This window comes from bacterium (assembly GCA_016708025.1).
Taxonomy (GTDB): Bacteria; Zixibacteria; MSB-5A5; order GN15; family FEB-12; genus FEB-12.
The window spans coordinates 230,686-461,371 of record JADJGQ010000003.1 but is presented as its reverse complement, the minus strand read 5'-3'; the positions used below and the strand labels follow the sequence as shown (position 1 = coordinate 461,371).

178 protein-coding genes and 2 tRNA genes (2 of these 180 running past the window's edge) are annotated in these 230,686 nt (G+C 53.9%); 91 read left to right on the top strand and 89 right to left on the bottom strand.

What is annotated here, in order from left to right; translation table 11 throughout:
- The 5 genes from IPH75_13150 to IPH75_13130 form a co-directional block, all read right to left on the bottom strand.
- Nucleotides 1-1,136: the start of a tail fiber domain-containing protein gene (locus tag IPH75_13150; protein ID MBK7143018.1), read on the bottom strand. 1,303 nt of this gene lie to the left of the window's left edge; the window shows 1,136 of its 2,439 coding nt (coding positions 1-1,136); its start codon is at nt 1,134-1,136; its stop codon lies beyond the left edge, outside the window.
- Nucleotides 1,137-1,301: 165 nt separating this feature from the next.
- Nucleotides 1,302-3,839: a tail fiber domain-containing protein gene (locus tag IPH75_13145; GenBank protein MBK7143017.1), complete on the bottom strand. Its 2,538-nt coding sequence runs from the start codon at nt 3,837-3,839 to the stop codon at nt 1,302-1,304.
- A gap of 202 nt (nt 3,840-4,041) precedes the next feature.
- Nucleotides 4,042-5,742, bottom strand: a complete 1,701-nt coding sequence (locus IPH75_13140; protein ID MBK7143016.1) for a hypothetical protein — start codon at nt 5,740-5,742, stop codon at nt 4,042-4,044.
- A 25-nt stretch (nt 5,743-5,767) separates the two neighbouring features.
- Nucleotides 5,768-7,819, bottom strand: a complete 2,052-nt coding sequence (locus tag IPH75_13135) for a hypothetical protein (protein ID MBK7143015.1) — start codon at nt 7,817-7,819, stop codon at nt 5,768-5,770.
- 25 nt (nt 7,820-7,844) lie between these two features.
- Nucleotides 7,845-13,547 (bottom strand): carboxypeptidase regulatory-like domain-containing protein, encoded by a 5,703-nt coding sequence (locus IPH75_13130; GenBank protein ID MBK7143014.1) that lies wholly within the window; start codon nt 13,545-13,547, stop codon nt 7,845-7,847.
- An 824-nt stretch (nt 13,548-14,371) separates the two neighbouring features.
- Between IPH75_13130 and IPH75_13125 the strand changes: the two genes are divergently transcribed.
- Nucleotides 14,372-16,993, top strand: coding sequence for a serine/threonine-protein kinase (locus IPH75_13125; GenBank protein ID MBK7143013.1), 2,622 nt, complete (start codon nt 14,372-14,374; stop codon nt 16,991-16,993).
- A 199-nt stretch (nt 16,994-17,192) separates the two neighbouring features.
- On the opposite strand, the gene IPH75_13120 is transcribed toward IPH75_13125, so the two are convergent.
- Together IPH75_13120 and IPH75_13115 are read right to left on the bottom strand one after the other, a co-directional pair.
- Nucleotides 17,193-19,148 carry a prolyl oligopeptidase family serine peptidase gene (locus IPH75_13120; protein MBK7143012.1) on the bottom strand — a complete coding sequence of 652 codons (1,956 nt, stop codon included), beginning with the start codon at nt 19,146-19,148 and terminating at the stop codon, nt 17,193-17,195.
- 492 nt (nt 19,149-19,640) lie between these two features.
- The gene (locus IPH75_13115) at nt 19,641-20,039 is read right to left on the bottom strand and encodes a hypothetical protein (protein MBK7143011.1); all 399 of its coding nucleotides are present in this window, start codon (nt 20,037-20,039) and stop codon (nt 19,641-19,643) included.
- Between the two features lie 364 nt (nt 20,040-20,403).
- Here IPH75_13115 and IPH75_13110 point away from each other — a divergent pair, with 364 nt between their 5' ends.
- Genes IPH75_13110 through IPH75_13085 form a run of 6 tightly spaced genes read left to right on the top strand, consistent with a single transcriptional unit; the run spans nt 20,404 to nt 33,990 of the window.
- Nucleotides 20,404-27,678 (top strand): hypothetical protein, encoded by a 7,275-nt coding sequence (locus IPH75_13110; protein MBK7143010.1) that lies wholly within the window; start codon nt 20,404-20,406, stop codon nt 27,676-27,678.
- On the top strand, nt 27,675-29,681 hold the full coding sequence (locus IPH75_13105; GenBank protein MBK7143009.1) for a tetratricopeptide repeat protein: 2,007 nt from the start codon (nt 27,675-27,677) through the stop codon (nt 29,679-29,681). The genes IPH75_13110 and IPH75_13105 overlap by 4 nt, the downstream gene beginning before the upstream one ends.
- On the top strand, nt 29,674-31,269 hold the full coding sequence (locus IPH75_13100) for a SpoIIE family protein phosphatase (protein MBK7143008.1): 1,596 nt from the start codon (nt 29,674-29,676) through the stop codon (nt 31,267-31,269). Before IPH75_13105 ends, IPH75_13100 begins: the two co-directional genes overlap by 8 nt.
- Complete coding sequence (locus IPH75_13095) at nt 31,253-31,993, top strand: ATP-binding protein (GenBank protein ID MBK7143007.1); 741 nt, start codon at nt 31,253-31,255, stop codon at nt 31,991-31,993. Before IPH75_13100 ends, IPH75_13095 begins: the two co-directional genes overlap by 17 nt.
- A gap of 16 nt (nt 31,994-32,009) precedes the next feature.
- Complete coding sequence (locus tag IPH75_13090; GenBank protein ID MBK7143006.1) at nt 32,010-32,351, top strand: STAS domain-containing protein; 342 nt, start codon at nt 32,010-32,012, stop codon at nt 32,349-32,351.
- Between the two features lie 31 nt (nt 32,352-32,382).
- The gene (locus tag IPH75_13085) at nt 32,383-33,990 is read left to right on the top strand and encodes a PAS domain-containing protein (GenBank protein MBK7143005.1); all 1,608 of its coding nucleotides are present in this window, start codon (nt 32,383-32,385) and stop codon (nt 33,988-33,990) included.
- A gap of 132 nt (nt 33,991-34,122) precedes the next feature.
- Here IPH75_13085 and IPH75_13080 read toward each other — a convergent pair whose 3' ends face one another.
- The 7 genes from IPH75_13080 to IPH75_13050 form a co-directional block, all read right to left on the bottom strand.
- Nucleotides 34,123-35,433 carry an NAD(P)-binding domain-containing protein gene (locus IPH75_13080; GenBank protein MBK7143004.1) on the bottom strand — a complete coding sequence of 437 codons (1,311 nt, stop codon included), beginning with the start codon at nt 35,431-35,433 and terminating at the stop codon, nt 34,123-34,125.
- Nucleotides 35,434-35,468: 35 nt separating this feature from the next.
- Complete coding sequence (locus IPH75_13075) at nt 35,469-37,076, bottom strand: hypothetical protein (GenBank protein ID MBK7143003.1); 1,608 nt, start codon at nt 37,074-37,076, stop codon at nt 35,469-35,471.
- Nucleotides 37,073-39,190, bottom strand: coding sequence for a hypothetical protein (locus IPH75_13070; GenBank protein MBK7143002.1), 2,118 nt, complete (start codon nt 39,188-39,190; stop codon nt 37,073-37,075). Before IPH75_13070 ends, IPH75_13075 begins: the two co-directional genes overlap by 4 nt.
- Nucleotides 39,187-40,845: a cytochrome C gene (locus IPH75_13065; GenBank protein MBK7143001.1), complete on the bottom strand. Its 1,659-nt coding sequence runs from the start codon at nt 40,843-40,845 to the stop codon at nt 39,187-39,189. The genes IPH75_13070 and IPH75_13065 overlap by 4 nt, the downstream gene beginning before the upstream one ends.
- Complete coding sequence (locus IPH75_13060; GenBank protein MBK7143000.1) at nt 40,839-41,750, bottom strand: hypothetical protein; 912 nt, start codon at nt 41,748-41,750, stop codon at nt 40,839-40,841. Before IPH75_13060 ends, IPH75_13065 begins: the two co-directional genes overlap by 7 nt.
- A 408-nt stretch (nt 41,751-42,158) precedes the next feature.
- A complete protein-coding gene (locus IPH75_13055) occupies nt 42,159-42,809 on the bottom strand; it encodes a dienelactone hydrolase family protein (protein MBK7142999.1) in 651 nt (216 codons plus the stop codon).
- Nucleotides 42,810-43,138: 329 nt separating this feature from the next.
- Nucleotides 43,139-44,164 carry a hypothetical protein gene (locus IPH75_13050; protein MBK7142998.1) on the bottom strand — a complete coding sequence of 342 codons (1,026 nt, stop codon included), beginning with the start codon at nt 44,162-44,164 and terminating at the stop codon, nt 43,139-43,141.
- Nucleotides 44,165-44,522: 358 nt separating this feature from the next.
- Between IPH75_13050 and IPH75_13045 the strand changes: the two genes are divergently transcribed.
- The 5 genes from IPH75_13045 (at nt 44,523) to IPH75_13025 (ending at nt 50,965) form a co-directional block, all read left to right on the top strand.
- On the top strand, nt 44,523-45,092 hold the full coding sequence (locus tag IPH75_13045; protein ID MBK7142997.1) for a sigma-70 family RNA polymerase sigma factor: 570 nt from the start codon (nt 44,523-44,525) through the stop codon (nt 45,090-45,092).
- Between the two features lie 32 nt (nt 45,093-45,124).
- Nucleotides 45,125-45,694 carry a hypothetical protein gene (locus tag IPH75_13040; GenBank protein MBK7142996.1) on the top strand — a complete coding sequence of 190 codons (570 nt, stop codon included), beginning with the start codon at nt 45,125-45,127 and terminating at the stop codon, nt 45,692-45,694.
- The gene (locus IPH75_13035; protein MBK7142995.1) at nt 45,673-48,414 is read left to right on the top strand and encodes a CHAT domain-containing protein; all 2,742 of its coding nucleotides are present in this window, start codon (nt 45,673-45,675) and stop codon (nt 48,412-48,414) included. The genes IPH75_13040 and IPH75_13035 overlap by 22 nt, the downstream gene beginning before the upstream one ends.
- On the top strand, nt 48,411-49,811 hold the full coding sequence (locus IPH75_13030; GenBank protein ID MBK7142994.1) for a S8 family serine peptidase: 1,401 nt from the start codon (nt 48,411-48,413) through the stop codon (nt 49,809-49,811). The genes IPH75_13035 and IPH75_13030 overlap by 4 nt, the downstream gene beginning before the upstream one ends.
- A 194-nt stretch (nt 49,812-50,005) precedes the next feature.
- Nucleotides 50,006-50,965, top strand: coding sequence for a hypothetical protein (locus IPH75_13025; protein MBK7142993.1), 960 nt, complete (start codon nt 50,006-50,008; stop codon nt 50,963-50,965).
- 578 nt (nt 50,966-51,543) lie between these two features.
- Here the strand turns inward: IPH75_13025 and IPH75_13020 are convergent.
- Nucleotides 51,544-52,425 (bottom strand): caspase family protein, encoded by an 882-nt coding sequence (locus tag IPH75_13020; GenBank protein MBK7142992.1) that lies wholly within the window; start codon nt 52,423-52,425, stop codon nt 51,544-51,546.
- Between the two features lie 681 nt (nt 52,426-53,106).
- On the opposite strand from IPH75_13020, the gene IPH75_13015 reads away from it, so the two are divergent.
- Both IPH75_13015 and IPH75_13010 read left to right on the top strand, forming a co-directional pair.
- On the top strand, nt 53,107-55,125 hold the full coding sequence (locus IPH75_13015; GenBank protein ID MBK7142991.1) for an Ig-like domain-containing protein: 2,019 nt from the start codon (nt 53,107-53,109) through the stop codon (nt 55,123-55,125).
- 64 nt (nt 55,126-55,189) lie between these two features.
- The gene (locus IPH75_13010) at nt 55,190-57,031 is read left to right on the top strand and encodes a thiol-activated cytolysin family protein (GenBank protein ID MBK7142990.1); all 1,842 of its coding nucleotides are present in this window, start codon (nt 55,190-55,192) and stop codon (nt 57,029-57,031) included.
- A 48-nt stretch (nt 57,032-57,079) separates the two neighbouring features.
- On the opposite strand, the gene IPH75_13005 is transcribed toward IPH75_13010, so the two are convergent.
- Entirely contained in the window at nt 57,080-59,614 is a 2,535-nt protein-coding gene (locus tag IPH75_13005) for a serine/threonine protein kinase (protein ID MBK7142989.1), read from the bottom strand.
- 18 nt (nt 59,615-59,632) lie between these two features.
- Complete coding sequence (locus IPH75_13000; GenBank protein ID MBK7142988.1) at nt 59,633-60,202, bottom strand: sigma-70 family RNA polymerase sigma factor; 570 nt, start codon at nt 60,200-60,202, stop codon at nt 59,633-59,635.
- 342 nt (nt 60,203-60,544) lie between these two features.
- Between IPH75_13000 and IPH75_12995 the strand changes: the two genes are divergently transcribed.
- The 3 genes from IPH75_12995 (at nt 60,545) to IPH75_12985 (ending at nt 64,183) form a co-directional block, all read left to right on the top strand.
- Nucleotides 60,545-61,855, top strand: a complete 1,311-nt coding sequence (locus IPH75_12995; protein MBK7142987.1) for a glycoside hydrolase family 1 protein — start codon at nt 60,545-60,547, stop codon at nt 61,853-61,855.
- A 64-nt stretch (nt 61,856-61,919) separates the two neighbouring features.
- Nucleotides 61,920-63,164, top strand: coding sequence for a glycosyltransferase (locus IPH75_12990; GenBank protein MBK7142986.1), 1,245 nt, complete (start codon nt 61,920-61,922; stop codon nt 63,162-63,164).
- An 11-nt stretch (nt 63,165-63,175) separates the two neighbouring features.
- Complete coding sequence (locus tag IPH75_12985; protein ID MBK7142985.1) at nt 63,176-64,183, top strand: hypothetical protein; 1,008 nt, start codon at nt 63,176-63,178, stop codon at nt 64,181-64,183.
- Between the two features lies 1 nt (nt 64,184).
- Here the strand turns inward: IPH75_12985 and IPH75_12980 are convergent, their stop codons facing one another.
- The 8 genes from IPH75_12980 to IPH75_12945 all read right to left on the bottom strand — a co-directional run bounded on the left by IPH75_12980 (nt 64,185) and on the right by IPH75_12945 (nt 72,669).
- The gene (locus IPH75_12980; protein ID MBK7142984.1) at nt 64,185-64,448 is read right to left on the bottom strand and encodes a hypothetical protein; all 264 of its coding nucleotides are present in this window, start codon (nt 64,446-64,448) and stop codon (nt 64,185-64,187) included.
- 30 nt (nt 64,449-64,478) lie between these two features.
- On the bottom strand, nt 64,479-65,414 hold the full coding sequence (locus IPH75_12975) for a CHAD domain-containing protein (GenBank protein ID MBK7142983.1): 936 nt from the start codon (nt 65,412-65,414) through the stop codon (nt 64,479-64,481).
- The gene (locus tag IPH75_12970) at nt 65,380-66,276 is read right to left on the bottom strand and encodes an exopolyphosphatase (protein MBK7142982.1); all 897 of its coding nucleotides are present in this window, start codon (nt 66,274-66,276) and stop codon (nt 65,380-65,382) included. The genes IPH75_12975 and IPH75_12970 overlap by 35 nt, the downstream gene beginning before the upstream one ends.
- Before the next feature lie 6 nt (nt 66,277-66,282).
- Entirely contained in the window at nt 66,283-68,487 is a 2,205-nt protein-coding gene (gene ppk1 / locus IPH75_12965) for a polyphosphate kinase 1 (protein ID MBK7142981.1), read from the bottom strand.
- A complete protein-coding gene (locus IPH75_12960; protein MBK7142980.1) occupies nt 68,385-68,951 on the bottom strand; it encodes a histidine phosphatase family protein in 567 nt (188 codons plus the stop codon). Before IPH75_12960 ends, ppk1 begins: the two co-directional genes overlap by 103 nt.
- A gap of 294 nt (nt 68,952-69,245) precedes the next feature.
- Nucleotides 69,246-70,340 carry a fibronectin type III domain-containing protein gene (locus IPH75_12955; protein ID MBK7142979.1) on the bottom strand — a complete coding sequence of 365 codons (1,095 nt, stop codon included), beginning with the start codon at nt 70,338-70,340 and terminating at the stop codon, nt 69,246-69,248.
- A gap of 340 nt (nt 70,341-70,680) precedes the next feature.
- On the bottom strand, nt 70,681-71,271 hold the full coding sequence (locus IPH75_12950) for a hypothetical protein (GenBank protein ID MBK7142978.1): 591 nt from the start codon (nt 71,269-71,271) through the stop codon (nt 70,681-70,683).
- Nucleotides 71,272-72,255: 984 nt separating this feature from the next.
- Nucleotides 72,256-72,669, bottom strand: coding sequence for a hypothetical protein (locus IPH75_12945; GenBank protein ID MBK7142977.1), 414 nt, complete (start codon nt 72,667-72,669; stop codon nt 72,256-72,258).
- Nucleotides 72,670-73,042: 373 nt separating this feature from the next.
- Between IPH75_12945 and IPH75_12940 the strand changes: the two genes are divergently transcribed.
- From IPH75_12940 to IPH75_12925, 4 genes are all read left to right on the top strand, one after another.
- Nucleotides 73,043-73,603 (top strand): porin family protein, encoded by a 561-nt coding sequence (locus IPH75_12940; protein ID MBK7142976.1) that lies wholly within the window; start codon nt 73,043-73,045, stop codon nt 73,601-73,603.
- A 100-nt stretch (nt 73,604-73,703) separates the two neighbouring features.
- Entirely contained in the window at nt 73,704-73,853 is a 150-nt protein-coding gene (locus IPH75_12935; GenBank protein MBK7142975.1) for a lmo0937 family membrane protein, read from the top strand.
- 69 nt (nt 73,854-73,922) lie between these two features.
- Entirely contained in the window at nt 73,923-74,309 is a 387-nt protein-coding gene (locus tag IPH75_12930) for a hypothetical protein (protein MBK7142974.1), read from the top strand.
- Entirely contained in the window at nt 74,309-74,674 is a 366-nt protein-coding gene (locus IPH75_12925; protein ID MBK7142973.1) for a hypothetical protein, read from the top strand. Before IPH75_12930 ends, IPH75_12925 begins: the two co-directional genes overlap by 1 nt.
- 207 nt (nt 74,675-74,881) lie before the next feature.
- On the opposite strand, the gene IPH75_12920 is transcribed toward IPH75_12925, so the two are convergent.
- Together IPH75_12920 and IPH75_12915 are read right to left on the bottom strand one after the other, a co-directional pair.
- Nucleotides 74,882-75,070 (bottom strand): hypothetical protein, encoded by a 189-nt coding sequence (locus IPH75_12920; GenBank protein ID MBK7142972.1) that lies wholly within the window; start codon nt 75,068-75,070, stop codon nt 74,882-74,884.
- Nucleotides 75,071-75,091: 21 nt separating this feature from the next.
- Nucleotides 75,092-77,611 (bottom strand): protein kinase, encoded by a 2,520-nt coding sequence (locus IPH75_12915; protein MBK7142971.1) that lies wholly within the window; start codon nt 77,609-77,611, stop codon nt 75,092-75,094.
- A 556-nt stretch (nt 77,612-78,167) separates the two neighbouring features.
- Between IPH75_12915 and IPH75_12910 the strand changes: the two genes are divergently transcribed.
- Nucleotides 78,168-78,512, top strand: coding sequence for a hypothetical protein (locus IPH75_12910; protein MBK7142970.1), 345 nt, complete (start codon nt 78,168-78,170; stop codon nt 78,510-78,512).
- Nucleotides 78,513-78,851: 339 nt separating this feature from the next.
- Here IPH75_12910 and IPH75_12905 read toward each other — a convergent pair whose 3' ends face one another.
- The 4 genes from IPH75_12905 to IPH75_12890 all read right to left on the bottom strand — a co-directional run bounded on the left by IPH75_12905 (nt 78,852) and on the right by IPH75_12890 (nt 85,810).
- Nucleotides 78,852-79,880, bottom strand: coding sequence for an EamA family transporter (locus IPH75_12905; protein MBK7142969.1), 1,029 nt, complete (start codon nt 79,878-79,880; stop codon nt 78,852-78,854).
- 86 nt (nt 79,881-79,966) lie between these two features.
- Nucleotides 79,967-83,062 carry an efflux RND transporter permease subunit gene (locus IPH75_12900; GenBank protein MBK7142968.1) on the bottom strand — a complete coding sequence of 1,032 codons (3,096 nt, stop codon included), beginning with the start codon at nt 83,060-83,062 and terminating at the stop codon, nt 79,967-79,969.
- Nucleotides 83,063-83,075: 13 nt separating this feature from the next.
- A complete protein-coding gene (locus IPH75_12895) occupies nt 83,076-84,566 on the bottom strand; it encodes an efflux RND transporter periplasmic adaptor subunit (GenBank protein ID MBK7142967.1) in 1,491 nt (496 codons plus the stop codon).
- A gap of 14 nt (nt 84,567-84,580) precedes the next feature.
- Entirely contained in the window at nt 84,581-85,810 is a 1,230-nt protein-coding gene (locus tag IPH75_12890; GenBank protein MBK7142966.1) for a TolC family protein, read from the bottom strand.
- A gap of 321 nt (nt 85,811-86,131) precedes the next feature.
- On the opposite strand from IPH75_12890, the gene IPH75_12885 reads away from it, so the two are divergent.
- Nucleotides 86,132-86,341, top strand: a complete 210-nt coding sequence (locus tag IPH75_12885) for a hypothetical protein (GenBank protein ID MBK7142965.1) — start codon at nt 86,132-86,134, stop codon at nt 86,339-86,341.
- Between the two features lie 90 nt (nt 86,342-86,431).
- Here IPH75_12885 and IPH75_12880 read toward each other — a convergent pair.
- The 8 genes from IPH75_12880 to IPH75_12845 form a co-directional block, all read right to left on the bottom strand.
- Nucleotides 86,432-86,508, bottom strand: a tRNA-Asp gene (locus IPH75_12880).
- Nucleotides 86,509-86,588: 80 nt separating this feature from the next.
- Nucleotides 86,589-86,662: transfer RNA gene (locus IPH75_12875), tRNA-Val, on the bottom strand.
- 208 nt (nt 86,663-86,870) lie between these two features.
- Nucleotides 86,871-87,164 carry a hypothetical protein gene (locus IPH75_12870; GenBank protein MBK7142964.1) on the bottom strand — a complete coding sequence of 98 codons (294 nt, stop codon included), beginning with the start codon at nt 87,162-87,164 and terminating at the stop codon, nt 86,871-86,873.
- Nucleotides 87,165-87,217: 53 nt separating this feature from the next.
- A complete protein-coding gene (locus IPH75_12865; protein MBK7142963.1) occupies nt 87,218-88,438 on the bottom strand; it encodes an O-antigen ligase family protein in 1,221 nt (406 codons plus the stop codon).
- Nucleotides 88,435-89,025, bottom strand: a complete 591-nt coding sequence (locus IPH75_12860) for an SIS domain-containing protein (protein MBK7142962.1) — start codon at nt 89,023-89,025, stop codon at nt 88,435-88,437. The genes IPH75_12865 and IPH75_12860 overlap by 4 nt, the downstream gene beginning before the upstream one ends.
- On the bottom strand, nt 89,022-89,780 hold the full coding sequence (locus IPH75_12855; GenBank protein ID MBK7142961.1) for a geranylgeranylglyceryl/heptaprenylglyceryl phosphate synthase: 759 nt from the start codon (nt 89,778-89,780) through the stop codon (nt 89,022-89,024). The genes IPH75_12860 and IPH75_12855 overlap by 4 nt, the downstream gene beginning before the upstream one ends.
- A 2-nt stretch (nt 89,781-89,782) precedes the next feature.
- Nucleotides 89,783-92,446 (bottom strand): alanine--tRNA ligase, encoded by a 2,664-nt coding sequence (alaS, locus tag IPH75_12850; protein ID MBK7142960.1) that lies wholly within the window; start codon nt 92,444-92,446, stop codon nt 89,783-89,785.
- On the bottom strand, nt 92,403-93,065 hold the full coding sequence (locus IPH75_12845) for a regulatory protein RecX (GenBank protein ID MBK7142959.1): 663 nt from the start codon (nt 93,063-93,065) through the stop codon (nt 92,403-92,405). The genes alaS and IPH75_12845 overlap by 44 nt, the downstream gene beginning before the upstream one ends.
- Nucleotides 93,066-93,334: 269 nt before the next feature.
- Between IPH75_12845 and IPH75_12840 the strand changes: the two genes are divergently transcribed.
- The 6 genes from IPH75_12840 to IPH75_12815 all read left to right on the top strand — a co-directional run bounded on the left by IPH75_12840 (nt 93,335) and on the right by IPH75_12815 (nt 96,511).
- Nucleotides 93,335-94,222, top strand: coding sequence for a DUF4388 domain-containing protein (locus IPH75_12840; protein MBK7142958.1), 888 nt, complete (start codon nt 93,335-93,337; stop codon nt 94,220-94,222).
- Nucleotides 94,209-94,880: a hypothetical protein gene (locus IPH75_12835; GenBank protein ID MBK7142957.1), complete on the top strand. Its 672-nt coding sequence runs from the start codon at nt 94,209-94,211 to the stop codon at nt 94,878-94,880. Before IPH75_12840 ends, IPH75_12835 begins: the two co-directional genes overlap by 14 nt.
- Nucleotides 94,873-95,103, top strand: a complete 231-nt coding sequence (locus IPH75_12830) for a hypothetical protein (GenBank protein ID MBK7142956.1) — start codon at nt 94,873-94,875, stop codon at nt 95,101-95,103. The genes IPH75_12835 and IPH75_12830 overlap by 8 nt, the downstream gene beginning before the upstream one ends.
- A 1-nt stretch (nt 95,104) precedes the next feature.
- Complete coding sequence (locus IPH75_12825; GenBank protein ID MBK7142955.1) at nt 95,105-95,293, top strand: hypothetical protein; 189 nt, start codon at nt 95,105-95,107, stop codon at nt 95,291-95,293.
- A 157-nt stretch (nt 95,294-95,450) separates the two neighbouring features.
- A complete protein-coding gene (locus IPH75_12820; GenBank protein ID MBK7142954.1) occupies nt 95,451-95,729 on the top strand; it encodes a hypothetical protein in 279 nt (92 codons plus the stop codon).
- A gap of 101 nt (nt 95,730-95,830) precedes the next feature.
- Nucleotides 95,831-96,511: a US12 family protein gene (locus IPH75_12815; GenBank protein MBK7142953.1), complete on the top strand. Its 681-nt coding sequence runs from the start codon at nt 95,831-95,833 to the stop codon at nt 96,509-96,511.
- Nucleotides 96,512-96,567: 56 nt separating this feature from the next.
- Here the strand turns inward: IPH75_12815 and IPH75_12810 are convergent, their stop codons facing one another.
- Both IPH75_12810 and IPH75_12805 read right to left on the bottom strand, forming a co-directional pair.
- Complete coding sequence (locus IPH75_12810; GenBank protein MBK7142952.1) at nt 96,568-98,436, bottom strand: aspartyl protease family protein; 1,869 nt, start codon at nt 98,434-98,436, stop codon at nt 96,568-96,570.
- 37 nt (nt 98,437-98,473) lie between these two features.
- Entirely contained in the window at nt 98,474-99,325 is an 852-nt protein-coding gene (locus tag IPH75_12805) for a TrmB family transcriptional regulator (protein ID MBK7142951.1), read from the bottom strand.
- Nucleotides 99,326-99,543: 218 nt separating this feature from the next.
- Between IPH75_12805 and IPH75_12800 the strand changes: the two genes are divergently transcribed.
- The 10 genes from IPH75_12800 to menE all read left to right on the top strand — a co-directional run bounded on the left by IPH75_12800 (nt 99,544) and on the right by menE (nt 110,427).
- On the top strand, nt 99,544-100,719 hold the full coding sequence (locus IPH75_12800; protein ID MBK7142950.1) for an OPT/YSL family transporter: 1,176 nt from the start codon (nt 99,544-99,546) through the stop codon (nt 100,717-100,719).
- Nucleotides 100,670-101,371, top strand: coding sequence for an OPT/YSL family transporter (locus IPH75_12795; GenBank protein ID MBK7142949.1), 702 nt, complete (start codon nt 100,670-100,672; stop codon nt 101,369-101,371). Before IPH75_12800 ends, IPH75_12795 begins: the two co-directional genes overlap by 50 nt.
- Before the next feature lie 165 nt (nt 101,372-101,536).
- Complete coding sequence (gene ubiE / locus IPH75_12790; GenBank protein MBK7142948.1) at nt 101,537-102,274, top strand: bifunctional demethylmenaquinone methyltransferase/2-methoxy-6-polyprenyl-1,4-benzoquinol methylase UbiE; 738 nt, start codon at nt 101,537-101,539, stop codon at nt 102,272-102,274.
- Nucleotides 102,271-103,659, top strand: coding sequence for an isochorismate synthase (locus tag IPH75_12785; GenBank protein ID MBK7142947.1), 1,389 nt, complete (start codon nt 102,271-102,273; stop codon nt 103,657-103,659). The genes ubiE and IPH75_12785 overlap by 4 nt, the downstream gene beginning before the upstream one ends.
- Nucleotides 103,656-105,416, top strand: a complete 1,761-nt coding sequence (menD, locus tag IPH75_12780) for a 2-succinyl-5-enolpyruvyl-6-hydroxy-3-cyclohexene-1-carboxylic-acid synthase (protein MBK7142946.1) — start codon at nt 103,656-103,658, stop codon at nt 105,414-105,416. Before IPH75_12785 ends, menD begins: the two co-directional genes overlap by 4 nt.
- Before the next feature lie 4 nt (nt 105,417-105,420).
- A complete protein-coding gene (menH, locus tag IPH75_12775) occupies nt 105,421-106,215 on the top strand; it encodes a 2-succinyl-6-hydroxy-2,4-cyclohexadiene-1-carboxylate synthase (protein MBK7142945.1) in 795 nt (264 codons plus the stop codon).
- Between the two features lie 9 nt (nt 106,216-106,224).
- Nucleotides 106,225-107,046, top strand: coding sequence for a 1,4-dihydroxy-2-naphthoyl-CoA synthase (gene menB, locus IPH75_12770; GenBank protein MBK7142944.1), 822 nt, complete (start codon nt 106,225-106,227; stop codon nt 107,044-107,046).
- Between the two features lie 6 nt (nt 107,047-107,052).
- Entirely contained in the window at nt 107,053-107,946 is an 894-nt protein-coding gene (locus IPH75_12765) for a 1,4-dihydroxy-2-naphthoate polyprenyltransferase (protein ID MBK7142943.1), read from the top strand.
- Nucleotides 107,934-109,034: an o-succinylbenzoate synthase gene (gene menC / locus IPH75_12760; GenBank protein MBK7142942.1), complete on the top strand. Its 1,101-nt coding sequence runs from the start codon at nt 107,934-107,936 to the stop codon at nt 109,032-109,034. The genes IPH75_12765 and menC overlap by 13 nt, the downstream gene beginning before the upstream one ends.
- Nucleotides 109,027-110,427 (top strand): o-succinylbenzoate--CoA ligase, encoded by a 1,401-nt coding sequence (menE, locus tag IPH75_12755; protein ID MBK7142941.1) that lies wholly within the window; start codon nt 109,027-109,029, stop codon nt 110,425-110,427. Before menC ends, menE begins: the two co-directional genes overlap by 8 nt.
- On the opposite strand, the gene IPH75_12750 is transcribed toward menE, so the two are convergent.
- Nucleotides 110,408-110,818, bottom strand: a complete 411-nt coding sequence (locus IPH75_12750; protein MBK7142940.1) for an acyl-CoA thioesterase — start codon at nt 110,816-110,818, stop codon at nt 110,408-110,410. The two genes, menE and IPH75_12750, sit on opposite strands and share 20 nt — an antisense overlap.
- A 105-nt stretch (nt 110,819-110,923) precedes the next feature.
- On the opposite strand from IPH75_12750, the gene pepF reads away from it, so the two are divergent.
- Together pepF and IPH75_12740 are read left to right on the top strand one after the other, a co-directional pair.
- The gene (gene pepF / locus IPH75_12745; GenBank protein ID MBK7142939.1) at nt 110,924-112,840 is read left to right on the top strand and encodes an oligoendopeptidase F; all 1,917 of its coding nucleotides are present in this window, start codon (nt 110,924-110,926) and stop codon (nt 112,838-112,840) included.
- A gap of 248 nt (nt 112,841-113,088) precedes the next feature.
- Nucleotides 113,089-114,255 carry a thrombospondin type 3 repeat-containing protein gene (locus IPH75_12740; protein MBK7142938.1) on the top strand — a complete coding sequence of 389 codons (1,167 nt, stop codon included), beginning with the start codon at nt 113,089-113,091 and terminating at the stop codon, nt 114,253-114,255.
- Nucleotides 114,256-114,337: 82 nt separating this feature from the next.
- Here IPH75_12740 and IPH75_12735 read toward each other — a convergent pair whose 3' ends face one another.
- The 8 genes from IPH75_12735 to IPH75_12700 form a co-directional block, all read right to left on the bottom strand.
- Nucleotides 114,338-116,893 carry a hypothetical protein gene (locus IPH75_12735; protein MBK7142937.1) on the bottom strand — a complete coding sequence of 852 codons (2,556 nt, stop codon included), beginning with the start codon at nt 116,891-116,893 and terminating at the stop codon, nt 114,338-114,340.
- Nucleotides 116,894-116,968: 75 nt separating this feature from the next.
- Nucleotides 116,969-117,829, bottom strand: a complete 861-nt coding sequence (locus IPH75_12730; protein MBK7142936.1) for a molecular chaperone — start codon at nt 117,827-117,829, stop codon at nt 116,969-116,971.
- Between the two features lie 78 nt (nt 117,830-117,907).
- On the bottom strand, nt 117,908-118,471 hold the full coding sequence (locus tag IPH75_12725; GenBank protein ID MBK7142935.1) for a hypothetical protein: 564 nt from the start codon (nt 118,469-118,471) through the stop codon (nt 117,908-117,910).
- Nucleotides 118,472-118,550: 79 nt separating this feature from the next.
- Nucleotides 118,551-119,102, bottom strand: coding sequence for a hypothetical protein (locus IPH75_12720; GenBank protein ID MBK7142934.1), 552 nt, complete (start codon nt 119,100-119,102; stop codon nt 118,551-118,553).
- 313 nt (nt 119,103-119,415) lie between these two features.
- Nucleotides 119,416-119,973, bottom strand: coding sequence for a hypothetical protein (locus tag IPH75_12715; GenBank protein ID MBK7142933.1), 558 nt, complete (start codon nt 119,971-119,973; stop codon nt 119,416-119,418).
- A 140-nt stretch (nt 119,974-120,113) separates the two neighbouring features.
- The gene (locus IPH75_12710; protein ID MBK7142932.1) at nt 120,114-120,608 is read right to left on the bottom strand and encodes a DUF4402 domain-containing protein; all 495 of its coding nucleotides are present in this window, start codon (nt 120,606-120,608) and stop codon (nt 120,114-120,116) included.
- A gap of 51 nt (nt 120,609-120,659) precedes the next feature.
- Nucleotides 120,660-121,025, bottom strand: coding sequence for a hypothetical protein (locus IPH75_12705; protein ID MBK7142931.1), 366 nt, complete (start codon nt 121,023-121,025; stop codon nt 120,660-120,662).
- Nucleotides 121,026-121,145: 120 nt separating this feature from the next.
- Nucleotides 121,146-121,673, bottom strand: a complete 528-nt coding sequence (locus tag IPH75_12700) for a DUF4402 domain-containing protein (protein MBK7142930.1) — start codon at nt 121,671-121,673, stop codon at nt 121,146-121,148.
- Between the two features lie 243 nt (nt 121,674-121,916).
- On the opposite strand from IPH75_12700, the gene IPH75_12695 reads away from it, so the two are divergent.
- The 3 genes from IPH75_12695 (at nt 121,917) to IPH75_12685 (ending at nt 124,894) form a co-directional block, all read left to right on the top strand.
- Complete coding sequence (locus IPH75_12695) at nt 121,917-123,389, top strand: T9SS type A sorting domain-containing protein (protein MBK7142929.1); 1,473 nt, start codon at nt 121,917-121,919, stop codon at nt 123,387-123,389.
- Nucleotides 123,390-123,545: 156 nt separating this feature from the next.
- Nucleotides 123,546-124,040 carry a ferritin gene (locus IPH75_12690; protein MBK7142928.1) on the top strand — a complete coding sequence of 165 codons (495 nt, stop codon included), beginning with the start codon at nt 123,546-123,548 and terminating at the stop codon, nt 124,038-124,040.
- An 83-nt stretch (nt 124,041-124,123) separates the two neighbouring features.
- Nucleotides 124,124-124,894 carry an ROK family protein gene (locus tag IPH75_12685; protein MBK7142927.1) on the top strand — a complete coding sequence of 257 codons (771 nt, stop codon included), beginning with the start codon at nt 124,124-124,126 and terminating at the stop codon, nt 124,892-124,894.
- Nucleotides 124,895-124,969: 75 nt separating this feature from the next.
- Here the strand turns inward: IPH75_12685 and IPH75_12680 are convergent, their stop codons facing one another.
- Genes IPH75_12680 through thpR form a run of 3 tightly spaced genes read right to left on the bottom strand, consistent with a single transcriptional unit; the run spans nt 124,970 to nt 128,084 of the window.
- Nucleotides 124,970-127,090 (bottom strand): S9 family peptidase, encoded by a 2,121-nt coding sequence (locus tag IPH75_12680; protein ID MBK7142926.1) that lies wholly within the window; start codon nt 127,088-127,090, stop codon nt 124,970-124,972.
- A 24-nt stretch (nt 127,091-127,114) separates the two neighbouring features.
- Nucleotides 127,115-127,534 (bottom strand): YjbQ family protein, encoded by a 420-nt coding sequence (locus IPH75_12675; GenBank protein ID MBK7142925.1) that lies wholly within the window; start codon nt 127,532-127,534, stop codon nt 127,115-127,117.
- Nucleotides 127,518-128,084, bottom strand: coding sequence for an RNA 2',3'-cyclic phosphodiesterase (gene thpR / locus IPH75_12670; GenBank protein MBK7142924.1), 567 nt, complete (start codon nt 128,082-128,084; stop codon nt 127,518-127,520). Before thpR ends, IPH75_12675 begins: the two co-directional genes overlap by 17 nt.
- A 265-nt stretch (nt 128,085-128,349) precedes the next feature.
- Here thpR and IPH75_12665 point away from each other — a divergent pair, with 265 nt between their 5' ends.
- On the top strand, nt 128,350-129,858 hold the full coding sequence (locus tag IPH75_12665) for a T9SS type A sorting domain-containing protein (GenBank protein MBK7142923.1): 1,509 nt from the start codon (nt 128,350-128,352) through the stop codon (nt 129,856-129,858).
- A gap of 124 nt (nt 129,859-129,982) precedes the next feature.
- Nucleotides 129,983-132,037 carry a von Willebrand factor type A domain-containing protein gene (locus IPH75_12660; GenBank protein ID MBK7142922.1) on the top strand — a complete coding sequence of 685 codons (2,055 nt, stop codon included), beginning with the start codon at nt 129,983-129,985 and terminating at the stop codon, nt 132,035-132,037.
- A gap of 61 nt (nt 132,038-132,098) precedes the next feature.
- Here the strand turns inward: IPH75_12660 and IPH75_12655 are convergent, their stop codons facing one another.
- Nucleotides 132,099-132,581: a glutathione peroxidase gene (locus IPH75_12655; GenBank protein ID MBK7142921.1), complete on the bottom strand. Its 483-nt coding sequence runs from the start codon at nt 132,579-132,581 to the stop codon at nt 132,099-132,101.
- Nucleotides 132,582-132,849: 268 nt separating this feature from the next.
- On the opposite strand from IPH75_12655, the gene hypA reads away from it, so the two are divergent.
- The 8 genes from hypA (at nt 132,850) to IPH75_12615 (ending at nt 144,593) form a co-directional block, all read left to right on the top strand.
- A complete protein-coding gene (gene hypA, locus IPH75_12650) occupies nt 132,850-133,281 on the top strand; it encodes a hydrogenase maturation nickel metallochaperone HypA (GenBank protein MBK7142920.1) in 432 nt (143 codons plus the stop codon).
- A gap of 1 nt (nt 133,282) precedes the next feature.
- A complete protein-coding gene (gene hypB, locus IPH75_12645; protein ID MBK7142919.1) occupies nt 133,283-133,951 on the top strand; it encodes a hydrogenase nickel incorporation protein HypB in 669 nt (222 codons plus the stop codon).
- Nucleotides 133,952-133,955: 4 nt separating this feature from the next.
- Entirely contained in the window at nt 133,956-136,271 is a 2,316-nt protein-coding gene (gene hypF, locus IPH75_12640) for a carbamoyltransferase HypF (GenBank protein ID MBK7142918.1), read from the top strand.
- A gap of 6 nt (nt 136,272-136,277) precedes the next feature.
- Nucleotides 136,278-136,517 (top strand): HypC/HybG/HupF family hydrogenase formation chaperone, encoded by a 240-nt coding sequence (locus tag IPH75_12635; protein ID MBK7142917.1) that lies wholly within the window; start codon nt 136,278-136,280, stop codon nt 136,515-136,517.
- Complete coding sequence (gene hypD / locus IPH75_12630; GenBank protein MBK7142916.1) at nt 136,514-137,617, top strand: hydrogenase formation protein HypD; 1,104 nt, start codon at nt 136,514-136,516, stop codon at nt 137,615-137,617. The genes IPH75_12635 and hypD overlap by 4 nt, the downstream gene beginning before the upstream one ends.
- Nucleotides 137,618-137,621: 4 nt before the next feature.
- Nucleotides 137,622-138,689 carry a hydrogenase expression/formation protein HypE gene (gene hypE / locus IPH75_12625; protein ID MBK7142915.1) on the top strand — a complete coding sequence of 356 codons (1,068 nt, stop codon included), beginning with the start codon at nt 137,622-137,624 and terminating at the stop codon, nt 138,687-138,689.
- 283 nt (nt 138,690-138,972) lie between these two features.
- Nucleotides 138,973-142,299, top strand: a complete 3,327-nt coding sequence (locus IPH75_12620) for a fibronectin type III domain-containing protein (protein MBK7142914.1) — start codon at nt 138,973-138,975, stop codon at nt 142,297-142,299.
- A 254-nt stretch (nt 142,300-142,553) separates the two neighbouring features.
- Nucleotides 142,554-144,593, top strand: coding sequence for a DUF4388 domain-containing protein (locus IPH75_12615; protein MBK7142913.1), 2,040 nt, complete (start codon nt 142,554-142,556; stop codon nt 144,591-144,593).
- Between the two features lie 92 nt (nt 144,594-144,685).
- Here the strand turns inward: IPH75_12615 and IPH75_12610 are convergent, their stop codons facing one another.
- The 6 genes from IPH75_12610 to IPH75_12585 form a co-directional block, all read right to left on the bottom strand.
- Nucleotides 144,686-145,252 (bottom strand): PEP-CTERM sorting domain-containing protein, encoded by a 567-nt coding sequence (locus IPH75_12610; protein ID MBK7142912.1) that lies wholly within the window; start codon nt 145,250-145,252, stop codon nt 144,686-144,688.
- Between the two features lie 401 nt (nt 145,253-145,653).
- Complete coding sequence (gene epsI, locus IPH75_12605; GenBank protein MBK7142911.1) at nt 145,654-146,295, bottom strand: EpsI family protein; 642 nt, start codon at nt 146,293-146,295, stop codon at nt 145,654-145,656.
- A complete protein-coding gene (locus tag IPH75_12600; protein ID MBK7142910.1) occupies nt 146,274-147,134 on the bottom strand; it encodes an exosortase/archaeosortase family protein in 861 nt (286 codons plus the stop codon). Before IPH75_12600 ends, epsI begins: the two co-directional genes overlap by 22 nt.
- Nucleotides 147,135-147,228: 94 nt before the next feature.
- Nucleotides 147,229-148,260, bottom strand: a complete 1,032-nt coding sequence (locus IPH75_12595) for a glycosyltransferase family 2 protein (GenBank protein ID MBK7142909.1) — start codon at nt 148,258-148,260, stop codon at nt 147,229-147,231.
- A 26-nt stretch (nt 148,261-148,286) separates the two neighbouring features.
- A complete protein-coding gene (locus tag IPH75_12590; GenBank protein ID MBK7142908.1) occupies nt 148,287-149,225 on the bottom strand; it encodes an SDR family oxidoreductase in 939 nt (312 codons plus the stop codon).
- A gap of 262 nt (nt 149,226-149,487) precedes the next feature.
- Nucleotides 149,488-150,054, bottom strand: a complete 567-nt coding sequence (locus IPH75_12585) for a hypothetical protein (GenBank protein ID MBK7142907.1) — start codon at nt 150,052-150,054, stop codon at nt 149,488-149,490.
- Between the two features lie 742 nt (nt 150,055-150,796).
- Here IPH75_12585 and IPH75_12580 point away from each other — a divergent pair.
- Nucleotides 150,797-151,702 carry an SGNH/GDSL hydrolase family protein gene (locus tag IPH75_12580; protein MBK7142906.1) on the top strand — a complete coding sequence of 302 codons (906 nt, stop codon included), beginning with the start codon at nt 150,797-150,799 and terminating at the stop codon, nt 151,700-151,702.
- 165 nt (nt 151,703-151,867) lie between these two features.
- Here the strand turns inward: IPH75_12580 and IPH75_12575 are convergent, their stop codons facing one another.
- Complete coding sequence (locus IPH75_12575) at nt 151,868-154,675, bottom strand: hypothetical protein (protein ID MBK7142905.1); 2,808 nt, start codon at nt 154,673-154,675, stop codon at nt 151,868-151,870.
- A gap of 617 nt (nt 154,676-155,292) precedes the next feature.
- Here IPH75_12575 and IPH75_12570 point away from each other — a divergent pair.
- From IPH75_12570 to IPH75_12520, 11 genes are all read left to right on the top strand, one after another.
- Nucleotides 155,293-156,108 carry a hypothetical protein gene (locus IPH75_12570; protein MBK7142904.1) on the top strand — a complete coding sequence of 272 codons (816 nt, stop codon included), beginning with the start codon at nt 155,293-155,295 and terminating at the stop codon, nt 156,106-156,108.
- A 69-nt stretch (nt 156,109-156,177) separates the two neighbouring features.
- The gene (locus tag IPH75_12565; GenBank protein MBK7142903.1) at nt 156,178-157,521 is read left to right on the top strand and encodes a glycosyltransferase family 4 protein; all 1,344 of its coding nucleotides are present in this window, start codon (nt 156,178-156,180) and stop codon (nt 157,519-157,521) included.
- Nucleotides 157,522-157,540: 19 nt separating this feature from the next.
- Nucleotides 157,541-158,989, top strand: a complete 1,449-nt coding sequence (locus IPH75_12560) for an O-antigen ligase family protein (protein ID MBK7142902.1) — start codon at nt 157,541-157,543, stop codon at nt 158,987-158,989.
- The gene (locus IPH75_12555) at nt 158,986-160,368 is read left to right on the top strand and encodes a phenylacetate--CoA ligase family protein (protein ID MBK7142901.1); all 1,383 of its coding nucleotides are present in this window, start codon (nt 158,986-158,988) and stop codon (nt 160,366-160,368) included. The genes IPH75_12560 and IPH75_12555 overlap by 4 nt, the downstream gene beginning before the upstream one ends.
- Nucleotides 160,369-160,663: 295 nt before the next feature.
- Nucleotides 160,664-162,508, top strand: a complete 1,845-nt coding sequence (locus IPH75_12550; protein MBK7142900.1) for a T9SS type A sorting domain-containing protein — start codon at nt 160,664-160,666, stop codon at nt 162,506-162,508.
- A gap of 43 nt (nt 162,509-162,551) precedes the next feature.
- Complete coding sequence (locus IPH75_12545) at nt 162,552-163,751, top strand: glycosyltransferase (protein ID MBK7142899.1); 1,200 nt, start codon at nt 162,552-162,554, stop codon at nt 163,749-163,751.
- Complete coding sequence (locus IPH75_12540) at nt 163,748-164,860, top strand: glycosyltransferase family 4 protein (GenBank protein ID MBK7142898.1); 1,113 nt, start codon at nt 163,748-163,750, stop codon at nt 164,858-164,860. Before IPH75_12545 ends, IPH75_12540 begins: the two co-directional genes overlap by 4 nt.
- Before the next feature lie 10 nt (nt 164,861-164,870).
- Complete coding sequence (locus IPH75_12535) at nt 164,871-165,887, top strand: polysaccharide deacetylase family protein (protein MBK7142897.1); 1,017 nt, start codon at nt 164,871-164,873, stop codon at nt 165,885-165,887.
- Between the two features lie 13 nt (nt 165,888-165,900).
- Entirely contained in the window at nt 165,901-167,064 is a 1,164-nt protein-coding gene (locus IPH75_12530; GenBank protein ID MBK7142896.1) for a GNAT family N-acetyltransferase, read from the top strand.
- Between the two features lie 69 nt (nt 167,065-167,133).
- Nucleotides 167,134-167,724: an acyltransferase gene (locus IPH75_12525; GenBank protein ID MBK7142895.1), complete on the top strand. Its 591-nt coding sequence runs from the start codon at nt 167,134-167,136 to the stop codon at nt 167,722-167,724.
- Entirely contained in the window at nt 167,725-168,705 is a 981-nt protein-coding gene (locus IPH75_12520; protein MBK7142894.1) for a glycosyltransferase family 2 protein, read from the top strand.
- Between the two features lie 4 nt (nt 168,706-168,709).
- On the opposite strand, the gene IPH75_12515 is transcribed toward IPH75_12520, so the two are convergent.
- Entirely contained in the window at nt 168,710-169,297 is a 588-nt protein-coding gene (locus IPH75_12515; protein MBK7142893.1) for an acyltransferase, read from the bottom strand.
- Nucleotides 169,294-170,427, bottom strand: a complete 1,134-nt coding sequence (locus IPH75_12510) for a glycosyltransferase (GenBank protein ID MBK7142892.1) — start codon at nt 170,425-170,427, stop codon at nt 169,294-169,296. Before IPH75_12510 ends, IPH75_12515 begins: the two co-directional genes overlap by 4 nt.
- A gap of 239 nt (nt 170,428-170,666) precedes the next feature.
- Here IPH75_12510 and IPH75_12505 point away from each other — a divergent pair, with 239 nt between their 5' ends.
- Entirely contained in the window at nt 170,667-172,034 is a 1,368-nt protein-coding gene (locus IPH75_12505) for a heparinase II/III family protein (GenBank protein MBK7142891.1), read from the top strand.
- A 418-nt stretch (nt 172,035-172,452) separates the two neighbouring features.
- Here IPH75_12505 and IPH75_12500 read toward each other — a convergent pair whose 3' ends face one another.
- On the bottom strand, nt 172,453-172,641 hold the full coding sequence (locus IPH75_12500; GenBank protein ID MBK7142890.1) for a hypothetical protein: 189 nt from the start codon (nt 172,639-172,641) through the stop codon (nt 172,453-172,455).
- A gap of 40 nt (nt 172,642-172,681) precedes the next feature.
- On the opposite strand from IPH75_12500, the gene IPH75_12495 reads away from it, so the two are divergent.
- Both IPH75_12495 and IPH75_12490 read left to right on the top strand, forming a co-directional pair.
- Nucleotides 172,682-173,023 carry a hypothetical protein gene (locus tag IPH75_12495; GenBank protein ID MBK7142889.1) on the top strand — a complete coding sequence of 114 codons (342 nt, stop codon included), beginning with the start codon at nt 172,682-172,684 and terminating at the stop codon, nt 173,021-173,023.
- Nucleotides 172,911-174,536, top strand: coding sequence for a hypothetical protein (locus tag IPH75_12490; protein ID MBK7142888.1), 1,626 nt, complete (start codon nt 172,911-172,913; stop codon nt 174,534-174,536). Before IPH75_12495 ends, IPH75_12490 begins: the two co-directional genes overlap by 113 nt.
- 11 nt (nt 174,537-174,547) lie before the next feature.
- Here the strand turns inward: IPH75_12490 and IPH75_12485 are convergent, their stop codons facing one another.
- The 4 genes from IPH75_12485 to IPH75_12470 are packed head-to-tail and all read right to left on the bottom strand — an operon-like array spanning nt 174,548 to nt 180,148.
- Complete coding sequence (locus IPH75_12485) at nt 174,548-176,485, bottom strand: methylaspartate mutase subunit E (GenBank protein ID MBK7142887.1); 1,938 nt, start codon at nt 176,483-176,485, stop codon at nt 174,548-174,550.
- 23 nt (nt 176,486-176,508) lie between these two features.
- Nucleotides 176,509-177,246 carry an aspartate/glutamate racemase family protein gene (locus IPH75_12480; protein ID MBK7142886.1) on the bottom strand — a complete coding sequence of 246 codons (738 nt, stop codon included), beginning with the start codon at nt 177,244-177,246 and terminating at the stop codon, nt 176,509-176,511.
- A 30-nt stretch (nt 177,247-177,276) separates the two neighbouring features.
- Nucleotides 177,277-178,653, bottom strand: coding sequence for a phenylacetate--CoA ligase family protein (locus IPH75_12475; GenBank protein ID MBK7142885.1), 1,377 nt, complete (start codon nt 178,651-178,653; stop codon nt 177,277-177,279).
- Nucleotides 178,654-178,672: 19 nt separating this feature from the next.
- Nucleotides 178,673-180,148: an oligosaccharide flippase family protein gene (locus tag IPH75_12470; protein ID MBK7142884.1), complete on the bottom strand. Its 1,476-nt coding sequence runs from the start codon at nt 180,146-180,148 to the stop codon at nt 178,673-178,675.
- A 546-nt stretch (nt 180,149-180,694) separates the two neighbouring features.
- Here IPH75_12470 and IPH75_12465 point away from each other — a divergent pair.
- Both IPH75_12465 and IPH75_12460 read left to right on the top strand, forming a co-directional pair.
- Nucleotides 180,695-181,948, top strand: a complete 1,254-nt coding sequence (locus tag IPH75_12465; GenBank protein ID MBK7142883.1) for a DUF2334 domain-containing protein — start codon at nt 180,695-180,697, stop codon at nt 181,946-181,948.
- A gap of 348 nt (nt 181,949-182,296) precedes the next feature.
- Entirely contained in the window at nt 182,297-186,625 is a 4,329-nt protein-coding gene (locus tag IPH75_12460; protein ID MBK7142882.1) for a T9SS type A sorting domain-containing protein, read from the top strand.
- Between the two features lie 83 nt (nt 186,626-186,708).
- Here the strand turns inward: IPH75_12460 and asnB are convergent, their stop codons facing one another.
- Genes asnB through nadE form a run of 4 tightly spaced genes read right to left on the bottom strand, consistent with a single transcriptional unit; the run spans nt 186,709 to nt 191,637 of the window.
- Nucleotides 186,709-188,694: an asparagine synthase (glutamine-hydrolyzing) gene (gene asnB / locus IPH75_12455; GenBank protein MBK7142881.1), complete on the bottom strand. Its 1,986-nt coding sequence runs from the start codon at nt 188,692-188,694 to the stop codon at nt 186,709-186,711.
- A gap of 9 nt (nt 188,695-188,703) precedes the next feature.
- Entirely contained in the window at nt 188,704-190,320 is a 1,617-nt protein-coding gene (locus IPH75_12450; protein ID MBK7142880.1) for an AMP-binding protein, read from the bottom strand.
- A gap of 42 nt (nt 190,321-190,362) precedes the next feature.
- Nucleotides 190,363-190,632: an acyl carrier protein gene (locus IPH75_12445; protein ID MBK7142879.1), complete on the bottom strand. Its 270-nt coding sequence runs from the start codon at nt 190,630-190,632 to the stop codon at nt 190,363-190,365.
- Nucleotides 190,633-190,671: 39 nt separating this feature from the next.
- Nucleotides 190,672-191,637 (bottom strand): NAD(+) synthase, encoded by a 966-nt coding sequence (gene nadE, locus IPH75_12440; GenBank protein MBK7142878.1) that lies wholly within the window; start codon nt 191,635-191,637, stop codon nt 190,672-190,674.
- Nucleotides 191,638-192,018: 381 nt separating this feature from the next.
- On the opposite strand from nadE, the gene IPH75_12435 reads away from it, so the two are divergent.
- Nucleotides 192,019-193,533 carry a hypothetical protein gene (locus tag IPH75_12435; GenBank protein MBK7142877.1) on the top strand — a complete coding sequence of 505 codons (1,515 nt, stop codon included), beginning with the start codon at nt 192,019-192,021 and terminating at the stop codon, nt 193,531-193,533.
- A 144-nt stretch (nt 193,534-193,677) separates the two neighbouring features.
- Entirely contained in the window at nt 193,678-194,148 is a 471-nt protein-coding gene (locus IPH75_12430) for a hypothetical protein (protein ID MBK7142876.1), read from the top strand.
- 7 nt (nt 194,149-194,155) lie between these two features.
- On the opposite strand, the gene IPH75_12425 is transcribed toward IPH75_12430, so the two are convergent.
- Nucleotides 194,156-195,376, bottom strand: a complete 1,221-nt coding sequence (locus tag IPH75_12425; protein MBK7142875.1) for a PLP-dependent aminotransferase family protein — start codon at nt 195,374-195,376, stop codon at nt 194,156-194,158.
- 180 nt (nt 195,377-195,556) lie between these two features.
- Here IPH75_12425 and IPH75_12420 point away from each other — a divergent pair, with 180 nt between their 5' ends.
- Entirely contained in the window at nt 195,557-196,951 is a 1,395-nt protein-coding gene (locus tag IPH75_12420) for a PLP-dependent aminotransferase family protein (GenBank protein MBK7142874.1), read from the top strand.
- A gap of 120 nt (nt 196,952-197,071) precedes the next feature.
- Here IPH75_12420 and IPH75_12415 read toward each other — a convergent pair whose 3' ends face one another.
- The 4 genes from IPH75_12415 to IPH75_12400 form a co-directional block, all read right to left on the bottom strand.
- The gene (locus IPH75_12415; protein MBK7142873.1) at nt 197,072-197,968 is read right to left on the bottom strand and encodes a hypothetical protein; all 897 of its coding nucleotides are present in this window, start codon (nt 197,966-197,968) and stop codon (nt 197,072-197,074) included.
- Nucleotides 197,969-198,137: 169 nt separating this feature from the next.
- Nucleotides 198,138-198,824 carry a hypothetical protein gene (locus IPH75_12410; protein MBK7142872.1) on the bottom strand — a complete coding sequence of 229 codons (687 nt, stop codon included), beginning with the start codon at nt 198,822-198,824 and terminating at the stop codon, nt 198,138-198,140.
- A 452-nt stretch (nt 198,825-199,276) separates the two neighbouring features.
- Nucleotides 199,277-199,810 (bottom strand): ORF6N domain-containing protein, encoded by a 534-nt coding sequence (locus tag IPH75_12405; protein ID MBK7142871.1) that lies wholly within the window; start codon nt 199,808-199,810, stop codon nt 199,277-199,279.
- 128 nt (nt 199,811-199,938) lie between these two features.
- Nucleotides 199,939-200,751 (bottom strand): hypothetical protein, encoded by an 813-nt coding sequence (locus IPH75_12400; GenBank protein MBK7142870.1) that lies wholly within the window; start codon nt 200,749-200,751, stop codon nt 199,939-199,941.
- Nucleotides 200,752-200,951: 200 nt separating this feature from the next.
- Between IPH75_12400 and IPH75_12395 the strand changes: the two genes are divergently transcribed.
- The 13 genes from IPH75_12395 (at nt 200,952) to IPH75_12335 (ending at nt 213,949) form a co-directional block, all read left to right on the top strand.
- Entirely contained in the window at nt 200,952-201,581 is a 630-nt protein-coding gene (locus IPH75_12395) for a TetR family transcriptional regulator (protein MBK7142869.1), read from the top strand.
- Nucleotides 201,578-202,885 (top strand): TolC family protein, encoded by a 1,308-nt coding sequence (locus IPH75_12390; protein MBK7142868.1) that lies wholly within the window; start codon nt 201,578-201,580, stop codon nt 202,883-202,885. Before IPH75_12395 ends, IPH75_12390 begins: the two co-directional genes overlap by 4 nt.
- A 3-nt stretch (nt 202,886-202,888) precedes the next feature.
- A complete protein-coding gene (locus IPH75_12385) occupies nt 202,889-203,776 on the top strand; it encodes an HlyD family efflux transporter periplasmic adaptor subunit (GenBank protein ID MBK7142867.1) in 888 nt (295 codons plus the stop codon).
- Entirely contained in the window at nt 203,773-204,687 is a 915-nt protein-coding gene (locus tag IPH75_12380) for an ABC transporter ATP-binding protein (GenBank protein ID MBK7142866.1), read from the top strand. The genes IPH75_12385 and IPH75_12380 overlap by 4 nt, the downstream gene beginning before the upstream one ends.
- Nucleotides 204,684-205,427, top strand: a complete 744-nt coding sequence (locus IPH75_12375; GenBank protein ID MBK7142865.1) for an ABC transporter ATP-binding protein — start codon at nt 204,684-204,686, stop codon at nt 205,425-205,427. The genes IPH75_12380 and IPH75_12375 overlap by 4 nt, the downstream gene beginning before the upstream one ends.
- Nucleotides 205,420-206,529, top strand: a complete 1,110-nt coding sequence (locus tag IPH75_12370) for an ABC transporter permease (protein ID MBK7142864.1) — start codon at nt 205,420-205,422, stop codon at nt 206,527-206,529. The genes IPH75_12375 and IPH75_12370 overlap by 8 nt, the downstream gene beginning before the upstream one ends.
- Before the next feature lies 1 nt (nt 206,530).
- A complete protein-coding gene (locus IPH75_12365; GenBank protein MBK7142863.1) occupies nt 206,531-207,643 on the top strand; it encodes an ABC transporter permease in 1,113 nt (370 codons plus the stop codon).
- Between the two features lie 11 nt (nt 207,644-207,654).
- Nucleotides 207,655-208,554 carry a TIGR01777 family protein gene (locus IPH75_12360; GenBank protein MBK7142862.1) on the top strand — a complete coding sequence of 300 codons (900 nt, stop codon included), beginning with the start codon at nt 207,655-207,657 and terminating at the stop codon, nt 208,552-208,554.
- 128 nt (nt 208,555-208,682) lie between these two features.
- Nucleotides 208,683-210,197, top strand: coding sequence for a NapC/NirT family cytochrome c (locus tag IPH75_12355; GenBank protein ID MBK7142861.1), 1,515 nt, complete (start codon nt 208,683-208,685; stop codon nt 210,195-210,197).
- A gap of 636 nt (nt 210,198-210,833) precedes the next feature.
- Nucleotides 210,834-211,430 carry a DUF4398 domain-containing protein gene (locus IPH75_12350; protein MBK7142860.1) on the top strand — a complete coding sequence of 199 codons (597 nt, stop codon included), beginning with the start codon at nt 210,834-210,836 and terminating at the stop codon, nt 211,428-211,430.
- Nucleotides 211,431-211,550: 120 nt separating this feature from the next.
- Nucleotides 211,551-212,618 (top strand): L,D-transpeptidase, encoded by a 1,068-nt coding sequence (locus IPH75_12345; protein MBK7142859.1) that lies wholly within the window; start codon nt 211,551-211,553, stop codon nt 212,616-212,618.
- Nucleotides 212,615-213,259: a L,D-transpeptidase gene (locus IPH75_12340; GenBank protein MBK7142858.1), complete on the top strand. Its 645-nt coding sequence runs from the start codon at nt 212,615-212,617 to the stop codon at nt 213,257-213,259. The genes IPH75_12345 and IPH75_12340 overlap by 4 nt, the downstream gene beginning before the upstream one ends.
- Nucleotides 213,260-213,280: 21 nt before the next feature.
- Nucleotides 213,281-213,949 (top strand): hypothetical protein, encoded by a 669-nt coding sequence (locus IPH75_12335; GenBank protein ID MBK7142857.1) that lies wholly within the window; start codon nt 213,281-213,283, stop codon nt 213,947-213,949.
- A 32-nt stretch (nt 213,950-213,981) separates the two neighbouring features.
- On the opposite strand, the gene IPH75_12330 is transcribed toward IPH75_12335, so the two are convergent.
- The gene (locus IPH75_12330) at nt 213,982-214,941 is read right to left on the bottom strand and encodes a MerR family transcriptional regulator (protein MBK7142856.1); all 960 of its coding nucleotides are present in this window, start codon (nt 214,939-214,941) and stop codon (nt 213,982-213,984) included.
- Nucleotides 214,942-215,295: 354 nt separating this feature from the next.
- Between IPH75_12330 and IPH75_12325 the strand changes: the two genes are divergently transcribed.
- Together IPH75_12325 and trmB are read left to right on the top strand one after the other, a co-directional pair.
- Complete coding sequence (locus tag IPH75_12325) at nt 215,296-215,493, top strand: hypothetical protein (protein MBK7142855.1); 198 nt, start codon at nt 215,296-215,298, stop codon at nt 215,491-215,493.
- 157 nt (nt 215,494-215,650) lie between these two features.
- Nucleotides 215,651-216,274 carry a tRNA (guanosine(46)-N7)-methyltransferase TrmB gene (gene trmB, locus IPH75_12320; protein ID MBK7142854.1) on the top strand — a complete coding sequence of 208 codons (624 nt, stop codon included), beginning with the start codon at nt 215,651-215,653 and terminating at the stop codon, nt 216,272-216,274.
- 40 nt (nt 216,275-216,314) lie between these two features.
- Here trmB and IPH75_12315 read toward each other — a convergent pair whose 3' ends face one another.
- The 4 genes from IPH75_12315 to IPH75_12300 are packed head-to-tail and all read right to left on the bottom strand — an operon-like array spanning nt 216,315 to nt 221,080.
- Nucleotides 216,315-217,880 (bottom strand): NapC/NirT family cytochrome c, encoded by a 1,566-nt coding sequence (locus IPH75_12315; GenBank protein MBK7142853.1) that lies wholly within the window; start codon nt 217,878-217,880, stop codon nt 216,315-216,317.
- Nucleotides 217,877-218,827, bottom strand: coding sequence for a cytochrome b/b6 domain-containing protein (locus tag IPH75_12310; protein MBK7142852.1), 951 nt, complete (start codon nt 218,825-218,827; stop codon nt 217,877-217,879). Before IPH75_12310 ends, IPH75_12315 begins: the two co-directional genes overlap by 4 nt.
- Before the next feature lie 3 nt (nt 218,828-218,830).
- Complete coding sequence (locus IPH75_12305) at nt 218,831-219,874, bottom strand: hypothetical protein (protein ID MBK7142851.1); 1,044 nt, start codon at nt 219,872-219,874, stop codon at nt 218,831-218,833.
- A gap of 9 nt (nt 219,875-219,883) precedes the next feature.
- On the bottom strand, nt 219,884-221,080 hold the full coding sequence (locus IPH75_12300; GenBank protein MBK7142850.1) for a cytochrome c3 family protein: 1,197 nt from the start codon (nt 221,078-221,080) through the stop codon (nt 219,884-219,886).
- A gap of 264 nt (nt 221,081-221,344) precedes the next feature.
- Between IPH75_12300 and IPH75_12295 the strand changes: the two genes are divergently transcribed.
- Entirely contained in the window at nt 221,345-222,517 is a 1,173-nt protein-coding gene (locus IPH75_12295; GenBank protein MBK7142849.1) for a PQQ-dependent sugar dehydrogenase, read from the top strand.
- Nucleotides 222,518-222,631: 114 nt separating this feature from the next.
- Nucleotides 222,632-223,792, top strand: coding sequence for a hypothetical protein (locus IPH75_12290; protein MBK7142848.1), 1,161 nt, complete (start codon nt 222,632-222,634; stop codon nt 223,790-223,792).
- 118 nt (nt 223,793-223,910) lie between these two features.
- On the opposite strand, the gene IPH75_12285 is transcribed toward IPH75_12290, so the two are convergent.
- The 7 genes from IPH75_12285 to IPH75_12255 all read right to left on the bottom strand — a co-directional run.
- A complete protein-coding gene (locus IPH75_12285; protein MBK7142847.1) occupies nt 223,911-224,642 on the bottom strand; it encodes an ABC transporter ATP-binding protein in 732 nt (243 codons plus the stop codon).
- On the bottom strand, nt 224,635-225,939 hold the full coding sequence (locus IPH75_12280; protein MBK7142846.1) for an ABC transporter permease: 1,305 nt from the start codon (nt 225,937-225,939) through the stop codon (nt 224,635-224,637). Before IPH75_12280 ends, IPH75_12285 begins: the two co-directional genes overlap by 8 nt.
- Before the next feature lie 7 nt (nt 225,940-225,946).
- Nucleotides 225,947-227,239: an ABC transporter permease gene (locus IPH75_12275; protein ID MBK7142845.1), complete on the bottom strand. Its 1,293-nt coding sequence runs from the start codon at nt 227,237-227,239 to the stop codon at nt 225,947-225,949.
- 17 nt (nt 227,240-227,256) lie between these two features.
- Entirely contained in the window at nt 227,257-228,354 is a 1,098-nt protein-coding gene (locus IPH75_12270) for an efflux RND transporter periplasmic adaptor subunit (protein ID MBK7142844.1), read from the bottom strand.
- A gap of 154 nt (nt 228,355-228,508) precedes the next feature.
- A complete protein-coding gene (locus IPH75_12265; protein ID MBK7142843.1) occupies nt 228,509-229,036 on the bottom strand; it encodes a hypothetical protein in 528 nt (175 codons plus the stop codon).
- Nucleotides 229,033-230,136: a hypothetical protein gene (locus tag IPH75_12260; GenBank protein ID MBK7142842.1), complete on the bottom strand. Its 1,104-nt coding sequence runs from the start codon at nt 230,134-230,136 to the stop codon at nt 229,033-229,035. The genes IPH75_12265 and IPH75_12260 overlap by 4 nt, the downstream gene beginning before the upstream one ends.
- A 16-nt stretch (nt 230,137-230,152) precedes the next feature.
- Nucleotides 230,153-230,686, bottom strand: partial view of a hypothetical protein gene (locus IPH75_12255; protein ID MBK7142841.1) — the 3' portion only. The gene runs 72 nt beyond the window's last position; the window shows 534 of its 606 coding nt (coding positions 73-606); its start codon lies off the right edge, out of view; the stop codon is at nt 230,153-230,155.

The following is a 230,686-nucleotide window of genomic DNA, read 5'->3' as shown; positions in this document are numbered from 1 at the left end:
GAAGATGACCCATCGGGATTGCTTGCTTCAGTTGAAACGACAGCCGAGTCCGGCATCAGGCTGACATGGAATCTTTCAAAGTCTGAACCGGTGTACCGAGTGGTGCCATGATATGCGCCGTTCTCGTCGACGCTGTCAACGATCTGGCTTTGCGTCGGTTTATCGCCGCGCTCAAAGAAGGTCTTGAGAATCGAACGTGAAATCTTGGCCGAGGAAGAGTTGCCAACATCGGTGTCGCCGTCTTCATCGACATCAACTCCGGCGACACTGATCACGTCGGTGTTGTCGACCTTTGCCCAGACGCTTCCATTAGCGATGCCGTCAGCATCCGCGTCTGATTCCAACGCAGAACTGACCGAACTGGCCGTGTCTGAGTCGTGGGCACTCACCACAAAGCGCTGAGGGAAGGCGTCCATCAGATTAAAACGTCTCTTTGACGAACTGACACTCAGAGTAGCGGTTCCAGGCTGGACCGACATATCTTCCACGACATCCGGGACGCCATCAGCGTCATCATCGAGATCAAGAAAGTTCCGAATAACACTTCCAGAGATCTCACTATTACTGGAGCCCCGATATGATTGTGATGGGTTGTAGGACTTTAGTCCCATGAGTGCGCGATCATCGGTGAGGTGAACGTAGGAGTCGAGGAGATTAGAGAAGCTCTCATGGGTTGTGATGATCTTGGTCGTGTCTTCTCCCACGCCCATGTGAACAGAGCCTTTCCCCGGTACAGTCTGACTCACGCTGGAAGACACAAAGGCATGCGGAACCGATCCCAGGGCCAACCTGGGTAAGAGCGGCGTACCCGAAACGGCGGTCTGAAGAAAGAGTTCGTCGTCAGCATGAATGATCAACTCTCCTCCGAGCGGCTGAAGGCCGCCCAACTGGGTGGAGAAGAGTCCCCCACCGCCGGTTACCTGGACAGTCTGTGATTCGCTCCAGATCATTGAGCCGGCGACCGAGTCAGTCCAGATGCTGAAGGTGATAGAGTAGGAGCCATCGGCGACCGGAGTGCCCGACGAGCTGGTGAGACGACCCTGGTAGCTAACAGTAGAGGGGGCTCCTGTCGCAGCGCCGACAAAAGCAAGGGCGGCCACGATGAAGGTGAGGCTCCAGACGAGAGTGCGACGCATACGGTACTCCTTTGGTGATCCCAATTATCGTTTACAGCGTTCTTATCATCGGAAGTAGATTTTGGCCTGTGCGCGGAATGAAAGTCACAGGCAGTAGTGCGTGTAAAAAGGGCGAGTCGATAGAAGACTCGCCCCCGGAATCAAGAAACCATCAACAGATGGTGTTTACTTCTTTTCCATGAGCAGCTTCTTGAGTTGCTCAATTTCGTTCTTCAGGCCAGAGAGTTCTTCGATTTGCTTCTTCAGTTCGGTATTCTCTTTCTTGAGTTCCTTAATCGCGGCCAGGGCGATGCCGGAAGGATCGATCGTCGAGATCGACTTGCCATCAGAACCGACTCCGAACGTCGCCTGGAAATCCTGGGCGGTCGGGCCGATATGCTTGATCTCGTCGGATTCAGTTTTGTAGTTCCACTCGGAAATTGGGAGCTGTTCGATCTTCTCGAGCAGTTCAGCGCCATCAACCGGCTGGAAGTTCTCTTTGAGATTTTCATCTGACGCGTTGGTCCAGACGCCACCGGCTGTCAAGTGCGCGCCTGAAGAGTGTTCAAGCGGATTCGTCGGCGAGAGTACGCCTATGCCAAACCGTTGAGACACGAAGCCGACACCGTTACCGCCGAAATCAACTTCAATGTTGCCGCCGGTTTCGATGGCCATACGCCCGTAGATCAAGCCATCCCAGCCTTTGTGTTTGATTTTAACCGCGCTGGAAGCGCCTTCTACGGTTATGCCGCCGTCGGTATCATCGCAGTCCATAGTTACTGATCTGTCCGCAAGTCCGTCGCCATCGAGATCGACAGATGTGACCGTAGATGCACGAGTGGTATCGGTGGTTTGCGTGATCACAACGCGATTCGCATCGGCACCGGTCCCTTTGGTCTTGATAGCGACACTGTTGGTCGTGGGAGTGACTATTGCTTCAATGTCACCTTCCGGGACACCATCATCGTCGGAGTCAGTGTACCAACGTCCAGTCGCGGCGTAAGAAGCTGATGCGGCGCCACCTCCGCCGCCGCCGGACCCTGCGACAACGGAACTCACCGCATATGCCTCTGAGATGCCGTCGGCGTCATCATCGATATCCAAATAGTCGACCGCCGAGCTGTCGTCGCAGGAGCTTGCTGCTGTCCGGTTTTTGTCAGCGCCGGTCCCCTTGGTTTTGATGGCTACAGCGGACGTACCTGGCACGACGGAGGACACAATCTCGCCTTCGGCATCGCCGTCATCGTCAATGTCGCAGCGTGCCGATAAGACCGCTCCACCTGGAAGTGCGCCTCCGAGAAGCGATGCACCCGAGCCGACCTTTACTGAGGACTCCGGGATACCGTCGCCATCGTCGTCGGAGAACATGTTCAATCCAGAGCCGGTGGAATCAACGGCCAGTTCGCCTTCATGGACAGTGACCGGTGACTGATAGCGCAGATTGTTGGAGCACTTGGTTCGATTGGCCTTTTCTTTGGCCTTCATCAGAGCAGGCATGAGGAGGGAGTTTTCGAACTCAAAGGTTTGTTCGGTGACTACAGAGTCCGGCGTGGTGGTTGTGACGACGCGATTTGCGTCGGCGCCAGTCCCTTTGGTTTTAATGGCCACGCTGCAGGTTCCGGGCATGACTGATGACTCGATTTCATCTTCGGGGATGCCATCACCGTCGTCGTCAGAGTCGAGGTAATTGGTCGCGCTCAAGTCGTCGCAGTCTGTGCCGCCGCTGAGGCGTTGGGCGCTGGTACCTTTGGTTTTGATCGCCAGACTCGAGGTGGTTGGAGTAATACGTAAGGCAGCTGACCGGTCTATGAGACCATCGTCGTCGTCGTCGCAGTCGGTATAGAGTTCGGAGTCTGTGTCGTCGCAATCACCGCCGGCGCGCAGTCGCTTGGCGCTGGTCCCTTTGCTATTGATAGCCAGACTCGATGTGGTTGGGGTAATGCGCAAGGCAGCGGAGCGGTCGACAATGCCGTCATTGTCGTCGTCGCAGTCTGCGTATATCTCAGAGTCGGTATCGTCGCAGTCGCCGCCAGCGCTAAGGCGCTGGGCGCTGGTCCCCTTGGTTTTGATGGCGAGACTGGCGGTTGTGGGACGCACCACTGAGGCAATGGCAACGTCCGGGATTCCGTCACCGTCCAGATCCCCACCCATGACCGAATGAGCGCCATCCGTTCTGGCGCTATCGGTGATGACAAAGTCGTCATGACCATCGCCATCACTATCTGCGGCGAGTCGCGCATACGAAGCGGCTGCTGCACCGCCGCCGCCACCGGCGAGGTTTCCGACAGAACTGACCGCGGCACTAATAACGGAACCGCCGGGCATTGTGCCCTGATTATGAAGGCTCGACGATGAGACCGAGAACGGTACGCTCCGCATCTGGGTGCGCGGGGTCATCGGTGGTGATCCGGCCAATTGTACCTGCAGGTAAACGGATTGGCTTTTGAAGATATCAAAAAACGAGCTGCTGGCGCAGCCGATACAGGTCGAATAGAGTCCTTTGCTGACGGTCACAACGACGACTTCACTATGGAGCATAGTGCCGCCGACCGAGTCAGTCCAGAGGGAGATGGTGAGGTCACGCGGTCCATCGGGAACCGGGACATCCGATGCATCGGTGAGACGCCCCTGGAATGCGAGCGAGTCGGCGATCGGACCGGCCAGAATAGGTGAGACCGTAAATGCCAGGCAAAGAACGGTCAGGAGAGTGAGGAACTGGCGCATGAGGCACTCCTTACTAGGTGCTGAATGATGTAATGCTGTAACTGGATGACGGTATGAGGGCCAGACCCGGCCCTAACACTTCTTTAATAATATACATTAGGGCTCCATGTTGTCAACGCTTTTCAGGGAGCGCGGCAGGCCGATCACGGTACCGGCAAAGACGGAGCGGTTAGGTGATGTTCGGGAAGGGTGGCGAGTTGGTTCAGAATTGCCGGGTCACCATCAGGCGCGAGGCGATCTCCTCGTACTGATTGGTGGACGGACCGCCTCGAAGCAGGGTGGTTTCCACCTCGGCGGTCATCGACAGGGTTTGAGTCAGCCGGTAGTTTCCGCGCAAGGCATTGCGGAAAGAGGTATGCGGCGATTGCACGGCGATCGTGGTGGTGGCTGAAAGCATCAGCCGCGCCTGCAAGGCAGATTTGCGGAGGCCGAGAGCATAGGTTTGTGATAATTCGGAAGGAGAGTCGCCGCGTTCCGAAGAGACAAGTCCTGACTGAGCAGTCAGTTCCAATGATTCGGTGAGGCCAATCGCACTACCGAGGGTAGCCGAGTGCGAGGCCAGTCGACTGGTTTGTCGACCCGGGGTGGGATCCTCGGCATGCTGATACGTATAGTCGAGCGACAGCATCTTGAGACCGAGGCGTCGCGAGAAAGTCATGATTTGGCCAGTGCGAAGCATCAGACTGGTGTAATCGACCTTGGAAGAGGTCACAGCGGCATCATTTTGCATACCTGCCACGGTGACAGCGGCATTGGCATTCCAGCCTCGGGCGAGACGATAGGTGAGGACCGAGGAGAAGCGGGTTCGAGTCGTTGTTGCAAGCTTCTGGTCGATCAGGTTGTCTGTCTGGTGTGAGCCATCCAGCTTAAACATGCCGCGTGAATGACGGTATTGCATACCGGCAGAGACCGTCTGGCGGTCCGGGAGGAGAGAAGTAACTCCAAGGGAGACATAGCCGGGGCCGATGTATTTGTAGCCCGCCGTGAACGCGACCTTCTTGAGATCGAGATTCAGATCAGTGGTGTAGGCGTAATCAGCGCCGCTACTGACGCGTGGGGTGAAGATATCGGCGAGGAAAGCGGGGATATCTTCGGACTCAACCGGGTCGGCGCGGCGATCACGAGTGATGGCACTCGCGCTGAATTCACTTCTCCAGGTGACATGTCGATCAAACAGCTTGAGGTTTGTCAACGCCGAGACAACCAGATTCTCCTGCGGAGTCACACTGACCGGGTTCTGTGTGGAATCATCGCCGATGCCGAGCGTATCGATCGTGGTGTCGGTCGGAATATCTGCCAGCGAACCAAGGCGGTCTCGGGCCGTGAGGAAAGTGAGATTGAAGTGTGACCCCTGGGTTTGGCCGATCCCAATCACTCCACCAGAGATCGTCCGTTCGTAGCTGCGCCGATCGGAATCAGTCGACACGGAGCGGTTGGTTCGACCGGAGAGCAGACCGAGCCGGAACTTCCCTGGCTGCAGCATCAGCGATCCGCCGCGGACGCGAATGCCGTTAAGCGTAAGCGGGGTGTATTCGGTCGTGAAGTCACCGAGGTGCATCTCACCCCAACGCCACCGCGGATTGAAATCAAGCTGGTTGATTTCCTGGCGCGCGGAATTCCCTTCGGTTGAAAGAACCAGATTCAGGTTGGTGCTGATGGATTCCCAGGCAGTCAGAGTGGAGCGGAGGAATACCCGCCCGGTGGATGACGGTCGGTTGTCGGGGCGGCCGGACATATTGTAGAGTTCGCCAAACGCCCCAATTTCACCCGAGAAGCGGAGCGCAGAGCTCGAGCCGGAGGACTTGGCGGTCAAGGAATCAGATTGAGCCATCGCCATTCCGGTAACGAGGATCACCATGAATAGGGGAGCGCTCAGCCAACCAGTGGATCGGGAACTTGTCATATGCTTATTTGCCGGTTAATCCTATTCAGCGAACCAGGTATTCTATCTCCGGGCTACGTTCGCTTTCGCGACCCCAACTGTCCACCGAGCTTATGGAGTAGTAGTACTTCATGCCTCGCTGGGCGGTTGTGTCCTGATACTCATTAGCCGTGGCAGGTAGCATCTGAGGATGAATGGCCATGGCGATATTATCCTGGCGACGGTAAATGCGATAGCCGACAATTTCCTTCAACTGAGACTGATTCCAGATCAGTTTTGGCGTGCCATCGGTGCTGACGACACGAAGTCCTCCGGGAGGTGGAGCGACGGATTCAAAGGTGACAAAGGAGACGATGTGCGACATGTCGCCTTCAAGACCTTTCGGATCCACGGAGCAGATGCGATAGCGATAGAATTGATTTGGGGAGACCAGCGTGTCGCGGTATTCGCCGACTGTGCGGTCTAGCGGCTTTGCATTGAGGAGAATCCATTGTGTGGTATCCCCGGTAGTCGTTCGATAGAGATTGTACCCCGCGACCATATTATCATCGGGGGCACGCCAGAAGAGTCTGCCGGCGCCCGGTTCATAATATCCCCAGAATGCCAGCACCTGTTCCGGAGACTCTTCCTTGGAGGGGCTGACCGCCACTGGTACGGAATACTGACTGGTGATGCCGGTGAAATTGATCGCCTGCACCAGGTACCAGTATTCGCCGCGCGGGGAAAGGTAGTCCGATGAATCGCGATAATTGAGTGTGTCCGGAGGGATCAACGGGGAGATCTGAGTCAGTTCACCGCCGTAATTGTCGGCGCGGAAGAGGTAATATCCCTGCAGGTCCGGTTCTTCATTGCGTATCCACGAGATCACAACACCGCTGTCGGACTGCATTGCCCGAACTTCCTGCGGAGGAAGCGGTACCACGTAGTTTTCGTAGAGGGAGAGCGCCCGCGCGGACGGGGCGGACTCATTCCCGGACTGGTCGACGGCAGAAACACGATAGAAAACGCGATCGGTCACCGTGGCAGTGCGATCCATGTACCACCCGGTGTCGTAGGGAAGCAGTGATTCGGTGATCTTGATGTAATTGCTGTCAGGGTCGAGACTACGGTAGATATAGTAGCCAGCAGTCGCCGGATCGTCGACTTTGTCCCACCGGATCGTGATTCCGAGCTCATCCGGATCAGCAAAGACATTCTGTGGAATGGGTGGAGGAAGCAGATCGGCGACATGGATCGAAAGGACTTTATCGCGGGTGCTCTCATTGCCGGCATAGTCAGTTGAGACGACGGCATAGTAATATCCATGACCCTGACTGGCGGTCGTGTCGACAAAGGTGCCGCGCGGTTCGCCGGTGGCGGAATCGGGAGTCAGGATCAATGAGTAACGATTGAGGCGGATGAAAGAACCCTCGAGGTCCGGTGTGCGATATACGGAATAGCTCATTCCGCCGGAATCGTCAGGATTTCTTTGCCAAGTTAACTCGACGCCTTTCTTGGTATTTGCGATCTGCGGGTCGAGTGGCCCGAGCAGTGAGAAGGGGGGAGTGCCGTAGGTTGCGCTGACCGGTTCGGAGGCTTCAGATTCTTTGCCGTTTTTGTCGACGCGGGTAGCGCGATAGCTGTAGGCTTTCCCCTTTTCGACCAGGCGGTCCCATCGCAACAAACCCATCGCTTCGTAGAATGAGCGACTGAATATGCCGAGGATCATCGCAGACGAATCATTCGCGGCCAGCCGCTGCCAGAGTTCTTGCTTGGTTGTGAGACCAACAAGTCGTTCCAGTCCATCGATCGGTCCACCGGCAAAAGCCTCGAGTTCCTCAAGTGATCCGACGCGCGACACCGGCTGGGACGTGATCCGGATATAACTAGTGTCACTGTCTGCCTTGCGGTAGATATGATAACCGACCCAACCGGAGTTCTGAGAGGCGACGGTCGGATGGAGGGGTTGTCCCTGGATGACCAGGAGAATTCCCTCCGGCCCGGACATCGGGTAAACGCCGAATTCGGCTTCCTCCTGCGCAGTAGAGAGGACCGGCAGAAGGAATATCGTCAGGAGCATCAGTGATGCGAGCCTGAGTGTTGATTGCAGTATGTGCATAGTCATTTTCCTCTACTCAATCCGGTTAGAAGCTCACACTGACACTGGTTCCACGGCTCGTACTGTAGCTGACATCAGCCGACATCGCGGCGCAGGCTTTGGCGCCGGTCGGGAATGGGATGATGCACTTGCCGAAAATGCGGAGGATGCATGTCCAGCAGATCGACCAGCATCTGGCATTGTTGCAGTATCCGATGGTAGCTTCCAGCGAGAAATTGCCATGAGCCATGGCGGCCCACTCTGGACCTGTCTTGGAGATGGCGGCAGCGAACGCCATGTTGGCCTGCGCCTGAATGAGGCTGATCTCGAAAATACCCAGATCGAGACCGATCCAGGCATTGGCGCCGCCCCGCATATCGATCGATCCGGCGAAATCACCGTTCCAGCCGATGTAGATCATGCCATGACGATCGAAGTAAAGCCCCCAGCGGATCACGCGCCAGTTGGCGTCAACTCTGAAGTCTGAGTTCAATTCGACATAAATGCCGCTGATCTTCTTCAGTGTTCCTTTGTGCTGCCATTCCCAGTTGTTGGCGATAACGAATACGCCGTCCGCATGGAAGAACTCCAGGAACTTGATCTTGGCCATACCGTGGACATACCAGTACTTACCGAACTGCACGCCCAGATCAACCTGAGCGCCGATGACCAGAGCTTCCTTGTTGTATTCAAGGACGATCGAGCCAACGACACGTTCCTCTGGGATATTGATCTCGAGGGTGGCGCGCCCGATCTGGAGATTCCCGGCGACTTCGACCGAGGCGTTGCCGAGGATGATCACCCCTTTGGGAGTGGAATGAACCTCGACATCAATATCGAGTGAGATCCCTTTATCTAGTTTGGCAGGCGAAATGCGACCACCGAGGAGGAAACGCCAGGTGTCGTCTTTGCGGCCGATACCGCCGCGGACCTCGACCAATTCGCAGGGGCCCATCGGCACACGCATACCGGCAGTGACTTTGATCCACCAGTCCTGGCTTCCCGCATAGCGGAACTCCGCACCCATGCTGAAGACCGGTTTGATGCGGATCAGGCCGCTTCCGTCGAAGAGACTATCCGTCCAATGGATCTTGATGGCGATCTCGGCCGGACCGGCGATGAAGTCGGCTTTGATCTCATCAACCGAGACGGCGCCGCTCATCCAGAAGCGAAGGTTACTTGCCTGGAGGGAGAGACCTTTGATCGAACCAAACTTGACACCGCCCGAGAAGCCGACAAAGCGGTCATCTTTGGTTTTGTCATAGCCAAGTTCGATTGACTCCAGTTGCAGGGTGACACATCCGGCGAAAGTCTTGGATTGGTTAAACGTCAGCTTGCCGGTGAACTGGTCGCTTTGGCTATAGCGGACTTTGATCTCTACCGGCTTGTCCAACTTGGTGAATTTCATTTCACCGGTGAAGGAGAAGAACCGGTTATGCGGAAGAGTATCCGACTCGAAATTCTCGGTACCGTATTCCAGCGACTTAACCTGGAAGGTCTGTCCGTGTACCTTGATCGTCCCGTTCTTTTCGTCAAGATTCAGCGTCAGACTGAGGAACTCTCCCTCGGGCGAAATACGCAGGTCTTTGAAGCCGACCGTCCAGTTGTTGAGCGGCGGGACAATGATCGCGCCCGAAGCGCGGAAGCCGGTCGCCTCCCAGGTCATAGAGGAGTCGACGAAAGTAAAGACACCGAACTTGAGAGTGATAGGCGGCTTGGTTGAGATGGTGACCGCTTTGAAGACGATATCGTTACTGACCGGATCACGCCCGAGATTCAGATTCTCGAATCCGACCTTATATTCTTTGAAGATGAGAGAACCGGCCAGATGGAGGCCGCCGGTGTCAACATAGGTCTTCTGGTAATCCAGTCCGAGTCCGACACCTTTGAATTTCGCCTGAATCTCCGAATCAGTCGCAGTGAGCCCGAACTTCTCCAGACCGCGATTGATACCACCTGCCCAGAATGACGGGGCGTACTGCTTGGGGATCGAAAGTTCAGGGAGTTTTGTATCCGGGAAGATCTTCTCGAAGACGTTTTTGATCGTGAAGTTTCCGGTTATGCGGCCTGCTTTAGATGAGTCGACCCATTCCAACTGCAGGCCATCAGTGTACTTCATGGTTGCTTCGCAACCAAAGAGTTCGACCGCAAGCTCCTTGGCGGAGAGTCGGATAGTATCGTTGACCGGCTTGTAAGAAGCATCAACTTCTACGTCGCTGAAGTTGAGTACGGTACCGGATTCTTTGAGTTTGAGTCCGAAAGTCGGGGGGAGATCAACGATAGCGCCAAAGATGCGGCTGTTTCCTCCGGTCTTGCTGACGATGGAATCCAGGGCAATAGCGAAGCCCATGAGCGAATCGATCGGGGAGCGCTCAAGCTTGATCGTCACACCTTCGATCTTGTCGCCTGCCACCAGTTTTTTGTCGTAAGTATGATACAGGCTGCGGAAGCCGGCCTTTCTCACCAGGAACTTGATCGTCTCATTAGTCGGAAGATTCTTGAGCGTGAACTCGCCGTCTTCGTTGGTGTGAGTCTCAATGGAGCCACCATCCAACTTGACCAAAACGTCTTTTAGTGCCTTAGCAGAGTCAGCATCGATCACTTTACCGCTTAGACGCGCGGCCGGAACAAGCTGTACTACGAGGGTATCGGGATTGAACCCTTCGCGGATCTCTACCTCGGTTTCATACGGGATGTAATCTTTGAGGTAGTACTTGGTGTCCGGCGGGAAGACTTTGATTTTCTGCTTTCCAGCAGGCGCCGCTTTGAAAATGGCATATCCGTTGAAGTCTGTGGTTGCCGTGTCGGATTTGCCGACCGTCACCAGGATATCAGAGAGCGGTTTGCCGGGAGTGTTTCCCTTCTCAATGACAGTCAGTCGATATTCACCGGTCCGCTTATTAAGAGTGACCTTCACTTTGACCGTATCGAGTGGCGGCACAACAATGGAGGTATCCAGGTCGGCGTAGCCGATCATGCGGAACTGCAGGGTGATGGTATCAGCGATGGCGTCAACAACGATCTTGCCGCTGTCGGCGGTGAAGCCGACGAGCGAAGGTACCTGCGGCGACTTGATCGAAACGTCGCGAATCCCCTTGCTGGACGATTTATCAGTCACGGTGATGGCAATCGTTCCCTGTGCCTGATTGAGCGTCAGTTCGCGGAGATGCCGATCACCATATGTGACTTCGAATCGACCCGTCGTTTCAGTGGAGTATGCGGACCGACTGGACGTCAGCCAGTAAGTGGCTGGCTCAAGATCAGCGAAAGAGAACGCGCCTGATTCGCCGGTCTGCTTCCAGGCAACCAGACTGTCGGATGAGGTCGCTGTCGAATCTGCGAGTGTGTCGGTCAGTCGATGCAGTTCGACACGTGCGCCGGAAATGAACGCGCCACCCTTGTCAACGATCGTGCCATAGATCAGTCCGCCGGTGCGGAGCAAATTGACATCGACCGTGTCCGCCTGACCCTCATGGTCGAGACGGGCGGCGCGGACGGCATCGTTGTGCTCATCGGTATCAAACCAGACAGTATACTGGTCGGTTGACTGTTGCGGGTCGTTGATCGGGACTTGCGCAAAGAAGTAGTTTCCCTGCTGATCCGATGCGGTTCGAGCGAGGGGTTCTCCGGAGGGTCGACCTGTCTGCTCGTTGGTCCAACTGCCAGAGTCGCCGGAGGAGGAACCAGACTCACCCGAGCCGAGCAGTCTTCCATTCGCGCCGGACTTTGTACCAGCGGCAGAGGCGTTGCCCGGAGTTCGGGTTCGTCGCGCAGCTTTGTACAAGTAGACATTCGCGCCGGGGACCGGCACGGTGTCACAGCGCACCAGGCCGACAATAGATCCGGCTTTGGCTTTTAACTGATGTTCGCCGGTTTCGATCGTTTCGCCCGGTTGGAAGACGAAGGAATCAACCGACAGATAGGGCTGAAATTTCGGATCGACGACTTTAACTTTGTAGGTCAGCTCAACCAGTCTGGAGACCACCGTACGCGAATAGACGAAATTCCCGGACAAGTTGGTCCGATCAAAATCATCGGGACTCTGCGGAAGAAGCCGAGTGAAAACGAAGCGGCCATCTGGGCCGGTATACGCAGAGACCTCGGGACCGCAAGCCACGACTTCTTCGGTTGTGGTTTCTGTCCTGAATACTCCGAGTAGCAATTGCACGGTGCGGTGTTCGACACGGCAGAGCCTCACCAACTGCACCATGGTATTGGGAAGTGGGACAACCCCTTCGTACGCCGGCCAGGTCAGGGTACCAGCAAGGTTGCAGGCGTTTGGCTTGATCAACAGCGTATAGTTGTCGATATCACCGCGCTGGTATTGAGTCTCGCCGGACTCCTTGCAGTCAAGGTAGGCGGGTGGGGCGCTGCACTGGAGACTGTAATATGATGAATCGGCGGTTTCAGTGAACTCGAATCGTCCCTGAGCATCGGTCACCGTCTGCAATTGCTTGCGGGGATGGTCATTGTAAGTAGTGTGATTGGCGCCACTGGTATCGGTCGTCGTCACAGCTGTGACAACGTGGTAAGTGACAGTCGCATTCGGCACCGGCGCATTGGTGAAGAAATCTCTGACGATACCGGCGAGTCGACGCATACCGGGAGAGAGGTAGGTGAGGCGAACTACCTGTTCCGCGATATCACCACTAAGATACATTTGACTGCCAATAGCAGTTTTCGGACGATATTCTTTCTGACTAACGGTCAAAGCATAGTAGCTTTTGTTTATCGCGCTATCGATCCGGAAGTCACCCGACGGTCCGCTGATCGCCAGAATGGAATCATCGCTTACTTCCCAGGTTGAGTCGCTGTCTGTCACACGCAATCTGACCGGTCGATAAACGACTGTTGCGCCGGTGATCGCCTGATTGGTGGCAGAGTCGATCACTCGCCCAGCTATGCGACGATACTCGACAGGAGTGGTGGTGTCGGCATCGTACAGAAAACTCCAGGTCTCACTCAGTCCATTGTTGGATGACGGCGGATAGCCGCGGCTGTCTAAAATCTGTACTTGCCAGGCGTACTGCTTTCCCTTTTGGAAGGCTGGGGCCTCGATCGGATACTGCAGACTTGGATTAAGTATGTTCGTGCGTTCGTAGTGGGGATAATTGGCGCTCAATGCCTGGGTGGGGGTCTGCCCGGCAAGGATCTCGGCTATTCGCACATTATAGTGGATTGAATATCCTACCGGCACTTGCACCGGCATCCAGACGAAAATCGGGAACAGGCCGGTGACTGCGTCGCCATCGGCAGGAAATGTCAAATAGGGAGGATCGGGATATACGATGGTGAAAGTAGCGCAGACATTGTCAAGCAAAGTGACGCCGGATTCGGATTCCAAGCGTAGGCAGGCCTCGTAGTCGCCTTCGGGAAGTCTCCCGGTGCGAATGGCGATATCTTCATAGCTTCGAGAATAATCCACTGAACCGTAATCGACCAGTTGAGTAATGCGAAGGTCAGACGAAAGTCCCGGCGCAAAGTCAAACAGGCGACTTGATGCGCTGGCTACTTGCCCGCGACCGACATGAGTGATCGTTAATTTGATCCGCACCCGGACGGTATCGGTGCCGTTGTTGATGATGAGTGCCTGACCAATGGCCGGATTGTTTTGCCAATCGCTCAGATAAGGAGAAGGGTAGGGATCAAGCGTGAAATCCGCCGTCCAATCCTGGGCGGTAGCGGTCGAAGCCAACAAAAGAAAAAGTAGCACAAGCCACTGACGAGGTTGTCTGTCAAACGACAGCATAGCCCGGACCTCCTGCGTTGTAGCTTTCACCTGAACAGATGATCGATTCTGTTGGCCACATGCTGCCCAACACGAACATCCACCACGAGTATCATAGTCTGATTAGACCATGTTGTCAATGTAGAATGGAATTGAGTGAGAGAAAGCACGACATCAGGGCGGGCGACAGATCGCTACATGGTAGTGGAAGACAAGCGAACTTCAATCCGGTTTCAGCCAGAACGAATGAGCGGCGGTCAGCCACTCAATAGTGGGATACATCCGGCTTCTCAGCATCCGTGCCCAATCAACCTATTGCCAAACTCCTCTTATCTTCTTGCAATGTAACGAGGTAAGATAGTCTTACCAGGACAGCACCCTGCACATGGCTCTGTCTAAGAAGGATGTGTAATCTCGGCAGTCATTACTTTGGCTGCTGCTTTACGCGATTCATGATAGCGTGCAGAGACACTGACCAACAGCAACATCATGACCAGTGACTGCGGCGAGTCCAAAGCTACTTCGCAACAAATCGCATTACATCGGGTATTGACTGAGGTGGGAAGACCTTTAGATGTGAGGAAAGGGTGATAGTGTATGAGTGTCGAGAATGATCACTGAAATCAGCTATGGGCAGACAGAGATTGCGGCACATCAGAGGGCTCTGTGAGACGATTTTTGCAGATAAATCGTTCTGCATCACGCCGCATGTGTCTTGCGCGGCCCTTCGGATTTCTTCCTTGCCAGACTCTTTAAGTTTGAAAAATATCTTGAATCAGCGCCAATTTAGGCCCATATTATCCAAGTCGTAGTCAAAGTACCACCTCATCCGGGAGCAGAATCGGTTGGAAAACAACGAGCCACGAGACGACAACACCTCGACTTTCAGCGTAATGGCGGCCGGCACCAAAGTTGGCCACTATCAGATCATCGAGAAGATCGGCGCGGGCGGGATGGGAGAGGTGTACCTCGCACAGGACACCCGACTTGACCGTCGGGTTGCCCTCAAGTTTATGCCGGCGCAGTACGCGAACGATCAGGATTTCGTCAGTCGTTTCCGGCGTGAAGCCCAGGCTGCGGCGCGTCTCGACCATCCCAATATTGTAACCGTCTTTGAGGTTGGCGAACACGGGGGGCGTCCGTTTATCGCCATGCAGTATGTCGAGGGACAGAATTTGCATGATCTGGCCCACGGTACGCCGTTGGCGATGCATCGAACGATCGACATGGCGATCCAGATCTGCGAGGGATTGCAGAAGGCTCATGGCATCGGCATTGTGCATCGCGATATCAAAACCGCCAACATTCTGTTGGATACCGACCGTCGACCGAAGATAGTCGATTTTGGTCTGGCGACCATCCAGGGTGGAGAGAAGCTGACCAAGGTTGGTTCGACCATCGGCACGGTGGCATACATGTCTCCAGAACAGGCGCAGGGAGGAGAGGTTGATCAGCGGTCAGACCTCTTTTCGTTTGGGGTGGTGCTATATGAGCTGATTGCCGGACGAACTCCTTTTAAGCGGGATACGGATGTGGCAACGATGCGCGCAATCACCACGGACACCCCGGAGCCGTTGGCACGATATCGGGCGAACGTGCCTGATGATCTCCAGCGCATCATTGATAAGTTGCTTCAGCGCGACCCTGCGCTCAGATATCAAACAGCGGGCGATGTCGCGGCTGACCTGAAACGGATGGCGATCAGTGGTAGTTCTGTGCAGGTTGTCCCTGTGCCCGCTAAAAAGAGCACCTTGTGGCTCAAGGTTGTGATCGGCGCGGTGGTGGTTGTGGCGGCGGTGGCGCTGTTTATGAAGATGTCTCCCACGACGGTCGAGCCGCAGAGAGCTCAGGTTCAGTTCACACCCATTACCGACGATGGAACATCATACTCCGGCGCCATCTCGCCCGATGGCAAGTACCTTGCGATCGCTCGGACCGAAGGTGGGCAGTTCAGCCTTTCCGTACGCCAGGTGGCAACCAAGACATCGGTTCGCATTTATGGACCGATCGAGAACAGTCTTGGATCAGTTTCCTTTTCGCCTGATGGCAACTACATATATTTCCTCGAGAGTGAATCCGGCAACCAGGCAATTCTGAAGCGCATTACCACACTGGGTGGTTCGCCGACTGCAATTCTGCGTAATGTACAGAGCCGGATCAGTTGGTCGCCTGACGGGTCGCAAATGGCGTTCGGGAGAGAAGATCGCAATTCAGGAGAGTTCGGCATTATTCTGGCGAACGCTGATGGTTCAAGCGAACGGGTCCTCATCTCCGCCAAAGGTGCGTCCTGGTATACCGGACCGGCCAGTTGGTCACCAGATGGCAAACTCATTCTGTGTGGACGGGGGAAGTGGAAGCCGAAGATTCATTCCGAATTGGTGGCGGTCCAGGTTGCGGACGGCAAAGAGGTCTGGCAAACGTCGCTTAACTGGTCGCTGGGCGGATTTGATCCGGCCTGGCTTCCCGATGGGAAGGCCATTCTGGTTTGTGCGCGGAGCGAGTCTGCCACCGCCCGTTCCCAGATCTACCTAATTCAATACCCGAGTGGTAAGGCCGACCGCGTGTCGATAGACCTTGATCAATATTTCGGGTTGAATGTAACCGCAGATGGACTTACGGCTGTGGTCTCGCAGTCCCAGGAACGATCCAATATCTGGGTTGGAGCGGGGACGGATTGGAAACAGATCACGACAGGTAAACAGGAAGGGATGTTTGGAGTTGAGTGGAGTTCCGACGACCATATCTACATTGCCAGCCAGCGGACTGATGCCACCGGGATCTGGAAATCGGCGTTAGATGGTTCTGGCGCTGAGCAGGTCGTTTCGGGAGAATCAATAGTGCATAGCCCGTCGGTGTCTCCCGATGGCCGATCGATCACGTATACTTCTCTCAGTCTGGGTGTTCCTTCGATTTGGCGTGCGGACAGTGACGGGAAAAATGCCAAAGTGCTGACCGCCGACGGGGAAGATTACAAGCCGTCCTTTACTCCGGACGGCAAGTGGATCATCTTTATGTCCTGGCGATCCGGACCGCTGCTCCTGTATCGAGTGCCGGCAATGGGCGGCGAGTTAGTTAAGATCTCAGATCAATCGTTCAGCTCTCCCGCTATTTCACCTGATGGCAAGTCACTTGCGGGGTTCTATACTGACTCGGCGGATTCAGAAATAAAGATCGGCATACTGGAAATTGAGTCGGGAAGAGTGATAAAAACATTGTCGCGACCTGCGGCGGTCGAAACTGATAAATTGGTCTGGACGAAGGATGGCAAGCATCTCATTGGAGTGGAGACGAAATCGAATATCTCCAACTTGGTGAGCTTGCCGATTGACGGCGGCGCACCGATCCAGCTCACGCAGTTCTCGAGCGAAGCGATCCGGAGTTTCGATTTGTCACCCGATGGAAAACGATTTGTGTTGTCGCGTGGGCCGGCCAATGTGGATCTGCTGCTGATGAAGAACTTCCGGTGAGCTGCGGAAGTCTGGCATTCGCCACTGATCTACAATAACAAGTTGTTAGACAGGGCGGTTTGAACTCCTGGATGAGGCTGCAACTTGCGGGAGCCCGGTGGAGGTTTGTGGTCATCGTTGCACGTAGCATTTGGCAGATGGGTCATAGAGAATAGAGCTTGGCCAGCACCTAACTGCTACACTTGACACTAGTCACTAGCTAGCGAAGAGTCCCAAAAATGCCCATTACCCATTGACGATAGTTCTGGATGGTGACTGAGTTTGGAAAATCATGCCCCTTATCCGACTCAGAAACAAACTGTACCCGTGCTCCTGCTTTCTGAAGCTTTTCTACCAACTTCTGCGTCGTCTCAAACGCGCAATTTCTGTCCTTTTCACCATGAAAGATAAAGATCGGAAGGTTCTTGAACGCTTTCAGATTGCGGTCTTCCAGGAAGTCTGGCTGTGTGCTGTCCCCAGAATACCTCTGGCCAAGGGTTGGATCGCCGCTCACAATGGCCAGCGCTTTGAATTTGCCCGGCGTCTCATACGCCGTTCGGAAAACGCCATATCCTCCCATAGAAAAGCCACCAAGCAAGATGGCGTTAGTGTCGACAGAATAATCCTGGGAGACAGTCGCGATAACTTCAGCGATATCATCCTGTGCATGGTCGGCACAAAACGCATTCGATTTGCCCCGGCCGAAAGGCGCAACGGCGATGAATCCATCGGGGATGATTTCGCTCGCACCACGTTTGGTAAAGCTCTTCTCATCTGATGCGCTTCCGTGAAGGTAAACGAATAACGGGTAGTTCTTATCCCGGCTGTAATCTGACGGAAGCCAGACCATATATGGTTGCAGACTCGCGTCAATGCGTGAACGGTACGCTTTTCGCACAAACCCGGTGGCATGTGCGAAATCATCGATTCCACTTTCTGCGTGTTCGATTGACTGGACCAGTCCATCCAGGGCAATTCTCATCTCTCCGCAGGTCTCATAGGGATAAACAGATTTGAGCTTGTGTTGTGTGTCGTCCACTAAGAATTGAAGTGTACTAACAGTGGAAGTGGATACTTTGCTTCTGATGGATTCGATTCGTTTTGTCAACAGCGGCAAATCTACGTCAGGCAGTACAGTCAGACCACACTCACCGCGGTTGATGCCGCCTTCGGAACTCCATCGCACTTTATAACCACCGACCGGAAGGGCCGACGTATTGAGTCGAAAAGTCGAATTTTTGAGTGTCCGAGCGCATTCCTGACTTATTTGTTGGTTCAGAATTCTCTCCCCTTCGCCTGTATATATGCTTACTGTCAGCTCGGAGGTGCCTGTTGCCGGGGCAATATTGGCCGAAACAATCTCGAGGCTATCGCCCATTTCAATATTGCTTCGAGTCGGCTGCACGAATGTCTGGGTCGAGTGGTGAACCACTGGCGGCTGAAACGAGAGCAGCGCATATTGGCGCTTTCGCTGCTCGGAATCAATATAGGGATCATCCACGACACCAAACAGCATCACACGATCCGGCTCAATTGCCTTCACTGTCCGCAAATTGAAACCAATCGCCTCGGACAACCAGGGGTGATAGGGCCGGACATCGGTCCACGGCAATAGCAACTCAAAGCTGATCTTCCCGTCGCCCTGCCGACATTCGAGTTTGGCGTTTTCGCTGGTGGGCACAAAGATCTTGTCAACGTTATAGTACCAAAATATGCGGCGCGTCCACTCCTGTGATGGTTCATTTACAGCGGAACAGGCAAGTACATAAAATTCGTCGGAGGGTGCCTGATCGGGCTGCGGGGCGGCAATCACCATGTGGAATCCGTCGCCATTTTGATAGGCACGGTCGCGATATATCAAGCGGTCTCCTGCCATTTCCAGATACACATAGAAGAATCCGGCACCGTAGGCGAGGCGATAGCTGGCCGGTGAGACAGAGTCATCTTGAAGTACGTAAGCGAACGTGAATTGACGTTCCTCCAGAAACCGCAACGAATCGTCTAGTCGACCGTCAATTACCGGTGGGAATTCGAGAAAATCAACAGGTGGCTCAACGGTGCTCGGCGATGAACCGAAACTGATGTGCCGGAAGTGAGCGTCGTCGACCGCCATCACTACTTCCGCTGTCATCAACAGGCTCAGGGTGATCCATAATCCAAGCAGAAATTTAACCATGCGTCGCCTCATTGAGTCCACGCCTGTCGCGGACCGATCTTACACCGCTATGTTGATTTATATCAAAGACTACGCAAGACATGTTCGTTTGTTTCTTCCATGAACTAGAGATGTCAGAATGGCTGCCGCACTCAACCAACGACGGTCAGATCAGACATCACCGGATAACCCTAGTGGTCGAATTGGCAATCACTTAGAGTATTGGAGCGGGATGGAATGTTCCAGGTCAGGTTCTGAGTAACACAAGAATCTCAACAAAACTCAACTGAGGTTTAGTGAGGATTCTAGTTGTCACGCGATTGCTGGTACCAACATCTGTTTGGCGAATGACTACATAAATTGGGCGGGGGGCCAACGTGAGGAGTTCCGTAACTGGATCCCGAGAAATGTTGCAGACCAAACCCCGATAGTCCACTGTACGATTCAACTACTGCGACATCGTCTCAGGGGCTAGACACGATCCCATGCGTCAAAGCTGCCGACTTAGGGCCCTTATACGAAACTGACCTGTTTGGTGGCTGCTGTGACTATGTAGCAGCGTTCCATGTTCGAGCCTTGGTCCGCATGTACGAGGAAAAAGCCGGGCCGTCCCGGCTGATAGCCGGCTGTCGTTCCCACCAGAATTTCGCCATCTTTGAATTCAACTCGGAGTTTGCGCCCGATGGGAGGACGAGTTGGATCAAAGTCATTTGAGTCGACGCGTTGTGCATCACCAACGAGGTCTTTGACAAAAAACAGCGCTTTCAGATCCTTCAAGTGCACTTCCATAGGTTTTGCTCCGACAGCGTCGGCCGCTACGTTGACATGAAAGAGATCTTTCGTCGGGAGGAAATCGGCAGTCGTCCCTTTGACAATTCTACCGTCGGAAAACCGTACCACTACTTTGTTCACTGTCCACTCCTCTTGAACAACCACGTCAAGCTGACTCTCCGCCCTCTCCTGTCTGTCCGGCGGATGCCTCCATTACTCGTGGCCTCGTCTTACTGATATCGACCGGGCTCGGCTACTCGCTAACACCCCTTCCAGCAAAAAAATCCGCCGCATAACAACAGGGTCAACTTCCATTGGAGCCCATTCTTCCATTGATAGCATAGAGTGTGGAAAACAGGACAAGATGGTATCTGTTTCTTTCACTGTTTCATTTGAAACACTAGAAATAGCATCTGACTGAAGCCGAAATTGACACCTGTGCTTGAGAATGTTCGCCTTATGCCGAAAAAGTATAGAAGGAAGTCCATTTCACGATTGGTTTTCAATGAAAAGCGGGCTAGTGAATAATTCAAAATTGCTCACCATTGTTGCGATACTGGCGCTTGCACTTATTGCTACCGGTCAGACCATATCAGCACCAATTGTGATCGATACAGTCACGAATTCCGTCGCATACAGTGATACACTGCACCTGATTCACCCAATTAATTTGTCTGATTGCCTCCTGCTCGTCGCAATACAGTTTGTGGATAACGACGACAGTACCACGGTGGTGACCTGCGGCGGTCAAGTGATGACACGCGTCGGCGCAATTTCCCATGCAACAAAAAATCCGCGAGCCGAGATGTGGATACTGACAAACCCTGCGCAAGGGCTGGCCAATATTTTAGCACCGATCGCGGACGGAGAGGCAAACCACGCGGCGATCACCGCAGTGACAATTTCTGGAATAGACCTCAGTCAGCCGATCGATACCTGCATCACCAAGTCAGGCAAAAGCACGAGCGGCAGCATGGTGGTGCCGAGTGATGTTGGTGATCTGGTTTTTGGAACGGTAGTTTCGCTTGCGACTGGAGAACCGGACCCCAGCGTGGGGGCTACGCTGCTGTTGTCGGCAATGATCGAAAACGAACAATTCGGACAGCTTTGCAGTAAGGCGGGAGCGCAGTCGGTCAATATCGGGTGGGCATTTGCAGAATCAAAGGAGTGGGTGGAGCTAGGGATTAGCTTAAACCACTTAAATGAGGCGCCAGTAATCGAGCCGCTCAGCCCGCTGACGATCAATGAAGGCGAGGAGATAAGTTTCACCGTAACGGCGACGGACGTGGATGGCTCGATCCCGACTCTTACAACTCTACCGCTCACAAAGGAAGCGACATTTCATGATAATGGCGATGGAACGGGAACGTTTACCTTCGTCTCTACTCAGAGCAGCTTAGGAGTATATCCGATCACGTTTATCGCCAGTGACGGAGATCTGGCGGATTCTTTAACCACCACTATCACTGTCGTTGGAGCGAATGTTTCACCGGTGCTGGCTCCGATCGGAGCCCAATCGGTAGTAGTGGGAGACTCGCTGGAATTGACGGTCAGTGCGTCTGATGAAGACGCGACGACACCGCAACTAAGTACTTCCGGCGTGCCGGCCGATGCGTCCTTCTCCGATCTGGCAAACGGAACCGGCATTTTTACATTTAGTCCTACACTGGCTCAGGTGGGTAGCCACGAAGTTGTATTTATAGCTTCGGATGGAAGTCTGGCGGATTCAGAGACAGTGCAGATCACGGTTCTCGATACTACGCAATTGTCATATGTGAGAATAGAGCATGCAGACGGTACTATGCTTGGAGATACCGTTCTGACCACTGATGATAGCCTGAGTCTATACTGCCGGGGGTATGCGATTGACAATTCCCCACTGGGCGATGTGACAGTAGTCTGGTCAATTGCCGGGGCTGACTCGGTAATTAGCCCACCGTCTGAACCCGCAGCTTCAGTCTCCTTTGATATAGTAAATGTCGGGACAGGCAAGGTCGTTGTGACATTCAATTCGGGGATCAGCGACAGTTCTGGAGTGATCGCGTCACTGGCAGGTTTACCGGCTCGACTTGAGATCTCGCCTCAGAGTTACACGACGGTTCTCAACGACACTCTCAATTTCTCGGTCCAGGCATTCGACCAAGACGCCAATGCAACAGATCCGGGCAACGTAACCTGGAGTATCGTTGGCCAGATCGGCGAAATAGACAGCGACGGGATCCTAGCGACAGCTCGTCCGGGGATCGGTCGGATAATTGCTGTTTCGGATAGAAGTCCGGTCGCAGATACGTCTGGTTCGATCACTGTGCAGTCGCTTCTGGTACAGCCGGCGGCTCTAGGAAATACAGCAGTGCATCCGGGTGACCAATTCCAGTCCTTCCTGGTTGCATTGGTCGGCAACTATTACCAGCAGGACAAGACGATAACCTCGTTGACTATTAGAAACGTGTCAAAGGGTGAAGGCACTCTCGATCAAGTCGTAGAATGTCTCGACTCGATCCACGTCTATCTCGACCGGGACTTAAATTTTGAAGTTTCCGCGTGGGACACACTGCTGGCTGCTCCATTCAGCGCGGCAGATACTATACACACTATCGCTTGCTCGCTGACCATTAGGCCGGGTGAGCAAATACTTCTGCTCGTAGCCGCGGGCGTTGAGATACATGCGCATGACGGCGATTCCCTTGACTTCTGCTTGCTTCCGTCGACTGACATAGTACTGTCGGATTCGACGAAGGCAGATGGTCCAGACACTCTAAACTCTTACGGTCGACGAATCGTGGACGGCATGGTGTCCAGGCAATTGAGGCTTTTTGGCGCTGACCAGGACACGGTGGCGTGGTCGGACGGCGCGGTGAAGATACTCACAGTGGAGGTGCCTCACAATGGCTATGCCGTGGATACTCTGACGACACTTTCGGTACGGCAAGCCGGAACAGCGACGGCGGAAGACCTGGACTCGTTGCTGGTCTTCGTGGATAATGGCGATGGGATGTGGGACGGTGGCATTCTGGATCAACGGACTGCCCCACTGACCAATAATGGAAGTTGGTGGTCGCGTAGCGATCTTCGAGTTCCGCTGGATAGTCACTTTACCAGACTATTCCTTCTGGCCCATGTTTCCCGTTTTGCCACACGTGGGGCTACCCTGCAACTAGGGATCCCACAGTACGGGATAGGAGTTGCCTCAGGGAATGATGGGCCTCTTGACCGGGAGATCGGGGAGGTCGATACCGTCACCATCATGAGCGAGAGGGAATTGGCGCTTTCGGCCCAGCCGATAGCTACGGCATCTGTCGTATGGGGAGCCATCTCAACGCCACTCCTTTCTCTGGAACTGGTCAATCATAGTGGTGTTGAGACGCAAATCGACAGTTTTCTCCTGACTTCTTATACCCTTGATCTGTCTGGTGCAACTCAGTCGCAACTTGACGAACAATTCGATTCGATCTTGGTCTATCACAATCTGGACGGCAATCCATTAGTATTGTCAGGATCAGATACGCTGATTGCGACTGGAGTATTCGCCGATGGGAAGGTGATGCTCAGTTCTGGTGGTCTTATCCTGCCGGCAGGAAATAGCTCTACGCTTCTTTCCATCGTCCTGGCAGTGTCCGGGCACAATGCACGGGCGGGCACACAGATCGGTGTAGGTGTCGATCGACCTGAAGATATCTTTTGTAGTACGCCCATTCCTCTATCCGGAATGTTTCCGGTGACTAATCCGCAAACTTTCAGCATCAGCGGTTTTCCTGCGGCTTGTATAGCCACGACCGCCATCGAAGATCGAGACCTGACCAGCGGTCAGGAAAATTGCCAGGTGTTGCGATTCCGCTTGCCGGGTAACGGCTACGCGGCAGACAGTCTTCAGTCAATCCGAATTCTCAACCAGGGTTCGTTGTCGGATGCAAACGCCATTCGAGTCATTCGACTCTGGAGCGATCTGTCAGGGGATGGCTGGACACCGGACGACCAACTGATCACCGAACTTCTTCCACAAGGGTTGGAGTGGTTTGCCGGAAATCTTCGGAAGGCGATCGCCTCAGGTGGAGCGAGTTTTGTACTCACTGCGAGTATTACATCGCAGACGTTCCGTGCCGGGACATTTGCGCCGGCCATTCCGATCGGCGGTCTGGTCTATCGCTCGGGACTGAACGGTCCGGATGATGCAGTGGTCAGCGGCGGTGACCCGATCCTGATCATGCCGGCTGATCGCATAACCGTTGTTGCACTAACTGAGTCAAGCGACCAGGTCTATCCGGGTACCAGCAATGTTCCTGTCTTAGCTTTTGCACTCTATAATGGCTACACCACTAACCGTCAATTGAGCGGTCTGCGGATCAGCAATCAGACGCGCTCGGAAGGTGATGAACAGAATCGCGACAGGATGTTAAGTCAGTTGCGCTTGTATCACGATCGGTATGCCTCGGGAAGCATTGACAGCAGCTCGCTATTGGCTTCCGGCTACTTCTCCGCGGGGATTCTGAATCTCGATGGATTTACCGCCTCTCTGCCTGCCGAATCATTGTCATACTTGTTTGTCACGGCGGACGTTTCGCTGGAGACTGCTGACTCAGATACCCTGGCGATTGCCGCTCTTGACGCAGCCGATCTGGCGTTCACGACTGCCGTCAGCTTGAATGGGGATATCCCGTTGCGGACCGGGCGAGCGTTGGTGGTTGAAGGTTCGATGGCGGCTCAATATAATGTATTGTCTCTTCCTTCGCAGACCGTGAGGCCGGGAGACACCGCCAGAGTGCTGATGGCGTTCCATCCGGCACACAATGGTACTGAGACAGACACGCTTCTGCAGGTATCCATCGGGACAAGCGGCTCATCGTCGGATTTTCAAGCGATGCAGCTTTGGTTGGACAGCGATCATGATTCAATATGGCAAGCGACCGACCAGCCTCTGGGCGCCCTTCATTATAGTAGCGGGTTATGGCGGAGCGATCCTCTCGACCTCTCGATCACCGATTCGACTGATCTCCTCTGGGTGACGGCAGACATCGATTCTGCCGCGACATCCGGCACTATTATACAGACTTGGATTCCGATCAATGGGTGCACTTTTGCGTCGGCCAACGACGGCCCTCTGGATGTTGTGCTGACATCACCAGCGGTCCTGACAGTATATGCGTCTCGATTACAGGTTTCCCAAGCGGAGATTCGACCTGCCTATTCCGTCGGCGAGATCATCGCTGTTCGATTGCAGGTGGAAAACCACTTTGCGTCGACGCTCACCAATGTTGTCTCTGAGATTGCATTGTTCGGCGACAGCAGCGCTGTACGATTCGACAGTAGCAGTGCCCCGCTCACGCTGGCGGCATCCGCAGGCGGCGAGTTGACCTGTTACTTCACAGCGATTCAGCCGGGTCAGGTTGCCTGGCGGATGAGAGCGATCGCACCTCTGGTGCCGGATTCTTCGGCGTTTCTTGCGACAGCGACAACATCGATCCAAGTGCAGCCGTCGGCAGCAGAAGTCGGTCTTCTCAACTCAGCCCCGGCATCGGTTACCAGGGGTCAGAAAAATGTCTTTCCGTTGACCATCCGCGTTGCTCATCCAGATTCAGGGCAGTTTATTGCACCGCTTGAGGTGCATGGGGTACAGTTGGTAGTACGGGATGCAACAGGTGTGGGCCGAACAGCCAGCAGTGTCTTTTCGCGAATGGCATTTGCCGCGGGCTTCACCAATTATGCCTTGAGTTATCCTGTCCCTGACGACAGTACTGTCACTCTTACTTTCGACACTCCGGTTATTGTCCTGCCGGGCGAAGAAGCGCAGTTGGCTTTGCTGGTTGATATCGATTCACTCAGTCCGTCTACGACGTTTGTGCTGGCACTGGATGGCCCTGGCGCATTGATAGTGCATGATGCCAACTCGCAAATCCCAGTTGCCATTCAATCGCAGGGAGGATTCCCACTCAGTACTGCGCTCTGTAGAGTCGTTCTGCCGGCCGGGTATCTCGCGGTTTCGGGTGCCACCGCAACCGACCGCATGGCAAATCTGGGGCAGGAAAAAGTTTCCTTGATGGAATTTACGTTACGCCACCCGGGGGATGTCGGCGGTTCACCTATACAGGTCACATCACTTGTCGCCAGAATTACCGATAGTAGCGGCAATCCGCTGATCGCTTCTCAGGTCATCGATCAGTTGACTCTGCGGTCGCTGGTCGCTGAATACGGTACCGCCTCGGGAGCCGCCCTTCAATCTGATCTGGTTCAGATAGACCTCACCTCGCCGTTTACATTGGGGCCGGGAGCATCGCGTACTGTCTCTCTGGAATGCCAACTGAGCCCTATGACGGACTTAGCAGGTTTTCGTCTGATCATTCCGGATAGCATCTGTCTGTCGGTTCGGGAGATCGGGTCCGGAGCAACCGTCAGTGCGGCGACCGATACGGCGGTGTTGAGTACTTCATCCGCTTTCCCGATGACCAGTGGATGGGTAGAGATCAATCGTCCGGCAATGGCACCTTCGGTCTGCCTGACATCATTGTTCGCTGAAAATATCGTCGCTGGAACTGAGGGGGTCGAGCTTGTTGAGATCTCTGCGACCTATCCTGACTGCCCGGATTGTTCGCCTGTTCGACTGAGTGGGATCCGCGCAACGTTGTTGAACAATGCAGGTGTCCCGCTTGACCCGCAGCGATACCTGGATCGAATCGGCGCTTCGATATCCGGTCAGGCGGTTTGGTATCAGCCGTATGTAGAATTGATCAGTGGCGACATCTATTTCCGCTTTGGCGAGACAGGTTGTCTGCTGGCTCCCGGTGATTCAATTGCGATTCGACTGATTGCGGACATTGAGGCAATGGCGCCGTTCGACAGTCTCAATTTGATAATCGAATCCGAGGATCGTATCGGGGTTCAAGACGTTGCGGATGAAAACCATGAACCGGGTATTTCTACCGGGATAACGTGCCAGGTGCTCTTCCCCGTAGCGATCGGCCCGGCGACGGTCATTCAACCAGCGGGCAGACCATCGATGGCCACCGAAGACGGTGCCGTCATTGTGGCCCATAGAGGCCAAACAGGGGTTACGCTGCTTGATCTCGCGATAGATTATGGAGAGGCGGGCGAGCAGGGGATAGTGGAATTGTTGTCGGTCAATGCCCGGCTGCAGAAGCGAGTTAACTCCACATATCTTCCAGTTGGTGTATCCCAGGTGATGTCGAATATCGGGCTATGGCTTGATGATTCACTGCTGATGAATTTGCCAGTAACGGGAGAAGACTCAATATCGCTGGCCTTATCGCAACCAGTCGCGCTTGTCGCCGGCGACAGTCATCAACTGAGACTGACCGGCGATATCAGTCCGTCAGCCGTGTTGGCGAACTACTCGCTCGCGTTGCGGGATTCGCTCTCGCTGGGACTTCGCGACCCGATGCTCAGCACGACAGTCTATCCACAAATGCCGGCAGCAACATACCCGTTACGAGGCACAGAGATCTCTGTTACCGGGAATTCGTTAAGCGAATCCTTCTCCAATTTCCCGAATCCGTTCATCCCCGATCAGGGAAGCGGAACTACCATCGCGTTTTCGCTTTCTGAACCAGCCACCGTCAGTATCGGGATCTATTCCATCACCGGTGATCTGGTCACGGAGATTGCGGCGAGTCAGTTCCGAGGAGCCGGACAATACCAGGAAGATCACTGGTCGGGCTATACCGATAAGGGTCGGAAAGTACTTTCGGGAACCTACTTCTGTAGGCTGAATGTCACGTACGCGTCGGGTAGAACAGAATCGTTGCAGCGGAAAGTGGCGGTGATCCGATGAGAGAGTTGATCGTGGCGGTTGGACTGATCCTGCTCATCTGCGCGACTGCAGTAATGGCAGATTCCGGGAGCGAATCGCCGTTCACGCTCGGAACCGGGGCACGGGAACTTTCGCTCGGTGGAGCAGGGGTGGCTGTTTCTGATGGAGCGACTGCGCCATACTGGAATCCGTCCAACCTCGCGTCGGCCCAGCATTTCAATTTCACCGGATTCTACAGCCGGCTATTCGATACGGATGTTGCCTATCACTATGCCGGCTTGGTCTGGCCGACCCTTGAAATGGGTACTTTCGGTCTGGGAGTTTTCAGACTCGGCGTGGATGGGATCGAAGAGCGTGATGAGCGAAATCTGATGTTGGGGTACTTCTCTGAACAGCGGCTTGCCGCGTATGCGTCATATGGAAGATCACTGGGGAGTTATCGTGTCGGTTTCTCCATTCACTTTGAACACCAATCGCTGGCGGACCGGACCGCGACATCCACTCCCGGATTGACCCTGGCCCTTGGTCGATCGATAGCGCCTGCTTCCGGATGGTTCCGTTCGGCGGATCTTACGCTGGTGTTGAGAAATGTCATCACTCCCAACATGACGCTGTTGAATGAAAAGGTGAGTCTGCCTTTCCGCGCCGAACTTGGTTCGCGCATGTTGTTGACTCCAGCGGGAGAAAATCATAAAGCGGCGGTCAATGTGAGCGTCGGAAAGCGCGAGGGGGAAGATCCGTATACCGCGCTGGGGTTGGAGTACTCTCTACAAGAAATGCTGATGCTGCGGGGCGGATGGGATGGCGGTGACCTCTCGTACGGAGCAGGAATACACTTTGGTCCCCTGAGTTTCGATTACGCGCTGGTGAACCGCGATCTGGGAACTATGCACATGTTCTCGCTGACGACCTCGGTAGGGTCATCAGTCGAGCAGCGTCGCGAGGCCCGCGAACAACGTCGCGAACGAGAGTTCGACCGGATGATGACCGAGCGCGTTAGTTCTCAGAATGAGCGAATGATATCTGATCTGCTCGAATCCGGGCAATCCCTGCTCAGCGCGGGCGAGCTTGCCAAAGCATCCTCCGATCTGGAGCGTGCTCTCTTCCTTTGTCGTGCTTCAGGCGGAGATACAACGAAGATCGCTGAAGTTGCTGCAGAAGCAAGACTGCGGCTGGAACAGATAGCAGACCAGGAACGCTTCAACGAATTGCTGGATTCAGCAACTTCGCGGTTCGCACAGGGTGACCTGCTCGGCACGAAATACTACGCGGAAGTCGCGCTGTCACTGAATGCAACATCGGCGATAGCTGCGGACCTCCTGACACAGGCTGAGCGCGCCATGCAGGATGCCTCGGCTCAGGACAGATTGATCACTGATAGACTTTATACGTTGGACTCGCTCGTCGATCAGGGGAAACTGAGCGAAGCTGAAGATCTCCACCGCAATATTGCGCAGTATACTTCAGACTATCCGAGGATTGAGGCGATGGGACGCCGGATCCGATTTGAGAGACTGCGTCGGACTGCCGAAGCGGCGGCAGGTGATGGTGATCCAGTGCGGGCTGCATCCTTGGCGGATTCCATCGCGATCTTATTCCCCGGCCACGAGTGGCTTCCGGCGTTTCGCCAGCGCCTGCAGAGAACCAAGTCTGAACTAGCGACGACAGCACCGGCGAAGACGGTTACCGCACCACCGAAGCTGAGTGCCGCGGTTCGCAAGGAAGCAGATGAAGCATACCAGGAAGGACAGAAAGCGTTTGCCGAGGGTGATCTTGGCAACGCCATCATGCACTGGGAACAGGTGAATCGATTGGCGCCAAATTTCAGATCGGTTACGGACTATTTGGTTAAGGCATACAAATTGACCGGAATAGATCTCTACGGCAAAAACCGACTAAGTGAGGCGATCGGTTATTGGCAGAAAGCTCTCGATCTGGCGCCGACGAGCGGCGAGATAGCCAGTTATATCGCGCGGACGCGCGGGGAAATGGCACGACTGGAAGAGGCAGGCGAGAATGACTGATCAGGTCGTCAACAAGCCGCACGAGTGGCCGGACGCACGGCATTACCGACGTTCGTTGAGGTGGCAGTTTCCCCTCTACCTGGTAGGTATGGTAATTCTGCTGATGACCGCCGCCGGGTACCTGTTCACTCGTCAGCATGTGGCCGAGGTAACCTCAAACGTGGTCAATCGGTTGTTGGTGCAGGCGCAATCTCATGCAGTTTCCGCGGCCAAAGACATTCTCAATCCGAATGGACCTGATGTACTTCTGCTGAACAACCTCTGTCGTGAATTGGCTGTCGCCAATCCCGGACTCTACTGGGCAGGGGTGACGGATGAAGAGGGAAGTTTTCTGGCGCATACCGATATTCGCCTGCTGACCGGGAGCGGTCGCCTGAATCTTCCGGAAACTCCCGAGGATACCGAGGCCGGACTGTTCTCTTCGCAGGTCTATGTGGTGAATGAGACGCTCTATGTTTATGTCCCGGTAAAGGAACGCGACCTCACCGTGGGGCACCTGGCTCTCGCTTCTTCGGTCAGCAAGATACAGGAAGCGCGCATTCGCTCCATTATAGCCGTGCTTTCGGCGACCGTGATCATACTGCTCATCGGTATTCCCTTGATCCTCTGGCTGATCGGGCGGGAGCTCCGTCCGATCAATACGATCGTGACTCACCTGAGAAAGGTCGATCCCAACAATCTCTCCTTTGATATCCCGGTTCGAGGCAAGAACGAACTGGCATACCTTGCCGAGACCCTGCGGGTTATGGGGAGTCACCTGAAGACTGCGCAAGAGGAAAGACTGCAATCAGAGCGAATGGTTCGGGAGCTGGAAATAGCGCGTGAGATCCAGATGGGGATCCTCCCGCGTACCTACCCCAGCGGCGCGACATTCGATTTCTATGGAACCTATGTCAGCGCCAACGAAGTTGGTGGGGACTATTATGACTTTTTCCCCTTTGATAACGATCGTCTCGGTTTCCTGATCGCAGATGTATCGGGCAAATCTCTTCCCGGTATGCTGGTCATGTTGATGACCAGAGATATCATCCGAAGAGTCGCCAATGGGAATCGCGATCCTCGTTCTGTTCTCTGCGACCTGAACAAGGAACTTCTGGCGACGATCCGTCAGGGGATGTTCGTCACTATGCTGTATGGGTTGCTGGATCAACGAACGGGGCAAGTAACGATCGCATCGGCCGGACATAATCCACTGATCTGGATTTCAAATTCACAGCCGACTCCGACGTTGGTACGACCGCCGGGATACCCGCTTGGATTGATGGCTCCGGCGGTATTCGATCAACGGATCAAGAATGAGACCATTCAGTTGGCGACCGATGACTGGCTGATCCAGTTCACGGACGGAGTCAACGAAGCACGCAATCCTGCGGGGGCGGAATACGGTATGGATCGCCTGTTGGCCAACCTGAAGGAACGGCGACATCTGCGTCCGATCGATCTGGTGAAGCAGTCGTTGGCCGAGCATGCATCCTTCGTGGCCGCCGCACCGCAACATGATGATATTACACTGGTAGCAATGAAGTGGACCGGACTCGCCGGTGAAAAGTCGATTCAGGAGACTGGACAGTATGCCGCAACAAACTGAAGCGACTGACCGGATAGTGATTGAATTGCCGGTCTCAATAGCACCGCAGCCCAGTTCCCAATTTGAGGCGGAACTGGAGCAGGCACTTGAGCGCAGGCCGCGCGAGCTACTCCTGGATTGCTCCCAGATAGAACTGGTTTACTCGGGACATATCCGACTGATGTGGCGGGCACGGGAACGGTGTGAAGAAAGCGGAGTCGCCCTTCGCCTGACCTCCTTACGACCTGATATACTCCGCGTGTTGAGACTGATGGATCTCGAGGAGTTCTTCCCCTTCAAAGTCTCAGACTGGTCGCGCGGGTTTGCCGATGTCATCGCCGCGGATGGTGAATCCGTCCGCGAGGCACTGAGCAGATTCGAAGGGTTCCTGAAGATCTCGGAGATGCCCGACCGAGTGGCTATGGATGTCCGGACGGTCTTTTATGAAGTGGCCACGAATATACTCAATCATGCCGGACTCGATTCACGCGAAGTGATAATTGTGACGGCGGTTTTGTCGAAGATCGGTGATCGCAACGAGATCAATCTCAAGTTCATTGATAGTGGTGTGCCGTTCGATCCGTCATCACCCCGACCGGAAGTTGTTCTCAAAGAGGCGGCCTCCAGTCGCCGAACAAGGGGGTATGGGTTGGCGATGATCGCGAAACTCGCGGACAGCGTGATCTACGAACGGTTCCGGGGGGTATTCAATGTCTGTACCACAGTCAAGCAATGGTCAACATGATAAGAAAGGATGAAGCATGGACAGGCGAATGCTGTCCGGTCAGGTTACGGTGATCTCTCCGGGTAACATGCTGGACAATTACAATGCCGGTGAAATGGTAGAAGCCCTCGTTTCCGCCAGAGCGGGAGGGGTCCGATTCGCAGTCATCGACATGGTCAACCTTGAGTTCATCTCCTCGGCGGGCGTTGGATCGTTGCTGGGAACGGTCAACTCCTTTAAGGAGCAAGGCGGGGACCTGATCCTCTGCAATGTATCGCCGACAGTGTTCCACGTTCTTAAGGTGCTCGATCTGGACACCTATTTCACGATCCGGGGATCGGTAGAGGAAGCACTCACTCTCACGGAGGCTACCGCATAACGATGTCAGATCGTAACAGGGGATACCTGCTGTGCTGGTAACCAGTGCAAACGTAAAGACGGCGGAGCGCGATGCGCTGGCTCTGGATGCGCTGCACCACCTGTCGGCACAATTTGCGGCAGATCCGGATTTTGGTTCCTTGATCCGCTCGCTGTTGCTGACGCTCTCAGGGCAGTTTGCAGTTCCCGGAGTGATGGCGATCATGCGTCATTCGGGCGTCGATTCCACGCGCCCCTCCATCTACGCGGTAGGAACTTTCGATCGTTTGGCCAAGACCACGGCCAGAGATGAATCGTATCGGTGCTGGACCTGCATGCAGGATGTCGCGATGCCCTGTACTGGAAATTGCGTAAATGATGCGGAGACCCTCGAATCCAAGTACCGTTGTCTCCGGAGTACTTTCGACCTGAGCCTTGTTGTACCGCTGGTACATAAGCAAAGAGTGTTTGGTTTTGTGGGAGTGGGGAAAAAGCATACCGGCGAATCATTGGGACCAGAGGAAAGATCGCGGCTGGAAGCGATAATTTCATCAGTCATCCCCTTGATCACAAACTCATACCTTTTGTCAGATGTGTTGGCAACGAAGCAATGGTATGCGTCGCTATTGGACAATGTACCGCAGGCGGTGTTTGTCTGCGATAGTACCGGTCGGCTGAAGATCATGAACCAGGCGGCCCGCAATCTTGTCGGTTATTCGCCTGCTGAAGATACTGAGCAGAGCACACTACAGCCGCAAGTGGATGAGCTGTTGAGCGATATCGATCTGCCGCGAGCTGTTCGGCAGTTCCTGAGTGATCCGACGGCTGCGCTGCCGGGACCATGTTCCGTTCCGGATCGGCGAACCGGACGTGTTTATAGCCTGTCGGCTTCGCGTGTATCAGTCGATACGGGAGAATGCACGGATAAAGTGCTGAATCTGGACGATGTTACCCAGGCTCGCGAGACAGAGTCTCACTTGCTGGATCTGGAGAAGTTGGCTGAACGCGGCTCGATGGTCTCTTCGATCGCCCATGAGATCCGCAATGTCCTGGCTGTACTCCACGGCGGTATTGAATTGTCACAGATCGCACTCAAAAAAGGTGATGTAGTCAAGACTGAAAATTATCTCAATCGGGTGCTCGACAGTGCCCGCCATCTGGAACGATTCAGTCTGGAGTTAATGGACACCAAAAAGGGTCAATCGCAGCGTGTACCGACCTCTCTTAATGACCTGGTAGTCAACGTGGTCACTTTCCTCAAAGTGCAACGACGATTCAAAGCGATCACCTTTGCGGTTGAGCTTGACCCACACCTTCCGGCAGTGGAAGCAGACTCCGATCAGATCACGCAGTTGCTTATGAACTTTTTCAATAATTCGGCCGATGCGATTCGCGAAGCGAATCGTCTCGAGGGCCGGATCACGGTCAGTACTTCATCGGTTTCAGGATCGGTCACTCTGGAGTTGACTGACAACGGTTGCGGTATGCCGGCCGAGATCCGCGATCAGCTTTTCCTCAAGCGTTTTACCACCAAGGAAGATGGTCATGGTTACGGGTTGGTGACTTGCGCACGGATCATTTCCAGTCATCAGGCGACGATCAAGGTTGACTCCGAAGAGGGTGTGTCTACTCGCATCCAGGTTGCTTTTCCTACCAGATAGCTCTTACCCCGTAGGTTCGCTCAAATTGCAGCGAATTCGGCTCTATCAAAAGGAATTTCTCCGGCCCGTCACAGCTCGCCAAAGAGCGATGGGACTGCCTCTTGAAAAGATTCCAAATTATCTGGGGATAGATCAGGCAATAGGGCGAGTTTCGCCGCCGAAAGCGATTCCCATCTGCTTCAGCATGTCAAACGGAGGGATACCGCCGATCTGCACGATGATATAATCGTTAAGAAGTTCGATCGGTCCTGACTTAGTTTGCAGGAGAACGGAATCAGGACGGACCTCCAGCACCTGCGAATCAAACATCGCCGTCAGCCCGCGCGAACTCAACAACTTGCCGATCGCGTCCTCGTTCTTCTTTTTCACTCTGAAGAAACTATTCTTGCGATAAGAGATCGTCACCGTGTTGCCGGGCTGTTTGGCAAGTCCGACCGCAGCCTCGACTGCGCTGTCACCGCCGCCAACTACCAGCATATGCTTGTTGGTGTAAGACTGGGCATCGATCAACTGGTACATGACTTTCGGCAGATCTTCGCCGGGGACTTCCATTTTGCGTGGCGTACCTCGTCGTCCCATAGCTAGCACAACAAAGCGAGCCGTATATTGCGCCTGGTCAGTCCGGATGTCGAAGTAGCTATTGACTGTGCGGACCGACTCGACCCGATGTCCAGAGCAGGCATTTAAATGGAATCGGTCGGTGATCTCCTGCCATGTCTGAACCAGAGCTTCTTTGGAGTATTCATCCTGCGACAGCCAGCCATACAAGGGCAATTCCACCGGCTGGGTCATGACCAGTTTCCGTCGCGGGTATTGCAGGATCGTACCGCCGATCTCTCGTTCATCGAGCAAGAGATAGCTAAGATTGTGTTGGATCGCGGTCAAAGCGGCGGAGATGCCTGCCGGGCCGGCGCCGACAATGACGACATCATATAAGTCACTCTTGGTCGGTTTGCCGATCCGTCGAGCGATCTCATCCACTACCATCCGTCCCTGTCCGATCGCGTTTCGGATGAGCGAGAGGCCACCCAGTTCACCGGCGATAAAAAGGCCGGGCACGGATGTTTCGTTGACCGAGGACATAATCGGGATATCCGGTCGAGTCTTGATATCACCCAACCCGACCTTGAGAGCGCCGACTGGGCAGGCGACTTCGCAATAGCCATGCCCGACACACCGCTCGCCATTGATCACTTCGGCCACTCCCCAGACGACGCCAAGCACGTCTCCTTCCGGGCAGGCTTTTACACAGGCGCCACAACCAATGCACTGCGACTTGTCGACCATCGGGTACTGCGCGCGCGGACGATCTATCCCCATGGCGCGCGCTTCTTCCTTGCGCCTGGCAAATTGATCGCGGCTCTTGCGAAATTTGATAAGATAAGGAAGCAGGATGACTGCCACCAAACCGATCACGCCGAGCCATATCAACAGAGTCTGCATAGTAGTTTTACACTCTGGGGGTCATTTCGACCCTCTTAGAAGCGATATCCCAGTTCGAACTGTATCCGGTAACCTTTCAGGTCGTCGCCTGATTCGGTAAGGAACTGCGTTCCAAGCCAGTAGTGACGTGCGATATCAGCCTGTCCACTCAATTCGAACCAGCGATTGGTTCTCTTGTCAGCCAGACCATCGGTCTCATACACGTAGTTTCCGAGAGCCGCCCCCAACGTGTAACGTCCTCCAAAAGTCCGATTGGCCCGTACAGAGTAATTGGATCCGCGAGTGGTAGGGCCATCAAACCCAGCATATTGAAGCGAAAGACTGAGGCCCTTGGTGAAGGCGTTCGCTTTGCGAATATGGGCTGAATACGACAAAGTCGGATCGGGATCGCCTTCTCGCTTGCGATAACCAACCGAGCCTGAGGTGAATATCTGACCGGGGAAGCTGATATCAACCTGACCGCGCACTCCCTGGCGAAGGTGATCATCAAACAGACTATCTACCATGGAACGGGTATCAAAAGTCCAATAGTTGGTGCGATTGTCATAGCTGACACTGAGTCGTACTCGATCCGAGGGCCGGATCCAGCTGTTAATATTGAGATTGGAAAGTTCGACTGAACTGCCAGCCCGTTCCTTCCGCCACTGGCGGTTGATATCAAATTCTGCTGAGTGACTGATACCGAATCGGCTTCCTCTGGCGAAACGTCCCTGAAGGAGCAGATATTCACGATTGACCTCACCGGCATGGTATTCCCCAACCAGGCCAACGGCCTGTTCGAGGGTAGCTGTGGTTGGTGTACCGGTGATCAGAGCCAGATACCCGCCCGTCCGAGTGAGGGAGAGCCGCTGGTCATCATACATCCAATCCGGACTGGCTCCTCCGAACAAGCCTACTCGAAGAGACCGGGCAAATCTGGTTTCGACCAATGCACCGTCGAGGTATCCGATCGCACCTACCCGACGCGGGAGGATCCGGCCAAAAGTTGCTGCCACTGGTGAGGATGGGTCATCGTAGCTGAGAGAGAACTCCCAGATTCGATTCGTCCAATCCTGGTCATCCAACCCAGAACTGAATGATCTGACCCGTTTGTCGAAGCGGCCACGTCCGCGAACTGTCAACGTAAGCTCCTGTCCGAAAAGGCGACGGGCTTTCAGAGACATCCGGGTGGTTGCCTGGGTGAAATCGAGATTTGGCTCGGTGTCGTCATTATAATGATAGAAAACCAGCGAGATGTTTCCGGTCACCGGGGAGGGCTCTCTCCTGGGGCGAGTCACCTTCGGCTGGGGCGAGGTTTGAATCGGATCCGGAGTTGCCACCGGCGTGCTATCAGCTACAACGACAGTATCTCGCACCAGCGGCGACTGCAATGCAACCTTATCGCCGACCTGTACCAGGTCGATCCTGCCGATCACTTTGCAGGATGCCGAATGGGCGGCAACATAAACAACTTCAAGCTCCGCCTTGACACCGTTTGGCCCAAGGACGTTCAAGCGTGTCCCGACAGTCAGACCATCGGATTCGCCGCCGTCCAGATAGACATGCTCCATCGACAAATACTTGACGACAAAGCTATCCGATGACCAGGCCGTGGCGGCCATTATCCAGAGCGCAAGGGAGATGATCAGATTTCTCTTTATCAATTGCGCCCCCGTGGATGACAGTTGTAGCACGCGGTGCTGAGATACTGATAGTCGTTCTCGCCTTGATGATCAGCGTCGACCTCGTTCTTGTTATTATGCTCATGACAGAGAATACATTCGAATACGGCATACGATGAAGGACTGACATGGCAAGTAGTGCAGTCATCATTCCAAACTTGAGAATGAGTCCCCGTGGTGATAGGGAAATATTGTGCGTCGTGATCCCAATTGGCTGGTGACCAGCCACTGGTAGTGTGGCAGGTTTGACATGTGGTCGGGAAACCGGCCGCTGCATGCACTGGGTCCGAGGTCCCATCATAATCCGATTGATGACACGCAAGACAGGCCGAGGAGGTACCGCTGTATGATTTCGCATGGCACGCAATGCAAGCCGCTGTGATATGTTGACCGGTCAGCGGGAACGTAGTGGTGTTATGATCGAATGTCGCCGGCTGCCAGGCAGTCGTAGAGTGACAGCTTGTGCAGTTGTGGTCAAAGTTATTAGTGACATGGCTTGGATCGGTCACTGATTCAAAATCTGTCTGGTGACAGGAGAAACAATCAGCTGGCGTATTGATATATCCCGAAGCATGACAGGAGACACAGGTAGCAGAAACGTGTGCACCGGTCAACGGGAACGCGGTCGCCGAGTGACTGAAGTTTGCCGGTGACCATCCGCTGGTAGTGTGACAGTCAGTACAGGTATGACTGAAGTTTGCCTGCACATGATTCGGATCACCGGTTGATTCGAAATTGCTCTGGTGACAACTATAACAATCAGTCGGCGTGCCGGCGTATCCTGAAGTGTGACACGACGTACAGGAAGCATCAACATGTTTTCCCGTTAGAGGGAATGCCGTGTTGGCGTGGTTGAAAGACGACGGTGTCCATCCATTGGTGGTATGGCAGACAGTGCAATTCTGACTGAATCCCTGGGTTACATGGTTTGGATCGGTTACCGATTCAAAATCAGATTGATGGCAATCATAGCATCCGGCCGGAGTACCGGTGAAGCCTGTACTGTGGCACGATGAACAGATCAGCGTGGTATGCTGACCGGTCAGTGCAAACCCGGTATTGGCATGATCAAAGGACGAGGGATCCCATGACGAAGTAGTGTGACAGGTGGTACAGTTTTGATCGAACTGGGCAAACTGGTGATCCGGTTCCGTCGTCTGATCATAATCAGTCTGGTGGCAGGCATAGCAATTTGTCGGCGTGCCGGCATATTGAGTGGCGTGACAGGAGACACAGGCGGTCTGCTGGTGCGCGCCGGTCAGCGGAAATGCGGTGGCATTGTGATCATACTCGGCTGGCACCCACGCGTTGATCGTGTGGCAGAGCGTGCAATCATGAGTGAACCCACCGGTTTCGTGGTCAGGGTCACTGGTGGAGGCAAAATCCGCACTATGGCACGTATAGCAATCACTTGAAGTTCCAGTATAACCGCTCGGGTGACAGGAAATGCAGGCAACTCCCTGGTGACCACCGATCAGCGGGAAACTGGCTGGATGGTTGTAGGATGCGTAGTGCCAACTAGCCGAGGCAGCTTCGTGGCACGTCCGACAATCCAGAGGGAAAGTAGCCGCCACGTGGTTTGGTTCTTCGGTTGCGGCATAGTCAGCGGCATGACAGTCATAACAGTCGACCGGTGTTCCGGCATACTCCTGACGAACATGTCCTCGATGGCATGATTCGCAATCGGCGACCGCATGTGCACCGGTAAGCGGGAAACCGTTCGCCGCATGTAATTCAAGCGTACTCCGACGATTCTGCCAATCCCGTGGCGTATGGCAGTTTTGACAATCTTGTCCCAATTGACCGGCATGATGGTCGGCATGACAATCAATACAATTGACACCGACATGATTGAAAACCGGATCCTTGTGACAACCGATACACTGTGCAGATGCATGCGCTCCCACCAACTGAAAGCCGGTGGCGGCATGGTCGAAGGCGAGCGAGTCGCGCATCTGCGACCATGAGTCGGTCGTATGGCAATCCTGACAATCCCACTTAAGCTGTCCGTGGGGGTTCTTCACCGTCGATTGGCTCAGAATGACACTGCCGATCAACAGCAGAATCAACGCTGGTATAACGAGGAAACGTCTCATGAACGCTTACTCCTTTCAGGATTGGCAGTGCCATGACAGGAGGCACAGGTCATTTCAAGCGGCTTATAGGTAACCCAGGTAGCGGAGCCATCGGTCGCCGGACGGTGACACTTGTCGCAGGCGACATTCCGATGGGCGCCGTCGAGAGCAAAACGGCTTTTTGCATGATCGAAAGTTGACGGCTTCCATCCCTTGGCGGTATGACACTGCACGCACGGAGTGGCTCCATCGATAGCAAATTGGGCGTTATGAATATCCTTATGACAGGACTGACAGTCTGTGCGGATACCGGTGAATTTGACCAATGAACGGTCGCTCGTATTTGCCAGGTCGGCATGGCACTTGTTGCAGGCAACCTGCACATGCTTACCTTCAAGTGCAAAATTGCTCTTTGAGTGATCGTAATTGACCCGGTTCCATTTGTCGACCGAGTGACAGGTCTCGCATCCATTGGCCGCTACCAGCTTGTCGACCTGTCCGCGATGAGGGTCCTTGTGGCAATTCTGGCATTTCGTTGATTCAAAAACAAATCGCAATTCTGGCTGTACGCTTGCCGACGACCGCTGGTGGCAGGCCAAACAGGGGACCGCCTGGTGGGCGCCGCGGAGAGGATATTCAGTCTGTTCATGCTGGGCCATCAGGAATCGCGCCGGACTGAATGTCTGTACAGAGTGGCACTCCTCGCAATTTCCCTTGGAGGCACGCTTGGCGAACTCGCCTCGATGGAAGTCGGAGTGACAATCGCGACAGGCCGAAAATTTGAGACCCTGCTTGGAGTTGCCGGCCTGGTGGCACTTTGCGCAAGCCACTGCCACATGTCTTCCTTCAAGCGGATAGCGTGTTTTGCTATGATCAAAATTGACGGTGTTGACCAGATGCCAACCATCGGTATTATGACAGGAACTGCAATTGTCGCCAAGTTTTCCGGCATGTGTATCGGTATGGCAGGAGACGCAGTTGGCAAACTGCACCCCTTTATATTGCAGGTAGTCAAAGTCGGCGGCAAGTGGGCGGTCCGTCATTAGTCGGTGGCACCTCAGGCAGGCGACAGTCATGTGCTTTCCGGTCAACGGGAATTTGGATTGAGAGTGATCAAAGCCAGTGGCCGGCTTCCAGGCAGTCTGCGTATGGCAATTCGTGCAGTTAGCTCCAAGGTCTCCGCGATGTTCATCGCGATGACAGGAGACGCAGTTGGTCGTCAGCCCGAGATACGTTCGGCTTGAATCAAGCTGCTCATTCTCTCCGAGTGCAAGTCCCGAGATAAACGCGGGCTTGTGGCATTTCCGACAATCCAAACCGGCATGCTTTTCCTTGAGGATAAAGCCAGTGAGTGCATGGTCGAAAGCTTTCTCGCCATCTTTCCAGTGGATCAGGTCGAAATCTCGACCTTGATGTTCGACATGGCAATTCTGACAGTCCTGGTACTCAGATCGGCTATGGAGACCTTTCCCTGATTCGCGCTGATCCTTGATCCGTCCGTGGCAGGCAAGGCAGTTATCCGGAACCAGTTCATGATCTCCGCCATGGCACTTGGTGCAGTTCTCCACTCCTTCGAGCGCAGCATGCACACGATGGAGGTCGCCCGGTGACAACTGTGCCTGGGCAACGCTTACGAAGATCAACACGTAAGCAGATATGAAGATCGCTCTTACCATGCCCAGCCGTATCCTGTCCAGATAGCGACTCCAATATGTACCAGCATGATCAGGTACATGATGATCGCAAACGGTTTGTGGATGACGTGCCAGTAGTGGAAGATCTGCTGGATCTGACTCAGCAGATTGACACGTCTGAGGAGCAATGCGCGTTCGAAAGCCAGTCGGGTGAATTCGCGAAGTTCCCGGCGTGGAAGCGGAACGGCGCGCATGACATCTCGCATGAAACGTCGGCGCGCCAGAAAACGGAACAGGTCATCGGTCAACAACAGCAGTACCGCCTTCGCGGACCCACCTGAGAAGCCGCTGGCAAACCGAGTCGTCACATTCTCGAGTTTATCCACTGCACGGTCATCAAGCTGAAAGCGTAATTTGAGTTGCGTGGTTTTGTCTGCCTTGATCTTCTCTAACTCCTGAAGCGTCAGCTCGGAACCAATGATATTGCGCGGGATCTGTTGATACAAATAGCGCCCCAGGAAACCGCTGGCGGCAACCGCAACCATCGACCAGAAACTTACCGCCACGAGCCCCTGCACTTTGAAAGAGGTATGCAGCACTATGAAGAGTGGTCCCATGATTCCCAGGAAGATATGAAAATGAAGCATGGACTGAAGCGAGCTAAGTCCCTCGAGAAAACGGAATCGTTTCCGCAAAGAATAGATCAGCATCACAATCATCATTGCCGCGCCGAGATATCCGTACAGCAATCCCCGGCTGCCGGCAGGTCTGAATACTCGATAGTCCGGATGATGCGGCCGTTCGATGTATGGCGTTGAGTAATACGAGTAACCATCGACAATCAGCCAGGTGATGGCCGCAATCGCGATCACGTAGCATGACCAGAGAAGCAAACGTCTCGAAGGTGGCTTTTTTTCGGAGACTTCAACTGACTGACTGATAGACATTGTTTCCCGCGCCAACAAATGCATTCATCGTCCTTCTGATTGTACTAGCAAAAATAGTGATGTTGCAAGCAGTTAAGGTCCTGAATCAAATGGGTGAATATTCAGGACTATTTATAGCTTATATCGGCAGGGAGATGGTTCCGCATCAATAAAAATGCACGATTTGAGTATACCTGAATCCCGGGGGCAATGATCTGCAGGGTAATCACTTGCATTTGGCACACTGGCCCTACATAAGCCAATATAACGGCGATACTTGTTGTATGTAAAAATGGGCTGAATTTAACCAAGTTAGCGCTACCTGCTGAGTCCCAGAGAAGAATGATTCCGGAGCCATTTCTCTCTTTCCATGGGCAATGTCGGCCCGCAAAACCCGAGATATCAAGAGAAACCTCGGAAAGCATTTTGCTAGGAGTTGGCGGGATTGAGGAGGAAGGAGAGGGTTCGTTCCCATGCCAAGTCGGCCGCCGGCTGATCATACGCTTGTATGCGGTCAGGTTCAAAGAACCAATGTCCTGTTCCGGGATAGTGATAGAAGGAGACCGGTCGACCTGCATTGCGCAGAGATGATTCCAGATTGTGGACTTCCGTGCTTGGTTCGAACTCGTCAGTTACTGCAAAGTGGCCGAGATAGTTTGCTTTCGCGCCGCAATAGTCTCCCGGTCGCGTCCCATAAAAAACGACAACGGACTCAATTGCTTCTGGTTCTCTTTCCGACAGCTCTAATGCGAAGAAGGCGCCAAGAGAGAATCCGATCACGGCCAAGCCCCTGTCCGGTCGATTAGTCTGCTGCAACAAGTAGTGAATAGCCTCACGAATGTCGATCCTCGCTTGATCAGCATCGAGCGCACTACTCAGCGACTCAGCATCGGCAATGGTCTCGGCCAGCTTGCCATGATACAGATCCGGGGCAAATGCGACAAAACCGTGCTTAGCCAGGCGATTGCAGAAGGTTCTCATCGTGTCATTCAACCCCCACCAAGCATGCAGAACCAGTACCGCGGTTCCGTTGGTGGTCGTGGGAGTAGCGAGAAATCCTTCAGGCTGTTGCGACGACATTCTAACCTCCAGTAGTACACGTGGACTATCGAAGTCAATTAGGTCATCAGTCAGAAAAAATGCAAGGGGCGTTGGAAGGATTGGGCCGAAATGTGACAATCCAGGGCAGTACCACGGGAATCAAAACAATGGTTGGAAATGACAGTCTGAGTAATCTATCTCGTCCGTGTACAGAAAAAGTTATGATGGGCAACGCATCTATCCGATCTCAATCGATTGGAGAAAGAATGTCGCCGCAGATGTTCGCTCAGGATTGAACTATCTGCGGCGACTAAAGCGGGGGCGGGAGGGGAGAACTCCCGCCGTGGAAAGAATGACAAACAGGGGGCTTATTGCGTACAGATGGTCGCCGAGAAGCGAGACAGGACTGTGCCAATGGGATTACAGATCGCCTGGCCCGTCTTGGTTCCGGCAAACAAAAGTCCGACTGGATTTTCGCTGGTATTGTTAGTCACCACCAGAGAACCGGAGTCACCGGACTTCGTGAATTTCGTGGAAGTCATGAACTGTCCAACGAACTTGCCGGTGCCATGGGTGTAACCGACATTGACAGTCACGTTGATCGCGGTGATGGTCCCCGTGGTTAATGATGTTGTGCGTCCAACTTTCTTAATTGCAAGCCCGACGGCCGGCGTTACGATAGTGGCACCGGGCAAGCCGTAGTAGGTGGAAAGAGTAGCGCACGTGAAGTTGGTGGTCGAGAACTGCGCGATGGCAGCATCTATATAATTATCAGATCCATCGAATTTGATCGGCTCAAAGTCGGATAGATCCGCGATCTTGTCAGCGGTATTGAGGGCGCATTTCGTGTCATACAGACCAGGTTGATTGATATCCTCGCCAATGGCGGCGTAATTTTCTCTCGCCAATACATGGTTGTTGCTGAGGATATATGGTGTTGAGCCTTTGTAGACAACACAGCCAAGCGTGCCTGCGGCGCACTCGCCGACATTGCCGATCGAAACGCCGATCGGGACCGGTCGGTAGTTTCCGGTCAGGCCAAAGGCAGTGATCGGGCCGGTCTCTTCGAACATCACCGGAACACCGTCATATTCGGAGGCGATCTTGCCGACAGAGGTCAGCGGTCCGGTCGTGTAAACGACGATCACCGGATTCCCCTCGGCGTCTAGGGTGGTTCCCGTCCCGACAACATTAGGGACAGAAAGCAGTTCATCGGTGATCCGATCCTGGATCACCATGACTTTTGCTATGGCTACCGGGTCACCCGGCAGATTGCCGGCGGTGGAGATCTGTGATGAGGTCGGTTCTTGCTGGCAACCGATCCAGAAGAAAGACATGGTCGCGACCATGGTCAAAAAGGCCACTGTGAGGATAGTAAGACGCGTGCGTCTCATAGCGTGATCCTTCCTATGATGCTAGCAATTGAGTGAGTTTTGGGAATCCCGAAGTCACTGGTCCGAGCTGCAGAAGACAGATCCAGCCAGGCAGACGAGACCCCGTCTATACCGTCAGGTGTTCGCCGGTAACCTCCCTTCCTGTGTATCAGTGGATACCGTTATGATCTACCTGATTGACCGAAACTCATATGATGAGCAGAGATAAGAGACTCCAGTTTCGTTCCGAAAAACTTCACTATTGTGTACAACTCTTGAACAGGACGTTACTCCGGCCGGGGAGAGAGTGATTTCGCGCTTGTCATCTTCGTCTTTTCAGTTAGCTTACGATTGTGCACAACTGTGGATTATGTTGACCATGAAGACAAAGAGCGATGTTGAGTTATGGCGCGAGATACAAGCCGGCGATCAGGCGGCGTGGAAGGTTCTTGTCTTACGATATAAGGCGCTGGTTTACTCGATCTGCAGCTTCATGGGCCTTTCGCAGTCCGATTCAGCCGACTGTTTCCAACAAACCTGGTCTCAACTTTTTCAGCATCGCCATAGATTGGATGATCCCTCTCGCATCTCTTCCTGGCTCATTACGACGGCCCGACGAGAAGCGATGCATCTTCAACGGATGGGGCGCCGGTATGCTGACGCTGAACCGGCCACCGAAATGCAGGATACCCAAGCCCTCCCGGACAAAGTCATGGAGGAGCTTGAGCTTCAGGCCCAGCTTGAAGAAGCTCTGCGACAGATCGACCAACCATGCAATAAGTTACTTTCTCTCTTCTTCTTCGCCGACTCAGACTACAGCTACGACCAGATCGCGGCAGAAATGGGCTTAGCGCCCAACACGCTCGGGGCGAAGCGTCGACGTTGCCTGGAGAAACTACGGCAACTTTTGTCCGATTTAGGATTCGAGCAGGAACGGAACTGCCCGTAAGTGACTCTGCTTGTCAGAGCGGAAGGAGACCAATGACCAACCGACATTTAACGAGACAAGAGTTGCTTGAAGTTGCGCAGGGGAAACCAGGATACGATCTGACCCACCTCGACAGCTGCGAGCAGTGCCGGATCGAACTGGGATTGCTGACCCACTATCGGATGGCAGGGAGGATCGCACTTCCAGAGCCTCCGACAGCATGGGTAAACAAGGCGATCTCGCTTGCATCAAGTCAGCCGTCACTGGCAGAACGAGTTGGACGGGTGATCGCTGAACTAACGTTTGACTCCTGGGCCCTACCGGCTCCCGCCGGTGTTCGTGGCACAGCCCCGCTGACCCAGCGGCGACTTCGACTTGAAGCATCACCGATCATTCTGGAGATCCGCGCCGAAAAGAAAGCGCATCAGTGGTCCTTTGTCGCGCAAGCGGCTGGGACATCGCTTGATGAGTGCCGACTGGAGGTCGGCGGCAACAGAATGCAGCCGGACGGAGACGGTTTCTTCCAATGGTCGTCCAAGACGCCACCGCGGTCATTAATCCTGACGGCAGGCAATTTGGTCTTAGAGGCACCGGAGTTATCGTGGAAGATGCCAAAGCCTTAGATACAGCAGTTCAGTTTCTCAAGACAGGTCGAACGGGCGCGCTCAATGAGCGCGAGCTGGCGTTGTGGTGCGACCGTGCCATTGGGGCGACTACGCGTGTTTCGATCAAGAAGGGACTGGCCCAGGCACGCCAGTTTTCGCGTCGATCGGCCAGCTTTGGGTCAGAAATGCAATTGGCTTCGTGGAGGGCTCTGGCCCGGTTAACTCATATGAGCGGCTCATACGCTGATGCGCTGAAGGCGTATCAAAAGGCGAGAGTTCTGGCCAGGCACGACCCGTTGGTGCGCTCGCGCATTGACCGGGCTCTAATAGATGTATATATGTACCTCGGGGATTTCGATCGTTCTCGACGGGCGGCCCTGCGATCCATCACAACCTTTCGAAAGCTTTCCGCAGAATCGGATCTTGCACAATCACAGGTGAATTACGGCAATCTACTGCATCGTCAGGATCGCCATCGGGAAGCGGAGCATCTCTATCATCTGTCGTCGCAGTATTTCGAAAAAACGCCAAATCATGCGGCCACCGCTCGGTGCTATTACAATCGTGCCAACACGCTGGTCCAGTTGTTTGATCTGGATACGGCAGAGAAGGTCTATCAATCGGCGCTGGAATTGTGGGAAAAAGAAGGATACCTGGTCGATGCCTGCGACGTTCGCTACGGGCAGGCCTGGCTGAAGATGTTGCGCGGCGAATTACATTCTGCCTTGCTCGGGCTCACCAACTGTGAGCTGCAGTACCGCGAAGCCGGCAATCCAAAGGGGGAAGCGCTCTGCTCATTAGATCGCGCAGAGGCGTATCTCAATCTCGCCATGTATTCCGAAGCAATGGAAGCGGCGAGACAAAGCGAGCGACTATTTGGAAACCTCAAACTGCGATATGAATCATCCAAGGCAGCGCTCTTTCGCGCGCAGGCGGCTTTTGCGGTAAAGAACATGCCGGAGTCACGAGCCGCACTGAGACGTGCTTTGACTGGATTCCTTCAAGACAGTAATGCCGGGTTTCTGGGGGCCGTTTATTTGCTGGCCGCTGAACTGGATGGGCCATCGACCAAGAAGGGGAAAGCCAACCTTCTGACGGCCCGTCGCTGGTTTAGTAAAAGTCAGCTCCCGTACTGGAAAGCACTGGGTGACCTGAAGCAATTGCATTGGTCGACGCAGGTGTCAGCCACATTGCTACGTGATCTTCGTCAGAATCAGGCGGTCCGCTTTGTACCGCAATTGTACTCTTTCTGGCAAACCTCACTCGGAGATAGAGCCTTTGATAGTGGACGGCTGGCTGAGGCGGAGGCTTGCTGGAGTCGCGCTGCCGATCGCCTCGATTCTGTGCGCGCTCAACTTCCGCCGGTGGAATTACGTACGACTTTTGCGCGACGTGAAACTGCACCACACACCAGGCTGGTCAATCGCTACCTGAAATCCGATCCGATGCTGGCTGCATGCTGGTCAGAGCGATTTCGAACAGTCGGGCTGTGGGCTCCGCTTCGAGAATTGTCCCACTCCGGTCGCAGACAGGTGGAAGAGAGTCTGTCGGCTCTCGCCCAGCAGATATCGTTTGTAGTGCGCCAATCCAGCGACACCCGCGTTCGCGGTGAATCGCTTTCTGGAGCTGCAAGCCGGCAGATCGGCCGCTTGCAACAGCAGGCTCGTGAATCATTGGCTCGAATCGAGAATACATCAAGTACCGGCGCGGACAATTCGATCGAACAGATCAGCGCTCTTTTTGCCACCACTTCTTCTCAGTTTCCCATTGTACAGTATCACATAGATGACGCGGATATTGTGGCGATAGTCCACGAGGACGGAAAGGCACGTTCGATCCGCTTTGAGCAGGGAGTCAGTCGCCTATCCGCCAATATGGAACGATGGCGGTTTCTGCTGGAAGGGGAGTTATACCGCCAGCAGATCGATCCGGCCTCTTCGCTGCATGCCGAGTCGCAATTATGGAAAGATCTTGGAGACTGGCTCTGGGCGCCTCTGGAGGTTAGCTCAGAACATCAAAAGGTGTTAGTGTTGCCTGATGGCGAGTTGGCCAATGTTCCGTGGTCGGCTCTGCAGAACGGCGGCGGTCTACTGGGAGAACACCTCAATTTCCTGGTTTCACCAAGTCTCCGTCACTTCCATGGCGCCAATCGGGTCGCGGTAAGCGATCAATCAGGGACCATATTCTGCGGTCCAGCAGCGGACCTTCAGTTCGTCCAGGAAGAAGTAACTTCACTTCGGGAACAAGCGAAGTCATCATTTACCATCGTTGATCCGTGCCGAAGGGCAGATTGGCCGTCGCATGGGACTTCCGGCCTGTGGCACTTTATCGGCCATGCGGAACTTCGAGCAGACAATCCTTTCTATTCCTTCCTCATGCTGGAAGATGGCCCGCTTTTTGCCGCCGACTTTCGATTGAAGCAATGTGAGGTTGGATTGGTAACTCTGGCGGCCTGTCGGTGCGCTGAACAAGTGGCGTTGCCGGGCGAGGAGCCGACCGGTATTGTCCGATCGCTTCTGGAGATGGGAGCTAGAACCGTGGTGGCCGCACGATGGCCGGTGAGTGATCGGTCAACTGCACTCTGGATGAGTACGTTTTACCATAGATATTTCTCCGGTGCCTCGGCGAGTGATTCCGCCGCCCAGGCTTCTCAATTAGTGCGAGAGCACAATCCGTCTGCCACACACTGGTCGGCGTTTGCCGTCTATGGCGCAGACTCTACCTGGAGGTCGGCATGAAGTACCGTCTGATTCTAATCCTTCTCTGCGCTCTGATCATTGGAGCGCAGACGGCCGAGTCTCAGGAAGGCCCGCCGGATCACATTCGCTTTAAACCGAACGAGGTGATTTGTAAACTCTTGCCGGGGTTCAGTATTGACTCTATTAATGCCGAGTTTGGAACCAGTGTCAAAAGTCATCAGCAGAGCACCGACTGCTATTTGTTGAATATTCCTGCGGGTGGTGATGCTGAATCGCTGGCGGTGCAAATCGCTCAAATGGAAGGGGTACTTTTCTGTAATCCCAACTTTCTTTTGTCTGTACCCGAGGGCCTACAAAGTAGTTCACCATTCCTGGATCAGAATTTCAGCAGTGACATTGCGACGCAACTATCAGCAACGACCCTGAGTCTTACCGCGGCTCAGACAATCAGCACGGGTGACGGGGTCAGGATAGCCCTCCTCGATGTTGGAGTTGATTTTGAACATCCGGAGTTTGATCGCACTCCGGGGCTGGTGGTCCCAAGATGGGACTTTGTCGATGGTGATATTGATCCGACTGATATACCCGGTGGTGCGATGTCCGGCCACGGCACATTCATTGCCGGTATACTCAAGCTTGTAGCTCCACAGGCAGATATCATGGTGTACCGCGTGCTTGACTCATCCGGTATGGGAGATGGGTATTCGATTGCCGATGCGGTTTTGCAGGCGGTCACTGACAGTTGTCGGATCATCAGTCTGAGTTTGGGAATGGTCGGGTTTCATGATGCCCTGGATGAGGCGCTCAAACTGGCTCACCAGAACAATGTACTGGTGGTAACCTCAGCCGGAAATGATTCCACCGACCTCGGCAGTATCTTCCCGTTCCCTGCAGAGCGAACCTATTGCCTGGCGATTGCGGCAGTTGACTCGGCAGGTCTCAAGGCAGATTTCTCCAACTACGGGACCAAGGTCGATCTATGCGCTCCTGGTACAATGGTGTATGGTCCATACCCTGATTCGATCTATGCCTGGTGGAATGGGACGAGCTTTGCAGTTCCGTTTGTCGCGGGAGTAGCGGCGCTGGTACTGGAGGAACATCCGGAGTATACAATTGACCAACTCGACACTGCGTTAATGGCTTCCGCTCGAAATATCGACAGTTTAAATCCTGAATATGTCGGACTCCTTGGCTCGGGTTTACTTGACCCGCTTGCTGCACTGAATTTCCTGCGAGTCGCGGTACTTGGCGACTTGTCAGGTGATGGTCTCTCAGACCTGTCGGATCTTTCCATCATGGTCGCTTTCCTGACCGGGTATGTGGAAACGCCGGCTACTGCCACCGCCGATCTCGATTGTTCAGGTCGGGTCGACCTGACCGACCTCTCGATCATCATAGCCCATGTGACCATGGGACAACCGCTTTCCTGTCCGTAGTCGCGGAGTAGCCGCGACTTTCTTACCAGCCGGGGTCCCCAGCAGACTCCGGTTTTTTTATGCATATGGACAGGTCAGCCCATTTTTCTCGCCAATTATTGAACGATTCGAACCATCCAACGCTCTGCTGATCGGTACAGGATAGATAAACATAACTGCTGGGCACACTAACCATCTTCCTGGAGGATGAATTTATGAAATCACAATGGATCCGCATGATGGTGGCGAGCGCGGCGCTGCTGTTGCTGGTGGTCGTCGGCTGCAACAAGTCGCCGGTCGACTCAATTTCTTCGAACTCAACTGATCAGAGTTTTGATTCTCAAGTCGCATTCGCGGCCGCTGTTGGTGAACAGCAATTAAAAGCCCGCGTTGAAACGGTGGACCAGATTCGTCGGATGCTGACTTTTGCCGGGATCCCGGACACGGTCATAGCTCTGCAGAATTGCCAGGTCACGCGCTTCCACAATAACAATGAATCGCCGATCCCGTTTGAGGACATTCAGCCAGGCGATTCCGCTGAAGTACATGGCGATCGCAATCAGGACGGGAATGTCTATGCCACGCGTATTCGGATCTGCTCCGAAGGCGAGAAGTATGATGTTGCTTTCCGCGATACGATCGTGACCATTGACTACGCACTCGGCCAATTTACCGTCGCCGGCAAGTCTGACATTATCCTGGTGGACGAAAACACTCTGATCTTTGGCGTCACTAAGGAGTGGAAAGGCCAGCCGGAAATGGAAGAGACACAACCGGCAGCGGCCAAATACAGCCCGGATGGTAAGGGGAACGCTGTCGATCACCGCGTCTACTTCACCCTCTCCGACCTTACGGAAGGTGACGTTGTCGAGGTTAAGGCGATCATGGTAGATCCGACGACGCTTCTTGCAGTTCAGATAAAGATCGCCAATTGCGAGCCCAAGGCTGATTGCACTCAGTTCGAGACGACCATTGCAACCGTTGACTATACTACCCGTAACATCACCTTTACCGATCAGACGATCCAGGGTTGGGTCTGTCCCGGAGCGAAGCTTCTTGATGCGGCAGGTGAGGCATTGACGCTGGAAGATTTTCTGGTGGGTGATGCAGTCACGGTCAAGATCCAGCCTTACGAAGAGGAAGTCTGGAAAGTAGCCGAGATGCAGAAGATGTAAGACCCGGTTCTTCTTTGAGTGAGGAAGGGTACGTTACCTTGGACTTGCACGGGCAAGTTCGAACCGCAAGACCGGGCCAGCCACTACTGGCCCGGTTTCTCTTTTAGCCCAAGACAGATTGAATCTTCAGGTGGACTGCAACGGAGACCGTTATTCCAAAGCATCCATTGTCCTCCTTTCCGTGAATATTCCAAGACTACCTGATATCCGAATGAGAAAACTTGATGGGAGGATTCGCGTGGACGATGGCGGATCGAAGCTGAAAGGCGAATACTAAATTGTTCTCAAAAAAGGCAAGCCGGGCGCGCGCCCGGCTTCCGCTGTGTTGCACCCACAGCCTGGAACCCGCAATCTTTGTGCCAGCCGTTGACACTGCTTTTCAGATTCCTGATCAACAGAGGATATTGGGCGGCCAATCCGTTCCACTTTGGGGAGAAAAGTTAACCGAGGACGCAGTACCTGGGCGATCCGCCATTTGGCCAGCGGCTACCACGGGGTATTGTGAATACCGCCAGAGAAATAGCATGCCCGCTTTCGGGGAAACGGGCATGCATCACTCGGTCGTGTTCCGGTAGGAATTAGATATCCAGATCGCCGGTATACAGATCCTTATGCGATGGATCAACTTTGAGTTTATTTGCCGTTGCCCATGCTTTCATGTTCACTTCGGCATAGGTGGAAATTGCTTCATTATATATCAAGCCCCCGTTCGTGGCACCGTAAAGGAAATAATAGGTCCAGGCGCCATTCTGCAGGTCAGGTGCATCGTAGGAGTATTTTGAGACTGACGCGGTGGAGAGTACTGTGCCGGTTTTGCAGTCAGCAAGGAAGTCGCCGATCACACAGGCATCAAGATTGATGGTCTTCTTGGTGCAGGCGGCCGCATTGAGATACCCCATGACATAGGTGTGGGTCAGGTAGTACAGGTCACGCGAGATAATGCTCGAACCACCGGTCGGGCGAATCTTGGTGCCATGACCGGAATAGAAGAAAGCTATCTCGTCGCCGGCTACGGCGGCATCACGAAGCCAGATCAGTCCGGCTTGGATATTGGCTGAAGATGCGCTGTAGTCAATGTCACTGCGCACAGTGAATCCCTGGCTCGTCAAGAATGCAATGACATCGCGGGCATCATCATCACAATATGTCAAATCGTTAGTCGTGCCGTCATAATCAGAGATGCCAATGACATACGCATACTTGTGGGCCGGAGTCGGGTTAGGATCGGCGGCTGAGATTGCCGGTGGGTCCTCACGGTCGACGGTTTCAGAAACGATACCAAACTTGGTAAATGAAAGTTTCACTGCTTCGGGACGGTTATCGACGAATTCCGGGCGTTGAACCAGCGTACCGGGCGTGTTAGCCCCTTCATCGGGTCCAGTGACCGGCGAATTATCTGAGCAACCATAAAATGCCGAGATTGCGGCCAACATACACAACAGCAATAGTAGCCTTTTCATGTGAAACCTCTCTTGATGGTTATTGATGAATGAGTGATAAAGAGGGAGTTCACCCCAGAGCCGAACAAATCAACCTCCTCTTCCGAGGGACGTTGCGGCTAGGTTGCTGCGACATTCCACCCCCCCCACTATTCGGGGGAGTCAGAATCGAAAAACCGTGGGTGCAATTCCAATATAACTTAACGCAGAGTGGACTGTCCATTCTTATTTTCCGGCGAAGCGACTTTCTTTGAGATCTTTTGAGGAGAACTGGGAAGTTAGTCAAACTGAGAGCTGCCGCCAGGATGTTCGCGTCATTTCAGTGTAGGCTCAGGTAGGAGATCATCGGTGGGTAGGGCACTTGCCTATTGCTGAATAAAAGTCCAAACTAGAACCTTGAGACATCGGGTTGGCCCAAAATGGCAGGAAGCGTGACGCATTCTGCGACAAAGTGAAGGAGAATGCGGCGTAGAAAGTCACCAGTCTAGCGAAACCCCTCCAGGCGGCCCTGGTCGAGTTGTGTAAGGTTTTGCTGAATAAACGATTACGCGCCACCAGAGAATTCGCCCATTCCTGTATCACCTTGCAAACGAAAAATATCTGGAAAAACTGAAAAGAGTGGTTATCACTTTGGCTCCCCTTTTACGCGATTACTGACAGCGAGAATTAACACTGTCAATCTGTAATCAGAAGGAGGTAGCCATGTTTTCCCGGCTAGCCAAATGTCAATCATCCCAAACCCAGAAGACGCTCTTTCGGGAAAGCCTTCCGGTGCGGGTCGGAATCTGCCTGCTCGCTTTGGCGATTATGCTCGCTTTTGTGGGCGGTTGCAGCAAAGAGAGTTCACCGAGTGGCACGGGTCCAATCCCGGATCCACCGCTTGAAGTCGTTTCGAGTACACCAACTGGAGGCGCTTCTGTGGCGCCGAGTAGCTCTATCGCCGTTACTTTCAATAGAGCAGTTGATCCTTCCACTGTGACGGCAACATCGTTCGTTGTCGCCAATGCAACGGGAATCCGGACGGTGAATGGTTCGGTGGTGACGTTCACTCCCTCGACTCCCTTCAATCAAGGGGTGCAGTATGCCGTAACGTTGACGACTGAAATCGCGGATACTCAGGGGAAATCACTCGCGAGTAACTATGACTTTTCGTTCAGCGTTGCGAGCCTTCCCACGGCTGACGCTGGTGCTACTCAGGTTGTCACCCAGGGAGCTTCCGTAACGCTCAATGGTTCGGGGAGCAACGATCCGGATGGTGGCACCCTGACCTATGCCTGGACTCAGGTAGCGGGACCATCGGTAGGAAATCTCACTGGAGTACAGCCGTCATTTGCGGCTCCCGCTGAAGTAACCACCGTCATTTTCGATCTAGTCGTCTCAAACGGCGTGACTGCGAGCGACCCGGATCGAATTGTCATTGTCATTGCAGAAGAAGGGTCCAAGGCGATTTTCGTCTCCCAGAACGGCAATGATGCAAACCCCGGGACACTTGACCTACCCAAGGCAACTATCCAGGCAGCCATGACTGCAGCTCAATCTACGCAGAGCGATCTTTATGTCGCCGCAGGCGTGTACAGTGGTTCTGTGGTCCTGGCGGACGGTGTCAGTATGTATGGTGGATTCACAGCCGACAGCTGGGAGAGGGATCTGGCGGCCGTAGAGACCATTATTCAGGGAGGACAATATGCCATTACTGGAGCTAATGTCAATCAGCTGACAATAGAGGGATTTACCATACGCAGTGCCAATAGTGCATCAAACGCGGGGAGCTCTGTGGGTATCAGTCTGCACAACAGCCTTGGCATTGTTATCAACCAGAACGCACTTGAGATCGGCAATGGTGCGAACGGAAGCAACGGCACCGATGCCACTGATCGGACGGGAAATGCGGATGGCGGCAATTCCGGCGCCGCGGCTTACTTCGCACTCATCTGTTCAGGAGCAGTTGGGGGGGCCGGCGGAGACGTCAGCTATGGTCGCGATGGCGGATTGGGCGGTCGGTCCGGTGGAGCAAACGGCGGGTCAAATGGTTGGGATGGAGAGAATGGTGGGGGGAATGGCGGCTCAAAGGGCGGCTTTGCCGCAAATGGTTCGCCGGGATCGCCGGGGAATCCGGGAGATTCTGGGCTCAGCGGCAATGCCGGAACGAGCTTTGGCTCCATCTCAAATGGGGCATACTTGGCGGCTCATGGTCTGAATGGCGACAACGGAGGCTACGGCTGGGGCGGCGGTGGTGGTGGTGGCGGTGGCACAGGGGCAGCATGCTCGGGCAGTGGCGGCGGTGGCGGCGCTGGCGGTCTATACGGTTTCGGAGGAGCCCGTGGTTTTGGTGGTGGTGGTTCAATCGGAATCATCCTGAGCGGCGGATCGGAGGCGACCATTACCAATAACAGTATCACCACCGGTAACGGCGGTAATGGCGGCTACTCCGGAAAAGGGGGAGTTGGTCAAAATGGTGGTTCGGGTGCCAATGGTGGAACCGGCAACGCCAATGGTGGCGCGGGGGGACGTGGTGGAAACGGCGGTAAGGGGGGTAACGGGGGAGATGGCGGATGCGGTGGCGGTGGTCCGGTGGTTGGAATTGTCGAGGCTGCCAGCAGCTCCACTCGCACGAATAACTTCTTCACGCTCGGAGTCGCCGGGATTGGTGGCGCACGCGGAGATGGTCGCGGCAAAGAAGGCGCCAACGGTGATCGAGCTGAATTCAAGAAGATAGACTAAACCAATAAATACATGCCGGAGTTGTTGCGTTCACCTACGACTCCGGTTTGAAAGGAATAGAGACATGCAGATTAAGAAATCACTCTCACTACTCGCAGTGATACTGCTGAGTGTGATGTTGGGAGGCGGCTGCTCTAAGGACAGCCCCACCAAATCGCCGACTACCAATAGCCAGTTTCAGAACGCGATAAATGCGGGGGGGACGTTTGCTCCGGTTCAGGAAAAGAACGAAATTGTCAGTTCTGATACCGTCATCGAGACCATGAACAACGAGCAGTACTTCTGCACCACGACTCGCTATTCTGTGGTTGAGGCGCCGGATAACTTCCCTACATTCGATCCATTGTCCGAAGTTGTCTGGCCGGGGAATTTGCTTCAGGGGAACAGTCTGACCAGCGCGACTCCGGCGCCGATACCGGTGAAGCGGGCCGGAGGGACGATCGTCATGACGATCCTCAATGGCTCACCATCGGCCAGTGAAACAATCCCGGTGGTGGATCTGGCCAATGTCACCGAAGCTCAGAATGATATCATCGCCAGGGCTTCCAACACTATCCCCGCGCGTTTCTCATTCAATTACGAATCAGTCAGTTCCCGCGAGCAACTGGCGCTCTCCCTAAACGTGCGGGTGGAGAATTTGACGGGCGAATTGGGAACTTCGCTCTCTTTCAGCCAGGACCGAGAATACAATCGCTACGTAGTTCGCCTTGTCCAATCATATTTCACCATGGCCTATCAGTTGCCGACCTCGGTCGATGAGATCTTTGATCCGACGGTCACGCCTGCCGATCTGGCTCCATACATCAGTTCAGGGAATCCGGCCGCATTCATCTCTTCAGTCACCTACGGACGAATATTCTATCTATTGATTGAGTCAACTTCTTCACTGACGAAAATGTCAGCCTCCATTGATGCATCTTTCAATGCCGCGACGGTGGGTGGTTCGCTTGACGCGAACGCGACGTACCTGAAAGACCTGGAGAATGTTCGGGTGAAGGCATTTGCCATGGGGGGCGAGTCTTCGGCCGCCATCTCGGCGATCACGACCGATTTCAACACACTCAAGCAGTTTCTGGCGCAGGGCGGGATGATCAACACCGGCGTCCCGCTTTCGTATGTTGTACGCAGCCTGGCGAACCCATCACAAATTGTCAAGATCGGGCTGGCCACCGAGTATGATGTCAATCAGTGCGTGATGATCAGTGAGACAATTCCGAATCCGATCCTTTGGTATAGGCTGGATGATTCTCGCTATTTTGTTCGAGGGACCGGGGCCAACAGCGGGTATATCAGCAAACTCCTCAATGCGTTCGGAGATACCACGCACAACGCCGTGCCACCCAGCAAAGCTTACGGTGCCGAATATCTTGCGGCACAACTGAAGGGAGGGCAACTCCCAGCCATGCGATTCCGCGGTGGATTGACAACCGTAGATGGGAAATTCCAGTTCCCCGGTGTGAAATTTTCCGGATCTGACTATACCGTCTTTGCAGTGGTACGACTTCCTGCGTTAGCAATCAGCTATCCTGAAATGTTTCTTTTCGGGACCGGAACAAGCCAGTTAACCAGTCTCTCCGCGGGCTTCCGGGATAACATCCGATTTACGATGTCGCACCAGAACTATACCATGGATGCCATCTCGCCGGCCTCACTTGATCTGTGGAATGTGGTGACTATCCGGTTCAGTCAGAGTGAGGGAATGTCGATCTGGGTAAACAACGACCCAACTCCGGCGGGAACGGACGGCAGCAAGACCAGCGCATTGATCTCATATCTGGGAGCGCGACTTGGTTCGCAGAACGGCAATCCGCTGTTGATGGCGGAGATCCGGGCATACGCGCACGCAGTCACTCAGGATGAGCGAGAGGTGATTGTTTCGTCGCTTTTGACCAAATACGCGTTATAGGGATGCGAAGAACCAAGCGGGCGGGACCAGGGAGGCCCGCCCGTATGTTCACGAAGCAGGAACAGAATCCAGTTCAGGAATAGGTTTTCCCCAATCGCTGTAGAGCAACTCGAGTTTCTTTCGTACACCAGTGGTGCGAGGGTCGTCTGATCCGAAATTTGCCATCAGAGTGGTGTAAGCTTCAAGTGCCAATGGTGCACCTTCCTCGAATCTTTTCGCCTTGCGGAGGCAATCAGCCAACGAGGATTGGGCTCCCGCGATGTGCCAGTGACCAGCCGGGAGTGTGCGCAGTCGAATCGACAGCGCCTGTCGAAGAAAAGGCTCGGCATCGCGGAAGTCCCCGTGTTCGGTGAGAAGCCGTCCCAATCCAAGAAGCACAGAGATATATCCCTGGTGTTCTTCCGGCAGGTACTTTCGCGCCAGATCCAGGGCCTCAAGATAGAGCGCATGTGCCTCTTCGATACGCCCTTGCATATACACTGCACTGGCCAACTGGGTGGTCATTCCGCCGTAATAGGTGTGGTCGGTCCCAACCATACTGGCGAGCAGGGCGCGATTGCGTACAAAAACGGATTCAGCTTCGGCATAGCGCTCCTGCGCCATGAGGATAGCTCCAAGATTTCCCCTGGAAGCGATCACTTCAAAATGGTCTTCACGTCCAAAGACATTGATGAGTGTGGCAATTGCCTCGCGGACGATTGGTTCGGCTTTGGCATATTCTCCGCGCTGATAGTAGAGTCTTCCAAGATGATTGAGTGTGTTTCCGACGGCGGTTGCGGTATCTCCCTCGAGTTCACGCTGAGTCTCCAGGCCTGCTCGATAGTAAACTTCAGCAGAATCAAAGTTACCAAGATGTCGGTACACGTGTCCCAGACTGACCTGCATGTTGGCCACGTTGGTGTCTCGATCGGGATAAATGTCTCTGACAATACTTAACGCTTTTCGCGCAACGGACAAAGCGGAGTCACGTTCGCCGGCGTCATCAAGGATGAGCGTCAACTGCAGCAGATTGTCGGCATACTCAAGATTGTGTTCCCCGAAGGTGATTCGATTTAATTCGGCCGATTCGAATGCCAACTCACGCGACTGGGGGATGTGGCCGAGGTTATACAGAATGTCAGCAGCCAGCCGAAGCAGCATCGCCTTTACGGCCGGCTGATTTTTCAACTCGGTGCGGAGTCGAGTGATGGCGGTATCGAGCAGTTCCCTGGCGGTTACATCGGTACCGCGCGATTCATTCGGGTCGGATACTTCAAAGATGCCGGTGAGGAATTTGGCGATCTCCCGGGATTTCCGTGCTTCAAGACGAGCTTTGTCGCGCTCGCTGGCAAGTCGATTGGTATAGAAGCCGATCGTCACCGCGATGGCTACGATTGCCAGAATTGAGGCGAAGACGATCGGTCGATGTCTGCGCACAAACTTGCCCACCATATACGGGACGGAGTCCATGCGGGCCTCGATCGGCCATCCATCCAAATAGCGGCGAATGTCATCTGTCAATTGGCGAGCGGTCTGATACCGCCTTGTCAGATCTTTGCGTAACGCGGCCATGCAGATGGTGTCGAGGTCACCGCGAAGCTGACGCTGGAGTTTCTTGGTTGAGATCTGGTCTCCGATCGGGGAAAGTTCCTTTCGCGCAGGGCGAAGGACAACACTGGATGGCCGTTCTGGCTCCTGAGTCACAACCGCCTGTTCCAATTCGGGTCCGGAATCCATCGAGGTTTTATATGGATATCGGCCAGTCAGTAGTTCGTACAGCACAACCCCCAGCGAATAAACATCACTGGCGGTAGTGATGGGCTGATTTCGTACCTGTTCGGGTGAGGCATATCGTGGGGTCATCGCGCGGAATCCGGTTTGCGTCAAATCAACACTCATGTCGACATCCGCGGATTCCGCCAGTACTTTGGCGATGCCAAAGTCGATCACTTTAACTCGACCGTCCTGGTCGACCAGAATGTTCGCAGGTTTCAGATCCCGGTGAATTACCAGGTTGCTGTGCGCAAACTCAACCGCTTCACATGCCTGGAGGATCAGCCGTAGCTTTTCTGCCAGTGAAAGTCCGCGAGTTTGGCAATACTGATCGATCGGCACACCATCAACATACTCCATCACAAAATACGGGCGGCCATCAGGCGTCAAGCCACCGTCAAGAAGTCTCGCAATGTTGGGGTGATTAAGGTGAGCGAGGATCTGTCTTTCCTGCTGGAATCGGCGCAGGATGACTTTCGTGCGCAGAGAGGGTTGAACGACTTTGATGGCGACACGCTGCTCGAATTGTCCATCGACGCGATCAGCCAGATAGACTGCTCCCATCCCCCCTTCGCCAAGCGCGGCGATCAGTCGATAGGAACCGATCTGCGTCCCGATCAATTGCGGATCTTCCTGGGGCAGATTGAATGGAGTTTCACGGTCGAGCATCGGGTGCCCCTCGGCATCGGCCGCCAACAGCGCCATTACTTCGGCGTACATGGCGTTGTCATCCTGACAGGCACGTCGAACGACCGCATCGCGATCCTCCGGGGCTGCATCGAGAGCAAGCTCAAATATCTCCTGGATGCGTTTCCATCGGTCAGGCAGCATGGTCACTCTATTTCATTCTCAGTTCCGAAGTTCATTGGCTAACCAGGCTTTGGCGATCCGCCAGTCACGCCGGACAGTGGGGACCGAAATACTTAGCACCTCGGCGATCTCTTCATGGGTTAGCCCGCCGAAAAAGCGGTACTCGACTACCTGACTTTGTCGCTCGCTCAATTCGCGTAACTTGACCAGCGCGGCGTCAAGAGCCACGACCTCTTCCGCGCGTTGATCACCGCCGATAAGCGAATCGTCGAAAGTCACAAACGGACTTTGGCCGCCACGTTTTTTGGCCATACGTCGACGAGCGTAGTCGATCAGGATCCGGCGCATCGCCTGTGCGGCGATCGCGTAGAAGTGCGCTCTGCTCTCCCAGGACATTTTGGTCTGACCGATCAGGTTGAGATATGATTCGTGAACCAAGGCGGTAGCGTTCAGGGTATGTCCGGCCCGCTCAGACGCCAATTGAGCTCTGGCCAACGAGCGAAGTCGATCGTACACAAGAGGGAGCAAGGAGTCGACGGCTCTTTGGTTTCCCTGTCGAATCGACGACAGAAGCTGCGTGATGTGGGCAGGAATTGTCACGTTTTCGATATCCCGCAAGTCAGTTGGTATGATACGGATACTCGGAGAATGTACTATACGAGTCCATCATCTCCAACAATAAAGTTCCGCTGGCCAGTCGAATGAAACGCAAGAACATGCCAACTGGACAGTGCCAATTTCAACTCAGTGCGAATTGTCGTACGTGTGCCAATTGATTTTGGTCAGCGACTCTCTATACCGGTAGTGAAGAGATGGAGTGGCAAGTTGTCGCACTATGACTGGGCGAAGGAAACAGCGGCATGACTGTCCGCCAAGTGCATTCATTCTTGAAGGGTTTGGCATTGACTCGGGGTGTTTGACAGAGCGCCTACAAAGTGTATCTTCGCCCCCATGACAATCGAATCCAAACAGCCGTTCCTTTGGGGGGCGGCATCCTCCGCATTTCAAATTGAAGGGGGGATCGAGAACGACATGACCGCATGGGAGCAGGCGGGCCGTTTTCGAACAGCCAGTCTTGACCCGCGGGTCGGGATTGCGGTAGATCACTGGAATCGCTGGCGGGATGATTTCGGGCTGCTTAAGTCATTAGGATTAAATAGCTATCGCTTTTCAGTCGAGTGGGCGCGTCTGGAGCCGGAGCCGGGGAGATTCAACGAGGCCGCCTTTGATCAGTACTCCCGGATGATCGATCATCTGCTGGAACTGGGCATAAGCCCGATGCTGACATTGCATCATTTCACCCACCCGGCCTGGTTTCATGAGTACTCTCCCTGGCACAGTGTGACTTCGCAGGATACGTTTGTTCGATTTGCGGAACGCGTTTGCACCAGGCTCCTTGATCGAGTTTCGCACGTGGTGACCTTCAATGAACCGTTGGTCTGGCTTCTGGCCGGGTATGGCGATGCAAAGTTCCCACCGGGCGAGCGGGATCTCCGAAAGCTGATGCACGGCCTCAGGAACATGTTGCTGGCGCACCGCCAGGTATTTGACATGATCAAGGAACGGTATCCATCGACCCAGGTTGGGATCGCCCACAACATGATTGCTTTTCGCGCTGCGCGAAAAGGGAATCTGTTTGACAGCGAGATGAAGCGCCGGCTGCACCGTTTCTACAATCTCCTGATCCCAAAGGCATTTGTCACGAATCGGCTCAACTACTCATTGCCGCTCATTCTGAACTATGACGAACCAGTCTCGCTGGATAACCGAATCGATTTCTGGGGGGTCAATTACTACTACCGGATGCATGTCCGATTCCGACTTCGGCCGTTCAGGCCATTCGATATGCTGTTTGTGCCGCGATCAAAACATGGCTTGTCCGATCTGGGCTGGGAGATCTATCCGCGAGGGCTATATAAGTGTTGCCGGTGGCTCCGGTTTACTGAGAAGCCGCTGATCATCACCGAAAACGGGATTGCCACCGATGATGACAGCGTGCGTGTCCGGTTTCTGGAACGCCATCTCAGTTTCCTCGAACGGCTCCGGGGTGAGGGGATGGACATTCGGGGGTATTACTATTGGTCACTGATGGACAACTACGAGTGGTTGATCGGGAAATCGGCCCGATTCGGGCTCTTTCAGGTCGATTACGAGAATGGGTTAGAACGAACTCTCCGGCCCAGCGGTGAGTACTTTGCAAACCATATAGCTTCAAGTAGTTACGCTGATATCGACACTCACCAAGAACTCTCCGACATCTAACCAGACCATAACATAAAATCTCGTTTCTCGCCGTTACAATGGCTGAGAAAGGCGGGATACTGTTATGAATATCTGGTCTCTGCTTCTTGTCTCCGGGGCGACGCTCGGGCTGGTCTACACAGCTCTGGCACTGGCTATTCTGATATTCTCGGTCCGCCGGAAGCGATCTAGCGCCGGTACATTGTTCACACCCGCTGTCACGATCTTCAAGCCACTCAAAGGGGTCGATGAAAACCTCCGTTCCAATCTGGAGAGCTTTTTCACGCAGGACTATCCGCGATATGAATTGATCTTTGGTGTGAATGATGACGATGATCCGGCGGTTGAAATCGTTCGAGATCTGATCTCCGTCTATCCACAAGTTCCGGCTCGACTGGTGATCGATTCACATCGGACCGGTTACAATCCCAAAGTCAACAATCTCTGCAATATGGCTCCCTATGCATCGCATGACTACTGGGTGATCAGCGACAGCAACGTCAGAGTCGAATCCAGTTATCTGAAGGAATTGGTCGGCGAGATGCGTAGCCGATCTGTCGGGCTGGTCACTTCTCTTATCCGGGGCGTTGGCGGCAAGCGTCTCGGAGCCAAATTGGAAAACCTGCATTTGAATTCGTTCATTGCGTCAAGCACGTTGGCGGTAAGCAAGCTGTCCAATATTCCGGTTTCAATCGGAAAGTCGATGCTGATGCGTCGCGAAACGATTGCCCGGATGGGAGGGTTTGAGCGGTTCGCCGATTTCCTGCTCGAAGATGGATTGATCGGCCGCGAAATCCGCAAGATGGGGCTTGAGACCGCGACTTGCATGCACGCCATCAATAATGTCAACGACACGTGGAGCGTCCGCGACTTCATGGCCCGCCATTTCCGCTGGGGGCTGATGCGCAGACATCTCAATATCGTGCACTACACTGGCGAAATCGTGAGCAACCCGATCGTGCTGGTACTACTTGCATGTGCGGTCGATCCTTCGGTAATGACGTTTTTTTTGGCGGCTGTTTTCACGGCGCTCAAAGTGCTGCTTGATATCGTGGCCGTTCGAGTGGTTGGAGGATCGGTCTCGCTTTCATCGCTCTGGCTATTTCCGCTCAAAGATATTCTGATCGCGTTCGTCTGGTGGAGACCGTTCTTCACGAATCATGTCACCTGGCGAGGGAACCGGATGCGCATTGGTAAGATGACGCGCATTTCTCCGGTGCAGCCGTCCATGCGATTCGTCGTGGACCGGGAGTCATCACGGCTCAGCCGCGCAGTACAACGATTCCGCCATACGGGTCGACGGTTGGTACTGTGGGGATCGGGGGCCTGATGCAGACTGCCATGCAAACATGCATCGACTTCGAGTCACGTAGTCAATCCTATAGCGTTGGGCTGACGATCGAGGATGGCTTTATCCAGGGAAATCCGCGGATAGAGATCATCTCTAACGGCGGAGTTCCGACACGGATCCCAGCGCAGTGGGGGCCGATCCTCAAGGATTCCGATGTCATGGTGCTGGTTCCGGACATGCACATGTTCCTCTATACATCGAACCTCGACAATTTCAAATTCGGCGCGGAACCGATGCTTGATTTTCTGGTGCACGCGGAGGCAAGTCGCGAGCGGCTGCGGAAATCCGGAGATCGGCTTAGTATGGTGCAGCTGGGTGATATGTACGAGCTCTGTTTTCCGCATCCGAAATTCGGCAGGGATGTAACGGTGAGAGATATTCGCGCTTCGCACCCGATCTACGATGAGATCATCAAGCTCTTTCATGAACTGGAATTCAAGTTTGTCGTCGGGAACCATGATGCCGAGTATCGACAAAAGCGGCGCGGTATGTATGCCGCCAGCGATGGCTCGGTCTATTTCGAACATGGTTATACGGCGGATCGGTGGTTTCATTTCACCAATCCGGATCACCGTCATTGGCGATGGTCAATGAAGGTGTTGCGTGGATTGAGGCGGGTTGAAAATCGCATTCACCAGATTCGGCGCAAGTTCAGTGATTGGGATGAACAATGTCATCGGGCATTCGGAATTAACTCGGGGGATCAGGAAAGAACGGAGATCACGGCGGCGACAGAGTACCCGCGCCGGCATTTCAACTACTTTGAATCGGTGGTTAAGTCGTTCGCCTGCCCGCCCCGCGTCTGCGTCATAGCGCACACTCACCGACCATATCTGAGTCTGGATTTCGCCAATGGAGAGAGCATCTTTGTGGATGCCGGTGCCTGGACAGAGGGGCGATCAGATTTTGTGGTGATCACCAACCGAGAAATCGCGGTCTGCCGTTACAAGCGAGCGGCCTGGCCGATGCCGAAGCCTTCCCTCAGTTCGGCCTCGTGATCTACTCTTCGCTGTTGATCTGAAGGGGTGACGACCACCATTGATTCGCCAGAACCTCGCCCGCAATCTGGCTTCCCGCGATCATCTTCATTCGCGATTTGACTCCGGACATCCAGTCGATCCATTGCTGTTCATTTGTGGCCAGAGTGATCTTCTCGTTTCCCGCCAGAATCTGCTTGCGAGCCTCGACTCCAAGGCGCATGTCCAGCGTCAGCGCCAGGGCGCGCAGGTTGTCGATAGTTGCGTTGTTGTTCCCTCTGTTCATACATAGTCCTTGATCTATCATCATAATCCGTCAGTGTTGTTTGGTTTTGTTCGATTGGATTGCAGCAGTCCGTTCGAGCGATCTGGCTAATCCAGCCAGTGATCTGATGAGCGGCTGCTTTCCGCGTTCATATGACGTTAATTGCTTCTCTATCTCCTTCAGGAGAGCCGTGCTGAACGTCGAATAGGCATTCGGGGAGGTCAACTTCCTATTCGAACGACTTTTCAGAAATAGCTTCAATGATTCGAGTGCGACAACATGGTCATGCCATTCTCCCAATGCCGTGTATGTCTGCTTGAGTTTTGCGGCGGTGGTACCGGAGGATGGTGTCTTGCCGTGGCAGAGGATCCAGACATCAAGTGTGTACCGGAGTGTCTTGGAGAGTTTCCGCACGGTATGGAGTTCGTAATGTTCCTGCCGTTTGCGTTCCAATGCTTTGGACAGTTTTGCCGCGAGCTTCCGAAGTCGCTTGTTTAACCGTTGCCTGATTTTATCGTCAGAGGGGGCCGCCAGAGCGGCACGGAGTTTGGTGCAACTCCCAGTCAGGACTGACTCGGAAAAATTGACCGCCACGATATCAAATCTCTGGCGTTTCTCAAGCTCGACCGATTTCAGGTGATTGAAATACTCGCGCAGATCAAGTCGGTCAAGTCGCGCAACTGTGATCGCCTGGAAGATATCAATATCCCTTAATGTCCCGGCCGCGCGATACAATTCGCGGAGCGGGCCGGCGTTGGGTTTGGCCGCAAACGATGGCGCGATTCGTTCGATCAGCTTATAGAAGGCTCGCAGTCGCTTTACTTCGACTCGCAACTGGTGTACGCCTTCGACGGCATAATGCTGTCTCGCGGCGGTAAGTGCAGCGAGGAAAGCGGAATGCCTGACGTCGAAATAGCCAAGCAGTTTATCTGCCGTGACCTTTCGGGACCGTTTAGAGGTCGATATGCTTGGACTTGACTTTTTCATACAATACGTGAATTAGGCCATCCGACAATCCGAGGATTGGCACATGCATTTTCTTGACTCCCGACCATTTCATCACATTGAGATAGATGTCGGCTGCTTCGACTATCACATCGGCACGGTCAGGTCGCAGGCCGAGTACTTTGATGCGCTCTTCGACGGTGAATGATTCCAGATAATCCCGGATCTCGGTGATAAGTTTGACGGAGAGCGGTTTCCCTTCCTTTTTGCGGGAGAGCCGGAAGATGTTATTAATACTCCCGCCGGTCCCGACTGCGGCGATCGGGTGATGCGGCGCTACTTGCGCTTTGAGCCAGGCTTTGATGCGATCCAGCTCCCGCTTTGAGCGACCTTTCTGCAGGATTCGCACAGTGCCGATCTTGAAGGAGCCAGACTCAATGATCCGGCTACGGGACATGAGGGTCACTTCGGTGCTGCCGCCGCCTACATCGATATATAAAAGCGGAGCATCGGAGCGGAAGGCTCGACTGATATGGCTGGAGTAAATGATCGCAGCTTCCCGTTTACCTTCGATGATCTCTATCTGCATGCCGGTCTGTTTTTTTATCGCTTTGGCGACATCGGCGCCGTTGCGTGCCTCGCGCATTGCAGAGGTCGCGCAGGCGATGCAGTCTTCGGCGCGATATGCTTCTACGATCAGTTTGAACGCCTGGAGGACGGTTGACAATTGCTGGGCCTTTTGCGGCGTGATCTTCTGATGCGCGAAAACATCTTCGCCGAGACGGATCGGCACGCGAATGAGCGATTCTTTTATGTATACCGTTTCGCCTTCGTTTTCGTAAACGCGGGAGAGCATGAGTCGTACGGCGTTGGATCCAATATCAATAGCTGCCAGTTTGATCATAGTTGCCTACGTATGTTTCTCTCGCAGGTATGCGGCGATAAGGATTTGCGCACGCTGTTTGCCGGGCTTGGTTCGTCGCGGAGCGGCGGTCGGGTCATAGTGCGAACCGGCTTTGCAGTTATCGCGCCACTGCAGTTCAAGCAGATCGCGAAGTTCCTGTTTTAGACTTGCATCAAGGATCGGGCAGGCAACCTCAACTCGTCGATCCAGATTGCGCGGCATCCAGTCGGCCGACGAGATGAAGCACTTTTCGGCACCACCATTGGCAAAGAATAATACGCGAGAATGCTCCAGATATTTGTCGACCAGGCGGATCGCCTCGATATTTTCGCTCTGACCTTTGATCCCCGGCTCAAGCGTGAACATCCCCCTGACTATCAGGCGGATCTTGACTCCGGCCTGACTCGCCTTATAGAGCATTTTGATCATCGGCGTATCCACCAGGTGATTCAATTTGAGCAATATCCAGGCTTCCTTGCCGGATAATGCATTATCAATCTCAGTCTGAATCAACTGAGTGAGTCTTCGGCGACTATTGAAGGGTGAGACGATCAAATGTCGGAAGGGGGTCACTTTGTAGTTCTTCTGAAGGAACTCGAAGACATCTGCCACCTGACTGGTGATCTTTTGATTGGCGGTCAACAGGAAATGGTCCGTATAGACGCGGGCGGTATCCTCGTTGAAATTGCCGGTCGCCACAACGGCAAACCGCTCCAGGCCGCGGCCGTTCTTTCGGGTAATGAGGCAGAGTTTTGAATGGACTTTCAGCCCCGGTACGCCGAAGACTACTTTGGCTCCGGCATCCTGCAATTCGGTGGCCCAGCGAATATTGGCTTCTTCGTCAAAGCGAGCCTGCAATTCGACCACCGCTACCACCGATTTGCCGTTTTTGACCGCGTTCATCAAAGCATTGACCACGCTCGAGTTTGAAGCGGTTCGGTAGAGTGTGATCTTGATGGAAGTGACATGTGGGTCGATCGAAGCCTCTCGCAGCAGATCGATGATGGAATCGAATGACTGATAGGGGAAATGTAGAAGCATATCCTGCTTGGAGATCGCTTCAAGCATACTTTTGTGTCGCGCGAGTCCGCGATGCGGTACCGGCGCACTATTGGAGTTTCGCATGGAGGGACGGCCAATGTTCGGAAACTTCATGAAATCCTTGAAATTGTGGTAGCGCGATCCGGCGATAAGAGGATCCCCTTTTTTCATTTTCATCCGCTGTACCAGCAGTTTCAGCATGTCGCGAGGGATATCGGCATCGTAAACCAGTCTGACCGGGCGTCCTTCTTTGCGCTGGCGAAGGCTCTTGTGGATCTTGCGAACGTAGCTCTCAAAGATGTCGTCATCGATATCCAGTTCGGCATCACGGGTCACTTTGATCGTATATGCAGCGTACTTGGTATAGCCGAACGGGGAGAAGATAGCCTTCAGGTTGTGCCGAATGATGTCATCCATCAGAATGATGTAAGTCTTCTGGCCGGACTTGGGCAACAGGACGAATCTTGGCAAGAGGTCGGTCGGCAGTTCGATCAACGCGTAGTCGGATGACTTGCGTTCATTTCGTTTGGAGAGGGCGACCGCGAGGTAGACCGGCTTATCGCGTAGTTCCGGAAACTCATCCTTGTGATCGATCATGATCGGGAACAACTTGGGCCGCACCACTTCATGGAAGTATTCCGTGACGAATTTCGCTTGAGCCGCGGTTAGCTTTTTCTCGTTAGTAATGAAGATATGCTGGCGTGCCAACTCCTTAAGGATCTGGTTGTAGATCTTTTCAAAGCGATCTTGCTGATGCATTACCTGACGGTGAATGCGCTTGAGGGTCTTGGAGGGATCGTGTCCGATCAGGTCAATCGTCTTTTTGCGCGGCGTCTTGGTCAGACGGTTAAGCGTGGCCACCCTCACGCGGAAGAATTCATCGAGATTGTTGGAATAGATCCCGAGGAACTTGAGCCGTTCGATGATTGGGACTGTCGGGTCTGATGCTTCTTCGAGCACACGCCCGTTGAAATCGAGCCAACTGGTCTCTTTGGTGGCGGTGGGTCGTCTGTTCGTGGCCTGTGTCACTACGATATACCTGCTTTGTTCTGATCGGTGTGAAGAGGTTACGCGACGGCTCGTCGGTTGGCTCGGGCCTGCTTGTGAGCATCGCCTGACGGTGCGAAAGCAAACGTCAATTTCCCTGCCCCTTTGCGGATCTCCGCCCATGGCAATTTGCCGAATGAGATGGCCACAACCCCGGACTTGTCGATCGACTCACTGAATCCGGGTATGAAAAACGCAGCCAGATCATCTATCATCGGGTTATGCCCTACTAATGCGATCAGCTTGACGCGCGGTTCGGTCCGTTTGACTCTGGCAATGATCGCTTTGGTTCCGTGGGATGAATAGAGATCTGGCACTAAAGCGATCTGTTCGATCGGGAAGCTAAGAGCCTTCGCGAAGAGATGAGCCGTTTCCAGAGCTCGATCGGCCGGGCTGGAAAGTATCTGGTCAAGGCCAGCTACATGCGACTCGAGAAGGGTGGCCATGTTTCGGCACTCGGTAGCGCCATCGGCGGTCAGCACACGCTCGAAATCAGACAATCCAATATCTTTGGGTGCCGCTTTGCCATGTCGAATGAGCAGAAGCAACCGTGAAGGAGCAGGTGCCTGGACTGATCTCTTTTTCATTTGTTACCTGATATGCCCAGAGGACAATGCCGTCAGTGAATGTGAAAGTCAAGTTAGGATAGTGTTACCGTCTGGTTACGACTGATGTCGCTGCAACGCAAAGAGATTTGAGAAGTTACGGCGATGAAGGTGATGCGACGGCTGACCGAGGCAGCCAGATACTGTCAGCAATCGTGCAAAAACGAGCGAGGCGAAGTTCGTATTGATGGCGAAGATTTCGCGAGATGTGAAATTGTGATCCCCCGCCACACGGGGCGACGGGGGATTCTCTGGATGCCCGTTTCGTTTTCGGCCTTAGTAGGCGGCAAGATCAGTCACCTGCGCCGGCGGTGTGGTATCGCCAGTCGTTGCTTTAGAGATGACATTCGATAGGCCAGACCAATTCGCGGCCTCGTCGGCGGTCTTGATCGCGAAGTAATAGGTAGAGCTCAATGCCAAGCCAGTCACGGTAAAGGTCTCAGCACTTCCAGCCACTTTTGGCGAAGGTTCGGAAGCTACTTGGGTGGCCGAACCAAAGTTGGCCGCCGTGATCGCCGTCGTTGAGTATCGTATGTCGTATTGAGTGGCCGTGCCGGAATTACCATCGTCCCCCGGAGCAGTCCAGGTGAGCGTCACTGTGGTTTCACCAGACGTCGGTGCTGCCAGATTGGCGATGGCGGATGGCGGCGTTGACTCTGCGCCAGTGGCCTTGGTAGCAACGTTTGACAAAGCAGACAGATTTGCAGCCTCATCAGCCGTCTTGATAGCAAAGTAATAGGTAGTTGCGGGGTTCAAACCGGCCACTACAAACGACTCAGCAGATCCTGCTACTCTTGGAGCGGTCTCGCCGGCGACCTGTGCGGCGTTTGCCCAGTTGCTGGCGGTGATCGTTGAAGTCGAATACCGGATATCATACAGAGTAGCGGTACCAACCGTGCCATCATCTCCCGGAGCAGTCCAGGCAAGTGCAATGCTCGAAGAAGTGACCGTTCCGGCAGTCAGATTGACAATTGCCGACGGTGGCGTGGCCTCCTGCAGGGTAGTCTTCTGAACGACATTAGACATTGCCGACCAGTTCGGGATCTCATCACCTGCTTTCATAGCAAAGAAGTATGTGGTGCTCGATGCCAAACCGGTGACATCGAACGACTCTGCGCTTCCAGCTACTTTTGGAGCAGGAACGCCGGTTGCCCTGGTCGCACTAGCCCAATTAGCTGCGGTGATGGTTGTGAGTGAATAACGGATATCATATGCCGAAGCCTGCCCAGTGAAGTTGTCATCTCCCGGCGCGATCCAGGTGAGCGTGACCGAATTCGGAGTGGTCGCAACAACCTGCAACTCTTCCGCCTTCACTCCCGCGAATGTCAGGACAGCAATGGCACATCCAGACAAGACGATTCTGTTTCCCATGATTCTCCTTCCTTCCTGAATGGAGTTCTCTCCTATGGTGATGTTGGAAATCTCGCCAAAGCAGTTACTGTGGCCAGCCACCGGACCGTTGTCAGTCATCTGACAAGGACCTTCCCGGCGGCGGCTCACGCTACCATGGCGAGCAGATTCATGAAGTGTCTGTAATTAGTGAATACCTGGGGAGGTAGTGGAACCGGATCAAATGATGATACCGGATCTCAAAACAGGGATCTGCCTGACCCATTCCTGATGCGTGATACCGTTGCGCTTTACTCGAATAGTTCAAATTGTTCTTTGTTTTAGACCGGATCAGTACATAGTCGGGTCGAGTAACGAGGGTTTATTGCGGACATTGCAGGAACTGAGTCCCCTGGACCAAAAAGGCGATCAAGGTTGCGAGGTCGGACAGGTCAATCACGCCATCCGGGGAGCTGTTGGTGTTCCCCATGGCGGGACAGATAGTATAGTGGCCATTTGCGCTCGTGATGTATGCGGTGAGTACGGCCAGATCGGAGAGGTCGACATGACCATCTGCCGATCCGTTGACATTCCCGTTCTGACCATCGCAGCCATCAGGGCAAGTCGTTCGGTAGGCGACATTAGAGAGCATTGACCAGTTTGGCCTGGCATCACCGGCCTTCAGACTGAAGTAGTAAGTTGTAGCCGGCAGGAGTCCGGTGACTTTGAATTCTTCTTGATTTCCCGCAGATTGTGGAGCGGGGAGATTGACTACCTTGGTGGCAAGCGCCCAATTGGCATCAGATATTGGAAACGTGGCGTAGCGAAGATCATACTGGGTGGCCCTACCGACCATGCCATTATTCCCCGGTGCGGTCCACACCAACGTGATATCAGCCGTCGCACTCAACAGACTTTGGGAAACGGACAGCATGACAAGAGTGCAGACGATCAAACGGATCCCATTCCTCATTTTTCCATCCCATCACAACAGACCAATTGATTCTCCATTCTCTCACCTGAAACCTTCCGACAGGTGAGAGACACGACGCGGAATGAAATCTGGCAGGAGGAGTTGCGTGGCCTTCTGCGACAGACACAGGAGTTCATTCCAAAAGGTCCGATCCACGGCTGGCAAAAATGGGGAGGGGAACCAGGCCAGCCGCTTCACGGACGGAAATCGATCCAGATAAACCTACTGTGACCACCATCGGTCACCATTCACAGATTATACGTAAGCGCTCACGCATAGGCTACTTTTTTATGCGTAAGCGGTCAAGAATATCATCATGAGCCCCTTGAGTTCATGAGCAGGGAATGGGATAGGGTGAAGGACGTCCGAGGTGCCGCACCTAACATGTTGTGTGACAAAACATTGAGTAAGAAAAGGAGGGAGTGGCGGAGGGGGATACCCGACTCTAACGTCAGGCGGCTGTGTTACCAGCGCGCGCCACTCCCTCGTTATTTCGCGGATAGTGATAATAGTTCGTCCGATCCGTGACCGGTGCTGCAAGCGAGTACTGCAAGTACCAGTCACTTCACGGACGATAAGCACCCATGATTCGATTTGGTTTGCTCTGGGTGGCGGAGCATTCGCGTACACGTGACGCGCATGAGGCTTATACGTAACCGGTCACGCATAGTCGAGTAATTTATGCGTAAGCGCTAAAGAAGTTGCTTCTGACGACGAACTGCCTGAGCTCTTCTGCGGTAATTTCATTTCAGATCAAGCTGACGGCAGGATGAAGGGTGGCCAGTCGAGCCGGTGTAATAGCCACGACTCGTTGGTAGATCATCATTTATGTGTGGTGTACAGTCGAGAGCTGGTATCTGAAAGGAAGGAACTCAGCATTTCGGAGCTGAGGAAAGATTACCTATCGGAGGGTGCTGAGGCGCAATTTAGATGGAAGGGAAGCCGGAATTGAGTCGGGTTGTATCGAATGAGAGCCCAGATCGGCTAAGTCTGTTCTTTCTTTCGCCACCGTGCCCTCGCCGCTTTTCGAGCGGCCTCGCTTCTTTCTCGCTTGGTCAGGCTTCGCGCCCGGGCCTTGCCGCCTTTAAGTCCTCCCAATCTCCCCAGGGAAACGGCGGCGGGGTTTTTGGCCGAAACAGCTGTCGCTGATTCATCAGGCGGCTGAGTATCAACAGTCTGGTCGGCGGCAGAATCAATCGCAGAACCAGTTGCCTCATTCGAGCTGCTGGCCTCGTCTGACTGGGCATTCGTACTTTGACTGCTGTCTTTGGGCGGTGACTGGTTGTTGGTGTCAGCAGAACTGGCATCATCCTGCGACTTCTTGTTCCCGTTTTGGGAAGGTGATGAAGTCGCGGAATCTTTTGGGTCATCCGCGTTTTTGGATGACTGCTCACTCATACCAATTCTCTACTTCGTGCTTATTGCTGATTGGCTCGCCAGAAAGTGGTCGCGGCGAACCTCGGTTTGGAAGACGACCGTTCCGTTTGCAACATATCAGGCTGCAATTCTCTTGTCAAGCCGGACGGTGCCCAGAACGCTGGATGCGCCAATCAGACTGGGCGAAACCGTCACTCGACATGCACGAGGTGCTCAACCCGGACGAAAGGTCGCTCCATGGGACTAGCTCTCTTTTCAACCCTTTGGGCGATGGTGCATCAACGAGCGTTGGGCTACCATAGTATGGTGCCAACACAGCACAACAGACCTGCACTCTCGCGCAGTGAAGCGTAAAACAACTTGCAGGTAAACCGGACAGAAATTGGAGACAGATGTGTTTATAAAACTAAGTTCAGCGATCTTTCTGGGGATGCTCTTCTTGCTGCCGCTTTCAGCGAGCAGTCAGACGAGCCTCTACCTGGGCCCTCACCTGGGAATCCAGAAGTCAGATGGTGCAGAGGATGCAAATTACCTTGTCGGCGCAACCCTCCGTATGAAGGTCATGCCGATCCTTGGACTCGAAGGAGATCTTGGCTATCGCCAGGAAAAGTATGGCTCCGGGGCTGTGACGGTCAGGAACTGGCCACTGACGGTTACCGGGCTGCTCTATCCGCTGCCGATGATCTACGGAGGAATCGGAGGTGGCTGGTATAACACTACCTTTGATTACAACAACACCTACAACGATGCAGGATTTGACGATGAAACCACGAATGAATTCGGATGGCACCTCGCCGCCGGTCTGGAAGTATCTGCGTCGCCGCAGTTCAAGCTTTTCGGAGATGTTCGGTATGTATTCCTGGACTACAAGTTCAAGGAACTTCCAGAAGCCGTTCTGGACGGACAGAAGTCAGACTTCTATTCACTGAATTTCGGTCTGTTGTTTCGCCTGTAAGTGAATTGTGCTAATTGGTGAGACTTCCCGGATCGCTGCCGGCTGATGCGAGGATACCTCTGACGGCAGCTTATTTCCGGAAATCACTGAGGAGAGGAATGTGATCGCAACTATTGCCACAATTCTGGTTGTCCTCTGGGTAATCGGGATGCTGACAGGACATGTCATGAACGGCCACACTCACCTGCTGATGTTAAGCGCCCTGATCATGATGGCTGTCACTACTGTCTCCAGGCGCAGAGCTATTTGACTCCAGACAGTGAAGCAGTAGATCACGCCCGGAAGAGAGCCAAACGCCATGGTGCAGAGGAGTGCCTGAATGAAAAGTATGGAAAGCCAACGAACACTCGAACAGCCGGAAATACCGGCATCATCCAAGGAGAATACAATGGAACGATTTGAAGACAAACGAATTAATGAAGCGCTTGACTTGTTAAATGCCGCCGCGCGCGACAAGAGGGCGGAGTTGCAGGCGGCAATGGAAAGCAAATACTCTGATCTCTCGTCTGTGGTGAGTGCTTTTGCCGGTACACTTGGCAGCCGAGCGGCCGATCAGTACGAGGCTGGCAAACGGAAGGTGGTCGATATGGCTACCGATGTGAACAAGAGCGTGCATAGAAACCCGTGGGCCTATGTTGGCGGGGCCGCTGTAGGTGCCACATTAGTTGGCTATATGCTGGGCAGATCTCAGAGAAGCAAGCCGTAATGCTGGAGGTCCTCTCCAAACTCATTGATCGGTTCAAGAAGCATTTGGTCGACTCATCTCTGAGTTTGCTCAAGCTGCGTTTGGCAATCTGCTACCTTGAAGGCGTCAAGTCTGCGTATCGATTGCTGATCCTGTTCTGCGTTGTTGTCGGAATGATCACCCTGCTCGGTGCCGGACTCATGCTCGTCCCTTTAGTGGTGTTACTGTATACGCCATGGGAGCCGACGACCAAGGCCATAGTCGGGGTCAGTATAGGTGCCATCTATCTGCTCGCTCCCGTAATAGTGCTCAATATATTGCTGTCGGAAAAACGTTGGATGCGCATGACCGGAGCAACGGCGCTCCTGCGAAAGCTCGTGGATTAACGGTTCAAGAGAGATAGATATAACGGCAGGATTCGTATCACCCGTGCCCAGTTGAGGTGCCCGCAATACAGCTCAATTGGCATGGGTGATTCATTTCAGCCGGCGCCGGATCTGGAGAAAAAGGAAAAACCCCGCCGTGCAGCGAGGTCAACATTTTTGCGGACCGCAGAGACGCAAGGCCAGCCCGGTCAATCAGCATCGAGAGCCTTAAGGCAGGCTAGAGGTGCTGGCGTACTTGCGCATCATCTCCTGATACCGAGGAAGTTTTCGGAGCGGGTCGAAATGGCTGCTCATTTTGAGCGAATTGACAGAGTATCCCGTTAGCTCGGATAGCAACACTTCAAGTTCGTCGAGTGCCTTATCGTATTGCCCACACTTGGTGTAAATAACGGCCATGACCATGACCTGTTGTGGTCCTCACCAATGGCACTTGTCAAGTGACAAGAGGTCCTTTCCGCGGTTGCCGTACTCAATTGCCTGGTCGCAGGAACCGGACTCAGCAAACAGTAGTCCCAGATAAGAAACTGCATGAAAATCAGTCGGTACTTTGTTTACATGATAAATTGCAGCCGTTTTGGCTGAGTCCAGATAGACCTTTGACAGCGTCGTATTTCCGGCAGCCCGATAGAGCCCACTCAATTGCCACCGGCTCCAAAAGTTACTGGAGTCCAAAGCGAGGTCCGGGCTTTTTTCCTTTCGGAGACTATCGAGAGCCAAACCAAACAGTGTTCGTGCACTATCAGCCATCTTACTGTACTGCTCAGGGCGAAAACCCAAGAGAGAATCCAGAGAGCAGCCACCCAAAGCCGTGAGATCGGGAAACAGGTATCCGAGAACCGTCACTGTATCTACGCTCTTGAATGCCTGCTGAATGACCTCCCGACACTTGTTCCAGTCGCCGTACTGATTCGCGTACACTCCGATCTTGGCAAAATAGTAGCCGGGAGATTTTGGATCAAGGGCGATAGCCCGGTTTATAGACCGTTCGGCGTCGGCATACATTCTTCTATAGCTGAAGAATCCACTTTGCCTGGCGTGGACAAAGGGGTTCAAGGGGTCAAGTTCGCTGGCTTTTCTGAAATTTTCATTCGGTTCGTCGATCATCCCTTTGCGCCACTGTACCAGAGCGATGTTGGAAAGCACTTCGGCATCACCGTGCAGCTCGGAGACAGCCTCGTTAAGCGCGATCAGCGACTTATCGTAATCTTCTTCGATAAGATTATAGTAGATCCCGGCGGCCATGTGTCCGTAGGACAGATCGGACTGGAGTTGCAACGCTTTTTCAAAAGATTCGCGAGCAACTTTTGCATCTGCCCCTTTCGGATCTTTCCATGCTTTTATTGAGTACGCGCGAGATCGGGCCGCATAGGCCAGGGCGAATGAAGGATCGACCGTGACAGCGCTGTCCAAATTGGCAGTAGCCAGGAACATGTTACCATCCATGTCACGTCGCAGCTCATTGATCCCTTTGAGATAGTAATCGTACGCTCTTGAGTCCTTCGTGGGACGGACCGCCAGTTCCTTTCGGTCCGACTCCAAGAGTGTCAGACCGAGTTGAGAAGTGATCTTCGTTGCGATATCTTCCTGGACGGCGAAGAGATCCATCATCTCGCGTTCGTAATTGTCGGACCACATATTGCGGTCATCGGAAACGCGGATCAATCGCGGAGTTATCCTGACTTTGGGTCGCCCGTCTGTTCTTGCCCAGCGGATCGATCCCTCAAGGATGTAATTGACGCCAAGCTCCTTGCCGATCTGGCTCAAGCTTTTGTCCGTCTTCTTGTACTGAACGGCGCTGGACCGGGAAATCACGCCGAGGCCAGCGATCCCGACAAGTCGCGAGGTGATCTCCTCGGTCATACCATCCGCAAAGTACTCGTCATCCGGATTCCCAAGATTCTCAAAGGGTAAGACCGCGATCATCGGCATGGCATTGGCTGTTTCCGTCTGGGTCGAATCGGAGCGCGGGAACAGGAATAAAGCCAGGGCTGCCGCAACGACGATTACCGCCGCTCCGACATACAATTTCAGGTTTGACTTGACCGGTTTGGACGGGGAATGATGTCCGGTCTGCTGCGAATCATAGAGGAGCCGTTTCAGATCGGCGATGATATCTTCAGCCGTCTGATATCTCATCTCCCGGTCTTTTTCCAGTAGTTTGTCGATAACTGTCTGAAGCTTCTGTGGAATCCCAGATTTGTATCGGCTCAATGGTTCTGCCGTATCCTGGATGATAGCTCGGAGAGTGGCGCCTTCGTTGTCCCGGCGAAACGGCGTGCGTCCGGCGATCAACTCGTACAAAACGAGGCCAAAGGAGAACAAGTCAGAGCGATGGTCGATCTCTCGCCCCGAGACCTGTTCCGGCGACATGTACGCGACGGTACCAAGGGTGGAGCCGGTTTTCGTCAGTTTGTCGTCGCCAGCCATAGCCGCCAGCCCAAAATCGAGCAGGCGAGCTCTCCCCTTGGTGTCCACAATGATGTTAGTGGCTTTGATGTCCCGATGTATCACACCGGCCCGGTGTGCTTCCCCTATACCCTGGCAGACTTGTAAGGCGTAATCAATGATGGTGTCGAGCGGTAACGGCTTTTCATGAGCAAAGTGGTGAAGGAGATTTCCCTCGACATGTTCCATGGCAAAAAACGGCCGGCCGTTGAATTCGCTTACGTCATATATAGTGACGATGTTCGGGTGATTCAGTTTGGCGACCGCCTGTGCCTCGCGCAGGAACCGGGTCCTGATCTCTTCGTTTGCAACCAGGTGGAGCGGGAGGAATTTCAGAGCGACATTCCGCTTTAGACGTGTGTCTTCAGCCAGATAAACCTCACCCATGCCTCCGGCACCGATCTTTTCGATGATCCGGTAGTGTGAGACTAGTTCGCCACCCGTCAGGGGGACGTGTGTTCTGGTTTTATCGTCTGAATCTTCTTTTGACAAGCTCAATTAGATCCCGGTCATGGCGGTGGTGAGACCGCCCGTTATTTAATGCCGACTACAAAGATGCACTTTTTTAACAATTACCGCAACAAGTTACCAGTATCGGCCGTGAATTTTAGAAAGAGACGGCGAGCCCCCAGACAATCGGAAAGAATGGGCGAATCTTAGCCGGTGGGGTGCCCACGGATTTCGGTCCGCGAGACAGACGGAGCACGATCGCTGTGATGAATACCTGGGCCCATCTGAAAGTGTCGGAGGGGGCGGTTTCGGGGACTGAAGTAGGTACTGAGGGGGAGCGTTGACAGGGCCGCAAAACTTGCAGTATCTACTCGACGTACGGGTGGACGTGTTGGAAAATTTGAGTGACGGAAGCAATGTGGTTGACTATCATTGGTGCCACGCAATAGCTGAAGATGACCTAATGGCTGTACCGTTTGCAGTAACAAATCCCAAGGATTTGAGCGGGGGTGGGGTAATATGTCGCGATTTCGCAGCTCAAAGGTAATGTGAAGAAACCATATATCCATCGTTAGGCTACAAAGGAAGGAACGATGCGATGCCTCGATACTTGATCTCATTTGATGACGGCTCAATGGACCATATTCCTGATGAAGATTGGCCGTCGGTGGGCGAGGAATCACATAAAGTGGTCCGGGAGGCAAAGGCCGCTGGGGTCTGGATCTTTGGCTGCGGTGTCCAGCGCCAGCAATCGACCATAGTTGCAACAGATGGGAGCATCACAGTCGGACCAGTACCGGAGAAAAAGGCAGTTATCGGCGGGTTTTCGATCATCGAGGTTTCTTCACATGAGGAGGCACTCGGTTGGGCTGCCAGGATCGCTGTTGCGTGTCGCTGCGCGCAGGAGGTTCGCGAGATCATGTTCGACCCGGAGTCGCAATAGGAGATAACTGGGCCGTATGGACTAACAGCGTTCATGCCGTACTTACGGCAGGCATCGGCCACCTACAGTCCGTCCTCGACATCCTTCGGAATGCCGATAATCTGCTCCTCGGAATTGCGGGATCGCTTTATGAGTGGTCTTACCTTAGGGAGGATAACGCCAAGATCGTCGGCTCGGGCATCCTATTGATGTCAGGAAATATGGCGGGGTCTACGTGACGCATTCTGCAACTGGGTCAGGGAGAACTTGGCGTAGAATTGTCGCAGTGCCACAAGTCTCCTGGGGTGAGACAAGCTGCGCTAACCTTATTCTGAGATTACACTTAGGTCAAGACTCGATTCAGTGTCCATGCCGGTGATGCAGGTCCGGCCAATGTGGGTGGCTATGGATCACTGGACCGTGTTCATGTGGGTGACTATGGCTGCCCACGGGTGATGGAGAATTATGGTCGTGGTCGTGGTGCAGGTCGTCATGCCGATGCGAATGGTCATGTAACATGGGCTCATGGCTGTGCTCATGTGCATGCCGATCACGGAACATCACCACCAATGCGCCTGTCAGAAGCATCGCCGCAATGATCTGGACATACGATAACCCCTCGCCCAAAATGACGACCGACAGCAATACACCGATGAACGGTGCGGTCGCAAATAGGGACTGACCACGAGTAGCGCCCAACCGTTGAGCCGCAGCGATGTATAGCGCTATGCTCGCACCGTAGGCAAAGGCACCCAGAAGCAACCCGCCGAAGATCGCCGGAATATCTGTTGTGAGGGGTTGGACAGTCACGCCGATCAGTGAATTGGTGACACCAGCCACAATCCCTTTCACAAATGTGCTGTAAGCCGGGCTGATACCATCGATCAGTGCGGTGAAATGATTGTCGAATCCCCAGCAAAGGCAGGCTAATGCGACAAGCGATCCCGCCAAAATACCCGTGGTTCCTTGTTCAAATGAGAGCAAAACACCTGCGGCCACTGTTCCAACAATACCGATCCATCCATAGCGTCCAAGATGATCATGGAAGATGAGCCAGCCGAGAAGGGCAGTAAATACCAATTCAAGGTTCAGCCAGAGTGAAACTGAAGCAGCCGAACCGAGTTTGAGTCCAAGCAGCAAAAATACCGGACCGGCTATTCCGCCAAGCAGGACTGCGCCGGCTAGGCGCAATTGGTTCTTTCTGGTCATTCGGAAAATAGAAAGACGCTGACTCCGACGAAGCACCAGCGGCGTAACTCCGATAGCCCCGCCGAGATAGAGCAGACCTGCCAGTTGGAAAGCCGACAGTTCGTTGAGCAGGAGTTTGCTCAGCGGTGTCGCCGTCGCAAAGAGCAACGCCGAGATCAGTGCCATGAAGAGAGCCGCCATATGCGTCGAATATACCGTTCGGGTCGGAGAAATCAATGTTTGGAGGCACCGGGCCACAACTCAGTGACCCGGTGTACCTTCTGCAATTACGCTGTCAGACTCGACTCATTCTTCCGTCCAAAGAGCAAGTAGAGCACTGGAATCACAATCATATTCAGGAAGGTGGCCGTCAGGAGGCCGCCCAAAATCACGATCGACATCGGCGATTGGATCTCGCTTCCCGGCTTGTGGCTCGCCAGAGCCAGTGGAATAAGCGCCAGACCGGCTGTGAGCGCCGTCATCAGGACCGGCGTCAGACGTTCAAGCGAACCCTGGATAACGGCCTCACGAAGAGGCATCCCCTCTTCGTCGATTAGGTGATTGTAGTGCGACACCATGAGGATCCCGTTACGCACGGCAATTCCAAAAAGCGTGATGAACCCGACCAACGAAGCGATGGTGATGACTCGATCGGTCAGGAAAACAGCCAGAATGCCACCGATCAACGCCAATGGCAGATTGGCCATAATGAGTGACGCCTGGCGGAAACTCCCGAACTCCATATAAAGAGCCACGAGAATGGCAATGATGGAGATCAGACTGAAGATCGTGACCGTACGAGTTGCTTCGCGCTCGCTCTCGAACTGTCCGCCGAATTCTACAAAGTACCCCTGTGGCATCGGCACTCCGGATGCAATCTTGCCTTCAATCTCCTGCACCACGCTATTGAGATCACGTCCCGTGACATTGGCCTGCACGACGATCTTGCGCTGGGCATTCTCGCGAGCAATGTAGTTTGGACCCTTGTCGACGATAATATCCGCAACCATAGCCAGCGGGATCCGTGCGCCGGTAGGAGCATCGATCAGGCTGTTGCGCACAGCTACGAGATTATCCCGATACTCCGGCGCATAGCGAACGATGAGATCATGACGGCCGTTTTGCTCGTACACTTCCGATGCCTTTACCCCAAGAAAGGCGATATCGACGAGTTCGTCGAGGTCAGCCGGTCGAAGGCCATACAGCGCCATATGCTCACGGTTGGCACGGATGCGGACCTGGGGGATATCGGTCTGCTGGTCAACCGAGAGGTCAACAATACCCGGAATCCCTTCCATCTGCGCCTTGACCTTTTCGGCAAGATTGCGCAGTTGATACAGGTCGGTTCCGAAGATCTTGACCGCGATATTGGCTCGTGTGCCCGAAAGCATATGATCGATGCGGTGGCTGATCGGCTGTCCGATGGTGATGACAGTGCCGGGCACCATGGTCAGTTGTCGCCGCAACTCCTCCATAACTTCCTTCTTGGGATGTTCAGAGAAGTCGGTCTCAACTTCAAGTTCATGCGCATGAGAACCCATGGAGTGCTCATCCATCTCAGTTCGACCGGTTCGTCGCGCCGTGGACTTCACCGCCGGGTGGGCCAGAAGGATATCCTCGACCATCGCGCCGATCTTGTGCGATTCTTCGAGCGATGTGCCTGGTACAGTAGCGACAGAAATGTTCAGTGTACCTTCGTTGAACTCAGGCAAAAAAGATCTTCCCAGGAACGGCAAAGTTGCCATAGCGAGCACTACCAGGATCGCGGAGACGCCCAGCACGAGCCATCGCCGGTGCACACAGAAATCGAGGGTAGGTCGATATGCGCCCTTGAGTGCGCGCACCAGCCATCCGTCGCCGTGATGCTTAGGAGAGGTCTTGCGCAAAAGCCATGAGCTCATCGCCGGCGTGACCGTGACCGCCACCAAAAGCGACGCAAAGATGGAAACAGCGTAGGCCAGGCCGAGCGGCTTGAGCATGCGCCCTTCGATCCCGCTGAGGAAAAAGAACGGCACGAACACCACGATAATGATAAAGGTCGCCATCGCTATCGGTCCACGGATCTCGGAGGATGCCGCGGCTACAACCGCGTCATACGGCCGCTGTTCGGCGACCGGTCGTCCGAGATTCTGCCGAATTCGCCGATAGACGTTTTCGACATAGATGATCGCATCATCCACCAGCACACCGACGGCGATCGCCAGCCCGCCCAGGGTCATGGTATTGACCGTCAGGCCAAACGCCTTGAGTACCAGCATCGCGATCACCAGTGAGAGCGGTATAGCGACCACCGAGATGATTGTGGTTCGGAAGTTCAGAAGGAACAGGAAGAGAATCACAATCACCAGAATTGCGCCGTCGCGGAGTGCGTGTATGACATTTTCAACCGCGACTTCGATGAAATCGGCCTGTTTGAAAATGTCGGTGTGCAGTTCGACATCGGGGGGAAGAGATGGCTTGACCTGCTCAAGCGTCGCTTCAATCTGACGGGTGAGCGCCAGTGTGTTGGCGTCGGGTTGCTTGCTGATGACCAGCAGCACGCCATCTTCGCTGTCAATTGACGCAGTCCCCAGCTTGACAGCTGCCGCCATTGATACGTCGGCAACATCGCGAACCAGAATCGGTACACCGTTACGCGTATCGATCACGGTGAAAGCAACATCATTGAGTGTGCGTATCCGTCCGATACCGCGCAGGAGGTACTCTTCGCCTGACTGAACGAAAAAACCGCCAGTAGCATTGATGTTTGATTCTGAGACCGCCTTGAGCACATGCTCAAGAGTGAGATCATATTTGGCGAGCAGGTAAGGATTGATCCGTACCTGATACTGCTTTACTTCACCTCCATAGACCAAGACTTGCGAAACCCCGGGAACCGACTGGAGCCGTCGGCGCAGGTCGAAGTCTGCCATGGTGCGCAGATCCATCTCGCTGGTTGAGTCTGCGGTCAGTCCAACCAACATAATCTCACCCATGATGGAGGTGATGGGAGCCAGGATCGGGCGATCCACGCCTTCGGGAATACTCGCCTGGATCGCCTGGAGCTTTTCGTTGACGATCTGGCGCGCTACATAGATGTCGGTCCCCCAGTCGAATTCGACCCAGATAGTGGAGAGTCCCTGGATCGAATTGGAGCGCACTCGACGTACACCGGATGCGCCGTTGACAGCCGTCTCGATAGGAAAGGTGACGAGCATTTCAATCTCTTCAGGAGCCATGCCGTGGGCTTCGGTCATGATCGTGACCGAAGGTGCGGTCAGATCCGGAAAGACATCGACCGGCAATTTGAGCGTCGTATAAACACCAAACACCATAACTGCCACGGCCGCCAGAAGGACAATCAGCTTATTGTGCAGGCTGATCTGCATCAGTTTTTCAAGCATGTTGATTCCTTCCTCAGTGGGCGTGCGGATGGCCGATGGCCGCGGTGGTTGAGGCCAATTTCACCATGTAGCCGCCGCGAGTGACGACCCGTTCGCCTTCAGCAAGACCGTCGAGAATCGCTATCCAGCCACGGTCGTGATTGCCGGTTTTGACGACTCTCTTTTCAAAGGATTCGCCGGAGACATGGACGAACAGGACCTGCTGCGCCTCTTCGTCGAACAGGGCGCTCTCAGGAACGGCGAGAGATTGCCGACTGTCGCCGTTGAGCAACTCGCCGGGAAGCGTCTGACCGATTTTGAGAAGATTACCTCGGTTGGGCACTTCCATGAGGAGCGGAACTGTCCGTGTCTGAGGATCGAGAACCGCACCGGAACTGATCACCCGAACGTCGGAGCCGTCCAGCACGATCCCGGTATCAAGCCCGGGGACGGTGAGATAGATTCCAGATGGTGTGCCGAGCGAATAGAAGTCTTTTTCAAAAACGCTGACTTTCAACCAGACGCGGTCGGGGTCGGCCACAGTTATCAGCGGCTGACCGGCAGTGACGGTCTGCCCGGGTTGTACGTGGACTGCAGAGACCACACCGGAGATGGGTGAGCGCACTTCCAGAAGTGTAGAGTCAGTCGCATTGCCCAGAGCGTCGAAACCCGCTTTCCGCACCAGATATTCCTGGCGAATCTGGTCGTACTCGCGTTTCGAAATAGCATCACGCTGGAGGAGGCGCTCGGCACGTTCAAATTCCTGTTTGGAACGTTCGAACGCGAGTCGTTGCTCGGTCCAGCCATTGGCACCTTCGAGAGGTGGCGCAAGTGAGATCAGACGCTGACCGGCCCGTACTGAAGTTCCGACAGGCACGACCATGGATGAGTTGCCCGCACGAACGATGCCTGCGGCTGGGGCTGAGATCTCGGCGTAGGCATTGCCGCGCGGCGTAACCTCGGCAACAGTGTGAACTGAGTGCTTGACTTCGCGGACTATCGCCGGTGCTGTCTCGAATTCGACCTTCCACTGCTGTTCTTTCAGGTAAGAGATCCCTTCGTCGCCTTCTTCGGCTTCCTCGGGGTAGGCTTCGGCTGAGGCGTAGACTTCAAAGCCGTCGATCGCGAAAGCCTCATCGACCCGCTCGCCATCGTAGGACAGTGTGAAATCGTAGCGACCGGGTTGAGGCAGTTCAACCATCGGCGTGAATATTCCTTCCCGCAGAATCGAATCCTTTTCGATCGTGAACTGCTGCCCTGAAGAGTGTCTGAACTCCAGGCGTACTTTGCCGGAGCGGATAGGCTGGAAATCATCCATTGTGGTCAGGTGAATAATGAACTTGCCTGGCTCGTTGACGACCAGCAAGGGGTACTCCATAAAGAGCTCCATCTTGTCGGTCCATAGGGTGACCGCGCGAGAGGGTGGCTCGTTCTGAGCCTCGACTTCATGCGCGTGATCGTGACTTTCGCATCCGACAATCGTCAGGGCGATCAGAGTCAGAGACGCTGTGATATATCGATACACGGAATCCTCCAGATCTATTCGAATTGCACCAGCGTTTGGCCGGTGATCGCTTCAAGTTCAAAAATATCCTGGTAATAGCGTACCAGGTGGTCAAAGTAGTCGGTCAGCCCGGTGACTTCGATCTGCACCGCGTTAAGCAGTTCACTCAACGTCAGCCAGCCTTCTTCATATGAAAACAACAGGTCGTCAAGTGCTTCCATGTCCTCTTTGAAATGATCGTGCGAGAGAGCCAGAGTCTCCCTTGCCTCGTTGATGGAAGTGACCAGATTGCTGATCCGACCAAGTTGCTCAGACCGATAGCGCTGTGCTTCGTTTGAGGCCAAAATTCGTTCGAGGTCGAACTTCCTTGCTGTCGCCCGGTTGGCATTAAGAAATGGCAGACTGAAAGAGGCTCCGATAACGTACCCGTTGTTACCGGGGTCGATCGACTTATATCCGCCATACAGATTAAATGACGGTATGATGCGAGCACGCTCCGCAGATGCCTGCATTGATAGCGCTTGTTGAAGAATTTGCCTGGACTGATATCCTGGCCGATTCTCTACGAGTTGTGCATAGTCTTGGCCATTACTAAGTACCACTGGCACAAAATCAATCGGCGTCGCCAGCGCAATTCTCTGTTCCGGCAAGGCGCCAAGCAAGATTCGCCACTGAATCTCTGCTTTGCGACGTTCAGCCAAAGCTCTTTGGTGCTGGGTTTGCAAGGAGATCACGGTCATTTGGATCAGATGATTTTCGACTCCAGACAAATGCCCTTCAGTGTGACGGGTTGTCGCCACGTGAGAAGCGTCGGTGAGCACTTCGCGTATATGAGTCAGTCGAGACAACTGGGCATCGAATAGCCTGAGTGTGGCATACCCGGCTTTGAGTTCGCTCAAGAGCAGTGCTCGACTTTCCTCTGCTGATTGCTCTGCCGAGCGAAGCCGTTCATTCCAGGCCGAGCGACGTTTGAGTGAGATCCAGGGCATTTCAAAGGTCTTGCCGATTGTGATCTCGGTCTCTTTGCTGCCGTCGACACTTTGGCGGTCAATGCCCAATTCAGGATTTGACGGCTGCAACTCGATATTTCGCTCGGCTTTGATCAATCCGAGCTTGTGGGATATATCAGCCGCCCCGAGACTCCGGGTTCGCGACCAATCCTCCAGTTCAGTAAATCGGATGGTCAGGCTGTCCTCGCCTGTGGCTGTTCCGGCGATTGCCAGACATGCCATGACGATGAACAGACTGCATGCGTGTTTGCGCATACACTATTCCTCAGTAAAAAATGTTAATGCTGTGAGAAGTGATTAAACAGGGAATCAGACGATCACTGGGGGACCGCGAAGATCTGGAGGAACTACCGAACGCGATTTGTGGAATAAGGGAGGGTCTGCCGCATGATGGACCAGAACCTCTTGCGAAGTATTGTCAAGGGAAGTTACGGTATATACGATGATATCGGCGGATCGCTGTAGTTGACTGAGCAATCGCTGACAGAGATTGCAATCAAGAACTACGTGATCGGTATCGTGATGATGCTCGTCTTCGTCGGTGGCATCAAGATGTGAATCACCGACAGTCGGAGGGTGGATGCTGAGAACAAGTCGCGTCCCCTCATCATCGTGCACGTGGTGAACATGAACAAACGGATAGAGCTGCCCAATTCCAGCTATCTGGAGGAGCAGGAAGCAGGCAAACCACCAACTTCGGGCCAAAGAGCGCATGTTTCCGGAAACGTGTACCACAATGGTCAATTTATCGTCACGATCGGGCTAAAGCAAAAGAATAAGTTGTAACTGAACCAGCCCGTTCGGGGAAGTTCTGTAATGTCACAAGGGTGCTCCCGAGCGGAGGATGTAACATTATGAAAGACAAGGGGATGAAAATGGCGGGGTTGACGAGACTCGAACTCGCGGCCTCATGCGTGACAGGCATGCGTTCTAACCAACTGAACTACAACCCCGAATCATGGAAAAGAACATTCACAAACCAGACACCAGTTGGACCAGCGCCAGCTGCCTGACAATGTGCCACCCAAAAAACTGGGCGATACAGGATTCGAACCTGTGACACCCTGCGTGTAAGGCAGGTGCTCTAACCAGCTGAGCTAACCGCCCGGTTCTCCTGTGAACACCGTCCGGAACAACCAGCCAGATCACTGTCTCCAGCATCACTGACTAAAGCCGCCCGTTGGCAGACCGTCAATATATACGACTATCGGAAAAAGGCAAGCGCCCAAAAGGGCTGAGCAGAAAAATGCCCACCCAATAACTGGGCGGGCAGAAATAGCTGTCGGGTCTGGTTAATCGATTACAGCGTAATCTATTAGCTGACCTTTGTTTCGGGGGCTGCCGATTCGCTGGGTGGTTCGGATGCCTGCTTTTCCTTAGCCAGAATTGCCCACGGTACCAGAACGCAATAACCCACAACCAGGAGGACTGGCGCCAGGCTGGTGGAACCCTGACTCAGGGCAAAAAAGCCGATCACAATCACCACCAACGAGACAGCAAACAGAATGTAGTTCTTTCGTCCGAACGGCCACTTCTCGGGGGCTCGAACCAATTGCGCCGTCGATGGACGGCCGCCTGATGAAAGCGGTTTTTTCTTTGGGATTGCCATAGTACCTGTCAAAATAGAGGTTCCCGGTTGACTGTCAAGGCTTTTGCGTCGCCTTACGACGATTCATTATACCGCACCGAAAGCCCTAACGCCCAGACAAACATGAGCATCTGGCGAACCTCCTCGTCGGCAAAGGTAGCTTCCGTGAGAGAAGTGACGAGAAAAACGACCGATCCGACCAGGGCGGCCAAAGCAAATCGTCGTTTCTCTATGGTCAGGCGTAAGTCGAAAGCGGCCTTGCCCACGATTCGAAATACCGAAATCCAGATTCCGATGAAAAAGAGCGCACCCGGGATCCCGGCAACGGCGGCAATATTCAGAAAGTCATTGTGCGCATGAGCCAACTTCCGTTTTTCTTCGACATCAGGATCGAGTCGCGCCACATACTCATCCCGGAAGTTTCCCTGCCCAACTCCACAGATCGGATTTTCTGCAACGATGTCCAGCGCTCGTGTCCAGATGTATACCCGACTTCCTGCATACTCCGAAGAGGTATCGCGCCCGAGATTCTCGCCGAATTTCTGTCGTGATGCCGGCAGCAGTGCCGCGAGTCCGACCAACCCAACGAGGGCAGCGATCGTCACCCACCTGATCTTTCCCGGTCGCATCGAGGCACAGAAGATCAGAGCAATCAGGATCGCCGCGATCGGCGTCCGGCTGGCTGTCAATACAACTGCGATCAAGCAGAGCAATGCAGAGACAAGGAGAACGGTGAATCTCTTTCTACTGAACATTAAATATCCGCAAAGGAAAGTCCCGGCGGTGGCATAGAAATTGGCGAAAGTCAGCCAGTGGGTGAAATTGCCTACCGGTCGGGCAACCTCGATCGCTTCAAATGATCCGTGAGAATAGTGCAGCCAATGCGTCCCGGTGAAAAACTGTGTTACTGCAAACAACGAAACTATGCCGGTTGCCACAGCGAATCCGAAGAGCACTTTTTCACTGTAAGAACGTCGCTGAAGTAGATATATCCCGATCGGGATGGCCAGGAACAGCCACTCCTCTTTGCAGATCAGCAGTGAGCGAAGCGGCGTTTTTCCCATGACCGCCGAGAAAAGCAGCCAGATCAGATACAGGAGGATAAACAGGTAGAGAGTTTTGGCGGGGCCCGCGAAAGGATTGTGTCGCTCGCGAATCGAAACAGCGATAAAAAGTGCCAGCGAAACGCCCAACATCATCTGGGCGAGGGCGATCGAAAATGCTGAGGTGATGACAAAGAGGGCAAAGCAGATCTGAAGCGCTCGGTTCAGCCAGTCTGTCGAGGCTGCAGTCATGCCACCAGATCCGTTTCGATCAATTCGACCAGCAGGTGAATCAGAAAGAGGTGCTCTTCCTGCACCCGCTGAGTGGAAGGATGCGGAATGAGCAAGGCACGGTCGACGGAATTGGCGATGCGAACACCATTGGCGCCAAGCAATCCGATCGTCAACATGCCGCGTGCTCGCGCGACCTGAATCGCGCGCGTCAGACTTTCGGCATCATCGGAGGTAGCGATCACGATCAGCAGGTCTCCTTTGTGCCCGATTCCTTCGATCTGGCGAGCAAACATCTCTTTGAATCCAAGTTCCGTAGCTGCCGCGGTCAGGACAGCAGTATCTCCGGCTAGAGTTATCGCCGGGAGCGACTGCCGCAAATGGTCCGCGCGTAACCTGACCACCAACTGCGCGGCAAAATGCGAGGCGGTTGCAGCGGACTCGCCATTTCCGGCCAGGAGGATCTTGCCGCCTGAACCGATCACGCCGGCGATCAGGTTGGAACACTCAATGATCTGCTCGCCGAGGCGTTCGACGATCACACGTCGAAGGAGCATAGATTCTTCGGCATGGCGCCGAAATCGTTCAAGTTTCTGGATGCTGTTCATACGCGAATGGTCTGTTTGGGATGTGCAGCGGCGGTGAGTTCGCGAAGATGCTGCAGATTGTGATCGCTTTCAAAATGATTGCCGACAACTACAAATGACGCCCCGGCTTCAATGCGAGCGGCGACAGACTCCGGAGTCTTAAGTCCGCCTCCTACGATCACCGGAATAGAAATGTACGAGGATACCTCGCGGACCATTTCCACTGGTACCGGCACTTTCGCGCCGGAGCCTGCCTCCAGATAAACCAGTTTCATACCGAGATATTCGGCGGCTAACGCGTGGGCCGCGGCGATATCATGTTTACCGCTCGGGATCGGCGGCGAACCGGAAACGAATTGCACCGAGGTCAGATTGCCTGACTCGATCAGCAGATAGCCTGTCGGGATCGGTTCGATCCCTGACTCCTTAATGATCGGCGCCCCCTTGACCTGTTCATCGATGAGATAAGTGGCATTCCGGCCGGAGAGCAGTGAGGTGAAGAGGATGGCATCGGCATGCTCAGTGATCTGGGTTATTGAGCCAGGGAAGATGATCACTGGAAGTTCGGTTACTTCTTTGATCGCCTGGACCGCGGCTGGGAAATTGCTGCGAAGCACGAAGGAAGACCCGATGAGTATGGCATCCACGCCTGATTCTTGCGCGGCCTCGGCAAGGCGGAGATATTCCCGTTGCGTGATCCGGTCAGGATCCAGCAGCAGAAGGAAACCACCTCCCTTTTTAGCCCGTGTTTCGATCAGCCGTGCAAATACCGACACTTTTATACCTTTGCTAGCAACATTGCTTTCAGACGCGAAAAAAACTCATCCGGATTGGTATCGACGGCGACACCGCCCTGCGCGAATGCCGGCTTACCGCCGCCTCGTCCGCCGAATTGAGCGAGTAGCTCTTTAGAGATCGCACCGACATCGATCTTATGGTCATTGACTGCGCTAGTGCTGGCAGATGCCAGGAAAGTTGGCTTGCCCCCGGTGAGCCCCAGTGCGACGACGACATTTGCTCCCGGTTTTGCCTTTTCGGTATCCAGCCAACCGGTCATGATATCTTTATCGGATTCGCCAAAATAATGAGTGATCAGTTTGAGCGGGCCGATCTGCGATTCATCGCCAAGCGACTTGCCGCCGCCGGAGAACATATCCGATTTGACTTTTTTCAGTTCTTTTTGCAGAGAGCCGACCGTCTCTTTAAGCGTCTCGATCGCCGGAATGATCTCATCCTCGCGGCGGCCCAGCAACTGTGCTGCTTGCGTGCGAACTGCCTTGGAATCCAGCATCATCTGAGTGGCGATGCGACCGGTGACGGATTCAATGCGACGTACTCCCGAAGCAATGCCGGTTTCCAGCGTGATCATGAATGGACCGATCTGGGAGATACTCTGCACATGTGTCCCGCCGCACAGTTCTTTGGAGAAGCCAGGGACAGAGACGACTCGCACGGTATCACCGTACTTTTCGCCGAACAACGCCATCGCACCGGTTTTCTTCGCTTCTTCGATCGGCATGACATCGGTCAAGACTTCGGAGCCTTCGAGAATCTGCATGTTCACGATCTCTTCGACCCGACGGATCTCTTCGTGGCTCATCGGCTGGTGATGCGAGAAATCAAAGCGGGCGCGATCGGGACCGACATACGATCCTCCCTGTTTGACATGTTCGCCAAGAACCTGGCGAAGTGCGGCATGCAGCAAATGGGTGGCGGTATGATTGCGCATGATATCCCATCGCCTGGCGGCATCAAGTTCCGCGGTTAAGTGGATACCGGGCCGAAGAAGTTCGATCGAGCCGATCGCAAACTGACCGATATGCACGTAATAGCCATTCACGTTCACCAGCTCTGAGATCGTAATATCCAGACCGTCGCCGTGAATTCTCCCGATATCACTGATCTGTCCGCCGGACTCGACATAGAATGGGGTCTTGTCGAGAATCACAGCCACGGAATCATCGATCAGAGCGGCATATTGCACCATCGCCCCGACCGACATATGACCGCGGACGAATTTGGTCTCGTGGAATGACCATTTTTCATCTTCGGCCAGTTTGGCAACTGTCTTGGCCAACTGTGCGCCGGTTGTCTTAAAGTCGGACCCTTTGCGCGACTGCGCCTGCTGGCGCGACATGGCATCTTCGAAGCCGATCAGGTCGACTGTCAGTCCGTATTCATGCGCGATGATCTCGGTCAGGTCGGCCGGGAAGCCGTAGGTATCGTAGAGACGAAACACGGTCTCACCATCGACGATCTTCGAATTCGATGCTTTGACCTTTTTGGCGACTTTGTCGAAGAGCTCCAACCCCGTTTCCAATGTCCGCAGGAATCCTTCTTCTTCCGTCCGGATGACTCGCTGGATATGATCCTGCTTTTCCCGTATTTCCGGATAAGCCGCGCCCATCTCTGCAACCAATACCGGCACCAACTGGTAAATGAACGGTTCATGAGAACCAAGCAAGCGTCCATGGCGGGCGGCGCGTCGCAGGATGCGACGCAGCACATAGCCGCGCCCTTCGTTGGAGATCCCGGCGCCATCGGCCAGAGCGAATGTCAGCGCTCGGATGTGGTCGGCCACGACATGGTGTGAGGTCTTGTTATCAGCGTATTTGGCGTGGGTCAATTCAGAGATCGCCTTGATGATCGTCTGGAACAGGTCGATCTGGTAATTGGAGTCGACTCCCTGCATGATACAGGCGATTCGTTCGAGGCCAGCGCCGGTATCAACTGAGGGTCGAGGGAGAGGGACTACCTGGCCATCCGGCTGCTGTTCATACTGCATAAAGACCAGATTCCAGAACTCAACAAAGCGCTCTGTCTCACCATTGACGACATCATCGGGGCCGGTGCCGAACTGAGGACCGCGATCAATATGAATCTCGGTGCAGGGACCGCACGGTCCGACATCTCCCATCGACCAGAAATTGTCTTTTTTGCCGAACCGCAATATCCGCCCATTCTTCAGTTCAGGGGCGATCTTTTCCCAGAGCGCAAAAGCATCATCATCGGTTTCGTACACGCTGGCATACAGCCGGTCTTTGGGGAGCTGGAGAGTTTTGGTGACCCACTCCCAGGCAAATGTGATCGCTTCTTCTTTGAAGTAATCGCCAAACGAAAAGTTACCGAGCATCTCAAAGAAAGTGTGATGGCGGGCGGTGAAGCCGACATTATCCAGGTCGTTATGTTTGCCACCGGCGCGGATACACTTCTGGGAGCTGGTCGCTCGTTTATAGTCCGTCTTCCGCTGGCCGGTGAAGACATCCTTGAACTGGTTCATCCCGGCATTTGTGAACAGGATAGTCGGGTCGTTGAAAGGGACGACCGGCGATGATGCGACCAGTTTATGGTCGTGCCGGACAAAGTAGTCCAGAAATGAGGAACGAATATCTGCGGTCTTAATGGTTGCCTGCCTCGTTATCCCGGTTGTACAGTTGCTCAAAGGCCGCTTTGGCGGCCGAGTAGCCGATCCCCCTCCGGCTCAAATAAGTATATGCTTTGGTGCGGGCTCGTTCAAGGTCAAATTCCTTGAGGCTGTTCCACTTGCGCTCAAGCGACTGAACCGCCAGCGTCACTTCATCCTGCTCTCCGAGCAGCATATCGGCGGTGGTTTCGGCCAGGTCGCGGTCGATATGTTTCCGCCGCAACCAGTTGATCAGGAATTCCCGGCCCGCCGGGTTATGCGCCAGGAAACGTGATCCCTGGTCATGGGCAAAGTGGGCATCATCGAGCAATCCGCGATCGGCATATCGCTTGATGATCGACTTGATCACGTCCGGCTTGAACTTTCGCTGGGCGAGCTTGACCCTGATCTGGCCGATTGAATGCTCCCGGATCGCCAGCAGACGAGCAACGGTATGATCACACTCCGACTGCTCCGCTTCGGCCTCGAGTTGCTCGAGCTGCGGCTGAGTGATCACGATCCCGGCTTTGAGCCGGTGACGGTAGACCAGTTCATCCGAGACCAACAGCGGTTTTTCGCGATGGGTGATGATAATTCGGTAGCGGCTGCCGCTTCCGATCGGCTTGCATTCGACTATAGAGATCGACTGATCGGTCATGCATACTCCCAAGGTTCCACCAAGTATATCAGGATACCAATATTTCCAAAACAAGAATTTGCCGCGCCGGTCACGCCATATGGTCCGTCAAACTCCGAAAGAATGATAAAGAATGTGCGAGAGACCAAGTTCACTGTTGACTCGATGCTGCGTATAATGTTATCATGGTTCGTCATGCGTCACGAATTTCTCGCCGCGTGACTTCCCGACCGGTCGGGCAACCGCTCGGGAGACTCCTGCCTTAACGTTTTGCATGCGCAAGGAAGACGATGGAACTCGATTTGCAGGGAAACATATCCAAATTTACGCTACCGGAGATTTTCCAACTGATCGCGGCTGGACGCAAATCCGGAACACTCGGCATCCAAAAAGACGACTCGATCGTCATGATCTACTTCGAGTCCGGCGATATCATTTACGGCTACGGTCCGCGCCAGACTTTTCATCTCGGCCAACTCCTGAAAGAACGTCGCAAACTCTCCGCCTCCCAGTTAGAGGAAGCGGTACAAGCGCAGGCCAAGACTGAAAATACGAAGCGCCTTGGCGAGATCATGATCGCCAAGGGGTTTATCGACAGGGCTGATCTCGAAGCGGTCATCAAAGAGCAGATCGAATTCCTGCTTTTCTCCCTGCTGACCTGGCAGGATGGGACATTCAAGTTCTACGAGAATCAGTATCCGACCGAAGAAGAAGTGACTGTCCGGTTGTCGGTTGAAAATGTCATTCTCGAGGGGCTCCGCCGGATCGACGAACTGAACATGGTCAACGAAGTTCTGCCGGACCGCAGCGTTGTGTATACCATCTCGGCCTCGCAGGGCGGGCGGACCCGAGCGGTCACCCTCCAAGCGGCGGAGTGGAATATCATGGCGCTGGTCGATGGCCACCGCACGGTCAACGATATCTGCCGCGACAGCCATCTTGGTCAGGAAGAATCACTAAAACGGCTCGCGCTCCTGAAGCTGTCCGGGATAATCACCCCGACCGAGCGCAAACCGATCATGTCGACAAAGAATATTCCGTCGCCGGAGCTTGAGAAGATGGTCAATCGGCTGGCAGGGCTGTTCGAAGAGTACCTGCATCAGAAATCAAGTTCGCGGCTGACCACCACGCGGAATATCACGACCACTACTATCGGAGACACGGTTGAGTCGCGCTGAAACGCTTCATTCACTGGAGTCACTGCTCGAGCAGTTCCTGCAGAAGGCGGTTTCCCTCAAGGAGGAGCGGTTGCGTGTGCTCGATGGTATCAACCGTCTCGATGACATCGCGCGCGGGGTTCATGCCGGCGCGGATCTGACCGAAGAGGTCGGTGGATGGTTCGCCCAGCATTCGGCCTGGCTGCAAAGTCAGACCCTCCGACCAGTCGACCAGCATCGCATCAAAGATCTGCTAGAGTCAATCAAGCGAGAATTAGAACGTTCACCAGAAGTCAGTCCGGCGCAAATCAAGATTCACCGTGAGATCGACCGTTGGGCGTCGGGCGAAAAAGGGGCGGAACCACCGGTACGGGACAAGATTGTCCTGACGCGTGGGCCGGAGGAGGCGAAGCGATCCGAAGAGGATACTATCGCTATGTACGACAGAGCCTTAACGAGAATGCAGGCGATCTTCCGGGATATGTCCGCCAACAAAGGACATATAATGACAGTCCTCGATGATGCTTTGCTGTCGGCCAAGCACCAGCAGAGCAGAGACGCCTTGCTTTTGTCGGCCTCCATTATATATTACCTCAAGCTGAACCGCTATAAGGTCGAACCGTACGTGAAGCGACTGAAAGAGGCGGAAGCGCTGTTGTCCGGAGGAATTGATGCTTAATCCGGCGGAAAAAGCGTATTTCCATGCCTTACAGTCACTTAAGCGTAACGACTATGCTCAGGCGGCCCATTATTTTAATCAGGCCGCACCCTTTTTCGCCGAAAACCAGGAATTTATCCTGCTTCGGGAAACAACCAGCCTGCTGGTTGCGGTTAAGGAAGAGCTGCGGGAGCTGGAGACCGATAAGAGAGATGAACGTATAGAGATCGAGGAGTACTTCTAGTATGGCAAAAAAGATGGACTTCGCACAGAAGTCTAAAAAGAAAGCCGAAGTGCACACCTGTCCGGTCTGCGCTGGCCCGATTCAGTACATCAAGCATGTCAAGGCAGTGAAGACCGAAGCCGGCGCGTGGAAATTCCGTGCGCTGAATACCGGTGTCTGCAAGTGCAACGAGGCGGAGATTTACGCCTAAGTAAAGCGCTGATTCGGAAAGCAATGAAACCCGCCTCATGGCGGGTTTTTTGTTGGTCTACAGCATGCGCCAGATTTCTTGAATAATAGAACAGCGTGTCGAGTATTGGTGTCGAGGACTGAGTAACTCGCTGGTCCTCTGACTCAAGGAGTTCAATATGCGATCTCTGGCAACTGCTTTCGCGCTGATTGCGGCGGGTGGGGCGATCTGGTTCACGGTTTACTCAATCAGGATGTGCGACTACCTGCAGAAGCATGGTCGAAAGGTCAATTTCCTGCTGCTTCGACTCTATCTGCCAAAGTACATCAGCGAATACAAAGAGATGACGACAGCCGAGTCTGGCCAGCCGGGAAATCTGTATGGACGGGCGTTGATAGGTATCAATGTCACCCTGGTTACTGCGGTGCTGGCGATTGTTGTGAGGCTGTTGAGCTAACCGACAAATCGCGATTGAGCCTTGCGAACAATTATTGAATGTGATTTTGTTAGCGAGAATGAGCACAATTGCGGTCGTCTCCAGGGAAGGGAGTAATTGTCATGGCAGAATCACGGTTTTCGCTTAGCCCAAAGGTCTTTGAAAGAAAGCAGGTAACAGGGGCGGTCATCAGTGACGCCACCTACAATCTGGTTCTTGGTTTGGTGTTGTGTTGGGGGTTTCTGCTCAATTGGCTAATCGTCAGGTATGTTGACCCCACAACGCTGGAGTCGATTCACCCGTTGATTTTCATGATCGGCTACTTCGCGTCCTGTCTGTTGGGCGTATTCATGTTCAATACCTCCAAGGATCCCTCAGTCAGCTTCATTGGCTACAATTTCGTGGTGTTGCCATTTGGTCTGGTCCTCAATATCATCGTCAGCCGGTTTGATCCCACTCTCGTATCGGACGCCATCAGTGTAACCGCGGTTGTCACAATCCTGATGATGGCGGCAGGCACCATGATGCCGCGATTCTTCTTGAAGACTTTGACTACACTCGTCATCTCACTGGTCTGCATGATAATGGTGGAATTATACCAGATATTTGTGCTTCAGAGAGTCTCTACTTGGATCGACTGGGTAGTTGTGGTGATCTTCTGCGGGTACATCGGCTATGACTGGGCGCGAGCCAACAGCATACCTAAGACAGTCGATAACGCGGTGGACAGCGCTGCCGCTATCTATATGGATATTATCAACCTCTTCTTACGATTACTTCGAATACTGGGAAGGAAGAGGTAGCGACTAGTGCCAGGAGACGAGCAGGGTCTCCTGGCAAGTACACGCTCGATGCGATTTCAGATCACCGGCTCGAGTTTCAGCGTCGCGGAGTTTCTCTTTCCGTCGCGCATGTACTCGATCTTAAGGCCGGGGTTGGCGACACGGAACATCTCCTTCATATCCTCGAGCATCATGCTATTGACCGGTTTTCCGCCGACAGTGACAAGCTGGTCGCCCGGCTTCATTCCTACCTGCTCGGCAACTGAACCAGGCACCACGACAGCCACGACGATCGTATCAAAATGCTCGCCATGCGCTTCGAATTTCATCCCGGACATATCCAGTTGCGGAATCTCGTTGAATTGGCCATTCGGCTTCAACCAGAGACGTCGCCCGGTGTAGTCAAACGTGATAGTGAAATGCTTAAAGAGGTTGCCGCCAATAAGACCGTCGCGATCCTTGCTCGCTCCTGCGCCGGATTTATCCTGCATCAGTGAACCGATAAGGCTTGGCACGGCATGTCCGCCGAAATCGAGAATATCAGTTCGCGCGGCCAACTGCTTGCTCACGCCTCCCACACCGTAGCTGATATTGCCTGCGTAGGTTTTGCTTGCACACTGCGTGAGGCTGTCAGCCTCGACTTTGGGGGAGGATATGTCGATGGCCGCGTCGGCGCCGGTATCCAGCAGGAACTTACCGCTTACCTTCTTGCAGCCAGCTACCTGGAAAGTAACGTTGATCATAGGGAGATTCGTCTCGAGGATGATCGGAATCGCCGGTTCTGTGCCATCGTAGACAAATTTGGCGGGGTCGTAGAGATGGAGCAGTTTCTTTTCGTAATCGATCTGCACAACAAATCGATGAAAGATCTCCGAGCCAAGAATGCCATCCATGTGCCGTCCGAATTTGGATTCAAGGCCATCGAACGCAATGGCGGCAAGAGTTTGATTGGAAATAGTTACTCCCGGAATCTCCAGAGTCAGATCCGAGGCGAGGGCGACTGTAATCGACTGTTCGCCGCCGCCTCGCCCCTCCAGTTCGCCTGACATGGGAAGATTCAATTCTTCAGCCACCGACTTATTGATCACTCCCATTTCGGCGCCGGTATCGAGAATAAACCATTTCTTCGCCTTGCCGTTGATCGTCACCGGAACGAAGATATGATTTCCATTTAGTTCGATCGGGATCGAGAGCGAGCGATCTCCGGAAGCAAAGGTGAAGTCCCGGGTAGCGGTACCTTCGACCGAAAAGAGATCATCGGTCAGGGTGATACCGGTTTCGATTGAGAGTATCCGGGTAGAGACGTCATACCGACTGTCGGAGCCGGTACGCTGTATGCTGCGCATGGAGACGAGCTGACCATTTAGCTCCTGGTAGTCTTCAAACCAGGTAGTTGAAATGCGGTCATCCGCAGGCGAAGTTGAGTGATGCGGCAACCAGGTGGCTGTGTCGAGAAAGTAAGTAGCCAGAATACCGTCGGGAGGAGTGATAGCCAGCCCGATATTGTTGGATGAATCTCCGGGGACAACTTCCACAGTTGCGCCGCCAAATTGTTTGCTGAATTGCGCGCTCTGAGAGAAATAGCGGGAGGATCTCATACGCTGCAGGTCGACCCCTTCGAGCCGTGAGACCTTGCCGGTTTTGTCCCGCTGCCAGGCAGAGTCGCCGAGCATGATGACATCCTGGATGAAAAGCCCTTTTCCCAGGTCGATCTTGAAGCGATAGCGGCCATCGGGAGAGCTCCACTCCTCATAAGTCCCAGTTAGGCCGGAAGTGTTTAGTTCCGCGGTCACGTGCGAAGAGCCGGAGGCAGAGACATCCGCCTTCACCGCCGTCTGCCAGTGCTTCAGAATCTCTTCCGCGCTCATAGCCGCGGCGGAGAGCTCGGCGCTCATCGCAAACAGCAGCGCGCATCCGAGCGCGGCAATTGCCAATGTTCGTTTCATCGATCACTACTCCTTCTATGCGGTCATTTGAAATAGGTCATTCCTGAGAATCCGCGAATCGTTTCATCAACAGAGTGAGGCCGGGGGCTTCATCGGTGAGGAGATCGCGGTACTTATTATGTGCCGCCTGAATTGCGGCAATCGACTTCTTTGCCTTGAGCGCCGCCTCAACCGAAGTATCCATCAGTTCGGAGACCAGCCCGTGGTGATACATCCAGGCGAGATATGGGCTGTCGCTTCTGACGGCGAGATGAACTGTCCGGCAATCGCGCGAGAGGAAAGCAACTTGATAACTGACACCATCAACCACGCCATTAGCCCATTCACCCGGCCAGCGCGACAGTGTGGTCGGGTTGGTGTGCATGATCAGTTCCACTCCGGGGATGGTGATCGGAGCATATACTTTGACGACAGTCCGGATCTTGCGTTTGGCGGCCCGCTGCAAATCTTCCTTGAGCAGGGTGACCGCCTGGGGGAAAAGGTCAAACACCGCGACGCGCGTGGCGTTTTCCAACATGCGACGGTACTGCTGAAAAAGTTGATCGGCCGATCCCACCTGATAAACCCGATCATCCGATTCATTGCGCGGCAGTTTGGCGGCCGCAGTGATCAGTTCGGCCCCAACCGCGCGGTGGCGTCGCTCGAGCGAAGCCAATAGATCGGCGGCCGAGACGGCGCGATAGAGACGAGTTTTCCCGTACTCCATCAGGACCGCCCCTTTATCATGCAATGATTCGAGTGCTTTATAGGTATTGGCGGTCGGTTTCCCGATCTGTCGGGCAATCGCATAGCCGGTCAGCGGAGAGCTGGCCAGCAACTGGGCGTAGATATCAGCTTCGAGGCCGGTCAGGCCAAGTTCAGTCAGGGCGGATGTCAGTCGGTCGTTCATATATCTCTCATATAATAGTAGTAGCAACTACTACTATTACGCCTGAAGAGGGGATAGGTTTCGCGATTTCGACCGTTCCTCGCGAATTCACGTAACTCGTTGCCGGATAGGGACGAATTTCGATTGCGCAACGGGTAGTCCGCAGACTTTCTTAGGAGAAATGACTTGGTGAATCGCGGACCGGTTGGTCCGTGTCGGCAATCCGAAAGGAAGGGTCCATGGCGTCGAAGGAAATCACCTGGCAATCGTTAGTTGGCGCGTTCGTCATCTCAGCCATCATCTCACTTGCGTATCCGTATATCGTGCTCAAACTTGGCATGGGACCGAATGTCTCGGTGCTGGCCGCGTTTCTCGGCGCGCTCTTCCTGCTGATCTTCGCACGCAAAACTCGTGGTGAAAACCGACTCCAGAACAACATCATTCAATCTGCCGCGACTTCGGCGGCCTCGACAGCTTTCATGTGTGTGGTTGCCGCGGCGTTTGGCTACCTGGAAATGAACGAGTCAGTCCCGGCCGAAGCGCATGTCAAGATCGGCGCGTGGCAGATGTTTTTCTGGCTCTTCTGTTCGGGGGCGATCGGCGTCTTCTTCTCTGCGCTTTTCCGCCGGTACTTCATTGAGGATCCGCAAATGATCTTCGCTGATGGCGTTGCCGCCGCTGAGACCATTAATGTGCTGGATGCCACCGAGGGGACGGCGGGGAGCAGTCGTTTACGCACACTCGGGCTTAGCGCCATGATCGGAGCGGTGGTGGCTTTCTTCCGCGATGGATATGCCATTCTGCACACCTGGAATTTTGCAGGACGGTTTGCGATCGGGATGGAGTGGAATGTGTTATCGCTTGGGACCGGAATGTTGATCGGGCTCAATGTTGGTATCTCGATGCTGGCCGGAACCGCGGCAGTCTATTTCTTCGGTCCGATCATCATGGATCATGCCGGGCTGCAGATAGTGCTTTCGAACGTAGCACCCGAGTATGTCGACCAAGTTCGCACTCTGATCAGCAGTGGCGCGGCACTGACGCCTGAACAGACTCAGTTTTTGACTCCAGCATGGTGGCTTGGCGAACCGATATGTGAACGGCAACCACTTTTCTATCGCCATGCTCTGGTTTATGTGGCCGGCGACTGCACTCATGATCACAGCCGCCTTGACCGCCGTGTTGCTTCGCTGGAAATCGTTGGTGGCAATGTTCAAGACGCTTCAAGTCAAGAAGTCCTCGAACGAAAATCGCGAAGATGTTTCGCTTCGGACTATTATAATCATGTCAGTGATGTTCACTGTCCTGCTCGCCTTTTTCCAGCATTTCAATTTCTCGCTTCCATTTTGGCAGACTGTGTTGTCGGTGATACTTGGGTTGCCGCTGATCCTGGTCGGTGTGCGCGTACTTGGTGAAACCAACAATGGTCCTGTCTCACTGATGGCGAACACACTTCAGGCGGTCTTCAGGATCTTCTCTCCCTCGATCGGCCACAATCTTGTCGCGGCGGGTATGGCGGGGAATATCAATTCTCAGGGCGAGGGGTTAATGCAGGTTTTTAAAACCGGCAAGCTGGTTGGTTCGACACCGCGCATTCTGACCTGGGTGCAGTTTTGGGCTGTTGGTATAGGAGCCGCAGCTGTGGCGATCATGTATCCGATCCTAACTAATCGCTACAAGTTGGGTGAAGAGCTGGTTGCTCCGACCGGATTAAAGCTTTCCAACATGGCGGTGCTGATGTCCAAGGGGATCGAAGCATTTCCGCCCGATGCTCTGCTCTGGACAGTCATTGCCGGAATCACAGGAATCGTACTGGTCGTAACAAAATACCTGACCAAGTGGAGTTGGGTGCCAAGCGCTGCAGGATTTGGATTCGCCCTGATCCTTCCGGGCACACTGAACCTGGCGGTCGGTATCGGCGCCGTGGCTGGTTGGGTTTGGTCGAAGTGGCATCCGGAATCGTATGAACATCATGCGGTGACGGTGGCATCGGGCCTGATCGGTGGAGAAGCGATCATCGCCGGGTTGATTTTGCCGGTGCTCTTCTATTTCGGCTTACTGGGATAGCGCTTCACTTGACAGATAATGGCGGAGTCCGAACCGAGTCTCGGTTCGACTCCGCTTTGTTTTGCTGGCACTCACCTAACCCAAAGTCTCACAAGTGCTTGATTTCTCCTCCTGGGAAGTGCTGAATTGCTTGAACCTCGACCGGAGACCGCTATATTACCCCCAATGCATGCAACCAAGGATTCCAAAGTGGCTCCCCAGGAGACACCATCGCGCCAACAGGTTTGGAAGATGTTCGACCGGATCGCCCATCGGTACGATCTGCTCAATCATCTTCTGTCCGGCAACCGGGATGTTGCCTGGCGACGGAAACTGGCCACCATGCTCCCTACGCGATCAAACCTCGATGCCCTGGACCTGGCGACAGGTACGGGTGACCAGTTGATCACACTGGCTGAAACCGGGAAGCTGCGATCCGGCGTCGGGATCGATCTGGCGGAAAAGATGCTCGAGCTGGGCCGCGCGAAAATAAACGAACGGCAGCTCGGCCAACTACTGAGACTGCAGATTGGCGATGCTGGCGCGATCCCCTTTCCGGATCGCACCTTCGATCTAGTGACCATCTCGTTTGGTATCAGGAATGTGCTGGATGTCCCTGCGGCACTCCGCGAAATGTACCGAGTCCTGCGTCCTGAGGGACGGCTGTTGATCCTCGAGTTCTCGCTTCCCCGGAATGTTCTCGTTCGCAAGGGGTACCTGTTTTACTTTCGGTATGTCCTTCCACGGCTTGGTGCGATCATCTCAGGCGATTCATATGCATATCGGTATCTCAACCAGACGGTCGAAACTTTCCCGTATGGAGATGCGTTCTGCAGGATGATGTCTGATGCCGGTTTCTCAAATGTACAGTCGACTGAGGTGACTCTCGGAGTTGCCACGATCTATGCAGGAGACAAAGCGTGAGACTGACTCCTGAGACCGCGGTGGAAATGACTGGGGCCGAAGCATCGCGCGATATGATGGCGCGACTCGGTGACAGCGCAACGCGAGTTGCCTTGCAGTCACCCGGGTTTGTGCGGTTGACCATGCGAATCCAGCCGGTAGATCTTCTGATCTGGCTGAATGCTCAGGAAGTTGTCTCCAAGTTTTACTGGCGATCGCGTGACCGAGCGGTAGAGATTGCTGCTCTGACACTTCCACGTTTTGGCCTGTCGATACCATCTGTCACGCCGGGCATGTTGTATGGCTCCAGTTCCAATCAGATCGGGAGCGCAGGTGAAACTGATTTCGCTCAACTGCGTGCATTCAACAGTTTCAATTTTCATGGACTACCTCGTTTCGACACCGAGCCCCAGTCGGTCAATGCTGCCAGGACATACAATCTTCCGGATATCGAAATTATCACTGCGGGCAGCGAGACCCGACTGAACTGCACGTTGCAGCACTCGGCTGATATCGATATTCTTCGGGAAGGTCTCAGAGGTCTCGACTGGGAAAATGTTGAGCCCCCAGTAATTCCGAGTTTGAGCTCACGCGAGGAAACAGCCTCACGCCTTCAATGGGCGGTGGCAGTCAATCGCGCCGTGGCGGCGATAGAGCGAAAGGAATTGGAGAAAGTAGTACTGGCGCGCCGGTCTGTCTGCACGTTTACCGATATATTTAGTCCCTGGATGATCCTCAAGCGACTGCGTGACAGTAATCCCGACAGTTATCTGTTTGGCATAGATCGTAAACCGTATGATCCGTTCATTGGGGCCAGCCCGGAGCGGCTGTATAGAAGGACTGGACGTTTGCTTGAATCCGAGGCGGTCGCCGGGACACGCCCACGGGGCAAAAACCCTGAGGAAGAGAAACGGTTCCGCGATGACCTGCTTCATTCGAGTAAAGACCGCAAAGAACACCAACTGGTGATTCAAGGGATTCTCGAAGCGCTTCGTCCTCTGACGAACCAGATTGAAATTGCGCCTGAACCATCCGTTGTCCGACTCAGTCGAGTACAGCATCTCGCTGTTGCGATACGAGCGGAACTTCGTCCGGGAGTATCCGATGACGAGCTGTTGCGAGCGCTTCAGCCGACTCCCGCAGTCGGCGGCTATCCTCGTGAGAAAGCTATAGCGATGATCTCTGCGCTTGAACCATTCGATCGCGGACCGTATGCCGGACCGATCGGCTGGGTCTCCCATGATTCCGCCGAGTTTTCAGTCGGGATCAGGTCGGCTGTTATCCGGAAGGATCAGATGTGGTTGTTTGGCGGGGCAGGGATCGTTCAGGGATCGGATCCCGATGCCGAGTGGGATGAGATCGACCAGAAATTCAATACCTTTGCGTCAATATTGACCGCGCAATGACGCCTGACTTAACCAATATCAACACACTCTGGACTTCGGTTCTGATCGAGGAACTGGTCCGGCACGGTGTGACGCAGTTTGTGATCTCTCCAGGCTCGCGGTCGACACCGTTAGTGTGGGCAGTTGCCAACAATCAGCGCGCTGAATCGGTAGTTCACTTCGATGAGCGAGGAGCAGCGTTTTTTGCGCTTGGTTATGGGCGCGCCACCGGCAAACCTGCGGCCCTGATCTGCACTTCGGGGACTGCGGTAGCCAATTATCTTCCAGCCGTGATCGAAGCTTCGATTGATTGTGTACCAATGATCCTTCTCACCGCAGATCGTCCTCCAGAGCTGCGCAACCGCGGGGCAAATCAGACGATAACACAGCCGGGAATTTTCTCCAGCTACCCGCGTTGGGAACATGATCTAACCTGTCCGACACTCGATATTCCATTGACAAATCTGCTGACCGCAGTAGACAGTGCCGTTGCCGCCGCTACTGCCACACCATGCGGGCCAGTCCATCTCAACTGCATGTTCAGAGAACCACTGGCACCACTTAAGTCCACCGATGATCTGACCGGCTATGCTGCTTCGATTTCAGCATGGGCTCGATCAACTGAACCGCAGGCCGTGGTCTCCCATAAGACGAAGGCGCTGACCAAGGATTCGCTCGAGCAAATCGAGCAAGTGCTATCGAACAGTAGACGCGGACTCCTGGTAATTGGCGCACTGAAGTCTGAGTCTGAGCGCGCGGCTGTTGCCGCACTGGCGACCGATCTCAATTGGCCGCTTATCGCTGATATTGGTTCCGGCCTGCGTGGCGGAGAAATCCATCCGCGAATCGATTTCTTCGATCTTATCCTGACTTCCGACAAATTTGCCGCTGGGCATCGACCGGATACCGTGATCCAGATCGGTTCGCGGCTTACCTCCAAACGACTACTGACTTTTCTTGAAGAGTCCAAGCCGCCACGATATGTACAAATACTGGATCACCCCTTTCCTCATGACCCAATAAATCGGGTGACCGATCGCCAACAAGGCGATATCGCAACAGTTTGTCGGCAATTGCGGGATTGTGTCCCCTCAACTATCTCAGGTGATTGGCTAGCCGATTGGAAGGGTACTTCAACGAAGGTCGATGCTGTGCTCGAACAGCAGTTTGCGCAGTCTGACTGCATCTCCGAGCCGATCATCGCGCACCTGCTCTCTTCGGAGTTGGATCGTGGGTCACACCTTTGGCTGGCATCAAGTATGCCAATTCGTGATTTTGATGTGTTTGCCGATCCGCGTGCCGACTGGTATGCGGTTGCCGCAAATCGAGGAGCCTCCGGTATCGATGGAACGATCGCCTCGGCCGCCGGATATGCGTATGGTCTAAATCGGCGGGTGACGCTGTTGATCGGCGACCTGGCGATGTTGCATGATCTCAATTCGCTTTCTCTATTGCGTGATCCAAACGTTGCGTTGACCATCATTATTCTCAACAATAATGGTGGCGGGATTTTTGGACATCTGCCAATCGCCCAGCAGACGGAGATATTTGAGAAATACTTTATCACGCCGCATACCTGTCGATTTGAGGAATCGGCCAAAATGTTTGGACTTCCTTATTCTTCAGTCGACAGCCCTTCGCAATTTGTCGAAGCGTATCGCAAATCGCAGGGGATGACCGGCTCGAGCATCATCGAAATTTCAGTCGATCGCAGGAAGAATCAAAAGTTCCACGAAGAGCTGGTTGAATCTGTCCGTCGGCGTCTGGAACGGGAATAGCAGAATGAACAAGACGCATCTGAGTTACCTCGATACACGGGAAGAATCCAAACCATCGGTGCTCTTTCTGCACGGTTTTATGGGGAACGCCAATGATTGGAGCGATCTGGCAGGTGGACTGTCCGATCGATTCAGGACAATCGCAGTCGATCTCCCTGGACATGGCCAGAGTCTCCGTTTGGCAGAGGACTCGTATGCGATAGATGGATGTGCTGATGAGTTGATTGCTCTACTCGACCAACTGGAGTTGCAGAAAGTCGACCTGGTCGGTTATTCGATGGGCGGTAGGATTGCCCTTTATTTGGCAGTACATTATCCGGATCGTGTGGAGAAGTTGGTTCTTGAGTCAGCAACGGCCGGTCTCAAAGAGAAGTCTGCTCGATTAGAACGGATAGCGCAGGATGAGGAGAAAGCTGCGCTACTGGAGAAGGAGCCGTTTGCGCAATTTCTTACTGACTGGTATCAGCAGCCGCTTTTTTCATCAGTCGGTGAACGCCCGGAGTTGATGGAACGCCTTCTGGTAATGCGCCAAGCTAACGACCCACTGGAACTGGCGCGCTCACTTCGATCGATGGGAACCGGTCGGATGGGACCGCTTTGGGATGCACTTGATTCACTCACTGTCCCGACCATTTGCCTGGCGGGAGAACGTGATCCGAAATTTGCTGCGCTGGCACGACAGATGGCGGTAGCTATCCCGAATTGTCACGCCCAGATCATACCGGAGGCCGGACATATCGTCCATCTGGAGCAGCCGCAGACATATATTGCACGAGTATCGTCATTTCTTTCAGCATAAGAGGAGTTTATGATCGCAATCAACTGGCAGGCAGCCGGGACATTTACTGATATTCTCTATCACAAGGCGGAAGGGATCGCAAAGATCACGATCAATCGGCCCGAAGTTCGCAATGCCTTTCGTCCGTTGACTGTTATTGAAATGTCGCAGGCACTGGCCGATGCGCGCGAGGATGAATCGATAGGTGTGGTGATCCTGACCGGCGCGGGAGAGAAAGCGTTCTGTTCGGGCGGCGATCAGAAGATCAGGGGAGATGCAGGCTATAAAGATGCCAAAGGGGTGAATCGGCTCAATGTGCTTGATTTCCAGAGGCAGATGCGGACCTGTCCTAAGCCGATCATCGCTATGGTCGCCGGTTATGCGATCGGCGGCGGTCATGTTCTTCATATGATGTGTGATCTGACAGTCGCTGCGGAAAACGCGATATTTGGTCAGACCGGCCCCAAGGTCGGGTCATTTGATGGCGGCTACGGTGCAAGTTACATGGCGCGATTGGTCGGTCAGAAGAAGGCCCGCGAGATCTGGTTCCTCTGCCGTCAGTATAATGCGCAACAGGCGCTTCAGATGGGTCTGGTGAATACTGTTGTGCCGCTCGATCAACTGGAAGCGGAGACCGTCCAGTGGTGCCGCGAGATATTGGCCAACTCGCCGCTCGCGATCCGTTGCCTCAAAGCGGCGCTCAACGCCGACTGCGATGGACAGGCCGGATTGCAGGAATTGGCCGGTAATGCCACGTTGCTTTATTACATGTCCGAAGAAGCGCAGGAAGGTCGCGACGCATTTGTCCAGAAGCGGAAACCGAATTTTGGCAAATTCCCACGCCGCCCCTGATCCAATATGACCAGTTCCACACCAACAGGATTCAAAGTCTGGCTATTGGCCGCTCGCCCCAAAACGCTTTGGGCGTCAGTTTCGCCGATCCTTATCGGCATTGCCATGGCTTACGAAGCGGGGAAGGGGGATCTGCTTTCAGCGGCCGCAGCGCTGCTGGCGGGTGTAATGCTGCAGGTAGCCGCCAATTTCGCCAATGACTATATCGACCACGCCAAAGGGATCGACCGACCTGACCGCCTGGGTCCGCTCCGAGTCACGCAAGCCGGTCTGATTTCGCCTTCGGCCATGAAGTTCGCCACAGCGCTGGTCTTACTGGTCGCGTTTCTCCTCGGAGTATTTCTGGTCTATCGTGCCGGCTGGCCTGTTGTGGTGATCGGATTATCCTCTATCCTGTTTGCATTGCTGTATACCGCCGGGCCATACCCACTCGGATATCATGGGTGGGGAGATCTGTTTGCTTTCGTGTTTTTTGGGCCGGTCGCTACTGCCGGGACTTACTATGTACAGGCCCTTGCGCTGTCAAACGAGGTCATCATCGCCGGATGTGCACCCGGGCTTTTTTCGGTTGCCATCCTGACGGTCAATAACCTGCGAGATATCGAGAGCGACGCACGCGCCGGGCGAAAGACGCTGGCCGTCCGGTTCGGAAGGCAGTTCGCCCAGAACGAATATCTGCTTTCGGTGGTATTGGCGACTGCGGCCATTCCGATCTATCTCACTCTCGCCGTTCCCGGAAAGCCACAACTCATGATTGCCGCACTGAGTGTTATCGCGGCGATACCAGTAGTCAAGTCGGTCAGACGAGACAGCGGCCCAGTGTTGAATGAAACGCTTGCCGCCACCGGCAAACTGGAATTGATGTATGCTATACTCTTTTCGATCGGATGGCTGCTGTGATAATCTCCTCTTGTTCGCTCTTTACTTATCGGCTTCCTCTGAGTAGGGAGCTCACACTTAAGCAAGAATCGCTGATCGAACGAGAAGGGTTGTTGCTTCGGCTGGTTGATGTCTCAGGGCATATTGGTTGGGGGGAGATCGCACCACTTCCCGGATTCAGTAGTGAATCGCTAACCGAGGCAAAGGCACAGGCCACAACTCTGGCGGGCAGTCTTGTCAGACGGGATCTTCCGGAAACGATTTTTGATCTTCGCAGATCGATGGGGCGCCATGGCGGCAGTCTCCTGCCGTCTGTACGGTGCGGGTTTGAGGCTGCGGCATTGCATTTGGCTGCCGAGAGAGAACAACGGGCAATCTCTTTCACGCCCAATCCACATGACAAGAGCTCCGTTCCGCTGAATGCCCTCTTATCCGGCGACGAAGCCGACATCCTGGAGAAAGCGACCCTATTAGTCAGCCAGGGTTACCGAGCCGTGAAACTGAAAGTCGGAAGACAGTCGCTGGAGGCGGATATCGCACTCACTTATCGTCTTCATGCTCGCCTGAACGGCCGAGCCACACTGCGACTTGATGCAAATCGAGCGTGGTCATTTGACCAGGCGATGGAATTTGCCAAAGCAGTGGAGATTCTACCGCTCGAATATGTCGAGGAACCGCTAATGGATCCTTCCGGTCTGGCGGAACTGGCCAAAGCCTGGAAGCTTCCTCTCGCGTTGGATGAAAGCCTGATCGATCTCCCCCCGGAAAAGTTGTATCACTTCGTTGGTCTGAAAGCACTCATCCTCAAACCGATGCTGCTGGGTGGATTTGTTGCCGCACTGGATTGGGCGAAGTGGGGAAGACGTCGCGATCTTATCAGTATGGTCAGTTCTTCGTTTGAGTCATCTGTGGGCCTGATGTTGCTGGGGCATTTCGCCGCACAGCTTTCTCCCGATATTCCCTGTGGCCTGGATACATCGGACTGGTTCGTAGAGAACCTTCTGGAACGCCCATTGCCGACGCAATCCGGTTCGCTTCAACTGGATCGCACGGTCACCCTGCCAGATGGCATTCTTCTTGATAAATTGACTGAGGTGAAGCGTGGCTGATTTCGCCGTGGAGTTGGTTACGCGCGAGCGTCATTTCTCCGCCGAAGAGTCCGCGAGGCATGTCGGAGTGGTAGCCGCTAATTTGCAGCGGCGGTCAATTCCCCCCGGTGAAAGAGTGGCTCTGCTTGCCCGACCAACCAGCCTGACGGTATTTGCAATTCTTGGATTACTTCGATCAGGTCTGATCGTTTTTCCCCTGAATCCCAAACTCCCCCAATCGGTGCAACGCGATCTTATGGCGCGCTTTGCTTGCAAAGCGGTCATTGTTGAAGCAGCAGAATCAGATCGGTTTCCCAATATTGAGACGATATCAGCGGAGTCACTCCTTAGCGAATCGTCCGCCGTGGCTGTTGCGTCAGATCTTTCCGAAAACAGGCCAGCGGTGATTGTCGCTACCTCGGGTTCAACCGGCCAGCCTAAAGGGGTCTTGCTGACCTATGACAACCTTCGATTTAATGCGCTCGGCTCGAATGAGAATCTGCCGTTTTGGCGAGATGATCGATGGTTGCTTTCACTGCCTCTGTTTCATGTCGGCGGGTTGGGAATTCTCTTTCGGGCAATGGTCGGTAGCGGATGCGTTGCGATTCCGGAAGATGGCGAAACGCTCGTTGAATCCTGCGCTCGCCTGTCTGTAACACACCTCTCATTGGTGCCGACTCAGCTTCTGCGTCTTCTCGATGATCTGGAATCAACCGGAAGCCGCATGCAGGGACTGAAAGCGATCCTTCTGGGAGGAAGCCCACTCCCTGCCGATCTGGTCGCACGTACCCGCACTCATCACCTTCCGATTTTCACAAGTTATGGCATGACCGAAATGGGTTCACAGGTCACCACGACCAAGCCTGGAGAACCGAGCGATAAGTTGATGACTTCGGGAAGGATTCTTCGATATCGAGAAATTCGTGTCGATGGATCCGGCGAGATTCTGGTTCGCGGCGAGACACTTTTTGCCGGTTACCTGACGGAGAAAGGCCATGAGCTTCCTCTTGATGCCGATGGGTGGTTCCATACCGGAGATATCGGGAGTATCGACTCCGATGGATACCTGACCGTAGTGGGGCGCCGTGACAACATGTTTATCTCCGGAGGAGAAAATATCTATCCGGAGGAGATCGAGGCAGTCATTCGCGAGTGTCAGGGAGTGGAGGAAGTGGTGGTGGTGCCGGTTCGTTCTGTGCAATGGGGGGACCGTCCTGCCGCTTTCATTCGTATGACCACTGGATCCAAGATCGATATCTCATTGCTCAAAGATGTCATGTCCGAACGACTGCCGAAGTACAAATTCCCAGAGCACTTCCTCGAATGGCCCACAGATCTGCAGTCAAGTCTTAAGCCGAGTCGACCCTATTTTGCCGCGCTTGCCCGGGAGATGATCAGGCGGTTGCCGCAATAGCTGCCAGCTTCGTTCTCAGATCGGGGAGCAAGGTCAGAGTTTGACCGGTACGTTTGTCGACGAGAACATGCACAGTCTTAACTGATCCAACCGGCTCATTTCCATCGCGGAGCAAACGATATGTGAGCGTGAAGGAAGTGTCGCCGACCCGCTCCGCTGTTACCTGAATAGTGATCTTATCTCCGGTACTGAGGGCGGCGCCATAGTCCGCTTCCGCGTGAACTATCGGCAGAAGATACTGTGAGGTCCGCAATAGCGGAGCGAACGGATAGCCTATTGACTCCATAAAGCTTTCATAGGCATCGTGTGCCAGCTTAAACTGGTCAGCGAAAAAGAGTAAGCCGGCGGCATCGGTATGATGTAAACGTATGGTGGTCTGGTGAATGAACATAACCTCTCCGTCGAATTTCGTTCCACAAACGGGCCAGATCTGCGTATATTAGCCAACCAAAAAGAGAATGACCCTCGGTCGATACGCGCCAATATAGGAGAAGATATGACACCAACGCAACCCTCAAGGATGCTTCGCCTGGCCCTCGTGGTCATGGCCGGCATCCTCTGTTTCGGCCTGATCGCTCAGGCACAAACCGGGCAGTTGAAGCAACGCTCCGAGATCGATCCGCAATATCAGTGGAAGCTGGCGGATATGTATCCTTCGGTCGAGGCATGGGAGAGAGATTTTGAATTTCTGAAGGCAAACTACTCCCGGCTCGATCAATTCCGGGGCCGTCTCACGTCATCGCCGGAAACCCTGCATGCCGCCTTCAAACTTCGCGACAGCCTTTCGCTGATCTCAGACAATCTGTATGTATATGCCAACCTGAAGTTGGATGAGGATAATCGGGTCAGCGAAAGCCAGGAGCGCGGCGACCGTATCTCCAGCCTCAATGCCCAATTGGGCGAAGCGTCATCCTATTTCGAACCAGAGATATTGGCGATGGATGATGCCACCCTGACCGGTTTCGTTGGTTCCCCTGCCTTGGCCGAATACGCCTTTTATTTGAAGTCCCTGATCCGCAGCAAAGAACACATTCTTTCGGATAAGGAAGAAGCACTGCTTGCGGCGGCCGCGCCGGTAAGCGGGGCGTTTTCGCGAATTTTTAATATGATCAACGATGCCGATATCAACTACGGCACGATCATTGATGAAAACGGCAACGAGGTGGAGCTGTCCAAGGGGCGCTATTCGAATATGCTGGAATCCTCGGATCGCCGAGTCCGACGTGATGCCAATCAGGCATACAATAAGGCATATCTCAAGTATGTGAATTCGCTGAGTGCCACCCTGGCATCCTCGGTCAAGAAGGACCATTGGCTGGCCAAGACCCGCAAGTATCCGACCTGTCTCGACATGTCACTGGACCCGAATGCCATTCCAACCTCCGTTTTCTACAAGATAATCGAAGCGGTGAATGCAAATCTCACGCCTTTGCATAAGTGGGCGTCACTGCGCAAGAGAATGATGGGGATCGACACACTCTATCCGTATGACCTCTGGGTTCCGCTCGTCAAGGAGGGCCAGAAGAAATACGAATATGAAGAGGCAGTCGATATTATCACGCGCGGATTGCAGCCAATGGGGAAGATATACATGGCTGACTTCTCCAAAGGGCTGTCCTCCGGATGGGTCGATGTGTACGAAACGGAAGGAAAAGGTTCCGGCGCCTACCAGTGGGGAACGTACAGTTCTCACCCGTACCTGCTGATGAATTACTCAGGCTCGATGGAGGATGTGTTTACGCTTGCCCACGAGATGGGGCATGCCATGCATTCCTTCTACACCAATCAGCATGAGCCGTATCAGTACAGCAACCACTACCTTTTTACCGCGGAGGTTGCTTCGACCTGCAATGAGGCGGTCCTCATCAAATACATGCTGGAGAAGACCAAGGATAAGCAGGAAAAGATCAATCTGCTGAACTACTACATCACCCAGATCATCGGCACGTTCTATACCCAGGTATGGTTCTCCGAATTCGAACTGGCAATTCACAAGCGTGTGGAAGAAGGCGGTGCGCTGTCGGCCGATTACTTCCGTCAGACCTATCGCGAGATCTACCAAAAGTACTGGGGCCCGGAGCTGGTGATCGACTCGTTAAACGATGTTGGCGGTTTGCGGATCAGCCACTTCTATCGGCAATATTACGTTTATCAGTATGCGACCTGCTATGCGGCCGCCCAAATGATCTCACAGCGCATTCTGGAGAAACAGAAAGGCGCGCTGGAGCAGTATCAGCAATTCCTGAACACCGGTAGCTCGATGTATCCGGTCGACGTGCTCAAAGCCGCCGGCGTTGACATGACGACCACGGAACCGGTCGACCGAACGATCAAACTGTTTGGATCGCTGGTTGATCAACTGGAGAAGCTGCTCATGGAGCAGAATGCCCCCGCCAAGGGAAAGAAGGGGTGATTCAGGCGATTCTGCAGGGAATCAAATAGCAAAAAAGGGCCGGATTGCCGGCCCTTTTTCTTTGATGTCTGCGCGGCTCCCCGTTCCATATACAACTTGACAACATGGGCCAATATACTATATATTACTCACAGTCTACCGCGGCCTCACCCGAGGGTACTGCCTGAGAACAGATCTCAGCGCACCGTCTGTCATATCGTCAATATCGGAACAACAAACTGACCAGTTTCAAGAGACTGTGAGGTCCTATGAATCGTCTGTCATCTTTCCATTGCGCAGTGCTGCTGGCAATCGTCCTGCTTGTCCCCGGCAGCCTCTTCGCCACCATCCACAATATTACGATGAGCGGCACTTCGTTCACTCCCTCCACTGTTAATGTCAATCACAGCGACACGGTTCGCTGGACGCTGGTGAGCGGTGTTCACAATACCGTTTCCTACCCTGCTTCCGCCAAAACGTGGAACTCGGGAACAATGTCGACGGCCGGGCAGACCTTTCAGATCGTCATCCTCCCGGCTGATGGCCCTGGTCCATTTCCGTACCGATGTACTTTTCACGAGACTTTCGGCATGACCGGAACCATCAATGTCATCGTCGCCGATAGTGACGGTGACGGCGTCGCCGATCCGGTGGACAATTGCCCGAGCGTTCCGAATCCACTGCAGGAAGATAATGACATGGACACCAAGGGGAATGCCTGCGACAACTGCATCAATCAGGTCAACCCCGGACAGGAAGATGCTGATCTTGACGGTATCGGAGACATTTGCGACGGCGACGATGACAATGACGGTGTGCTCGACCCGAGCGACAACTGTCCTTTCGTCAACAATCCCGGTCAGGAAGACAATGATCTCGATGGAATGGGCGATGCCTGTGACATCGATGATGACGACGACGGAGTTCTTGATGTGGCGGACAACTGTCCATTTGTCGATAATCCGAGTCAGGTCAATACTGACGGCGACCTGCTGGGAGATGCCTGCGACCCCGACGATGACAACGATGGAGTGTTGGATCCGAGCGATAACTGCCCGTTGTTGAGTAATGTCAGCCAGCAGGATGATGATGGCGACCTGGTGGGGAATCCCTGTGACAATTGTCCGGTCGACCCCAATCCACTGCAGGAAGATACCGACCAGGATGGGATCGGCGATGTTTGTGATCTTGGCTGCTGCACCGGCACTACCGGTAATGTCAATGAATCAGTCAGTGAAACTCCAGACCTCTCTGATCTGTCGCTCTTGATCTCGTATCTGACAACCACACCCCGACCTGCGCTCCCATGCCCGGAAGAGGCGAATGTGAATGCGTCGACCGCCGGTGCTCCGCCCCATGTCGATCTGTCCGACCTGTCACTGTTGATCTCCTATCTAACAGTAACTCCGCGACCGACTTTGCCTAATTGCCCGTGATCTTCAGGAATATCAGGTTTTGTGAAAACGGCCACCCGAATCGGGTAGCCGTTTTTGCTGGGACTGCTATGGCGATGACGAATTAAGGCTTTGGCTTCAGAACGAAATTGATATTCTCAACCGAGGAACCAGATTCCGATGGCAGGACATCAAATTCCAACGATGGCGGTTCCGCAATGTAGCCGTATCGATCCAACTGCTCCGGATCGAGATAGGCGCGATAATGCCCCGGGATCAGGCCGAGATAATAGAACTGCCCGCTGCTGAACGAGACGATATCGATCGCAACATCCTTACCGACATTCAACAGCTTGAGGCGCATCCCGCCAACACCAATATTGCCGCCCGGCGTTTCACGCTCGACCACTCCGCTCAAATCAGCCGCCATCACGACGGGAACATCAACGGAGGTCACTACATTCGGATTGACCGATACCCGGTAATTTTCAAATGCGGGTTTCAGCATTGGGTTGTCCAAACTGGTCGGGTCGATCGAGATTGTGTATGAATCGTACGGTCGCAAATTTTCGTAATAATAGAGATCGCCGCGAGGGACCGGTCTTCCGCCGGTACCGACGAGCTTTGCTTTCAATCCGGGGAGGAACTCCTCGCCTTCGTTCGGAACGCCGTCATTGTTGAGGTCGAGGAATGGCCGTACCACGGCCGAACCGTAGCCGATCCCGTTGCGGCGGTCGAATCTGATCTTCCCGGCCGCGCGATCCCAGCGGATCGATCCGCGCTGCATCTGGTTCATCGAGTAAGATTTGTTTGAATAAGCTGCCCGCGTGGAGAATGCGGCGACCGAATTGAAGAAGTTCAGGTTCAACATTACCGTATTGGTCTTGTACAGCGGCGAGTGTTCATAGGAGAGGCTGACTTGCCCTGTCTTGAAAACACGCCGGGTCAGGTATACGCCGAACCGGGAGAATTCATTTACATCATGATCGAAGTCGATTCGGAACTGCGGACGCAACCAACTGAGCAGGTCGGTCGACAACAACATCTGGCTGACCATGGAGGTCGCCGCTCGGTTCGGGTAGATCGTCCGTTTGTAACGACCAATGTAATTTGCGTACATACGCAGAAATGAGGCCGTCGCGCCGTAGTTCATGGAGAGCGCCGTGAAATCCGAATAGGAGTCGTAGGATGCATTGTAACGGAGACCCAGATAGCGCTGGCCGATTTTGATCGGCAGGGACATCGATCCGGTGATGGACTGTTCCTGCATTCCGGGATTACGGAAGAGGTTCTTTTCGTACTTGGTGTAAGTCAGGTTGGTATTCAGGAAATTCGGCATTGCGTAGTTGGCACCAAACTGCATCTGATATCCGGGGGAGATGGAGGCGTTCGCAATGACCGACCCGGCCACCTGAACTGTCGCCTCGGTCGAAAAGAGCGGCTCTTCGCCGATATCTGATTTGAGGGGAAGGTCCGCTCCGGCTCCCAGAGTCAGGAAATTGAAAACGCCGTAGTAGGCTGTCGGCTGCGAATAGTAGCGGCTGGTATCAGCGGACGCATCCTTACCGAAAGCCATCGAATACTCAAGTCTGTTTTTTGGAATGAGATTGTAAGGAACGCGCAGATGCCGTTCTTCTGTCAGGATCTCGCCGCTGGGACCATACATTTTAAGAGTGATGTCCGACGATCCATACACGACGTCGACATCAAAATGGTACTTGCCGGTTGCATCGGCTTCGGCAAAATCGAGCAACCGACCATCCACATAGAGCTCGACTTCCCATCCCTCTTCCAGTTGTCCCTCGAGTACGATCGTCTGAAAGTACTGACGTTGCACTTGCGGAGTGTTGGTCAGCAAGGCGCCTTCTAATGAACGGGAGAGGAGGCCGCCGGGGTTCACGGTTCCTAATTCTGCCTGGGTGAGGAAGGGATTGTCACCGAGCGAATAGTGCCAGCGATAATGGAGCTGATCCGAATCGAACCCACGACTAGTATTGCCCGAACCGGAGACTGTCAGATCTCCACCCAGGATCATAGAGCCGAGGGCCATATCCAGATAATGTCCGCCGCCACCGATCGGATTTGAAGAAAGCGTCCAATCGGTGACACCACCGGAGAACAGCTCACGGCCTCTTTCAACCGACTTCACATCTTTGAGGGAAGCAACCTGCTTCTGCAGTTTTTCACGAGCCTGTTTTCTCTTCAATTTCTGCCAGGCCGGAAAACTTTCATTTAGCGGCAAAAGAATGCGCAACATCGAAAAATCGAACGTCATCTCCAGCCCGAACAGTCGACCGAATTGGTCGATCCGCAGGTAGAGCTGGCCGTTGTCGTACATGAATTCAGTTCGATCGAGCGGGAATTCTTTCTTATTGACGATCGCTTTGCTTTCGGTGGGGCGAAGTTCGTACCTGTCGTTCTTGTTGAGAAGGAATCCCTGGAGTTTGGTTCGATCCGCATCGGGGCCGATGTTGATATCGAGGAGTCCGAAGACTTCGACTACCGGAACGTAAAGGGTCTTGCCATCATATCGCACGAAGAGATCGTGGCCCAGAAGTCGAGGGACCTCGAAACTGACCGTGATCTCTTCATACGGTGTCTGACCGGACACCGGCAGTGGAAGAAACGCGAGTGCGATGGCGAACGCCATCGCGATGTAGCCTGTATACTTTGTGCGCATGGGCATCCTGCCCCGGGGCCTTGGCCCCATATCCTATTGACGGCCGGATCGCTCCGGCCGGTCGTTACTCCTTCATTACTGAATGTCTACTGTCGAATAGACCTTGTTACCGGGGATCATATCTTCCGGGGCGATATCCGTTCTCCCCTCAGTCGTGATTCCCAGTTCGATCTTGTATTTTCCAGGTGCGCTGATAGGGAATTCGATCTTGCGCTTGAGTTCGCGATAGACCGCAATATCCGTCTGTTGACGTGCCAGTTCCTTCTGATCGGCATCGAGCAAACGAGCAGTCAGCACGCCCACGTAAGATGCATTTCCCTTATTGGCCAAGTCGACCATGACATAGACCGTGCTGTCCGTCTGAATCGCCTGGGTGTTGGTTAACGCAACTTCGGTTCCCAGTTCCCCGGTACGATACTTCAGCATGATCGCTGTTTGCATGATCATGTTCAGTTTGGTCGTGATAGCGTCGGGCTCAGTTGCAGTCGGGATCTTGGTATCACCATCTTTTGAGCGAACCACGATCCGTGCCCAGTATTCGCCGGCGGGAAGATCCTTGGGTGGATTGGCGACGAATCGGACCACCTGAGTGCCATTCGGCGGAATGACGATCTGACGCGGAAACGCCTTTACCCACTCGACGGCCGAGCGAGGATCGGTGATGTTCGAGTCCTGGAGCATGACGGTCACATTCCCCTGGCTGTCGGAGACCGGCAGACCATAGGCAAAACTGATCGTTACTTCCTGCGGAGTAGTCCCCGTATTGTTGATATCAAGCCGCGCCGTCCGGTTCTTGTCATTAACGAACACGACAGTCGGAGCGACCAGGACACCCGCTACTATATTAGTGGAGAAGACCAGGAAGAAGATCAGGACCCAAAGCAAACCCCATCCCGGACGCGAGTCGGACGATGGGGTTGAATCTGTCTTTGCCATTTAAACCATCCTATGTATTCAAGTCAGTTTTCACAAACGCTCCGGCAATCCATGTCGGACGCGCAAACCAGAATCGGCTCAGCTACCAGTGTAGGAGACCGTCAGCACGATATCGGCTGAATAAGCGCCCGCTGTCTGATTGACAGTCGGAATCACTTCGCCGCCAAGAAAGATCTGAGCAGCGCCAGCGGCACCAATGGCAGTACCGGTCAAGTTACGCGGGCTGGTATTCAGCGTCGCGCCAAGTCCGGGAGCCGAAGGAGTCGAAGGAGCAGCAGCCGCGAGCACTGAAAATGTCGCGTCAGTCAGGCTGAAAGTGATCGGCATACGGTCGGAACCGTCGGCCAGAGCTACGAAGTCCGGGAGCTGGAAGTAGCAGGCGATATTTGCGCTCGGCGCGCCGGCGATCGAAAAGATCCCGGAGTTAGCGTCGGACGTTTCATCCTGTACTTTCGGCACACCCTGGTAGACGTTGCCAAAGTCCAAGGCCTGCGTTGCAGCTACCTGCAAAATCGCGAGGACCTGAGCTGTGGCCTGACCAGTAGAGACATCCTGCGCCTGTACTAATGACGGAGCGCCGACTGTCGCTACGAGTGCGACTACTACCAAGCACCGGACAAGGTGTGATAGGTACCTGTTCATGTCATCTCCTTGCAATCGGGAAATCCCCTTTTATCCAATTTCTAGTTACTGTTTACATTCGTTTTTGTTAGCCGTCTGATCAGGAGCCGGTATAGGCGACTGTCAGCACGATATCCGCCGCATAGCTTCCCGCCGTCTGATTAATGGTCGGGATCACTTTGCCGCCGAGGAAGATCTTCGACGTTCCAGCCGCACCCATGGCCGTACCGGTCAAGTTACGCGGATTGGCGTTGGCGGTAGCACCGGCACCGGGAGCACTCGGAGTTCCGGCGACCTGAACACTGAACGCAGCGTCTGTAGCGCTGAACACGATCGGCATCCGGTCGGAACCATCCGACAATGCTACATAGTCCGGGAGTTGGATATAGCAGGCGATCGCCGAGCTTGCCTGTCCGGTGATGGTAAAAATACCGGAACTGGCATCCGAGGTTTCATCCTGAACTTTGGCGACTCCCTGATAGACGTTGCCGAAATCCAAGGCCTGCGTTGCGGTTACCGACAGTACCGCCAGAACAGTGGCGGTTGCCTGTCCAACTGCGACATCCTGTGACATGGCTGGCGTAGTTCCGAGGAGGATCAACAGCATCAATGCTGCCGCCACCGCGGTCATCCGTCTCAGCCAGTTGGGCATGCTCTTCATACGATACTCACTTCCCTGTTCATCAAGTGTGCATAGGCATGTTCGTTAATCGAACTCCTATGGCTGTTAAATCGTCAGACAGTTCAGAAACTTAACAGCCCGTTTCCAAAAAAATCGCAGTCTGCAATGGTTAGCGGGGGGTAAGTCGGGCTTTGGTATAGGGGAGAGTCCAGTCCCAGACGAGGGATAGCCGGCAATTTGCAATGTCACTGCCAGTATTAACCGATTGATAAGGATGGGATTAGCTAAACAAAACGAGGGCTCGGTGAGCCCTCGTTCGCATTCGAAAACTGTTGTGGGAGAATCAGGTACCGGTATAAGCTACCGTACAAATAACATCCCCTGAATATGCCCCCGCCGTCTGATTGACTGATGGCGTGACCCGTCCGCCAAGAAATATCTGGGCGAATCCGCCTGCGCCGACTGACGTGCCCGCCAACGTCCGCGGGTTCTGATCAAGCAACGCACCAGCACCCGGAGCTGCCGGCGTCGATGGCGCCGCGGCATCCAGGAATGAGTAGGTTGCATCGGTGGTGCTGAAGGCAATCGACATCCGGTCAGAGCCATCTGCCAGAGCGAGATACTCCGGCAACTGAAGATAGACCGAGATGTTGGCGTTGGCAGAACCGTTGATCGTGAAAATGCCTGAATTGAGATCCGAGGTCTCATCCTGGGATTTGGCTACTCCCTGGAAGACGTTGCCGAAATCGAGAGGTTGCGTCGCCACGACGGATAGTGAGGCGAGCACGTTGGCGATGGCGAGGCCATTCGCTACTTCCTGTCCCTGAACCGGGGTCGCGATCATCCCGAACAGCAGCAGGCCGCTTAGCACAAGTAGTGCCCGGGTCGGTCTGGTACGCATGTTCAACTCCCTGCGGGTTCCCCCGCTCTGTTTAGTCGTAAATGTTCCTACTTAAGGGAATCGGAATGAGTGCAATTGAAGGACAGGAATTTCAGCCATTTTCCCTATGAAAACGACCAGATTGAAGGAGATTTGAACAGCTAATTTCCGGTGTATTCCGCCCTGATCTGGATCAGGCCAGTATAGCTGCCTGGTTTTTGACCAAGGGATGGAACAACTGTGGCGCCGAGCCATATAGTCAGGCCATTACTTCCCAGTCGGTAGGTGATCGGCTGCCAGGGATTGAGGTTATTATAGCCCGGATTGGATTGATTTGGAGTGGCGCTGGAGTCCATGGCGCAATCGGTGTCGGAGATGATCACGTTCATGTTGAATCCCCCCATGTTGATATAGGTCGGGAGGCTCAAGAAAGTGATAAGTACTTCGTCGCCGGCATTCCCGGAAACATGAAATTCGGCCGCCGCTCCCGCGGCATGTTTGGAGATCACCTTGGGCGCTCCGGGGAACACATTCCCGAACGCCAGATTATTCACCAACGAAACATCGATCGCCTGAGCTTCGGCCATTGACGGCAGAAGCAATAGCGCCACGACGAAGATCGACAGCAGAGTCAGTTTTTGCCAGAGAGGTATCATCGACCGTAACCTACCGGCGGTCCCTGATGAAATCAAGATTGAACTGGAGGGTCAATTGTCGGAGTAAATGACAGTCAGCACCACCGGATGTTCACTCTTTCGGGAGGCCAACAACTCGGTGACATCCAACATTGAAATCACATGTTCGGCGCGGGAGAGATCAAGTTCAAGCGGAGATCCATCCAGCAAGAGGATTGGATTACCTCGGGGAATATACAGGAATGTACGTGTACCAAGACGAGCGACGACTGGGTTGCGCTCGGAATCCCCCTGCTCCTTGATCTCAAGCATTCCCAGTGGCTGGATGACGGTCGCAGTCGCGGAGATACGATCTGACGACGCTAGGTCTGTCGCATTAAGCGACATCACCAGGCCGAAAATTGTAAGAGCGAATAGCCAAACGAAAAGAGATCTCATGCCGGGTATCAGTCCATACAGGTTGGTACCCTCTCAAATTAGCATGAGGCCGCAATCTGTCAAGCCCTCTTAGAGGGAATGACGACCGGTCGGCCGGGAACTGTGCACCGAACGAACAGCTCAACTACCGGTATATGCCACCGTCAGCAATATCTCCGCGCTGTAGTCACCGCCGGTTTGCGAAACACGAGGATAGACCGTTCCGCCGATCCAAACCGTCATCATCCCGCCACCGCCGATCCGTCGGACCGAGGGTCCGTTCGGGTTGAGCGTACCTGTTGGAGTGCTCTGGTTTCCGGTTCCGTCGCTGAAAGCGACATCGGTCGCGCTGAAGTCAATTCTCATCGCGCCAAGACTGTCGACTGTCCGCATCGTGTCGGGCAACGTGAAATCCATGGTCAACTCGGCGGACGAAGTCCCGGTGATCTCCCACTCTCCCGCAAAGCCGATCGTGGCTTTGTCGACGGACTTGGTGACGCCAGGCGTCACTGTCCCAAACTGCAAATTATTGGTACCGACAATCGAAAGCGACGAGACCACAGTGGCCAGCGCCTGGATTGCGGCACGTTCCTGCGCCATGACATTCCCACCACCGATCACCAGAACGGCGATCACCAGCAGGATCAGGCGATTGATGAATGAGCGCATTGCTCCTCCCAATCGTTTCAGAGTTTTCCTGACAGGATGACAATGCAAGGCCAATGCCACTTCAGGCAGATACGCTTATCGTGTTGCTCGATAATGGATTAGGTGGTGTTATTCGTCGCCAGATGGGAGTTGTCCGGAGAGTGGGGTATGGGGAGATGCCAATATTCTCAGCCACCTAAAGAAACGGTCCGCCCTGCCGATAGCTCTAGTGGAGGCTGTTCAAAGAGTGAACAGACAAAAGCTATGGAACGGCGAATACTACTTTTGATTGTCTGTCTGAGCGCGTTGGTGACGACCGCGACTGCGCAGTCGCTTGTCTGGTCGAAACATTACGGCGGCTATTTTAACGAAGGTGGCTATGGATGTCAGACCACGGCCGATGGCGGCTATGTGGCGATCGGCTCCACCTATTCATTTGGCTCCGGCGACCATGATCTCTATATCATCAGGCTTGATTCTCTCGGCGACACACTCTGGGCGAAAACCGCCGGAGGGACCGGGACCGATTACGGCCGCGATCTTCAGGTAACAGCGGACAACGGTTTTCTCTGCGTCGGATCTACTACGTCATCTGGCGCCGGCGGCGGCGACCTTTTGCTGGTCAAGTACAATCAGTACGGAGATCAGCTCTGGAGCAAAACGATCGGTGGCACTGCCGCTGATGAAGGCTGGTCGATCCGTGCCACGAGCGACTCAAATTACATCATCTGCGGCACGACCAGTTCTACCGGTGCGGGCTATGCAGATCTCTGGCTGGTCAAGGTCGACGAGTCAGGAAATCTTCTTTGGAGCAAGACCTTCGGAGGAGTCGGGGGAGAGTCCGGCATGGCAGTGCGGGAAACCTGGGATGGGTATGTCGCGATCGGCTCAACTGGTTCATTCGGTACCGGCTACAGTAGTATCTACATGGTGAAAACCTCCTTCGATGGCGACTCACTCTGGGCAATTTCGCTCGGCGGGTCGCGCGCAGATTATGGATATTCATTGGAGATCACACCCGAATTTGGATTACTCGTGGTCGGAGCTACCAATTCATATGGCCTCGGCTACAATGATGCCTACGTGATCAAAACAACCGCCGGGGGGACAGTGGAATGGGAACGGACATTTGGCGGGACGCGCGATGATCGTGCTTATGCTGTTAGCTACACCGCCGACGGTAATTATGTGATCACTGGCACAACCGAATCATCGGGTGCGGGAGGGTCGGATATCTACGTGTTGAAAATCGACCCACTCGGTCAGCAACTCTGGTCCACAACTCAGGGCGGCACTCAATCCGATTACTGTCGTTCGATCTGTGTTGATTCAAAAGGCAACTATCTGTTGGCTGGATATACCTATTCGTACTCAATTGGCGGCTCGGATCTTTATCTGGCCACCCTGGTCGGCGACCAGGCGACGCCGGTGGAAGATGACCCGGTTACCGGACTTCCGTTCGGATATGTCCTCGATCAAAACTACCCCAACCCCTTTAATGCGGGAACCACGATAGAATACGCCTTGCCGCGTCGGGCCGAGATCGGTCTGGCGATCTATAACCTGCTCGGACAGGTGGTGAAGCGGTGGCCTTTGGAATCACAGCCGGCTGGCCATTATCGGGTATTCTGGGATGGCCGCACCGATGACGGGCATGATCTGGCTTCCGGAGTCTATTTCTTCCGTCTGGAGGCGGTCGAATTCCACTCCGTCCGTAAACTGGTTCTATTGAAATGAAATTTCATTTGCCGTTGCGAAATGTGAATATCACCATTCCCGCACCATAATCCACTTGATTTTCTCGATCATTCGGTGGTTTCTTGGAACTGTCAATTTCGACAATCCGTTAAACTGACAATGAGAACAATCGCAATAAACTGAAGGAGTTTTGAAATGATGATATCTGAGAAGATGGCCGCGCGCCTGAACGAACAAGTGAACCATGAGTTCTTTAATGCCTGGACCTATTTCTCCATGGCGTACTGGTTTGAGAATGCCGGCCTGACCGTATTCGCGAAGTTCTTCCACAAGCAGGCTGAAGAAGAGCAGGGACATGGCAAGAAGATCGCCAAGTACCTGATCGATCAGGGAGCGCACGTTCGTCTGGCATCGCTTCCCGCTCCGGTCGTCGACTTTAAGTCGGCCAAAGAGATTGTTGACTCTTTTGTGCAGCTTGAGATCAAGACCACCAAGATGGTGCACGAGATAGTCGACATGGCCGCCAAAGAAAATGACCACGCCACCCGCAATTTCATCGACTGGAAAGTTGATGAGCAGGTGGAAGAGGTCGCCTCGGCCAATGAGCTTGCCCAGATGGTCCGTTATGCGGAGACCCCCGGCCAGCTGATGATGCTGGAAGGACGCGTCTACCACATGCTGGAAAGCTGAGGTCATTCGATCACAGATCAAAGCGGTCGCCTGATTTTCAGTCGACCGCTTTTTGTTGAGTACAAAGACTGTCGGATCAAGCCATGTCCAAACAGAACATTCTCGGAATTGACATCGGGGGGAGTTTTCTCAAGTCGGCGCCGGTCGATATTCTGACAGGCACGCTGATAGCCGAACCATTCAAAGTCTCCACCCCTTCCTGCGCTGAACCGGTACAACTTGTCAGTGTCATTCTCCAATTGATGCAGCATTTCGACTGGACCAGTCAAATCGGTATCGGTTTTCCCGGAGTGGTCCGCGATGGCATCGTGCGGACAGCAATTCATCTGCATCCTGATTGGGTGGGGCTGAATATCAGAGCGTTGCTGAAACCACTCGCCAGAACCGACGTCTCGGTGCTGAATGATGCTGATGCTGCCGGACTCGCCGAGATGGCCTTTGGTGCAGGACGCGATGAACCAACGCGAAGCGATGGCACTACGCTATTGATCACGCTTGGCACGGGAATCGGCTCGGCGCTGTTTCGTCATCGACGGCTTATCCCCAATACCGAATTCGGACATATCTATCTGGAGAGTGGGGAAGAAGCCGAAGCAGTTGCCTCAGCGTCACTTCGACCGAAACTAAATCTCTCATGGGAAGAATTCGGACAGCGGGTCGATCGATATCTGAGATATGTCGACAGGCTGGTTGCGCCAGATCTGATTATCGTGGGTGGGGGAGTCAGCGAGGAGTGGGAGAAGTTCTCGCCATACCTGTCAAATCTCGAGCGCATTCGTCCAGCTCGCTTTGGGAATAATGCTGGGCTGATCGGTGCGGCATTATATCGGGACTATATCTCGCTCGGCGACTAGCTATCGACAATTCAAGACACAAAAAGGAGCTGCTCAGGTATTCCTGAACAGCTCTTTTCATATCATCGTTTTCTATCAACGATTGAGACCAAGGATATCCAGTGCAAACGCAACCTGGAACGCATAATCCTTCAATCTGCCATAGCGGCCGGATTCACCGAAATGGCCCGTCCCCATGTGGGTCCGCAATAACAGTCGATTATTGTCAGTCTTGGTAGCCCGGAATTTGGCGGCGAACTTCGCCGGCTCCCAGTACATCACGCGAGGATCATTTATTCCTCCCGTGATCAGCAGATTGGGGTACTCTGTTGCCTGGATATTATCATACGGTGAGTAGGACCGCATGTATTGATAGTCGATCGAATCGCGCGGATTCCCCCATTCCTCAAACTCCTGGACTGTCAGCGGGAGATTCTCATCCAGCATCGTATTGATCACATCAACAAATGGCACATCGGCGATCGCAACTTTGAATAAGTCAGGACGCATTGTCACGACCGCTCCGATCAAGAGGCCACCTGCGGAGCCGCCGCTGATCACCAGTCTGTCCGATGAGGTATATTTGGCGCCTATCAGATGCTCTGCCGACGCGATGAAGTCGGTGAAGGAATTCCTTTTCTTTGCAAGTTTGCCGTCATAGTACCACTGCCGCCCCATTTCCGAGCCGCCCCGGATATTAGCTTCGGCGTAGATCATTCCGCGATCGAGCAGGCTGAACTGATTCGCGGAGAAATACGGTTCAGTGTTGATGCCGTACGCGCCATACGCGTAGAGCCAGAGCGGCGCCTTGCCGTCGCGGATCATCCCCTTCTTGTACATGATCGTGATCGGGATCATGACGCCATCAGATGCGCGCGCAAAGATCCGCTCCATCTGGTATTGCGATGGATCGTATCCGCCCAGTATCTCGGTCTGCTTTTTCAGTGTTTTGGTGCGAGTCTTCATGTCGTAATCATAGACCGTTTTGGGGGTCAGCATTGACGAGTAGGCGAAGCGGAAGACATCGGTCGAGAAATCGTAGTTTTCATCGGGGAACAGCGCATAGGCCGGCTCATCAAACGCGATAAAATGCGACTCGCCGGTGGTCAGATCCCATATCCGTAAATGGGGGAGTCCATTAAACCATTCGTCCGCCACCAGCCAGTTAGAGAACAGATCGAGTTTGGTTATGAAGATGGAATCGACGTACGGCACGAAATCTTTCCAGTTCGCCATCGATGGGTCGCTGGTCGGCGCGGTCACGATCTTGAAATTGAGCGCCTGGTCATTGGTCAGGATATAGAACTTGTCTCCCTGGTGATCAACTGAGTATTCATGATCGTCACGTCGGGGAGTTATCACCTTGAATGTGCCGTTTGGTGTATTGGCATCAAGATACCGGATCTCAGTAGTCGTCAAACTGGACGACTCCAGGAACAGATACTGATTGCTACGGCTCCGTTTGATTGACAGCTCAAACGAGCTATCCGCCTCATGGTACACCATCACATCATTTTTAGGATCTGCACCCAGCGTATGACGGAAGAGCTTGTATGGTCTCGCCACACCATCCTGTACAATGTAAAAGAGAGTCTTGTTGTCGTTGGCCCAGGCGAAATCATAGTAGGTCATGGGGATTCGCTCGGGGTAGATCTTACCGGTCGCCAGATCCTTGATCTGTATGTCAAACTGTTCGCTTCCGGCGGTATCAACCCCGAACGCGATCAACGAATGATCCGGGCTGTCTTCCCATTTGGAGACAGCAAAATACTGGTATGGTTTGGCCAACTCATTTTCATCGAGGACGACCTCTTCCTGACTATCCACTGAACCCTTCTTGCGGCAGTGGATCCCATACGGCTTGCCTGCCTCCGTACGGGTATAGTAGAAGTATCCATCATGTGAGGCTGGGACAGAGGCATCATTTTCTTTGATCCGTCCGAGCATCTCGGAGAAGAGTTGCTGCTGGAGCTTTTCGGTCGGCCGCATCATCAGCATCGTGTAATTGTTTTCGTCCTCAAGATACTTCATAACTTCGGGGCTCTCTTTGTCGCGAAGCCAGTAGTAATTATCCACGCGTACATCGCCAAACATCGAATCCACTTTGGGTATGATCCTGGCCATGGGGGGCTGATGTTCCTGCGCGGCTGCCGTCAGTGAGGCGACAACCAAGAACAGTGCTACCGTCAGCAGCCTCGTGAATCGTGAGTTTTTCATATATCCTCTTCCTGAACGAAATCTCTATTCACCGATGATCTTGATCAATGCCCGCTTTTTTCTGCGGCCATCGAATTCGCCGTAGAAGATCTGCTCCCACGGCCCGAAATCCAGTTTTCCGCCCGTGATCGCCACGACGACCTCGCGCCCCATCAATTGACGCTTCATGTGGGCATCGGCGTTGTCTTCGCCGGTATCATTATGCCGGTATTGGCTGATCGGTTCGTGTGGCGCCAGTTTCTCCAGCCATTTGTCGTAATCCTGGTGCAGCCCGGATTCGTCGTCGTTAATAAAGACCGAAGCGGTGATATGCATCGCATTCACCAGGACCATTCCTTCCTGCACGCCGCTCTCGCGGATCGCCTCCTGCACCTCATGGGTGATATTGACGAAACCGCGTCTTGAAGGAACGTTGAACCAGAGCTCCTTACGATGACTTTTCATCCCGCTTACTCCCGTTATACAGAGGATAACTTTGTTCGATACGATAGCTTGCGCCGCCTGATGCCAGAACGCTGGAAAAGAGATGAAAACTATCTATCCAGAACGGCCCCGATTCATAGAGATTATTTGCGACAATGTAATCGCCGAGTCTGTTCTCCTGAGTATCCCGCAAGCGGGCGATCGCCACATGGGGGTGGAATTTTCTCTGGTCTTTGGGAATGCCCGAGCGGTTGAGCGCTGAATCTATCTTCTGGTGAAGAAGTTCAAGCGATTCGGACCGTTCAACCCCAACCCAGAGAGTATCCGGACGGCGCCGAGGAGGGAAATGGCCGACCCCCTTCAGCGTCAGTTCAAACGGGGGCAGATTGATGGTGTCGAGAGCGCCAATGACATCGTCAAACACCCCGCCATCCACTTCACCAATAAACCTAAGGGTCAGATGGATTTGGTCAGGTTCAAGCCATCGCGCTCCGGGAAGGCCGCAACTGATTCGAACCAGCTGCCGGGCCGCTTCGTCCGGTAGATCAAGGCCGACAAACAAGCGGTACATAGTCCTACATACGTCCTTTTCAGCCAGTAAGATACAGGCTTCCAGGAGCAAGTCAACCACTCGTCTCTCTAGTCGGTCCCTCCCTGAAAAGTCTTGGATAACGGCGACGGACGGGTATATTATTGCCAGATACTTCGGCTACGGCGCGCATAAGACTGGGAGGTCATCCGTGAAGCTCCGGCATTTATTGACAACGGTATTAGCAATTACTTTCCTGTCTTTCTGTTCATCCCACGCAACTGGGCTCAAACTCCCCAGCTTTGGCATGTACATACCATCTACGGGAGGATTGCTTGAGATTCCGGTAGTAGTCGATAGTTTTCCGGGCCAAATAGGCGGTTTCAGGCTCTGCCTTGCTGAGCGCGGCTACGACTTTACTGTCCTCAAAGTTGAGCCAGGTGAACTGATGACCGCGTGCGGCTGGGAGTATCTCAACTGGCGTCGCGTCGCGGTCACTGCCGAAACCGGCTATCCGTGGGATGTTCACCCAAGTACCGCGACAAGTCTCCTTGAGATCACCGGCTTTGCCTCCGTTTCAGAGGGATATCAAGCGTCGTGTTACGCATCCGGAAGTCGGATGGAATTGGTGCGGATCCATACCGCTTTTGCATCTCCCAGTTGGGCGGGAAACGTCAACACAGCCTGTTCGTCTCGTCCTCTCATGTTTTATTGGCGGGATTGCAATGACAACGTCCTGTATAGCCGGAGTGGAGATACACTGTTCGCCGCCTCTGAGTTGCTGTGGCCACATGTCGGCATATCTCCTTCGGATTCACTCAATGTGGTGTTTCCCGGCTACGGCTCGCCCGATCAGACCTGTCTCGCGGGACCGGAAGTCGCCGTTCCTGCATTTACCGCTGTTGACGGTTATTATGATATTATTTGCACAGACAGTGTGAATCCCTGGATCGGCGATATCAACTGCGACGGCTATGCCTACACCATCGCCGACGCTATCCGTTACACTCGCTATTTTGTCTGGGGGTTGGGCGTTCTTACTTGTACTGAGCAAGCTATTAGCGGCTCAGACATCAATGGCGATGGACTGACCCTCACCGTGGCCGACCTGGTGCAGCTAATCAAGATCACTACCGGCGAAGGGTTTTATCTGGATCCGATCTGGCATAGCTTCGAATTCGCCAAGCCGGTTGCGACCTTTAATAAGGCCACGCTCAGGATCAGCGAAACCTCTTCCGATAGCAGATGTCTCATCTCTTCCGATCAACCGATCGCCGCCTGCTATGTCCGTCTTGTCTCCGCCAACGACCGGCCGCTTCGTGAGTCGGATCTTCGTGAACTTGCGCCAGAGGCAATGGTCGGTACTATCGGCGACACACTTACTCTACTCTGGATCGACCAATCGGGTGAGCCGGTGTTTGGACCGGGGAGCTATCCGCTGTTTGCGTCCAACGATTCTCGTTTCCGGATAGTACATTCGGAAGTCGTCGGTATGAACGCCAAACCGATGTCAGTTGAAGTCTCCCAGACAGTGCCTGCGGAATTCCGCCTCGAACAGAATGTCCCAAATCCGTTCAACCCGACTACAGTGATTTCCTATACCCTCAATAGTCCTGGTAGGGTAACCCTTGAAGTTTACAATGTGTATGGTCGACAGGTGATCAAGCTGGTGGATGCGTATCAAAGCGCCGGTATCCACGACGTTACCTGGCACGCAGTCGATCAGTCTGGAGAGCCGATAGCCAGCGGGCTCTATTTCTATCGCCTTTCTACCGGCACCGATGTCGCCACCCGGAAAATGCTGCTCCTCAAATAAGTCGTATAATCATACGAGTTTTCACGCCCGGTTCTGAGCTGTTACACAGTCTCATAACCGGGCGCGTCGTTTCTATGGATCCTCACCTCATTACGCTTCACGGCATGCGAGAAGGGAGAAACGTATGTCACATCGTACAACGATTCTTGCAGTGGCGGTTCAACTGGTTTTGGCGCTCGCCATTGCCATCGCCGCCGACCAGATCAACGGCTCGCTCTCGGGACGGCTGACCGACAAGGACACCGGCGGCCCGGTTATCGGAGCCTCTGTGCAATTGGTTGGAACGAAAATGGGGGCGATGTCTGACCCTAACGGCAGATTTATCATCACTAAAATCAGCCCAGGCGTTTACTCGGTCAAAATCTCTTCGGTGGAGTACAACACTGTTGATGTCTCTGGAATCGAAGTGAAACCAGGTGATACGACTGAGGTCAACTACCAATTGACCAAGAAGGTTACCGAATTGGATGGGACTATTGCTGTCACTGCTTCTCAGGACCCGATCCAGAAGTACGAGACCTCCAATATCGCCTCCATTACTTCACAACAGGTTCACCTGAAGCCGGTACAACCAGTCGACGCCTTGCTGTTTAACTCGCCCAATGTTCAGACCACGACCAATGGCCACGTGTTTATCCGAGGGGGACGTGCTGGAGAAGTTTCCTATATTATCGATGGTGTACCTATTGGAGATCCTCTGGCGGGCACGGGTGGAGCTGGGAGCAATCTTAGTTTGTCAACTGGAACGATTCAGCCAGTCCCCCTCTCTCATGGCGGGTCAACCACCGTCAATGGAGTTCCGTTCGACGCCATGTTCTTCAAAGACTACGGTGTCAATCCGTTTGTCGATACCGAAGATGACAATCTCTCGACCTTCGCCATCGATGTCGACGACGCGTCATACATTCTGGCCCGATCGTACCTCGAATCCGGCAACCTCCCGCCCTCTGAAGCTGTCCGCGCTGAGGAGTTTATCAATCATTTCAGTTACGAATATCCATCGCCGCGACGTGAGCCGTTCTCAATCGAATTGGAGGGGGCGCCGTCGCAGTTCGGCAATTCGAACAATTGGATGTTGCGGGTTGGGATCCAGGGGAAATATATCCAGACCGAGAATCGAAAGCCAGCCAACCTGGTTTTTGTCGTCGATGTTTCCGGTTCAATGGAATGGGGGAATCGACTGGAGCTGGTTAAGCAGGCCCTCTACCTGCTGGTTGAGCAGCTCAAGCCTGAAGATAGGGTCGGCATAGTGGTGTATGGCTCCACTGCGCGGGTCGTTCTCCAGCCGACTTCGGTAGATGACCGCGAGTCGATCAAGCGCGCCATTTACAGCTTGGCTTGCGATGGAGCCACCAACGCCGAAGAAGGGATCCGCCTCGGCTACGAGATGGCCAATCGGATGTTCGACCCGCGCAAATTGAATCGCATTATCCTCTGTTCCGATGGTGTCGCCAATGTCGGTTACACCGGACCAGAGCAGATACTGGAGCAGATCAAAGGATATGCGAAGAAGGGGATCACCCTGACCACCGTCGGATTCGGTATGGGTAACTACAACGATATCCTGATGGAGAAACTGGGTGACAAAGGGAACGGCCACTACGCGTATGTTGATGATATAGAAGAGGCAAAGCGAGTCTTCGTCGACAATCTGAACGGCACCCTTGAGGTCATTGCCCGTGATGTCAAGATCCAGGTGGAGTTTGACTCGACCATGGTTCGAAGCTATCGCCTGATCGGCTATGAAAATCGCGATGTTGCTGACGAGGATTTCCGCAATGATACCGTCGATGGCGGAGAGATCGGCTCCGGACACCGCGTCACCGCGCTGTATGAACTGAAACTGAGTAACTCGCTCGGTTCAGGAACGCTCGGTAAGGTACAGGTTCGGTTTAAGGACTCCGAAGGGAAAGTGGTTCGTGAGGTCTCCCGGATCATTGACCCCGATCACTTTGCCAAGCAGTTCGACGATGCCTCGTATGATTTCCGGTTGGCCGCCACGGCTGGTCAATTCTCGGAGATATTGCGGGACTCATATTGGGCCAGAGGGGAGAAACTTGCCGATCTACTTCCGATCGCCAAGGGACTGAACAAGGAGATCGATGACAAGGAGGTTGCAGAGCTGGTTTCGCTGATCGAGCGTGCCAACGAACTGAAGAAGAGCTTGTCGGAGAAGTAGCAGGGAGGCTTCCTCCGGCAGTATCAAAGCGGCGCCGTCTGGCGCCGCTTTGCATATCATGCTACAGCAACTTCTCGATCTTGTGCACCAGTTCATCATCATCCGGGCTGACTCCGGAATCAAACCGCGCGACCACATTTCCCTGTCGATCCAACAGGAATTTCCCAAAGTTCCACTTGATCTCACCAGGGCAGGGCGACTTTTCGGTCAGATAGGCAAACAGCGGATGCTTGTCCTTTCCTTTGACGGAGACCTTGGCCATCATCGGGAAGGTGACGCCAAAGTTCAATTTGCAGAAGGCCGCGATCTGCTCATTCGAGCCCGGCTCCTGCTGACCAAAATTGTTGGCGGGGAAGCCGACGATCACCAGGCCGCTATCTTTGAATCGCTCATACAGCTTTTGCAGCCCTTCGTATTGCGGGGTGAATCCGCATTCCGATGCGGTATTTACGATCAAAGTCACTTTCCCTTCAAACGCCGCCAGGCTGCTGTCGTTGCCGCTGATCGTTTTGAACCCGATCTGGCGGTAGTCGTTGGAATTCATCTGTTCTCCCTGTTTGCTATTCTGGGGACTTTCCGTTTTGCCGGTGGATTTTTCGCCGGATCCCCAGGCAGACCATGCGATCATCGTGATGGTCAGGATCAGAGCTACTGCGAATCGAAACACTGTCATTACTCCTCCAATACAAGGTCTGGACCCTATAACCAGAATCCCCATAAGTCGGTTTCCGGCAACAAGCAGGAAAATGGAGCCAAATAAACTACACCACGCCGTATGGTATCAAATAACTTTCTCGTGTCGTCCACTTTTCATGTATTATCTTATTGAAGGTGGATTGACCAATATGCACGAACTGAGTATTGCAGGGAATATTGTCGAGGCGGTCCAGCAGGAGATGATCTCCCGCGGCATTGACCGGGTTGCCACGATTGCTCTCAGGATCGGTCGCATGACCGATATTGACGCTGAGTCGTTGCGCTTCGGTTTTGAAGTGATCACCAAAGAGACTCCTCTCGCCGAAACCAGGCTAGTGATCGAGCATATCCCGATCGCCGCACGTTGCCAGACATGCCAACTCGAATTCGAGGTCCCCGATCTTCAGTTCAGATGTCCAGCCTGCGCCGGCAGTGCAGTTGATCTGATCCATGGTCAGGAGCTCGATATAGCCTACCTAGAGATCCCGGATGATGACCCTTCGCTGGTCTCTTCAGATTCAAATGCCAGTAAGAAAGCGACAGAGTGAAATGACCGACAAAGTTGCGATAGAAAAAAAAGTACTGTCGGAGAATGATCGACTGGCTCAGGCCCTTCGTGAAAAACTTCAGGCGAAAAAAGTCCTTTGTCTCAATCTGGTTAGTTCTCCCGGTTCCGGCAAAACCAGCTTGCTTGAAAAGACGATCGGCGCACTCAACAACGAACTTCGACTTGCCCTGATCGCCGGCGATGTACAGACTGAAAATGACGCCAACCGACTCCAGAAGGCCGGCGGGAAGATCGTTTATCCGATCGTTACCGGTGGCAGTTGTCATCTCGATGCCCGTATGGTCACCGCCGTGACCGACCAGTTTTCTCTCGATGATCTGGATATCTTGTTTGTCGAGAACGTTGGCAATCTGGTCTGCCCCTCAAGCTACGACCTGGGCGAAGATATGAAGGTGGTACTGATCAGCACCACTGAAGGTGACGACAAGCCGTTGAAATACCCAGGCATGTTCCGTCGATCCTCCGTCATGGTGATCAACAAGATCGACCTGCTAGGGAGCTCCGAGTTTGAGATGGAACGCGTCCGCCAACACGCCCTCTCGATCAACGGACAACTTGAGATCTTCGAGACCTCCTGCCGCACAGGCGTAGGCCTGGAGACCTGGTACGACTGGCTCAGAAAACAGGTCGCGAACAAGAGATCGAGCTGAACAGATGGAGCACTCGACGGGAACAGATTCTTCCCCTCTGGCACGCTTTCGTTTTCTAGTGAACGGAGTTGTGCAGGGGGTCGGTTTTCGTCCGTTTGTCTATAGAATCGCGACAGAAGAAGCACTGACTGGGACTGTGCAAAATGGCCCAAACGGTGTGACGATCGAGGTTGAAGGCTCAGCCCATGCAATTGCGAGATTTCGCCATCGTCTGCAATCCGAACTTCCTCCCCAGTCACGAATCGATTCGCTTGAATCAGTGTCTGTTGGATTGACGGGCGAGTCTCATTTTCAGATTATCCACAGTGCGCATGACGGAGCCGCCGCTACGCTTATTCCTCCGGATATCGCCACCTGCGACGACTGCCTTCGCGAGCTCTTTGACCGATCTGACCGTCGCTTTGCGTATCCATTCATCAATTGTACGAACTGCGGACCACGTTACACCATTGTCCGGTCAATACCGTATGATCGCCCGTACACTTCCATGTCGACTTTCACGATGTGTCCATCCTGCCAGGGCGAGTATGATGACCCGGCAGATCGTCGGTTTCACGCCCAACCCAATGGTTGTGCTATTTGTGGTCCGAGGGTGCGTCTTTGTCAGGCCGATGGGACTTCGGTCATGGGCGAACCGATTCCGACTGCGGTAGATCTTCTCAAAACTGGTTTGATTCTGGCTATTCGCGGAGTTGGCGGTTTTCACTTGGCGGTTGATGCCGGCAATGAAACTGCCGTGCAGAGATTACGCGATCGAAAAGGTCGCGCTGAAAAGCCGCTGGCCATGATGGCTCCAGATATCACCACCATCGAGAACTTCTGTATCCTCTCCGATCATGAGCGGGCATTGCTTCTTTCTCCCAGCCGACCAATCGTATTGCTGAAGAGCAGAGAGGCTACGGGGATCGCCAACGCGGTGGCGCCCGGTCAGCAATATCTTGGCTTTATGTTGCCGTATACGCCGCTTCATCATCTGCTCCTTCGAGGCAATTTCACGGCGTTGGTCATGACCTCTGGCAATCTTGCAGAAGAGCCAATTGCAATCGGTAATCAAGAGGCGCTTGACCGACTAAAAGATATCGCGGACTATTTCCTACTTCACGACCGGGAGATACTGCAGCGCTGCGATGATTCGATCGCCAGAATTCAAGGATCACAACCACGGTTGATCCGGCGATCCCGTGGTTACGTTCCACTACCAGTGACCCTTGCTGAGTCAACGATCAAGCCGATCCTGGCCGTTGGAGCGGAACTGAAGAATACCATCGCGCTTTCCCGCGGTAACCAAATCTTTCTCTCGCAGCATATTGGCGATCTGGACAATCCCACCGCTCTTGCGTTTTTCGAACAGAGTATCTCCCATTTCGAGCAAATTCATGAGATCGTCCCTGAGGCAATTGCTTACGACCTGCATCCGGAGTATCTGTCAACGCAATGGGCCCAGAAGCAAGCACTCCCCTCGGTCAGCGTTCAGCATCACCACGCCCATCTTGCCGCAGTGCTGGCCGAACACAAGCATGTCGGAAAAGCGATCGGGATAATTCTCGATGGCACCGGCTACGGCACCGATGGGACGATCTGGGGAGGCGAACTTCTTTTCGGCGACGCTTCCGGCTATGTCAGATCGGCCTGGCTTGCTCCTGTTCCGATGCCCGGCGGGGGATTGGCGATCAAGCAGCCATGGCGAATGGCACTGTCTCATCTCTACTCATCAATTGGTGAAAACATTGCTGACCTGGATTTGCCGGTCGTTGCTCAACATCGGCAAGAGATTCCATTGCTGACCCAGATGATCCAAAAGAAGATCAACTCGCCGCTGACTTCAAGTTGTGGGCGACTCTTCGATGCTGTGGCGGCTTTGCTTGGATACAACCGCGAGATTGCCTATGAAGCGCAGGCTGCTATCGGGCTGGAAATGCTCTGCGATCACTCGGCAGTTCGTGCATCCAAAGGTTACTCCAGCGCGCTAGAACAGATACCGGCGTCCGGCGCTCTGACAACAGCCCCACTTATATTGAGTATAGTGGAAGATCTCCGACGTGGGATCGCCCGCTCCCATATTGCTGCAGATTTCCACCGGTCGGTGGTTGAAGTTTGGGTGAAGGCAGCGCGCGAAGCTCGGACCCGGTACAACTGCAACACAGTCGCCCTCAGCGGCGGTGTTTTTCAGAATGACCTGCTCTTTGAATTGATGGTGGATAGATTGTCCGCTGAGCAGTTTACTGTCTTGACTCATTTGCAGGTCCCAACCAATGATGGCGGCATTGCACTCGGCCAGATTACTGTGGCCAATGCACATTTTCGCCGCGAAAGAGATTGATTAGTCATGTGTCTGGCCATTCCTGGAAAAGTGATTTCGTTGCATGAAGAAAACGGCCTCCTCATGGGAAAAGTGGAATTCGGGGGAACCCTCATTTCCGCCTGTCTGGCGTATGTTCCTGAAGTGAAGGTCGGTGAATACGTCATAGTACATGCCGGCTTTGCGTTAAACGTTATCGATGAGGAAGAGGCCGAGCGAACATTCGCCCTGCTGAAAGAGATCGGCGAGAGTGAAGGACAGGGATGAAGTATCTCGAGGAGTATCGCAATCCGGAGATCGCCCATCGTTTGCTTGACGAAATCCGTGACAAAGTTACCCGCCCCTGGGTCATTATGGAGATCTGCGGCGGCCAGACTCATGCGATCCTCCGCAACGGCATAGACGAGCTCCTTCCCGATACTGTCACTCTGGTCCACGGGCCAGGCTGTCCCGTCTGCGTGACACCGCTTGAATTGATCGAAAAGGCGCTTACGCTTGCCTCGCGACCGGAGGTCACCTTTGTCTCTTTCGGTGATATGTTGCGCGTCCCTGGCGTTTCCAGAGATCTGTTCAAGGTCAAATCCGAAGGGGGGGATGTACGGATCGTCTATTCTCCGCTGGATGCAATCCGGATCGCCAAAGAAAATCCCGATAGGCAGGTGGTTTTCTTTGCGGTCGGATTCGAGACCACCGCACCCAACAGCGCCATGCTGGTTGCGCAGGCAGTCAGAGAGGAGATCACCAATCTGTCGCTGCTGGTTTCCCATGTTCTGGTGCCACCGGCCATGACAGCCCTGCTCGACTCACCACAGAATCGAGTTCAGGCATATCTTGCGGCCGGCCATGTCTGCACGGTCATGGGATGGCAGCAGTATGAGTCAATTGTAAGAGACTATCATGTTCCGATCGTGGTGACCGGGTTTGAGCCGGTGGATCTGCTCTCCGGAATCCTCTCTGCGATCAAACAGCTTGAGTCCGGACAGGCCAAGATCGAAAATCAATATGCCCGTATGGTCACGCGGGAAGGTAATCTGTATGCCCAACGGCAGATCGATGATGTATTCCAGATCTGCGATCGTACCTGGCGCGGTATCGGCGTTATTCCCAGGAGCGGACTGAAACTTCGCGACAAGTATGCGACGTTTGATGCCGAACCACGCTTTGGTCTGACCGATCTGGTTATCGCCGAGCCTGCAGACTGTATTTCCGGGATCATTCTGCAAGGCCTCAAAAAGCCGAACGAATGCCCGCAATTCGGGAATCGTTGCACACCGGCTACTCCTCTCGGCGCAACCATGGTTTCATCTGAAGGGGCCTGCGCCGCCTATTACAATTATCAACGCTTCCGCAATCTGTCGGAGAAATAAATAGATGCCAGACAAACCGCTAGCTCCCGAAGATTTCGCCCGCTGTCCGCTTCCGATCAGTGAGCATGATACTGTTCAGTTAGGCCACGGCGCAGGCGGCCGGATGATGCAGAACCTGATCTCAAATCTGTTTCGATGGGCCTTCGATAACGACGCCCTCAATAAAATGGATGACATGGCGGTTGTCTCTCTCCCAGGAAACAAGCTGGCGATCAGCACCGATTCATTTGTGGTTGATCCGATCTTTTTCCCCGGTGGCAATATCGGCGAACTGGCGATCTATGGAACGGTCAACGATGTTGCCATGTCCGGCGCGCGCCCGCTCTATCTCACCGCCGGGTTTATCATTGAGGAGGGTTTTCCGCTGGCAGACCTCCGACGCGTAGTCGAGTCTATGCGCGATGCTGCCCGAACTGCCGGAGTATCTATCATTACCGGAGATACCAAGGTTGTGCATAAGGGAAAAGGGGATAAGATCTTTATCAACACGACCGGGATCGGAGTGATCGAACATCCGCACACAATCTCCGGAACCAACCTGCAGCCCGGCGACAGGCTGATTCTTAGCGGTACGATCGCCGAGCACGGGATGGCAGTTCTTTCGCAGAGAGAGGGACTGCAGTTTGATATGCCGGTCCTTTCTGATGCCGCGCCACTGCATGGATTAGTGTCGCGCATAATCGAAGCGGGTGGTGGATCAGTGCATGCCCTTCGCGACGCTACACGTGGAGGTGTTGCCGCGGTCCTCAATGAATTTGCTGTCAGCTCCAAAGTAGGAATTCGAATTCAGGAGAAGTCTATCCCGGTACTCCCGGCAGTCGCCGGTGCCTGCGGCCTGCTTGGTCTTGATCCGCTTTATGTTGCCAACGAGGGAAAGCTGGTTGCTGCAGTATCCGCCGACAAGGCAGAGGAAGTACTTTCCGCTATGCGCGCTCATCAGATGGGTAAGAACGCTGTCATTATCGGTGAAGTAATAGCAGAACAACCTGCCGTAGTAACGATGCAGACCCTCCTTGGAAGCTGGCGAATCGTTGACATTCCATTAACGGAGCAACTTCCGCGCATCTGCTGATCTGTATTTGTCCGTTCGATCCTCATCGTTCAAAATCACGATCATACTAACGCTAATCGTGTACTAATTCTACTCTTTCGTACGAATTTACCTGCATCAATTTCTGAACAGTTGTAGTGGAAACTGAACAGTTTCCCCTATGAAAAATAACGTACGAAAAGGTCACGAATGATTTCAGTCTATAGTAATCAACGAGTTACAAATTACCTCAGAATGGGCGCATGTTTTGTATTACCGACTGCTGCTGGATTCCGACATTGGGTATTGAACAAGGAGTTTTTGCATGACCATAACATGGAATGTCTCTTCACGTACACGCTCGCTCGTGATAGTGACAGTTCTGGTGATCCTGGTCTCAGGTTCAGCGGCAGATGTTCAGGGAGCATTGCGTGCCGCCGCAACTTCGCCGACCTCAATCACACTTAACTGGACTGCGCCTGGAGATGATGGGAACACAGGTACAGCCGCCGTCTACGATATTCGTTATTCGACAGCAACCATCACCGACGCAAATTGGGGCTCTGCCAACCAGGCGTCCGGCGAACCATCGCCGCAATCCGCTGGCGCGGCAGAAACGTATGAAGTGACCGGATTAACTCCGAGCACGTCATACTACTTTGCGATCAAGACTGCGGATGAAGCCGGCAACTGGTCCGCTCTCTCCAACGTCGTGCTAAAGTCGACGCAGGTTGAAGCAACCGCGCCATCGGCTATCGCCAACCTGGCGGCGCCTTCATCCACCATCAACTCGGTGACGATCACCTGGACCTCGCCGGGTGATGATGGCTCAACTGGTACCGCCACAACGTATGACATTCGCTATTCGACGGCGACTATCACCGAGGCGAACTGGAACTCGGCGACTCAGGTCTCCGGCGAACCTTCACCGAAAGCTGCGGGTCAGAGCGAATCTTTTGCTGTCACCGGATTGGCCGGGACCACGACATATTACTTCGCTGTTAAGACTGCTGACGAGGTGCCGAACTGGTCGGCTATTTCGAACATTGCCAGTCGTGCTACCAGTGCGGAGTCAACCGCGCCTGCCACCGTGGCCAACTTGGTGACTAGTACATCGAATGAAAGTTCGGTGACTCTCACCTGGACTGCGCCTGGTGACGATGGATCTACCGGCACCGCGACTACCTATGACCTGCGTTACTCGACTGCCACCATCACCGCGGCGAACTTCAATTCAGCGACCCAGGTCACTGGTGAACCTTCTCCTAAGGTGGCAGGGCAGGCCGAATCATTCGTCGTGACTGGATTGAATTCCAGCACCACTTACTTCTTTGCGTTGAAGACCGCTGACGAAGTGCCGAACTGGTCGGCTATCTCCAACGTGCCTTCGCGAACCACCACTGCGGAGACAACTGCTCCGGCCACCGTCGCGAACCTGGCGACTACTACGTCGACCTCGACCAGCGTCACGCTGAGCTGGACTGCTCCGGGAGATGATGGCTCGACCGGTACTGCTACCACCTATGACATTCGCTACTCGACTTCTACTATAACAGCAGGCAACTTCAGCTCTGCCAGTCAGGCAAGTGGTGAACCTACGCCGTTGGCCGCCGGCCAGAATCAGACATTCACAGTCACGGGCCTGAACCCGAGTACTACCTATTATTTTGTGCTGAAGACGGCGGATGAGGTTCCGAATTGGTCGGCGATCTCCAACGTACCGTCGCGCGCCACCGGAAGCGAAACCACCGCGCCGGCGGCTGTTGCCAACCTGACAACGACGGCATCGACCTCCAGTAGCGTAACCCTCACCTGGACTGCTCCTGGTGACGATGGTTCTACTGGTACCGCGACTACTTACGACTTGAGATACTCGACTGCTGTGATCACTGATGCAAACTTTGCTTCCGCAACACAGGCGTCTGGTGAACCTTCACCGAAAGCGGCCGGTCAGTCCGAGACTATCACAGTCTCCGGATTGAACTCGAGTACAACTTACTACTTTGCTCTTAAGACGGCGGACGAGGTTCCGAACTGGTCTGCCATCTCCAATGTACCTTCGCGCGCTACATCCGCCGAAGCTACGGCTCCTGCGGCTGTTGCCAATTTGGGCGCGGGCAGTGAAACCGGTAGTACCATGACGCTCTCATGGACTTCGCCTGGTGACGATGGCAACAGTGGCACGGCGACGACCTATGATGTACGCTACTCGACTTCGTTGATCACTGCCGCCAACTTTGCTTCGGCAACACAGGCTACCGGCGAACCGTCGCCGAAAGCTGCCGGACAGGCCGAAACATTTGTGGTCACCGGCCTGAACGGTTCCACCATGTATTACTTTGCGATCAAGACCGCTGACGAGGTCCCAAACTGGTCCGCCTTGTCAAACATCGTCAACCGCGCTACCACCACGGAAACGACTGCTCCGCGTTCGATCACCGACCTTTTGGTCGCGTCATCTTCGCAGACGACCGTAACTCTGAACTGGACAGCGCCTGGCGACGATGGCAGTGTGGGTACCGCCACCACATATGACATTCGTTACTCGACCTCGCCGATCACAGCTTCGACTTTTGCCACGGATCCGCAGGTGACGGGTGAACCGACACCACGCGCAGTCGGGACAGTTGAGTCCTTTACCGTGACCGGACTGATCCCCGGCACTGCGTATTACTTTGCCATTAAAACGGCAGATGAAGTTCCCAACTGGTCGACGATCTCAAACGTGGTCAATCGCACCACGGCCGGTGACGGCACAGCGCCGTCCGCCATCAACGACCTTTCCGCGCTTCCCGGAGAGAATGACGGTGAGCTGATCCTCGGCTGGACCGCTGTCGGTGATGACGGTCTCACTGGTTCTGCTACCGCGTACACCATCTGGCTGGCCGAATCCGAGTTGACTGATTCAACCTGGACCAGCGGCTCGCCGTATGCGGGTTCTCCCATACCGCTCCCCAGCGGTTCAACTCATGCCTATACGCTGACCGGGCTCGTGCCCGGCCAGCGGTACTGGGTCGGTGTCGTGACCTATGACGAGGTTGGCAATTCCGACGGTATCTCCAACATCGTGAACGCCGAATCCAAGATCGACATAGGAACCGGTGGCGAAGGCACGGTCGCGGATGTCGCTTACCCAAAACCAAACACGGTACTCAATACGTCCAAGCCGGAACTGGCGGTGTTGAATATCACTGCGTCCCCCGCCTCTGCTTATCTGTTTGAAGTAGCGACTGACTCGCAGTTTTATTCCATGGTAACTGATGGCGTGGTTCCGGAGGATCAGGATGGTTGCACTGAGTGGAAGATCGATGAACCGTTGGCCGGAGGGACAGTTTACTACTGGCGCTCCAAGGCCGATGATTATCCCTACTCTGCTCCGGCAGCGTTTATGGTAAACCCGGCTGCTCATCCGTATCCGAACCCGGCACAATTGTCGCAGCATCCGACCATTACTTTCACCGATCTCCCTGAAGGCGCCGACCTGATCGTCCTTTCTCCTTCCGGTGAGCAGATTCGATATTGGGCAGATGTTTTCGGCGGTGACCTGCAGTGGGATGGCACTAATGCATCCGGTAATCAGGTCTCGTCGGGTACCTATCTCTGGTATGTTGCTGATTCTGATATGAAGGGAAAGTTGATCGTCATTCGATGACTACTGCGCTAAGCACTTTTCTGCATCTTCCGTAAACCGCCTGAATTGTGGCGGTATTTGTGCTTGTATCTGTACGGCTCTGAGGTCGAGCTTTCTCCCCATTTCTACCCCCTTTAATGCTTTTTGCCGGTTGGCCGATAATCTCCTTAACCGATGACAAGCTGCAGGCAGTTCAGCCTTGCCGCTTATTGGCCCCTTTTCCAGACACAGACAGACCGGGACAAGACATTTCCGGTTGTTCTAAGGAGAATTGGATGTATACCCAACCGTTGTCCGGCGGCCCGTTTCCTGGACGCCCTTCTGATGCAGAACTCGCCTCGACAACACGTATCGCGGTGGAGCCGAATGAGCGTCCGGCTTACCCTCGAATCGACCTGACCTGTATGCCACTTCTTGAATCAGTGATGAGTACGCTTCCGTCAGACATTCTGACCAAACACCGCATCATTCCGTTCAGCCTTGATCGCGAAGGGGCACGGATGCGCGTTGCCTGCGCCGATCCAGCCGATCCAAGGATGACAGTGGCCGTGAATAATCATCTCCCCAACATCTCCTGCGAGTACTACCAGGCGGATGGTATGGTGGTGGATACGCTGCTTCAGCGCTTCGCTACCCAGGGGATCGACCCGCGAAATGTCTCATCTGCCAATGCTATTGTTCGGTCTACTGAGTCCCAGGCAGACGAAGCGACGAACGTGACCGAGTCAGAAGAACAGACTCACGAGGTACCGCCGCAACGCGTGGTACTCTTTGCCAACCCGGATGGTCGGATCAGTCCGCAACTACTGGCCGCTTTTCATGCGGCCAAGTACGATGCCCGCGTCGTCAGGAGTATTGATGCCGTGGTCCGCTTGCTCGATCAGGCGCCGGTCGAAGTACTTTACATTCATGAGAGCCTTCGGAGCCGAAGTGAATCGCTGGCTCATCAATTTGACCAGCATGCTCGCGGTGTCGCCGTTCACTATTATCGCTCAGAGACCGACCTCTTGCTGAACCAGACGGATAACGAATTCAATGATAATCTGCATCGCAAGAATCTGCACTTGCTGCGTCACCTTCTCGATACGCAACATGGCCCACGCGCCGCTCATGCCGCCACGGTTGCCCGTATGTCTGAACTGGTCAGTATTAAGCTGGGCCTGCCGCCCCGCCTGCGGGCGTCGTTGCTCTCAGCGGCCTTTCTGCACAACCTGGCCGAAGAAGATCTGACCACCACACAAGGTTACAGCCAGGCAGACCTCATAGCGTTATCGGCCGGACGGCTCGCCTCCTGGGATTACCCTGCCGGCGTCGTGGAATTGCTCCGTGATATGGCGACCTTGCGAACTGCCAAAGAACATGTCGATCCAAACTCAGTCAGTTTTGCTGGTGAGATCGTCGCTGCAGTTGATCATTTCTGTCATGAGTGGCCCGACCATGCGCAAATGCAGCCGGAACAGATCAAGGAGATCGAAACCAAGCTTTACGCTGACCTGAAGCCCATGATCTCTCCGACCATCCTCAGGGCGCTGATCGAGACTGTGCGTGATCAGTTTGTTTCGTTGAGTCGCCGTCTCTTTGATTTTGTCGTGCATATTTGCGTCCCGCAACTGACGCTTCCTGCCGGCATTGAATCGCCACTGATTCGGGCGGGATATCGGGTTGAGCAGACTCGTTCGATTGAAGATTGCGCTCAGGCCTGTGGCCGAAACATTCCGCAAGCACTCCTGGTCTATCATTCCGGCAAAGCTGAAGAGGTCAAAGATCTCCTGCTTTCTCTGGCTCTGCGAGGAGTCCGGATCGATGCCATCCCGACCCTGCTGATGCTGAATGACCGCGTGGTCGGCGAAGCGATGCCGCTACTCAGCCACGGCATCGACGATGTCCTCCCGGCATCCGTCACAGCCGATGTCCTGATCACCAAGCTCAATCGGATCAAAGACCGGATAGAAGACCGCAACCGTCTTCGGGTTGCTGTTTTGCAGGATCTCGGTACCCATGGCTCACTTGAAGATATGTCGCTGGTGGATCTGTTGGAGGCGATGCGTGCCAATCGTCGCCCAGTACAGATCAGCCTGACCGCCCACGGCAACCACTTGACGATGATCATCGATCAGGGGAGAGTGGTGATGGCGGAGTGCGAAGGATACCGCGGAATCGATGCGGTCATGCAGGGAATCGGCTGGAAACGGGGGATCTGGTCGATCGATCCAATCATCCCGGATCAAATGCCCAAAAGCAGTCTCAATGAACCGGTTGACAGCATCCTGCTTGAAGCCTGCGTCCAAATGGACACAGCCGCTGTCCGATACTGATCTTGAGCCACAACAAGCAAAGAAGAACCACTGGTCTGCAGACCAGTGGTTCTTCTTTTATTCAGGTCACCTTCGAGAGGTGAAAGTACGATCTACGCTTTTCTGCGACGGATCATCCCAAGACCCGCCAGACCGATCCCAAACAACGCCATCGTCGCCGGTTCCGGAGTCGCCATCATCTTGTCTTCGGTCAGGATCTCAAGGCTGACACCATCATTGAAGTAATGGCAATCAGGATCAAATCCAAAACCGAACCGTCCGTCCATCGCGAAACTGTTCAAATGACCAAGCATCTCAGCGTTCAACGAAATGGTCAGATCGAAATTCCGGGAACGCCCGCCGTACGGGTCAGTCCAGGTGGTGATGTGCGGACCACGTCCCGCCCAGTTATCGCCACCCTGCTGGTTGTCCTGGTATGTACGGACACCAAGCCGGGGGTCGTTCAACAGGTGGACATACAGCCGATCGTTGTACTCACGCGTCCAATCCCAGATATTCTTGATCGTCAGCGTGGCGCCGATAATTCGCTCGCCTACATGCTGAGACCAATCGATCCCCCAGGACTTGTAATCATAATGATCCAAATCCTGAAGATCAGGCTGGGAGGGCGTGAAGTAGTAGACAGCAGCCTGCGAGGAAGTCCCTGCAAGTGCCATCATCAGAATGAAAGCCGCGACTACTAACTTTTTCACGTCGTTCTCCACGAAATCTATATCGTTCTTATTCTGTTTTATTTCAGCTTATAGAAACTCTGCAGCCCTATAAAGCAAGTGTGCTGCCATTAGCCAATTCCCCTACGCTCTGCAGCAGGTATTTTTTCGACCTTGAACCACAATGAGTTACAGTCGCCACCGCGCCAACTGATTAGCGTGATTCTGGGGTGTCAGGTGATTCCTCTGATTTGAGATAAGTCTCTTGCACAAAAGCGAACTGCGGTTGCATTGCCACGCCTCCGTAGATTCGCCTACAGCGGTCTACTGTATCGATTAAAACCAGACGCAACTAGGTATAGCAGCCGCCCGATTGCTTGATTGATTCTTGAGGGGAAGTTCGTCCGGGTCTAGTTCGAGGCTGGTGGATCAAAGGGAAGCAGCGTGTAAACCTGCTGTGACATCTCTTGCTCAAACTGATCCAGTTGAGCCAGACTGGTGGAATCAGCCGGGGATACAAAGCGGACAAAAGCGACATCGGTCGGCTTGAACTGCAGCGCACTGACCATGGTGTAGAACTTCAATGTATAATCATTGGCGGTTTCGCCGTGGGAAGTAATATACCAGTAGTCGACCACGCGCAGCGCCTGACCATATTTGACATACAGCCGCGAGGCGGGAATCACTCCATTTCCGATGGGAATGGATCTTGGCTCAGTCTTAAGGATAACCCATCCTGAACCGGGCATACAATTTCGCGGAGAATGGACTCCACCCTGCGTATTCTCTCCCGCAAAGTAAGAGAAGAACAGATCAACCTGATCCCCCTGCGGATTAGAGTAAATAGCATTGAAGATCGCGTCAGGCCGCAGAATGTCCACAACCCCGGCTGCGATCGGAAGTTGTTCAGCCACCCATTCACCGTGCCGCAATGGGAACTGAGACAGCTCAACGCCATGCGCCGGATCCGGGCGATAGTACTTCACGACAGCACAGAATGCAAAAGTCGCGATCACCAGTCCGAGAAAGATCAGGAAGGTTTTCTTCGCCACTTCAGAATACCTCCAAGGATCAGGGTGAGCGCCAGGGCCGTGATAAAAACCAACAGGCCGGACATTTCATGCATGAAATCTTCGGCAAACGCCGTACTGATCGCGTAAGCGGTCACGGCTGTGAAAAAGATGCGGAAGATATTGGTGACGATCGCGATCGGGATCGCCGCGAGGAATAGGATCACCGGACGAACTTTCCCCGGCAAAGTCAGGTATCCATACAAGGCCGCCAGCGCCATCAGGGTCACCAGACTCCGCAGTCCGGAACAGGCTTCCAGCACTTCAAGCGAATACTCAGGCAACTGGATGACATTTCCTTTGCCGACACAGGGCACCCCGATCGCCTGAAGCATACTCACGGTGATATCCGAGGCAAACAACTGCATGGGAAAGGTAGCGGCATTATAGATCACTGCCGGGATCGGGATCATGAAGAGCAAAAAGAAGAAGGAGAACCAGATCTTCTTGAAATTCTCTTTCCCGACATAGTAGAGCACCAGACCGGTCACCAACAGAACGAGCGCTACGCGGGTCGAGAAGTACTCGTTCGCGGCCACGCCCACCGCCAGCCCGAAAGCCCCCAATCCGAATAGAATCCAACCGGATGATGCCGGTTTGGCCGGGAAGACCAGCTCGTGCCGCTGACGGTAGATCAGCCAGATCGATATCGGGATGATGAAGAAGCCGTGGGAGTAATTGTCGTCGCGCACCCAATCCGCCACAAGATCCCACAGGATCGGCAAACTGAACAGCACAATCGCTCCCAGTAGCAGATAGGGATAGAGGTGGGCTTTGAGGTGCTTGGCGAGCAATGCTTGATTGCCGGCAACCTGATTCATGCCTGTAGTATCGTCAAATAGTATACTTTTCGCAACCAACCAATATGTGTGGTCAATTCCGGAATTTCTCTAAACCTCGGAATGGGGAACCGATTTAGTCGAATTTTGGCCCCCGGCCAAGGCAGGTTCGCCCAAGTTCAGCCAGGAACCCCCAACCGAGGGCCCAGTGTATTGTCCAGAAGATCGGGGGAAGGGAGAGGAAATAGCCAAAACCGTGTCTGGACGCGATCAAGACAGACACCATGATCGTGGCACCGAGATAGATACCTGCGGCCACAGCAAAAAGCAGTGCCACCACAGAACTTAGAAACGCCCCCACTGCCAACCCCACTATCCCAACGACAAAGGCCGGGGGGATCAGAGTACCGAGCGAAAGTGTCGCCGGGTGTTTTCTTGCCAGCCGAAACCGCCCCACTCCGTACCGCTTAAGTTGTCGAAACAGTCCACCCAACGATTCTCTGGGATAATAATAGACAGCCAACAGGCTCGATGTAAACGACCGATATCCAGCTTTGGCTACCCGATAATTGAACTCCACATCCTCGCAGGCATCAAATCGTTCATCGAAATTACCGACCTGACCAAAGACCTCTTTGCGGTATGAAGCTCCCGAGCTGGATGGATCAACAAACGCTTCTTCCGCCATGTAAATGGTGGAATCCAGACCATGCCCCAACGGGCTTTTGCGGGCCAAAGAGATCGCCCGCTGCATGAAGTTGTTTTCCGGTGTATCCAGGAACTGCGGACGGCTCAGTACCGAGACATCTTTTTCGCTCATCAAGCGAGCCGTGTTTTTCAGGAGTTGGTCGTTGTCGATGAACGTGTGGCCATCGATGAAAGTAACTATGTCGCCGGTGGCGCTGGATGCGCCAATTGCGCGGGCGGCCGAAGAGAGCTTTCTGGGGTTATTGATCAGGCGGACGCGGGAATCACTGGCCGCGATCTTCTTCACCACTGCGACGGTCTCATCGGTCGACTCACCGTCGACGACGATGATCTCCAGCTTGTCGATCGGGTAATCCTGCGACAACAGGTAGTTCAAAGTCTGTCCAATGAAGCGTTCTTCATTGCGAATCGGCAGGATAACGCTGATCGTCGGCAAGCTGCTCGGACGGTCGCTGGTCATTGCTTTCTTTGCTCGATCGAAAGGCGCTAGTGACGGCCGGGGAGCGAAGTGAAATACTCTACTGTCCGCTGTAAACCTTCGACAAAGCCCACCGATGGACTATAACCGCACTCTTTGATCTGCTCGATAGCGGCAAACGAATGTTTGATGTCGCCGGCACGTGCCGGGGCATACTGGGCCTCGATCTTTACGCCCATGATCTTCCGGAGATTATCCAGCAACTGATTGAGCGTGAATTGCCCGCCGCAGCCGACATTGAACGCCCGCCCGACCATTTTGTCGCTGGTCGCCGCAAGCAGATTGGCCTGGACGCAATTGTCGATGAACGTAAAGTCGCGTGACTGTTCGCCATCGCCAAAAACGATCGGCTGGTTGCCGGACATAAAGGCGGTTATGAACCGCGGTACTACCGCCGCATACTCCGACTTGGGATCCTGTCGCGGCCCGAAAATATTAAAATACCTGAGCGCCACAGTCGGGAATTTGTACAGGTTCGAGTACACCCGGCCATACAACTCGTTGGTCATCTTCGAGACCGCGTACGGGGAGAGCGGACTGGGGATCATCGCCTCACGCTTCGGGAGTTCTTCCGTCTCACCGTAGACAGACGAAGATGAGGCGAAGACGAGCCGCTTGACGCCGGCCTGCCGTGATGATTCGAGCATGTTGAGCATGCCATCGATATTTACCACGCTGGAAGTAAGCGGGTTGTCGACAGACCGGGGGACGCTGGGGAGCGCCGCCTGGTGCAGCACGATATCGATTCCACGGGTTGCCCGGACGCAGGTCCAGTAATCCCGAATATCTCCATCCAGGATCTCGATCTCAGCCTGAATGTCTTCAAGATTCTCTCGTTTGCCAGAGGAGAAATTATCGAGAACGCGGACGGTATGGCCGTCGCGAAGTAACCGTCTTACTATGTTTGAGCCGATGAATCCGGCGCCGCCAGTGACCAGGTATTTCATGATCTATCTATCCAGTTCAAGTTGAAGGTCTAACTACCATATCGGTGGTTCACCGATTCTGCTTAAGCCACTCCGCCTAATTGATAAATTCAGCTAACTACCGACAGCATGGCAGGTTTCGCGCACCAAGGCGGACAGCTCTCCCGGTACCGGGGCGAGCCGCAGCTAAAGTACTACCCAGGCCGGCCCTTGTCCATCCTCAAATTGGACCAATTCCAGGGCGGTCGCCAGTGATTTGCTTGAAGCGGGGGGAGGGAGATCGTTACGGACAGGTACGGGGTGCCTGTCCACCGAAGAAATAACTGATGAAGTAAGCAAGATCTGACAGGTCAACACGACCATCTGCCGAGCCATTGACATTCGCCTCAGCCATGCAAAACTGCAGACCGGTACCGGTCCCCTGCAGGAAGGAGATCAAGACGGCCAGGTCGGATAGATCGATCAGATCATCCGCCGAACCATTGACATTTCCCGTCTGCCCGACGCAGTTGTCACAGGTCTTTTTGACGGCGTTGTTGGAGACGCTCGACCAATTGTTTCTTTCGTCGGCGGTACGCAGGGCGAAATAGTAGATCGTATTTGAGGCAAAACCGGTCAGCTCGAGTTTCTCTTTACCGCCGGCCAGTTTTGGAGTCGGAAGATTGGGAATCACCGTTGCGTTACTCCAGTTCGCCGAGGTGATCGGCAATAAGGAATAACGCAATTCGTATTTTGTCGCCTGGCCACTGTAGCCATCATCTCCCGGGGCGGTCCACTGTAGATATACAGTGCCGGCCTGGACAGGCAAGGCGCAAAACAATAGTATGACCAGCAGTCTAGTCGTTCTCATGAACTCCGCAAAAACTGTTTAATTCGAGGTGATTAGGTCGCCCAGCTACGAAGTAAAAAAGGCGAGAATCTTAGTGTCTAAATATCGCTGCCAATATACGAAATCGGACAGCTTTTTCCAAGGAACTTATCTGGCTGAACGCTCAGAAATTCAATTACCGTCTTTCGACCGACAACGGAATTTCAGTCTGTCCCGCACAACCACAGCGCAATTCGTCACACAGTTTACTGTTTGGTACACAATCTCATAGAGGGAATGCACGCCAAACAACCTGTGCCAGCACACGCACAATATGCGTTTATGTGCACCAAGAAGTCTGTGTTAATCGTTAGATTTTTGTTATTTGTCACCCGATCTGTCTCATTCTCTCTGACCTGTGTTCCCACAAATCACCTTCACGAGAAAACGAACCAGCTCCTTCCGGACGACTGAACCTTAAACCCTCGGCTGTGCAAAAAGTTTCCAAAATAGAGCCACGAAGGCCATAACATTCCGGTGGCTCGTCCTCCGACGGAACCAGCGCCCGGCTATCCTGTTATAGGAGAATCGAATACCAGGGCCATGTCAGATCCCGCCCGGAAGCGCCTTTTTCCTGCAACGGATTTGCCGATATTTCGATATAATAACTGGACCGAATATGTATGTGTGCGGCTGGCCACCTGCGTCGGGTCTGCAATGTCGCACCGTTCGTCGCTAAAGCACGGTTTTTCCGGTCAAAGATATCTTGGAAAGGAGATCAGTTATGGGCAAGCCAATGCTTGTTCTCTCGGTCATAGTCGCTCTGGTAGGAATTCTGGCCTCGCTCTATCTCTACAAGGAACTGCGTTCCTTAAAATATCAGCAGGCAAAGATGGAAGACTCCTACGCTGAGAGCATCGCCTCAGTCAACACCTTGACCGACATGATTGACCGCAAGGTAGAGCACCGCGCAGTGTTTCTGCATCATTCGGTAGGCCGGGGAATCCTAAACCAAGGGGGACTCCGTGACAGCCTGCTGGATATTGGCGTCCTGGTTCGCGGAGCTACTTACGGGGATGAGATCGGCGAGGAAACCGACATGTGTGACTGGGCCCCCAAGTTCGAATCCGATATGGAACGGATCTTCAATTTCAAAGCCCATCCAAACCAGTACTATTCCGAGGGCTTTGCCAACGATATCGTGATCTTCAAATCCTGTTATCCGAACAGCAATATCGGGACAGCGGATGCCTCCTCCCCGGTACCGGCTCAACGCCAAAAGACGATGGATAACTACACCGGTTACTTCAAGTCGCTGGCGGCCACCTTCAAGAAGTACCCCAACAAGCTGTTCGTTTACATGACGGCTCCGCCTTTGGCTCCCGAGCGGACCACGCCGGAAAACGCCGCCCGTGCGCGGTCATTCAACCAGTGGTTGCAGAACGAATTTATCCCGGCCTACCAGCAGGAAACCGGACTTCGGAATTTTGTGGTCTTTGATCTGTTTGATCTCCTGGCCAATCCGGAGAATCTGCTCAAGGAGCAGTTCCGTACTGAACGGCCGGGCGACTCCCATCCCAATATTGCCGGCTATCAGGCGGCGGCTAACGGCTTTATGCAGTTCTTCCAGCCTGTCTGGGCACAATTTCAGAACGCCAACCTGGCTCAGCAGCCTCAGGCGGCTAAGTAGTTAGGTCTTTAGCAAGTTGAGTCTTATGACGGAGGGCGTGTTGCCTTCCGTTTTTATTTGGGGAATGGATACGGTAGACACACTAATGGCTGGAGCGACTCAGTCAGACTTCGGATTCAGATGTGTAAAGTTGGGAAGACGAATTCAAAAAAAACAAATCACTAATTAGTGAATGACGATAAGCTTGCCTCGTTCGGATGTCCCGGTGATATACCAGAGGTATGTTCCCGAGGCAACCTGTTCACCAGATTCGTTCCTGGCATCCCAGTGGATATCTTGCTTGGCGTCGACATCCCATCGCATGACTACTTCGCCGGAGACCGTGAGAATGATCAGCTCGGAACTGGCGGGAACGTCGGTAAAGGTGATCGACTGATTCTCTGCCAGCCTCAGTGGATTTGGGTACGCCTTGATGGTGTCCACATCCTCACCGCCGGTCGAGATGTTTGGGTCGAAAAGGAACTGCGGGCCGTTAACCCAGACCGAAAAGTCGGAGCTGTCATTGGCAAATGAACGTACTCGCCAGCGGTAGGTTTCTCCAACCGTCAGGTCGCCAAAACTGATACTCACGTTCGAGCTACTGCTGGTAGACGCATCAACAAGAATCCGCGGAGTGGTGAAGTCCGCGGTGGTATCGATCTGGTATTCATGGTTGATCTGGTAATATGATGCCGGACGATGCGCATACAGCCTGACCGCTTCAAACGGGATACTGTTGCGAACAGAATCCGCCAAGGGGGGGGCGATCCCCTTGGCGAAACTGATCGATTCGTTTGATAACTCACCCACATTCCCCTCGTTGTCATATGCCTTTACAGCGACATAGTAAACCCGCCCGGGAAGAAGGTTGGTGATCAATGCCTCGTCGCGCACACCGGCCGCCGACGGTGTCGGCGGATTTTCGAGGCTCGTGGCATTTTCGAATGCCAGATCACTGCTGATCTCATTCGATGAATACTTGATATAATAGCCGGACGCCGTGCCGGTATTGTCATCATCCCCCGGCGCATCCCAGGTCAGCAGAACAGAACCCGGATCCGGTCCGGCAATAGCCCCAAGCGTGGTGATCGTCCCTGGCGGGGTCACATCGGTGCCGCCACCACTGCCACCGGTATTCGCCAACGTAACTTGCGGGGTCTTGGTATTCCAGCCGACCGTGTAGGAAATGGTCGTCGAATCGTTGCCGACCTTTGCCTTGATCGAGAATGGATTATAATTGGTCGAATCCGGGTTGGAGAACGCCGCGTTGAACAGGTTCCGGTAGGTCACCAGAGCTGTATAGACACCATTTCCATTGGTCGTTCCCTGACCTACCACAAAACCATAGTTGTTGCGGACCGTTACCGTCGCATTGGCCACCGGCAGCGAATTGTTTCCTCTCACCGACACGGCCAATGATACTTTGTATCCAAGTTGCAGCGAGTCCGGCTCGGCATCAGAGACCACCACGTGTGTCTCCGACACGCCGTTGTTGAATATCGGGTCGATCAGGAAGTTGTTGTAGGCGTGGTGCGTGGATGGTGCGCCATAACCGAGATAGGCCGTCCAGGTATTGTCATTGTTAGGCGATGTTCCGCCGTAGTACTGGAATGTATTGCCTCGGAACTGCGGATTGCCGCCATGTCCATTGAAGAATCCCCAACGGATGAACACGTTATTCGTGATAAACGTGTTGCTGTCGATCAGCAGGTTGGGGGAATTCATCTCGTTTTCATCAAGCACCACACAGTAAGCCGCTACACCGCCAGAACCAACTCGATCATCGAATGAGAAATTGTCGACGAAGTAGGTGCTGATCGTGTTGTGCTTCATGTACAGATTGTACCCGAAGTTGGAAGTGATCTGTACACCCGACGATGGTCCCTGGCCGTACCCATTGTTCGGCGGATTCTGGTACATCGGGATCACGATATTGTTATGATGCACGCGGACATTTCCCCAGTCCTCGCGCATGATGATTCCTTTGATGGTGGCCGCGTAGCCGTCGAATCCCTGGTGAACATTGAAATCATTGTTGTAGATCGCTATACAACTGTCATCGTAGTTGTAGTTGATACCCTCGACACCGGAAATGAAGATCCCTCGACCACCGCTATGAGCGGTTCCTGCTCTGAATCGATTGTTTCGGATCTTGATCCGGCAACCGTCGGCGATAGCGTTATCACCCTGACGGAGCGCAATACAGTAGTTCTCCGTGGCCGTGGTCATCGAATTCGCCTCAGCGGTACCATACAGCGAGTTCCAGCCATCGGTGAACCAGTAGTTGTTGTCGAAATCGGCGACCGTGCTGTCTCCCTCAAGGTGGACATTGCTCCAGAAGGCAACGGCGGTCGAACAACCGGCAAAACGCCAGTGATACTGGAAATCAGAGCCAAGCGAACGGGCGCGATTGAAATCCTGCAGGTTGATCATCGCCTGTTCGTTCCAATAGTCACGGCGCAAGTACGCATGACAACTGTCTATGAAAACGCAATTGATGACGTCGTTATTGTAACTGCCGCCACCTGAATACATGATCTTAGAATTGCGTCCCACTACTTTGAAGGTACATCCTTCCAAACGGATGTAGCGGTTGGACGGCCCCCAGCGAACCGCCTGCGCCCAGCAGTGGACAGTGGAATCGCGCATCGATTGCGGCGGAGCATGTAGCACTTTCAGGTTACGAATCACTACGTTGGTGACCGTTCCATTATTTAGCTTGATCCCGATATCGCCAACGACCGGCGAGGACCCGGTCGGTGCGGAACCGGCCAAGCCGAACTGAATCGTATCCCCCTGGCCATCCACTAATACGTTGGATACGCCGGCGGCGAAATTCAGGCCGATCGTCTGTGAACTCAGCTTTGTCCCGGAGATATAAAACGTGTCATTGGACGTGCTGATAGTATACGGCAGGGATGTGATCGTCACTCGGCCAGCCTGAACGGAACCGGCAACCAGTGCAAGTGCGACCACCCACAGGAGTCTCTTCATAAACAATCCAAACCTTTCACTCCAAAGATTCATCCTGGAACCTTAGCCACGACAGCCATCTCTGCCCCTGACAGACGGCCGGTCAAGTACCTTCCTACCGGCTAGCCGTCAATCAGTCCTTCTGACAGAATCGGCATCGGGCGCTTACTTCATGAGCAAATCGAATTCCAGGTTACTCCTCTCGTGGTGATGGCCTATGTCTGACAGGACACGTGGTTTGTATCAGGTCGTCTCGCCGAGGTATCAACTCCCGAGTTGTTATACTCACGTCGAGCGAGCCGGCCCACGCAGACCTCACCGGGCTACCGTATATCAAAATCACTGCCACATTCACCCAATACCACAACCCGTTGTCTGAGTTGAAGATATAGAATGCACGCCTCAGGCAGTCCCCGCCCGGAACGGGTTGCGGCTCTCAAAAAAGAAACAACCTGTTCAGCGGCTGAACAACCAAAACATTCCGTAATGTGGCGGTTACCTGTCCGATTGCAGTAATTTCGCGACGTATAATTTGCGCTACGACTGGCGGTCTCGCACCTTCCTGGACCACAGCCGCATTGGTTGCTATTTTAATACACCAGACTGTATATTGTCAAGAGAGTGCCGAAATTGCATCAATGAGAGGGATAGTTACCATCTTCAAATCCATGTTATCGCCAAACAGCAGCGACCGCAACCGACTATTGAGAATTGCCCTGATTCTCTCGCTGCTCGGCAATCTCTCCATTTTCTATGTCGCTTATAAGGCACTGGACTATCGGGACCATGTCAACTTTTTCCTGGATAAGTATTTGCGGGCAAACGACCAACTCTCCGGCCGTCCCGAATTCCTCGAAGAAAATCGCGCTCTGGCGTCCGACGCCCTTGTATCCAATCGAGTAGTCTTTTTTGGTACGCAAATGACCCGTTGGTGGAAACTGGCGACCAGCTTCCCGGAATATGAAGCGATCAATCGCGGCATTTCGGGCCAGCGTGTGGCCGGATACCTGCTTCGCTTTCGATCCGATGTTGTTGAATTGCGGCCTGCCGCCGTGGTTGTCGAGCTTAGCTCTTACAATTTCCGGCCGGAGAATTCGATCGAAGAGATACAGGAGTATGTCGCCTCCCTGATCGATATCGCGCGGGCCAACCAGATCGCGCCGGTCCTCCTCAATGTCATGCCGATAGGGGAAGATTTCGATGCCGAAATTGAGGTCCCGTACAACGTCATGGATAGCTTGCGGCAATTCAACACTTGGTTGCGCGCATACTGTGATTCGAATAGTATCGCCATGGTTGATGCCTATGGCGCGCTGGTGAACAGCGAGGGATTCCTGGATCCCGACCTTGCCCACGGTCAGATCAACGTCAAGAAAGAGGGTTACGCTCGCATTACGGAGTTGACCAGACAAGCGCTGGTAACCGCGGGTGTGCCACCGTGGGGAAAAAAATAGAACGAGGCTATTACAGGCTTCGATTACATGAGACGTCAACTGGATGATGTCGCGTCTGAAACACGATCAATGAAAAAAGTACTGATTGTTACATATGTTTTTCCGCCCATGGCGGCAGTCGGCGGCCAGCGATTGGTCAACTTCTGTAAATTTCTCCCTGAATATGGCTGGGAGCCGGTCGTCCTGACCGTGCAGGGGGGAACCAATTCTGCCTGGGATGAATCTCCGCTGGCGGACATTCCCAACGTCAAGATCTACCGGACTCGCACATTCGAACCTCTGCAGCAATGGGAAGCCAGACAGCGGGGGAATAAACCGCAGGCCAAGTCAACCACCGAAACTCCAACAATAAGCACAGCTCCGGCCGCATCAGGGCAGTCATTTCTTTCGTCGATCAAGCGAACCGTTCGCCTGGCCTTGTCGGTTCCGGATCATGCCATCTTCTGGGTGCCGCTCGGCTTTGCTACCGGGAAGAGAGTGATTCGCGAGGAGAAGATCGACGCGGTGTTTTCATCGTCGCCACCGGTCTCGGCGCATCTCTTGGCCTCAGCACTGGCCCATTCAGCAAAACTTCCGCATATCGTTGATTTTCGCGATCTCTGGACCCTGAATCATGCCTATCCTTTGCGACGATACCCCGAAGCATTTGTCCGGTACGACCGCTTTTGGGAGCGGCGCGTTCTTTCGCGCGCGGCGCATGTTACCACTGCTTCGCCCGGCTTTAGCAGCCAGATGGAGAGCCACCTCGATGGCCGACTCGCCTCTCGCGTCACAACCATTACCAATGGATTTGACTACCGCGAAGTTGACCTGACTAAAGACTTTACCACTCCCGGCTCACACGACACTATGCGCTTTTTTTATGCGGGATCATTGTACGGCGAATTCAACCCGATCTTCTTCCTGGAGTGCCTGCAGAGCTGGATGACCCAGGACCAAATCGACCCGACTTCCGTCCAGGTCGATTTTTATGGCAATAGTGACCGCGATTACTCCATCTTAGTGGAGCGGTTGGGACTGACCGGACGGGTGACCTTTCACGGCTTTAAATCGCGCAAGGAGCTTCTCCCGCTCTTCCCGCAGGCGGATTGCCTGTTGCTGTTCCTCGGTTTTGGCGAGCAGTATGCAACCGTCATCCCGGCCAAAGTGTTTGATTATCTGGCGGCCGGGACAGAGATACTCGCGCTGGCTCCGGCCGGTGTATCCACCGGATTGATCGAAAAATACAACGCCGGCTCGGCGCTCCATACCTCGGATCGTGAAAAGTTGATCGCAACCCTGCGGCAGTTGTATCAGAAATGGAAAACGAATAAGGATCGAAAGCGGATGTTCCGGCATATTCCGGAGATTGACCGTCGACAGTTGACCGGAGAGTTGGCAAAGCTCCTCGACCGAATGACCGCTCAGGGTTAGTAGATCGCATTTGGCACCTATGGCACTCAGAGATCAGAACATAACAGTCGGAACGAGCAAGTCGTTCATCACTCCTGCCCATGTCTATTGGGCGGCTCTGATTCTCATTTCGCTCACCATGGGTGCGCTGGCTCTTTTCGTTGACCCCCTCTATGTGATCGCCGGCATCATCTGTATCGTGGTCGGGACGATTATGGTCAAGTACCAGTTCTTTGGTCTGGTAGTCTATCTCGCGGTCTTTACTCTTCGCATCGGTGAAATGTACCCTGCCCTGGCGGCGCTCCGCCTTGAGTTGCTGCTGGGTGGCTCGCTGTCGGTCATGACGTTGCTTGCCAACAAGTATCGTTACGGCAGCCTCATGATCCCCCGAAGTTCGCTCAACACCTTCTTCTTGTTTATTCTGGTCGCGATGGGGATGTCGCTGATGCTCTCCGCCTGCAAAGACTGTACGGTCGACATGACGATCGAAATGGTCAAGCTGGGGATCTTCTTTCTGATGATCATCCTCAATGTCGACACGCAAAAACGACTGGAGACGTTCCTCTGGCTTTTCCTCATCCTGAATTTCAAGCTCTCGTTCGATATTATGTGGGGATATTATCATGGCGCCGGGATCGTCAAGGGAGATCTGACGCGCGCATCCGGCGGCAATTCCACCATGGACAATTTCAACGGGATCGCGATCACCATGAACACGTTGATCCCCTTCACCTATTATCTTTTCCTCCACTATAAGTCAGCCTTTAAGAAGATCATCATGGGAGGTATGCTGGCGCTGTTTGTCTGGACAATGATCATCACCGGCTCCCGCGGTGGCCTGCTCGGATTTTGCGCCATTCTTGGCCTGATCTGGTGGCAATCGAAACATAAGGGGGTCATGGCATTCGGGCTGTTGGCCTTCGCCCTCATCGCCTGGACCGTGCTCGGGGACGCCTCCAAGGAACGGTACATGACGATCTTCTCCGATGACCTTGATGAGTCATCACAGGGGAGAATCGATTCCTGGATCGACGGGCTTCAGCTCTTTCTCACTAAACCGATCTTCGGAGTTGGGGCAGGCGCATTCGCCTGGGCGCGAGTCGAAAACTTTGGAACGTATCTAAACGCCCACAGTCTCTATATCCAGGTGATCGCCGAGCTTGGCCTTGTTGGTATCACCGCTTATTTCTGTTTCATTCGGGATATCTTCCGCGTCAACTGGAGGACAGTGAAATTGATCGAGTCGCGACCGAATCCGAACAGATTTCTAGCGCCGTTTGCCCGCGCCACGATCATTACCTGCGGTTCCATGCTGGTTACCGGGCTGTTCGCTCACTCGGCTTATCGATACACCTGGTACTTTATGGCGGCGATGACAGTCGTGGCGGAACAGATCGCCAGACGGAATGAAATGGAGTTCATGAAAGAAGACGAAGCAGCCGCGGCCGCCGAGGCCGAGGGAACAGTCGCCGAAGAGGGAAGCCTATGACGATCTATGCTTCACTGCTCCGACGTTTTGCGCTTCCGTGGACTTTGTCGCGGGATAACCGGCAATCTGCGCTGGCTCACTGGCGATTCTTCGAAGAAAGCCAGTTCTGGTCGCGTTCCCAATTGCTGGAGTATCAGCAGCAGAAATTGACTGCACTGATACGCCATGCTTACGACACAACGCCCTACTACAAGCGGATCTTCGACGAGCGCGGACTGAAACCGACGGATATTCGATCCGCTGATGATCTTGTCAAACTGCCTATCCTCGCGCGAAAAGATCTGTTTGACCACGGCAATGATATCCGATCGCGGTCATTCAGCGACGCCCAGACGCACAAATTATTGACGGGCGGTACTACCGGCCAACAGGCCGTCCTTTACCGCGATCAGGAGAGTCTGAATATCAAACTGGGAATGGCCTGGCGACATGAACACTGGGTTGGAGCAGAACCATGTGACAAGATGGCCTACTACTGGCCCGCTCATATCGACTTTCACCATGATGAATCGTTGAAGCAACGGATCAAACAACGCTATGTTCTGCGTCAGTTGATGTCTTATACCGGAGGGGGAAGCGAAGATTCTCTCGGTCAGGTCTATCGTGATTCAGTCGCTTTCAATCCGCGCATGATCAAGGCCTTTCCCTCTGCATTGCTTCGTTTCACCGAGTATCTGAAACAGCACAACTTGAAATACCCGAGACTGGTCGGGATCATGTCGACCGGCGAAGTTCTCTATCAGCGTGACAAGGAGCTGTTCGAGGAATTCTACCAATGTCGGGTCTTTGACATGTATGGTTCTCGCGAAACCGGTAATACTGCCTGCGAATGCAACCAACACCGCGGCCGCCATATCGCCGTGGAAACCAGTCTGCTTGAAGTCGTCAAAGATGGTCAGCCACTGCCTGCCGATCAGGACGGCGAATACCTGATCACCGACCTGACCAACTACGGCTTCCCGCTGATCCGTTACCAGATCAATGACTATGGACGGATATTATCAGAATCATGTTCTTGCGGACGACACCTTCCCATGATGGGCTCAACCGTTGGTCGCACCCATGATCGGGTCACTATGCTTGATGGTCGGGAGATCAATGGCAATACGCTGTTGTATCACCTGACCACCGATGATGTACACCGGATCGGTCAACTGCAGATAGTACAGCAACAGGTTACCCGCTTTTTGATCAGAGTTAATCGCCGCCCGGAACCGACTGAAGCAACTTTTGCGTTCATTCGCGGTCAGATGAGGAAACTTCTCGGCGATATCGAGGTTCTGATAGAAGTCGTCGATGAAATACCCCGCGATCCGTCGGGCAAGGTCCGATCGCTGATCAGCGAACTGGGCAAGGTCTCCAGTCCCGACCGCGGTTGAATTCCCTAACATGTTATCGGTTAGGTGGTTAGTCGGCGAGCTCGGAGTTCGCCCTGGCCTTGAAACGAAGGGTTGTAACTTTGTATAAAGGCTAGTATAAATTCCAGGCCGATATTCGTCGAAAACTATAAGGAACAGACAGTTTGACTGGTTTGGCGCTGGATCACCTTACGCCGGTGACCATCGTCTGTCTGTAATAACGGCCCAGCCACAACGAATTTGCGATTCTGGTTGGTGCCCGGCCAGATTCCAGAGTTATCTGAATCGATCCGGGAACGATCTGTAGGAGATGAAAATGAAAGTTGCTCGCGGACTCCTTCTCTTGATCTTCATATGCGCCTCGCAGGTCATGGGGCAGACTTCTATCACGGTGCAGCAATACGCCATCGATAGCAGTACCTCTGCGGTCTTTAACCCGCTGTCGATTCCGCGTTTTCAGATCGCCCCACTCTCTGGCGCCGGCGATGTGGTCTTCTACACGCATGGATTTACCGGCAATAACGCGTTTGTTATGACCTACAATCTTGATTCGACCGTACGCTGGGTCGGCAAAAACGCCGGAGCCCTCAACGATCTCGATCATGCGCACATTTCAGTATATCGTGACACCGTTTACCTGGGGCGCAATAGCGATAATCGACTTTATGCTCTGACCCGCACGGGCGTGGACTCCCTGCAAACGCTCTTTACCTATCAGTGGCCGCTGACAGAGACGGACCTGTACATTGCGTCGGCCTACCGTCTCCCGGGATCAGATACAGTGATATCGATCTCGCGTGGACTCGACGATAACAACAGTATCCGCTATTGGATCTCCACCGACAAAGGACAGAGCTTTGGACCGCAGCAGTATCTCGTCAATCGCGAAGGTACCGGTCGCGTTCGCATCGGCGGCATGATCTACGACAATACCGTTGCGGTCGTGGTCGACTCAGGTGACTATTCAATCGGATGGTATACCTGGAATCGAACGACCCGCCAATGGATGAACGACGGCAAAACGTTTAATCGCTCGATGTATCGCGGCTTTGCCGGCAATGCCTACATGGATACCATTCGATTTATGATCGGTTCACGGGATAACGTGTCCGGCGGCATTGACTCAGTACTGTGGGCTTTCAAGAGCAAGAATGCTTCCACCTGGACACAGGGTGCGTTTCGGAGCTTTACGGCCGATGTCGCCGTTCCGCCATACGTGGCATTGACCTATATTGAGGCCTCGCGCCGCCTGGTGCTTTTCTATACGCAGTCCGACTATGCCAACGATGATTCCGTTTCAGTTTACATGCGGTACTGGCGCCCAGAGATAACCAACTGGTCCTCTCCAACCCGTGTCTCGCGTGGGCGATATGTCTGGAAAGTAACGACGGCACAAAAGGTACCGGCCTCGCACGGCGATGTCTGCTACGCGATGTATCCGTGCGAACGGACGGTTGGCGGCAGCAATTACAATTTTGCCGATGTAGTCCGGATCACGTTTGACGAAAATGACGTCACTCCTCCCGCTACGATACAAGATCTTGGCGCGACCTTCGGCGACACGCCGAGTCAGGTGCGGCTTACCTGGACAGCCCCCGGAGGCGATGGCACCAGCGGTAATGCCGAATTTTATGTCGTGAAGTCTTCGGCCAATCCGATCAATGCGTCGAATTGGGGGACCGCCCTGACTGTCCCAACCTACCCGCCGGTCCCCGGCAATGTGGGTGATCCGCAGCAGTTTGTTGTCAGCGGACTTCCCGCGGGACAGGCGACCTACTTCGCTGTTCGCTCGTACGATGCTGCCGGCAATGAGTCACCGGTCTCGAATTCAGCCTTTATTGATCTTTCTCTTCCGGTCGATGATCCCAGCAAACCGGAGAATATGGCCACCCGGATCGGCACGATCTATCCCAATCCATTCAATGGATCGACCCGCATCAACTATCAGGTCGGGGAACGATCTCCGGTCAGCCTGACGATCTACGATATTTGTGGCCGACGGGTGAATAAAATGCTTGATGCCACCCTTGCCCGTGGCGAGTATTCGACCGTCTGGAACGGGACTGATGATCGCGGGAATGAAGTCGGCTCAGGCGTCTATTTCTGCCATATCGCGGCCAGCGGATGGGCCGACTCGCGAAAGCTGGTCTATCTTAAGTGACACGGATCGTGTCGCTGATGCCGGTAAAGGGAATTCCATTTTCATGAACATCCTTGTGCTCGACGAGGAGTTTCCATTTCCTCTCAATTCTGGTAAACGGATCCGCTCATTTAACCTCCTTAGCCGTCTGGCGAAGCGACATGAGTTGAGCTATCTGGCGTATGGGACCGAGGCGAGCGAATCATACCAGGCACTCCTGGCCGCCGATATGCACCCCATCCCGGTGCACCACCAGCTGCAACCGAAATCCGGCCCGCTCTTTTATGCCAAGTTGTTGCTGAATTTACTCTCTCCGCTCCCCTATACCGTCGCCAGCCATTTCACGCGGCCATTCGCCGATCAATTGCTGGCTCTGCTGAACCGAAAAAAGTTTGATATTGTGATCTGTGAGTGGAGTCCTTACGCGATCTATATGCGTGACCTCCCCATGCCGCCAACCGTCATCGTCGCCCACAATCTGGAGCACTTGATCTGGCAACGCTATCACCAGACCGAAACCAGTTTCCTGAAGAAACTCTATATCGGTGGCCAGTATCGTAAAATGCTGAAGTTCGAGAAGGCAGCATTCGACCATGCCGCCGGTGTCACCACAGTTTCGCAGAAGGAAGCCGATGGAGTCCGGGCTCTCTCCGGCACGCCGCGCGTGGTACCGGTCGACAATGGCGTCGATCTCGCTTACTTTGCCCCTGCACAGACGCAACCAAAAGCTGATTCAATGGTTTTTGTCGGGTCGCTTGACTGGCGCCCCAATCAGGATGCCGTGGAGTACTTTATCGAAGAGATCATGCCAAAGATCCGGCAGCGGCGGCCGAATGCAATGTTCTCGGCGATAGGACGCAATATGCCACCTCACATCGCCAAACTGGGCGACAGACCGGGCGTCAATTTAGTTGGCGAAGTTGCCGATGTTCGCCCGTATGCCCATGCTGCTTCAGTTTTTGTCGTGCCGCTTCGAATCGGTGGCGGTACTCGTCTCAAGATCCTTGAAGCATTGGCTATGGAATCGGCCGTCGTCTCCACGACCATCGGCGCCGAAGGACTTGAACTGGAGAATAACAGACACTTGCTGATCGCGGATTCACCCGCCCAGTTCGCAGATACCGTGGTCAGTCTTCTGGAGGACCCTACTCGCGCCAAAGCGCTTGGCAAAGCTGGCCGAACGCGAGTCGAAGAACGCTATGGCTGGGATAAGCTGGCGGTGGATCTCGAGCATTTCCTGAATCAGATGGTGGAGCCGCGATGAAGGTCCTTCACTTGCGCGCCTCCAATTTTTATGGCGGACCAGAACGTCAACTGCATATGCATGCCCATATTGCACGACAGGCGGGTATCACCGTCGTGATCGGCTCGTTCTCGGAACACGCCGAACCACCGGAGTTTCTTGAAGTGATCTCGGCCGATGGTCTGGAGACACTATTGATCCCGGTGAGCAATGCGTATGACCGATCGGCCGTGCAGAAAGTCGGCGATGCCCTGGTCAGTGGGAAGTTTGACATCCTCTGTACACACGACTACCGAACCCATGTAATTGGCTGGATGGCCGCTCGGCGAGCCAAAGTCAAATGGATCGGTTTCTCGCGCGGGTGGACACAAGACACTTTCCGGGTAAAAGTCTATACGCTCATCGATAAATTCGTGATTCGTTTCGCCGACAGGATAGTCGCGGTTTCTCACAGTCAGAAGGAGCGCTTGGTTCGCCTCTGGATCTCGCCGCAGAAGATTGCCGTGGTCCATAACGCGATCGAGCTGGATCGCTTCTCCGGGATCGCGCCTGCCTCATTGAAACAAAGATTTAACTTTCCGTCCGACAGTATCGTCATTGTCGCGGGCGGACGATTCAGTCAGGAGAAGGGACAACGGGATCTGGTCGATGCAGCCGCACGAGCCATTCGCAAGAATCCGCGCATCAGGGTCGTGATGTTTGGGCATGGCCCCGATTTCGATCTGATCCTCTCGCAGATTCGCACACTCGGTTTGCAGGATAGTATTCTTTGTCCGGGCCACGAACGAAATCTGCTCGGCTATCTCAAATCGGCTGATATGCTGGTAAACCCATCGTTATCCGAGGGGCTACCGAATATCATACTCGAAGCGATGGCCCTGGGCGTACCGGTAGTTGCTACCGCAGTCGGCGGTGTCCCCGAACTGATCCAGCATGAATCGAACGGACTTCTGGTCCCGGCCAAAGATCCGATTGAACTTTCCGATGCCATCCTGCAGATGGCTGGAGCCGCCGAAACGCGCTCAAAATTCCGCGATGCGGCCTTTGAGACACTGGCCAGGTCATTCACCTTCAAAGGACAGCTTGATTCGCTGCGTGATCTCTACCAGCGGGTAATTTCTGAGAAGTAGACAATAATCGATGAAACGGGCGCTCAAATTTGGTATATATGCGCTCCTGTATTGGAGTGGGCTTTGGCTGGTGGCTCGAAAGATCACCCGGTCGAAAACCCGCATCCTTATGTATCACGGTGTGGTACAACAGGATATCGGTGTCTGGACGCAGCTCCCGATCGACCGATTCCGAGCCCAGATTCAGTATCTGGCACGATGGTATCGGCCCGTCAGATTGACCGAATTTGTCGATAATAAAAAGAGGCAGAATCAACCGTTCGATTATTCGGCGGTTGTGACCTTTGATGACGGTCTGAGGAACAATCTGACCCAGGCATACCCGATACTCAAGGACCGAAAAGTGCCGGCGACGATTTATATCGCCATCTCGTTGATCGACCGTCCGGAACAATTCGGCGGCATGATCTGGACAGACTACGTTCGCGGACTGATCCGCACCACTCAGGCCACTTCGTTGGACCTGACTGGCGATGGTCTGGCGCGATATGATCTGTCTACTCCCGAAGCAAAACGGGAGACCGAGTCGCGACTTGCTCGTGGCCTGAAAAAGATAGACAGTGTCGCTCGTGAGCAACTGATTGAAAAGATCGCGACTCAACTGGGGCCGCGCGTCGCTCGCGAACATGCCGAACCATTTGATGGTCTGACCTGGGATGAGATCCGAACGCTTGATGCGTCGGGCATAGTCGAGTTCGGAGCACATACCGTCAACCATGCGATCCTGACCACCGTCTCCGACCAACAGGCAGAGCAGGAGATGGCAGATTCACAGGCTCGCCTGGAGCATGAACTGAAACACCCGATCCGACATTTCGCCTACCCAAATGGGACGCGAACCGATTTTTCGGATCGACATATGACGATGGCCGCAAGACATTTTGATTCGGCGGTCTCAACTGTTGAAGGCCTGGCAGCACCCGACGATGGATTGTTTGATCTCAAACGGATCAATGTCGGCAACGATATGAGCATGATGGAATTCAAGCTGCGTCTCTCCGGAGCTCTTGAACTCCTCGGAATATAAAGGAAGTAGATTGATGATCGGTGGCGCTGAAGGGATGATCGAAACTCCTGCCAAAAACAATGCATCGATGCAGGCGACTGTCATTACGTCGCCTGCTGAGCTACTCAAGCTCGAGAGGGAGTGGAATGATCTCCTGAGCCGTTCGGATAATCGCCAGCCGTTCGCTACCTTCGAATGGGCCGCGTCCTGGCTCGAGATCTTCGGGCATGAGATTGAACTGGCGACGATCGTGGTCACGGCTCACGGGAAAACTGTCGCGATCGCCCCGTTCTGTATTCGTTCGGGAAAACTGCTGACGTTTGTCGGTTATCCGCAGAATGATTATGCGGATATCCTCTATGATCCGGCATGCCCGGAGTCGCTCGACCTGGTTATAGAGAAACTGCTCTCACTCCGCGGCACCTGGTCGAAAGTACTCCTTGACCAGATGCGGGGCGAGAACTCCGCGTATTCCCTCCTGGTCAAGCTGCTCACCCGATTGAATCTCCCGTATCGTGTCGAACCGTCCGATACCTGCCCGGCTATGATCATCAGCGATAAGGCCGAAGCGAAAAAGATGTACCACAAGCGGAATATCACGTCGTACATCAACTGGTTCCAGAAAGAGGGGACATTCGGATTCAATCGCTATACTGACACGACCGATGCGCTCTCCCGCCTGGATGATCTCTTCGCACAGCACGTCGACCGATGGGACGGAACACCGACTCCCAGCTATTTCCGGTTCGACCCAATGAAGAACTTCTATCGAAGTTTCTTCAAGCGGATGCACCCGCAGGGCTGGGTTCATTTCTCCAGCCTGACGCTCGATGACAAGTATGTCGCGATATATGTTTCGCTTGAGTTTGAGAAGAAGCTATATTTGTACAAGACCTGCTTCAACAAGGAGTATTACAAGAAGTCTCCCGGGCAGGTGATCCTTCGCTATCTTATGGATGATGCCCTGCAGCGCGATCTGGTTGAGCTGGATTTTGCTCGCGGAGACGAAGGGTACAAGGATCGATACGCCAATGCGGTCCGCCAGAATTATCGGGTGATCATCTATGGTGGCCGGATCTCCGAACGAATAGCCTCGGCATTTTTTGCGGCGCGGTATTCCAAATTGGCCACGTTGCTGTTCCGCAACAAAACCGCCAAGAGCGTGAAAAGCTGGTTGCTGAGCAAGGTTAAGGGATGATCGGAATAAACGGGTAGCACTATGGGATTATGGAGCAGTACGAAATCGTTCTTCCAGACACTTCGGCAAATGAAGTGGGATCTGCAGGGACGCCATTATATCCATAAGCAAGCATTCCTCGCGCTTATACCGAGCTATATCGGCTACACTATTCGTTATCGCTTTTACAGGAAATATGTCAAGGCGGTCGGGCCAGACACGAAATTCCTCGAGCGCCTCTATATCCGCAATCCGCAGAAACTGACGGTCGGCCGTCACTGCTCGCTCGGGATCGACTGCAACATCCAGGCCGCCGGCGGCGTGACGATGGGCGACTATGTCATCCTCGGACCCGGTGTGAAGATATGGAGTTCCAACCATATCTACGCCGACCCCAACACACCGGTTTATTTCCAGGGATCAGAATTCAAAGAAGTGATCATCGAGGATGACGTCTGGATCGGCGCCAACGCGTTCATCATGCCCGGCACTCATCTTGGCAAAGGTTGCATTGTAGCGGCCGGCGCTATTGTCGGCGGCAAGCGGTACAAAGATTTCTCGATCCTCGCCGGCAACCCGGCTCGCGTGATCGGTTTCCGCAATACACCGCCGACAGAGACAGCCGCCCCCGCATCTGCCGAAGCAACCCCTTCTGCGCCACCATCGGAGCCTGCCAGCTAAATGTCGCAGCCCTTTCCAATCAGCGTCATCATCGGCACCTACAATCATGGCCGCTATATCGCCAGTTGTATCGAGTCCGTACTCGCCCAGACCTATGGTAAGTGCGAGATCATAATCATCGATGACGGTTCCACCGACAACACGGCCGAGGTCGTCAAGCCATATCAGGATCGCGTAAATTATCGCCACCAGCAGAATCAGGGAAGAGGCGCCTCGCGTAATGCCGGTATCCGGATGGCCAGCCACGAGTGGATCGCGTTTCTCGATGCGGATGATCTCTGGGAGCCGACCAAGATCGAAAAGCAGGTGGCGGCAATTGTCGCTCATCCCGGAATCGACCTGATCGTCACTAATGCCTGCTGGTTCGACAATGACCGCGTAGTCAAAGCGGATTACTTCAAAACGATGCGGCTTTTCCATCAGCAGAAGATAGAACGGCATGGTACGCTGGGTATTTTCACCGAACCGCTCTATCCGTTGTTTATCGATGAAAATTTCGTCAATCTCTCGAGCGTCATGGTGCGCAAGAAGAGCCTCTACGACGAAGGACTTTTCGATGCCACCTTGCCTCGCGCGCAGGACCGTGACCTCTGGCTCAGACTATCGCGCCGCTACAAATTTGCGTTCATTGATGAGATCCTGACCCGAAGCCGCGTGCATTCGCTGGCCGATGGTCCTACCACGATCGTCCCCGCGATCAGCCGCGTCCAGCTATTCGAGAAGGCATTGGCGTTTGGTTCAGAGTGGGAGAAGAAGTGCGAGACACGATTGCGCCATCGCGTCGGCCACTGCCACTACGACCTCGCTCATTTTCATTTTTATCGGGAGAATGATCTGAAAGCGGCGCGGAAGGAATTGAAATTGGCGATGAGCTTTGGCTACAACAACGCCACGGTTCGCGCTCACTATTTCGCGACGTTTTTCCCGGTCGGCCTGATCACTGCATTGCGTAAACTCGTGCGTGCAGTCAGAGGTGATTAGACGGTCACTTCACCGTTCTCGTTTTGACCGGCTTGGCCGGCGCGCCGATCGCTACCACCATCTCCGGAATATCTTTCACCACCACACTCCCCGCACCGATGATCGAATGATGTCCCACATTCGCCATCACCGTGCAATGTTCCCCGACAAACGCATCGTGGCCGATATTAACGAAATCAAAGCGATCTTCGTTGGAGAGAACATCCTTCGAGATATCCTGGAAATTGTGCTGGTACCGTCCGGAGAGGACTGAGACATAGTTGGCGATCACTGCCCGATCACCGATATGTGCCCGACCGATCACCGTATGACCGGTGATCAAGACCCCCTTGCCGATGGTCGTGTCGATCTTGGAGACAAGACTCCCAAAGCCGATATCCAGATCAAGATGTGCTTCGGCCAGGGTCTGCTCATAAAAGCAGGCACGTGTCATGGTGCCGATACGACCGGGAAAAAGGCTGTACCACTGGGCGAAAAAATCAAATGCCATACTGCTGCCCAGGAAGCGGTGGAACCCGAGCGAGATCAGACTGCTCGGCAGCACCATGATATAGAACAGCGCGACCAATATCGATTTTATGATCTTTCTCATCTGTCTGCTTTCTCCTGATAAATGCGGCGATAAAACGCCTCATGTTCAGCGACATATTTCGCCGTCGAGTATTTTGAATGGGCGGCCGTTCTCGCCGCAGAGGCAAACCGTGCCGCAAGTCCCCGGTCCCCGATCAATTGCCTCAATTCATCATTGAACCGCGCCTGGTCTCCTGAAGGAAACAACAGCCCGTTCTCACCATGACTGATCGCTTCGCGGTTGCCGCCGACATCGGAAGCGATCACCGGCAACCCTGCCGCCATATATTCGATAAGTGAATTTGAAAAACTTTCGCTGGCAGAGCAAAGGACCGCGATATCAAGCGCCGCCAAACTCGGGATAACATCGACTGCCCGCCCCGGCAAAAGAAACCTGTCTGCCAGACCATGCTGTGCCAGGAGCGAAGTCAGCCTCTCCCGATCAGGACCATCGCCAACTATTACCCACTTGAGGTTCGGGTAGTCGTTCTTAAGCGTCGCGGCTGCTATCACCAGCAAATCGAGGTTCTTAACATCCCTGAGATTCGCAACCGAACCGACCAGCAGTTCGTTGTCACCGATCTTCCACTCCTCGCGTTTTTGTGCTCTAAGTTCCGGCGTGATACGCGCGAAACGCTCAAGATCCAGCCCGTTGTAGACCAGATGCATCTGCTCAGGTTTGGCGGATTCTTTATCGATCGTTTTGGCGATCACCGCTCGAGAGTTAGCCAGGTAGTAGCTGGTATGTTTCTGAAGGTACTTCAGTAGTGCGATATGGATCGGTCCATGCCAGTGTCCGAGGTTTCTCCTGCTGGAGATAATGGTCGGCGTACCGGCGCACATAGCGCCGAAAGTCCCGACGATGTTACCGTCGACAAAAAATGTCTGCACAATATCGATCTTGTTCTCTCTCAGATACCGACCAAGCTGATTGATCTTCCGGATCGCCGATGGACGGAACAAGCTCCCGACATGCAATGTCAGGTTGGGGACATCGAGACCGCTCTTGCTGATAAAATCCGCCGGGCGAAGGCAGACCAGATGCGGTGCAAACTGAGTACGGTCCAGGTGCCGCAGCAACATCACCAATTGCCCCTCAGTCCCGCCGTTGGCGCTCGGGAGTTCGTCTATGACATACGCTATCTTGATCATACCCTGCAATCGTTCTACTCTCGGTGAAAGCCACTCTTGTTGCCGGTCGGGAAGCTTTTCGCCCAGCGTCCGCAAGGTGTTGTCCTGTCATAATATCGTCAAGGGTTTAATCTCTCTGCAGAGCTGAATTTTGTTGATTCCGCTACCCGCCCGGTCTATCTTCTGCCACTGTTGAAAACATGCATCCATAACGCGCCCAATAGCCGATCTCTGATCTGGAAAGAAAGACAGCTCCTGCCGTGACCACAGAACCATCCGTCAGCCAAATTGCTCGACCGTACTGGCCGGACGGTGATGTTCGCTCGGCGATCTTTTGTGCCCGTTACCCGGACAGCCTGGAGCTGATCGCCAAGGCGCGGGAAACCTCGCGCGGGCTGATCACCTTCTGGCATCCCTGGCATATGGAGAAGACCTGGGTTCCGGAGCAGCTTGAGTCTCCGATCGATTGGGACAAGATCCGAACCGGTGACGAAGAATGGCCGCATGCTTTGGCGAGACTCAGCCATCTGGTCGATCTGGCCGCCGGATGGAGACTGACCAATGAGCAGCCGCTGGCCGACTGTTACTGGGATCATGTCGAGCAGTTCTGTTCTGCGCGCAGAGGCACGCAGAGCCATCTCTGGAGCAATCGTCTTGATTCGGCGCTGAGAATCTTCCATCTGATCAAGTCCTTTGATATTTTGCGAAATGGAGATGTTTCCACCGCAAGCCAGAGCAAACTGCTTTTCGATCATCTTCGATTCGAAGTCGATTTCCTTCTTCAGGGACTTGGGAGCAAGGTCGGCAATTGGGAGCTGATCATCTGTTGCGCTATCCTGACCGCTTCGGAATATCTCCACGGTCTGGTTGATACGACAATCTGGCGCGAAAAGGCATCCAGCCGCCTTCAGGAATTGCTCAAGACGGAGATTCAGCCCGATGGTCACTGGATTGAGCAGGCGCCGATGTACCACGGTGAGTGCATTATTGCCCTGACCGATTATGTCGTGATCCTTCGCACCAACGATCTGCCGATCCCCGATTGGCTTTTGCAGGCCGTGCAGACGCTTCTGGTGACCCTCGAAGAGATCACCGACCCGCAAGGGAAGATTCCGCAGATCGGCGATTCTGACGCCTTTGAGACAGCGTACATCTCTAATCTCTGCGAAACGCTGTTGGGCGAGCAGGCGCGCGCCAAAAAAACTGCCTCAGCTCGGCCATTGGTGAAAATCTATCAACCAACCGGATGGGCTGTTTCGAAATGGAACGACCCGGCAACTGGGAAGAAATATCAACTTCTCTTTGATGCTTCCGGTAAGCCGCCTGTGCGCCGTCAGTGGCATTCCCATGCCGATGACCTGCAGGTCATCCTGACCAGCTCTGACGGGCCGATTCTGGTCGATCCCGGGCGATTTACGTACAGCCCCGTGCTCGGACCGAGTAATCCGACTCTCCGGAAAATGATTCAATCAAGTGGACTCTTCAGACGGTTGTATGGGATGTTTGTGCCTCAGAATCGTGAGCTGACGGGCACCGACTGGCGAGACTATTTCTTCCGAACAGCGGGCCCACAATACGGTGACTTGCCTTTCGCGTTGAACTTCCGGATACGGGGAATACCATGGTGACAGAATCCGATTGTCAAACTGCGCGATCCGTCGTCGATGAAAACCAGAGCAAATTATCTCCTTCGGGGCGAAATCCAAACTGGGGAAAGATGATCGGCACCACTATCGTCACCAGACGTTCCATAGTCGGAGCGCTTCCCACCTGATCGCTGTGGTGATTGAATCGAATTTCTGGAATTGACTGGATGATGTCTTTTCATTTGGGCGCTGGAATTACAGTAGGCGCAAGGCGATGGACTGGATCTGAAGCGATCTGGAGAATTGCTCTGGTGGCGTTAGCCATTTTACACCTTTGACAGTGATATGGATATCGATTTCGAGGATGATTGGGTATCGCCAGAATATAATCTGAAGATGCCATCAAAGACTATTCGTGCGATTATCTGGCGCAGGCAGATCAGGCTGCCTGTTCACGATTTCAGATTGGCACCTCTGAACGGCGCTTTTGAGCAGGAAGCAGTAGATATACTGCCAGAGGCGGGCCGGCAATTCCTTCGACCGGATCAGACTTGACAGCGGCGACCGTTCCCTTATTATCTGGCATCAGGATGAACCGAACAGATTCACCGATGGCCAGTTCACTATTGAGAATGAACTGACGATTCATCGAACATAAATTCAACCTCTACGAGACGACCTGAGGATATATGCCCGGAATATTTGGATTTGTCTGCAAACGCCCGATGGACCAGCCGAAGCGCCAGTCGCTGTTGGCCGGCATGCAGAAACGGCTGATGCATTACGACTACTACGAAGCCGAATCGCACATCGGCGAATGGTTCGGGGTCGGGCATGCCGGTATCCCAATGGCAGGTGAAAAGCAACTTGGCCAGTCCGCTGATTCGTCGATCGTCGCCGCTTTCTCCGGATTCATCTATGGATGGCACGCTGATCCACCTGCTGGATCAACTCCCAAAAGCGCAGCATCTGACGACGTTGTATCGCAAGGATGCAGCGCATCTGCCGGAGAAGATCGATGGTTCGTTTAATATCGCGATCTTCGACAATCCGAACAAAGAGATGCTGATCTGCAACGACCGATTCGGACATCGGCAACTGTACTATTTCGAAGACGAATCGCTTTTCATGTTCGCCACCGAAGCCAAGGCGTTTCTCGCTTATGAGAGCTTCGATCGAACAGTCGATCTCGAGTGCGCCGCAGACATGTTCAACTACGGTTATCCTCTCGGCGAAAAGACGCTTTTCGCCAGGGCCAAGATCCTCCTCGGCGGTCATACGCTGAAAGTCGCCAATGGCAGAACCGTTCTCTCGACCTACTGGGATTACCTATATCAGGAAGGGATCGATCGCTCGATGGACGAGATGGTCGAGGAAGTCGATGCCATCTTCCGCCCGCTAATCAAAAAGCGGATCGGCAATGCAGAGAATATCGTCATCCCGCTTTCCGGCGGATTAGATTCACGATTCATTCTTGCCCATACAATCATGGCGGGTCACAACCCCTGGGCGATTACCCATGGACGGTCTGGTTGTCATGACCATAAGATCGCCAAGGATGTTGTCAAAACGCTCAATCATGAGCGATACCGATTCATTGAGATGCATCCCTACTGGCTGGCGGAGCATGCCGAACGGTTTGTTTATTTCTCCGAAGGGATGAACAACACCGGTCCGGCGGTGCTGATGGGTGTCAGCACGCAGTACAATCTCCCTCCCAAATCGACGGCGTTCCTTAACGGCATTTTCGGCGGCCCGACCAATTTCGGCTCGCCATACTACAAAGCAGCCGATATCACAGAAACGATCTCGCATGAAGAAAAACTGAAGAATCTTCGTCGCTCGCTCTGGGGAGATTTTGTTGGCGAAGAACATTACGCCCTCTTCACGCCGGAGATGGGGAAGCGCTTTGCTGCATCGTATATGCCGAATATCGAGGCTGACTTCCAGCGAAGCCTGAATGTCTCGCCGCTCTACTGCAATCAGAAGGATAATTTCTTTATCCGGAACCGGATCGGCCGGCATATGAATCTGATCGATTGCAACCGCTTCCTCTGGCACGATCATTTTGCGCTGGCCGATGATCTGCTCGTGGATTTCTATCTCAAGATCCCGGCAGCGACCAAACTCTCGAAATCGGTCATGTCCGCCTATTTCCGGTCGAAACTCCCCGACCTGGCGCGAGTCACCTACCAGTCGACCGGTGTTGATCTCTTTCACAAGCCGTCCCCCTGGAAACAAAAACTCCGCGCCCGGATCAATCGGTACGGTTACTTAGCCGAACGACTGACTCAAGGGCATTTCAAATATTACAACCCGAAAAACTACTCCCACTTCAGTCAGTGGTATCGGGCTGACAAACGAGTCCGGCAATTTTATGAGGGAGTCTTGCTGGATCAGACAACCATCCAGCGCGGTTATTTCAATCGTCCGACTATCGAGAAATTCCTGGAGCGTCAGCGCAAGGGAGGGGATTCATTCTTCCAGCTCAGCGACCTGGTCGCTTTCGAGCTGTTCCATCGAATGTTTATCGATAAGAAGTAGAGCAGTCCGGTCTAATGCACATATAACCCGTCGAGCGGCCAGCGGACATAGTCCCCTTTCCAGATTCTCGTCAGATCCTGTTCGATCAGTTCTGAACTCTTAGTGCGACGTTCCATCACCATCCGCCGATGTATTTTCTCTTTGTGGTATTCTATGATCTGATCATCAAACGGCAATAATTCCGGATTCACAAAGCGAACGGCCCCATCGCTGTCGCGGGCGGTGATGATCGCATTGCGATTGTAAAGGCTGGGGGAGAAGGGGACATCAAGTACCCCGTTCTGGAACGCCTTGATCGCGCCACGCGCCAGGGAACCGCGTCCCAGCGTCTCGATTTCACCCAATATGATCATCGCTTCTCGCTCGATGATCGCCATTTCCAGGTCGATCACCGACCAGTCGAGTTTCACATCGCCGGCCTTTGCCACACCTGCTTTGGTCAGGCGCAATGCTTCCGCGTTGTCGTGACGGGTCGGAATATGAATCGACTCAACCGGGGTCTTGATCATGAACTTGGTTGCTCGGGCGAGCGCTCCAGTCGTGGAGCTGGAGACGATCAGTTCGCGCGCCTTTTCCAGATTGTTCGGGAACGCCGCCATATACTGGTGGAAGACGGTTGAAACAGTCACTCGCGGAAATCCGTACTTGGTCAGGAAAGCTCGGCCAACTTTGTCGAGTGCCCGGATTGAAGCGATATCCTGAGTTCGGTTCCCCTGCTCTGCCAATCCCAGACTGACACACATCGCTCCCGACTTTGCGGAAAGAATCGCCTGCACAACATTGATCGCTATCGCCAGCGATGGCTCGATCAGACTGGTCGTCAACGGTCCGAAATACTCGCGGTTGATCGTGATTCCCTGCTGTTGATATATCCCGGTCAGCTTGTCGACATACTTCCAGTTCTTCAGATTGGCAACCGGCGAGGTCCGCTTGTCATAGGGATACAGATAACAGAGAAATCCCCCTTCAACCGAGGTTGTCCCTCCGGCGATGCCTATCTCGTAGACCAATCGGTGATCGGGCGATCCGGCACGGATCTGGAAGGGAGTCTCAATTGCGCTCAGGATCTCCTCGATCCCTGGGACACCGTGGACCGGAACTGGGTAGCCGTTGAGGAACGACGTTCCTCCCTTTTCAGAGCGGCGCACACCCTCTTCGGCTTTGGCATACATATTTTTCCGGCTGGCGGCATCGAGCTGAATCGACGAAACATCCATCCCGTTCTCGCGAAGCAGCTTGAGAATATCGATCTCATCTTGAATGTGCGCCACCCCGGTACGCGGCTGAAGCAGTGGTCGATACGGTGTTGTCTGCTGGGTCACAATCAGGTTATGCAGATTCTTCAACGGTGCCGCGTGATTTTTCTTCACGTCGGTCAACCAGACCTTGGCGCCGGTCGGCCAGCTTGCGAGTACTTCGCGCCGCGTTAATTCGAATTCCGGCATGCTCATCGGTTCATCGGTGACCGACTCAAGATCCGGCATCGGCGGGATCTCATGCTCTCCATGATTGAGCAGTTCACGCGGGTGAATCGATTTATTGTGGAAATCGCGCTTCAGATTCTCGAGGATCAACAGCCACGAAACCGGCTTTGGGGCGACATAGTCGAAACCCATCGCCCGGAACTGGCGGACGACATTGTCATCCTTCTCCTGCACAGAGAGATTTCCTCCCAGGTACCAGACCTTGGGATCACCGTTCCCCAGCCCGAAGTGCTGGAGCTTGTGCGGGAAATCTTCCAGATACATATCGACATGGCCATTGTTGCAGGAAATGAAAATGGCATCGAAATCAGCCGCGTGGAAAAAGAAATCATCAAGCGAATTGCCGATCCCGAGATTCTTCACGTAGAACCCGGACTCGCGAAACGCCAGCGTCAGCAACGCCATTCCGACTGAATGGATATCATCGCCGAGACTCCCGATCAATAATCTATGTGCCTTTTTCATTCTACTGCTTCCTGATCCTCAGACTATGCCCGTTCCAGAATGGTGCGGGGTGAAAGATCGAGACATTTTCCTAACGTCGTCCCGATCAGAACGTCGATCGCATCGACAAACGGTACTTCAACATCGGACTGACTCAATACCAACGGAACTTCAGAGCACCCGCCGATAATGGCATCCGCGCCGAGTTCGACCAGACGTTGAGTCGCATGGACAAAACGGACTTTCGGCTGTCCCGTCACATGTCCGGCCTTGATCCCCCAGGGTTCGTAGATCGGATCCATGAAGTAAAACTTCTGGTCCTTCTCGTTGAAGATGATCGATCTGATTCCCGCCGCTTCGAATTGCTTCTGAAATAACTGCATTTTGAGATTACCGGTCGAGGCAAGTATCCCAACCGTTTTGACCTGCGGGTAATTCTCAACGGTATATCGAGCAGTTTCAGCGATTCCGTCAATGATCTGCGCGCGAGCTGCCTTCTGGATCTCCGGTATGAAATAATGCGAAGTCATGCATGCCAGCATGACAAAATCTGCGCCGACTGCGTCCATCAGTTGCATCGATCGAACCAGTTCCGGCACCGGGCTTGGCCCGGTCTGCAATATCCCCTGAGTGCGATCCGGGACCGAGGAGTTGTTGTGCACAAAGATCTCGACATACTCCTGATCAGTCACCGCCGGGGTCAGTTGGACCGCTCGGTCAAACATATAGGCTCCGGCCACGGAACCCATACCGCCGATTATGCCTAATTTTTTCTTAGTCAATGTTGTCTCCTGAATGAAGAGTCTCTTGCTCTAAAACGCCGAAGCCGGATCAACCTTGGAGATGCTGAACCGGTACTTGCCCGAAGACTCCACTGGTATGGTATCGACGTACTCTATCTGGTACTTTACGTCGCTTCCCAGGTACTTGGGAATCTCTGCGGCCAAAAATGTCAGACTGGCATCACCGAATTTCTCACCTTTAACGATCCGGAAAACCACTTCGTCCTTCTTCTCCTGTATCAACTGCGCCTGGGCTACTCCCGGCGTATTGGCGATCAGGTAGATGGTCAGTGAGGCCCCTGATACTATCTTCCCCGATGGCGTCACCAGGAAGTCGGTAGTTCGCCCCCCGGCCATTTTCATCAGCGGAAGGCCGCGTCCGCAACCGCAGTTTCCCGCCACCGGCATTCCCGTATCTTCGATCTGGTACCGAATGAACGGCATTCCAAAATTCAGCAGGTCGGTCACCACTATTTTGCCGGTTTCGCCTGGCTTCGCAGGCTTGCCATCCCGAATGAACTCAACCAGAAATCCATCGGCCCCGATATGCAGGCCGGAATGGTGATCGCATTCTGACGCCAGGACACTGGTCTCGCGCGAACCGTAGCGGTCGTACACTTTGCATTCAAAAACCGACTCGATCAACGACCGCTGATCCGGCTCGAGAACCTCCGCCGAAGTTATGATCGCCTTAGGGCGATGGTGGTCCGTCGAATTCGTCTCTTTCAGAAACCGCGCAAACAGAAACATCGAATTGGCGTACGCGATATATATCCCCGGTCGATAGCTCTGCAGGCGAGTTTTGAATTCCGCCAGTCGCTCGCGCGTAATACTCGAAGTGTCAAGTATCGCTAGTCGATCGATCACCATGCTCCGTAATTTGAAACCGAAAGACGCCATCCCCGAGATATCCTGCCGGTGTCCCCAGAAAGAGGCGGTCTTCATGCCGATATCCCACCCGGCCCATCGATTGTGCCGGATAGTTGCCGCTTTCCGCGAGAAGAGGCGATCCTGGTCATGATAAAAATGCAGCGGGCTCCCCGTCGAACCGCCGGTTTTATTGGGAACCAGAGATTCCACCGGATAGTTCCGCGCCCGAAGCGAGTCAAGCGATTGCTGGATATCCTTTTTCGTCAGCACCGGAAGTCTGAGCAGGTCGTCAAATGTCTGTACTCCTGAGGGCTTAATGCCTGCCTCATCCAGTCGCTTGGCATAAAACGGGCAGTTCTGGTGCGCATGAGTCAGGAGAGCCCGGACTCTGGTTAACTGCAATGCCTCTATTTCGCTTCGCGACTGGAACTGGATCCGCTCCATCTCTTTCAAGTGAGCGAGCGTTGTCCCCTTCTCCTGAAACTCCCTGATACGGAAGAAGAAGTGCTTGGCGGTGAATTGCAGTATGTCAAACATGGCAAACTCCCGGACCTGATCAGTCAAACTTCAGTGACCTTGTTTTGATGATCTGCTTGAGGCGTTTCATCTCCTCGTCGGTGAAAAACTTCACCGCAAACAGGGCCGCCGGGAAGAGGCAGCCTATCCCGGTCTTGGCCGCAATATCCAGCCAGATCGAGCCGGTATCCACCTGGATCCCCGCGAAGAAAATGATGATCGCCACTGTGAACAACAAGCCGACCCGCCGCCACTCCATATGGATCGGGTAGAGCCGGTTCGAGAAATAGAACGTCAGCGCCGCCTTGAAGATAAAGCAGATAAGCGTGGCGACTGCTGCACCGAATATTCCGAATGGCTTGATCAACAGGAAATTGAGAATGACATTCAGGATGCCATTCAGGACGTTGACGTAGGCGACATACTTTGTCGCCTTCTTCATCAAGATTCCAATATTGAAATGATGGTGAAACGAAAAGATGATATACGCCAGCACCACTACCGGTACAACTTTGTAAGCTTCCCAAAAGGATTCTGCTGCGACCACTTTGATGATCTCTTTTGCCAGAAGCGAGATCATCAGCCCGACAAACAGGCTGAGTGTGCAGAAGTAGGTGAAGATCCTGGGGTAGATCTTTTCGTACCCCTCGGTATTAAACAGCTCGTATCGCCTCGGCGCCCAGACCTGCAGGAAAGGGGAGGTGACGAACTGATTGACCAATGTCCCGATCTTGTAGCCAAGTGAATAGATCCCGGTCATCGCGACCGAAACGTACTCCTTGACAAAATAGCGGTCCGAAGCCTGAACGATATACGCGCCGATATTCGACGGGATCAGCGGCCATCCAAATTTCAACATATCCAGCAGGAGCGGCCACTTGACCGAGATCCCTGTTTTCCGGAGTGTCGTGATCGAGAGCAGGATCAGAAAAACGACGTTGGTCAGCAGGGTGGCCATCAAGACCCCCATCACCCCGTACGGATAAACGACGACAAAGAGGATATTGAGCCCCAACGTCAGAACCGTCATCCCGACTTTGGTGATCATATATTCGAACGATCTCTGGCGAACCCGCATGTAAGCGAAATAGACCGGAAGTACCATGCCGATGCCGAGCGACGCTAGCGAGACGATCAGCAGATTCGCCTGATCGCTCGACTCAAGTACCAGCCCGGCCATCGGGGCGGCGAACAGCATCAGGAATAGACTGATGGCGATCATCATGCCGCCATAGCCTACCACTGCGGTCCCCACCACCCGGTTTCGATCTTCTTCCTTTTCGAAGTCGAAATAGAACCGGCTGACCGCCGATTCCAGCCCCATTCCGATCACCAGTGAAATGACACTGTTGGTCAGATATAGCAGCTCCAGTACCCCGTAATCAGCCGGGGTGAGCAACCGGGTATACACCGGCAGCATGATGAAGCTCACCACACGGTCCAGAACGGAGGCAAGTCCGTAAACGGCCGAGTGGCGGGCGATCAGCTTTGCTTCTGAAGCAACAGATTGAGCCATATAGTTATTTGAGGTCCTTCGTACTGTATCGGACAACCTTTTCCCCGGTTCATCGCCGATTTGCCCCATAGGTCCGGTTCTCCGGTCAGGGGAGATAGGGAAAAGCGCTCCAATGTAACGTATTGAGTGCCGTCTGTCTACGAGCACTCCCAAGATTCCGAAACTACCTGTCTGACTGCGCGACTTGTGGACAATCTTGGTCCACAGTATAGTCCCGTACCTCCGGACTGCCGATAGAACCGGTTAAGACGACAGGATGCCCCGTCAAAATCTGCCGAACCGGAAGAGTTTTCCCTATCGGCACAACATTTGCTCAAATCAAAGTTAATTGACTGGATTCTAGTCAATTATTTACTGAAGTCGTATTGAGGAAGGTTGGTCTGGTAGTCTCTACCCAGGTTGGTCGGGCAATGCCCGCTCGGACCGCAATCCAATCCCCGAACGACACCCGAAAATGCGCTGCTGTCCTTATTTCTACTCGCCAAGGGTCAGCTTTATGGTAGCAGAATCAGTTTGATGACGATAAGGTGATGGTGGAGTAACTGCATGGCGATAGCTAAATCTCGTTCGCACAACTCATACTCTCGAAGAGTGATCGCACCAGCGATGCTGGTTGTGGTTCTCCTCCTGACCGCCCTGGCGGTCCTTGGAAGTATGCTCCCCTCCAAAAACGGGCACCAGCCACTGACTATCGTTCTGCGCTACGATGACTACAGCGCCGTCAGCAACACCTATCTTGAATCACAGATCCTCGAGGAACTGGATAAGCATCAGCTTCCGTGCATTTTCGCCGCCATCCCTTGTGTGACCGCACACGGATTCCGAAATTCTCAACCGGCCGACAGCCTCCTGATGGACGCTGAGAAGGTTGCCATGCTGAAGCCCTATATTGACAAGGGGCTCGTCGAACTCTGTGTTCATGGCTGCACGCACCAGACACTTCCCAACAAAGATTTGCGTGAAATGTCCGAGTTTGAGGGGCTTACCTATGAACAGCAAGTCGCCCGACTTGCCCATGGCAAAAGCATACTCCAAGAGCAGTTCCAGTGTCCGATCGTCTCATTTGTCCCGCCGTGGGGAAATTACGACGACAACACGATTCGCGCCGCCGAAGCAGTTGGATTCTCGATCATCTCTGCAGATCCGCGCGGCCCGGCATTAAAAGAGTCACGCCTCCTTTATGTCCCCGGTACCTGTCGTATTCACCAGTTAAAAGAAGCAATCGCTGAAGCGAGAAATCTCCCATCCTCCAATTCCGCTCTGATTACAGCAGTGATTCATCCGTATGATTTCATTGAGTCGGATGTCCAGCGCGGCGTGATGACCTTTCAACAATTCAAAGATCTCCTTGCCGAGATCAGCCAGGATCCCACCCTTCGATTCACGACCGCGGCGGGAGCAACGCAGTTGATTTCGGACCTTGGCGCCTCTCGTTTCATGCAGGCTTCATCTCTTCGACATAGTTCACTGAATCACCTCATTCCCGGTCCTCTGCGTATGGGGATCCCGAACATGACCTATGTCGACGGCAGACTCGCCCGAACACTGCTCGAGCGCGAACGGGTCTGGTGCATTGCTCTCTATGTTATCTCTTTTCTGGTGATCGCTTTTATTGCCAATCGGATCCGCCGATTCTTGCCGTCTCAATGGATGGTTTACCGCAGGAAAGCGCTTATAGTCGGCTATACGGTAGTGCTGATTGTGGCCGCTTACAGCTTGTATGATCTCGAAATCTATGCTTTAGGCCTGTCCTCCATAGTCGGACTTGCGGCTTATCTTGTAGGAAACACCATCGACTAGCCCAGCCTTATCGAACCGGCTGTATACTAACAAGCAGGAAACCGTTTTCACCTGTTCTGCAATCGCTGTCTCTTTATAGACTCAATCAGTCCTTTCTTAGACCTATTTCCCGCAATCCTGCAGTCCCTGCAATCGGCACCCTTATGACTCATTGCGCAAACGCTTGCCTGAAAAATGCATTCGTATGCGCATTAGAGCGGCTAATCACCTTCGTTTCAGCTATATATTCAGCCAGAAAGTAGCCTGGTAGAAGAATTCCGGAGAATGATCTCAGGCAAGGGATGAACTTCTGTTCATGGCAGCCTGTTTGCTTATTTGGCTGGCATTAGACCTGGAAGGGAAAATCTCATGAAATCTGTATCTGTTAACTTGTCGTCGTATGGTTCGTTTTTGGCAGGAATCCCGAAATTATTCGCGATTCTTGTGCTGATCGTGCTGGTATCTCTTACCGGCGTATCGGCTCAGACCCCATCTGTCAGCGGGGTAACGCTCACTTCCGCGAGCGGCAATAATACGATCAACGATGATCTGAATAACACGTTCACCCTGGGTGGCTCGGCCACGCGGTCATCAACCGCTTGGTTCCGCAATGGCAACCCGATGGCGACGCTCTACATGCCATTTGAGGGAGGGGCCGCTGCGGCATTGCAGGACCGTTCCGGCAATGGTATCACGGCGACATCTTCGGGGACCACGACATGGTCAGCGACCAGCGGCTACAACAGCACCGGCGGTGTCAGTTTCACCGGCACCAACTACCTTAATGCCGGCAATAGTTTCCCGACCAATTCATCGTATACCAAGACCGCCTGGGTCTATCGAACCGTCTCGCGCGTCAACCACTGGTTGATCGCTTCCAGCGCCACCGCCGCTACCAGCCACGGATTCGGCTTCACCCTGGATGATCGCCTTCGCGCCGGTCATAACGGCGTCTGGAATCTGGTGGAATCCAAAAATCGCTGGTCGATCCTGACCAATACTTGGTATTTCGTGGCCGTGACATTCGACTATAACAGCGGCCAGATGATTCTATACAAGAACGGAATTCCCGAAGACACCACTATCCTGACCGGCTCGCAGAAGAATGTCAGCGACCCGTCGCTGGCGATCGGTTCCTATCGCGGAACCGGCAACTATACCGGCTCCATGGATGAGGTACAGATATTCAACGCGGCACTGAGCCCGGAACAGATCATGTCGATGTACTCGACGGGGAATAATCGCATCAAGCAGCAGGAAAACACTGTCGGTGATATCTGGCAGGCGAAAGTCACTCCTTATTCTATCAGCGCCGCCGGAACCGAAGTTGCCAGCAATACCCTGACTATCATCGCGACTTCGCCGCTCTTTACGTCAAGCCCAGTCACTGCCGCAATCGCCGGGAAGCCGTACGCGTACAATGCCGATGCCGATGGTGGCCCACATCCGACGTTCAGTCTGACCGTTGCTCCGCCCGGCATGACGATCGACCCGATCAGCGGCCTCATCACCTGGACGCCTACGATTTCCGGTTCTGTCCCGGTCACGATCATGGCCACAAATACGCAGGGGACGGACAATCAGAGTTTCAATATAGTAGTCGCCGACCCGACGGTCAGTCTTACAACGCCACAATTAACCATTCTCGGCAATGGCGATTTGCAGGCGAACTACAACCTTGCGCTCAGCGCCACGACCGCCGGAACCGCCTGGTTCAAGAACGGCGCTCCGACTATGATCCTGTATATGCCTTTTGAAGGTGGCCCGAATTACTCTCTGGAAAACTACGCCGGAAATGGCGGAGTCGGATACAAGGTGGGCAATCCGGTCTACCTGCCGAATGGCGGCCACGACGGAAATGGCGCCTATCAGTTTGATGGTACCAGCTATATCACGATGGGTGATATCTTCCCGACTCGTGCCTCCTACACCAAGACTGCCTGGATCTATCACACCGTGAACGGTGTATTCAATCATATTCTCTCGGGCTGGGATCATAATACGACTGCCACCGGCGGTCACGGCATGCGCGTGGCATTTGACCAGCGTCTCAGCGCCGGACAAAACGGCGACTGGCGCATCGTGCAGTCCGCCGCCAATACGATCCAGGCCAATCACTGGTATCATGCCGCAGTGACCTTCAACTATACCACCGGCGAGATGGTCCTCTATGTGGATGGCTCTCCGGTTGATACGACAATACTCCCTGTCAATATGCGCGATGTTACCGACCCGGGACTTTTGGTCGGCGCTACGCAAGGCTCTTTCGCCTGGAACGGCATGCTCGACGATTGCCGCATTTACAATTACCCGCTTTCCCCCCAGCAGATCGCTATGATCTATACTGAAGGCGGCGACAAGATCTCCGCTAATGAAACGATCAATGGCGAGATCTGGCAGGCACACGTCACTGCTTTCTCAACTACCGAGGCATCAGTGCCGTTTGCCTCCAATACGGTGACGATCGGCGTTTCAGACCAACCGCCGGTGCTTGCCGCCATCGGCGCCAAGTCTGTAGACGAAAACCAGCCGCTCAATTTCATCGTCTCAGCAACCGATCCGGAAGCTGAGATCCCGACTTTGAGTGCATCGCCGCTTCCTTCCGGCGCGAATTTCATAGATAATGGCGACGGTACTGGAAACTTCTCATTCACTCCGAACTTCACGCAGTCCGGCGTTTATCAGGTGACCTTCACCGCTTCCGATGGTACCAATACCGATGACGAGATCGTGACTATCACGGTCAACAATATCAACCGCGAGCCGGTGATGGTGACCACGGTCGATCCGCAGGTCATACTCGAGGGAGTACTGGTATCGGTCGACTTCTCGGCAACTGATCCTGATAGCGATCCGTTAACTTTGAGTGCGTCCACCAACGCGTCAGGCGCGCTCTCTTTCATTGACAACGGCGATGGTACCGGCCAATGGAGCTGGACCCCAGCAGTAGGTCAGGCCGGGCTTTATAGTGTCACGCTGAGAGCCTTTGATTCGTTCGGCGCCGCCGACTCGATCACCTTCTCAGTGACCGTTGTTTCAACGCTCCCGCCGACCAACTGGACCGCTACCATTCATGTGGATGGTGAGATTGCCGGATCGGCAACTAATACATCCGATGTCATCATCGGAATGGGAAACAGCGACCAGACTACACCGGCGGCTCCGCTTCCGCCCGAATACACCACTTCGCTTCGCCTGTGGAAGGGTGGCGTCGATGGACCGTTCTATCGTGACATCCAGCAATCCGGTGGTCTCTGCTACTACTGGGTGATGGAGCTGGATCCGCACGGAAATGTTGCTCCGGCGGGTACGCCGCGCTGCGCGACGATCAGCTGGAATGCTGCGGAACTGAGCGACAAGCGCAATTATCGCCTGATCGAAGGCTCTTCGCCGAATGGTACGGTTGTCGTCGCAGATATGCGCACCACGACCTCTTATCAGGTGTGTGATCTCCAGACTTCGCGATACTACACCATCCAGTGGTTTGATGACGATTGCGCGGGCGTCTCGTTCGCCAATCTCGTTCTCGATGCCGGCTGGAATCTGGTTTCATTGCCGGTTATTCCGGAGACCCCGACTGTCAGCGCTGTTTTCCCGACAGCCGAGGCGGTTTTCGAATTCTCCGGTCAATATGCTGAACCGTCTACTCTGACTGGCGGCAAGGGATATTGGGTTAAGATGCCGGAAGCTACTGTCTTCATGCTCTCCGGAGTCGCCGTGACTGATGCTTCGGCCTCGTTGTCCGCCGGCTGGAATCTGGTTGGTGCGCCGAATTGCACGGTCACTCCGACCACCACTCCTTCGGGCAATATCGAAGCGATCTTCGGATTTGACGGCGTCTATCTGCCGGTAACCGATATCAGCGCCAACTCCGGCTACTGGATCAAGTTGACCTCTGCCGCGACGCTGAATGCAACGTGCGGCATGCCGGTCTCCTCGGGTGGCTCACAGCCGCTTGCCATGACCACGGCGACCACTGGTGTCGTGACCATTCATGCCGAGGGTGCGGCGATCGATGGCGTCAGCCAGGCGAACATCCTGCTTGGCACCGATTCCCGGAGCCATTTGCTTCCGCAGCCGCCGTCCATGCCGCAGTACTCGGTCGGGCTGAGTATTTTCGATATGAACTCGCAGAACAGACTCTACAAAGATGTTCGTGATGATATCTCGGTCGCCAATCACTGGACGATCGCCGTCAATCCGAAAGGAAATGTCGGCGGGCAGTCTTCGGCTACCGCGACGCTTTCATGGGATCCGACTCAGTTTGGCCAGTCGCGCTATGAATTGCGCAAAGGCTCCGAACCGAATGGCGAAGTGCTGATCGCGGATATGAGCAAGCAGACCAGCTTCCAGGTAACCGGTGGCAACCAGGAGATCTACTTCACGATCACCCGCGCTGCCGGCAAGGGAACGCTGCCGTCCGGCTTTGCACTCGGTCAGAATTATCCGAACCCGTTCAACCCGAGCACGCAGATCTCCTTCAATCTCCCGGCCGCCGGCCAGGTGCGACTCGAGATCTTCAACGTTCTCGGACAGCAGGTCAAGACGCTGGTTGATCAGGCAATGGAGGCCGGTGAGCATACCGTCAGCTGGAATGCCACCGACAACTCCGGCAACCAAGTCTCTTCGGGCATCTACTTCTACCGCATGGTCTCTGGTGACCAGTCGGATCGCAAGAAGATGCTGCTGCTCCGATAATCCGAGCTACATGAATAGGAAAAGGCCCATGACATTTGTCATGGGCCTTTTCTCTATCTGCCTATCAGGTCTAAAGTCGTTACTTAGCGACCGGTCTTTTCATGCCAGGTCCGGTAGTCCTGTCGAGCAAGCGACTTCGGTTGCTCGAAGTTATGAATGAAGCGGTCGGCCAGCAACTGCGCTGAGAGAATTCCCACAAACGACATATTGTCCTTAAACGAGAGATGGGCATGGACCAGCTTGCCGCACTTCTCCTGAAGTTTCCCCACCATTACCGGATTAAAAAGTCCACTCCGCGACAATGCCTCTTCGGACAGCATCTCTTTGACATACGCGGGGGAATCGGTCTGCACAAAGGAGTTGGAGTCCGGCGCCATATACGGTTGTTTGACGCGCTGGAGGATCTCCTTCGGCAGTTCCTTTTTCATCGCTTTCTTAAGGACAAACTTTTCTTTCAAGCCCAGTAGCTTGTGGTTTGGCGGGATAGTGGTAGCAAACTCCACTACTCGATGATCCAGGAATGGATACCGCCCCTCAACTCCATGCGCCGCCGTAACGCGATCCCCCTGCGAAGAGAGCAGGTAGCCTGACAACAGTGATTTTGCTTCGAGATACTGTGCTTTCGCCAGCGGATGCCATTTGCCGATATTCGATGGAAGGTCCTTGCCGAATGACTGAAGCGAATCGTGGCCGTCGATCCGTTCCTTGACCTCTTTGGTGAAGAAAGACTTCACTTTGGAGGTCGTCGTGATCCGTTGCATATGGGAGAAATAGTAGCTGTCCGTCTGTGAGAGTCCATCCTTGTAGAAGGTCTCCAGATAGAATTTCGCCTTGGCGGGGGAGAGCGGCAAGGTCGGATAAAGCTTCTGCAAGAGGGCCGGACGCCAAGCTGACTCCGGATTACGCGCCCAGAAATTCCGTATCAACGCTTCCTTGAAGATATCATATCCACCCAGAATTTCATCCGAACCTTCACCGGTCAGGACCACCTTAAAATTGGTGTCGCGAACCAGTTGCGAGAGCAGGAAGAGAGGGGTAGGGGCGGTTCGGACGATCGGTCGCTCAGCATGCCAGATAACATCCGGGAAACTCGCCGCGATATTCTGATAGGTACACTTGATCTGGTGGTGATTTGTTCCGAGATAGTCCGCCATCTGCTTCTGATAGTCGGATTCATCGTAGGCCTTGTCCTGGAACGCGATCGAAAATGTCTCTACACGGTTCGGCGTGAAATTCTTGATGAGGGCGGTAGTGGCGGATGAATCCAGTCCACCCGAGAGATATGCGCCAACAGGGACATCAGCGCGCAACTGCAGTCGAACCGAATCTACCAGCAACGCATGAAGTTCCTCCGCCCACGAGTCAGCCGAACGCTGCCGGTCAAACGTCTCGGGGAACTCCATCCGCCAGTAACGGTCGGAAGTTGCCTTGCCGTTGACGATCTCGATCCGACAGCCTGCCTCAAGCTCGTTAATGCCTTCGAATGCAGTACGTGGCGGCGCGGTGGTCCACCAGGTGAATATCTCATCCAGGCCGGAGAGATCTAAACGGCGCGGGATAGAGGGATCGCAGAAAAGCGACTTTATCTCCGACGCAAAATAGAAGCGACCGTCATGCATAGTATAGAAGAGAGGCCGGATTCCCAGGCGATCTCGTGCCGCAAAGAGCGACTGCTTTTTGCTGTCGTAGATAGCAAAGGAAAATTGACCGTTAAAATGCTGGACGCAGTCTTTTCCCCACTCTTCGTAGGCATGAACCATTACCTCTGTATCAGAGGAGGTACGGAATTTGTGGCCGCGTTTTTCCAGTTCAGGGCGCAGCTCTATATAATTGAATATCTCACCATTGAAGGTGATCCAGATAGTCCCATCCTCGTTGCAGAGCGGCTGCTGGCCGGTGGAGAGATCGATGATCGAAAGGCGGGCATGCCCGAGAACCGCGCGGTCGCTCAGGTAGACGCCGAATTCATCCGGTCCGCGGTGGCGCAGGATATTGACCATACGTCCGATCAGTTCTTGATCGGGTGGTCGAGATTCATGCAATTGAAAATAGCCGGCTATGCCGCACATAATATCTTTCTACGCCAGTTTTTCCATATCAGTCCGGAACTGGTCCGTCTTGAGGAGCGGTTTGTTCACTTTGCCTGATTGATATTTCGGCAGTTCGGGGGCAAAGAGTACCTGCTTTGGGACCTTAAAATCGGCCAGATTCTTTTTGCAGTAATTCTGTATCTCTTTGGCGTCGGCGACATGCCCGTTCTTGAGGACGATCACCGCCCGAATTGCTTCGCCGAAGAGCGGATCGGGTACACCAACCACCGCGGCCTCAAGTATCTTTTCATTTACCAGCAGGCATTCCTCGACTTCTTTGGCGCTGACCCGATTGCCGCCGGCTTTGATGATCTCTTTCTTCCGACCCACCACCCAGAAGTAACCATCAGCGTCCTGCTTGGCCAAATCGCCGGTGCGAAGTTTGCCATCCTTAATGACTTCCTTGGCTTCATTCGGCTGATTCCAGTAACCGAGCATGACATTTGGGCCGCTGACCACGATCTCACCTGTCTCGCCGATAGGCGCCGGTTTGTCATTGTCGTCAAGGACCTCGACCGTCACCCCCGGCACCGCAATCCCGATCGAACCAACTTTGTCGGCCAATCTTTCTGGCGGAAGCCATGTGACGCGAGGGGCGGCCTCGGTCTGGCCATACATGATAAATATCTCTTTGTGTCCGAATACCGCCATCAGACGACGAATCGTCTCCGGCGCCATGGCGCCACCCGCCTGCGTGAAATAGCGCAAGTATTCTAGTTTGCGATTCGCAAACGTGGAATTGCCTAACAGAATAAGGAAATTGGATGGGACACCGGAAAACCCGGTTGCCGCTTCTTGTTCCATCGTGTCGAGCACAACTTCGGGATACAAGAATCGATTATCTATCACCAGCCTTCCACCGCAGGCAATATGGGTAAGCAGAAGGGAATTTCCGTAAATGTAATAAAACGGCAATATCACCAGGACCGAGTCGTTCGGGGTCAGCCGAAGGTACTGCACTGTTCCGATCGTATTTGAAACCAGATTTCGATCGGACAGCATCACCCCTTTGCCGGCTCCGGTTGAACCGGAAGTATAAAAGATCGCAGCGAGTTCGTGAGGTGAGGTAGACCCGGTCGCGTCGGAGAGGTCAAGCGGTGATTCTCCTTCAAACCGTTTATCCGGTCCGGGACTATGCGGAGAACTGTAAGAATCAGGCTCGCCGATAATGCCTGCGAGCAGGACCGGGTGAAGTTCATCTCGGCCGGAACTGACTTTGGCATCCGCGATCAGATGCTGAATGGATAGTGCGTCGCGCAGGATTTCAGGGATCCGGCGGCGGAATTTCATCTGGGCAAAGAGGAGTCGCGCGTCACTGTCGGTCAGGATCTTAGCCAGCGAGTCTGGACCAAGCGAAGTATCCAGCGGCACGACCACCAGTCCTGCCTTGAGCATGGCAAAAAAGATAGCGACATACTCGATGCCGTTTTCAAACAGGAGAGCGGCCCGAGTGCCGGGTGTGAACTGGTAAGTCTTGAGATGGTCAGCTAATAGATTTGAGGCATGTTCCAATTGGTCGAACCGGATCTCGCGATCTTCATGCGAGATGGCGATCCGCTCCGGGAAGGCGTTGGCCGCTCGGGTCAGCAGCTCATGAGTGCGCATGGGGAAACCATCCAGCCAGGGTCCGTCCGGAGGACGACTTCGTCAGGAAGTCGCCCCGAGTTTGCGCTGGATGAAATTGACCAGGTTGTCAATTGAATCGAGATTGGCCGGGAGCATTTCGTCATCGGTCGGGATGACCTGATATTTTTCCTCGAGATGAGCGGTCAACTCCAGCACGCCGGTGGAGTCGATAATGCCATTTTTCATGAAGGAGTCAGAATCGGAAAATACCACTCCCTCATCGCCAATAAGGAATGAATCCATAATGAACTGGCGGAGTTCTTTCCGCGCAACTGTCTGATCTATTGCCATGGTCAGCCTTTCTGTTTCGTTTACTCGTGAACCGTTGGGTTACTCTGCGTGCAGCGGCGGCAACTTAAGATATTCAGTCGCCTTCACTTTGCGCTCGATATTGGCGTAGCCATGCTTCGCCTGTTCGACCGTGAGGCCGAGCACTTCGGCAGCTTTCTCCGCCGGCACCTTGTTCTCCATCGCGTGCCAGAGCATATCCATCCGGTAGAAATCTAGTCCGTAGAAGAACTCTTCCTGGGTCACTTCGGCGCTGTACGTATCCGTGGTCGGAGTACGATCGATGATATCTTTCGGGACACCCAGATACTCGGCCAACTGATAGACCTGGATCTTGAAGAGATGGGCGATCGGTTTCAGATCGGCGCCGCCATCACCATATTTCACAAAGAATCCCTGTTCATGTTCATCTTTGTTGCCAGTACCGATAACCGCCCAATTACGCTTTTCAGCATGATAGTAAAGGGTGGTCATACGAAGGCGCTGCTTGAGATTCGAGGATGCAACGACTTGTAGATAGGCCGCCAGCGGCATACGAGCTTTCTTCACTTCACCCTTTTTGTTCTCGATAGTGAGGTGGAAGAAATTGAACGTATCTTTTTCCAGAATATTGGTCGGGATCGTTATCTTGGCGCTCCAGCTCGGATCAAACTCAGGGAAAACGGAGCGGATCGCTTCATCGCGACGCTCGTAGCAGCCAAGGCCGGAGAGACCGCCGCTGATATCCTCTTTGATCGCCTCAAATCCGAACTGCGCGGCCAACTGACGGGCCAGCTGTTCGGAGAGGGGAGAGGAATCCTTTTCCGGCATCATCACGCCGAGAACTCTGCCCGGACCGAGTGCCCGCGTGCAGAGCGCGGCGCAAACGGTGGAATCAATACCGCCGGAAACACCGATCACGGCGCCCGTCTTGTGGAGTTGCCCGCGAATCTGCTGGCGGATGGTGTTGCAGAGTCTCTCGGTCACTGCCGCAGCATCGATCTTCAGACTATTCTTGTTGAAGTCCAAGGTACGTCCTTCTGTTGGCGTTCAAATTCTTTGGAATGCAGCCGTTTGGCGAGCGATGAATATACGAAAATCTTCATCCCACGCAACCAGCAACTCACCTATTCCCCACCGCGCCTGCTCGGTCGCAGGTCATTGGCTGGTATAGGAGTTACAGATACTCCTATCGGCACAGTTGCTAAACTGCTTGAACCGGCCCGAAGTTCACGGAACCAGGAGAATTCCCGCACTAATTATCGCCTCCCCAAGTGCTCTCAACGGAAAATATAACCCCTTTTCCCCCTTGATTATAGATTGAACCCCCGCTACTTTAAGGGAACTTGTCAGACTGCCGATGTTTACAAGGATGGTAGTTGGGCTGTTGTTTTCCAAAGGAATTGATCTATGAAGCCTCACGGCGAGAAAAATGAGCTAAATCCCAAAGATATATTTGCGGTCGTTCTGCGACGAAAGTGGATACTGATTGTCCCCTTTATCATCGTCAGCATCCTGACCTACGCCGCTTCCTACCTGATCACCCCGGTCTTTCAGTCATCGACTATCGTGGCCGTCAGCCCGCAACAGCGGTTGTCAACTGACCTGCAGCGCCTACTTGGCCAGGAAGCGTACCGTGGGCGAACGTCTGAAGAATCCGAGTTGCGCAGCATTTATAACGATATCACGTCGTCCTATTATCTCAATCAGTTGAATGAGCGGATGCATTTGGATCGCGACCAGGGACTCGCTAATCAGGTGGCAAAAGTTGCCGCACTGCACCCCGAAATCGACAAAAACATCATTACGCTCGACCTGCTCCAGCAGGAGTTGAAAGAGAATGTCGGCGTCAGGTTCGCCGCGCAAGATCACGTGATGATCACGGTCCGGTCACCAATGCCCAAGAAAGCACAGGAGATCGCCAACAATCTTGGTCAGATCTTTATTGCTGAAAAGAAAAAGCAGGAGATGTCCTCAATTCAGACCTCGCAGGACTTCTCCGGTACACAGTTCGAAAAGTATGATCTCACCCTGCGGCAGAAGATCAACGAGCGGACCCGCTATCAGGAGCAATTGCTCCAGGTGCAGATGGATGCCGGGATCGGTTCCGAAGAGAACCGGACCAATCTACGCGTTGATGTCGACCGCACCAATAGCGATATCAATGACCTGCAGCGCGAACAGACGAAGATAGTCGCGGAGCTAAAAACGATTCCGGGTTTGGATGTCGCTAATTTGGCGCTCCCCGCGTCGACGGAGATGGATGGCCTCAAGTCGGATTTGAAGCGCCAGCTCGAAGATATTCCGGCGATGTCTCTCCGTTATCCCTGGGCTGATCCGCAGGTCCTCAGCATGAACCTCAAGCAGAATTCGGCGCTGCGCTCTATTCAGAGTCTCTCCAAACGTCTGGTAGATGACCGTTGGGGTTCTCTTGATGCAAACTCGCGCGGAGTACTCTATCGCTACTTTGAGAACCAGGCCACGCTGGATTTCAGCTATTCCCGGGCCATTTATCTCAAAGCCGCGCTCGACCAGATCACCGACAAGATGACCTCAGTGCCGCAATATCAAGCCACATTGAATCGACTCGACCAGGAGATCAACGATCTGACCACCCTGCGCAATCAGTTCAAGAGCCAGCAAGAAGGATCTTCTATCTCACAGGCGCTCTTCCAGGATATCTCATCGAGCAAATATCGCGTGGTCGAGCCAGCCAAGCTGGCGATCGACCCGGTCGAACCGAATCGGATCAAGATATTGTTGATGGGGCTGGCGCTCGGCCTGGTGATCGGCGGCGCGGCGACCATCCTGGTCGAACTGCTCGATACATCGTTCAAGAAAGTTGCCGATGTCGAGGAGTTCCTTGGGTTACCGGTACTCGGCATTGCGCCCAAGATCGAATATATGTCTAAAGTGACCGAGTGATCGTCAGCGGTTAATGGTCCACTGAATTTGCGCCGGACAAGGAGAACTTGCCCGGCGTTTTCTTTGTGCAGACTCCGCATTGACAGCGCCACCGCCTCGGCCTTATACTCAACAAAGTAAACCAGTCCGGCAGAAGATACGCCCATGACCGATCACAACCAGACCGATAACCAGATAGCCGCGTTTCCGCTCGATTCAGCCCCCGCGCAGGCGATGGTGATCCATTGCGCTGACCCGCGCTTCCAGGTGGCGATCAGGCGGTTCGCCATCGAATCGCTCGGATTGAAAAATTACCTGCCGATCGTGGAAGGGGGCGGAGTGCATGCCCTGCGCGCCAAAGAGTATGCTCCTCGTGAATTCGAGACCCTCTGGCATCAGGTGACTTTTATGCTGAACTTGTTTAAACTCCCCGAAGTGATCCTGATCGGCCATCAGGATTGTCGATGGTACCAGAACCATGCGGAGCATTTTGAGGGTGTCGATCCGGAGGTGCGCTGCCGGATCGATCTACCGCTGGTCGCCGGAATGCTGTTGAGCCGACTCCCACATCTACGGATACGCTGCTTTTGGGCGGCGGTCAAAAACGACCAGGTTCTGTTCACCGAAGTACATTGAGATCGAACTAGACAACGGCTTTGACCGGCATCTGCCGTCCGATAACCTGCGCCAGTCTGCGCACTCCCTCAATGATCTGCTCTTCTGTCGGATATGAGTAATTCAGCCGCATGGTATTGCGACCGGAACCATCGTGGAAAAAGCACGAGCCGATAACAAACGCCACTTTAAGGTTGATCGCATCCTGGATCATGTTGTTGGCTTCCATGCCTTCGGGGAGATGTACCCACATAAACATGCCGCCATCCGGCTTTGACCACCAGAGACCATCAAGTTTCGGCATGAATTTCTCAAGCGATTCCAGCATCACTGCGGCTTTGCGACGATAAAGTGTTTTGCTGATCTCGATCTGTTTCTCCAGATATCCATCCTGAATCAGATACGCGGCGATAGTCGATGAATAGGCGGCGGTGCAGAGGTCAGTCCCTTGTTTCGCCATCACCAGCTTGTCGATCACCTCGGCCGGTGCATTTATCCAACCGAGCCGGAAACCGGGACAGAAGATCTTGGAGAAAGTCTTCATCTGGATCACGCGGCCCTCGCGATCGAGAGAATAAAGCGATGGAAGCAGATCCCCCTCGAAACGCAACTCGCGATAGGGGCTGTCTTCGATAACTGTCAGATCATATTTCGACGCGATCGCCAGTAAGTCACGTCGTCGTTCGAGAGAGAGCGTGATTCCCGAGGGGTTCTGGAAATCCGGTATGATATAGACGAATTTTGGTTTTCGGCCGGAATCGATCAGACGGATCACTGTCTGTTCGAGCTGCTTCAGATCGACACCGTTAGAGTCAAGTTCGACTCCATGGAAATCGGCGTCAAAAGCCTTGAAGGCCTGCAGCGTGCCGACATATGTTGGTCGCTCAACAATGATCGGATCACCCGGATCAATGAATATTTTGCTGAGAAGATCGATCGCCTGCTGCGATGAGGCCACGATCAACATGTTCTCGGCGGAGACATCCTCTCCCTGGCGCTTGGTAAACTTGATCAACTGCTCTTTGAGGAACGGATCACCTTCAGTGGGGCTGTACTGCAAGGCGTGTCGGCCGGATTCGCGGATGGCGCGCAAGGAAGCTGCTTCGACGGCTTCGTACGGAAAGATAGCCGGGTCGGGAAGACCTCCGGCGAACGAGATCGTTTCCGGATTGCGGGTTAGTTTGAGAAGTTCGCGTATCTCTGAGCGGCGAAGTCTGCTCGCCATTGAAGAGAATTGAAAATCAGCCATGTCGGCCTCCCGGGCGTTACCAATGAATCCGTTTTTGCGGTTTTGATACTCCATAATACCATTGCTATAACAAAGCTGTTGCAATATATTATGTCATTGGTACAACAAACCAAGATATCCGAAACGTATAAGTGGTACAAAGTCGAAAAGTAAAATTAAGCTGTTGATAGGGAGCGTATTATGGAATATCAACTCAGTTGGGAGCCACTGGTACAAAAGAGAGAGGAACCATACTACATTGCCGTAGTTCGCGCTCTCTCGGAAGACATTGCAGGAGGGAAACTTCCGATCGGAACACGCCTCCCCACCCAACGTGATTTGGCCGACAAACTGCATGTTGCCTTAGGTACAATTACCCGAGCCTATGCCGAGGCCGAGCGACGCGGATTGGTATATGGCGATGGTCGTCGTGGGACTTTTGTCGGGGAACTCCCCAACGCCCGTTCTTACCTGGCGTCAGTTTACAAACCTATTTCGGTCGGAGTTGATTTCAGCAAAAACCAACCGGCAACCGCCTATGATCCGGACCTTGCCGCGGCGCTCCGTCAGATCACCAAGCAAGGGGATATTCAGCATCTGCTCCATTACCCGCCGTCGGCGGGGTACCCCAAACATCGCGAGGCAGGCTTGCGCTGGCTTGAGTCGCTCGGCCTGAAAGTCGATCTCGAGCAGATCTACATTTCCGGCGGCGCGCAACATGCCCTGATGGCGATCTTCGCCGCCGAAACCCGCCCAGGCGATCTGATTGCGGTCGAAGAATACACCTACCCGGGAGTCAAGATCATCGCCGAACTGATGGGGCTCGAAGTCGTCGGTGTTGATATGGACAGCGAGGGGATGCTTCCTGAATCGCTGGAATCGATCTGCTCACACCGCGATGTTCGGTTGATGTATTGCAATCCGTCATTCCAGAATCCGACCAACTCGCTGATGTCGCTGAAACGCCGGCAACAGATCGCCGAAGTTGCCGAGAAGCACAGCGTGATGGTGGTGGAGGATGAGATCCTTGCGCCGTTGATGGACAATCATCCGGGGTTCATCTCGCGCCTGATCCCGGAGCGCTCGTATGGGATCATGTCATCTTCAAAGGCACTGGCGGCTGGATTGCGCGTTGGCTTTATCGCCGCGCCCAAACAGTCTTTGCGCAAGTTGAACGAGAGTTTGCAGGCCTCGATCCTCGGTGTCCCGCCGCTCATGTCGGAGATCTTCACGCGCTGGTACAGCGATGGGACATTGGAGAAGATCGTCGCGCGCCGCAAGCGAGAGATGATGCACGCGCAACATGTGGCGACCACACTGCTAAAGGGATTTAAGTACCGGTCACATCCGACCAGCTACCATATCTGGCTTCAACTGCCGGAGTACTGGCAGTCATTGCAGTTCAGTTCCGAGGCGCAGATGCGTGGAGTCGCGTTGACACCGGCGGAGATCTTTGCCGCAGAGCGCAAAGCGGGGATTCAGGCGGTCCGGTTGTCGATCGGGTCAGTCTCCGACAGAGAACTGCTCAAGCATGGGCTTGAAGTGGTACGGGATATTCTGCAGGGAGCCTCGCGCAAAGAAGCAGTGACAGTGTAGAGCGGATCAAATCCAATCGCAAAGGCGCGAGTCGTGCTCTGGTCACTCGATACGCCTGGTGACGAAAGCTGGCATCGCGCCCAGCGACCATGAAGAGGGCCTTACTCTCTCTCTGTATCTCTATTCTTTAGCCAGTGTCGTTTTGACCCAAACCTCCTGCTTGGAGGGGCGTTGCATTCCACCGCCCGGACCACCCATGGCGCCACCGCGTCCCATACCTCCACCCATGCCACCTCCGGGTCCACCGCCCATACCGCCACCGGGGCCACCACCCATGCCGCCGCCGGAGCCGCCGAAGTCCATTCCTTCTCTGGGGCGTTCGCCTCGCATCATTTCCATTTCACCCCAGACAAGTCCGACCGATAACTCTTTCTTGTCGATCGCGCCGAAGCCATAGGAGCGGACCTCGCTCTCTTTCATCGGAATAGCAAACTCATAGACAAAAAACGCGTGCGAGGTATCAAATGCGACCGAGGGCCCCTCGGTACCATCGAGCGGAATCTCTTTTTCGTCGATCTGGTCTTTGATGTAACAGATCAGTTTCGGAATGGAATCATCGGGCATTCGTTCTTCCATCCGCTGCTGCATCCGCTCCGGCATCTGTCGTTCCTCGGATTTCCGCTCAGCTACTTCCTGTTTCCGCAGGGCGAGCATCTGTTCGCGCGATGGCCCACCGATGAACTTGACGAAGAAATCTTTCTTTTTCCCCCCTTTGGGGTCGAGGTACACCGTCAGGCCGGACATCGCAATCGTCCGGACCCAGCGAGGGTCATTGGTTCGAAACAACAGGTAGAGATTGTCCGCATCGTTGGCGACTGCGATCACCGCCTTCTGTTCTTCGAGGAAAGTGGTCGGGTGATCTTTCCAGTCATCGTAGCGGCCATCGATCGTGATCGGATTGACGGCGAAGCGGCTGGATATCTTATCTGACCCGGCCCAGCTCGAAGCGGCGGCCAGGAAAAGGAATATGATCAGTGTATAGATTGTAACTTTCGCGTATCGCGGCACAGGTCGCATGAAATGCACTCCTCTCAGGTTTCTCCTGTTAGACCACAAAGGCAGGGTAAAGGATTAATTGAGGAGAGGCAATTGTGCATCGGGACAGTGTGTAGAGAAACGATAGGGCAGGTGCGACGCATTGGATATGCGCGTCGACCTGCCCTGAGAAAATGCACTAACCGTCGCGTTACGACGGTATCTTTTCTGACTCGACCGGCTTTTCGTAGGTCTGGATCACCAGACGCGGACGTTCACGGTCGGAATCTTTGTTGGACAGGACATTAAATGTAAAGAACGCCAGGATCCCGGAACCGACCAGCGCGGCCCAGAACCAGGTGGTCCATTCTATCGCAATAATGGCCGCGGCCTCGGGTGGGATATCCCCTCCGGCGCGAGACTTCAGAACCAGCAGGCAGATACCACAAAGCAACGCGGCGCTGGCCGAAAAGACCTTGGCGCGACGTCCCGCTACCAGTGCGGTTACCAATGCGGCGAGCGCCATGAACATGGCGGCGGCCGCAACCGGCTCGGCCTTGACATCACCGTCCATTCCCTCCATCTGGCCGAACTGATCAGGCTGACCGACCTGGGCCAACGGAGTCTGATCCCAGAGTGAATCCGGGATGCCGGGATTATTCGGGTCGGTTTGGTCCGATTGCGATTGAGTAGAACTGTAATCAGGCTGGAATCCCTGGGCCTGGGCCATCTTTTCGAGTGGGTTGGCCGGTTTGACATCATTGCCGGTGGCGAGGTCAAAGCCGGAGATCTGCATGATCGTCTGTCCGCCGCAGCTCACTTTGAGGAACGGCATGAAAAAGCAGACCAGGATGATGGCGGCCAGGGCCGGACGTAATTTCCGTTCGTGCTCTGTCATCGGCTTTCTCCTTGAATTGTGCGTTATTGAGAACGTGAAAATTCGAGAATATCGATATCAATTATTATCGGCAGCAGAATAGCCGGACTGAAGTTGCGGCTGATCGGCCAGTTGTCCTAACGCCGATTGTTAGGAGTAGTGGCGACCGCCTGTCTTGAGGGGTTGTCAGGAGCGGCGTTGTATGACAATTGCTAGAACACTGACCGAGGTGATCACAGACGGTGATGTCGAAGTAGTTGGAGGAGAGGGGATTGATACTTTGGACGATCGCTGATTTTCGCCCTCTGTATGCAATGCTCGTTTTTCATGGCATTTGCGGATCGCGCGAGGGCGAACAGACTCCTTCTATTAATGGGGGCGGGGCCGGGAGTGCTAGCGGTTGTAAGACGTGAATCTTGAGGTCGCAATTTGCGACCTCAAGAGCTATCTACGGATTCATGACGACCAGAAGTCTATCCCTTCCTCACACCATGTTCGCGAAAGCCAATCTGTCTTTTTGGCGTGGGTGGTGGTACCATAAGTTGCCGGATGGCCTCAAAGACCGACCTGAATTGAGAATCATATTTCTGTTCCAGCGCCGTCAATTTGCGTTCGAGGTCGACATGGGTAGCGATCAACTTTCTCAATCGCGTGAAAGCGCGCACGACGCAAATGGAAGTTTGCACTGCACGTTCGGATTTCAGGACCGAAGCGAGCATGAGAGCGCCATGTTCGGTAAAGGCGTAAGGGAGATGGCGGCGTCCGCCATAGCCCAAACTTGAGGTCGCAATTTGCGACCTCAAGTTTTCGGCTTCTTCGGTAGTCAGTTGAAACATGAAATCTGCAGGAAATCTCTCGCGGTTCCGTCGGACCTGCTCATTCAGCCGTTTGGTTGGAACGTCGTAGAGGTTGGCGAGGTCATTATCAATCATTACTTTTTGTCCGCGAATGAGATAGATACGACTCTCGATCCGAAGCTCAAGCACGGTCGGGTTGGTAGTGGGCATGACTTTTTCCTCCAGGTTACGCAGATACTGGAGAAAGTTCGCGGCGGCCACTGACAGGTGGTGTCAGTGAAAATGGGAGCACGAAGAGAAACTTGAGGTCGCAAATTGCGACCTCAAGTCTTGCCTCGTCATTCTATCCAGAAATTGATCTCCCTGGATTTTACCCAAATAGAGTCTTGGCGAGTGTACTCCCACGTCCCCCCGCAGCCCCAACTTTGGAATTCAACCATCGCTTTCGATAGCTTCTCATCGAACAATACTGAGGGCATAATTGGATCAGAGCAAGTGAGCATGACGATCCCCCAGTGGTCTGGACGAACCTGCAGATACGGGTCCAGGAAATTCGATTTCGCAAAGACTGTCTCCCAATGCAGATTCTCTACGTCAAGGAGACGCCCCTCGTCATCCTCGAGGAAGAGAAACTTCAATGCCTTGTGAAATTCCGGCAATCCACAGAGAATTGGTTTGCCGGCATTGATTGGACTTCGAAACGCGCGCGCGGGACCCGATTTTTCGTGGAATTCCCTTCTCTCATAAAAGGCCAGTGTGCCCAGAAACGCGTAAGTCTCGCTGTCGACAACCGTGACCAGCACGCTCTCCTGCAAAGCTACATATTTACTTGTTGCCGAGTCAGTGGCCTCCGAGAAGAGAAGTTCGAACAGATCGTACACAGCTTTCATGGTATCATCAGGTGCTGCACTTTGTGCCATCACGACGCGGCTCTGGTTATCCCAAAGTTGAAAGAAGCTGTCCAGGGCCAGGCAACTTCTGCCGTCCCAAGCATTGAAAAGAAGCAGCGAATCAAGCGAAGTTGGAATGTATCCATGAGAGAATTGTCGCTTTTGCGGCTGTCGTTGAAATTCCGATGGGATCTGTTTGCATGGACAACAGGCTAGCAGGAAGGCAATCGACAGTAAGATGCAGATGACCGATCTTTTCATCGTTCAACCCTCGTAGCTCGGGCCCTTGACACTTGGCGAGCATTCAACCAAGTCAGCTAACCTCAAATGTATACATTGTTGGACAGCGAGTTAAGACAAATTTCGGTTTAAAAACAAAGCACAGGAAACAAATCCGTTGTCTTTTCGTGTAACTAACCGTATAGTTAAACCAAAAGGTTAGTTCAACCGAAAGGTTAAGAATGGCTCCGGCTCAGAATGTCAGCCCCGAAGATGTCGGGACACGAGAAAAGATCATCGATGCCGCCAGGCATGAGTTCGCCGAGCTCGGTCTCGCCGGCGCCCGGGTCGAACGAATCGCCGCGAATGCCGGCGTCAACAAAGCGATGATCTACTACCACTTCAGTTCCAAAGAGCTGCTCTACCAGAATGTCGTTCGCAGCTTTTTCACGCGGGTAGTAACGGAACTTCGGTCGCGCACTTCCGCAGGGACAAATCTTGAGGAGTTTCTGATGGGGGCGCTGGAGACGCATATCTTTATCTACCGCAATCACCCTGAGTTCCTGCGCATAATGCTTCGCGAACTGGCGAACCCCGACGGTGACGCGGTAGTCTGGATGGCGGAGATCATTCGCGAGTCGCAATTTCCGCTGGAGACCGTGGGGAAGTTCAAGCTCGCGTCGGAGACCGGCGCGTTCCGGAAGATCGACCCGCAGCAAGCGTTGATCTCGTTTGTCATGATGAGTCTCGGTTACCTGATGCTTGCGCCGATGGCCGACCGGGTCTGGGGGATTGAAGATCGAGTCGCCTTTATCGAACAGAGAAAACATGCAATCGTTGACCTCTTCCTACATGGAGTGCTGGCCAGATGAAACTGACAATTGTCATACAAGCGCTACTCCTGCTGCTCCTGCCAATATCGGGATGGGCGCGTGAACTCTCACTCGAGCAGGCGCTGGAGATGGCGCGGGAGCACTCCTTCAGTCTGCAGAAAGCACGCGCACTGGCATCCTCGTCACACAGCGATCTGGGTGCGGCCAAAGCGGAGAGATTTCCCACTTTTAGCGCTGTTGGATCCGGCAACTATATCAGCGAGGTCGCCAAAATGACGATTGCGCTGCCTACCCTTCCACCGATCGAACGGGAGATAGGGACACATGAAAACTATCAGGCGGACTTTCGGTTGAATTTTCCGCTCTACACGGGCGGGAGGATAACCGGGGCGATCGACCTGGCCACGGGCTCGAACGAGATGTATGCCGCGCTGGAGTCCGCCGATCTGGATAAACTCTGTTACCAGACACGGGCGGAGTATTTCGGGATGTACCGTGGGAATGCGCTCTACGGGGTCGCGCTGGCGTCGCTCAAGCGGGCCGAAGTGATCAATCGAAATATCCAGTCTCTTTATGAAGCCGGGGCGGCCGACTCGGTGGCTCTGCTGGAAGTCAGTCTGGCTTTGTCACGCGCGAAACTAGCGGTCAGTCAGGCGGAGACTAACCGACGCGTCAGTGAGATCAGGTTGCTGACCTTGATCGGACTTCCGCTATCCGATTCATTATCGCTGACGGACAACCCGTCACAGCCGACCGATCTTTCGGTTTCGGCAACAGTCTCGGAGCAGAAGCCGGAGTTGCAGGCGGCGGATGCATCCATCAGGATGGCTACCGCGCGACTGAAAGTGACCAAGGCAGACTATTTCCCGACGCTCTCCGCATTCGGCGGCTACTCGTACGGCAAACCGAATCTGGATCGATTCGGCAACAGTTGGAATGACTACTTTACGGTGGGAGGTTCGCTCACCTGGTCATTCAATCTTGGCGGGAAAACCTCACATAAATCCCGCGCCTCGGCCTATTCGCTGGAATCAGTTCGTCGAGAACGAGATCAGGTGGCGGAGAATCTTGGCCGCGAAGCGAACCTAGCTTCGGAGCAGTTGAAGCTGGCTTTCACTCGATACCAGAACAGCCTCGCGGAGTACCAGATCAGCAGTTCGCAATATCGATTGGCGGAGCAGCAGCATTCGGATGGGGTGCTCTCGTCGAATCGTCTCCTTGAGATCGAGGCGGACCTGACGGCTTCAGAAGCGGCCATGGCGGCATCGCTGTTGGATTACTATATCGCGCAGTCCGGATATTACTACGCGACCGGTTCAGAGAATTTGAAGAAAGGGATATAGCAGATGCGAGCGGTATTACTACTGATGATCGGCGCCGGAGCGGCGTTTCTGGCCGGTTGCGGCAATGGGGTAACGGAAGCCGGTGGGTCGGCGTTTATTGAGGCGAATGATGTTCTGGTCTCGGCGGAGATGTCGGGGCGAATACTGGAGCAGCGTTTCGGGGAAGGGGCGACAATCGCGCAGGGGGACACATTGCTGGTGATTGACCCGAGCAAGATCGAACTGGAGATTGCGTCAGCCGAGGCAAACCGCCAAGCGCTCCTGGCCGGACTGGAAACCGCCAAGTTGGCGGTAACCAAAGCGAGGGAGTCAGAATCGTATGCCAAGTCCGAACGGGATCGGATCGCACGACTGCTCACTTCCGGTTCGGCGACCCGGAAACAGATGGATCAACTGGAGCATGAAGTGACACTGGCAGTCAATATGCGTCAAACCGCTTCGGCCAATGTCGAAATGACCAACGCCCAGATACTCAAGCTGGATGCGGATATCGCGCGGTTGCGCCGTCAATTGCAGGACGTTTATCTGCTGGCGCCGGCCTCCGGTGTGATGACGGAGGATTATGTCGACCAGGGAGAACTGGTTACTCCTGGTAAAGCGGTGGCGAAGATCGCCCAGCTTGATACGCTCTGGGCAAAAGTCTATCTCCCGTCGAGCCAGTTTGCATCGGTCAAGATCGGCGATGCAGCGACTATCAGCACCGAATCCGGTGAGACAAGTTATCAAGGGAAAGTGATCTGGACATCATCAGAGGCGGAGTTCACCCCCAAGAATATCCAGACCGAAAAGTCGCGCGCCAATCTGGTCTATGCGGTCAAGGTTTCGATCCCAAACAGTGATGGGCGGCTGAAGATCGGGATGCCGGTTTTTGTGACGCTGGGGAAGTCATGAGTTATCTGGTTGCAGAATCACTCACGAAATCGTACGGGAAGATCCCAGCATTACGCGAGTTTTCACTCAGTGTGAACGAGGGAGAGATCTTCGCGCTGGTCGGGCCGGATGGCGCGGGGAAAACCACGCTGATCCGAATCCTCTGTCGGCTGATCAGGCCGGATAGCGGAAACGCTACAATCGGAGGATTGACGATTGATAAGGAGTTCGAGAAGATCAAATCTCTCCTCGGTTATATGCCGCAGATCTTTTCGCTCTATCCGGATCTGAGTGTGGAGGAGAATCTGACATTTTACGCCGGGATATTCGGACTGACCGGCGCGTTGTATCGTGAGAAGCGGGACTATCTGTATGAATTCTCCAAGCTGGGGCCATTTGCTAGCAGGCGCGCCGCGGCATTGTCGGGAGGGATGAAGCAGAAGCTGGCGCTTTCCTGTGCGTTGATCCATGACCCAAAGATATTGATTCTGGATGAGCCAACCACCGGGGTTGATCCGCTCTCGCGGCGACAATTCTGGGAGATATTGCTGGAACTTCGCAAGCAAGGGACGACCATTCTAGTTTCGACTCCGTACATGGATGAAGTAGCGCGAGCGGATCGTGCCTGCTTCATATTTAACGGCCGCAAGTTGTCTGAAGGGACCCCGACTGAACTGGCGGCACAATTTGAAGGACAGATATTCTATCTCGACGAGATGCCGACGACAGAACTGGTTTCGCGGCTCAATGCGATAGACGGGTTGACGGCGCGGCGGTTCGGCGCCGGAATGCATATTTACCTCAGGCCCGAAGATACGCTCACGCGTTTCAGCGGGCCATTGAGCACGGCAGGGATCTCGACGGAACATCTGAAGCCGATCCATCCGGAGCTGGAGGATCGCTTTATCCAGTTGATGGAGGTTGCCTCATGAACGGCACCGCAGTAGAGATCGAGAATCTGACGCGTAAGTTCGGGCAGTTTACGGCGGTGGATAATCTGTCGCTGACCGTGCATACCGGCGAGATATTCGGCTTCCTCGGCGCAAATGGCGCAGGGAAAACGACGGCCATCCGCATGTTGTGCGGATTGTTGGTGCCGACCTCCGGATCAGGGCATGTCGGCGGAATTGATATTGTGAAGAGCTCGGAGAAGATCAAGCAATCGATCGGCTATATGTCGCAGAAGTTCGCTCTGTACAGCGACCTGACCGGTCGGGAGAATCTACAGTTTTACGGCGCCGCATACAATCTGGACAAGCGGACGGTCAAAGAACGGATCGCCGAATTATCCGACCGGCTGGCGCTCAGTGAGTTTATCGACCGTCCATCCGGCTCGCTGCCGACCGGCTGGCGTCAGCGTCTGGCACTTGGAGTCGCGATTATCCATCGACCGAAGATCGTCTTCCTCGATGAACCGACCGGCGGGGTCGATCCGGTCTTCCGACGTACTTTCTGGGGGTTGCTCTACGAAATGGCGGATGAAGGGGTGACCATCTTCGTCACCACGCACTACATGGACGAAGCGGAGTACTGCGGACGAATCTCTATCATGCATGCGGGAAAACTAATCGAGATTGGCAAGCCGACAGATCTTGTGGCCAAATACCATGCCCGCAACCTGGAAGATATGTTTATCGACCTGATCAATCCGCGCGGGGTGGTCAATGCATAAGATACGATTTATCGCGCAGAAGGAGATGTATCATATCCTTCGGGATTTCCGCTCCCTGCTGATCATCTTTGTCATGCCATTGATGATGACATTCCTCTACGGCTACGCGATCAACATGGATATCGAGCATATCCCGCTTGGCGTGGTGGATCGTGATCAGACCGCCGATTCGCGGGCATTGGTCGAGAGTTTCTGGGCATCGCACTATTTCTTTCCGACAGATGCAGTGCCCGAGCTGGATGACCCGGCAAAGCTCCTGCGCGGTTCACGCGCTGCCGCGATCCTGGTGATCCGCCCGGGATTCAGCGAGGCGGTGCGCAACAATCAGCCGTTTGAGTTGGAATTGCAGATCGATGGTTCCGAGGTCTCGCAGGCCGGCGCCGTGGTAGGATACAGTAATTCACTGCTCAGTCAGTTTTTGAGGGAGAAAATGCTCGCGCCGGGAGCGAGTATGCCGGGAGTGACGATCTCTCAGCGCGTACTGTATAATCCGGACCTCAAGTCTTCACACTTTTTCGTGCCGGGTATCGTTTCGATCATCCTCTTGATGATATCCGCATTGTTGACCTCGATCACTATCGCGCGCGAGAAGGAGACTGGGACACTGGAGCAGTTGTTGACCGCGCCGGTTTCGCCGCTCCAGATTCTGCTGGGGAAGCTACTTCCCTATATCGTTATCGCGTTCCTGGATGGTCTGTTGGTACTGGCGTTTGCGAAGATCCTCTTTAGTGTGCCGTTTGTCGGATCGTTCTGGTTGCTGATGGGGATGGAGATGATCTATGTGACGACGGCGCTGTCGATCGGCATATTGATCTCGACAGCGGTGCCGACCCAGCAATTGGCGATGCAGTTTGCGTTGTTGATAACCATGCTTCCGTCGATCATGCTCTCCGGGTTCATCTTTGCCGTGAAGAATATGCCGATTCCGCTACAGGTAGTGAGCCATCTTGTTCCGGCCACCTATTTCCTCAATATCGTAAGAGGGATCATGTTGAAAGGGGCAGGGATAACGGTGCTCGCGCCACAGGCTGGATTTCTCCTGATCCTCATGGTGGTTTTCCTGACGCTGGCGGTTAAACGATTCAAATCGAGTGTAGGCTGATATGTTACGTCCATTTCTCGGAGTAGTGCGCAAAGAGTTCATCCAGGGACTGCGGGACAAAAACAATCTTCGGATGTTGTTTGTCATGCCGCTCGTACAGTTGCTGTTGATGGGTTATGCGGTGAATACCGATGTCAAGCATTTGCAGTTGGATGTCTATGACTATAGTCAGTCTGCTCACTCGCGGCAATTGGTGGAAGCATTCAAAGCGAGCAGTTATTTTGAGCCGGTCAACCGGACGCTGGAGTTCGAACAGGCTCCCCTGTGGCAACTGGATCAACGGTTTCTGAGCAAAGATGCGGAGATGGTGGTTATCATACCGCAGGACTTTTCGGAGAAACTGGTCGCCGGGGATCCGGTGGAGATCGGTTGGATCGCCGATGGTTCCGATGCCAACGCCGCCCGAATGGGGCTTGGCTACGCCGGACAGATCGTCAGGACTTTCTCAAACAACATCACCGGCCGGAAGCCACAGATAGAACTTCGCTACGACTACCTGTTTAATGCGGAGGCGGAGTCGCGTTACTTCATGGTGCCGGGGATTGTCGCAACTTTGTTGACCATGCTCACGCTAATGATGACCTCGATGGCGATCGTTCGCGAACGGGAATTGGGGACATTGGAGCAGGTGATGGTGACTCCGATCAGCACGATCACGTTCATGATGGGAAAGATCACGACCTTTACGATTCTATCAATGGTGATCATGGGCGGGGCGCTTCAGCTCGGGCTCTGGTGGTTCGAGATACCATTTGCCGGGTCCCACTTGCTGTTGTTCGGGATGTCACTGCTCTATTTGATGAGTACGCTCGGGTTGGGGATGTTTGTTTCAACCATAACCAGCACCCAACAACAGGCGATGTTTCTGGCCTGGTTTTTCTCGATCTTCACCATGCTGACCTCGGGGTATTTCACCCCGATCGCCAACATGCCGGATTGGCTGCAGCAGGTTACGCTGATCAATCCGATGCGCTATTATATTGAGATTGTCCGGGGAATAGTCCTGAAAGGGGCGAGTCTTTCGGATTTCTATCCGAGTGTGATCGGGATGACCATCTTTGGACTTGTCATCTTCACCTTTTCTGCGCTTCGTTTCCATAAGCGAACGGCATAAAGGAAGATCTGATGCGAGTGTTAATCACCGGCGGGACAGGATTGATCGGAACGGGTCTGCAGAGTGCTCTCATAAGCGAAGGGCATTCGGTGGTCGTTTTGACTCGCCGACCATCAATCAGTGGACAAGACTCCATCCAATGGAATCCGGAATCCGGCAGCCTCAATGTGCGACAGCTCGAAGGGTTTGATGCCGTGGTTCACCTTGCCGGAGAGGGGATAGGAGATGGACGCTGGACTTCCGCACGGAAGGCGCGAATAGTCAATAGCCGGGTGGTATCGACCAGGCTGTTAAGTGAAGCAATTGCGGGTCTGGAAACTCCTCCGAAAGTACTGATCGCATCATCGGCAATTGGTTACTACGGGGACCGAGGTGATGAGATGCTGACTGAGGATTCGGATCCAGGGTCAGGCTTTCTATCAGAGCTTTGCGTCGATTGGGAGAAGGCGGTTTCGCCTGTGGCGGACCGTGGAGTGCGCGTGGTGAATACTCGAATCGGCGTAGTGTTGGCCAGGAATGGCGGGGCACTGGGGCAGATGCTTCCGATCTACCGCCTCGGCCTGGGCGGACGGCTTGGCTCCGGCAGGCAGTTCTGGAGTTGGATCGGTTTCGATGACCTGATCGGGGGAATGATGTTTGCGCTGGGCAATGCCGCGCTGAGTGGTCCGGTGAATCTTGTTTCGCCGCATCCGGTTCGTAATGCTGAATTCAGTGACACGTTGGCGAGAGCGGTACATCGACCGGCGATCTTCCCTGCACCGGCTTTTGCTTTGCGACTGTTGTTGGCGGAGATGGCTGACGCCCTGCTATTGGCGAGTATGCGAGTGGCACCAACTCGACTTCAAGGCGCAGGTTACCAATTCAAGCAGAGTTCGCTCGATTCGGCTCTCCAGGCACTGCTGTCTCGCTGACTCACAGCGGGATTGTCGACCTATCGTGTACAAGTTGGTAAAATATCACTACGATTTCAGTTGCTCATGACTAATCTGCAGATATATTCTCCTCTTTAACGTCGGGCTTAGCGAAGAAGGGATAGATTGTGGGTACTGAAGATCGTAAGCGAACACTTTTTCGCCATCCATTAGCGGCAGTCGGCGGCGCGTTGACGTTGGCCGGCGGCTTTCTTTTTGTTGTGCTGTTGCTGTTGGATCTGAGCTCAGGGGGAGAGAATCCATACAGCGCGCTGGTGACCTTTGTGTTCGTCCCGGCGATCATCACGCTTGGCGTAGTGCTGTTTCTGGTGGCAAGCTGGCTCCAGATGAAGCAGGCACGTCAGCGCGGGGAGAAAGTCAAATTCAACCTCTCTATCGATCCGACCGATTCAAACTACCTTCGCAATCTCTGGCTTTTTCTTGGGCTGACCGCGGCGTTGATCGTTATCGTCAGTTACAGCGGATACCGTGCGTATGAGTCGACCGACTCAGTTGCGTTTTGCGGTAAAACCTGCCACACGGTGATGGAGCCGCAGTACGTGACCTACATGAACTCACCGCACGCGCGAGTGGCCTGCGTGGAGTGCCATATCGGACCTGGCGCATCGTTCTACGTGCGGTCCAAGGTCGACGGCACCCGACAACTATTCCGCACGGCGCTTAATTCCTATGACCGACCGATCAAAACTCCAGTTCATAACCTTCGTCCGGCCCAGGAAACCTGTGAAGGGTGCCACTGGCCACAACAGTTCTGGGGGAATAAGTTCAGCACGCGAACCTACTATAAGACCGATGAGCAGAACTCGCCCTGGACGATCAGCCTGTTGGTGAAAGTTGGCGGCGGGAATCCGCGCACCGGGAAGCTGGAGGGGATCCACTGGCATATGCTCTCGGAAAACAAAGTCGAGTACGTAGCGAGCGACTACAAGCGGCAGATCATTCCCTGGGTGCGCGTCACAAATCAGGACGGAACAACAAAGATCTATCGCCAGGCGGGCACGGAGATGCCGGATACAACGCTTCCGGATAACGAGATCCGGCCGTTCGACTGCATGGACTGTCACAACCGTCCGAGCCACAAGTTCCAGCCGCCGGCGACTTCGTTAAATCTGGCAATGAGCACGCGGATGATCTCACCGAGCCTGCCGTATATCCGTCAGGTTGGGCTTGACCTGTTGAATGCCATATATGAAAATCGCGAACAGGCGCAGGGAGCTATCGATACCGGTCTGTTTGCGTACTACCGAGCGAATTATCCCGCTATCGCCGATTCTCTCAAGGACGAGATTACCAAGGCGACTCAGACTCTGAAAGCGATCTACGCTGAGAATTTCTTCCCGGAGATGAAAACCGATTATCGTGCGCGCGAAACCAACCTCAGCCATTTCGTCAATGATGGTTGTTTCCGTTGTCACAACTCGAGCATGACCGCGGAGGATGGCTCTTCCATTTCGTCATCCTGTACCACCTGTCACCTGATCGTCGCGCAGGGACCATCCGAAAATGTAGCCGACCTTGCATCGAATATCGTGGGTATGGATTTCCAGCATCCGGAGGATATCGGCGATGCCTGGAAAGAGGCGAAATGCACGGAGTGTCACACGCCTGAATCCGGGTACTGATCAAACGTAACTACAATGTAGCGGGTGAGATTCACTCATCCGCCAAACCGTCGGGAGACTGGCCCCGGCGGTTTTTTTGTCGAGTAATCTGATTGTTCGATGAATTTAGAGCAGAATCTTGCGGTTCATAGCATCCGAAAAGGCGGCCAAAAGTGGAGTTTTGGCGAAAACTCTCTTCAGAGAATGAGAGTAGCGCGGGAGAATTCGGCTACATTTAGCGGTATAAACTCGTACAATATCTAATTGTTTGTGTCGAAAGTAGACTTTGTAGCGACCACGCAATCGCGTAAGACGATGAATAATAACGAGTTGATAGAGTCGTGAGTTGGCCGGTCCGTGGTTTGCTCGTGCAAAAAGGAACTAAGTTCGGGGTAAAAAAAGCATTGACAATAGAGGCTCAACACTCCTATTTACGCCTTCAAAATCTCGAGTTAGGCTACTCGAGAGCAAACTGTTACGGTTAGCTGTCTTGGAGAGGACATGGTTGGGTGCACCGTCACTCAACAGAGGTGTGCAGACGGTCAAGAAGTAGAGAATTACAGAGGATGTGTGTGGACGTAAGAGGTCTGCGCGTATCCTTTTTTTTCGCCCATAACTAAACGCATTATAATCACCCATTGAGAAAGGGATACTGAAATGTTCAAACGTGTGACACTCGCTCTGTTGGCGCTGATGCTGCTGGCACTGGTTGGCTGCAGCAAGGCTCCTGAGGCCGAGATGACCGCCGCCTCCGCGTCCTTCGATGCAGCTCGCGCTGCCGAAGCGGAAGCGTATGCTCCGGAATCCTTCCGGACCGCGCAGGATACTCTGAATGCGGCTCAGGCTGCCAAGACCGAACAGGATGGGAAGTTCGCGCTGTTCCGTTCGTATGGTAAGTCCAAAGAAATGTTCGTCCGCGCCCAGGCTCTCGCCGAGAAGGCTTCCACGGACGCCGCCGCTGAGAAAGAAAGAGTGAAAGCGGAAGTGATGGTTCTGATGGCTGATGCGAAGGCTGCGATTGATTCCGCCGCTGCCGCAGTTGCCAAAGCCCCCAAGGGCAAAGACACCAAGGCCGAGATCGAACTGATCAAAGGCAGCCTTGATGCTCTCACCCCGGCGTACACCGATGCCGAGATGGAATTCAATAACGGCAAGTATCTGACCGCCAAGACGAAGTTCGAAGGCGTGATGAACCAGGCGAAGTCCATCCAGGACGAGATCGCCGCCGCCGTCGCTCGCAAGGCAGGCAAGTAATCGGCAATGTCGATTAACCCCGTTTTTCCGCGAAGGGCCGCCGTAACACGCGGCCCTCGCGATATATACCCCGACGTGTCGAAGCGCCCCCCCTTCTTTCGCTTCTCTCTCAAGAGACTGATGGTGTGGCTGTTGGTAATATTGCCAACTGCCTGGGTTGTCTACCTCTTTCTGACTCCCGCCGAACCGAATGAAGTGCTTCTTCGAAGCGCCAAACTGGCATTGGAGACCGCGCGTACCGCAGGCGCTGTTCGCTATTCCGAATCTCTGTTTCGGGATGCCGAAAAGCTGATCAATGCCGGTTGGATGGAGATGTCCTACCAGAACGGACGGCTCGCGCCATTGCGCGATTACGAAAAGTCAGATTCGCTGCTTATGCAGGCGATCAAGACGGCTTCCGAAGCTACGACCAACACCCAGCAATCTTTGTCCGACCTGCGCACCACCGTTCATAATGAACGGCAGGATTTGAAGGATGAGCTGAATTCCTGGCTTCAGGCCCTCAATGGCTCGCTCGCCAAGCTAAGCCTTAACCGATACTGGTCGATGGCGGATCTCAGCGCCAAACAGGCAGACCGTCTCGTGGTCGCCGGGGAATATGCCGATGCCCGCGAAGAGATGGCCCTGAGCCGCACCTGGCTTGCCAAGCTGGCAACCTCGATGGATGAGTACAATGACCAGGACTCACAGTTCCTCAAGGTCTGGCGCCGATGGGTGGCCGAGACAGTGGCAGATTCACGAGCAACCGGTGGGTCGGCGATCATCGTTGATAAGGCCAGACATAAGCTCTTCCTGATCAAAGGCGGAGCGGTTATCCATACGTATAATTGTGAGCTGGGCTATAATGCCGGGCACCAGAAGATGTTCTCCGGCGACGGCGCCACACCGGAAGGGAAATACCGGATATCTGCTTATCGCCCACGGGGTAGCCGGTATTATAAGGCGCTGAATATCAATTATCCGAACGATACGGACCGAAAACGGTTCTCAGATAATAAGTCGAAAGGGATCATCTCCCAGCGAGCGCGGATCGGCGGGCTGATCGAGATCCATGGCCATGGCGGCCAGGGCAAGGATTGGACCGAAGGATGCGTGGCGCTGACCAATAATGAGATGGATCACCTGATGAAGTATGTAGCTAACGGCACGCCGGTGACGATCGTGCGCCGTTCGGATCAGTGGCCATGAAAAAAATTCTGATACTCATTGCTATCCCGGTTCTGCTAATCATCGGCGCGATGGTCTTCCTGAAGATGACCTCGAGCGACGGTATGCATAGCGACCAGACTGTTTTTATTGATTCGACTCTGGCCCAGTTGCCGTCCGAGCAGAAAGCGGCCAAGAAAGAACTGGAAAAGGCGCGCAAGTCGCTCGATAAGCTCAAACCCAAAGGGAAGTATATCGTTATCGATACGCATGCCAACAGGATCGCGATCCGGACCGAGGACTCGATACTGGTCGAAGCCACCTGCTCGACAGGATCGGGAAGCGAGTTGGTAGACTCCCTGACCGGTCGGAAATGGATTTTCAATACGCCGCTCGGCGTTTTTAAGGTCAAAAACAAACTGACCGAGCCCTGGTGGCGCAAACCGGATTGGGCCTTCATCGAAGAGAACGAAGCTATTCCCAAGAATGAAGGGGATCGCCTTGACCCGAACGTGATGGGCGAATATGCCCTCGGTTTCGGTGATGGATTTTTTATTCATGGAACGATCTATCAGCGGTTGCTCGGCATTAACGTGACACATGGATGCGTCCGAGTCGGATCCGACGATCTCAAGAAGATCTACGACCAGACTCCGATAGGGACACCCATTTACATTTTCTAGGACCAGGAATTTATGGGATCATTGAGTAGGCAGATCGTACGCGGCGCACTGCCGGCGCTGATCCTCCTGATGCTTGCGTGCTCAGGTGGAGAGAACGGAAATGGTTCCAACGGCACCGCCTGGAGCGCAGTGAATGCGGAAAGCGAATACCAGATGATCCAGGCGGAGTTGAAACTCTCCGAACTGGAGAAGCCGTATCTGGTGCTCAATTTCGACAAAAAGCAGATCCGCCTGAAGCTCAAGGGAGCAGTGGTTTGGGAATTCCCGGTTAATTTCGAACAGGCCGATCATGACGAGGTGATGAGCTTTGTCGATCATTTCCACGAAGGGCGACGACTCGTCCGGCCGATCACCACTACTCATCTATATGCGTACAAGGAACAGACCCCGGATTCGATTCTCGCGATTATTTCAGAAGTGACCAAATTCGATGCTTCGCTCCTCCAGCGCGAACTACCGGCCCGCTTTGAATTGCACTGGGGAGATCAGGTGATCATGGATATTCGCACGGATGTCGAGGGGAAGCCGGTTGACAAGTTCAAGAATACCATCGTCTCGGTGAGAAACCTGCTGCAGAGCCCGCTGGGAGCCTCGAGCATTATAGTGAAGGTCGATCCGGTGCACGCTATGACACTTTATCGCGTAGCGCAACCGGGGCTGGCGACGATCGTGCTTGCACCGAAGCAGTAAGCGATCAGATCACTGAACTGAACCCGACAGTATCAGCTTGCTTCATCGGATCGGGTGCGTTCGAGCGATAGCTCAAGATAACGCCGGAATCTGAAGAGATCACCACAGACAATCCCTCCTGACGAAACTATCCGTTCTTCAAGGAACGGTGCCCCCGCCCCCCCGACCATCAGATCAGTATTCTCCGGTAGAAGTCTTTTGAGCTGGAGCAATTCATACCCCAGACCGGAATCCTCATGTGGATAAACAACGCTCAGGCCGACCAGACGGGCGGACCGTTTCCGCGCGGCGAGAGCGATCTCTTCCATTGGGAGATTGGGGCCGAGATAGATCACCTGCCATCCAGCCGAGGCGGCTGTTATTGTGGCGATGATAGCGCCAAACTCGTGTAGTTGGCCGGTGGGTGTCGTTATAACCGCAACAGGTGCCACACTGGGTGGTTCGTACGCCTCAACGATATGTGTCAGGAAATTGCGGATCATGACCGAAGCAACATGTTCATTCGCCACACCGATCGTGCCGTCACTCCAGAGATCCCCGATCTTATACAGCAGAGGGATGATCACCTGCTCTATCACCACTTGATGACTATGGTTGGACGCGGCCTGGCTGAGAGCGTTGTCCAGCGAGGTGGCATCAAGCGATTCGATCGCCTTGACAGCATCGTCGACAACCTGAGTCGGTTCGAAAGAAGTTGATTTGCCTGATGAACGCCGCAGAGATCCTCTTCCTCTGAATTGCTGGTCGATCAGCATTTGCTTGAGGATCGCAGTCTCAATTCTCGCCACCATGCTGATAGAATGGCCGGCCGCAACCAATCGGCCAAGCAAGAGGAGTCGTTCAATCTCGTCGGCGGAGTAAAGCCTTCGGTTTGTGGAAGTTCTAGCCGGAGTAACCGCCTGATATCTTCGTTCCCACATCCGAATCAGGTGCGGAGAGAGGCCGGTCTGGCGAGAGACGGCCTTGATTGGATGCCCGTAACTGTTTGACATACGGATAATTAGCGAGTTGCTTTTTTGGTGCGACGATTGGTTTGTTTTTATCTTGAGCGTCATCACCCACATCAAGTATACCCGATGCTACACAAAATATCAACAGCGCAGAGAAGTAAAGCCAGATGCTGGCAATATGCTCCCAAGTGGGATTGATTCACTTATATTGACTGCCGGAAATGGAATGTGAGACGAGGTAACAGTATGAAGAGTATTGACTGGCTCTACTTTCGGCCCGGCTGAGAGAGATGCGACAAAGCGCAGGAGTTTCTTGCGAAACAGAAAGTTGATATCATCGCCCGGACCAGCACCAGGCAGCAATCATTCTCTGAGACTGAAACGAAGAAACTGCTGGTGGGGATTGAAATTCTGATCTCGACCCGGGGAAAGAGTATCGTTACGGTGTATCTCAAACGAGAAAAGCCGGAATGGGGTGATCTGTCCAAACTGATCCTCGGGCCGACAGGGAAGGCGCGTGCTCCATTGGTTCGAAAAGGGAAGACCCTCATTGTCGGATTCAGTCCTGAGGCCTACAGTGAAGTGTTGAAGTAGTTATAGTTTACGTGACACAACTTGAACGCATGACCTTCGGAGCGGAGGTATTCTCCAGAGTGCTGACCGAACCTGATTATTGATAACCAGCCAGCCGGCGGATTGCCTTGACAATTCACGTAGATTTGCTTTGTTCGAGCTGGAAAGGAAGGGCCGGTTGTTCAGAGAAAAACGGTTTCCGCTAGATTGGGAAGCACGCAAGCCAATCACGCACTATCCGGATGAGCCAGTTGAGGTTGCCGGAGAGATTCTCGAGATCGGCCCTGGTCGCGGGGAAATGCTTCTCTGGCTGGCACAGCAGCACCCGGAGAAGCGGTTCGTGGGTATTGAAATGACGTTGGGTCGCTATCGTCGGATCATCCGGCGTGCCGAGCGTATGGGCTTGACCAATATCCGGCTGATCCGCGGCAACGCGCGTGTGGCGGTACCACGCTATTTTAAGAGCTCGACCTTTGAGCGGATCTATGTGTTGTTTCCCGACCCCTGGCCAAAACTACGACACGCGCACCACAGATTGCTGCATGTTGAATTCCTCAACCTTCTCTCATCGCTGATGAAAGATCAGGGTGAACTGATCCTGGCGACCGATCATGCGCCGTATGCGGCATGGGTCGCGGCAAATCTGACGCACGTCCCAACACTGATCAATCTCGGAACACCATTCAGCTACGATTCCGGTCTGATCCCCAATCCGGATCGCACACACTTCGAGAAGAAGTGGCGGCAGGAAGGGAAAGAGATCGTCTTCGTACACGCACAAAAAAAAGCGGCCGATCAGTAAGATCAGCCGCCATTCTCAAATTGTCAGTGAATCAAACTTCTTACATGCCTCCCTCGTGGCAGGCTACACATGCTTCCTTGTCTATGACTGTCTTTCCATGCTCATCGATCGAGTGGCACGTCTGGCAACCAAGTTCAAGATCAGTGACATGCATCGTATGCGGGAGCGACTTCCCGGAATAGGGTACTGTCTCCGGGATCGACTTTCCGTGGCAGAAAGTCATACAGCTATTCTCTTTTTTGGCCGAGTTGGGTATCTCCGGCGCGGTGAATCCTGACCGTACCGATCTAACCGCACTTTGCACCTGTTCACGGCTGGCGGTGACCAGATGCAGGGCGTACCAGACATTGTGCGAAGCGTGGCCGTCGCGGATCAGGTTGAAATTCGTCTCAGCATTGGCAACAGCCGTCTTGACGGCTTCGTTCTTTCCAGCAATCGACATTGCGGATGAGCGCAGTGAGGTCAGGTAGCCCGGAAGTTCCGCGTTCAGCTTCTTCGATCCGTCAATCCAGTTGTCGAACATCAGCTCGCGTCCCTTGCCATGACAGGTGATGCAGGAGGCGCGCTGTGCCTCTTTCCGCTCCTGGTGAGCCAGCGGCTCGCCCTGGGGTGTCGAATGCGTGTGACAGCCGTCGCAGGAGACCTGGGCAAGGAAGTGAGGGCTGGGGATATCGGTCGTATCCGCCCCACCGATTCCCATGTATAGCTGTTTTGGTCCATTGTGCATCCGGACATGGCAATTCTCGCACTGGATCTCCAGCGAACTGACCATCTGGAAATTGCCATGTTTCAGATCGGAGTGACACTGGAAGCAATCGACACCATTCGTGGTGACATGTATCCGGTGGAGATCTTCGCGGCTATGTTGTGTGCGATCGCGCTCAACATGGCAGGCATAGCACTTGCCCTCGGGCACCGAACCATCCCCCTGGACGATTTGCGTGTGACACTGCTTGCAATCAACTCCGGCTTTGATATACGGAGCATGATCAAAAGTGAATCCGCCATGTTCGACCGTGGTGGTCGGCATGCCGTGGCAGGCATCACAGCCGGTGATCGCCTCGCCCTGACCGGCATCCTTGAAATGGCAGACGAAACAGCTTTTATCGTTCACCGTCATATGGGTGGGCGAAACTTCTTCGTCATACTGCACGATCTGATTGTGGCAGGAAGTGCAACGAAGATCCTCACCCCGGAGCGGCTTACTCAGATGGGCCTGGTGATCGAACATGATCCCATTGCGATACTCTTTCAGCGCCGAAAGCGAAGATGACTCGTGGCACTGGAGACAGGCTTCATCCGGGACATTTGATTTCGGTCGGGTCGTATAGGTATTGGTCCAGTAGCGGACAGTCGAGAGCGCGAGTGCGCCGACACCATAGTCGTGACAATCCACACAGGTGACACCGGCATGCGATGAGGCCTCCCAGTGGCGGTAGTACGGCTCCATGTAATGGCAACTGGTACAGAAATCCGCATCCTTCATCTTGAAATGCGTGCCGATCCCGACCAGCAGGATCAGGGCGATGAAACCGCCGATGATCAGCGACAGGATACGAACATGGCGTTGCAGCAGTCGACCAAGGTCGCGAAAGAACTCTCTCATGATCCAGACTCACTGCTTGCGGATTGTTTTTCGGCGCGAAGTTCTACCGCTTTGCGTTCGGCATTCACGATCTCCGCATATTCCAGCGGATGGTGGTGCTTGAGTTCACTTTCGGTCAAGCGCCCGGTCCACCAGACCCAGCTCATCGGGAAAACTTCCGGATTGAAGTGCACATTGTAGAAATGCCAGATGATGATCGCAAGGGTGGCGAGCAACCCTTCATCCGAGTGTGCCTCGCGGGCGATATCAAACAACCCCTTGTTGAACATCTCTTTGAACCAAAGGATCAGCCCGGAACCGATCATGACGACCATGCCCCAGTAGACCGCCCAGTAGTCGAACTTCTCAATGAAAGAAAAACGCCCGAACTTGGGACCGGAGGGCTTACGCCCTATATAGTAGAGAACCGTATGAAACGCATCCTTGGCATCCTGCGGTCGTGGGATCATCAGCCAGAAATCGCGACGACCCATTCTCGAGAAAATGATATATCCCAGATGCCAGGCGCCGACAATGATCAGGCCGACAGCCGCGATCCGGTGAATAAGAGTTGAATTCTGCAATCCCCCAAAAACCGTCACGATCATAAACTTGGAGATGCCGAATTCCGGGAATTTGAGCGGCATGCCGGTCAGGATCAGCAGGATGATCGACGTGAACATCAGCATATGCTGAGCGCGGAAATTCCGTCCAAAGCGGAGGAAAGTCCGTTCTTCAGTCGGTTTGGCATCGACCGGAGTGGTTTTGCTGAACCGCGTGACCAGTTCGCTTAAGGCGACACTGGATTCAAACTGCAGACGCTCGGTGATCTCGCGAGTGCGCTTGTCGATCTCCGCCTGCGGCGTGGCCGGGTCGATATGCGGCTTGGCGGCATCGAGGATCGATCGGGTCAACGACTGAATTATCTGTTCACGCTCGGCTTGAGCGTTCTGGGTACGTTCATCCATAGATTATTTCCCACCGCGCGACTTCTGCGCCCGTCGGAAGAGATCGAGCACGATAAAAACAAACAGCCCGGCCAGCGTAGCGACCGTCAGAATGGTAAAGAACTTCGTTATGTAATAGACCAGGCCGGAATCTTTGTTATGTGGATCGACATGGATCTTCCCGCTGGCGAATTGTACGGTCGCCTCGGGGTGACAGTCTGTCTGACCACACGTCTTGACGATATTGTTCACGTTGATCGAGGACTTCGGGTCGTCCTGCGGTCGGATATCATGAAAACTGTGGCAGGAAGCACAATTGGCGACCGTCCGGCTTTCCATCTGGTGGGCGATGCCGTGAAAGGAATCCTCGAATGTCGCGGTCCGATCGGATTTAATGCCGTACTTGGTGGCCACGCCCATCGGGCCGTGGCACTCGCCGCAGGTCTGCGAAACATGGGAGGCGGAAACCTGCGAGGTGGTGTCGCTTGGACGACGGATATTGTGTTCACCGTGGCAATTGGCGCAATCGGGCGAATCCATGACGCTGTCCTGCAACAGGGCGACGCCATGAACAGATTCCCGGTAGGTGGCGTAGATCTCGATATGACAGCTCCCGCAATTTTTCGGGCGGTTCTTTTTCGCCATCCGCGAATCAGGGGAGTCATGCTTCTGAACATCATGCGCGCCGTGGCAATCCTGGCAGATCGGCGCCTTTGGATTCCCTTTCATCACCTCCTGGCCATGCACCGACTGGGCATACTGATCGTAGAGCTCGCCTTGTGGTGCTCCGACCGGATTGCCGGAATAGTGACAGCGCCTGCAGTTGACCTGCTCGAGCCGCTTGGCATGGGGGATTGTGGTGATATCAACGTGACAATCGGTGCAGAGCCGACTGGAATGCGCTGAATGACCGATGATCGTCGTGTCGACAAACAGACTTATCTTGCGGCCGGTCTCTTCGACGCGCGAAAAATCCGGTTTTCCGTGGCAGATGAGGCAGCGCTCCATCGCCGCAACCTGGCTGCCGATAGCCAGGAACAGTAGTATGAGTAGGATTTGCAATCGCATGTCGTTTACTTACTCCACCCGTTTGATGCGACGTTTGTATTCCAGGACCCGGTAAACGATAAATGCCAATATCAGAATTGAGATGAACCAGATATAAAACTGGCGGACATACCATTCGCCGCCTGACTCCTTTTCATCGGCCGACTCATGGACTTGCGCGGAGGCAAAGCTGGCCGGAAGATCGGTATGACAATTGCCACAGGTCGCCTCAATATTGGCCGCGTTGATCATCGAGCGGGAATCTGCCTGCGGATAGATATTGTGCACCCCGTGACAGGAGGCGCAGTTGGCGACGCGGGTATCGCCGAATTCTGTCCCGACTCCATGGAATGATTCTTTGAAAGTCGCGATCCGGTCGGCCTTCAGGCCGAACTTGGCGACGACTTTCTCTGCCGCGTGACAGTCCGAGCAGGTCTTGGAGATCGCGGTTGCAAAGACCCGTGACTCCGGATCCAGGTGCGGCTTGATATTGTGTTCACCATGACAGTTCGTGCAGGTGGGGGATTCCGTCACGCCAGAACCGAGCGCGGTGCCATGGACCGATTGCACATATTCAGCCTGAATATCACCATGGCAGCGGCCACAGGTGGCCGCAATGTGAGTTTTGTATACCGGCGAATCAGGATCGTCCGAAGCAAGGGTGCTGTGACTGCCGTGACAGTCGATACAAGCCGGCGCTTTCTCCGAACCATGCTGCATCAGTGCCTGGCCATGCACCGAATTTTCATACGATTTGATCACTGACGCTTTGGGGAGTTGTTGAAGTTGATCGGTCAACTGCTGATCTTCGTGGCACTGGATACAGATCTTAACCGAATTCAGATGACTGGTGCGCGAATTCGGATCGCTGTGCGGAAGGATCGCATGGCCGCCGTGGCAGGTGATACAGGTCGGAAGCTTCTCTATATTCGCTTTCCGCCCTTCCACGTGGGGAGACTTGTTGAATCCCGCGGCCTCCTGCTCGTGGCACTTCGCGCAGTAGACGACCCGATTGCCGGCATGGTTGACTTTTGGATCGACCGCGTGGCAATCCGTGCAGGTCAGTGAGGCATGGATCGATCCGGTTAGTGCCGCCGGATCAACCGCCTGGGCCTTTCCTTTTGCCATTCCCGGTCCATGACAGACAAGGCAGGCATCCTGTTGCGCCATGGCGACGGCGGCGAACAGGAAGAGGAGAACCAATGTGAGAGCGAAGTTTCGAGTCATTGCTTGTCTCCCAAGGCGTGACTACGATATTTTTTTCACAAACTCGCCTAAATATATCGTCTTTTCATGTCCGGTCAATTCTTTTTCGCGGTTTTTTGGACAAATCGCTCCCTGTTGCATGACACTAACGATTGCCAGAAAAGAGGTTGAATTGATACCATATAGATGGTAATAATTCCCCAAGAGAAATACCTTCCGAATGAGTATAATTTTCAATCGGACCGTAGAGCACTAGACATGGGTTCTTATTAATGTAGAGGATATATGCGCAGACTACTGATCCTTATGGCCGCGACGGTGATTCCATTCACCGCATGCAGTTCTGACCAGACCCAGCAGGTTCGCCCGCCTGACACACCGCAAACCGGCTCGCTTGAGGTTGCTTATCCGAATCTGACCTTTGAGCGTCCGCTCTGGTTCGGTCATGCCGGGGATAACAGCGGCAGAGTGTTTGTGATAGAACAGGCCGGGCTGATACTGGTTTTTGATTCCGCGAATGCGACGGCAGTCGTCGATACATTTTTGGATATTCGCGTGCCGGTCAACGATGGCGGCAATGAGGAAGGTCTGCTTGGGCTGGCGTTTCATCCCGATTTCGAAACAAATGGTTTCTTCTATGTCAACTACACCGCATCCAGTCCGCGGCGAACGATCGTGAGCCGGTTCACTGCCTCACCTTCCAGTTCAAACAATGTTGATGAAGCGACGGAGATTCCCATCCTGACTTTTGACCAGCCGTACTCCAATCACAACGGCGGATGTTTGCAGTTTGGTCCGGATGGGTATCTATATATCGCGACGGGCGATGGCGGCTCCGGCGGTGATCCACACGACAATGGACAGAACAGACGAACTCTGCTCGGCAAGATACTCCGTATCGATATCAACTCTGCCGAAGACGGCAATCAGTACGCCATCCCCGATGATAATCCGTTCGCCAATGCGACTGATAGCTCGCGCCCGGAGATTTTCGCGTACGGTTTGCGCAATCCCTGGCGGTTCAGTTTTGACCCGGCCAATGGACGGCTCTGGGCCGCCGATGTCGGCCAGAATGCGATTGAAGAGATCGACATCATCGAGAGCGGGAAAAATTACGGATGGTCCGTCATGGAGGGGAATGACTGCTTTAAGCCGGACTCCGGCTGTGACACCACCGGCCTCGTGCGACCGATCTTTCAGTATACGCATGCCGATGGCCAGTCGGTGACGGGGGGGTATGTCTATCGCGGCGCCAAAGTCCCTGGGTTGGTTGGGAGATATCTTTTTGCTGATTTTGTCTCCGGCCGCATCTGGTCACTGCATTATACGCCGGGCCAACCGGCCTCGGTTACGCAACTTCCTAAAACAAGTCTGATGATATCGTCGTTTGGCGTTGATGCCGAGGGAGAGTTGTATGTGACGTCATTTGACGGGAAGTTGTATCGGTTTGGGGAGTGAGGGGTGATTAATCCGTTCTGTGCTTGAATGCAATCTTCGAATCACTTATACTGAATAAATGTTGGGAATTTGAGCCTTAAGTCACAAAGAATGTTATAGGGGGATATGACAATCATGAACTCTGTATTTGCAGTGCCTTCTACTTTGCGACCAAGCTTTCTTGCGGTCGCATTGGGAATTGTCCTGCTCCTTTCTTTTGAGTCAATGGCTTCAGATAGCTCACTGACCTTTATTGGCCAGATTCAATCTAACCCCGGATCATTGCACAGCGAGTTTTTTACAGTTCAGATGTTTACGATCAGCTCTTCTGGTACGTTGGATAGTATCTGGAGCACTGAAGATGCGTGGATTTCATTAGTAAGAGTGTTTCCCGAAGTCAACAGCTTGCTCATTGAGCAAGCTTTCTCAAACCCCAGTGGACTCCGCGTTATCTCTCTATCCGACATGGTTGAAGTTGCGAATATTGATCTGTCACATGAGGCGTCCGTTGTGGCTATTCGGCAGTATGCGAATGGGCAAGTGTTCGGGCAGATTGCCTTCGATTTGATGAGCCGAAATGATAATAGAGAGCGGTCAATTGTTCGCATTTCGCCCTCTCGAGTGACTTCTGATGTTTCGCCAAGCACGGAGCAGTTGGATGGTGAACTCAGGTTGGCCGGATTGACAAACTTCAACTCTTATCAGGACTGTATTCCCTTTTTGAGTGTAACGCAGCCCTCGTTGCATCCGACAATTGACTCTTCCGGAATTTGCCTCAAGGCGTTTCCGGTTCCTGACAGTGTTATCAGCTTCAAGGATTCGCGAGCATGGATTCTTTTTGCGCACGAACCTGCCTTTCTAGCACTGCGCTCAGCATCCAATGGTACCCGCGAGGAATCGGAAATCCTAATCTACTCTCGACTGGACAACACTTGGAGCTCGGTTCTGGTACCAGGAGACGCCAACAGTGTCTGGACTATCAACGGGTGGATTGCGGGCCAAGTCAGGTATGCCAACCCTAACAACTCCTACACAACACAGCCAGATTATCCACCTGAGAAGGGCGCTTCGGACTTCTTGCTCAATCCTCTTACCCTAAAACTAGTATCATTCAAAATGACTTCACGCGGTGAGATTCTTTGGGTGGATTCAGATACAGTCTATTATCGTTCCGGTACAAGTCTCTTCAAAGCGCGAATTGGAGAGAAAGACTTGGTTGACCAAGAGCTCATCCTGACCGACCCAAGAGTTGAGGATATCCATTGGGCTTTCCGCAGAAAGAGCGTGATCGAGTAGCGGCCTGTCAGCTCTATTGGACGATTTCATATCTCTGAAGATGATGAAACTGCAACGGGCGGTCGTGAAGGCGACCGCCCGTCGTTTCTTGAATGAGAATGCGTGAAAGAGGGATGCTTTACACCGCGCCGTTGCCGTTCGTATCCACCAGCCCATCCTTGAGCTTAAAGACCCGTCCCGTCTGGCGCGCGATATTCATATCATGCGTGATCATGATGATCGTTTTCCCCGACTCCCATAATTCATGAAAAAGCTGGACAATCCCGCCGCCCGACTTGGTGTCCAGGTTGCCGGTCGGTTCATCGGCAAGAATAATATCCGGTTCGTTTGCCAGTGCACGGGCGATCGCCACGCGCTGCATTTCACCACCCGACATCTCGGTCGGCTTATTGGCGATTTTGTCCGCCAGGCCGACTTTTGACAAGAGGTGCATGATCCGCTCTTTGCGCTGCTTGTTGTTCACCTTGGCAAACAACAACGGAACCTCGACATTTTCATACGCTGTCGCATAGGGGAGCAGGTTAAACGCTTGGAAAACGAAGCCGATCTTCTTGTTTCGAATATCTGCCAGTTGATTTCCGTTCAGCCGATTGACGATCTGGCCATCGAGATTATACTCGCCGCTGGTCGGGATATCGAGACAGCCGATGATATTCATCATGGTTGATTTACCGGAGCCGGAGGGTCCGACGATCGCAAGGAACTCGCCGCGTTTGACATTGAAATCAACTCCCTTGAGCGCCTCAAAAGTCACCTTGCCGGTGGTGTAGGCCTTGCGAACATTGGTCATTTCGATAACGGAATCGACTCCGACCGTCTTGCCGGTCGCGGACAACATCTGGTTACTCATAGCGTAATGACTCCACTGGACTGACCGAGGCGGCTTTCATGGCAGGGAAGAGCCCGGCCATGATCCCCATGATACCCAGGATCGCGACCACCACGAGACCAATGTCCCATGAAATGGTGGGGCGTCCCATAAAGGCGAGTACTTCGGACTGTATGTCGATACTTTTGAATCCTTCAGTGATAGCGATTGAAATGAACATCCCCAGAAATCCTCCGGTGAAGGTGATCAGAATCGCCTCAAGGAGGAACTGGGTCAGGATGTAGCTTTTGCGCGCGCCGACCGCCATCTTGATGCCGATCTCACGCGTCCGCTCTTTGATCGACACATACATGATGTTGGCGACACCCACCGCCGCGATGAGCAGGGTCAGACCGCCGATGATCCCGAGAAAGATCTTGATTCCCATCATGACGTTATCTGTCTCGCGCTGATTTTCGGCGACATCCCAGATGCCGAGCGCACGTTCATCCTTCGGGTCAAATTTGTATTTCTGCCCCAGGACTTCGTATACTCGTTTTTCAACATCCTTCATCTGGCTGACTTCTTTGGGCATGTAGATGATGTTGTCGAGGTACGGATCACCGAAGATAGCTTCGAAAGTTGTCGCCGGGATAGACGCTTTGTCGGCATCCATACCGGAATAACTGTTCATCTGCATTTTGTGTATCTGAACACCTACCACGGTAAACGGGATGCCATTGATGAGGAGCTGTTTGCCGATCGCTTCCTGCTGGATCCGTTTTGCTTCGGGGCTTTCCTGGAACCAGAGCTCATCATTAGAAGGTTTGTCTGAGAAGAGTCGCTCGGCCAATTTGTTGCCGAGGAAAACGACTCGACGCTTGTATTGCATATCAAGTTCATTGATCATCCGGCCGCCGATCGCCGGGATATGATTGCGCATCTCTTTATAATTCGGGGAGATGCCGTTGACATGCTCGCTGACGATCTTATCGCCGTACTTGAGCGAGGTTCCCCAGCGATGATATTCGCCGCCGACCTCTTTCAATTCCGGGATCTTGGATTTCAGGTAGTCGACATCTTCGGGCACAAATCGGATCGGTCTTCCCTTTCCCATTCCTTTGAAGGGGAGCGAGGTCTGGCCGGGCCAGAGCACGGAGATCCCTTCACCCATCCCTTTGCCATTGACCGACATTTGGTAGGAGAGTCCTTCACCAAAGCCGAGGAGCAGCATGATGGAGATCGTTCCCCAGCAGAGTGCCACGATCGTGAGGGTGATCCGCTTTTTCTGCTTTCTGAAATCGCGTACGAAGACATTGTAAATAGTCGACCACTGCATAGCTACCTCAGAAAAGCTTGAGCGCCTGGACCGGTTGCAGGTTGGAGGCACGGCGTGCCGGGAAAATACCGGCGATCAGGCCGACAATACCAAGCAGGATTGTGACCATCACACCCCCCAGGATATTCACTCTTGGCGTCCCGATATACTCTTCCAGATTGAGCGCGGGGAAGACGGTGACGATGGCAAATGCGAAGAGGAATCCCATGATGCCGCCGATCGCCGTGATCATCAGTGTTTCCACGATAAACTGCCACATGACGTAACTTTTACGGGCGCCCAGCGCCATCTTAATACCGATCTCTTTAGTGCGCTCTTCGAGAACCACATTCATGATATTGCTTACCCCAATCCCGCCGGTGATCAACGTGGCAACGCCGATGCCGACCAGGAACCATTGGAAGGCGCCGAAGAAGTTATTCATGAATTCGAGACCTTCGGTGACATCCCAAACCGAGAGCGCTTCGCGGTCGGTCGGATCGAAGCGATACTTGGCGCCAAGGATGGAGAGAATCTCTTCGCGAGATTTCTTCATCGTTTCTTCGGGCTTGCACTGCACCACCATGTTGTTCGGATAGCGGCGCGAATACATCGTGTTGAATGTCGAGGCAGGGATAAATGCCTTCTGGGCATCGCGGCCGTTATAGGAGCTATCTTGACGTTTCGGCTTCATGATCCCGACAACCGTGAACGGTACACCATTGACCAGCACCTGCTGACCGACCGCTTTCTTGGCGGTTGAAACCGCCATGCTGTCATCGCGGTCCGTAACGCCTCCGGTCAGCGTGCCACCCGCAAAGAGCTGATCGGCGAGGCGGTCACCCAGGAAAATGACGCGTCGACGCTGAGCCTCATCCTGGTCGTTCAGCCAGCGAGTACCTTCGAGAGCTATCAGGTTTCGCATCTCGCCGAATTCCGGCCAAACCCCGATGATATTCTTGATCTGATTGAGTCGTCCAACCTTGATGCTGACATTCCATTTGGAGAACTCGGGAGAGATCCGGTCAATCGTGATCGCTTTCGATTTGATCAGCTTGGCATCATCCTCGGTGAACCGAATCTCGCGACCGCGCGGCAATCCCTTGTAATCCTTGGCCGTGATACCCGGCCAGAAGATGCCGATATTTTCGCCCATCCCCTTCTGGGATTCGATCTGATTTTCCCGGATCCCCTGTCCAAAGGCGAACAGCAGGACGATTGAGCAGGTCCCCCAGAAGATCCCGAAAGTCGTCATCGCCGTGCGGAGTTTTTGCCTCCGCATATCATTGAAGAACTGGCGAATGGTGTGCAACGGCATCATAATCTCAACTCCAGCCCTTAGTCAGCGGTGATCTCTTTGGGGGGACGTTCAACCACCAGGTCGCCATCTTTGAGTCCTTCGGTCACCTCAAGATTGATCCCATCCGAGAGACCGGTCTTGATCGTCAGCGAAGTAACTGTGCCGATAGAGTCCTTCACCTCTACTGTCGCAACAGAGTCCTGGAATTTGACCAGGCGCTCCGGGATCAGGAGGATTGAATCCTTCTTGGTGATGATCACATCGGCGTTGGCGGAGTAACCGGCGCGCAGGAACTGACCGTTGGTATTGCTGATGGAGATCTCAACCTCGAACAGGGTCGAGCCTTCCTCTTTGTGCGCCTTGGGAGAGATTTTCTCCAGTCTTCCCTGGATCTTCTGATTCGGGATCGCGCCGATCTCGATCTCAACCGGCATGCCGATCGTCAGTTTGCCGACATCGATCTCGTCGACATTCCCCTTGAATACGAGATCTTCCATATAGGCGATCGTCATCAAGGTCGTGCCGGCCTGGTATGACGTCAGCGGGACAACCGGGTCACCCTCTTCGAGATCGACCGAGAGGATCGTCCCATTGACGGTCGAGCGGATAATATTCTCAACCTTGCGATCGGCTACCGAGGTTTTGCCGGTCTCGATCAGCGCGAGTCGCTCTTTGGCGAGGTCGAGGCGAAGCTGCGCTTCGTCATGCTTGGCGCGCTCCAGATCATATTCCTGATGGGAGATGAGCTGTTTGTCTTTGAGAGAGAGCGAGCGGTCATATTCGCGTTTGCGGTTGTCGAATTCGACCTGCGCAAGTTCCACCTGGCGCTTGGCCTCGGCGAATTCCAGCGGCGTCGGATCCGGAGCGATATCGAACAGTGCTTCGCCCACCACTACCTGGTCGCCGATCTCTTTGTAACGCTTTTTGATGAGTCCGGAGATCTTGGACTTAACTTCGATCTCTTTTTTGGGTTCGATCTTCCCGACCGCGAGGGCTTTGTCGACGATGGTGCCGCGGGAAACGGCGACTGTTTTGAGGTCATCTTCCTTCTTGGCCGAGCCGTCTTTGGCGAAAAACAGGACGACGACAACAGCAACAGCGAGGAGGATACCTCCCAGGACAATTTTCTTAACCATGCCAGGCTTCTCCGCAAAGGGTTGCGTTCCGACAAGAACGTGGGGCTATCTGGTTAGAGTACGGGCTGGCGGCGAGAATGTTTCAGGGGGAACCTGCCGGGAACTACCCCAGCAGGTCCAACAGGTTAGCGGCAGTGGGCCGGGTGTCAGCGGTTTAGTGTCGTTGCGATCTATTCGCGATTTCAGCGAGATGTCCCAAAAAGTGGCGGCTGGCGGACGTGTCATCCGGCGCGGTGCAGGCATAATGAATGTTGGCCGCAGAATCGACCAGGAGATTCAGCGGGTTGCCGAGAATCTTCCGTTCCTTGAGATAATGCTGACAATTAGGCACGATCAAAATTGGTGCGTCGATACTGTCCAACCGCATGACTGTGACCAGATCGAGAGAATCCTCTTGCGTTGTTGCCAGCGCAAATCCCCATCCGCGCTCATGCATGTAAGATTGCCAGTCGCGCCACCAGGAAATCTCGCGAACGCCACAGGTTGCGTTTTCATCGATGAGCACCAACAGCGTGAACGGTGTATTGAAGTGTTCGGGATAGGCAGTGGCGAGTTCCCTGACAGGTTGCTCAACGTTGAAGTCTTTGATGGTTATATCTCGGTAGACAATACAACCACCCAAGATAAAAAGACCCGCAAGGAGACACAGGCACAGCCGGGTCATGTTCGAAAACTGCTTCATGGCTCGATCCTCGCGACAACTAAGGTTTCTTTACAGCCGGAGTTGTCGGCCTCGCGGGCGACAAAAATGATCCGCCCATCATCCTGCACCCCCGCTAGGCGCCAGAGTGGGTCGATTTTCAGCGGGACGACCTGTTTGTTCACATTCCAAACGACAGTTGTCAGCTGGCTAAGATCTTCTCCCATGCAGATCCCATCTCCGACTCTGTACTGCATAATGAAATAATCCGGATAGACGTAGGAAAAGAACATCACAGGTGTCCACCGAGCATACCACTCATTGGTGACTGCCTGCGACTCGATCCGGGATATTGTCTGGGGAGGGCGACGGTAGTCGGCATTGGTTATCGGCACGCTGTCGCGCAATTCTCCCGCCATGTCGACGAGATAGACATAAGGGTACCCGTCAACAGCCAGCCAGATTGTGCTGTCCTGCGGATTGATCGCCGGGTATCCGAGATACGAGTGGGCCAGACTTACCGAATCTCGCCAGTGAAGCAGTTCCTCAGAACAGCGGAACAGTCTGAGAAAGTTGCTGCTACCGATCTTTTGGATAACGATCCTTTTCTCGGTGTCGTTTCCCGACATGGCGGCGAGCATAGAGCCGCCCTGCACATTGGCATTGCCCAAAAAGTCATAGCCTGTTCGCTTGTCACACCTAGTCAGAAACGGCGTTCCTTCATCGGTCTGACTAAGGCGATACATCCGATTGCAGTGCCCCTCGAAGATCAGCACCTCGTTCCCTTTGTCGGACTTGTACTGCCACAGCCCTTCAGGAGAAACTAGGCGCGTCAGACGATTACTATCGCAGAGACTAAATGGCACCTGCACATCCGATGACGCACGCTCCATTACCATGTGACATTCCTCGTCCTTGTTTCCCTGAAGGTACAGGCCATCATGCGCGATGAACATGACGGTATCCCCACCCGCCCTCAGGGCGTAGAAGACCCCATAGTATTTGCCGAGTTCATACTGCTCAACTACGCGAAGCGACTCCGCCTGACTGGACCGGGCGATCAGAATGCACAGTAGCAGAGGGATCATCCAACGGCAGCCGATCACCGTGAGCGTTTTGGCGTGTGTGGTGTGTTGATTCACTTCGGTTCTCCTTGAATCAGACTTTGCCGTCTGCCACGAGCGCGCTCAGACGCAGCATGGCCGCCTCAAATTCCAGTTGACTTGCTGCGGTATTGTCTGAGCCGCGCATGTAGATTGCCGTAGCAGTCGAATCGAACAGTACCTTGAACGGCATGAATTCGGGCGATATCCCCATCTGCCGAAATGAGAACTGCTCAGATTCCACCGGGATCAGTGGAATTCTCAATGTGGCGCTATCCAATACTTGTGCGATGGCCAGTGAATCCTCCGGCGCGCATACTGCGATTATTCGCTGACCGCGCTGCTCGAACTCCGGAGCGAGTCGCTTAAACACGTCCATCTCCATGATAGCTGTCTGGCAGTTGGAACTGGTCGAAAGGAATATTGCAAGGCTCAATGGTGGCACTCTGCCGGCTGAATCTGCCGGCATGAGAAACTGCCCAAACGTGGGAAGGGTATAGACACCCCGCGCATCGGTCAGACTGCCATCCATCAGGCTCAAGTATGCCTCGGGGCCGGCGACCGCCAGGAGTTCCTGACGAAGAGTCTG

Bases quoted from the DNA above. Each gene is read 5' to 3' on its own strand.
- IPH75_12305 (MBK7142851.1), bottom strand. From the start codon at position 219,874: ATGCGATTGCAAATCCTACTCATACTACTGTTCCTGGCTATCGGCAGC.
- IPH75_13095 (MBK7143007.1), top strand. From the start codon at position 31,253: ATGCCGCAACAAACTGAAGCGACTGACCGGATAGTGATTGAATTGCCG.
- IPH75_12520 (MBK7142894.1), top strand. From the start codon at position 167,725: ATGTCGCAGCCCTTTCCAATCAGCGTCATCATCGGCACCTACAATCAT.
- IPH75_12290 (MBK7142848.1), top strand. From the start codon at position 222,632: ATGAACTCTGTATTTGCAGTGCCTTCTACTTTGCGACCAAGCTTTCTT.
- IPH75_12920 (MBK7142972.1), bottom strand. From the start codon at position 75,070: ATGGCCGTTATTTACACCAAGTGTGGGCAATACGATAAGGCACTCGAC.
- IPH75_13130 (MBK7143014.1), bottom strand. From the start codon at position 13,547: ATGCTGTCGTTTGACAGACAACCTCGTCAGTGGCTTGTGCTACTTTTT.
- IPH75_12735 (MBK7142937.1), bottom strand. From the start codon at position 116,893: ATGCGCACAAAGTATACAGGCTACATCGCGATGGCGTTCGCCATCGCA.
- IPH75_12530 (MBK7142896.1), top strand. From the start codon at position 165,901: ATGATCGGTGGCGCTGAAGGGATGATCGAAACTCCTGCCAAAAACAAT.
- IPH75_12655 (MBK7142921.1), bottom strand. From the start codon at position 132,581: ATGAATTCCAACGACTACCGCCAGATCGGGTTCAAAACGATCAGCGGC.
- IPH75_12310 (MBK7142852.1), bottom strand. From the start codon at position 218,827: ATGGATGAACGTACCCAGAACGCTCAAGCCGAGCGTGAACAGATAATT.
- IPH75_12465 (MBK7142883.1), top strand. From the start codon at position 180,695: ATGGCGATAGCTAAATCTCGTTCGCACAACTCATACTCTCGAAGAGTG.
- IPH75_12275 (MBK7142845.1), bottom strand. From the start codon at position 227,239: ATGATGCCGTTGCACACCATTCGCCAGTTCTTCAATGATATGCGGAGG.
- IPH75_12515 (MBK7142893.1), bottom strand. From the start codon at position 169,297: ATGAGAAAGATCATAAAATCGATATTGGTCGCGCTGTTCTATATCATG.
- IPH75_12510 (MBK7142892.1), bottom strand. From the start codon at position 170,427: ATGATCAAGATAGCGTATGTCATAGACGAACTCCCGAGCGCCAACGGC.
- IPH75_12945 (MBK7142977.1), bottom strand. From the start codon at position 72,669: ATGAGTGAGCAGTCATCCAAAAACGCGGATGACCCAAAAGATTCCGCG.
- IPH75_12740 (MBK7142938.1), top strand. From the start codon at position 113,089: ATGAATCGTCTGTCATCTTTCCATTGCGCAGTGCTGCTGGCAATCGTC.
- menB (MBK7142944.1), top strand. From the start codon at position 106,225: ATGATCGCAATCAACTGGCAGGCAGCCGGGACATTTACTGATATTCTC.
- IPH75_13020 (MBK7142992.1), bottom strand. From the start codon at position 52,425: ATGAAAAGGCTACTATTGCTGTTGTGTATGTTGGCCGCAATCTCGGCA.
- IPH75_12815 (MBK7142953.1), top strand. From the start codon at position 95,831: ATGGCAGAATCACGGTTTTCGCTTAGCCCAAAGGTCTTTGAAAGAAAG.
- IPH75_12410 (MBK7142872.1), bottom strand. From the start codon at position 198,824: ATGACAGAGCACGAACGGAAATTACGTCCGGCCCTGGCCGCCATCATC.
- IPH75_12930 (MBK7142974.1), top strand. From the start codon at position 73,923: ATGAAAAGTATGGAAAGCCAACGAACACTCGAACAGCCGGAAATACCG.
- IPH75_12635 (MBK7142917.1), top strand. From the start codon at position 136,278: ATGTGTCTGGCCATTCCTGGAAAAGTGATTTCGTTGCATGAAGAAAAC.
- IPH75_13100 (MBK7143008.1), top strand. From the start codon at position 29,674: ATGACTGATCAGGTCGTCAACAAGCCGCACGAGTGGCCGGACGCACGG.
- IPH75_12300 (MBK7142850.1), bottom strand. From the start codon at position 221,080: ATGACTCGAAACTTCGCTCTCACATTGGTTCTCCTCTTCCTGTTCGCC.
- IPH75_12340 (MBK7142858.1), top strand. From the start codon at position 212,615: ATGAAAAAAATTCTGATACTCATTGCTATCCCGGTTCTGCTAATCATC.
- IPH75_12460 (MBK7142882.1), top strand. From the start codon at position 182,297: ATGAAATCTGTATCTGTTAACTTGTCGTCGTATGGTTCGTTTTTGGCA.
- IPH75_12960 (MBK7142980.1), bottom strand. From the start codon at position 68,951: ATGAAAAAGAGATCAGTCCAGGCACCTGCTCCTTCACGGTTGCTTCTG.
- IPH75_13015 (MBK7142991.1), top strand. From the start codon at position 53,107: ATGTTTTCCCGGCTAGCCAAATGTCAATCATCCCAAACCCAGAAGACG.
- IPH75_12550 (MBK7142900.1), top strand. From the start codon at position 160,664: ATGAAAGTTGCTCGCGGACTCCTTCTCTTGATCTTCATATGCGCCTCG.
- IPH75_12980 (MBK7142984.1), bottom strand. From the start codon at position 64,448: ATGAACAGAGGGAACAACAACGCAACTATCGACAACCTGCGCGCCCTG.
- IPH75_12910 (MBK7142970.1), top strand. From the start codon at position 78,168: ATGCCTCGATACTTGATCTCATTTGATGACGGCTCAATGGACCATATT.
- IPH75_12905 (MBK7142969.1), bottom strand. From the start codon at position 79,880: ATGGCGGCTCTCTTCATGGCACTGATCTCGGCGTTGCTCTTTGCGACG.
- IPH75_12695 (MBK7142929.1), top strand. From the start codon at position 121,917: ATGGAACGGCGAATACTACTTTTGATTGTCTGTCTGAGCGCGTTGGTG.
- IPH75_12590 (MBK7142908.1), bottom strand. From the start codon at position 149,225: ATGAAATACCTGGTCACTGGCGGCGCCGGATTCATCGGCTCAAACATA.
- IPH75_12470 (MBK7142884.1), bottom strand. From the start codon at position 180,148: ATGGCTCAATCTGTTGCTTCAGAAGCAAAGCTGATCGCCCGCCACTCG.
- IPH75_12765 (MBK7142943.1), top strand. From the start codon at position 107,053: ATGACCAGTTCCACACCAACAGGATTCAAAGTCTGGCTATTGGCCGCT.
- IPH75_12985 (MBK7142985.1), top strand. From the start codon at position 63,176: ATGCAAACATGCATCGACTTCGAGTCACGTAGTCAATCCTATAGCGTT.
- IPH75_12500 (MBK7142890.1), bottom strand. From the start codon at position 172,641: ATGAATCGTCAGTTCATTCTCAATAGTGAACTGGCCATCGGTGAATCT.
- IPH75_12570 (MBK7142904.1), top strand. From the start codon at position 155,293: ATGAGAGGGATAGTTACCATCTTCAAATCCATGTTATCGCCAAACAGC.
- IPH75_12475 (MBK7142885.1), bottom strand. From the start codon at position 178,653: ATGTTTGACATACTGCAATTCACCGCCAAGCACTTCTTCTTCCGTATC.
- IPH75_13135 (MBK7143015.1), bottom strand. From the start codon at position 7,819: ATGCACATACTGCAATCAACACTCAGGCTCGCATCACTGATGCTCCTG.
- IPH75_12295 (MBK7142849.1), top strand. From the start codon at position 221,345: ATGCGCAGACTACTGATCCTTATGGCCGCGACGGTGATTCCATTCACC.
- IPH75_12700 (MBK7142930.1), bottom strand. From the start codon at position 121,673: ATGCGCTCATTCATCAATCGCCTGATCCTGCTGGTGATCGCCGTTCTG.
- IPH75_12595 (MBK7142909.1), bottom strand. From the start codon at position 148,260: ATGACCAGCGACCGTCCGAGCAGCTTGCCGACGATCAGCGTTATCCTG.
- IPH75_12705 (MBK7142931.1), bottom strand. From the start codon at position 121,025: ATGAGATCTCTTTTCGTTTGGCTATTCGCTCTTACAATTTTCGGCCTG.
- IPH75_12660 (MBK7142922.1), top strand. From the start codon at position 129,983: ATGTCACATCGTACAACGATTCTTGCAGTGGCGGTTCAACTGGTTTTG.
- IPH75_12610 (MBK7142912.1), bottom strand. From the start codon at position 145,252: ATGATGGCACTTGCAGGGACTTCCTCGCAGGCTGCTGTCTACTACTTC.
- hypA (MBK7142920.1), top strand. From the start codon at position 132,850: ATGTATTATCTTATTGAAGGTGGATTGACCAATATGCACGAACTGAGT.
- IPH75_12395 (MBK7142869.1), top strand. From the start codon at position 200,952: ATGGCTCCGGCTCAGAATGTCAGCCCCGAAGATGTCGGGACACGAGAA.
- IPH75_12620 (MBK7142914.1), top strand. From the start codon at position 138,973: ATGACCATAACATGGAATGTCTCTTCACGTACACGCTCGCTCGTGATA.
- IPH75_12380 (MBK7142866.1), top strand. From the start codon at position 203,773: ATGAGTTATCTGGTTGCAGAATCACTCACGAAATCGTACGGGAAGATC.
- IPH75_12365 (MBK7142863.1), top strand. From the start codon at position 206,531: ATGTTACGTCCATTTCTCGGAGTAGTGCGCAAAGAGTTCATCCAGGGA.
- IPH75_13040 (MBK7142996.1), top strand. From the start codon at position 45,125: ATGACCAACCGACATTTAACGAGACAAGAGTTGCTTGAAGTTGCGCAG.
- IPH75_12690 (MBK7142928.1), top strand. From the start codon at position 123,546: ATGATGATATCTGAGAAGATGGCCGCGCGCCTGAACGAACAAGTGAAC.
- IPH75_13045 (MBK7142997.1), top strand. From the start codon at position 44,523: ATGAAGACAAAGAGCGATGTTGAGTTATGGCGCGAGATACAAGCCGGC.
- IPH75_12575 (MBK7142905.1), bottom strand. From the start codon at position 154,675: ATGAAGAGACTCCTGTGGGTGGTCGCACTTGCACTGGTTGCCGGTTCC.
- IPH75_12560 (MBK7142902.1), top strand. From the start codon at position 157,541: ATGGCACTCAGAGATCAGAACATAACAGTCGGAACGAGCAAGTCGTTC.
- IPH75_12285 (MBK7142847.1), bottom strand. From the start codon at position 224,642: ATGAGTAACCAGATGTTGTCCGCGACCGGCAAGACGGTCGGAGTCGAT.
- IPH75_13005 (MBK7142989.1), bottom strand. From the start codon at position 59,614: ATGCTGCCTGACCGATGGAAACGCATCCAGGAGATATTTGAGCTTGCT.
- IPH75_12725 (MBK7142935.1), bottom strand. From the start codon at position 118,471: ATGAACAGGTACCTATCACACCTTGTCCGGTGCTTGGTAGTAGTCGCA.
- IPH75_12425 (MBK7142875.1), bottom strand. From the start codon at position 195,376: ATGGCTGATTTTCAATTCTCTTCAATGGCGAGCAGACTTCGCCGCTCA.
- IPH75_12270 (MBK7142844.1), bottom strand. From the start codon at position 228,354: ATGGTTAAGAAAATTGTCCTGGGAGGTATCCTCCTCGCTGTTGCTGTT.
- IPH75_12805 (MBK7142951.1), bottom strand. From the start codon at position 99,325: ATGAACGACCGACTGACATCCGCCCTGACTGAACTTGGCCTGACCGGC.
- IPH75_13120 (MBK7143012.1), bottom strand. From the start codon at position 19,148: ATGGTTAAATTTCTGCTTGGATTATGGATCACCCTGAGCCTGTTGATG.
- IPH75_13105 (MBK7143009.1), top strand. From the start codon at position 27,675: ATGAGAGAGTTGATCGTGGCGGTTGGACTGATCCTGCTCATCTGCGCG.
- IPH75_12360 (MBK7142862.1), top strand. From the start codon at position 207,655: ATGCGAGTGTTAATCACCGGCGGGACAGGATTGATCGGAACGGGTCTG.
- IPH75_12345 (MBK7142859.1), top strand. From the start codon at position 211,551: ATGGTGTGGCTGTTGGTAATATTGCCAACTGCCTGGGTTGTCTACCTC.
- IPH75_12950 (MBK7142978.1), bottom strand. From the start codon at position 71,271: ATGAGGAATGGGATCCGTTTGATCGTCTGCACTCTTGTCATGCTGTCC.
- pepF (MBK7142939.1), top strand. From the start codon at position 110,924: ATGACACCAACGCAACCCTCAAGGATGCTTCGCCTGGCCCTCGTGGTC.
- IPH75_12720 (MBK7142934.1), bottom strand. From the start codon at position 119,102: ATGCCCAACTGGCTGAGACGGATGACCGCGGTGGCGGCAGCATTGATG.
- IPH75_12375 (MBK7142865.1), top strand. From the start codon at position 204,684: ATGAACGGCACCGCAGTAGAGATCGAGAATCTGACGCGTAAGTTCGGG.
- menD (MBK7142946.1), top strand. From the start codon at position 103,656: ATGACGCCTGACTTAACCAATATCAACACACTCTGGACTTCGGTTCTG.
- IPH75_12385 (MBK7142867.1), top strand. From the start codon at position 202,889: ATGCGAGCGGTATTACTACTGATGATCGGCGCCGGAGCGGCGTTTCTG.
- IPH75_12405 (MBK7142871.1), bottom strand. From the start codon at position 199,810: ATGCCCACTACCAACCCGACCGTGCTTGAGCTTCGGATCGAGAGTCGT.
- IPH75_13065 (MBK7143001.1), bottom strand. From the start codon at position 40,845: ATGGTAAGAGCGATCTTCATATCTGCTTACGTGTTGATCTTCGTAAGC.
- IPH75_12350 (MBK7142860.1), top strand. From the start codon at position 210,834: ATGTTCAAACGTGTGACACTCGCTCTGTTGGCGCTGATGCTGCTGGCA.
- thpR (MBK7142924.1), bottom strand. From the start codon at position 128,084: ATGTACCGCTTGTTTGTCGGCCTTGATCTACCGGACGAAGCGGCCCGG.
- IPH75_13110 (MBK7143010.1), top strand. From the start codon at position 20,404: ATGAAAAGCGGGCTAGTGAATAATTCAAAATTGCTCACCATTGTTGCG.
- IPH75_12265 (MBK7142843.1), bottom strand. From the start codon at position 229,036: ATGAAGCAGTTTTCGAACATGACCCGGCTGTGCCTGTGTCTCCTTGCG.
- asnB (MBK7142881.1), bottom strand. From the start codon at position 188,694: ATGTGCGGCATAGCCGGCTATTTTCAATTGCATGAATCTCGACCACCC.
- IPH75_13145 (MBK7143017.1), bottom strand. From the start codon at position 3,839: ATGCGCCAGTTCCTCACTCTCCTGACCGTTCTTTGCCTGGCATTTACG.
- hypE (MBK7142915.1), top strand. From the start codon at position 137,622: ATGCCAGACAAACCGCTAGCTCCCGAAGATTTCGCCCGCTGTCCGCTT.
- IPH75_12955 (MBK7142979.1), bottom strand. From the start codon at position 70,340: ATGGGAAACAGAATCGTCTTGTCTGGATGTGCCATTGCTGTCCTGACA.
- IPH75_12600 (MBK7142910.1), bottom strand. From the start codon at position 147,134: ATGAATCAGGTTGCCGGCAATCAAGCATTGCTCGCCAAGCACCTCAAA.
- IPH75_12580 (MBK7142906.1), top strand. From the start codon at position 150,797: ATGGGCAAGCCAATGCTTGTTCTCTCGGTCATAGTCGCTCTGGTAGGA.
- IPH75_12565 (MBK7142903.1), top strand. From the start codon at position 156,178: ATGAAAAAAGTACTGATTGTTACATATGTTTTTCCGCCCATGGCGGCA.
- IPH75_12820 (MBK7142954.1), top strand. From the start codon at position 95,451: ATGCGATCTCTGGCAACTGCTTTCGCGCTGATTGCGGCGGGTGGGGCG.
- IPH75_12685 (MBK7142927.1), top strand. From the start codon at position 124,124: ATGTCCAAACAGAACATTCTCGGAATTGACATCGGGGGGAGTTTTCTC.
- menC (MBK7142942.1), top strand. From the start codon at position 107,934: ATGGCTGCTGTGATAATCTCCTCTTGTTCGCTCTTTACTTATCGGCTT.
- hypD (MBK7142916.1), top strand. From the start codon at position 136,514: ATGAAGTATCTCGAGGAGTATCGCAATCCGGAGATCGCCCATCGTTTG.
- IPH75_12715 (MBK7142933.1), bottom strand. From the start codon at position 119,973: ATGCGTACCAGACCGACCCGGGCACTACTTGTGCTAAGCGGCCTGCTG.
- IPH75_12415 (MBK7142873.1), bottom strand. From the start codon at position 197,968: ATGCGACCTGTGCCGCGATACGCGAAAGTTACAATCTATACACTGATC.
- IPH75_12800 (MBK7142950.1), top strand. From the start codon at position 99,544: ATGGCGTCGAAGGAAATCACCTGGCAATCGTTAGTTGGCGCGTTCGTC.
- IPH75_12280 (MBK7142846.1), bottom strand. From the start codon at position 225,939: ATGCAGTGGTCGACTATTTACAATGTCTTCGTACGCGATTTCAGAAAG.
- IPH75_12555 (MBK7142901.1), top strand. From the start codon at position 158,986: ATGACGATCTATGCTTCACTGCTCCGACGTTTTGCGCTTCCGTGGACT.
- IPH75_13030 (MBK7142994.1), top strand. From the start codon at position 48,411: ATGAAGTACCGTCTGATTCTAATCCTTCTCTGCGCTCTGATCATTGGA.
- ubiE (MBK7142948.1), top strand. From the start codon at position 101,537: ATGCATGCAACCAAGGATTCCAAAGTGGCTCCCCAGGAGACACCATCG.
- IPH75_12995 (MBK7142987.1), top strand. From the start codon at position 60,545: ATGACAATCGAATCCAAACAGCCGTTCCTTTGGGGGGCGGCATCCTCC.
- IPH75_12840 (MBK7142958.1), top strand. From the start codon at position 93,335: ATGGAACTCGATTTGCAGGGAAACATATCCAAATTTACGCTACCGGAG.
- IPH75_12540 (MBK7142898.1), top strand. From the start codon at position 163,748: ATGAAGGTCCTTCACTTGCGCGCCTCCAATTTTTATGGCGGACCAGAA.
- IPH75_12730 (MBK7142936.1), bottom strand. From the start codon at position 117,829: ATGGCAAAGACAGATTCAACCCCATCGTCCGACTCGCGTCCGGGATGG.
- IPH75_13070 (MBK7143002.1), bottom strand. From the start codon at position 39,190: ATGAGACGTTTCCTCGTTATACCAGCGTTGATTCTGCTGTTGATCGGC.
- IPH75_13025 (MBK7142993.1), top strand. From the start codon at position 50,006: ATGAAATCACAATGGATCCGCATGATGGTGGCGAGCGCGGCGCTGCTG.
- IPH75_12830 (MBK7142956.1), top strand. From the start codon at position 94,873: ATGCTTAATCCGGCGGAAAAAGCGTATTTCCATGCCTTACAGTCACTT.
- IPH75_12535 (MBK7142897.1), top strand. From the start codon at position 164,871: ATGAAACGGGCGCTCAAATTTGGTATATATGCGCTCCTGTATTGGAGT.
- IPH75_12450 (MBK7142880.1), bottom strand. From the start codon at position 190,320: ATGCGCACTCATGAGCTGCTGACCCGAGCGGCCAACGCCTTCCCGGAG.
- IPH75_12615 (MBK7142913.1), top strand. From the start codon at position 142,554: ATGTATACCCAACCGTTGTCCGGCGGCCCGTTTCCTGGACGCCCTTCT.
- IPH75_12330 (MBK7142856.1), bottom strand. From the start codon at position 214,941: ATGTCAAACAGTTACGGGCATCCAATCAAGGCCGTCTCTCGCCAGACC.
- IPH75_12490 (MBK7142888.1), top strand. From the start codon at position 172,911: ATGGATGGCACGCTGATCCACCTGCTGGATCAACTCCCAAAAGCGCAG.
- IPH75_12845 (MBK7142959.1), bottom strand. From the start codon at position 93,065: ATGACCGATCAGTCGATCTCTATAGTCGAATGCAAGCCGATCGGAAGC.
- IPH75_12435 (MBK7142877.1), top strand. From the start codon at position 192,019: ATGAAGCCTCACGGCGAGAAAAATGAGCTAAATCCCAAAGATATATTT.
- IPH75_12445 (MBK7142879.1), bottom strand. From the start codon at position 190,632: ATGGCAATAGATCAGACAGTTGCGCGGAAAGAACTCCGCCAGTTCATT.
- IPH75_13055 (MBK7142999.1), bottom strand. From the start codon at position 42,809: ATGTCGTCGCAACAGCCTGAAGGATTTCTCGCTACTCCCACGACCACC.
- IPH75_12495 (MBK7142889.1), top strand. From the start codon at position 172,682: ATGCCCGGAATATTTGGATTTGTCTGCAAACGCCCGATGGACCAGCCG.
- IPH75_12525 (MBK7142895.1), top strand. From the start codon at position 167,134: ATGAAGTGGGATCTGCAGGGACGCCATTATATCCATAAGCAAGCATTC.
- IPH75_12315 (MBK7142853.1), bottom strand. From the start codon at position 217,880: ATGAGAGAGTTCTTTCGCGACCTTGGTCGACTGCTGCAACGCCATGTT.
- IPH75_12890 (MBK7142966.1), bottom strand. From the start codon at position 85,810: ATGCGCAAACACGCATGCAGTCTGTTCATCGTCATGGCATGTCTGGCA.
- IPH75_12970 (MBK7142982.1), bottom strand. From the start codon at position 66,276: ATGATCAAACTGGCAGCTATTGATATTGGATCCAACGCCGTACGACTC.
- hypB (MBK7142919.1), top strand. From the start codon at position 133,283: ATGACCGACAAAGTTGCGATAGAAAAAAAAGTACTGTCGGAGAATGAT.
- IPH75_12675 (MBK7142925.1), bottom strand. From the start codon at position 127,534: ATGAAAAGTCATCGTAAGGAGCTCTGGTTCAACGTTCCTTCAAGACGC.
- IPH75_12680 (MBK7142926.1), bottom strand. From the start codon at position 127,090: ATGAAAAACTCACGATTCACGAGGCTGCTGACGGTAGCACTGTTCTTG.
- IPH75_12825 (MBK7142955.1), top strand. From the start codon at position 95,105: ATGGCAAAAAAGATGGACTTCGCACAGAAGTCTAAAAAGAAAGCCGAA.
- IPH75_12390 (MBK7142868.1), top strand. From the start codon at position 201,578: ATGAAACTGACAATTGTCATACAAGCGCTACTCCTGCTGCTCCTGCCA.
- hypF (MBK7142918.1), top strand. From the start codon at position 133,956: ATGGAGCACTCGACGGGAACAGATTCTTCCCCTCTGGCACGCTTTCGT.
- menH (MBK7142945.1), top strand. From the start codon at position 105,421: ATGAACAAGACGCATCTGAGTTACCTCGATACACGGGAAGAATCCAAA.
- IPH75_12485 (MBK7142887.1), bottom strand. From the start codon at position 176,485: ATGAAAAAGGCACATAGATTATTGATCGGGAGTCTCGGCGATGATATC.
- IPH75_12420 (MBK7142874.1), top strand. From the start codon at position 195,557: ATGGAATATCAACTCAGTTGGGAGCCACTGGTACAAAAGAGAGAGGAA.
- IPH75_13090 (MBK7143006.1), top strand. From the start codon at position 32,010: ATGGACAGGCGAATGCTGTCCGGTCAGGTTACGGTGATCTCTCCGGGT.
- IPH75_12400 (MBK7142870.1), bottom strand. From the start codon at position 200,751: ATGAAAAGATCGGTCATCTGCATCTTACTGTCGATTGCCTTCCTGCTA.
- IPH75_12870 (MBK7142964.1), bottom strand. From the start codon at position 87,164: ATGGCAATCCCAAAGAAAAAACCGCTTTCATCAGGCGGCCGTCCATCG.
- IPH75_12665 (MBK7142923.1), top strand. From the start codon at position 128,350: ATGTACATACCATCTACGGGAGGATTGCTTGAGATTCCGGTAGTAGTC.
- IPH75_13010 (MBK7142990.1), top strand. From the start codon at position 55,190: ATGCAGATTAAGAAATCACTCTCACTACTCGCAGTGATACTGCTGAGT.
- IPH75_12860 (MBK7142962.1), bottom strand. From the start codon at position 89,025: ATGAACAGCATCCAGAAACTTGAACGATTTCGGCGCCATGCCGAAGAA.
- IPH75_13060 (MBK7143000.1), bottom strand. From the start codon at position 41,750: ATGTCTATCAGTCAGTCAGTTGAAGTCTCCGAAAAAAAGCCACCTTCG.
- IPH75_13140 (MBK7143016.1), bottom strand. From the start codon at position 5,742: ATGACAAGTTCCCGATCCACTGGTTGGCTGAGCGCTCCCCTATTCATG.
- IPH75_12990 (MBK7142986.1), top strand. From the start codon at position 61,920: ATGAATATCTGGTCTCTGCTTCTTGTCTCCGGGGCGACGCTCGGGCTG.
- IPH75_12545 (MBK7142899.1), top strand. From the start codon at position 162,552: ATGAACATCCTTGTGCTCGACGAGGAGTTTCCATTTCCTCTCAATTCT.
- IPH75_12900 (MBK7142968.1), bottom strand. From the start codon at position 83,062: ATGCTTGAAAAACTGATGCAGATCAGCCTGCACAATAAGCTGATTGTC.
- ppk1 (MBK7142981.1), bottom strand. From the start codon at position 68,487: ATGGGCGGAGATCCGCAAAGGGGCAGGGAAATTGACGTTTGCTTTCGC.
- IPH75_12370 (MBK7142864.1), top strand. From the start codon at position 205,420: ATGCATAAGATACGATTTATCGCGCAGAAGGAGATGTATCATATCCTT.
- IPH75_12585 (MBK7142907.1), bottom strand. From the start codon at position 150,054: ATGAGAACGACTAGACTGCTGGTCATACTATTGTTTTGCGCCTTGCCT.
- IPH75_12925 (MBK7142973.1), top strand. From the start codon at position 74,309: ATGCTGGAGGTCCTCTCCAAACTCATTGATCGGTTCAAGAAGCATTTG.
- IPH75_12810 (MBK7142952.1), bottom strand. From the start codon at position 98,436: ATGAAACGAACATTGGCAATTGCCGCGCTCGGATGCGCGCTGCTGTTT.
- IPH75_13050 (MBK7142998.1), bottom strand. From the start codon at position 44,164: ATGAGACGCACGCGTCTTACTATCCTCACAGTGGCCTTTTTGACCATG.
- IPH75_12865 (MBK7142963.1), bottom strand. From the start codon at position 88,438: ATGACTGCAGCCTCGACAGACTGGCTGAACCGAGCGCTTCAGATCTGC.
- IPH75_12750 (MBK7142940.1), bottom strand. From the start codon at position 110,818: ATGTTCATTCACCAGACCACCATACGTTTACATCATACCGATGCCGCC.
- IPH75_13080 (MBK7143004.1), bottom strand. From the start codon at position 35,433: ATGCAGACTCTGTTGATATGGCTCGGCGTGATCGGTTTGGTGGCAGTC.
- IPH75_12710 (MBK7142932.1), bottom strand. From the start codon at position 120,608: ATGATACCTCTCTGGCAAAAACTGACTCTGCTGTCGATCTTCGTCGTG.
- IPH75_12975 (MBK7142983.1), bottom strand. From the start codon at position 65,414: ATGAAAAAGTCAAGTCCAAGCATATCGACCTCTAAACGGTCCCGAAAG.
- IPH75_12430 (MBK7142876.1), top strand. From the start codon at position 193,678: ATGACCGATCACAACCAGACCGATAACCAGATAGCCGCGTTTCCGCTC.